At 66.4% G+C, this 230,686-nt stretch carries 211 protein-coding genes, 2 tRNA genes and 1 pseudogene (1 of these 214 only partly in view); 141 read left to right on the top strand and 73 right to left on the bottom strand.

The annotated features are described in order from the left end of the window. From IY716_RS02870 to IY716_RS02845, 6 genes are all read left to right on the top strand, one after another. On the top strand, positions 1–729 hold the 3' portion of the coding sequence (locus IY716_RS02870; RefSeq protein ID WP_218220112.1) for a LysR family transcriptional regulator. It extends 210 nt beyond the left edge of the window; only the last 729 of its 939 coding nucleotides appear in the window; its start codon lies off the left edge, out of view; the stop codon is at positions 727–729. Between the two features lie 9 nt (positions 730–738). Next, positions 739–1,353, top strand: coding sequence for a dephospho-CoA kinase (gene coaE, locus IY716_RS02865; protein ID WP_255316408.1), 615 nt, complete (start codon positions 739–741; stop codon positions 1,351–1,353). Between the two features lie 9 nt (positions 1,354–1,362). Next, on the top strand, positions 1,363–3,507 hold the full coding sequence (gene uvrB, locus IY716_RS02860) for an excinuclease ABC subunit UvrB (RefSeq protein ID WP_218220111.1): 2,145 nt from the start codon (positions 1,363–1,365) through the stop codon (positions 3,505–3,507). A gap of 202 nt (positions 3,508–3,709) precedes the next feature. Further along, the gene (locus IY716_RS02855) at positions 3,710–4,603 is read left to right on the top strand and encodes a glycosyltransferase family A protein (protein ID WP_218220110.1); all 894 of its coding nucleotides are present in this window, start codon (positions 3,710–3,712) and stop codon (positions 4,601–4,603) included. Then, a complete protein-coding gene (locus IY716_RS02850; RefSeq protein ID WP_218220109.1) occupies positions 4,600–5,640 on the top strand; it encodes a glycosyltransferase family 4 protein in 1,041 nt (346 codons plus the stop codon). Before IY716_RS02855 ends, IY716_RS02850 begins: the two co-directional genes overlap by 4 nt. Position 5,641: 1 nt before the next feature. Further along, positions 5,642–6,592, top strand: a complete 951-nt coding sequence (locus IY716_RS02845) for a glycosyltransferase (RefSeq protein WP_218220108.1) — start codon at positions 5,642–5,644, stop codon at positions 6,590–6,592. A gap of 49 nt (positions 6,593–6,641) precedes the next feature. Here IY716_RS02845 and IY716_RS02840 read toward each other — a convergent pair whose 3' ends face one another. Then, positions 6,642–7,670: a glycosyltransferase family 2 protein gene (locus IY716_RS02840; protein WP_218220107.1), complete on the bottom strand. Its 1,029-nt coding sequence runs from the start codon at positions 7,668–7,670 to the stop codon at positions 6,642–6,644. A 304-nt stretch (positions 7,671–7,974) separates the two neighbouring features. On the opposite strand from IY716_RS02840, the gene IY716_RS02835 reads away from it, so the two are divergent. Beyond that, positions 7,975–9,198, top strand: coding sequence for a TerC family protein (locus IY716_RS02835; protein WP_218220106.1), 1,224 nt, complete (start codon positions 7,975–7,977; stop codon positions 9,196–9,198). 7 nt (positions 9,199–9,205) lie between these two features. Here IY716_RS02835 and IY716_RS02830 read toward each other — a convergent pair whose 3' ends face one another. The 4 genes from IY716_RS02830 to IY716_RS02815 are packed head-to-tail and all read right to left on the bottom strand — an operon-like array spanning position 9,206 to position 14,782. After that, positions 9,206–10,525 (bottom strand): alpha/beta fold hydrolase, encoded by a 1,320-nt coding sequence (locus IY716_RS02830; protein WP_369699568.1) that lies wholly within the window; start codon positions 10,523–10,525, stop codon positions 9,206–9,208. A gap of 56 nt (positions 10,526–10,581) precedes the next feature. Continuing rightward, positions 10,582–13,260 carry a DEAD/DEAH box helicase gene (locus IY716_RS02825; RefSeq protein ID WP_218220104.1) on the bottom strand — a complete coding sequence of 893 codons (2,679 nt, stop codon included), beginning with the start codon at positions 13,258–13,260 and terminating at the stop codon, positions 10,582–10,584. Next, a complete protein-coding gene (locus IY716_RS02820) occupies positions 13,239–13,937 on the bottom strand; it encodes an MBL fold metallo-hydrolase (protein ID WP_218220103.1) in 699 nt (232 codons plus the stop codon). Before IY716_RS02820 ends, IY716_RS02825 begins: the two co-directional genes overlap by 22 nt. Before the next feature lie 5 nt (positions 13,938–13,942). Then, the gene (locus IY716_RS02815) at positions 13,943–14,782 is read right to left on the bottom strand and encodes an HAD hydrolase-like protein (RefSeq protein ID WP_218220102.1); all 840 of its coding nucleotides are present in this window, start codon (positions 14,780–14,782) and stop codon (positions 13,943–13,945) included. A 316-nt stretch (positions 14,783–15,098) separates the two neighbouring features. On the opposite strand from IY716_RS02815, the gene uvrA reads away from it, so the two are divergent. The 11 genes from uvrA to secG all read left to right on the top strand — a co-directional run bounded on the left by uvrA (position 15,099) and on the right by secG (position 28,418). Then, positions 15,099–18,005 carry an excinuclease ABC subunit UvrA gene (gene uvrA / locus IY716_RS02810; protein ID WP_369699668.1) on the top strand — a complete coding sequence of 969 codons (2,907 nt, stop codon included), beginning with the start codon at positions 15,099–15,101 and terminating at the stop codon, positions 18,003–18,005. A 78-nt stretch (positions 18,006–18,083) separates the two neighbouring features. Beyond that, positions 18,084–18,794 (top strand): lysophospholipid acyltransferase family protein, encoded by a 711-nt coding sequence (locus IY716_RS02805; protein WP_369699567.1) that lies wholly within the window; start codon positions 18,084–18,086, stop codon positions 18,792–18,794. Beyond that, entirely contained in the window at positions 18,787–20,760 is a 1,974-nt protein-coding gene (uvrC, locus tag IY716_RS02800) for an excinuclease ABC subunit UvrC (RefSeq protein WP_218220101.1), read from the top strand. Before IY716_RS02805 ends, uvrC begins: the two co-directional genes overlap by 8 nt. A 48-nt stretch (positions 20,761–20,808) precedes the next feature. Next, complete coding sequence (gene rapZ / locus IY716_RS02795; RefSeq protein ID WP_218220100.1) at positions 20,809–21,702, top strand: RNase adapter RapZ; 894 nt, start codon at positions 20,809–20,811, stop codon at positions 21,700–21,702. A 2-nt stretch (positions 21,703–21,704) separates the two neighbouring features. After that, positions 21,705–22,715 carry a uridine diphosphate-N-acetylglucosamine-binding protein YvcK gene (yvcK, locus tag IY716_RS02790; protein WP_369699566.1) on the top strand — a complete coding sequence of 337 codons (1,011 nt, stop codon included), beginning with the start codon at positions 21,705–21,707 and terminating at the stop codon, positions 22,713–22,715. A gap of 88 nt (positions 22,716–22,803) precedes the next feature. Beyond that, entirely contained in the window at positions 22,804–23,784 is a 981-nt protein-coding gene (whiA, locus tag IY716_RS02785; protein ID WP_218220098.1) for a DNA-binding protein WhiA, read from the top strand. 168 nt (positions 23,785–23,952) lie between these two features. Further along, on the top strand, positions 23,953–24,576 hold the full coding sequence (locus IY716_RS02780) for a superoxide dismutase (RefSeq protein ID WP_218220097.1): 624 nt from the start codon (positions 23,953–23,955) through the stop codon (positions 24,574–24,576). A 286-nt stretch (positions 24,577–24,862) separates the two neighbouring features. Beyond that, complete coding sequence (gene gap / locus IY716_RS02775) at positions 24,863–25,867, top strand: type I glyceraldehyde-3-phosphate dehydrogenase (RefSeq protein WP_192590677.1); 1,005 nt, start codon at positions 24,863–24,865, stop codon at positions 25,865–25,867. A 109-nt stretch (positions 25,868–25,976) separates the two neighbouring features. Further along, positions 25,977–27,203, top strand: coding sequence for a phosphoglycerate kinase (gene pgk / locus IY716_RS02770; protein WP_218220096.1), 1,227 nt, complete (start codon positions 25,977–25,979; stop codon positions 27,201–27,203). A gap of 71 nt (positions 27,204–27,274) precedes the next feature. Beyond that, positions 27,275–28,093 carry a triose-phosphate isomerase gene (gene tpiA / locus IY716_RS02765; protein WP_218220095.1) on the top strand — a complete coding sequence of 273 codons (819 nt, stop codon included), beginning with the start codon at positions 27,275–27,277 and terminating at the stop codon, positions 28,091–28,093. 73 nt (positions 28,094–28,166) lie between these two features. Beyond that, positions 28,167–28,418 carry a preprotein translocase subunit SecG gene (secG, locus tag IY716_RS02760; RefSeq protein WP_218220094.1) on the top strand — a complete coding sequence of 84 codons (252 nt, stop codon included), beginning with the start codon at positions 28,167–28,169 and terminating at the stop codon, positions 28,416–28,418. An 81-nt stretch (positions 28,419–28,499) separates the two neighbouring features. Here secG and pgl read toward each other — a convergent pair whose 3' ends face one another. The 7 genes from pgl to serB all read right to left on the bottom strand — a co-directional run bounded on the left by pgl (position 28,500) and on the right by serB (position 38,271). Further along, on the bottom strand, positions 28,500–29,303 hold the full coding sequence (gene pgl, locus IY716_RS02755; protein ID WP_218220093.1) for a 6-phosphogluconolactonase: 804 nt from the start codon (positions 29,301–29,303) through the stop codon (positions 28,500–28,502). Between the two features lie 59 nt (positions 29,304–29,362). After that, positions 29,363–30,325, bottom strand: coding sequence for a glucose-6-phosphate dehydrogenase assembly protein OpcA (locus tag IY716_RS02750; RefSeq protein ID WP_218220092.1), 963 nt, complete (start codon positions 30,323–30,325; stop codon positions 29,363–29,365). An 8-nt stretch (positions 30,326–30,333) separates the two neighbouring features. Beyond that, entirely contained in the window at positions 30,334–31,803 is a 1,470-nt protein-coding gene (gene zwf, locus IY716_RS02745) for a glucose-6-phosphate dehydrogenase (protein WP_218221370.1), read from the bottom strand. Positions 31,804–31,883: 80 nt separating this feature from the next. After that, entirely contained in the window at positions 31,884–33,533 is a 1,650-nt protein-coding gene (locus IY716_RS02740; RefSeq protein WP_218220091.1) for a glucose-6-phosphate isomerase, read from the bottom strand. Positions 33,534–33,773: 240 nt separating this feature from the next. Then, positions 33,774–34,895 carry a transaldolase gene (tal, locus tag IY716_RS02735; RefSeq protein ID WP_218220090.1) on the bottom strand — a complete coding sequence of 374 codons (1,122 nt, stop codon included), beginning with the start codon at positions 34,893–34,895 and terminating at the stop codon, positions 33,774–33,776. Positions 34,896–34,987: 92 nt separating this feature from the next. Further along, the gene (gene tkt, locus IY716_RS02730) at positions 34,988–37,099 is read right to left on the bottom strand and encodes a transketolase (RefSeq protein WP_218220089.1); all 2,112 of its coding nucleotides are present in this window, start codon (positions 37,097–37,099) and stop codon (positions 34,988–34,990) included. 209 nt (positions 37,100–37,308) lie between these two features. After that, positions 37,309–38,271 carry a phosphoserine phosphatase SerB gene (gene serB / locus IY716_RS02725; protein ID WP_218220088.1) on the bottom strand — a complete coding sequence of 321 codons (963 nt, stop codon included), beginning with the start codon at positions 38,269–38,271 and terminating at the stop codon, positions 37,309–37,311. 48 nt (positions 38,272–38,319) lie between these two features. Here serB and IY716_RS02720 point away from each other — a divergent pair, with 48 nt between their 5' ends. The 3 genes from IY716_RS02720 to IY716_RS02710 all read left to right on the top strand — a co-directional run bounded on the left by IY716_RS02720 (position 38,320) and on the right by IY716_RS02710 (position 40,491). Beyond that, the gene (locus IY716_RS02720) at positions 38,320–39,117 is read left to right on the top strand and encodes an ABC transporter ATP-binding protein (protein ID WP_218220087.1); all 798 of its coding nucleotides are present in this window, start codon (positions 38,320–38,322) and stop codon (positions 39,115–39,117) included. Beyond that, on the top strand, positions 39,117–40,025 hold the full coding sequence (locus IY716_RS02715; RefSeq protein WP_255316406.1) for a sulfite exporter TauE/SafE family protein: 909 nt from the start codon (positions 39,117–39,119) through the stop codon (positions 40,023–40,025). The genes IY716_RS02720 and IY716_RS02715 overlap by 1 nt, the downstream gene beginning before the upstream one ends. 208 nt (positions 40,026–40,233) lie before the next feature. Continuing rightward, positions 40,234–40,491 carry a type B 50S ribosomal protein L31 gene (locus tag IY716_RS02710; protein WP_192590665.1) on the top strand — a complete coding sequence of 86 codons (258 nt, stop codon included), beginning with the start codon at positions 40,234–40,236 and terminating at the stop codon, positions 40,489–40,491. A 121-nt stretch (positions 40,492–40,612) separates the two neighbouring features. Here IY716_RS02710 and IY716_RS02705 read toward each other — a convergent pair whose 3' ends face one another. After that, entirely contained in the window at positions 40,613–42,028 is a 1,416-nt protein-coding gene (locus IY716_RS02705; RefSeq protein WP_255316405.1) for a PLP-dependent aminotransferase family protein, read from the bottom strand. Between the two features lie 61 nt (positions 42,029–42,089). On the opposite strand from IY716_RS02705, the gene IY716_RS02700 reads away from it, so the two are divergent. The 4 genes from IY716_RS02700 (at position 42,090) to IY716_RS02685 (ending at position 44,313) form a co-directional block, all read left to right on the top strand. After that, complete coding sequence (locus tag IY716_RS02700; RefSeq protein ID WP_218220086.1) at positions 42,090–42,737, top strand: YitT family protein; 648 nt, start codon at positions 42,090–42,092, stop codon at positions 42,735–42,737. After that, complete coding sequence (locus IY716_RS02695; RefSeq protein ID WP_218220085.1) at positions 42,737–42,946, top strand: hypothetical protein; 210 nt, start codon at positions 42,737–42,739, stop codon at positions 42,944–42,946. The genes IY716_RS02700 and IY716_RS02695 overlap by 1 nt, the downstream gene beginning before the upstream one ends. A 71-nt stretch (positions 42,947–43,017) precedes the next feature. Beyond that, positions 43,018–44,109: a biotin/lipoate A/B protein ligase family protein gene (locus IY716_RS02690; protein WP_218220084.1), complete on the top strand. Its 1,092-nt coding sequence runs from the start codon at positions 43,018–43,020 to the stop codon at positions 44,107–44,109. A 118-nt stretch (positions 44,110–44,227) separates the two neighbouring features. Then, a tRNA-Leu gene (locus IY716_RS02685) sits at positions 44,228–44,313 on the top strand. 247 nt (positions 44,314–44,560) lie between these two features. On the opposite strand, the gene IY716_RS02680 is transcribed toward IY716_RS02685, so the two are convergent. After that, positions 44,561–45,241, bottom strand: coding sequence for a hypothetical protein (locus tag IY716_RS02680; RefSeq protein WP_218220083.1), 681 nt, complete (start codon positions 45,239–45,241; stop codon positions 44,561–44,563). A 519-nt stretch (positions 45,242–45,760) separates the two neighbouring features. Here IY716_RS02680 and IY716_RS02675 point away from each other — a divergent pair. Continuing rightward, positions 45,761–47,086, top strand: a complete 1,326-nt coding sequence (locus IY716_RS02675) for a M20/M25/M40 family metallo-hydrolase (RefSeq protein ID WP_218220082.1) — start codon at positions 45,761–45,763, stop codon at positions 47,084–47,086. An 88-nt stretch (positions 47,087–47,174) separates the two neighbouring features. Further along, the gene (locus IY716_RS02670) at positions 47,175–48,335 is read left to right on the top strand and encodes an acyl-CoA dehydrogenase family protein (RefSeq protein ID WP_218220081.1); all 1,161 of its coding nucleotides are present in this window, start codon (positions 47,175–47,177) and stop codon (positions 48,333–48,335) included. Positions 48,336–48,410: 75 nt separating this feature from the next. Here the strand turns inward: IY716_RS02670 and IY716_RS02665 are convergent, their stop codons facing one another. Then, positions 48,411–48,578 carry a DUF5703 family protein gene (locus tag IY716_RS02665; RefSeq protein WP_369699667.1) on the bottom strand — a complete coding sequence of 56 codons (168 nt, stop codon included), beginning with the start codon at positions 48,576–48,578 and terminating at the stop codon, positions 48,411–48,413. Between the two features lie 194 nt (positions 48,579–48,772). Between IY716_RS02665 and IY716_RS02660 the strand changes: the two genes are divergently transcribed. The 3 genes from IY716_RS02660 (at position 48,773) to mshC (ending at position 51,445) form a co-directional block, all read left to right on the top strand. After that, on the top strand, positions 48,773–49,078 hold the full coding sequence (locus IY716_RS02660; protein ID WP_218220080.1) for a primosomal protein: 306 nt from the start codon (positions 48,773–48,775) through the stop codon (positions 49,076–49,078). Between the two features lie 88 nt (positions 49,079–49,166). Beyond that, complete coding sequence (locus tag IY716_RS02655; protein ID WP_218220079.1) at positions 49,167–49,994, top strand: undecaprenyl-diphosphate phosphatase; 828 nt, start codon at positions 49,167–49,169, stop codon at positions 49,992–49,994. An 80-nt stretch (positions 49,995–50,074) separates the two neighbouring features. Next, positions 50,075–51,445: a cysteine--1-D-myo-inosityl 2-amino-2-deoxy-alpha-D-glucopyranoside ligase gene (mshC, locus tag IY716_RS02650; RefSeq protein WP_218220078.1), complete on the top strand. Its 1,371-nt coding sequence runs from the start codon at positions 50,075–50,077 to the stop codon at positions 51,443–51,445. A gap of 11 nt (positions 51,446–51,456) precedes the next feature. Here mshC and IY716_RS02645 read toward each other — a convergent pair whose 3' ends face one another. Continuing rightward, positions 51,457–52,464, bottom strand: a complete 1,008-nt coding sequence (locus tag IY716_RS02645; RefSeq protein ID WP_369699565.1) for a PAC2 family protein — start codon at positions 52,462–52,464, stop codon at positions 51,457–51,459. Between the two features lie 52 nt (positions 52,465–52,516). Here IY716_RS02645 and IY716_RS02640 point away from each other — a divergent pair, with 52 nt between their 5' ends. The 12 genes from IY716_RS02640 to tatC all read left to right on the top strand — a co-directional run bounded on the left by IY716_RS02640 (position 52,517) and on the right by tatC (position 65,272). Next, on the top strand, positions 52,517–53,266 hold the full coding sequence (locus IY716_RS02640; protein ID WP_218220077.1) for an HAD family phosphatase: 750 nt from the start codon (positions 52,517–52,519) through the stop codon (positions 53,264–53,266). Continuing rightward, complete coding sequence (locus tag IY716_RS02635; protein WP_218220076.1) at positions 53,263–54,018, top strand: site-2 protease family protein; 756 nt, start codon at positions 53,263–53,265, stop codon at positions 54,016–54,018. Before IY716_RS02640 ends, IY716_RS02635 begins: the two co-directional genes overlap by 4 nt. A gap of 195 nt (positions 54,019–54,213) precedes the next feature. Further along, entirely contained in the window at positions 54,214–55,218 is a 1,005-nt protein-coding gene (locus IY716_RS02630) for a tRNA (adenine-N1)-methyltransferase (RefSeq protein WP_218221366.1), read from the top strand. Then, on the top strand, positions 55,211–57,043 hold the full coding sequence (arc, locus tag IY716_RS02625) for a proteasome ATPase (RefSeq protein ID WP_369699564.1): 1,833 nt from the start codon (positions 55,211–55,213) through the stop codon (positions 57,041–57,043). Before IY716_RS02630 ends, arc begins: the two co-directional genes overlap by 8 nt. Then, positions 57,040–58,779 (top strand): depupylase/deamidase Dop, encoded by a 1,740-nt coding sequence (gene dop, locus IY716_RS02620; protein ID WP_218220075.1) that lies wholly within the window; start codon positions 57,040–57,042, stop codon positions 58,777–58,779. The genes arc and dop overlap by 4 nt, the downstream gene beginning before the upstream one ends. 28 nt (positions 58,780–58,807) lie before the next feature. Continuing rightward, positions 58,808–59,008, top strand: coding sequence for a ubiquitin-like protein Pup (locus IY716_RS02615; RefSeq protein ID WP_218220074.1), 201 nt, complete (start codon positions 58,808–58,810; stop codon positions 59,006–59,008). Positions 59,009–59,014: 6 nt separating this feature from the next. Further along, complete coding sequence (gene pafA / locus IY716_RS02610; RefSeq protein ID WP_218220073.1) at positions 59,015–60,508, top strand: Pup--protein ligase; 1,494 nt, start codon at positions 59,015–59,017, stop codon at positions 60,506–60,508. 79 nt (positions 60,509–60,587) lie between these two features. Beyond that, positions 60,588–61,730, top strand: coding sequence for an FKBP-type peptidyl-prolyl cis-trans isomerase (locus IY716_RS02605; protein WP_218220072.1), 1,143 nt, complete (start codon positions 60,588–60,590; stop codon positions 61,728–61,730). Further along, a complete protein-coding gene (locus tag IY716_RS02600; RefSeq protein ID WP_192590649.1) occupies positions 61,730–62,134 on the top strand; it encodes an FKBP-type peptidyl-prolyl cis-trans isomerase in 405 nt (134 codons plus the stop codon). The genes IY716_RS02605 and IY716_RS02600 overlap by 1 nt, the downstream gene beginning before the upstream one ends. Positions 62,135–62,143: 9 nt before the next feature. Further along, the gene (locus IY716_RS02595; RefSeq protein WP_218220071.1) at positions 62,144–64,129 is read left to right on the top strand and encodes a WYL domain-containing protein; all 1,986 of its coding nucleotides are present in this window, start codon (positions 62,144–62,146) and stop codon (positions 64,127–64,129) included. 37 nt (positions 64,130–64,166) lie between these two features. Further along, a complete protein-coding gene (gene tatA / locus IY716_RS02590) occupies positions 64,167–64,463 on the top strand; it encodes a Sec-independent protein translocase subunit TatA (protein ID WP_218220070.1) in 297 nt (98 codons plus the stop codon). A 5-nt stretch (positions 64,464–64,468) separates the two neighbouring features. After that, a complete protein-coding gene (gene tatC, locus IY716_RS02585; protein WP_255316404.1) occupies positions 64,469–65,272 on the top strand; it encodes a twin-arginine translocase subunit TatC in 804 nt (267 codons plus the stop codon). Between the two features lie 81 nt (positions 65,273–65,353). Here tatC and pepN read toward each other — a convergent pair whose 3' ends face one another. Continuing rightward, a complete protein-coding gene (gene pepN / locus IY716_RS02580; RefSeq protein WP_218220069.1) occupies positions 65,354–68,098 on the bottom strand; it encodes an aminopeptidase N in 2,745 nt (914 codons plus the stop codon). Positions 68,099–68,135: 37 nt separating this feature from the next. Then, positions 68,136–70,193 (bottom strand): acyl-CoA dehydrogenase, encoded by a 2,058-nt coding sequence (locus IY716_RS02575; protein WP_218220068.1) that lies wholly within the window; start codon positions 70,191–70,193, stop codon positions 68,136–68,138. Positions 70,194–70,361: 168 nt separating this feature from the next. Here IY716_RS02575 and IY716_RS02570 point away from each other — a divergent pair, with 168 nt between their 5' ends. The 7 genes from IY716_RS02570 (at position 70,362) to hemW (ending at position 78,928) form a co-directional block, all read left to right on the top strand. Next, entirely contained in the window at positions 70,362–71,654 is a 1,293-nt protein-coding gene (locus tag IY716_RS02570) for an acetyl-CoA C-acetyltransferase (RefSeq protein ID WP_218220067.1), read from the top strand. An 8-nt stretch (positions 71,655–71,662) separates the two neighbouring features. Next, on the top strand, positions 71,663–73,030 hold the full coding sequence (locus IY716_RS02565; RefSeq protein ID WP_218220066.1) for a 3-oxoacyl-ACP reductase: 1,368 nt from the start codon (positions 71,663–71,665) through the stop codon (positions 73,028–73,030). A 3-nt stretch (positions 73,031–73,033) separates the two neighbouring features. After that, a complete protein-coding gene (locus IY716_RS13945; RefSeq protein ID WP_218220065.1) occupies positions 73,034–73,960 on the top strand; it encodes a MaoC/PaaZ C-terminal domain-containing protein in 927 nt (308 codons plus the stop codon). Positions 73,961–74,062: 102 nt separating this feature from the next. After that, positions 74,063–75,091, top strand: coding sequence for a DNA polymerase III subunit delta (holA, locus tag IY716_RS02555; protein ID WP_218220064.1), 1,029 nt, complete (start codon positions 74,063–74,065; stop codon positions 75,089–75,091). Between the two features lie 237 nt (positions 75,092–75,328). Beyond that, complete coding sequence (rpsT, locus tag IY716_RS02550) at positions 75,329–75,589, top strand: 30S ribosomal protein S20 (RefSeq protein ID WP_218220063.1); 261 nt, start codon at positions 75,329–75,331, stop codon at positions 75,587–75,589. Positions 75,590–75,776: 187 nt separating this feature from the next. After that, positions 75,777–77,639: a translation elongation factor 4 gene (lepA, locus tag IY716_RS02545; protein ID WP_218220062.1), complete on the top strand. Its 1,863-nt coding sequence runs from the start codon at positions 75,777–75,779 to the stop codon at positions 77,637–77,639. A gap of 2 nt (positions 77,640–77,641) precedes the next feature. Then, entirely contained in the window at positions 77,642–78,928 is a 1,287-nt protein-coding gene (hemW, locus tag IY716_RS02540) for a radical SAM family heme chaperone HemW (protein ID WP_218220061.1), read from the top strand. A gap of 19 nt (positions 78,929–78,947) precedes the next feature. On the opposite strand, the gene IY716_RS02535 is transcribed toward hemW, so the two are convergent. Together IY716_RS02535 and IY716_RS02530 are read right to left on the bottom strand one after the other, a co-directional pair. Further along, positions 78,948–79,379 (bottom strand): DUF4870 domain-containing protein, encoded by a 432-nt coding sequence (locus tag IY716_RS02535; protein ID WP_218220060.1) that lies wholly within the window; start codon positions 79,377–79,379, stop codon positions 78,948–78,950. Between the two features lie 132 nt (positions 79,380–79,511). After that, positions 79,512–80,402, bottom strand: coding sequence for a DUF3097 family protein (locus IY716_RS02530; protein WP_218220059.1), 891 nt, complete (start codon positions 80,400–80,402; stop codon positions 79,512–79,514). 66 nt (positions 80,403–80,468) lie between these two features. On the opposite strand from IY716_RS02530, the gene hrcA reads away from it, so the two are divergent. From hrcA to IY716_RS02480, 10 genes are all read left to right on the top strand, one after another. Next, the gene (hrcA, locus tag IY716_RS02525) at positions 80,469–81,494 is read left to right on the top strand and encodes a heat-inducible transcriptional repressor HrcA (RefSeq protein WP_218220058.1); all 1,026 of its coding nucleotides are present in this window, start codon (positions 80,469–80,471) and stop codon (positions 81,492–81,494) included. Positions 81,495–81,506: 12 nt separating this feature from the next. After that, positions 81,507–82,628: a molecular chaperone DnaJ gene (dnaJ, locus tag IY716_RS02520; protein ID WP_218220057.1), complete on the top strand. Its 1,122-nt coding sequence runs from the start codon at positions 81,507–81,509 to the stop codon at positions 82,626–82,628. Position 82,629: 1 nt separating this feature from the next. Then, entirely contained in the window at positions 82,630–83,439 is an 810-nt protein-coding gene (locus tag IY716_RS02515) for a 16S rRNA (uracil(1498)-N(3))-methyltransferase (protein WP_218220056.1), read from the top strand. Between the two features lie 11 nt (positions 83,440–83,450). Further along, positions 83,451–84,545, top strand: coding sequence for a PhoH family protein (locus IY716_RS02510; protein WP_369699563.1), 1,095 nt, complete (start codon positions 83,451–83,453; stop codon positions 84,543–84,545). An 8-nt stretch (positions 84,546–84,553) separates the two neighbouring features. Next, on the top strand, positions 84,554–85,036 hold the full coding sequence (gene ybeY / locus IY716_RS02505; RefSeq protein ID WP_369699666.1) for an rRNA maturation RNase YbeY: 483 nt from the start codon (positions 84,554–84,556) through the stop codon (positions 85,034–85,036). 2 nt (positions 85,037–85,038) lie between these two features. Next, positions 85,039–86,481 (top strand): hemolysin family protein, encoded by a 1,443-nt coding sequence (locus IY716_RS02500; protein WP_218220054.1) that lies wholly within the window; start codon positions 85,039–85,041, stop codon positions 86,479–86,481. Beyond that, positions 86,478–87,464, top strand: a complete 987-nt coding sequence (gene era / locus IY716_RS02495) for a GTPase Era (protein ID WP_369699562.1) — start codon at positions 86,478–86,480, stop codon at positions 87,462–87,464. Before IY716_RS02500 ends, era begins: the two co-directional genes overlap by 4 nt. A gap of 299 nt (positions 87,465–87,763) precedes the next feature. Further along, a complete protein-coding gene (leuA, locus tag IY716_RS02490; RefSeq protein ID WP_218220053.1) occupies positions 87,764–89,530 on the top strand; it encodes a 2-isopropylmalate synthase in 1,767 nt (588 codons plus the stop codon). A 76-nt stretch (positions 89,531–89,606) separates the two neighbouring features. Then, positions 89,607–90,353 carry a DNA repair protein RecO gene (gene recO, locus IY716_RS02485; RefSeq protein ID WP_218220052.1) on the top strand — a complete coding sequence of 249 codons (747 nt, stop codon included), beginning with the start codon at positions 89,607–89,609 and terminating at the stop codon, positions 90,351–90,353. A gap of 57 nt (positions 90,354–90,410) precedes the next feature. Continuing rightward, complete coding sequence (locus IY716_RS02480) at positions 90,411–91,211, top strand: isoprenyl transferase (protein WP_255316403.1); 801 nt, start codon at positions 90,411–90,413, stop codon at positions 91,209–91,211. Here the strand turns inward: IY716_RS02480 and IY716_RS02475 are convergent. Then, positions 91,163–92,233 (bottom strand): alpha/beta hydrolase, encoded by a 1,071-nt coding sequence (locus tag IY716_RS02475; protein ID WP_218220050.1) that lies wholly within the window; start codon positions 92,231–92,233, stop codon positions 91,163–91,165. The genes IY716_RS02480 and IY716_RS02475 overlap by 49 nt on opposite strands. A gap of 54 nt (positions 92,234–92,287) precedes the next feature. Here IY716_RS02475 and IY716_RS02470 point away from each other — a divergent pair, with 54 nt between their 5' ends. After that, the gene (locus IY716_RS02470) at positions 92,288–93,361 is read left to right on the top strand and encodes a quinone-dependent dihydroorotate dehydrogenase (RefSeq protein ID WP_218220049.1); all 1,074 of its coding nucleotides are present in this window, start codon (positions 92,288–92,290) and stop codon (positions 93,359–93,361) included. A 118-nt stretch (positions 93,362–93,479) separates the two neighbouring features. Here the strand turns inward: IY716_RS02470 and IY716_RS02465 are convergent, their stop codons facing one another. Further along, complete coding sequence (locus IY716_RS02465; protein WP_218220048.1) at positions 93,480–94,088, bottom strand: DUF3043 domain-containing protein; 609 nt, start codon at positions 94,086–94,088, stop codon at positions 93,480–93,482. A 131-nt stretch (positions 94,089–94,219) separates the two neighbouring features. Between IY716_RS02465 and IY716_RS02460 the strand changes: the two genes are divergently transcribed. The 5 genes from IY716_RS02460 (at position 94,220) to def (ending at position 98,744) form a co-directional block, all read left to right on the top strand. Further along, on the top strand, positions 94,220–94,636 hold the full coding sequence (locus tag IY716_RS02460; RefSeq protein WP_218220047.1) for an iron-sulfur cluster assembly accessory protein: 417 nt from the start codon (positions 94,220–94,222) through the stop codon (positions 94,634–94,636). Positions 94,637–94,977: 341 nt separating this feature from the next. Then, the gene (gene coxB, locus IY716_RS02455; protein WP_218220046.1) at positions 94,978–95,853 is read left to right on the top strand and encodes a cytochrome c oxidase subunit II; all 876 of its coding nucleotides are present in this window, start codon (positions 94,978–94,980) and stop codon (positions 95,851–95,853) included. Between the two features lie 2 nt (positions 95,854–95,855). Continuing rightward, positions 95,856–97,580: a cytochrome c oxidase subunit I gene (gene ctaD / locus IY716_RS02450; RefSeq protein ID WP_218220045.1), complete on the top strand. Its 1,725-nt coding sequence runs from the start codon at positions 95,856–95,858 to the stop codon at positions 97,578–97,580. Continuing rightward, positions 97,580–97,981, top strand: coding sequence for a cytochrome c oxidase subunit 4 (locus tag IY716_RS02445; RefSeq protein WP_192590621.1), 402 nt, complete (start codon positions 97,580–97,582; stop codon positions 97,979–97,981). Before ctaD ends, IY716_RS02445 begins: the two co-directional genes overlap by 1 nt. A 130-nt stretch (positions 97,982–98,111) precedes the next feature. Then, complete coding sequence (gene def, locus IY716_RS02440; RefSeq protein WP_218220044.1) at positions 98,112–98,744, top strand: peptide deformylase; 633 nt, start codon at positions 98,112–98,114, stop codon at positions 98,742–98,744. On the opposite strand, the gene trpD is transcribed toward def, so the two are convergent. Further along, positions 98,725–99,807: an anthranilate phosphoribosyltransferase gene (trpD, locus tag IY716_RS02435; RefSeq protein WP_369699561.1), complete on the bottom strand. Its 1,083-nt coding sequence runs from the start codon at positions 99,805–99,807 to the stop codon at positions 98,725–98,727. The two genes, def and trpD, sit on opposite strands and share 20 nt — an antisense overlap. A gap of 199 nt (positions 99,808–100,006) precedes the next feature. On the opposite strand from trpD, the gene IY716_RS02430 reads away from it, so the two are divergent. From IY716_RS02430 to IY716_RS02415, 4 genes are read left to right on the top strand one after another with little or no spacing between them, the layout of a single operon-like run. Next, positions 100,007–100,654: a heme-copper oxidase subunit III gene (locus IY716_RS02430; protein WP_369699560.1), complete on the top strand. Its 648-nt coding sequence runs from the start codon at positions 100,007–100,009 to the stop codon at positions 100,652–100,654. 58 nt (positions 100,655–100,712) lie between these two features. Continuing rightward, positions 100,713–101,510 (top strand): cytochrome c, encoded by a 798-nt coding sequence (locus IY716_RS02425; RefSeq protein ID WP_218220043.1) that lies wholly within the window; start codon positions 100,713–100,715, stop codon positions 101,508–101,510. Between the two features lie 60 nt (positions 101,511–101,570). Next, positions 101,571–102,623 (top strand): ubiquinol-cytochrome c reductase iron-sulfur subunit, encoded by a 1,053-nt coding sequence (locus tag IY716_RS02420; RefSeq protein WP_218220042.1) that lies wholly within the window; start codon positions 101,571–101,573, stop codon positions 102,621–102,623. Between the two features lie 5 nt (positions 102,624–102,628). Continuing rightward, positions 102,629–104,356, top strand: coding sequence for a cytochrome bc complex cytochrome b subunit (locus tag IY716_RS02415; RefSeq protein ID WP_218220041.1), 1,728 nt, complete (start codon positions 102,629–102,631; stop codon positions 104,354–104,356). 64 nt (positions 104,357–104,420) lie between these two features. Here the strand turns inward: IY716_RS02415 and IY716_RS02410 are convergent, their stop codons facing one another. From IY716_RS02410 to hisS, 3 genes are all read right to left on the bottom strand, one after another. Next, positions 104,421–105,911 carry a replication-associated recombination protein A gene (locus IY716_RS02410; protein ID WP_369699559.1) on the bottom strand — a complete coding sequence of 497 codons (1,491 nt, stop codon included), beginning with the start codon at positions 105,909–105,911 and terminating at the stop codon, positions 104,421–104,423. 66 nt (positions 105,912–105,977) lie between these two features. Next, entirely contained in the window at positions 105,978–107,786 is a 1,809-nt protein-coding gene (gene aspS, locus IY716_RS02405; protein ID WP_218220040.1) for an aspartate--tRNA ligase, read from the bottom strand. Positions 107,787–107,865: 79 nt separating this feature from the next. Further along, the gene (gene hisS / locus IY716_RS02400; RefSeq protein ID WP_218220039.1) at positions 107,866–109,206 is read right to left on the bottom strand and encodes a histidine--tRNA ligase; all 1,341 of its coding nucleotides are present in this window, start codon (positions 109,204–109,206) and stop codon (positions 107,866–107,868) included. An 81-nt stretch (positions 109,207–109,287) separates the two neighbouring features. Between hisS and IY716_RS02395 the strand changes: the two genes are divergently transcribed. From IY716_RS02395 to metK, 20 genes are all read left to right on the top strand, one after another. Further along, positions 109,288–110,577, top strand: a complete 1,290-nt coding sequence (locus IY716_RS02395) for a DUF349 domain-containing protein (protein WP_218220038.1) — start codon at positions 109,288–109,290, stop codon at positions 110,575–110,577. 91 nt (positions 110,578–110,668) lie between these two features. Beyond that, positions 110,669–112,435 (top strand): endolytic transglycosylase MltG, encoded by a 1,767-nt coding sequence (gene mltG, locus IY716_RS13940; protein WP_218220037.1) that lies wholly within the window; start codon positions 110,669–110,671, stop codon positions 112,433–112,435. After that, complete coding sequence (locus IY716_RS02385; RefSeq protein WP_255316401.1) at positions 112,435–113,322, top strand: shikimate dehydrogenase; 888 nt, start codon at positions 112,435–112,437, stop codon at positions 113,320–113,322. Before mltG ends, IY716_RS02385 begins: the two co-directional genes overlap by 1 nt. 8 nt (positions 113,323–113,330) lie before the next feature. Next, positions 113,331–114,578, top strand: coding sequence for a chorismate synthase (gene aroC / locus IY716_RS02380; RefSeq protein ID WP_218220035.1), 1,248 nt, complete (start codon positions 113,331–113,333; stop codon positions 114,576–114,578). After that, complete coding sequence (locus IY716_RS02375; RefSeq protein WP_218220034.1) at positions 114,578–115,138, top strand: shikimate kinase; 561 nt, start codon at positions 114,578–114,580, stop codon at positions 115,136–115,138. Before aroC ends, IY716_RS02375 begins: the two co-directional genes overlap by 1 nt. Continuing rightward, positions 115,135–116,298: a 3-dehydroquinate synthase gene (gene aroB, locus IY716_RS02370; RefSeq protein ID WP_218220033.1), complete on the top strand. Its 1,164-nt coding sequence runs from the start codon at positions 115,135–115,137 to the stop codon at positions 116,296–116,298. The genes IY716_RS02375 and aroB overlap by 4 nt, the downstream gene beginning before the upstream one ends. Positions 116,299–116,387: 89 nt before the next feature. Next, positions 116,388–116,951: an elongation factor P gene (efp, locus tag IY716_RS02365; RefSeq protein ID WP_218220032.1), complete on the top strand. Its 564-nt coding sequence runs from the start codon at positions 116,388–116,390 to the stop codon at positions 116,949–116,951. 8 nt (positions 116,952–116,959) lie between these two features. After that, on the top strand, positions 116,960–117,385 hold the full coding sequence (gene nusB, locus IY716_RS02360; protein ID WP_218220031.1) for a transcription antitermination factor NusB: 426 nt from the start codon (positions 116,960–116,962) through the stop codon (positions 117,383–117,385). A gap of 101 nt (positions 117,386–117,486) precedes the next feature. Next, positions 117,487–118,107, top strand: coding sequence for a bifunctional pyr operon transcriptional regulator/uracil phosphoribosyltransferase PyrR (pyrR, locus tag IY716_RS02355; RefSeq protein ID WP_218220030.1), 621 nt, complete (start codon positions 117,487–117,489; stop codon positions 118,105–118,107). Then, the gene (locus tag IY716_RS02350) at positions 118,107–119,102 is read left to right on the top strand and encodes an aspartate carbamoyltransferase catalytic subunit (protein WP_218220029.1); all 996 of its coding nucleotides are present in this window, start codon (positions 118,107–118,109) and stop codon (positions 119,100–119,102) included. Before pyrR ends, IY716_RS02350 begins: the two co-directional genes overlap by 1 nt. Further along, positions 119,099–120,457 carry a dihydroorotase gene (locus tag IY716_RS02345; RefSeq protein WP_218220028.1) on the top strand — a complete coding sequence of 453 codons (1,359 nt, stop codon included), beginning with the start codon at positions 119,099–119,101 and terminating at the stop codon, positions 120,455–120,457. Before IY716_RS02350 ends, IY716_RS02345 begins: the two co-directional genes overlap by 4 nt. Beyond that, entirely contained in the window at positions 120,454–121,059 is a 606-nt protein-coding gene (locus IY716_RS02340) for a hypothetical protein (RefSeq protein WP_255316399.1), read from the top strand. The genes IY716_RS02345 and IY716_RS02340 overlap by 4 nt, the downstream gene beginning before the upstream one ends. Next, positions 121,056–122,306, top strand: a complete 1,251-nt coding sequence (gene carA / locus IY716_RS02335) for a glutamine-hydrolyzing carbamoyl-phosphate synthase small subunit (RefSeq protein WP_218220027.1) — start codon at positions 121,056–121,058, stop codon at positions 122,304–122,306. Before IY716_RS02340 ends, carA begins: the two co-directional genes overlap by 4 nt. Then, entirely contained in the window at positions 122,299–125,604 is a 3,306-nt protein-coding gene (gene carB / locus IY716_RS02330; protein WP_218220026.1) for a carbamoyl-phosphate synthase large subunit, read from the top strand. Before carA ends, carB begins: the two co-directional genes overlap by 8 nt. After that, positions 125,601–126,536 carry an orotidine-5'-phosphate decarboxylase gene (pyrF, locus tag IY716_RS02325; RefSeq protein WP_218220025.1) on the top strand — a complete coding sequence of 312 codons (936 nt, stop codon included), beginning with the start codon at positions 125,601–125,603 and terminating at the stop codon, positions 126,534–126,536. The genes carB and pyrF overlap by 4 nt, the downstream gene beginning before the upstream one ends. Before the next feature lie 121 nt (positions 126,537–126,657). Continuing rightward, complete coding sequence (gene mihF, locus IY716_RS02320) at positions 126,658–126,978, top strand: integration host factor, actinobacterial type (RefSeq protein WP_218220024.1); 321 nt, start codon at positions 126,658–126,660, stop codon at positions 126,976–126,978. Between the two features lie 26 nt (positions 126,979–127,004). Beyond that, entirely contained in the window at positions 127,005–127,610 is a 606-nt protein-coding gene (gene gmk, locus IY716_RS02315; protein ID WP_192590599.1) for a guanylate kinase, read from the top strand. Beyond that, positions 127,607–127,870 carry a DNA-directed RNA polymerase subunit omega gene (rpoZ, locus tag IY716_RS02310; protein ID WP_318779745.1) on the top strand — a complete coding sequence of 88 codons (264 nt, stop codon included), beginning with the start codon at positions 127,607–127,609 and terminating at the stop codon, positions 127,868–127,870. The genes gmk and rpoZ overlap by 4 nt, the downstream gene beginning before the upstream one ends. Positions 127,871–127,938: 68 nt before the next feature. Further along, positions 127,939–129,255, top strand: a complete 1,317-nt coding sequence (coaBC, locus tag IY716_RS02305; RefSeq protein WP_218220022.1) for a bifunctional phosphopantothenoylcysteine decarboxylase/phosphopantothenate--cysteine ligase CoaBC — start codon at positions 127,939–127,941, stop codon at positions 129,253–129,255. Between the two features lie 44 nt (positions 129,256–129,299). Continuing rightward, positions 129,300–130,517 (top strand): methionine adenosyltransferase, encoded by a 1,218-nt coding sequence (metK, locus tag IY716_RS02300; RefSeq protein WP_218220021.1) that lies wholly within the window; start codon positions 129,300–129,302, stop codon positions 130,515–130,517. A 115-nt stretch (positions 130,518–130,632) separates the two neighbouring features. Here metK and IY716_RS02295 read toward each other — a convergent pair whose 3' ends face one another. Beyond that, entirely contained in the window at positions 130,633–131,310 is a 678-nt protein-coding gene (locus IY716_RS02295; RefSeq protein WP_255316398.1) for a TVP38/TMEM64 family protein, read from the bottom strand. A gap of 109 nt (positions 131,311–131,419) precedes the next feature. Here IY716_RS02295 and IY716_RS02290 point away from each other — a divergent pair, with 109 nt between their 5' ends. Then, a complete protein-coding gene (locus tag IY716_RS02290) occupies positions 131,420–133,438 on the top strand; it encodes a primosomal protein N' (RefSeq protein WP_218220020.1) in 2,019 nt (672 codons plus the stop codon). Here the strand turns inward: IY716_RS02290 and IY716_RS02285 are convergent. After that, the gene (locus IY716_RS02285; protein WP_218220019.1) at positions 133,435–134,445 is read right to left on the bottom strand and encodes an alpha/beta fold hydrolase; all 1,011 of its coding nucleotides are present in this window, start codon (positions 134,443–134,445) and stop codon (positions 133,435–133,437) included. The two genes, IY716_RS02290 and IY716_RS02285, sit on opposite strands and share 4 nt — an antisense overlap. A 117-nt stretch (positions 134,446–134,562) precedes the next feature. Between IY716_RS02285 and leuS the strand changes: the two genes are divergently transcribed. The 4 genes from leuS (at position 134,563) to IY716_RS02265 (ending at position 141,484) form a co-directional block, all read left to right on the top strand. After that, positions 134,563–137,079 carry a leucine--tRNA ligase gene (gene leuS / locus IY716_RS02280; protein WP_218220018.1) on the top strand — a complete coding sequence of 839 codons (2,517 nt, stop codon included), beginning with the start codon at positions 134,563–134,565 and terminating at the stop codon, positions 137,077–137,079. Between the two features lie 7 nt (positions 137,080–137,086). Next, complete coding sequence (locus tag IY716_RS02275) at positions 137,087–138,073, top strand: DegV family protein (RefSeq protein WP_218220017.1); 987 nt, start codon at positions 137,087–137,089, stop codon at positions 138,071–138,073. Positions 138,074–138,242: 169 nt separating this feature from the next. Next, a complete protein-coding gene (locus IY716_RS02270; RefSeq protein WP_218220016.1) occupies positions 138,243–139,082 on the top strand; it encodes a ComEA family DNA-binding protein in 840 nt (279 codons plus the stop codon). Then, on the top strand, positions 139,079–141,484 hold the full coding sequence (locus tag IY716_RS02265; protein WP_218220015.1) for a ComEC/Rec2 family competence protein: 2,406 nt from the start codon (positions 139,079–139,081) through the stop codon (positions 141,482–141,484). Before IY716_RS02270 ends, IY716_RS02265 begins: the two co-directional genes overlap by 4 nt. A gap of 79 nt (positions 141,485–141,563) precedes the next feature. Here IY716_RS02265 and IY716_RS02260 read toward each other — a convergent pair whose 3' ends face one another. Further along, positions 141,564–142,754, bottom strand: coding sequence for a glycoside hydrolase family 26 protein (locus IY716_RS02260; RefSeq protein ID WP_255316397.1), 1,191 nt, complete (start codon positions 142,752–142,754; stop codon positions 141,564–141,566). Between the two features lie 116 nt (positions 142,755–142,870). Then, positions 142,871–143,572, bottom strand: a complete 702-nt coding sequence (locus IY716_RS02255) for a transglycosylase family protein (protein WP_218220014.1) — start codon at positions 143,570–143,572, stop codon at positions 142,871–142,873. Between the two features lie 453 nt (positions 143,573–144,025). Here IY716_RS02255 and IY716_RS02250 point away from each other — a divergent pair, with 453 nt between their 5' ends. After that, on the top strand, positions 144,026–144,499 hold the full coding sequence (locus tag IY716_RS02250; protein WP_192590587.1) for an Lrp/AsnC family transcriptional regulator: 474 nt from the start codon (positions 144,026–144,028) through the stop codon (positions 144,497–144,499). 7 nt (positions 144,500–144,506) lie between these two features. Beyond that, positions 144,507–145,712: an MFS transporter gene (locus tag IY716_RS02245; protein WP_218220013.1), complete on the top strand. Its 1,206-nt coding sequence runs from the start codon at positions 144,507–144,509 to the stop codon at positions 145,710–145,712. A gap of 57 nt (positions 145,713–145,769) precedes the next feature. On the opposite strand, the pseudogene IY716_RS02240 reads toward IY716_RS02245, so the two are convergent. The 3 genes and pseudogenes from IY716_RS02240 to IY716_RS02230 all read right to left on the bottom strand — a co-directional run bounded on the left by IY716_RS02240 (position 145,770) and on the right by IY716_RS02230 (position 148,620). Next, positions 145,770–147,891, bottom strand: a pseudogene (locus IY716_RS02240) (heavy metal translocating P-type ATPase). A 67-nt stretch (positions 147,892–147,958) separates the two neighbouring features. Then, positions 147,959–148,156, bottom strand: a complete 198-nt coding sequence (locus tag IY716_RS02235) for a helix-turn-helix transcriptional regulator (protein ID WP_218220012.1) — start codon at positions 148,154–148,156, stop codon at positions 147,959–147,961. Next, positions 148,156–148,620: a hypothetical protein gene (locus IY716_RS02230; RefSeq protein ID WP_218220011.1), complete on the bottom strand. Its 465-nt coding sequence runs from the start codon at positions 148,618–148,620 to the stop codon at positions 148,156–148,158. Before IY716_RS02230 ends, IY716_RS02235 begins: the two co-directional genes overlap by 1 nt. 183 nt (positions 148,621–148,803) lie before the next feature. Between IY716_RS02230 and IY716_RS02225 the strand changes: the two genes are divergently transcribed. The 3 genes from IY716_RS02225 (at position 148,804) to IY716_RS02215 (ending at position 151,700) form a co-directional block, all read left to right on the top strand. Beyond that, positions 148,804–149,709 carry an oxidoreductase gene (locus IY716_RS02225; protein ID WP_218220010.1) on the top strand — a complete coding sequence of 302 codons (906 nt, stop codon included), beginning with the start codon at positions 148,804–148,806 and terminating at the stop codon, positions 149,707–149,709. A 115-nt stretch (positions 149,710–149,824) separates the two neighbouring features. Next, positions 149,825–150,145, top strand: a complete 321-nt coding sequence (locus IY716_RS02220; protein WP_218220009.1) for a hypothetical protein — start codon at positions 149,825–149,827, stop codon at positions 150,143–150,145. Between the two features lie 64 nt (positions 150,146–150,209). After that, entirely contained in the window at positions 150,210–151,700 is a 1,491-nt protein-coding gene (locus IY716_RS02215) for an NCS2 family permease (protein ID WP_218220008.1), read from the top strand. Between the two features lie 68 nt (positions 151,701–151,768). On the opposite strand, the gene IY716_RS02210 is transcribed toward IY716_RS02215, so the two are convergent. The 3 genes from IY716_RS02210 to IY716_RS02200 form a co-directional block, all read right to left on the bottom strand. Beyond that, the gene (locus tag IY716_RS02210; protein ID WP_218220007.1) at positions 151,769–152,236 is read right to left on the bottom strand and encodes a hypothetical protein; all 468 of its coding nucleotides are present in this window, start codon (positions 152,234–152,236) and stop codon (positions 151,769–151,771) included. A 200-nt stretch (positions 152,237–152,436) separates the two neighbouring features. Beyond that, the gene (locus IY716_RS02205; protein ID WP_255316553.1) at positions 152,437–153,174 is read right to left on the bottom strand and encodes a transglutaminase domain-containing protein; all 738 of its coding nucleotides are present in this window, start codon (positions 153,172–153,174) and stop codon (positions 152,437–152,439) included. A 5-nt stretch (positions 153,175–153,179) separates the two neighbouring features. Then, positions 153,180–153,524, bottom strand: coding sequence for a DUF3253 domain-containing protein (locus tag IY716_RS02200; protein WP_218220005.1), 345 nt, complete (start codon positions 153,522–153,524; stop codon positions 153,180–153,182). Positions 153,525–153,669: 145 nt separating this feature from the next. Between IY716_RS02200 and IY716_RS02195 the strand changes: the two genes are divergently transcribed. Together IY716_RS02195 and IY716_RS02190 are read left to right on the top strand one after the other, a co-directional pair. Further along, positions 153,670–154,020 (top strand): hypothetical protein, encoded by a 351-nt coding sequence (locus tag IY716_RS02195; RefSeq protein ID WP_255316396.1) that lies wholly within the window; start codon positions 153,670–153,672, stop codon positions 154,018–154,020. Then, on the top strand, positions 154,017–157,376 hold the full coding sequence (locus IY716_RS02190) for a DNA polymerase III subunit alpha (protein ID WP_218220004.1): 3,360 nt from the start codon (positions 154,017–154,019) through the stop codon (positions 157,374–157,376). The genes IY716_RS02195 and IY716_RS02190 overlap by 4 nt, the downstream gene beginning before the upstream one ends. On the opposite strand, the gene IY716_RS02185 is transcribed toward IY716_RS02190, so the two are convergent. Both IY716_RS02185 and IY716_RS02180 read right to left on the bottom strand, forming a co-directional pair. Further along, the gene (locus IY716_RS02185; protein ID WP_218220003.1) at positions 157,294–157,875 is read right to left on the bottom strand and encodes a methylated-DNA--[protein]-cysteine S-methyltransferase; all 582 of its coding nucleotides are present in this window, start codon (positions 157,873–157,875) and stop codon (positions 157,294–157,296) included. The genes IY716_RS02190 and IY716_RS02185 overlap by 83 nt on opposite strands. After that, positions 157,872–159,533: an Ada metal-binding domain-containing protein gene (locus IY716_RS02180; protein WP_218220002.1), complete on the bottom strand. Its 1,662-nt coding sequence runs from the start codon at positions 159,531–159,533 to the stop codon at positions 157,872–157,874. The genes IY716_RS02185 and IY716_RS02180 overlap by 4 nt, the downstream gene beginning before the upstream one ends. A 163-nt stretch (positions 159,534–159,696) precedes the next feature. Between IY716_RS02180 and IY716_RS02175 the strand changes: the two genes are divergently transcribed. After that, positions 159,697–160,362: an SDR family oxidoreductase gene (locus IY716_RS02175; RefSeq protein WP_218220001.1), complete on the top strand. Its 666-nt coding sequence runs from the start codon at positions 159,697–159,699 to the stop codon at positions 160,360–160,362. On the opposite strand, the gene IY716_RS13645 is transcribed toward IY716_RS02175, so the two are convergent. Continuing rightward, the gene (locus tag IY716_RS13645) at positions 160,356–160,478 is read right to left on the bottom strand and encodes a hypothetical protein (protein WP_255316395.1); all 123 of its coding nucleotides are present in this window, start codon (positions 160,476–160,478) and stop codon (positions 160,356–160,358) included. The two genes, IY716_RS02175 and IY716_RS13645, sit on opposite strands and share 7 nt — an antisense overlap. A gap of 62 nt (positions 160,479–160,540) precedes the next feature. On the opposite strand from IY716_RS13645, the gene IY716_RS02170 reads away from it, so the two are divergent. The 6 genes from IY716_RS02170 (at position 160,541) to IY716_RS02145 (ending at position 165,995) form a co-directional block, all read left to right on the top strand. Beyond that, positions 160,541–161,377: a formate/nitrite transporter family protein gene (locus tag IY716_RS02170; RefSeq protein WP_218220000.1), complete on the top strand. Its 837-nt coding sequence runs from the start codon at positions 160,541–160,543 to the stop codon at positions 161,375–161,377. Positions 161,378–161,652: 275 nt separating this feature from the next. After that, complete coding sequence (locus tag IY716_RS02165; protein WP_218219999.1) at positions 161,653–162,186, top strand: hypothetical protein; 534 nt, start codon at positions 161,653–161,655, stop codon at positions 162,184–162,186. A gap of 13 nt (positions 162,187–162,199) precedes the next feature. Then, positions 162,200–163,519 (top strand): MFS transporter, encoded by a 1,320-nt coding sequence (locus IY716_RS02160; RefSeq protein ID WP_218219998.1) that lies wholly within the window; start codon positions 162,200–162,202, stop codon positions 163,517–163,519. 251 nt (positions 163,520–163,770) lie between these two features. Continuing rightward, entirely contained in the window at positions 163,771–164,613 is an 843-nt protein-coding gene (locus IY716_RS02155; protein ID WP_218219997.1) for an SOS response-associated peptidase, read from the top strand. A 72-nt stretch (positions 164,614–164,685) separates the two neighbouring features. After that, positions 164,686–165,483 (top strand): SDR family oxidoreductase, encoded by a 798-nt coding sequence (locus IY716_RS02150; protein WP_218221354.1) that lies wholly within the window; start codon positions 164,686–164,688, stop codon positions 165,481–165,483. Next, the gene (locus IY716_RS02145; protein WP_218219996.1) at positions 165,480–165,995 is read left to right on the top strand and encodes an SgcJ/EcaC family oxidoreductase; all 516 of its coding nucleotides are present in this window, start codon (positions 165,480–165,482) and stop codon (positions 165,993–165,995) included. The genes IY716_RS02150 and IY716_RS02145 overlap by 4 nt, the downstream gene beginning before the upstream one ends. An 18-nt stretch (positions 165,996–166,013) precedes the next feature. Here the strand turns inward: IY716_RS02145 and IY716_RS02140 are convergent, their stop codons facing one another. Further along, a complete protein-coding gene (locus IY716_RS02140) occupies positions 166,014–166,718 on the bottom strand; it encodes an ion transporter (protein ID WP_369699558.1) in 705 nt (234 codons plus the stop codon). Positions 166,719–166,846: 128 nt separating this feature from the next. Here IY716_RS02140 and IY716_RS02135 point away from each other — a divergent pair, with 128 nt between their 5' ends. Then, complete coding sequence (locus IY716_RS02135) at positions 166,847–167,149, top strand: hypothetical protein (RefSeq protein WP_218219995.1); 303 nt, start codon at positions 166,847–166,849, stop codon at positions 167,147–167,149. A gap of 23 nt (positions 167,150–167,172) precedes the next feature. Here IY716_RS02135 and IY716_RS02130 read toward each other — a convergent pair whose 3' ends face one another. Further along, the gene (locus tag IY716_RS02130) at positions 167,173–167,475 is read right to left on the bottom strand and encodes a helix-turn-helix domain-containing protein (protein ID WP_218219994.1); all 303 of its coding nucleotides are present in this window, start codon (positions 167,473–167,475) and stop codon (positions 167,173–167,175) included. Positions 167,476–167,540: 65 nt separating this feature from the next. Here IY716_RS02130 and map (IY716_RS02125) point away from each other — a divergent pair, with 65 nt between their 5' ends. Further along, complete coding sequence (map, locus tag IY716_RS02125; protein ID WP_218219993.1) at positions 167,541–168,335, top strand: type I methionyl aminopeptidase; 795 nt, start codon at positions 167,541–167,543, stop codon at positions 168,333–168,335. Here map (IY716_RS02125) and IY716_RS02120 read toward each other — a convergent pair. Genes IY716_RS02120 through IY716_RS02095 form a run of 6 tightly spaced genes read right to left on the bottom strand, consistent with a single transcriptional unit; the run spans position 168,324 to position 171,292 of the window. Continuing rightward, positions 168,324–168,671: an SdpI family protein gene (locus IY716_RS02120; protein ID WP_218219992.1), complete on the bottom strand. Its 348-nt coding sequence runs from the start codon at positions 168,669–168,671 to the stop codon at positions 168,324–168,326. The genes map (IY716_RS02125) and IY716_RS02120 overlap by 12 nt on opposite strands. Then, positions 168,672–168,935 (bottom strand): hypothetical protein, encoded by a 264-nt coding sequence (locus IY716_RS02115; protein ID WP_218219991.1) that lies wholly within the window; start codon positions 168,933–168,935, stop codon positions 168,672–168,674. It lies immediately after the preceding gene. A 45-nt stretch (positions 168,936–168,980) separates the two neighbouring features. Beyond that, positions 168,981–169,607, bottom strand: a complete 627-nt coding sequence (locus IY716_RS02110; protein ID WP_218219990.1) for a class I SAM-dependent methyltransferase — start codon at positions 169,605–169,607, stop codon at positions 168,981–168,983. A gap of 26 nt (positions 169,608–169,633) precedes the next feature. Further along, complete coding sequence (locus IY716_RS02105; protein ID WP_218219989.1) at positions 169,634–170,452, bottom strand: cytochrome c oxidase assembly protein; 819 nt, start codon at positions 170,450–170,452, stop codon at positions 169,634–169,636. Between the two features lie 34 nt (positions 170,453–170,486). Beyond that, the gene (locus IY716_RS02100; protein WP_369699557.1) at positions 170,487–170,951 is read right to left on the bottom strand and encodes a DUF2243 domain-containing protein; all 465 of its coding nucleotides are present in this window, start codon (positions 170,949–170,951) and stop codon (positions 170,487–170,489) included. A gap of 56 nt (positions 170,952–171,007) precedes the next feature. Beyond that, positions 171,008–171,292 (bottom strand): DUF1540 domain-containing protein, encoded by a 285-nt coding sequence (locus IY716_RS02095; RefSeq protein ID WP_218219988.1) that lies wholly within the window; start codon positions 171,290–171,292, stop codon positions 171,008–171,010. A 366-nt stretch (positions 171,293–171,658) separates the two neighbouring features. Here IY716_RS02095 and IY716_RS02090 point away from each other — a divergent pair, with 366 nt between their 5' ends. After that, positions 171,659–172,690, top strand: a complete 1,032-nt coding sequence (locus IY716_RS02090) for an aldo/keto reductase (protein ID WP_218221351.1) — start codon at positions 171,659–171,661, stop codon at positions 172,688–172,690. Between the two features lie 42 nt (positions 172,691–172,732). Next, positions 172,733–173,248 (top strand): CinA family protein, encoded by a 516-nt coding sequence (locus IY716_RS02085; protein WP_218219987.1) that lies wholly within the window; start codon positions 172,733–172,735, stop codon positions 173,246–173,248. 184 nt (positions 173,249–173,432) lie between these two features. On the opposite strand, the gene IY716_RS02080 is transcribed toward IY716_RS02085, so the two are convergent. After that, positions 173,433–174,380, bottom strand: a complete 948-nt coding sequence (locus IY716_RS02080; RefSeq protein WP_218219986.1) for a C40 family peptidase — start codon at positions 174,378–174,380, stop codon at positions 173,433–173,435. 425 nt (positions 174,381–174,805) lie between these two features. Between IY716_RS02080 and IY716_RS02075 the strand changes: the two genes are divergently transcribed. Then, positions 174,806–175,309 (top strand): tetratricopeptide repeat protein, encoded by a 504-nt coding sequence (locus IY716_RS02075; RefSeq protein WP_218219985.1) that lies wholly within the window; start codon positions 174,806–174,808, stop codon positions 175,307–175,309. Positions 175,310–175,355: 46 nt separating this feature from the next. Here IY716_RS02075 and IY716_RS02070 read toward each other — a convergent pair whose 3' ends face one another. From IY716_RS02070 to IY716_RS02045, 6 genes are all read right to left on the bottom strand, one after another. Further along, entirely contained in the window at positions 175,356–175,787 is a 432-nt protein-coding gene (locus tag IY716_RS02070) for a hypothetical protein (RefSeq protein ID WP_218219984.1), read from the bottom strand. Between the two features lie 89 nt (positions 175,788–175,876). Next, complete coding sequence (locus tag IY716_RS02065) at positions 175,877–176,266, bottom strand: DoxX family membrane protein (protein WP_218219983.1); 390 nt, start codon at positions 176,264–176,266, stop codon at positions 175,877–175,879. Between the two features lie 66 nt (positions 176,267–176,332). Next, positions 176,333–176,408 (bottom strand) — tRNA-Val (locus tag IY716_RS02060). A 67-nt stretch (positions 176,409–176,475) separates the two neighbouring features. Beyond that, entirely contained in the window at positions 176,476–177,339 is an 864-nt protein-coding gene (ppgK, locus tag IY716_RS02055; protein ID WP_218219982.1) for a polyphosphate--glucose phosphotransferase, read from the bottom strand. A gap of 40 nt (positions 177,340–177,379) precedes the next feature. Next, a complete protein-coding gene (map, locus tag IY716_RS02050; RefSeq protein WP_218219981.1) occupies positions 177,380–178,282 on the bottom strand; it encodes a type I methionyl aminopeptidase in 903 nt (300 codons plus the stop codon). 10 nt (positions 178,283–178,292) lie between these two features. Continuing rightward, positions 178,293–179,432 carry an MFS transporter gene (locus IY716_RS02045; protein WP_218219980.1) on the bottom strand — a complete coding sequence of 380 codons (1,140 nt, stop codon included), beginning with the start codon at positions 179,430–179,432 and terminating at the stop codon, positions 178,293–178,295. A gap of 150 nt (positions 179,433–179,582) precedes the next feature. Between IY716_RS02045 and IY716_RS02040 the strand changes: the two genes are divergently transcribed. Next, positions 179,583–179,795 (top strand): SPOR domain-containing protein, encoded by a 213-nt coding sequence (locus IY716_RS02040; RefSeq protein WP_218219979.1) that lies wholly within the window; start codon positions 179,583–179,585, stop codon positions 179,793–179,795. Between the two features lie 7 nt (positions 179,796–179,802). Here IY716_RS02040 and panB read toward each other — a convergent pair whose 3' ends face one another. Beyond that, the gene (gene panB, locus IY716_RS02035; RefSeq protein ID WP_218219978.1) at positions 179,803–180,621 is read right to left on the bottom strand and encodes a 3-methyl-2-oxobutanoate hydroxymethyltransferase; all 819 of its coding nucleotides are present in this window, start codon (positions 180,619–180,621) and stop codon (positions 179,803–179,805) included. Positions 180,622–180,724: 103 nt separating this feature from the next. Between panB and glnA (IY716_RS02030) the strand changes: the two genes are divergently transcribed. Continuing rightward, the gene (glnA, locus tag IY716_RS02030; protein ID WP_218219977.1) at positions 180,725–182,065 is read left to right on the top strand and encodes a type I glutamate--ammonia ligase; all 1,341 of its coding nucleotides are present in this window, start codon (positions 180,725–180,727) and stop codon (positions 182,063–182,065) included. A gap of 2 nt (positions 182,066–182,067) precedes the next feature. Continuing rightward, a complete protein-coding gene (locus tag IY716_RS02025) occupies positions 182,068–185,184 on the top strand; it encodes a bifunctional [glutamine synthetase] adenylyltransferase/[glutamine synthetase]-adenylyl-L-tyrosine phosphorylase (protein WP_369699556.1) in 3,117 nt (1,038 codons plus the stop codon). Positions 185,185–185,453: 269 nt separating this feature from the next. On the opposite strand, the gene IY716_RS02020 is transcribed toward IY716_RS02025, so the two are convergent. From IY716_RS02020 to glnA (IY716_RS02000), 5 genes are all read right to left on the bottom strand, one after another. Then, positions 185,454–186,134 (bottom strand): type 1 glutamine amidotransferase domain-containing protein, encoded by a 681-nt coding sequence (locus tag IY716_RS02020; protein ID WP_218219975.1) that lies wholly within the window; start codon positions 186,132–186,134, stop codon positions 185,454–185,456. Between the two features lie 59 nt (positions 186,135–186,193). Beyond that, the gene (locus IY716_RS02015; protein ID WP_218219974.1) at positions 186,194–187,225 is read right to left on the bottom strand and encodes an LLM class flavin-dependent oxidoreductase; all 1,032 of its coding nucleotides are present in this window, start codon (positions 187,223–187,225) and stop codon (positions 186,194–186,196) included. Positions 187,226–187,560: 335 nt separating this feature from the next. Continuing rightward, entirely contained in the window at positions 187,561–188,994 is a 1,434-nt protein-coding gene (locus tag IY716_RS02010) for a GH1 family beta-glucosidase (protein WP_218219973.1), read from the bottom strand. Continuing rightward, positions 188,991–189,362: a TIM-barrel domain-containing protein gene (locus tag IY716_RS02005; RefSeq protein WP_218219972.1), complete on the bottom strand. Its 372-nt coding sequence runs from the start codon at positions 189,360–189,362 to the stop codon at positions 188,991–188,993. The genes IY716_RS02010 and IY716_RS02005 overlap by 4 nt, the downstream gene beginning before the upstream one ends. A 103-nt stretch (positions 189,363–189,465) precedes the next feature. Continuing rightward, a complete protein-coding gene (gene glnA, locus IY716_RS02000) occupies positions 189,466–190,890 on the bottom strand; it encodes a type I glutamate--ammonia ligase (RefSeq protein WP_218219971.1) in 1,425 nt (474 codons plus the stop codon). A 238-nt stretch (positions 190,891–191,128) separates the two neighbouring features. On the opposite strand from glnA (IY716_RS02000), the gene IY716_RS01995 reads away from it, so the two are divergent. The 4 genes from IY716_RS01995 to IY716_RS01980 all read left to right on the top strand — a co-directional run bounded on the left by IY716_RS01995 (position 191,129) and on the right by IY716_RS01980 (position 193,634). After that, on the top strand, positions 191,129–191,560 hold the full coding sequence (locus tag IY716_RS01995; RefSeq protein ID WP_218219970.1) for an RDD family protein: 432 nt from the start codon (positions 191,129–191,131) through the stop codon (positions 191,558–191,560). A gap of 20 nt (positions 191,561–191,580) precedes the next feature. Continuing rightward, entirely contained in the window at positions 191,581–192,480 is a 900-nt protein-coding gene (locus IY716_RS01990; RefSeq protein ID WP_369699555.1) for a DMT family transporter, read from the top strand. A gap of 136 nt (positions 192,481–192,616) precedes the next feature. Next, on the top strand, positions 192,617–193,264 hold the full coding sequence (locus IY716_RS01985; RefSeq protein WP_218219969.1) for a hypothetical protein: 648 nt from the start codon (positions 192,617–192,619) through the stop codon (positions 193,262–193,264). A 4-nt stretch (positions 193,265–193,268) separates the two neighbouring features. Next, positions 193,269–193,634, top strand: a complete 366-nt coding sequence (locus tag IY716_RS01980; RefSeq protein ID WP_218219968.1) for a hypothetical protein — start codon at positions 193,269–193,271, stop codon at positions 193,632–193,634. 43 nt (positions 193,635–193,677) lie between these two features. Here IY716_RS01980 and IY716_RS01975 read toward each other — a convergent pair whose 3' ends face one another. Both IY716_RS01975 and IY716_RS01970 read right to left on the bottom strand, forming a co-directional pair. Continuing rightward, positions 193,678–195,012 carry an ASCH domain-containing protein gene (locus tag IY716_RS01975; RefSeq protein WP_218219967.1) on the bottom strand — a complete coding sequence of 445 codons (1,335 nt, stop codon included), beginning with the start codon at positions 195,010–195,012 and terminating at the stop codon, positions 193,678–193,680. Then, complete coding sequence (locus tag IY716_RS01970; RefSeq protein WP_218219966.1) at positions 195,009–196,532, bottom strand: acetyl-CoA hydrolase/transferase family protein; 1,524 nt, start codon at positions 196,530–196,532, stop codon at positions 195,009–195,011. The genes IY716_RS01975 and IY716_RS01970 overlap by 4 nt, the downstream gene beginning before the upstream one ends. Before the next feature lie 132 nt (positions 196,533–196,664). Between IY716_RS01970 and IY716_RS01965 the strand changes: the two genes are divergently transcribed. Beyond that, complete coding sequence (locus IY716_RS01965; RefSeq protein ID WP_218219965.1) at positions 196,665–197,222, top strand: flavin reductase family protein; 558 nt, start codon at positions 196,665–196,667, stop codon at positions 197,220–197,222. A gap of 54 nt (positions 197,223–197,276) precedes the next feature. Here the strand turns inward: IY716_RS01965 and IY716_RS01960 are convergent, their stop codons facing one another. The 7 genes from IY716_RS01960 to IY716_RS01930 all read right to left on the bottom strand — a co-directional run bounded on the left by IY716_RS01960 (position 197,277) and on the right by IY716_RS01930 (position 205,088). Next, complete coding sequence (locus IY716_RS01960; protein ID WP_218219964.1) at positions 197,277–198,020, bottom strand: MBL fold metallo-hydrolase; 744 nt, start codon at positions 198,018–198,020, stop codon at positions 197,277–197,279. 43 nt (positions 198,021–198,063) lie between these two features. Then, positions 198,064–198,492, bottom strand: coding sequence for an ATP-binding protein (locus IY716_RS01955; RefSeq protein ID WP_218219963.1), 429 nt, complete (start codon positions 198,490–198,492; stop codon positions 198,064–198,066). Continuing rightward, complete coding sequence (locus IY716_RS01950; protein ID WP_218219962.1) at positions 198,485–198,817, bottom strand: STAS domain-containing protein; 333 nt, start codon at positions 198,815–198,817, stop codon at positions 198,485–198,487. Before IY716_RS01950 ends, IY716_RS01955 begins: the two co-directional genes overlap by 8 nt. Next, positions 198,814–200,772, bottom strand: a complete 1,959-nt coding sequence (locus IY716_RS01945) for a glycosyltransferase (RefSeq protein ID WP_369699554.1) — start codon at positions 200,770–200,772, stop codon at positions 198,814–198,816. The genes IY716_RS01950 and IY716_RS01945 overlap by 4 nt, the downstream gene beginning before the upstream one ends. Further along, complete coding sequence (locus IY716_RS01940; protein ID WP_218219961.1) at positions 200,769–201,917, bottom strand: GAF domain-containing SpoIIE family protein phosphatase; 1,149 nt, start codon at positions 201,915–201,917, stop codon at positions 200,769–200,771. Before IY716_RS01940 ends, IY716_RS01945 begins: the two co-directional genes overlap by 4 nt. Before the next feature lie 155 nt (positions 201,918–202,072). After that, positions 202,073–203,488, bottom strand: a complete 1,416-nt coding sequence (locus IY716_RS01935; RefSeq protein WP_218219960.1) for a DEAD/DEAH box helicase — start codon at positions 203,486–203,488, stop codon at positions 202,073–202,075. Between the two features lie 211 nt (positions 203,489–203,699). Further along, complete coding sequence (locus IY716_RS01930; protein ID WP_218219959.1) at positions 203,700–205,088, bottom strand: deoxyribodipyrimidine photo-lyase; 1,389 nt, start codon at positions 205,086–205,088, stop codon at positions 203,700–203,702. A gap of 333 nt (positions 205,089–205,421) precedes the next feature. Here IY716_RS01930 and IY716_RS01925 point away from each other — a divergent pair, with 333 nt between their 5' ends. From IY716_RS01925 to IY716_RS01900, 6 genes are all read left to right on the top strand, one after another. Next, positions 205,422–206,258: an aldo/keto reductase gene (locus tag IY716_RS01925; protein ID WP_218219958.1), complete on the top strand. Its 837-nt coding sequence runs from the start codon at positions 205,422–205,424 to the stop codon at positions 206,256–206,258. A gap of 489 nt (positions 206,259–206,747) precedes the next feature. Next, positions 206,748–207,473, top strand: a complete 726-nt coding sequence (locus IY716_RS01920; RefSeq protein WP_218219957.1) for an AAA family ATPase — start codon at positions 206,748–206,750, stop codon at positions 207,471–207,473. Between the two features lie 816 nt (positions 207,474–208,289). Then, entirely contained in the window at positions 208,290–208,754 is a 465-nt protein-coding gene (locus tag IY716_RS01915; RefSeq protein WP_218219956.1) for a hypothetical protein, read from the top strand. Further along, on the top strand, positions 208,738–209,043 hold the full coding sequence (locus IY716_RS01910) for a transcriptional regulator (RefSeq protein ID WP_218219955.1): 306 nt from the start codon (positions 208,738–208,740) through the stop codon (positions 209,041–209,043). The genes IY716_RS01915 and IY716_RS01910 overlap by 17 nt, the downstream gene beginning before the upstream one ends. A gap of 396 nt (positions 209,044–209,439) precedes the next feature. Then, complete coding sequence (locus IY716_RS01905; RefSeq protein ID WP_255316543.1) at positions 209,440–209,793, top strand: biopolymer transporter Tol; 354 nt, start codon at positions 209,440–209,442, stop codon at positions 209,791–209,793. Between the two features lie 32 nt (positions 209,794–209,825). Further along, positions 209,826–210,449, top strand: coding sequence for a cysteine hydrolase family protein (locus IY716_RS01900; protein ID WP_218219954.1), 624 nt, complete (start codon positions 209,826–209,828; stop codon positions 210,447–210,449). A gap of 10 nt (positions 210,450–210,459) precedes the next feature. On the opposite strand, the gene IY716_RS01895 is transcribed toward IY716_RS01900, so the two are convergent. Continuing rightward, on the bottom strand, positions 210,460–210,945 hold the full coding sequence (locus IY716_RS01895; RefSeq protein WP_218219953.1) for a hypothetical protein: 486 nt from the start codon (positions 210,943–210,945) through the stop codon (positions 210,460–210,462). 75 nt (positions 210,946–211,020) lie between these two features. Between IY716_RS01895 and IY716_RS01890 the strand changes: the two genes are divergently transcribed. Then, complete coding sequence (locus IY716_RS01890) at positions 211,021–212,997, top strand: primary-amine oxidase (protein WP_218219952.1); 1,977 nt, start codon at positions 211,021–211,023, stop codon at positions 212,995–212,997. Here the strand turns inward: IY716_RS01890 and IY716_RS01885 are convergent. Both IY716_RS01885 and IY716_RS01880 read right to left on the bottom strand, forming a co-directional pair. Next, positions 212,991–213,641, bottom strand: coding sequence for a TetR/AcrR family transcriptional regulator (locus tag IY716_RS01885; RefSeq protein ID WP_218219951.1), 651 nt, complete (start codon positions 213,639–213,641; stop codon positions 212,991–212,993). The genes IY716_RS01890 and IY716_RS01885 overlap by 7 nt on opposite strands. 57 nt (positions 213,642–213,698) lie before the next feature. Then, entirely contained in the window at positions 213,699–214,691 is a 993-nt protein-coding gene (locus IY716_RS01880; protein ID WP_218219950.1) for a helix-turn-helix domain-containing protein, read from the bottom strand. 287 nt (positions 214,692–214,978) lie between these two features. Between IY716_RS01880 and IY716_RS01875 the strand changes: the two genes are divergently transcribed. From IY716_RS01875 to IY716_RS01835, 9 genes are all read left to right on the top strand, one after another. Further along, positions 214,979–216,460: an APC family permease gene (locus IY716_RS01875; protein ID WP_218219949.1), complete on the top strand. Its 1,482-nt coding sequence runs from the start codon at positions 214,979–214,981 to the stop codon at positions 216,458–216,460. A gap of 178 nt (positions 216,461–216,638) precedes the next feature. Further along, on the top strand, positions 216,639–218,180 hold the full coding sequence (locus tag IY716_RS01870) for a fumarylacetoacetate hydrolase family protein (protein WP_369699665.1): 1,542 nt from the start codon (positions 216,639–216,641) through the stop codon (positions 218,178–218,180). Then, positions 218,177–218,863, top strand: a complete 687-nt coding sequence (locus tag IY716_RS01865) for a GntR family transcriptional regulator (protein WP_369699553.1) — start codon at positions 218,177–218,179, stop codon at positions 218,861–218,863. Before IY716_RS01870 ends, IY716_RS01865 begins: the two co-directional genes overlap by 4 nt. Before the next feature lie 56 nt (positions 218,864–218,919). After that, positions 218,920–220,425, top strand: a complete 1,506-nt coding sequence (gene hpaE, locus IY716_RS01860; protein ID WP_218219947.1) for a 5-carboxymethyl-2-hydroxymuconate semialdehyde dehydrogenase — start codon at positions 218,920–218,922, stop codon at positions 220,423–220,425. Positions 220,426–220,477: 52 nt separating this feature from the next. Further along, on the top strand, positions 220,478–221,584 hold the full coding sequence (gene hpaD, locus IY716_RS01855; RefSeq protein ID WP_218219946.1) for a 3,4-dihydroxyphenylacetate 2,3-dioxygenase: 1,107 nt from the start codon (positions 220,478–220,480) through the stop codon (positions 221,582–221,584). An 18-nt stretch (positions 221,585–221,602) separates the two neighbouring features. After that, the gene (hpaH, locus tag IY716_RS01850) at positions 221,603–222,388 is read left to right on the top strand and encodes a 2-oxo-hept-4-ene-1,7-dioate hydratase (RefSeq protein WP_218219945.1); all 786 of its coding nucleotides are present in this window, start codon (positions 221,603–221,605) and stop codon (positions 222,386–222,388) included. Further along, the gene (locus IY716_RS01845) at positions 222,373–223,158 is read left to right on the top strand and encodes an HpcH/HpaI aldolase/citrate lyase family protein (RefSeq protein ID WP_218219944.1); all 786 of its coding nucleotides are present in this window, start codon (positions 222,373–222,375) and stop codon (positions 223,156–223,158) included. Before hpaH ends, IY716_RS01845 begins: the two co-directional genes overlap by 16 nt. Before the next feature lie 10 nt (positions 223,159–223,168). Next, complete coding sequence (locus tag IY716_RS01840) at positions 223,169–225,064, top strand: FAD-binding monooxygenase (protein ID WP_218219943.1); 1,896 nt, start codon at positions 223,169–223,171, stop codon at positions 225,062–225,064. After that, complete coding sequence (locus IY716_RS01835; protein ID WP_218219942.1) at positions 225,061–226,464, top strand: NAD-dependent succinate-semialdehyde dehydrogenase; 1,404 nt, start codon at positions 225,061–225,063, stop codon at positions 226,462–226,464. The genes IY716_RS01840 and IY716_RS01835 overlap by 4 nt, the downstream gene beginning before the upstream one ends. Positions 226,465–226,539: 75 nt before the next feature. Here the strand turns inward: IY716_RS01835 and IY716_RS01830 are convergent, their stop codons facing one another. Further along, on the bottom strand, positions 226,540–226,890 hold the full coding sequence (locus IY716_RS01830) for a DUF2200 domain-containing protein (RefSeq protein ID WP_218219941.1): 351 nt from the start codon (positions 226,888–226,890) through the stop codon (positions 226,540–226,542). A gap of 170 nt (positions 226,891–227,060) precedes the next feature. Here IY716_RS01830 and IY716_RS01825 point away from each other — a divergent pair, with 170 nt between their 5' ends. From IY716_RS01825 to IY716_RS01810, 4 genes are read left to right on the top strand one after another with little or no spacing between them, the layout of a single operon-like run. Then, on the top strand, positions 227,061–227,846 hold the full coding sequence (locus tag IY716_RS01825) for an ABC transporter ATP-binding protein (protein WP_218219940.1): 786 nt from the start codon (positions 227,061–227,063) through the stop codon (positions 227,844–227,846). Beyond that, the gene (locus IY716_RS01820) at positions 227,843–228,649 is read left to right on the top strand and encodes a hypothetical protein (protein WP_218219939.1); all 807 of its coding nucleotides are present in this window, start codon (positions 227,843–227,845) and stop codon (positions 228,647–228,649) included. Before IY716_RS01825 ends, IY716_RS01820 begins: the two co-directional genes overlap by 4 nt. Positions 228,650–228,684: 35 nt before the next feature. Further along, the gene (locus tag IY716_RS01815; protein WP_218219938.1) at positions 228,685–229,893 is read left to right on the top strand and encodes a sensor histidine kinase; all 1,209 of its coding nucleotides are present in this window, start codon (positions 228,685–228,687) and stop codon (positions 229,891–229,893) included. Beyond that, on the top strand, positions 229,890–230,597 hold the full coding sequence (locus IY716_RS01810) for a response regulator transcription factor (RefSeq protein WP_218219937.1): 708 nt from the start codon (positions 229,890–229,892) through the stop codon (positions 230,595–230,597). Before IY716_RS01815 ends, IY716_RS01810 begins: the two co-directional genes overlap by 4 nt. Positions 230,598–230,686 lie beyond the last annotated feature (89 nt).

Below are 230,686 nucleotides of genomic sequence, written 5' to 3'. Positions count from 1 at the left end.
GTGTCTGAGAGTCTCGCAAGGCTCCAGGCGCGCCTGGAGGAGAGCACCGGGAAGCCACGTGGACTCGTGCGGGTGGGCACCTTGCCCAGCGCAGGCCAGGCGCTGCTGCCAGCGCTGGTCGAACGGCTTCGGGGGAGCGCCATTGCCCTGGCGCTCGACGACTTTGACATCGCTGAGGCCGATTTCGCCGCGCGTGCTCTGGATGCCGACATCGTCATCAGCCACAGCCTCACCGGGGAGACCCCGATCGGCGCAGAAGGTCTCAGCAGCACGCTGCTCGCGCGGGAGCCCATCGACGTGGCGCTCCCTCGGGAGCATCCGCTGGCCTCCATGCCGCGGCTCACCCCTGAGGATCTCGTCGACCATGACTGGATCGGTGTTCCCGAAGGGTACCCCTTCGACGCGATACCACTCGCCATCGAGCAGCTCACCGGTCGACCCGCGCACCGCTCATTTCGACTCAGGGACAATCACCTCGTGGAGTCGCTGGTCGCTGCCGGTGCAGGGATCGGCCTGCTTCCCCGGTTCACCACGCGGCCCAGCGACGGAGTGATTCTGCGGCCACTGATCGGCGTCCACGCGGAGCGCAGCATCGTCGCACTGAGCAGACGTGATCGTTTCCAGCGCCTGGCAGTGAGAACCGTCACCGAGCAGCTGGTGCAGATCGGACAGGAGGTCACGCGTGCTCACGCGGTTCCCATGAGCAGCGCCCCGGGCCCTGAGCACTAGGATCGGGGCATGGCGGAGATCTATTCAGTGGGACTGACCGGGGGCATCGCCTCCGGCAAATCAGCGGTGGCGGCCCGGCTGGCCGAGCACGGGGCGTTGATCGTCGATGCCGACCGCCTTGCCCGCGAGGCGCTGGAACCCGGGAGCTCGGGACTCGAGGAGGTGGTCTCGGCCTTCGGCCGTGAACTGGTGACCGAGGCCGGAGAGCTGGACCGGGGCGCTCTGGGTCGGGTGGTCTTCAGCGATGAGGAGGCCCGGGCAAAGCTCAACGCGATCGTGCATCCGCGGGTGCGTGCCGCGGCCGCACGCCTGCGAGAGGAGGCCCCGGCGGGAACCGTGGTGGTCGAGGACATTCCGCTGCTTGTGGAGACCGGCCAGCAGGACCGGTTCGACCTGGTCCTGGTGGTGCAGGCGCCTGAGTCGCAGCGGATCACGCGCATCGTGGAGAACCGCGGCTCCACGGAGGAGGACGCGAGAGCGCGCATCGCTGCACAAGCCACCGATGCCGAGCGGGCCGCGGCGGCGGACGTCATTCTGGACAACTCTGGCACCGTCGAGGACCTGTGGCGACAGGTCGATGAGCTGTACGAGAAACTCCAGGGACGTGTCAGAGCCCGGCAGTAGCATTGATCTATGAGTCTCGCTCAGAAGATCAGCCGCACTGTCGCCCCCTTCGAGGTCATCAGTCCCTTCCAGCCGTCGGGCGATCAGCCCAAGGCGATCGAGGAGCTTGCGGAGCGGATCGAGGGTGGAGAGAAGGATGTCGTGCTGCTGGGTGCCACCGGCACCGGAAAATCAGCGACGGCGGCCTGGCTGGTCGAGCGCATCCAGCGGCCCACCCTCGTGATGGTGCAGAACAAGACCCTGGCCGCCCAGCTGGCCAATGAGTTCCGTGAGCTGCTGCCGAACAACGCAGTGGAGTACTTCGTCTCCTATTACGACTATTACCAGCCCGAGGCCTACGTGCCGCAGACGGACACCTTCATCGAGAAGGACTCCTCCGTCAACGAGGAGGTCGAGCGGCTGCGGCACTCCGCCACCAATGCCCTGCTGACCCGTCGCGACGTCGTCGTCGTGGCCACCGTCTCCTGCATCTATGGTCTGGGCACGCCCGAGGAATACATCAAGCAGATGGTCGAGGTGAAGGTCGGGCAGACCATCGAGCGCGATGAGCTGCTGCGCCGCTTCGTGGGCATGCAGTACGCCCGCAATGACACCGACTTCCATCGCGGCACCTTTCGCGTGCGCGGGGACACCGTCGAGATCATCCCGATGTATGAGGAGCTTGCGGTGCGCATCGAGTTCTTCGGCGATGAGATCGAATCGATCTCCACGCTGCACCCGCTCACCGGCACGGTGGTGCGCGAGGAGGAGGAGATGTACATCTTCCCCGCCAGTCACTATGTGGCCGGCGATGACCGGATGGCCCAGGCGATCACCCGGATCGAGGACGAGCTGCGCGTCCGGCTCGAGGAGCTGGAGTCCCAGGACAAGCTCCTGGAGGCCCAGCGGCTGCGCATGCGCACCACCTATGACCTCGAGATGATGCAGCAGATGGGCTTCTGCAACGGCATCGAGAACTACTCCCGGCACATCGACGGCCGCGGTCCAGGCAGCGCCTCGCACTGTCTGCTGGACTACTTCCCGGACGACTACCTGCTCATCGTGGACGAGTCCCACGTGACGATCCCGCAGATCGGCGGCATGTACGAGGGTGACATGTCGCGCAAGCGCACCCTGGTGGACCATGGATTCAGGCTGCCCTCGGCGATGGACAACAGGCCGCTGAAATGGGACGAGTTCCTGGAGCGGATCGGGCAGACCGTGTACCTCTCAGCGACCCCGGGGTCCTACGAGCTGGGACAGGCCGATGGATATGTGGAGCAGATCATCCGCCCCACAGGACTGGTCGATCCGCAGATCGTGATCAAGAAGACCAAGGGACAGATCGACGATCTGCTCGGGGAGATCCGCACGCGCACTGCGAAGAACGAGCGCGTGCTGGTGACCACGCTGACCAAGCGCATGGCCGAGGACCTCACCGAGTACATGCTCGAGAACGGCATCAAGGTGGAGTACCTGCACTCGGACGTGGACACGCTCAAGCGGATCGAGATCCTGCGCGACCTGCGCCGCGGCGTCCACGACGTCGTCGTCGGCATCAACCTGCTGCGTGAGGGCCTGGACCTGCCCGAGGTGTCGCTGGTGGCCATCCTCGACGCGGATAAGGAAGGCTTCCTGCGCTCCACCACGTCGCTGATCCAGACCATCGGGCGCGCGGCCCGCAACGTCTCGGGCGAGGTGCACATGTATGCGGATCGGATCACCGACTCGATGCGTCGCGCCATCGATGAGACAGACCGCCGTCGACAGCGCCAGATCGACTACAACACGGAGCACGGGATCGATCCGACTCCGCTGCAGAAGAAGATCGCCGACATCACTGACCAGCTCGCACGGGAGGATGCGGATACCGCTGACCTGCTTCAGGGGATGGGCGGCCTCGCCACAGGGTTCCAGTACGGCAAGGGGCATCGCGGCTACACCAGCTTCGAGAGCGAAGAGGGGGAGACGACTGGTGAGAACGGCTCTGCGAAGTCGATGGCGTCTCAGACTCCGGCCAAGGACCTCACCGATCTGATCGGCCAGCTCACGGCGCAGATGCACAATGCTGCCGAGGAGCTCAACTTCGAGGTGGCCGCGCGACTGCGCGATGAGATCGGCGAGCTCAAGAAAGAGCTTCGACAGATGCAGAACGCCGGGCACGCTCAGATGTGACAGCTCACCTCGTAGTGCGGTCTGCCCCGCCACCAGCGGTGAACGGAACTTCATTTCCCCTTGAGCGAGGCGGGAAACAGGACTAGGCTCAGCCCATCACCGTAGGGGTCAATCCCATTCCTGATCGTTTTGGCTAGGACCTGATAAATGAATTCACGTCTGCTTCGCCGACGCTGCCGTTCAGCGGCGTTCTGGAGGTCCGTTGACTGACAGCGCCCGTGACTGCTCCGTGGTCATTCCTTCGACTGGTCGCGCGAGTCTCGGGCACGCAGTCGCCGACGCGCTCGCGCAGACCTCGGTCAACGTCGAGGTCATTGTGGTATTGAACAACGCCGAGGATGACACCTGGTCGCATCCCGATCCCCGGGTGAGAGTCATCAAGGCGGCGGAGCCGGGCAGCAATGCTGCTCGTCAGACGGGGATACGAGCAGCTCGGTATCCACACGTGGCGCTGCTCGACGATGACGACCGCTGGTCGGCGCAGAAGCTCGAGCTTCAGTTCGGACTCGCCGAGGATCGTGGTCTGCTCTCCTCGAAGAACTGGGTCATATCGTGCGGCGTGGAGAAGGTCCGCCGTTCCGCCGTCGAGCTGTGGCCCCGGCAATTCGACGCTGAAGTGACCGATGTGCCGCGCTACCTGTTCAGGCGCGACAGCTGGCGCTCAGCTCGGCACCAGCTACAGTCCTCAACCTTGTTCTTCCCGCAGGAACTTGCATTGGCGGTGCCCTTCGACGGATCTGTCAAGATCCACATGGACTGGGACTGGTTGATCAAGACACAGAGTCAGCGTGGAGCGCGTGTTCTGATCGTCGACCGTCATCTCGTGCGCTATGAGCAGCTGGAGCAGGGAATCACCTCGCGTTCGGGCTCGGAGCTCAGCGTCGACTGGGCAGATCAGGTCCTCCGCGCTCGCCCGCGCGAACACGGAGACTTCCTCGTGCTCATCTCTGCCCGATTTCCGCTGCTGCGGGGCGATCTGGCTGAAAGCAGGCGGGTCATCCGCGACGCCCGCGCGAAGTCCGCCCCCGGTCCGCGCGCCCTGCTGGTGTCCCACACCAATCTGCTCCGCGCTGCATCGAGAAGGAGACGCCCGTGACGCCCGCCGCTGATCTGCCCAGAGTGCTTCACATCGGTCCCCAGGGAAACATCGCTGGTGGCATGGCTCAGGTCGTCAATGCCTACCTGAGCTGGACCTACACACGCGTCCGCATCGAGGGCAGCCGTTCCACGATGGGAAAGGGAGATCGGCTTGCGGTGTTCCGTTCGGCAGGCTCAGCCGCCCGCATTGCGGCCCTGCGGGCAAGGAGCCGAAGGTCGGTGGTCGCGGTCCACATGTCACAGGGGGGCTCGTTCCTCCGCGAGGGAGGCCTCGCTCGGTGGGCTCACATGCTCGGTCTGGGGATCGCCGTGCATCTGCATGGCAGCGGGTTCGCCGATTTTGCGCGCCGCCATCCGGTCACCGTCCGAAGAGCCCTCGCGTCTGCCGACGTCGTCCTCGTGCTCACCCAGGAATCTGAGCAGATCTGCCGTGAGCTGGCGCCCGAGTCCGCGGTGGTGCGAATCCCCAATGCTGTCACGGTTCCTGCGGATCGGTCTCCGAAGAAGCGCACCATCGTCTTCGGGGGTGCGGTGGGTCGCCGCAAGGGAGTGGACGTTCTCCTCGAGGCGTGGAGCGCACTCACCGAGATGCATGCGACGTGGACATTGATCATTGCGGGGCCGGCTGATGGGGTCGAGGCCGATTCCTCGGTGCCCTCCTGCCGCTGGCTGGGCACCCTCCACCACACAGAGATGATGTCGCTGCTCGACGAGGCCGGCATCGCGGTGCTGCCCTCGAGGGGCGAAGCTATGCCCATGTTCGTGCTCGAAGCCATGGCTCGTCGGTGTGCTGTCGTGGCCACAGACGTGGGACAGGTCCGTGAGGTGGTGGGGGAGGCCGGGTTGATCACGGACCCCGGCGACGTCCGGTCTCTCACGGACGCTCTGCGCCAGCTGGCTCAGGATGACGAGCGTCGAGCAGAGCTGGCTGATGCGGCGCGGGAACGTATTCAAAGCCGACATGACCGGGAGATCCTTGTGCCGGTCCTGGAGCAGAACTGGCTCTCCACGCTGGAGACGGGCACGGAGGTCTGACATGAACGAACCTTTCCCCGAGCTCGCGGGTCGACGTGCCCTCCTGGTCGCCTCCACAGGGGGCCATCTGGAGCAGCTCGTACAGCTGGAGTCCGTGCTGGCGGTGTCCCCGCAGTCACAGTGGATGACATTTGACTCGCCGCAGTCCGCCTCGCTTCTCGCGGGTCGTGATGCCACCATCGTGCCCTACATCGCGTCACGGGACTGGCGTGGCGTCATGCACGCCGCCAGACACGCCGCGAGACTGGACTGGGACAGCATCGATGTGGTGATCAGCACTGGAGCGGCCATCGCACTCTCTGTCTTCCCCGTCGCACGTCTGCGCCGGACCCCGACCTTCTACATCGAGAGCGTCTCACGATTCGAGGGCCCCTCGCTGACGGGACGCATGACCCGGCGCATGGGGCTCGCCCGGACATTCACCCAGCACCCCGAGTGGGCGACGGATCAGTGGCACTACCGGTATTCGCTGTTGAGTGCCTACCAGTCGGTGGAGAAGCCCCTCGGCGAGAACTTCGCGGTGTCGCGGATCTTTGTGACGTTGGGGACGATCCGCCCCTACCGCTTCGACGCCCTGGTCGATGCGGTACTCGCGGCTGCCCCGCCGGGAGCTGAGATCGTATGGCAGCTGGGGGAGACGGACCGTGTTGATCTCCCCGGGCGGGTCCACCGCACCATCTCTGTCGAGGACTTTGACCGAGAAGCGACACAGGCTGACGTGGTGGTCAGCCATGCCGGTGTCGGCTCAACGCTCCGGCTCATGGAGCTGGGAATATCACCCATCCTCGTTCCCCGGAGGAAAGCGCGGGCCGAGCACGTCGACGATCATCAGACACAGGTGGCGAGCAAGCTCGAGGCGGCAGGGCTTCTGCAGAGCGTCGAGGCCCCAGATCTGGAGCTGAAGCATCTGCTGCGGGCGGCTGCCACCAGCGTCCACAAGACGCTGACGTGATCATCTGCTCGAGGGCGCTGCACGGTCGTGCGCGCGCATGCAAGGATCTTTACGCGCCCCGGCGCGCATCGCTGCGGATTCTCCGGTCAAGCCTCTTGAGTACCTGCGCAGCGTGGAGCGCGAGGAGGTAGACCGTTCCCAGCCGCGTCACCAGCCACACCTGGTGGTGGATGCGCCGTGAACGGACGTGCAGTTCAACCATGTCCAGATGCTGGGCAGCTTCCCGGGCCCTGCGGAGGCCGTCACGGCGGATTGACCAGGGGGCGCGGACCCGGGTGGGTGTATGCGCCAGTGGCAGGACCAGGAACCACGCGCGAAAGTAGTTCATCGAGCCGGTGAGTCCGGTCGCCTCCTCGCCTGGAATCAGTTCGATAGCCAGATCGTGGGCGCGCTCCAGGTTCGCCAGATTCGGAGTCTTGCGTCGAGTGATCGATCCTTCGCGGACAAGATGAAAATAGAGAACCGCTGGTATCAGGTGGACGCAGTCGCTGTTGGCCAGTGCCCGGACCACACCTGTGAAGTCCGATTGAGAGGACATGTCGGTGAATGGGTCTGTGCCCAATGTCGAACGTCTGATGAGTTTGTTCCACAGGTATCCCTGCATTGCTCCCTCGAGGACGAGCGTCCACGCACGCTCCCGGGAGATAATGAGCTCATGGTCAGTGCCGTCGATGATTGCACCAGATTGATGTCCTGGATGACGGAGTTCCGCTTGGCAGACGACGACGTCGGCGTCGCTGCGAGTCGCGGCTTCCAGGAGAACATCCAAGATGTGGGGAGCCCAGAGGTCGTCATCATCCGCGAACCAAACATACTGACCGTGGGCCAGCTTCAGGGCTGCATTCCGCGCCCGCGCCACCCCATGCGGGGAGTCCAGCCGGATGAGCCTGGCTTGGGGGTGCGCCGCAACGAAGGCCTCTAACAGGGGTGTTCCGTCGTCGGTCGAAGCGTCATCGACCAGAAGAATCTCATCGCGGTCCTGCACTTGTTGAGTGAGGCGCTCGAGGAGCGCAGGAATGTGCGCACGAGAATTATGGACCGGAATGATGATGCTCACCAGCGGGGGCGAGCCTGTCATCCTGACCATCCTCGGGCCGACTCCGTTTCAGCTGTCACGTCGCCACACTTCTTCATCGTCCTTCTTCACCGTCACACAGCACCTTAGGCCCTGCGGATCCAGAAGTCACCGAAACAGACGGGATGTGAGGTCGTCCTCCGGAGAGCACCATTCGGTGTAACATCATCCAAGCGTGGGGGAGTATCCCAAACACTGTGGACGTCAGCACGCGAAGCAATGAGGCTTCGCCGGACGCAGGGGCCTGAGCACAGGCGGAGAGACTCGCGACGACATCGCTGTATCCTCCTCCTCGAAAGGCCTCTCTATGGACATATCCCCTCTGGTCTGGATCGTCACTCTTGTTCTGATCATCGGCCTGCTGCTCTTCGACTTCGTCTTCCACGTGCGTAAGGCGCACACTCCGACGATCAAGGAGGCGGCTCTCTGGTCTGCCTTCTACGTCGGCGTCGCCCTGCTCTTCGGCCTGGGGTTCTTCGCGCTGGGACACCCCGAGATGGCCACCGAGTACTACGCGGGCTATGTCACCGAGAAGGCTCTTTCGGTGGACAACCTCTTCGTGTTCCTGGTGATCATGGGCAGCTTCAACGTGCCGCGGGAGTATCAGCAGAAGGTTCTGCTCTTCGGCATCGTGTTCGCCCTGATTGCGCGCAGCGTCTTCATCTTCGTGGGCGCCGGGCTCATCAGCCTGTGGAGTGACGTCTTCTACCTCTTCGGCATCATCCTGCTGATGACGGCTGGCCAGCTGCTGAAGAAGGAGCTTGCCGGGGATTCGGAGGAGGACGAGGCGGACAACTTCATCATCCGTTTCGCGCGCAGGCATCTGAACACCACCGACGAGTACCATGGCGACAAGATCACCACCCGGGTCGACGGCAAGCGGATGTTCACCCCGATGCTGTTGGTCATGATCGCGATCGGCGGCACTGACCTGCTCTTCGCGGTGGACTCGATCCCGGCGATCTATGGGCTCACCCAGGAGCCGTTCATCGTGTTCGCAGCCACCGCCTTCTCACTGATGGGCCTGCGGCAGCTCTACTTCCTCATCGACGGTCTCCTGGACCGGCTCATCTACCTGTCCTACGGCCTGGCGCTCATCCTGGGATTCATCGGCGTCAAGCTCATGATTCACGCGCTGCACGAGAACAACCTCGGCTTCATCAACGGAGGCGACGATGTCTCAGTCGTCGAGATCTCCACCGGACTCTCGCTGGTGGTCATCATGGCCGTCCTGGCGGTGACCGTCACCGCTTCGCTCCTCGCGCCCAAGGGCCGCGCCCTGCGTGCCATCCAGAACGCCGAGAAATACTCGCTGCGGTATGTGGACCTGGCTGGTAAAGACCCTGAGGATCGCGAGTTCAACCTGGTCAAGACCGCCGAGCAGTCTGACTACTGGACCGGCAAGGCTCAGGCCGTGCCGGAGCGCTACCAGGAAGACCTCATCGCGCACCGTGAGCATTACCTGGCGACTCTGGAGAAGGCGCGCGGTCTGCGGGCGGGAGTCTCTCCCGACGGAGAGCCGAAGGCCTGACCCAAGGTCAGGAGGTTCGTTGCAGCAGCTCGCTGAAGACGCGGCCGCCTTCCTCGCTCAGCCCGTCGTGATGGAACTCGTCGGTCTCCCAGACGGTGATGCCGGCGACCTCGTTCGCCGTCTCCCAGGACAGTTCACGCGCGACGTAGACATCATCGGTGTACAGCGCCGCAGCCGTGGGAACACGGTTGCGGCGCAGCTGCGCCAGGTCATAGAGCGGCTCCCAATCGTCTACGGAGGCCAGTTCATCTGCTGCCGCCGCGAGCTCCTGCAGCGACGGGTCGAGCTGCAGATGCTCGCGCAGAATCATCTCCCCGAGCAGCAGGGGAGAACCTGAAGCGGGGTCGAAGTCCTCGAATTCGACCAGAACTCGCTCGGCCGACCAGTTCGTGGCCGGGCGGCCCTCGGTGAGCTCCGCCGGCTGTCCGTAGATCGACTCATGCATCACGGCGTACATCGGGTTTGCCGCGAAGGAGAGCTGCTGGCCCACTGCGCTCAGGAAGGTGTCTGAGAGCTCGGTCCGATCGGCGGAGGTGAACGCTTCCTCGAGCAGGTAGTGCAGTGCGTCCGCCCGCGTGTTGCCGCCCAGGAGCATGCCGATCATCTGCAGTCGAGCCGGAGTCAGCGGTGACCTGTCTGGAAGATGTACGGCATGGGTGCGCACGTGGGCGAAGACGGCGTCGAGGATCTCGCGATCCTGTGGAAACCTGGCGAAGTGTTCGCGGTTGCGGCTGCGCATCTTCACGTAGGTGGCGCGGTAGACCCGGTCAGCGTGTCCCGACAAGGGCGCAAGGCCACCGGTGATCAGAGCGCGGTCCAGAGACTCGGGCGCGAAGGAGAGGTAGCTCAATGTGGCGAAGCCGCCGAAGCTCTGCCCGAGCACGCTCCAGGAGCTCAGCCCCAGGCTGCGTCGGAAGGCCTCCGCATCTCGGACGATGGAGTCGGCTCGGAAATGGCGCATATGTGCGGCCTGGGCCGCGGCGTCGCCGCGTGGGCGCAGAGACTGCCGGTTCAGCGGCGCCGAGAGACCCGTGCCGCGCTGATCGAGCATCAGAATGCGGAACGCTTTGCCTGCCTCGGCCATCCAACCACCCAGCTTCGCGGGTCGGCTGCCCTTGCCGCCGGGACCGCCCTGGAGGAAGAGCAGCCAGGGGAGAGAGTCCACTCGTTCGGCCCCCTGTTTGACGTTCTCTGCGGCGACGAACTCGCGGGCATAGAGCGTGATCTGCTCGCCCGTGGGCCGGCGGTGATCCAGCGGCACGCTCAGCCGGTGATCGGTGATGCGGGTTCCGTCCAGCAGCGTGGCGCTCGCGCCGTCGTCATTCACGCTCCCATCCCTCGCGCGTGAACCGGGCGACTCCGCATCCCACGCGCCTGCACCGGTCATCCCAGTTCGCCCACTCGGTCCATGATGACCACCGGGGTGCCGGTCTCATCCGAGGCGGTGAGGTCGATCCAGGCGTGGATTCCCCAGTCGTGGTGGGAGTCGGGGTCATCCAGGACCTGCACGGCACGCCACCACCGGCGCTCGGGATCGGGGGTGTCCTTCGGTGAGACGTCGATGCGGACCAGTGACGGTCCGCGGGACTGGGCGTCGGTGTAGAGGTCCTCGTAGACGTCGAAGTACGCATCGAGCGCCTGGCCCCAGCGATCAGCGTCCCACCCGTGCTCGGCGTCGAGCTCGGCGAGCTTCGCCTCCTTCTCCTGGGCGAAGAGCTCCGCGCGCAGGAACATCGCGTTGCGGACCATCACCTTGAAGGCGCGCGGGTTGGAGGTCACCCGGTCTGGATGGTCCAGCGCGGAGATGTCGGACTCCATGGCGGCGAGCTCTGCCAGCTTCTCAGGATCGTCTCCCGCCTGAAGACGCTCCCACTCCTCGAGCAGCGAGCTGTCGGTCTGCCGGACGACCTCACCGAGCCACTCCAAGAGGTCCTGAAGCTCCTCGGTGAGCCGGTTCTCCGGCACGGTCTGCTTCAGCGCCTTGTAGGCGTCGCTGAGGTAGCGCAGCAGCACACCTTCCGAGCGCGCGATCTGGTAGTGGTTGACCATATCGGTGAACCCGAAGGCTCGCTCGAGCATGTCCCGCACCACTGATTTGGGCTGCAGCGCATAATCCGAGACCCACGGGGCGCTGCCCCGGTAGACCTCGAACTGCTGGGTCAGCAGCTCCGCCAGCGGCTGCGGGGGAGTGAGCTCATCGAGGATGCGCATGCGCTCCACATAGTCCACCCCTTCGGCCTTGAGCTCGCCGATCTTCTCCGACTTCAGCTGCTTCATCTGCGCGCCGGTGATCTGGTGGGGGGTCTCCAGGATGGACTCGATCACGCTGATCACGTCCAGCGCATAGGACTCCGACTCGGCGTCGAGCAGCTCCACGGCCGCCATCGCGAAGGGCGCCAGCGGCTGGTTCAGCGCGAAGTTGTCCTGCAGGTCCAGGGTCAGGTCGACCGTGCGTCCGTCCTCGTCGGGGCGCTCCAGGCGCTCGAGCACCCCCGCCGTGAGCAGCTCGCGCAGGATCTGCAGCGCCTGCCGCTGGAGCTGCGCCTTGCGGACCGGGGTCTCATCGGCGGCCAGGATCATCCGTCGCATGGCACGGATCGGATCTTCGGGACGCTCCAGCAGATGCAGCACCATCGAATAGCTGACCTGCATGCGCGAGACCATCGGCTCCGGCGTCGCCGTGATGATCCGCTCGAAGGTCTTCTCGCTCCAGGAGACGAATCCCTCGCGGGGCTTCTTCTTGCCGGCGGAGCGGATCGCCTGGGAGACCTTCTTCTCATCGTCGCCGTGCTTGGACCGAGCCTTGGCGATGGCCTGCTCATTCTCGATCACGTGCTCCGGGGCCTGGACCACCACAGTCCCGGCGGTGTCATAGCCGGCGCGTCCGGCACGGCCGGCGATCTGGTGGAACTCACGGGCGTTGAGCTGCCGGGTGCGTGTGCCGTCGTATTTGCTCAGCGCAGTCAGCAGCACAGTGCGGATGGGCACGTTGATCCCGACGCCGAGAGTGTCGGTGCCGCAGATGACCTTGAGCAGACCCTGCTGGGAGAGCTGCTCCACCAGCCGGCGATACTTCGGCAGCATCCCGGCGTGGTGCACGCCGATGCCTGCCCTGAGCAGCCGGTTCAGCGTCTTGCCGAAGCCCTTGGCGAAGCGGAAGGTCTCCAGCTTCACCCGGATCAGCTCACGCTCCTCCTTGGAGACCACATTGAGCGAGGCCAGGCCGACGGCGCGCTCGGCCGCCTCCCTCTGGGAGAAGTGCACCACATAGACCGGAGCCTGGTGCGTGGTGACGAGCTCCTCGAGCTTGGTCTGCAGGGGAGTGGTGGAGTATTCGAAGCTCAGCGGCACGGGACGTTCGGCGCTGCTCACGGTGACGACGTCGCGCCCGGTGCCCTCGCTGAGTCGGGTCTCGAAACGGGTCGTGTCGCCCAGGGTGGCGGACATGAGCAGGAACTGCGCACGGCTGCCGGCGGCTCCGCGACCCGGGCTGCCCGGTTCCGCCCGGCCGGTGAGCTCCAAAAGGGGCACCTGCCACGCCCAGCCGCGCTGCGGGTCGGCGTAGAAGTGGAACTCATCCATGATGACGGGCCCGACGTCGGCGTCTCGGCCGTCGCGCAGGGCCTCGTTGGCGAGGATCTCCGCGGTGCAGCAGATGACCGGCGCCGACGCATTGACCGAGGAGTCACCGGTGACCATGCCGACGTTCTCGGCCCCGAAGATCTCCACCAGGGAGAAGAACTTCTCGGAGACCAGGGCCTTGATGGGCGCGGTGTAGACGCTGCGTTCCCCGCGAGACAGCGCGAAGAAGTGCGCGGCCGTGGCCACCAGGGACTTCCCCGAGCCGGTGGGCGTGGACATGATGACGTGCTGCCCGTCGGCGAGCTCCAGGATCGCGTCCTGCTGCGCGGGGTAGAGCGTCAGTCCCTGCGTCTGGGTCCAGGATTCGAAGGCGGCGAAGAGCTCCTCGGGTCCGGGAGACCCCGCTGATCCGGCGGGAGATTCCAGTTTGTGCAGACGCTTGGAGGCGGTCGCGGCGTTCACCAGCCGCGTTCCCGCCATGCGGGGAGCTGGGCGCGTTCGGCGCCCAACGTCGTGGGTGCGCCGTGACCGGGGTGGATGATCGTGTCGTCCTCGTAGAGATCGAAGATCCGCGCTTCGACGTCGTCGAGCAGCGTGCTGAAGTCTTCCTGCGCCCACGTCTTGCCGACTCCGCCGGGGAACAGCGAGTCCCCGGTGAAGATGTGAGTGGGGCCGTCCTCCACCGGGTAGACGAAGGCCACGGAGCCGGGCGTGTGCCCGCGCAGGTGGATCACGTCCAGGGCGATGCCGTCGTAGGTCAGCTGATCGCCGTGCTGGACTCGGCGGTCGATGGTGACGCCCTTCTCCGCCTCGATGGCCGGAGCATCCGCTTCCCCGGCGGCAGCCTCGATCCGAGGGTGCGTGCCTGCGGCGGTGTCCGCCGTGCGGGTGCCGAGCAGTTCGGGGAGCGCCCGGATATGGTCCCAGTGCGAATGGCTGGTGAGCACCGCAGTGAGCTCCAGCGGGCAGGGGGTGTCAGGCGTGGCGGAGGCCAGCAGCTCCCGGATCGCCCCGGCGTCGTCGGCGGCATCGATCAGCACCTGGACCCCGGTCTTCTTCGCGGTCAGCAGATAGACGTTGTTGTCCATCTCGGAGACGGACACGCGCCGAAGCGTGATTGCGGGCAGATCATAGAGCAGGGTGCTGTCAGAGGCCATGGGGCTCAGTCTAGGACCTGGCGCGCTGGTGCGGCCACGGGCTCGGCCTGCTCCGCGCCGGAGTCAGGCGGATCACTGGGTGGCATGATTCCCGCTTCGACGAGGGCCCGCCGGAGCTGGTCCGCCGTGTCCACGATGGGGCCCGCCCCGGCCTGCTGCAGCTCCCCTTCGGGTGCATACCCCCAGGTCACTCCGATGCACTGCAGGCCATGGTCCGCGGCGCCCTCCACATCGAAGATCCGGTCACCCACCATGACGACTCGGGCTTCACGGCTGGACGCAGGGTCATGGGTGGTGGAGGAGCTCAGGCCGATCGCTGTCAGCGCGGCGCCGACGATGGGGCCCTTGCCCGCGTGCGGGATCGACTCATCCTCCGGGGAGCCGTGCACCGCGGCGAAGTGGTCACGGATGCCCATGATGCTCAGCAGCCGCTCGGCCAGACCGGTGGGCTTCGAGGTGGCCACCGCGCAGGTCACGCCTGCCGCATTGAGCGTGCTCAGCAGCTCTTCGATGCCCGGGTAGACCCTGCTGGCCTGCATGCCTTCGGCAAGATACTGCTGTCGGTATTCCTCCACGATGGACGGGATCAGCGCATCGGTGACTCCGGGCAGGCTCGCCAGTGAGGCGGCCAACGGCGGGCCGACGAACGAGTCCAGTCGCTCCTGGTCTGGAACCTCGATGCCGTGCACCCCCAGCGCGTGACTGATGCCGCTGGTGATGGCGCCCGCCGGGTCCACCAGCGTGCCGTCGAGGTCGAAGAGCACCGCACGGGTGCCGAAGGGGTCGGCCGCACCGGCCGAGAGATCGGTGGGGAGGGGGGTGGCAGAGGATGAGTCGAAGGTCACCGCGCCATTCTGGCACGCCCTCCGGCGCCCCTCCTGCGCTGAGCGGCGGAATCTCCGAGCAGTTGGGTCCAAGAACCGCTTGAGATGCTCGTAGAATCCGCCTCTCGACGGGGTGGGGGACCACCACTCGACGGCGTGGGGACCTCACCTCAACGGAATGGGTGATCTGCCGCACTCTCGCTTCGAACATTTGTTCGAACCCCTCCGGGGTTCTACACTGAAGCACGTGTCTGAGCGAGCAGCCGAAACTGCAGTGATCGAGTCCGTTGACGACTACTACGCCGAAGGTGCGCGAACAAGGTCCGCCACCAACGGTGTGATCGGTCATGCCGAGGCGGACCGGATCGTGGTCCAGGGCGCGCGCGAGCACAACCTCAAGGACGTCACCGTGGAGCTCCCGCGGAACTCCTTCATCGTCTTCACCGGCCTCTCCGGCTCGGGCAAGTCCTCGCTGGCCTTCGACACCATCTTCGCCGAGGGTCAGCGCCGCTACGTCGAGTCGCTCTCCGCCTACGCCCGGCAGTTCCTGGGTCGCGTGGACAAGCCGGACATCGACTTCATCGAGGGGCTCTCTCCTGCGGTCTCCATCGATCAGAAGTCCACCTCGAAGAACCCGCGCTCCACGGTGGGCACCGTCACCGAGATCCATGACTACCTGCGCCTGCTCTGGGCCCGCATCGGCGTGCCGCACTGCCCGGTCTGCGGCGAGAAGATCGAGCGGCAGACCCCGCAGCAGATCGTGGACCAGGTCCTCGGCTTCCCGGAGAAGACCCGCTTCCAGGTGCTGGCCCCGGTGGTCCGTGGCCGCAAGGGCGAGTTCAAGGACCTCTTCCGCGACCTCGCCTCCGAGGGATTCTCCCGCGCCATCGTCGACGGCGAGATCATCCAGCTCAGCGAGCCGCCCACGCTGGAGAAGACCTATAAGCACCAGATCGAGGTCATCATCGACCGCCTGGTCATCCGCGAGGGCATGCGCCAGCGGCTCACCGATTCGGTGGAGACAGCCCTGAAGCTCGCCGACGGACGGCTGGTCATCGACCTGGTCGACCTCGACGACGACGGCGAGCCCACCAACGACCGGGTCCCCGAAGGCCTCACCGGACCCAAACACCGGCCCTTCTCGGAGAACCTGGCCTGCCCGAACGAGCACCCGCTGGAGCTCGATGAGATCGAGCCGCGCTCCTTCTCCTTCAACAACCCCTTCGGCGCCTGCCAGGTCTGCTCCGGAATCGGCTCCAGCCTCGAGGTCGACATCGACCTGGTGATCCCCGATGACACGCTCTCCCTCGAGGGCGGCGCCATCGCGCCCTGGGCACTCGGCAAGGCTTCCAAGGACTACTGGCTGCGGCTGATCTCCGCGCTGTCCAAGGAGCTGGACTTCTCGGTGCGGACCCCCTGGAAGGACCTGCCCAAGAAGGCGCAGAAGGCCCTGCTGCACGGGCGCAACCATAAGGTCGTCGTGCAGTACCGCAACCGCTTCGGCCGCGAACGCACCTACTCCACCGGGTTCGAAGGCGTGCTCTCCTACATCTCGCGCAAACACCTCGAAGTAGAGTCCGACAACGCCAGGGACCGCTACGAGCAGTACATGCGCCAGATCCCCTGCCCGGCCTGCAACGGTCAGCGGCTGAACCCCGCCGCGCTGGCGGTCACCGTCCAGGGCGCCTCCATCGCTGAGATCGCCCGCCTGCCGCTGGACAAATGCGCTGAGTTCTTCTCCACGGTGAAGCTCTCGGCCCGCGACGCCACCATCGCCGACCAGGTCCTCAAAGAGATCATGGCCCGGCTGAACTTCCTGCTCGACGTCGGACTCAGCTACCTCAACCTCGAACGGGCCGCCGGGACGCTCTCCGGCGGCGAGGCCCAGCGCATCCGGCTCGCGACCCAGATCGGCTCCGGACTGGTCGGGGTGCTCTACGTCCTGGACGAGCCCTCCATCGGGCTGCACCAGCGCGACAACGCCCGACTGATCCAGACGCTCACCCGGCTGCGCGACCTCGGCAACACTCTGATCGTGGTCGAACATGACGAGGACACCATCGCCGAGGCCGACTGGATCGTGGACATCGGCCCCGGAGCCGGCGAGCGAGGCGGCGAGATCGTGCACTCCGGCTCCGTCCAGGGACTGCGCGAGAACGCGCACTCCATCACCGGCGACTACCTCTCCGGCCGCCGCAGCATCCCCGTCCCCGCCGAGCGCCGCCCGGTGGACAAGACCCGGATGCTCAAGGTCATCGAGGCCCAGGAGAACAACCTGGACAAGGTCTCGGTGGAGATCCCGCTGGGGATCTTCCTCTCCGTCACCGGCGTCTCCGGATCGGGCAAGTCCACGCTGATCAACGAGATCCTCTACAAGTCCCTGGCGAACAAGCTCAACGGCGCCAAACAGGTCCCCGGCCGGCACCGTCGCATCGACGGGATCGACGATCATCTGGACAAGGTGATCCACGTGGACCAGTCACCGATCGGACGCACCCCGCGCTCCAACCCGGCGACCTACACCGGGGTCTTCGACCACGTACGCAAGCTCTTCGCCCAGGCGCCGGAGTCCAAGACCCGCGGCTACCAGCCCGGCCGGTTCTCCTTCAACATCAAGGGCGGCCGCTGCGAAGCCTGCTCGGGCGACGGCACGTTGAAGATCGAGATGAACTTCCTGCCCGATGTCTACGTGCCCTGCGAGGTCTGCCACGGCGCCCGCTACAACCGGGAGACCCTCGAGGTGAAGTACAAGAACAAGAACATCGCCGAGGTCCTCGACATGCCGATCGAGGAGGCCGCGGAGTTCTTCGCGGCCTTCGCCCCGATCGCGAGGCACCTCAACACGCTGGTCGAAGTGGGACTGGGCTATGTCCGGCTGGGCCAGTCCGCCACCACGCTCTCCGGCGGGGAGGCGCAGCGCGTGAAGCTTGCCAGCGAGCTGCAGCGCCGCTCCAACGGGCGCAGCGTCTACGTGCTCGACGAGCCCACGACGGGACTGCACTTCGAGGACATCCGCAAGCTGCTCCAGGTCCTCCAGGGACTGGTCGAGAAGGGCAACAGCGTGATCACCATCGAGCACAACCTCGATGTGATCAAGTCCTCCGACTGGGTGATCGATCTCGGCCCCGAAGGGGGAAGCGGCGGAGGGCTCGTCGTCGCCCAGGGCACCCCGGAGAAGGTCGCCTCCACCGCGGCGAAGACCGGATCGCATACCGGCGCGTTCCTCGCACCACTGCTAAAGTGAGTGGGCCAGTTCACAGACCGGCACCCACGGCACAGAGCAGGACGACGTCGCTGATCAGCGAGTAAGCGGAGGCACCAGGTGAGCACCACCCCCGAGGCGCAGGAGCCTGAGCGCGTCGCCACCAATGATGCGGTCCGCAAAGCTTTCGAGATCGCGGTGAAGCTGTCCTGCCGACCGGTGATCACCGGGCTCGAGCACACTCCGGCCGAAGGCGGGTTCATCGTCGCCTCCAACCACCTGTCCTTCCTGGACTCGGTGCTGATCCAGGCGCTGTTCCCGCGCACGGTCAGCTTCTTCGCCAAGGCGGAGTACTTCAACCAGACCGGGGTGAAGGGCCGCGCGATGAAGCTGTTCTTCGAGTCGGTCGGTTCGGTCCCCGTGGAGCGCCAGCATCAGTCGGCCTCGGTGGAGGCGCTCTTCTCGCTGGGCGCCATCGCCTCGTCAGGTCACGGCGTCGGGATCTACCCGGAAGGCACCAGGAGTCGCGACGGCCGGCTCTACCGCGGCAAGAACGGTGTCGGATGGCTCGCAGTCGCCACCGGGCTGCCCGTGGTTCCCGTCGGACTGCGCGGGACCGAAGCGCTGCAGAAGCCGGACTCTCGAATGGTCCGGCCGCGAAAGTTCGAGATGCACGTGGGGGAGGCGCTGCACTTCGAACAGCTGGGCAAGAAGCACCCGCTGCCCGCCCGCCGCAAGGCTACCGAAGAGATCATGGAGTCGATCGCCGCGCTCAGCGGCCAGGAACGCGTGGCGAGCTACAACGCGCCACCGGCAGAGGCCGATGGCTGATCCCAGCAGCTACCGGCCGAAGCCGGGCGAGATCCCCACCACCCCTGGGGTCTACCGATTCATCGACCCTCACGGGCGTGTGGTCTACGTGGGCAAGGCCAAGAACCTACGCTCCCGGCTGAACTCTTATTTCGCTCGGGTGAGCACGCTCCCAGCCAAGACCTACGCCATGGTCCATGCCGCCGCCAGCGTCGAGTGGACCGTGGTCGGCTCAGAGCTCGAGGCGATCCAGCTCGAATACACCTGGATCAAGCAGCACACTCCGCGGTTCAACATCATGTACCGGGATGACAAGTCCTACCCCTACCTCGCCGTGACCATGAATGAGAAGTACCCCCGAGTCCAGGTCATGCGCGGGGACAAGAAGCCCGGGGTGAAGTACTTCGGCCCCTTCTATCCGGCGAAAGCGATCCGCGAGACCGTGGACACGATGCTGCGGGTCTTCCCGGTGCGCAGCTGTTCCGCCGGGGTCTTCAAGCGCGCCAAGGCCTCGGGCAGGCCTTGCCTGCTGGGCTACATCGGAAAATGTGCCGCACCCTGCGTGGGGGAGATCAGCGAAGAGGACCACCGCAAGCTCGCCGAAGAGTTCTGCGATGTGATGGCCGGACGCCCCGGTCCGCAGGTGAAGCGGATCGAGAATCAGATGAAGGCGGCCGTGGCCGATCTCCGCTTTGAGGACGCGGGTCGACACCGCGATGACCTCGAAGCCATCCGCCGCGTCTTCGAGCGCAACGCCGTGGTGCTCTCCGAGGACACCGAGGCCGACATCTTCGCCTTCGCCGAGGATGAGCTCGAAGCCGCCGCCCAGGTCTTCCATGTGAGGCAGGGCCGCATCCGGGGTCAGCGCGGCTGGGTCGTGGAGAAGGTGGAAGAGACCGACGCCGGCGCAATGGTCGAGCAGCTGCTGATGCAGGTCTATGGCTCGATGGCCGACACCGAACGCATTCCGCCTGAGGTGCTTGTTCCGGCGCTGCCCGACAACGCCGAGGAGATGACCGCCTGGCTGCGTCAGCTGCGCAGCGACTCGGGAGAGGGCCGGGCGCAGATCAGTCTGCGCGTGCCGCAGCGCGGGGACAAGGCCGCCCTGCTGGGAACGGTGCAGGAGAACGCGGAGCAGGCGCTGCGACTGCATAAGGCCAGGCGCAGCTCGGACATCACCACCCGGTCTGCGGCGCTGCGCGATCTCCAGGAGGCGCTCGGCGCCGTCGAGCCGCTGCTGCGCATCGAGTGCTTCGACATCTCGCACACCTCAGGCACCAACGTGGTGGCCTCGATGGTGGTGCTCGAGGACGGCCTGGCGAAGAAGCGCGACTACCGAAGGTTCTCCGTGAAGGGGGATGCAGCGCGCGACGACACCTCGGCGATGTATGACGTGATCTCTCGCCGCTTCGCGCGGCATCTGAGGGACCAGGAACAGGCCACCACTGCCGTGACCGAACCCACCGAAGGGGACGAGGAAGAGGTGCGGGACTCCACGGTGGTGGAGCGGGAGGCGGAGCGCTTCGCGTACCCGCCGAGCCTCGTCGTCGTCGACGGGGGACAGCCGCAGGTGAACGTGGCCAAGCAGGCCCTGGACGATCTCGGCATCACAGATCTCCCTGTGGTCGGGCTCGCCAAGCGGCTTGAAGAGGTCTGGCTTCCCGGCGATGACTTCCCGCTGGTGCTCCCACGCTCATCGGAGGCGCTGTACATGCTGCAGCGCATCCGAGACGAGGCGCACCGATTCGCGATCGCCTACCACCGCTCCAAACGGTCCAAGCAGATGACCGCCTCCGCGCTCGACGACGTGCCGGGTCTCGGGCCGAGCCGCCGGGCGGCCATCGTGGCGCACTTCGGCTCGGTGGCGAACCTGAAGAAGGCCTCCGTGGAGGAGATCTCCGAGGTGCCAGGTCTGGGACGGGGCACCGCGCAGAAGATCCTTGACCACCTGAAGGCGGAGGCCGAGACGACCAGCTCGGCCTCCTGACGGGTCATCGGCTTCACCCCACCCGCGCATCACGGCTAAGGTCTAAGCATGGATGTTGGTCTGACCCCGGTGAAGCCGCCCGAGAACGAACTGTTGATCGTCACCGGCATGTCCGGCGCCGGTCGCACCACTGCTGCCCACGCCCTGGAGGATCTGGGCTGGTACGTGGTGGAGGGCCTGCCTCCCGAGCTGATCACCACCATGATCGACCTCATCTCCCGCCATCCGGGCTCGATGGAGAAGCTCGCCGTCGTGATCGACGTCCGAACCCGCGCGCTCTTCTCGAACATGCTCGGAGCACTGGAGCAGCTCAAGGCCACGGGCGTGACCTACCGCATGCTCTTCCTGGACTCCTCGGACGAGCTTCTGGTTCGTCGGTTTGAACAGGGGCGGCGGCCCCATCCGCTGCAGGGCTCCGGCCGTATCCTCGACGGCATCACGGCGGAGCGTGACCTGCTCAAAGAGGTCAAGGCCGCTGCAGAGATCGTGCTCGACACCACAGATCTGAACGTGCATGGATTGGCCAAGGAGATCATCGAGATCTTCAACGAGGACGGTCCGGTCCAGCTGCGCCTGAACGTGATGAGCTTCGGGTTCAAATACGGAGTCCCGGCGGACGCGAACTTCATCGCCGACATGCGCTTCATTCCGAACCCGCACTGGGTGCCCGAGCTTCGCCCGTTCACCGGTCAGGACGCCGCGGTGAGCGAGTACGTGCTGGGCAACGAGGGGGCGGGTGAGTTCATCGATCGCTATGTCGAGGCCATCCAGCCGGTGATCGAGGGCTACCGGCGGGAGAACAAGCACTACGCCAACGTCGCCGTGGGCTGCACCGGCGGCAAGCACCGTTCGGTGGCCGTCGCGGAAGAGCTCTCTCGCCGCCTGGCCCAGCTCCCCAACGTCACCGTGAACACCATCCACCGCGATCTGGGACGTGAGTGAGCGTGAGTCAGCTGCCGGTGCCGCTGAACCGCGGCACCTTCAGGGTCTCCGCGCTGGGCGGGGGACACGGCCTCTCCGCCACGCTCTCCGCGCTGCGGGTGATCGCCGCAGAGCATCTGACCGCGATCGTGACCGTGGCCGACGACGGCGGATCTTCCGGCCGGCTCCGTGAGGACATGGATGTGCTGCCTCCAGGCGATCTCCGCATGGCGCTTGCCGCGCTCTGTGACGACACCGAATGGGGTCGGACCTGGGCGCAGGTGATGCAGCACCGGTTCCGCTCGCGCGAAGGCGTCACCGGCAGCCTGGACGATCACGCCATGGGGAACCTGCTGATCGTCGCCCTCTGGGAGCTGATCGGGGATTCTGTGGAGGGGCTGCGCTGGGCCGGGACGCTGCTGGGCGCCCGCGGCCAGGTATTGCCGATGTCGCGGCAGCCGCTCACCATGTCCGGAACGGTGGAGCCCGCAGAAGGTCAATCGCTCTCCGACCCAGCCTTCAACAACGGCGAGCGGCTCTCCTCCCAGGTGGCGCTGGCCCACGCCGGGAGCCTGGGTCGACTTCGCGACGTGCAGCTCCACCCGCAGGAGGCGGCAGCCTGCGCGGAGGCGCTCACCGCCATCGAACTCAGCGACTGGGTCGTGCTAGGCCCGGGATCCTGGTACACCTCCGTACTGCCGCACCTGCTGCTCCCGGAGCTCCGGGACGCGCTCTATGAGACCGAAGCTCAGCGGTGTATTGTGATGAACCTCTCACCGCACACCGATGAGACCACCGGCATGAGCCCAGCCGACCACCTGCACGTGCTCCACCAGTACGCCCCTGGTCTGCGCATTGACCGCATCATCGCGGACCCGGCTTCGGTCCCCGATCAGGAGCGGGCGGAGTTCGCCGAGGCCGCCGACGCGCTCGGTGCACGGGTCTGCTATCACGACGTCGGGAAGGCGGGACAGCCGGAGATCCATGACCCGCTGCGGCTTGCCATCGCCTTCAGTGAGGTCTTCACCGAGTGAACCGAGCCGCTGCCCGTGAGAGGGGCACGGTGACGGCATTGGGTACGATGGCTGAGCTGCATCACACGAAGACCAGAGGACGATACATATGGCGCTGACCGAGTCGGTCAAAGAAGAGCTCTCCCGCCAGCACGTCAAGACCACCTCGGAGCGCAAGGCCGAAGTCTCGGCGATGCTCCGGTTCGCCGGGGGGCTGCACATCATCTCTGGTCGCATCGTGATCGAGGCTGAGCTGGACCACGCCGCCACCGCTCGGCGGCTCAAGACCACCGTCATGGAGGTCTACGGGCACAACCCGGAGGTGATCGTGGTCTCCGGCAACGGCATCAAGCGCGGCTCACGCTATGTGGTGCGGGTGGTCCGTGAAGGCGAGGCGCTCGCCCGGCAGACCGGTCTGCTCGATGCGCGCGGCCGCCCCGTTCGGGGCCTGCCCTCCGTAGTGGTCAACGGTTCGATGGCCGACGCCGTCTCCGCCTGGCGCGGAGCATTCCTCGCCCACGGATCGCTGACCGAGCCCGGACGGTCGTCGTCGTTGGAGGTCACCTGCCCCGGTCCCGAGGCTGCGCTCGCGCTGGTCGGGTCTGCGCGCAGGCTCGGCATTCCCGCCAAAGCCCGGGAGGTCCGCAACGTGGACCGCGTGGTGATCCGCGACGGCGACTCGATCGCTAAGCTGCTCACCCTCATGGGAGCGCATCAGACGCTGCTGGTCTGGGAAGAACGACGGATGCGCAAAGAGGTCCGCGCCACTGCCAATCGACTGGCAAACTTCGACGACGCGAACCTCCGACGTTCGGCTCAGGCCGCCGTGGCCGCTGGTGCGCGCGTGGAGCGTGCGCTGGAGATCCTCGGCCCCGAGGCGCCGTACCACCTGAAGTACGCGGGCGAGCTGCGCCTTGCACATAAGCAGGCCTCGCTCGACGAGCTCGGGCGGCTGGCCGATCCGCCGATGACCAAGGATGCGATTGCAGGTCGGATCCGCAGGCTGCTGGCCATGGCGGACAAACGCGCCGGGGAGCTGAACATTGAAGGCACAGAGTCCAGCGTGACTCCTGACATGCTCGAGAGCTGAAGCCTGCCCGGGCAGCAGTCTGGGGCTCCCTCGGCGAAGTTACTCCAGTGGTGAACACTGCAGGTCATAGGCCGTCAACTCCTTTCTGGCCCGCCGCCGACGGCATAGGATGAGCAGTGAGTCGAGGTGCTGTCGGCCTCGACAAACCCCTGTCACTAGGAGGACATTTTGACTGATTTCACGCTTCCTGAACTGGACTATGACTACTCCGCGCTGGAGCCACACATCTCCGCACGGATCATGGAGCTTCATCACTCCAAGCACCATCAGACCTACGTCACCGGTGCCAACACTGCACTGGAGAAGCTGGCCGAAGCCCGCGAAAAGGGCGACTACGCCACGACCCCCAAGCTGCTCAAGGACCTGCAGTTCAACCTGGGCGGGCACACCAACCACTCGATCTTCTGGAAGAACCTCTCCCCAGAGGGCCAGGAGCGCCCCGAGGGTGAGCTCGCCGCCGCGATCGACGAGTACTTCGGCTCCTTCGAGGCGTTCCAGCAGCAGTTCACACAGGCCGCCCTCACCATCCAAGGCTCCGGCTGGGCGATCCTCGCCTACGAGCCCATCGGTGGCAACGTGGTGATCGAGCAGTTCTACGATCAGCAGAACGGCGTGCCCGTGGGCACCATCCCGCTGCTGATGCTGGACATGTGGGAGCACGCCTTCTACCTCGACTACCAGAACGTGAAGCCTGACTACGTGAAGGCCTTCTGGAACATCATCAACTGGGCGGATGTCGCCTCACGCCTGGAGGCCGCCCGGTCGGGTGCCTCCAAGCTCGTCACGCCCTGATCACGGGCAGTTCCTGATCACGCCGCGTGAGCACCGGCCCGCAGATGTTTGGGCCAGTCGCGGCGACGTGATTGAATAAGAAACAGGAAAACTGAAAATCGCGTTCTGCAGACAGCCTGAGAACAACGATGTTGTTGGGGGTCAGCGGTTCGACTACGGTCGAGCTGCTGATCCCCAACGCGTGTCTAGGGACATGTTGCCCGGAGAGATCTCTGCGGGCTGACTGGGCAGGAACGCTTCGAGGGACCGCAGGAACTGCGGACCCACACGTCAAGGAAGGAACCTCATGGCGACAAAAATCGCGATCAATGGTTTTGGACGCATCGGCCGCAACGTGCTGCGGGTGCTGGAGAACACCGGCCGCACCGACCTCGAGCTCGTGGCGATCAACGACCTCACCGACCCCGCCCAGCTGGTGAACCTGACCAAGTACGACTCGGTCATGGGCCGCTACCCGAAGGACGTGTCCCTCGACGGCGACACCCTCGTCGCAGGTGAGCGCCGCATCAAGCTCTTCTCCGACAAGGATCCGGCAAACCTCCCCTGGGGCGACCTCGAGGTCGACGTCGTGCTGGAGTGCACCGGCTTCTTCACCACGAAGGAGACCGCAGGCAAGCACCTCGACGCCGGCGCCAAGAAGGTCATCGTCTCGGCTCCGGGCAAGGGCGTCGACGCGACCCTGGTCATGGGCATCAACGAGAACACCTATGACCCGGAGAAGCACACCGTGGTCTCCAACGCCTCCTGCACCACCAACTGCCTGGCTCCGCTGGTCAAGGTGCTCAACGACGAGTTCGGCCTCGTCGAGGGTCTGATGACCACCGTGCACGCCTACACCGGCGACCAGCGTCTGCATGACGCCCCGCACAGCGACCCACGCCGTGCCCGCGCCGCAGGCGTGAACATGGTGCCCACCTCCACCGGTGCTGCCGCCGCCATCGGCGCCGTCATCCCCGAGGTCGACGGCAAGCTCGACGGCTACGCCATCCGCGTGCCCGTCATCACCGGCTCCGGCACCGACCTCACGGTCGCGATCGAGAAGGAGGGCGTCACCGCAGAGGACATCAACGCCGCCTTCAAGAAGGCGGCCGAAGGTCCGCTCAAGGGCATCCTCGCCTACAACGAGGACCCACTGGTCTCCTCCGACATCGTCGGCGACACCCACTCCTCGATCTTCGACGCACCGCTGACCAAGGTCATCGGAAAGACCGTCAAGGTCTTCGCGTGGTACGACAACGAGTACGGCTACTCCTCCCGCCTGGTCGACATGACCGCTCACGTCGGCCGCTGATCCCGACCACGTGACGAAGGCCCCGGTCTCGACGAATCCTCGTCGAGACCGGGGCCTCTCGCATGCCGCGTCCCTGTTTGCCCCTTCCAGCGATTGGTACCCTGAACTCATGACTGCAGCCACCCTTGACGCCCTGATCTCCGAAGGCCTCACCGGCCGCCGTGTCCTGGTCCGCTCCGACCTCAACGTGCCGCTCAAGGACGGGGCGGTCACCGACGACGGCCGCATCCGCGCTTCACTGCCGGTGCTGGAGAAGCTGGCGGCCGCCGGTGCCCGCGTTCTGGTCACCGCGCACCTCGGGCGCCCCAAGGGGGAGCCCGACCCGCAATACTCCCTGGCCCCTGTCGCAGCACGCATGGCTGAGCTCACCGAGGTCACCGTGCGCCGCGCGGAGGATCTCGTCGGCGAGAGTGCCGCAGCCGCCAGCGAAGAGCTGGGCGAGGGTGAGATCCTGCTCCTCGAGAACGTCCGCTTCGACCCTCGCGAGACCTCGAAGGACGACGACGAGCGCGCCGCACTCGCAGCAGAGCTCGCCGCACTGGTCGGCGAGACCGGGGCCTATGTCAACGACGCCTTCGGCGCCGTGCACCGTCGGCACGCCTCGGTCGCAGACATCACCGCGAAGCTGCCCGCCTACCAGGGGGACCTGGTCCGCGACGAGCTCGAGGTCCTGAAACGGCTGACCGAGACTCCGCAGCGTCCCTACACGGTGGTGCTCGGCGGCTCCAAGGTCTCGGACAAGCTGGCTGTGATCGAGAATCTGATGAGCCGCGCCGACACGCTGCTCATCGGCGGCGGCATGGTCTTCACCTTCCTGAAGGCGCAGGGTTACGGCATCGGCAAGTCCCTCGTGGAGAACGACAAGCTCGAGACGGTCAAGGGCTTCCTCGCGGAGGCCGAGCGGATGAACTGCCGCATCGTTCTTCCCACTGATATCGCCATGGCGTCAGCCTTTGCCGCGGACGCCGAGGTCGAGGTGCTGCCCACCGAGTCTCTCGAGTCCGGCAAGCACGGCGAGCAGGCGCTGGGACTCGACATCGGTCCCGATACTGCCGCAGCATTCAGCAAGGAGATCGCGCAGTCCAACACCGTCTTTTGGAACGGTCCTATGGGCGTCTTCGAGATGGAGGCGTTCGCCAAGGGAACCGCCGCGATTGCTGAGGCGCTCACCGCCACCGAAGGCTTCACCGTGGTCGGCGGCGGCGACTCCGCAGCTGCGGTGCGTGCCCTCGGCTTCGACGAGCACAGCTTCGGGCACATCTCCACCGGCGGCGGCGCGAGCCTGGAATACCTTGAGGGCAAGTCGCTGCCCGGCATCGACGCGCTCGGCGGCTGAGCTGCCCATCGTGTCTGTGCTGTTGTGACTCCGTCACCGATCTCATCACTGTTGAAAGGGAAATCTTCTCCATGACTACTCAAAAGAACGGCGCCTATGTGCGCCGGCCGCTGATCGCCGGCAACTGGAAGATGAACATCGACCATATGGAAGCGATCGCACTGGTGCAGAAGCTTGCGTGGACGCTCGACGACGCGGGCCACGACTATGAACGTGTCCAGGTCTCGGTCTTCCCACCCTTCACCGATCTGCGCGGGGTCCAGACCCTGGTCTCCGGAGACAAGCTCAAGGTCGACTACGGCGCCCAGGACCTCTCGGATCAGGACTCCGGGGCCTACACCGGAGACATCTCCGGAGCATTCTTGAAGAAGCTCGGCTGCTCGCAGGTCCTCATCGGACATTCGGAGCGTCGCGAGGTCCATGGGGAGACCGATGAGCAGCTGGGCGCCAAGCTCTCTGCCGCGCTGCGCCACGACCTGGCACCGGTGCTCTGCGTGGGCGAAGGCCTCGAGGTGCGCGAAGCCGGGAACCACGTGTCTCACACGCTGGCCCAGCTCGAGGGCGCGCTGAAGGGTCTCTCCGCGGAGGATCTCACCGAACTCGTCGTCGCCTATGAGCCCGTCTGGGCCATCGGCACGGGCAAGGTCGCCGGTCCCGAGGATGCGCAGGAGATGTCCGCCGCCGTCCGCACCAAGCTGGCGGAGCTCTACTCGCAGGAGTTCGCCGACACCGTGCGGGTGCTCTACGGCGGTTCGGTCAAGTCCAAGAACGTCGCCGCGGTGCTGGCCGGGCCGGACGTGGACGGCGCCCTCGTGGGCGGAGCAAGCCTGGATCCCGAGGAGTTCGCAAAGATCATCTCCTTCGAGAAGCACATCGCCGCCCAGGGCTGACCCGCTCAGGGGTGACCCCGTCTCGGGTTATCCTGGTAACTGATACGCCCACGATTCATCACGAAAGGTCGCTGTGTCTGCGCTGACCATCGCACTCCAGGTTATCCTGGCGCTCATCAGCATCATGCTGATCATGCTCATCCTGCTCCATAAGGGGCGCGGCGGTGGCATGTCCGATATGTTCGGCGGCGGTGTGACATCGTCGTTGGGCTCCTCCGGCGTCGCCGAGCGGAACCTCAATCGACTGACCATCACTCTGGGCGTGATCTGGGGCCTGATCGTGGTCGCCCTGGCGCTGCTGGTCCAGGTCAGCGCCGACATCTGACCGACCACCCTTCCTGGCTGGTTGAGTTCTCCGGCGGCTACGTAGCCGCCGGAGAACTCAACTGCCCGGGATGACTGGGGTTCAGCCGAGCCCTGCGGCGGCTGCCCGGTCCAGGTGCCAGATCGTCTCCAAGGTGCCGGCCACGCGAGTGGCCGGAATCTCCTGCGGATCTGTGCCCTCAGTGAGGGCCTTCGCGGCGGCCGCGGCCTTGTCCTGGCCCACCACCACGGTCCAGACGCGATCCGCGCTGTGGATCGCGTCGAAGGTCAGCGACACGCGCTGCGGCGGCGGCTTGGGGGAGTCCTCCTCGCCCACGGTGACCACTCCGCTCACGCCCAGCGAGTCCTTGCCCGGGAAGAGGCTCGCGATATGGCCGTCCGGGCCGACGCCGAGCAGGAGGACGTCGAAGCGGGGGAGGGCGAGACCTGAACGGCCGCCCTCGTCGGCAAATGCCTCCAGACTCGCTGCGTACATCTCCGCCCCCACGATCGGCGACGCCGCATCCTCTGAAGTGGGCATGCGGTGCACGTTCTGCGCGGGGAGCCCGTGCTCGGCGATGAGGGCATCCAAGAGCGCCGTGTGGGCCTGCATGGCGTTGCGCTCGGGATCATCACTGGGAAGCAGCCGCTCATCGCCCCACCAGAAGTGCACTGCCGACCAGGACGGGGTCTCCGTGCCGGGTTCGGCGACCAGCTCAGCAACTTTCTCCAGCACGGCGATTCCGGCGCTGCCGCCGGTCAGGACCGCATGCGCGCTGCCGTGGTCTGCGACGGCGTCCACCAGGACGGCCAGCAGCCGCTCGGCGACCACGTTCACCAGCTCGTCCTTGCCTGCGTAGATCTCGGTGCGCGGCGCGGCCACGGCGGCGTTACCGGAATCAGTCATGTCTGCGGGTCCTCTCAGGGCTGTCGTGGACGGTACGTGGTCCGAGCATAGTGGGTGCGTCAGTCAGCGGACCCGACGGTCTCCGGGAATTCCATCGCCGGGAGGGCTCGGGTGAGCACTTCGCCGAAGACCTCGTCGGAGTCGAGCCGTCGCAGCTCCTCCGCCAGGCAGACCTGGAGCGTGCGGACGGGCAGTGGGACGCCCTGGACGAGGCCGTCGGCCGAGTGCAGCACCGCGATCTCCTCACCGCGCGGACGCGAAAGGCTCACATCGCCGGGATCCCGATGGAAGGTGACGGCAGTCAGGGTCAGGGGGAGCTCTGACCCTTCCGGGGTCGCGGTGGAGATCAAATCCACCGGCACCTCTAGGGCCATCTTCAACCAGGCCGCCAGCAGCGCAGCGCTCGGCAGATCGGCGGCAGCCTCGACTGTCACGGTGGAGATCTCGTCGGGGTCCAGGGTGTCCAGGATGCTGGCCAGCTGGATGCGCCAACCGGTCAGCCGCGTCCAGGCCAGGTCTGTGTCGCCCTCGCTGTAGTGCGCGGAGAGCCGGCGCAGCGCATCCAGCGGGCGCGGATCCATGGCAGTGTCGGTGATCCGCCGATGGGCGATCTGTCCGATGGGAGTCTTGCTGACCCCATTGGGAAGCTCATCCGCCCACCAGGCGACGATGGGGGCATCAGGCAGCAGCAGTGCCGAAACCATCGCCTCATTCTGCTCAGCAAGCTCCCCGGAAGCTTTCAGGACGATGACCTCAGAGGCCCCGGCGTCCCCGCCCACCCGAATCTGGGCGTCAAGTCGGGTGGCCTCCGAGGCGTTGCCGGCGGCAAGCACGATGATCCGGCAGGGGTGCTCCCGCGAGGCGAGGTTCGCCGCTTCGATGGCGGGTTCGGCGTTGTCCTTGGAGGTCAGGATGACCAGGGTGAGGACTCGGCTCAGTGCGACCACGCCTCCGGCTTCGCGAAGCTCGCGCAGCTTCTTCGAGACCTTGGAGGTGGTGGTGTTCTCGATATCGACGATCATGGTTCTCCTTAGGGCCTGCGCCAGGTGCGACCGTCACGGGCCAGCAGGTCGTGAGCTGACTGCGGCCCCCATCCGCCGGGAGCATAGGGTTCGGGCTGGACCTGCTGCGCCTCCCAGTGCTTCTCGAAGGGATCGAGGATCTTCCAGGAGAGCTCCACCTCCTCCTGCCGCGGAAACAGCGGAGGCTCACCGAGGAGCACATCGAGGATCAGCCTTTCGTAGGCCTCGGGGCTGTCCTCGGTGAAGGCATGTCCATAGCCGAAGTCCATCGTCACATCCCGGACCTCCATCTGGGTGCCGGGCACCTTGGAGGCGAAGCGGATCGTGGCCCCCTCGTCCGGCTGGACCCTGATGACGACGGCGTTCTGGCCGAACTCGTGGTCATTGTGGTCCTTGAAGAGCAGATTCGGCGCGCGCTTGAAGATCACGGCGATCTCGGTGACGCGGCGACCCAGCCGCTTGCCGGCGCGGAGATAGAAGGGGGCACCGGCCCACCGGCGGGTGTTGACGTCAAGCTTCAACGCAGCGAAGGTCTCCGTGGTGGAGTGAGGATTGAACCCCTCCTCGTCCAGGAAGCCGACGACCTGCTCACCGCCCTGCCAGCCGGAGGTGTACTGTCCCCGGGCTGAGGCTGCATCCAGATCGTCTGGAAGCCGGATCGCTTCGAGCACCTTCTCCTTCTCTGCGCGAAGGTGGTGCGCGTCGAAGGAGATGGGCTCCTCCATCGCGGTCAGCGCCAGCAGCTGCAGCAGATGATTCTGAATGACATCGCGCGCGGCACCGACGCCGTCGTAATAGCTGGCCCGTCCACCGATCCCGATGCTCTCGGCCATGGTGATCTGCACATGGTCCACATGCTGGGCGTTCCACAGGGGCTCAAAGAGCTGGTTCGCGAAGCGCAGCGCCAGGAGGTTCTGGACCGTCTCTTTGCCCAGGTAGTGGTCGATCCGGAAGACCGCATCCGGCGGGAAGACCGATTCCACCACTGTGTTGAGCTCCTGCGCGGATTCGAGGTCGTGGCCGAAGGGCTTCTCGATCACCACTCGGCTCCATGGATCCTCAGGGGAGGACTGCGGGCTGGTCAGGCCGTGGGCGGAGAGCTTCTGGCAGACGACCTCGAAGGAGTTCGGAGGAATGGAGAGGTAATAGGCGTGATTGCCGCGCGTGCCCCGCGCTTCTTTCAGCTCTTTGAGCGTCTCTCCGAGCAGGGCGTAGGCGTCGTCGTCGTCGAAGCCCGAGGCCTTGACGAAGCGCAGTCCGGCCGCCAGCTGGTCCCAGACCCGCTGGTCGAACGGAGTGCGCGCTGAGGCCTTGACATGATCGAGCACGTCCGCGGCGAACTGCTCGTGGGTCCAGTCCCGGCGCCCGAAGCCGACCAGCGAGAAGCTCGGCGGCAGCAGGCCCCGGTTCGCCAGATCGTAGATGGCGGGCAGCAGCTTCTTGCGGGCGAGGTCGCCGGTGACGCCGAACATGACCATCGCCGAAGGCCCCGCGATTCGGTTGAGCCGGCGGTCCCGGGCGTCCCGGAGGGGATTGCTGCTTCTGCTGCGGGAGCCGCTCACAGGGCCTCCACCGTGTCGATGAGCTGGGTCAGCCCTGCCTGCCGGTCCTGCAGGTGGACGCGGAGCACGGGCATGTCATGATCGGCCAGCACCTGGGCATCGCCGGCGGCCTGGGCCGCGATGAGCTTGGTCAGCGTGAAGGGACGGTCGGGAACCTCGACATCGCCCTCGGAGTCGGTGGTGATCTGCAGGAACGCGCCGATGTGGGGTCCGCCCTTGTGGAACTGACCGGTGGAGTGCAGGAACCGTGGGCCCCAGCCGAAGGTCACCGGTCGCCCGGCCAGGGAGGAGAGCTGCGCGCGGATGCTCTCGAGCTCGTGCTCACTGGTGCGGTCGAGGTAGGCCATCACAGCGAGGTAGCCATTCTGCGGCACCGTCTCCAGGAGCGCCTTCAACGCAGCCTCCAGGCTGGCGGTGTCAGCGTCGGTGAGCGCGGAGCTGCCCAGTGTGCGGATCTCCACAGCACCGTCGACCTCAGCCTCGGTGGACTCCGGGGTCTCGGCGTCCAGCATCCCGCGGGCGGCGACCTTTGCGGACTCCACATCGGGCTGATCGAAGGGGTTGATGCCCAGCAGCGCGCCCGCGACGGCGGTGGCGACCTCCCAGAGCATGAACTGCGCGCCGAGGCTGCCACCGGTGCGGACCTTGTGCGAGCTGACGACCAGATCGGCGATGTCATTGTCTACAGAGGAGCCGTCCTCGGCGTCGACGTCGATGATCTGCACGGTCAACACATCGTCGGCGTCGCGGTGCAGCTCGGGCTCGCCGTCGCCCACGATCACCGGCAGCAGCCCAGTGCCGTTCTTGCCGGTGGATTCAGCGATGAGCTGCTCGATCCAGGCCCCCAGGCCCAGCAGCGGAGAGCCCGCGTCGACGACGACGAGCTTGTTCCGCAACGGGTCGGTGCCACCGATGGCGGCGCCGAGGCGCAGACCGGGGTTGTCGGCGTCGTCCTCGGCCAGGATGGCGAGGGTCTCCTCAGCGTCATCGAGGAGCGATTCAAGATCGGCACCGGCCAGGCCGGAGGGGACCAGCCCGAAGGCGGTCAGCGCGGAGTAGCGGCCGCCCACGGTGGGGTCCGCCTCGAAGACCGCGCGCACGCCCGCCTCAGCGGAGGACTTCGCCAGCGGCGAGCCGGGATCGGTCACGATCACGGTGCGGGACTGGGCGTCGATGCCGGCGTCGGTCATCGCCTGCTGCACGATTCGCCGCTGGGAGTCGGTCTCCACGGTGGAGCCTGACTTCGAGGACACCACGAGCACGGTCTTCTCGATGTCGGTGCCGAGGACCGAGGCGACGTGCTGAGGGTCAGTGGAGTCCAGCACGGTCAGCTCGACGCCTGCGGTGGCGCAGATGACCTCGGGGGCCAGTGAGGACCCGCCCATGCCTGCCAGCACCACACGGGTGACGCCTTCCCCGGCGAGCTCTTCGCGCAGCGCGGTGATCTGGGGCAGAAGCTGACGGGACCCCTCGAAGAGGTCGACCCAGCCGAGTCGCTGGCTGGCCTCGTCCTCGGCCTCGACTCCCCAGAGGGTGTGGTCCTTCGCCGCCAGCCGGGAGGCGAACTCGTGGTCCAGCAGGCCGGGGACCTGGTTCTCAGCGGCTTCGCGGGCCGCCCCGGTCAGTGTCAGGGAGAGTGAGCTCATGACGTGCTTCCTTTCTCAGCCGAACGCCTGGGTTCGACCTGGCCAGCATCTGCACTTATAGGGGGCCGGTGGGATTCACACGGCTGTTGACCCTGACCGGTGCCCGGTCGGGATCTGACACCTCGAGATCCACAGACCTCGAGATTCTCAGACCATGGGATCTTGTGACCCCTGACCGGGCACCGTACGGAGTGAACAGTCGCCGGGCCCGCCCGTGAGGACGTGCCCCGCGGGCTCAGCTCAGCTGTTGCGCTTCAGGCCATCCTCGATGGTGCCGAGCAGGCCCTTCCAGGAGACCTCGAACTTCTGCAGGCCTTCATTCTCCAGGGCGTCCACGACCTCGCGGTAGCTGATGCCTGCCGCGGAGATGCCGTCGAGGACCCGGTTGGCCTCCACATAGGTGCCGGAGAGCGTGTCGCGCTCCACCACCCCATGATCCGCCAGTGCCAGGAGCGTCTTCTCCGGCATGGTGTTGACCACGTCGGCGCCGGCGAGCTCGGTGACATAGAGGGTGTCGGAGAGGTTGGGGTCCTTGGTGCCGGTGGAGGCGAGCAGCAGGCGCTGCGGACGGCCTCCGCGCTCGGCCAGCAGCTGCCAGCGCTCGGAGGAGAAGGTCTCCACTGCGATCTGGTGAGCCAGCCGAGCGTTTGCGACGGCGGCCTGGGACTTCAGCTTCTCGGTGCCGGGCTTGCCCTCCTCGGCTGCCAGCTCCAGGCGCTTGTCGATCTCGGCGTCCACGCGGGAGACGAAGAAGGACGCCACCGAGTGGATCTTGGAGATGTCGATGCCCTCGGAGTGGGCCTTCTCCAGGCCCAGCATGAAGGCGTTGATCACCGCGCGGTAGCGCTCCAGTGAGAAGACCAGCGTGACGTTGACGCTGATGCCCTCGGAGACCACGGCGGCGATCGCTTCGATGCCCTCGACGGTGGCCGGGATCTTGATCATCACGTTCTCGCGGTCCACGGCCTTGTACAGCTCGCGGGCCTGGGCGATGGTCCCTGCGGCATCGCGAGCCAGACGGGGATCCACCTCGATGGAGACGCGACCGTCAACGCCGTTGGAGGCGGCGTAGACGCCGGCGAACACGTCGCAGGCCTCGCGCACGTCGGAGGTGGTGATGTCGAAGACGGCCTTCTCGGCGTCGGCCCCGGCGGCAGCCAGCTCGGCCAGCTGCTGCTCGTACGCCTCGCCGTCCTTCAGCGCGGATTCGAAGATGGTCGGGTTCGTGGTCACGCCGACGACGTTGTGGGTGTCGATCAGCTTCGCCAGCGAGCCCGAGTTCAACCGCTCACGGGAGAGGTCGTCGAGCCAGATGGAGACGCCGAGGTCGGACAGCGCCTGAGTGTTGGTGTTTGCAGTCATATTCAATGCTCCTGATGCCAGGGGGTGGGTATGGGGTGGGCCGGCCGCCGCGGTCCCCGCAGACTCAGCTGCGGGAACCGAGGCGGACTGCCTCAGGAGGCCGCGGCGATGGATTCCTGGGCGGCCTCGGTGACGGCTGCTGCGGTGATGCCGAACTGCTCGTAGAGCACCTTGTAGTCGGCAGACGCCCCGAAGTGATCGAGTCCGACGATCCGGCCGGCGTCGCCGACGATGTCGCGCCAGCCCATCGGGGAGGCGGCTTCCACTGAGACGCGCGCCTTCACGGCCGCGGGGATGACGCTCTCGCGGTAGGCCTCGTCCTGCTCGAAGAACCACTCGCGGCAGGTCATGGAGACCACGCGGGCGGCGACGCCCTGCTCGGCGAGTGCCTCGCGTGCCTCGACGGCCAGCTGCACCTCGGAGCCGGTGCCGATCAGCACGACGTCGGGGGTCACCACTTCGCCGTCCTTGACGGACTCTGCCAGCACGTAGGCGCCCTTGGCCGCGCCCTCCACCGAGCCGAACTCCGTGGCGGTGGCCGCTCCCGCGCCGCGTGCGTAGGTGGGGATGCCCTGACGGGTCAGCGCCAGACCGGCCGGACGGTCGCTGCGGCGCAGCACCTCGCGCCAGGCGATGGCCACCTCGTTGGGGTCGCCGGGGCGCACCACATCGAGGTTCGGGATCGCGCGCAGAGTCGCGAGCTGCTCCACCGGCTGGTGGGTGGGTCCATCTTCGCCCAGTCCGATGGAGTCATGGGTCCATACGAAGATCGAGCCGATGCCCATCAGCGCCGCCAGGCGGATCGCCGGACGCTGATAGTCCGAGAAGATCAGGAAGGTGCCGTTGTAGGTGCGCAGCGGCGTGGACAGCGAGATGCCGTTGGTGATCGCCGCGGCTGCATGCTCGCGGATGCCGAAGTGCAGGTTGCGTCCGTAGGGGTTGCCGCTGAACTTCTCCGTGGAGTGGGACTCCGGGATGAAGGATTCGTAGCCGTCGAGGTGCGTGTTGTTCGATCCCGCGAGGTCGGCGGAGCCGCCCCACAGCTCGGGAAGGACCTCTGCGATGCCGTTGAGCACCTTGCCGGAGGCGGCGCGGGTGGCCATGTCCTCCCCGGCCGGGAACTCGGGCAGCTGGGACTCCCAGCCTTCGGGAAGCTCGCCGGCGGTCAGTCGGTCCAGCAGCTTCGCCTCATCAGGGTTCGCCTCGCGCCAGGACTGGTACTTCTTGTCCCACTCCTGACGGGTCTCGACGCTGCGCTCGAGGATCTTGCGTGCGTGGGTCAGGACCTCGTCCTCCACCGCGAAGTGCGCCTCGGTGTCGAAGCCGAGGAGCTCCTTGAGCGCCACCAGCTCATCGGTGCCCAGCTTGGAGCCGTGGATGCCGCCGGTGTTCTGCTTCTTCGGGGAGGGGTAGCCGATCACGGTGCGCAGCGCGATGAGCGAGGGCTTCGAGGTCTCGGCCTTCGCAGCCAGCAGGGCGCGGTGGAGCTCGTTGATGTCCTCGTCGTAGTCGCCGGACTTCTTCCAATCCACGCGCTGCACGTGCCAGCCATAGGCCTCGTAGCGGGCCGAGACGTCTTCGGTGAAGGCGATGTCCGTGTCATCCTCGATGGAGATCTTGTTGTCATCCCAGATCACCACGAGGTTGCCGAGCTCCTGGTGGCCGGCCAGCGAGGAGGCCTCGGAGGTCACGCCCTCCTGGAGGTCACCGTCGGAGGCGATGACCCACACCGTGTGATCGAAGGGGGACTCGCCGGCAGGTGCGTCGGGATCCATCAGGCCGCGCATCCGGCGCTGGCCGTAGGCGAAGCCGACCGAGGAGGCCAGGCCCTGGCCCAAGGGGCCGGTGGTGATCTCCACGCCGGCAGTGTGGCCGTACTCAGGGTGGCCCGGAGTCAGCGAGTCCCAGGTGCGCAGCGCCCCCAGGTCTTCGACCTCCAGGCCATAGCCGGAGAAGTAGAGCTGCAGGTACAGGGTCAGCGAGGTGTGGCCGGGGGAGAGGATGAAGCGGTCGCGACCGATCCACTGGGGATCGGTGGGATCATGCTTCATCACCTTCTGGAAGAGCAGGTAGGCAGCGGGGGCCAGCGACATCGCGGTGCCCGGGTGGCCTGAGCCGACCTTCTCCACGGAGTCGGCGGCCAGCACGCGCAGCGTGTCGACTGCCCGCTTATCCAGATCGGTGAATACGGCATTCTCGGTCACGAGGGGTTCCTCCAAAGGGTGAGTGACGGTGGACAACGAGGTCCGCGCACATCGTTGTGCCGCGCAGGGACAACCCTACCGGGATAGAGGCTATTCCTGGCAGATCATCGCGGCATTGCAGAATGCTCACGCGCGACGACCGCGGATATGAGATCTTCGGTATCAGATCTGGGCGCCTGCGCCAATGCAGGGCGATCTGTGGTGCTGCGTCAGCCCAATCCCAGGGCCAGCGCGATGAGCTCGAAGGATCGGTGGCGGATGACGAGGTCTGCCTGCTCCTCCAGGGCAGGCTTCGCGCAGAACGCGATTCCCACTCCGGCGGCTGTGATCATGTCGAGATCATTGGCCCCATCGCCGACGGCGACGACATTGCCAGGTCGCAGCCCCTGTGATGCTGACCACTGTTCAAGATACTCCTTCTTGGCTGCGCGGTCGACGACGGCGCCGCGCACAGTGCCCTCGAGGGTGCCGGTGGCGGAGATGGCGAGGTCATTGGCGTGGAACCCGGTGAGTCCCAGTCGTTGGGCCAGCGGAGCCAGGACCTGGAGAAACCCGCCCGAGACGGCGTAGCTGGGCCAGCCGCGGCGGGCCAGCTCGGCGAGCAGCGCCTCGGCGCCCTGGGTGGGGGTGATCGAGGTGAGAGTGGAGGTGACCACGTCCTCGGGGAGGCCGCTCAGCACGGCGACCCGCTGGTGCAACGAGGCCTCGAAGTCGATCTCGCCGCGCATGGCCCGCTCGGTGACCTCCGCGACCTCGGCCTCGCGTCCGGCTCCGCGGGCCAGCAGTTCGATGACCTCCTGATCGATCAGCGTGGAGTCCACGTCCATGAGCAGCATGAGCCGTCCGTCCTCGGCGTGCAGCGTCTCACGCTGCTGTCCGGGCAGCACCGTCTGAGTGACGGGGCCCTGGAGCTGATCGGCGGCGTCCTCCAGGAGCGAGACCGCGAGCTGAGCCCCATAGGAATCATCGGCGTCATCCAGTGTCACAGACCAGCGGGCGGCCTGGACCTCGTCATCACCGGCGACCTGGACGTTTCGCAGCTCCACGCTGTGCACCACGCCGCGACGGGAGAACTCATGGGTCAGCGAGCGGATGAGCGGGCCGTCCAGGGAGGGGGCCGCCAGGAGGGCCACGGTGCCTTGCGGGACGTCAGGGTGTGGGAGCGCAGTCATAGCGTGTTCAGCCTATAGCTCCAGGTCCCGTTCGATAGTGTTGAGGCCATGAGTCCTGTCCTCGAAATCCAGAATGTCACCGTGCGCCGGGGGCGCAAGAATCTTCTCAACAACGTCTCCTGGACGGTGAATGAGGACGAGCGATGGGTGATCCTGGGCCCGAACGGCGCCGGCAAGACCACCCTGCTGCAGATCGCTGCAGCCCGGCTGTTCCCCACCACCGGCACCGCCCGGATCCTCGATGAGCAGCTGGGCGCCGTCGACGTCTTCGAGCTGCGTCCGCTGATCGGCTTCAGCTCGAACTCGCTGACCAGCACCATGCCGGTGCAGGAGACCGCGCTGAACGTCGTCGTCACCGCCGCCTACGGGGTGACCGGACGGTGGCGCGAGGAGTACGAGCAGCTGGACGAGCGGCGCGCCTTCGGGCTGCTCAACGAGTGGGGCGTGGGCACAGTCTTCGACCGGCCCTTCGGAACCCTGTCGGAGGGTGAGCGCAAGCGGGTGCAGATCGCACGAGCGCTGATGACCGACCCGGAGCTGCTGCTGCTGGATGAGCCCGGTGCGGGTCTGGACCTCGGTGGCCGAGAGGCACTCGTGGAGCGGACCAGCCAGCTGGTCACCAGTGAGGAGTCTCCCACCACCGTGCTGGTGACCCACCACCTCGAGGAGATACCGCCTGGTTTCACCCATGTGCTGCTGCTGCGCGACGGCGCGCCGGTCGCCTCCGGGCCCATCGAGGAGACCATGACCTCGACGAACCTCTCGAGGACCTTTGATACTGAGCTGGACCTGGTGCACCGTGACGGCCGCTATTCGGCCTTCAAGAAGCAGCCGGCACAGCACTGATGGAGGCGCTCAGCGACATTGCCCTGCACGGGCTTGGTCTGGAGATGCTGGCGCTGATCTTCGTCGCCGGCATCTGGGCGGGCGCCATCAACACTGTGGTCGGCTCCGGCACGCTGGTGACCTTTCCCGTGCTGGTGGCCATGGGTGTGCCACCGGTCTCGGCCACCGTGTCCAACGCGATGGGTCTGATCGCAGGAAACTTCACCGGAGCCTGGGGCTACCGGCGTGAGATCCGCCAGGTGAAGTCGGTGCTGATCAAGCTGATTCCGGCCTCGGTGCTGGGCGGAGTGATCGGGGCGGCGCTGCTGATCACGCTGCCCGAGGAGGTCTTCGGACGGGTCGCACCGATCCTGATCGTGGTCTCGTTGATCTTCGTGCTGGCGCAGCCCAGGCTTTCGGCCTGGGTCAGAGCGCGCGCCGCCCGGCGGGAATCGAGTGCAGACGGTTCCACCCCCTCCGCAGAGCCCGCTACGCAGGGCGCACCGGAGGAGCCTTCGAAGACTCCGTCCATGCCCACGGTGAGCCTGGTGCTGATGCTGCTCGTCTTCGCGGCCGGGATCTATGGCGGATATTTCGTCGCTGCGCAGGGCATTCTGCTGATGGGCATCCTGGGCATCTTCCTGATGGCGAACATCCAGCAGGCCAACGGCGTGAAGAACCTGCTGGTCGCCGTCGTGAACCTCACTGCCGCCATCAGCTACGTCCTGGTGGACTATCTGCTGCGTGAGCCGGATGAGCGGGTGATCCTCTGGGGCGTCGTGGCCATCATCGCGGTCGCCTCCACGCTCGGTGGCCTCATCGGAGCATGGGTGGGCCGGAGACTCTCCCCGCTGCTGCTTCGGGCGGTCATCGTCACGCTCGGCCTGGTGGCGCTGTTCGTGATGCTGCGCAACCTATTCATCGGCTGACCCTTCCTGGGCAGTTGAGTTTTCCGGCTACTTCGTATCCGCCGGAAAACTCAACTGCCCAGGAGGGTTTGGCATCTCGACGGCGTCCCGGCATGCTCCGGGGCAGGGGAGTGCCTGATTTGATATAGTGCTGTGTTGGTCCATTCTGGCCACGCCTCAGTTCCACGCTTCTGGCAAAATCCAGCGGCAGATGAAAAGGACACACCTCATGAAGTCTGATATCCACCCCAAGTACGAGCCGGTCATCTTCAACGACCTGGCCTCCGGCGAAAAGATCCTGACCCGCTCCACCACCTCGTCGAACAAGACGATGGAATGGGAAGACGGCAACACCTACCCGGTCATCGACGTCGAGATCTCCGCTGCGTCGCACCCGTTCTACACCGGCAAGCAGCGCATCATGGACTCCGCCGGTCGCGTCGAGCGCTTCAACGCTCGCTTCAAGGGCTTCGGAGGCAAGAAGTAAGGTACTCCCTGCTTCACACCCCAGCTTTCACGAAGGGCCGCAGTCGCTGACTGCGGCCCTTCTGCTGTCTGCAGCTCCCGCGCCCTGATGCTGAGGCGGCCCCAGTCGGGGCGTGCGCCGTTCAGACCAGGGCAGGCTTGAACTCTGTTCCGACCGTGCGGAGCGGTTCCACGCGACGCCACGCGTCCGCGAGAATCTCTACAGCCAGGCTGGTCTCCTCCTCCGGGTAGCCGAAGGGGAAGCGAAGGAAGCGCTCAAAGGCTCCGCCGAGTCCGAACCGCGGACCTGCGCCGATGGGGAGGCCCCCCTCACGCGCGGCCAATGCAAGCTGGGAGCTCACCGGATCTCCGATATTGACCCAGATGCACAACCCCCCGGCCACGTGGGGCACATCCCAATGCGGGAAGTGTGATCGGAGCAGTTTCTCCGCGTGGTCTCGCCCTTCCCGAAGCTGCACCGTGCGGTAGCGAAGGATCTCGTCGTACTGTCCGAGCAGCTCCAGGGCGATGAGCTGCTCGAGGATGGGGGTGCCCAGATCGTGGGCGTATCGGGATTGTTCGAGGCGTCGGATCTTGTCCTGCTCCGCACGGATCCATCCGATCCTCAGGCCGCCCCATACGGTCTTACTCATGGAACCGACGAGCAGTGCCGGCCCATAGGCCGCCAACGGAGCTCCCGCGGCACCATCGATGCACAGGTCCGCGGTGGTCTCGTCTGCCACCAGGAGCGAGTCGTGGTCTCTGGCGAGGTTCACCAGCAGCTCGCGCTGCTGAGCCGGCATGACGGCACCTGTCGGGTTGTGGAAGTCGGGCATCACGTAGGCAAGAGCAGGTCTTGCCTCGCGAAAGGTCTGCGCAAGTCCGTGCTCATCCCAGCCCCGACGCGGATCGACGGCGACGGGCACGAGCTTGCGAGCCTTCAGTCTCAGCGCGTCCGTGGCATGAGGATAACTGGGAGTCTCCACCAACGCGGTGTCTGCTCGGGACAGGAACGTCTTGGTGATCAGCGAGATTGCTTGCTGAGCTCCGAGTGTGACCATGATGTTCCCGGGTTCTGTCGGGAGACCCTTGGCCGTGTACCGCTCGGCCAGCACCTGGCGCAAACGGGGCAGTCCGAAGAGGTCATAGCCGGTGCCACCCAGATAGGCCGGCAGCTCCTGCGCGGCACGCAACGAGGCCTCACCCACCTGCGGAGCCGCAGGCAGGGCGACTTTGCTGAAGTCGAGCGTGGTGGTGGTTCGCGCCTCGATGTCCTCCAACGGGCTGTGGCGTCCCGGAATGGTGACCACACTGCCGGAACCGCGGGTGCTGCGAAGGTAGCCAGCCTCGCGCAGACGCGCATAGGCGGCCGCGACGGTTGTCCGACTCACCCCCAGCTCCGAGGCAAGTTCACGCTCGGCCGGCAGCCGCGTGCCGAGTGGGATCCGTCCGTCAAGCGCCAGGAGCCTGACCCGATCAGCCAGAGCGCCGTAGGCGGGGCCGCTTGCGCGCCACGCTCCGAGTTCCGTGACCAACCGGCGGGCAGTGAGAATCATCATCAGTCCACCATGCCACAATTGGCATCTTGTTGTAATGCCAATCTGCTGGTGAACTTCTCCTATGACTCTTCTTCGTGCATGGCGCGTGTCTCAGCTGCTGATCGGATTGTTCCTCTACGGGTTCTCACTCGCCATGATGATCAGAGCAACGCTCGGAGTCTCGCCCTGGGATGTCTTGGGTCAAGGCTCTGCGCTGCAGACAGGACTCCCGTTCGGTGTCATGACCAACATCATCGGGCTCATCGTGCTCCTGCTCTGGATCCCGCTGCGGCAGAAGCCTGGCATCGGGACCGTCCTCAACGTCCTGCTCGTCGGTCCAAGTGCTGAGGTCGGCCTCGCAGTGCTGGGCGAGCCGGAGGCTCTATGGGCACGGATCCTCTTGTTCACCGGAGGCCTGGTCCTGCTGGCCGTGGCCAGTGGACTCTACATCGGCGCGCAGTATGGACCCGGCCCCAGAGACGGGCTCATGACGGGGGTACATCGTCGCTTCGGGTGGCCCATCTGGCTGGTTCGCACCCTGATCGAGGGCACGGTCCTGCTCCTCGGTTGGCTCCTCGGCGGTCCCGTGGGACTGGGAACGGTGGCCGTCGTGCTGCTCATCGGGCCTCTGGTCCATCTGGCGCTGCCCATTTTCCGAATCCCGACCCGCCAAGAGCTCGAGAACGCCAGGCTTGAGCAAGAAGCGCCAGCCTACGTACAAGGATCATGATGCTCGCTCTACTCGCAGTGTTGCTCTTCACCGTTGCCCTCTTCGCCTATATCGGCAGAACCTCGGTACCCGCCAGGGAACGCATTCCGGTCATCCAGTGGAGTTCCAAAGACCTGTACCGCAACGCCTGGCGCGGGTTGGACCTCTGTTCTTCGCGCACACCCTTGGGACGGATGCTGGAAGGCCGCGGTGGCAAGAGCTCGGGTTGACGGAACCGGCCCGTCGTCAGAACAACACGCCTTCGGACATCTCGATGCGGCCGCAGGAATAGGATTGTCCTATGACGGAGACGCATCAGCATCACGGTGAGTACAAGGTCGTCGGCGGCAAGCTCGTCGTCGTCGATCTCCAGACCGACCTCGACCTGCGCACCCATCCGCGAGAAGCGACGATCACGGTCGCCTCGGTCAACGGGGACTTCTTCTTGGAGCCCGATGAGGCGCTGGACTCGCTCAATGCCGCGCTGGTCGGGCTGCCGGTTCGTGCCACGCGGGAAGAGATCGCCGAATCCGTGCGCGTCCAGCTGCCGACGGAGGCGCATATGTTCGGCTTCGATGAGTACGCGATCGCCACTGCGGTGCGCCGCGCTCTGGGTCATGCCACGCGCTGGGAGGACCACGCGTGGGAGGTCATGCCCGCGGTGCAGCTGCCCGTGGAGATGCATGTGGCGCTGGACCAGGTGCTCACCGAAGAGGTGGGACTGGGCAATCGCCCTCCGCTGATGCGCATGTGGGACTACTCGGGCCGGGCCGTGGTGATCGGGTCCTTCCAGTCGCTGGCCAACGAGGTGGATTCCGAGGCCGCCGAGCGCATGGGAGCCACCGTGGTGCGTCGAATCACCGGTGGGGGAGCGATGTACATGGACGAAGGCAGCTTCGTCACCTACTCGCTCTCCGTGCCGCAGTCGCTGGTGGACGGGCTCAGCTTCGCCGATTCCTATCCGTTCCTCGACGCCTGGGCGATGGAGGCGCTGACCGAGATCGGAATCTCCGCCTCCTATAAGCCGCTCAACGACATCGTCTCCGCCGAGGGCAAGATCGGCGGGGCCGCGCAGAAGCGGTTGGCCAGCGGTGCGATGGTGCACCACGTGACGATGAGCTACGACATGAACGCCGACGACATGCTTCAGGTGCTGCGCATCGGCCGGGAGAAGATCTCCGACAAGGGGATCACCTCGGCGGCGAAGCGCGTGGATCCGTTGCGCAGTCAGACGGGCCTGGCGCGGGAGGAGATCCTGAAGGTCTTCGTGGAGACCTTCGCGCGGAAGTACGACGCCAAGGTCGCCGAGATTCGTCCAGAGGAGCTCGCGCGCGCGGAAAAGCTCGTGGAGGAGAAGTTCAGCACCCAGGCGTGGACCGCCAGAGTGCCCTGAGCTGGGAGGATCGCGCGATCCCCGAGGACGACGACGTCGCGTGCACGGGTCCCCGATTCGCCGTCTGGTTCCGCGCCGTGCTAATGTTTCTTGTCGCTGCCAATGAGGCAGAAACAATGCGCGGGTGGCGGAATAGGTAGACGCGCTAGCTTGAGGTGCTAGTCCTCGTATAAGAGGGTAGGGGTTCAAGTCCCCTTCCGCGCACATTGTGAATGCGGCACACAAATGCCGCACAGGCCCCGGTCTGACGAGGAGAGATCCCGTCGGCCGGGGTTTTCTGTGCCCGTCCCTCTCCCGCCGCGTTGAGGGGCGGATTCTCCGGATGTCTCATGAGGTTTTCGGCCTGTGCTGCCCGGTATTTCCGCCGCTCAACGGAGGGGGGAGGGCTGCGAGACTCGGTCTTGTCGCGGACCGACGGGCTGTGCTCGGATCAGCGATCAGCGATCACCGATCAGCGATCGTCGGCGTTGGCGATGTCCGAGTAGTCTTCGGGTTCGCCGCCGTCGTTCTCCGCCCACTGCTCCGCGCAGGTTCCGCCGGCAGGATTAGGTTCCCAGTCGGCGCGGGCCTGGGACTGCTCCCAGAGCCTCGCATTGATCTCATCCTCAGACTGTCCGGTCCGGACCAGCGTCGACGTCTCATTCCCCTCCCAGCACGCGGTGTGGGCCTCCAGATACTCCCACTCACCAATCTCCAGGTAGTCAGGGTGGCACAACGGATCTGGCATCGCCCCGGTGCCGTCCCACTCCTGAGGCCACCCGACCGGCTGTTCGCCGTTGTTGTGCTCGGTCTTCTCGGCCAGCGCCTCGTCGTCGTCGCAGTAGAGGTGGTGGACTTCGGCGCCGTCGTCCTCTTCCGGGGAGATGTAGTGGAAGTCGACACCATCCGAACCGATCGTGATTTGTTGGCCGCCGCGACGTTCACCAGCGTCCACCGCATCGCCTGCCACGGCGGATTCTTCCTGGCTGGCATCAACGATGGTCTGGGTCGTCTCGCTGGGGCTTGGCGCCGACTCCGTGTCACTGGAATCTGCCGCCGTGACATCTGCGGCAGGGGCGTCAGCCGCGCAGGCTGAGAGCAGCAGCGCCGCGGCGGCGATCGACAGGACAGGTGACCAGGTTTTCCTCAGCATGAACACACCTTACATATTCACTGTTCCGATGTGAACAATAATCGGCATTCTGTGCCTTTTCAGAGGTGGATTCTCGGAGCATGTCGAGCCGTTTCGGAACCAAGTACGCGGATATTCCGCCACCCGACGGAAAAAACCTCAGTCCTTATGCGCCATAAGACCCACATCACGCGCTGAGGGGCGGATTCTACGAGTACTTGATGGGGCGATAGGCCCTATCTACTCGGAGAATCCGCCCCTCAGCGTGGAGTGGGGTCCGCCACTCAGCGCGGCTGGCGGTGGGTCAGTTGGTGGGAGTGCCTGAACCGGGGTTCTTCCGCGAACGATTGCGGAACATCCGGAAGAGCTTTCGGCCGAGCCACATGAGTACTGTTCTGAAGATCATGTCAGGAGCATATCCGAGTACCCCCGTGTGGGCACGTCTCGGCGTGATGGACCGGGCGTGCGCACGACTCCGCAGGCGAATCCCGAAGTGGCTAGGCTGGGCACAGAGATCCCGACCCCCTGAGGAGAGCATCTGTGAGCACCGCATCCGGCGCGACCCCCGCAGCAGCGGCTGAAGCAGAGGTCGTCGACTTCTGCCGAGACCTGATCAGGCTCGATACGTCCAACTGGGGGGAGGGGCGGTCCAACGGTGAGCGCGAGGCCGCCGAGTACTGTGCTGCCATCATGCGACAGGCGGGCCTGGCTCCAGAGATCTTCGAGTCCGCGCCGGGCCGCACGTCCGTCGTCGCCCGGATGACCGGCAGCAACCCGGAGCTCGGCGCGCTGGTCGTGCACGGGCACCTTGATGTGGTCCCCGCTCAGGCGCAGGACTGGCAGGTGGACCCCTTCGCCGCGGAGATCCGCGACGGCATGATCTGGGGCCGCGGTGCCGTGGACATGAAGGACATGGACGCGATGATTCTGGCCTCCATGCTGCGGATGCACCGTGAGGGTCACCAGCCGCAGCGTGATCTCATCTTCGCCTTCTTCGCCGATGAGGAGGACAACGGAAACTTCGGCGCCAAGTGGATGGTCAAGAACCACCCCGAGGTCTTCGAAGGTGCCACCGAGGCCATCAGCGAGGTCGGCGGCTTCTCCACCGACGTCGCCGGGAAGCGTGCCTACCTGATCCAGACCGGGGAGAAGGGCCTGCACTGGACCAAGATGACCGCCTCCGGGACGGCTGGGCATGGATCCGCGATCCACAGCGACAACCCGGTCGTCCGGCTCGGGGCCGCCGTAGCCGCCATCGGTGAGTACGAGTGGCCGCTGGACTACACCAAGACCACCCGCGCGCTGATGGAGCAGCTCTCCGAGCTCACCGGCATCCCCTTCGATGAGGAGGACCCCTCCGAGCTGCTCGCCGCCACCGGCAGCGCCTCGAAGTTCATCTCCGCCACGCTGCGCAACACGTCGAACCCGACCCTGCTCGAGGCCGGATACAAGCACAACGTGGTCCCCGGATCCGCCTCCGCGCTGGTGGACGCGCGCACGCTGCCCGAGCAGGACGCCCAGGTCGCCGCGAAGCTCGAGGAGCTCGCCGGCGAGAAGGTCAGCTTCGAGCTGCTCAACGGAGGCCCTTCCCTGGAGGTGCCGTTCTCCGGACTGCTGGTCGAGCAGATGGTCGCCTCGCTCAAGGCCGAGGACCCCGATGCCGCGGTGCTGCCCTACATGCTCGGCGGCGGCACCGACAACAAACACCTGGCCTCCTTGGGCATCTCGGGGTACGGCTTCGCCCCGCTGCAGCTGCCCGCGGAGCTCGACTTCACCGGAATGTTCCACGGAGTCGACGAGCGCGTCCCCGTGGAGGCGCTGGTCTTCGGAGTCCGGGTGCTGCACCGCTTCCTCGCGGCCCAGTAGGGACCCTGGCAGACGACGACGGCGCGCGGCCCCCAGCGGCGCGCCCACATAGCACCACACCAGTCGAGCCCCCACATCAGGAGCATCCATGGATCCGATCACCGCCGTGCTGAGCGAGGCGCTGCTGGCGCGCATCGCCGCCAGGGCACCCGGCTACGACGAGCGCAATGAGTTCTGCCACGAAGACCTCGCCGAGCTCACCGCCGCCGGGTATCTGCGCGCCCTGGTCCCCGTGGATCGAGGAGGCCTGGGCTGGGACCTGCCGAGTCTCGTCGCCGCTCAGCGCCGCCTCGCCGCGGCCGCCCCAGCGACCGCGTTGGCCGTGAACATGCACCATATCTGGGTCAGCGTGTCCCGGCAGATGGTCGAGCGCGGCCACACCGAGTTCGAGCAGGTGCTCCACGAGGCGGCAGCAGGAGAGGTCTTCGCCTTCGGCATCTCGGAGGCGGGCAACGATGCGGTGCTCTTCGACTCCACGACCGAGGCGAGCGTCGACGACGACGGCTCGGTCACCTTCACAGGGACTAAGATCTTCACCACGCTGGCCCCGGTATGGACCCGACTCGGGCTCTTCGGCAAAGACACCTCAGCCACGGGGGCCGAGGGCGAGACCCCGCTGATCTTCGGCTTCCTCGAACGAGAGACCTCCGGCTGGCGCACCCTCGAGAATTGGGACACTCTCGGGATGCGCGCGACGCAGTCACATGCCACGTCCCTCGAGGGCGCCCGAATCCCGGCGGATCGGATCGTCCGACGGCTTCCCGTGGGCCCGAACCCGGATCCGCTGGTCTTCGCGATCTTCTCCTCGTTCCTGACCCTGCTCGCCGCGGTCTACACCGGTATCGGCGATCGAGCACTCACGCTCGGTGCGGAGCTGGTGGCCAAGCGGACCTCCCTGACCAGCGGAGAGTCCATGGATCGGGACCCAGACGTGCGCTACAAGCTGGCGGAGGCTCAGCTCGCGCAGCTCTCCCTGGACTCACAGCTCCGCGGGATCGCCGGGGAGGTGGAGTCGGGAGCGGAGCACGGGGCCTCCTGGTTCCCTCGCCTCGCGGCGCTGCGGACCACGGCGACCCGGACCGCACGTCAGGTCGTGGACCAGGTGCTCAGCGTCAGCGGCGGGGCGCAGTATCACCGGGAATCGGAGCTCAGCAGGCTCTACCGGGATTCGCTCGCGGGGATCCATCACCCCTCCGATGACGAATCCGCTCATCGCACGCTGGCGACCTACACCCTGGGCCCACTCTGAGACCCGCTGGCTCTGAGACCCACTGGCGCAGCCCCTCCAGGACGCAGCTCGGCGGCAACCGGGCATCCGACACGGTCAGAGTGTGCGCTGGACCCGCATCACACGCCGGCGCAGCCAATATCTGCGCAGTCCGCCGGTGTACATCACGGAGCGGCGGAGCTCCCATTTGCCGTACTCGGCATGGTCGATGACCCGCCTGCGCGCCTGATTCAGGGATTCCTGCGGCTGGCAGGTGATGACCATGTACTCCCAGGTGGGGCCCGCGTCGTCGACCTCTGAATAGAGCTCAGCGGTGGGCTGGGACCACCAGTTCTGCTGCGCCATCGGGTGTTCACCTTCACTTTCGCCGGGAAGCCTCAGCCTACGTGGGAAGGCCCCCGACTCCGAGTTCATGACCAGGACTTACCGAAGTGGTGTCTCGTTGGTACGGTGAGCGTATGACTATGGATCCTCGCGTGGCACTCAACGCGCTGACAAACGCTCTCGAAGAGCACCTCTCCGCCTCGATGAACCGCCGTGGAGATGAGGATCCGGCGGTCGAGTCAGCCTTCTACAACATCTCCGACGCCTTCGAGGCCTACGAGGATGCGCTCTTCGCCGCCAGCGGTGAGGTGACCCCGCTGGATCTCTATGACGAGGAAGACGGCGAGGACGACCTCGACGAGGACGAGGACTCCGAGGATGACCCGGCCCTCGACTCCGAGGAAGAGATCTACGAGGACGAGGAAGAAGAGCAGCGCTAGCCCGTCGCGGCCTGAGAGTCGCATCTGATCAGCACCGACACCGCTGTTGATCGCCCCGCACCGAGGCCTGATGCTCTAAGCTCGGCGTGTGCAGTGGATTGAAGCGATCATACTCGGACTGGTCCAGGGGCTGACCGAATTCCTCCCCATCTCCTCCTCTGCGCACCTGCGCATCGTGGGGGAGTTCCTGCCCGGTGCCGCGGATCCAGGGGCGGCCTTCACGGCCATCACCCAGCTCGGCACCGAGCTGGCGGTGCTGGTCTACTTCTGGCGCGACATCGTGCGGATCGTGAAAGCATGGTTCGCCGCGCTCGCGGGCAAGCTTCCACATTCAGACGCCGATGTGCGGATGGGCTGGCTGATCATCATCGGCACCATCCCGATCGTGGTGCTGGGGCTGCTGCTCGAGGACATGATCGAATCGGTCTTCCGCACGCTCTGGCTCACCGCCACGATGCTGGTCGTCTTCGCTGTGGCGCTGGCCTTCGCCGACGCCTACGGCAAACAGCGCAAACCCCTGGATCAGCTCAGCGTCCGTGACGGCATCATCTTCGGCTTCGCCCAGGCGCTGGCGCTGATCCCCGGAGTCTCCCGTTCGGGCGGGTCCATCACGGCGGGCCTGCTGCTGGGCTACACCCGCGAGGCCGCGGCCCGCTATTCCTTCCTGCTGGCCATCCCCGCCGTGTTCGGATCCGGGTTCTACAAGCTCTTCGGCACCCTCGGGGAGCAGCCCGGTCCCTACACCATGGGTCAGACCCTGGTGGCCACGGTTGTCGGGTTCTTTGTGGCCTATGTGATCATCGGCTGGTTCCTGAAATACGTCTCCACCAACTCGTACACGATCTTCGTCAACTACCGGATCCTGCTGGGTCTCTTCGTCTACATCATGCTGGGCCTCGGAATCATCAACGCCTGATCCGCGTTGGACTTCTGAGACCTGTTGCGCTGACGATCCCGTCGCATGACTGCTGACCCCAACGGTGAAAGGACCCCTGCGTGAAATCGTGGACCTCCCCGGACGTGCCCGCCCTGCCTGCGCTGCCCGAAAATCTGCAGCTGCACGACACCTCCACGGGGGCGCTGGTGCCGGTGACGTCCGACGACGGCGTGGGGTCGCTCTACGTCTGCGGCATCACCCCCTATGACGCGACCCACCTGGGTCACGCCAACACGTATGTCCAGTTCGACCTGCTGGTCCGCTATTGGCGCGCCGCCGGGCTGGAGGTTAACTACGTGCAGAACGTCACCGACATCGATGACCCGCTGCTCGAGAGAGCCACCGCCACCGGCGTCGACTGGTTCGACCTGGCGCAGGAGCAGACCGAGCTCTTCCGCGAAGACATGTCTGCGCTGGGTGTGATCGCCCCCGATGCCTACCTCGGCGCCGTTGAGACGATCCCGGTGGTCGCGAAGGATGTGGAGCGCCTGGTCGAGCTCGGCATGGCCTACCCCGTGCCCGTCCCGGTCCAGGAGCTCGCCGACGGCGTGGCGCCCGGTTCCGCTGAAGCCTTCGACATCTACTTCGACACCGCTCAGGCTGAGGCCACCACTCCGTGGACCCTGGGCAGCATCGGCAACTACGACCGCGCCCAGATGGAGGAGCTCTTCCCGCAGCGTGGTGGTGACCCGCAGCGGCCGCATAAGCGTGACCCGCTGGATCCGCTGCTCTGGCGAGCCCGCCGCGACGGGGAGCCGCACTGGGACGGTCGCAGCCTCGGCGAAGGGCGGCCCGGATGGCACATCGAATGTTCGGTGATCGCACGGCGCCATCTCCCCGCCCCGTTCATGGTCCAGGGAGGCGGGTCCGACCTGCGCTTCCCGCACCACGAGTTCAGCGCCGCCCACGCCACAGCGGCCGACGGCGTCGCCCTGGCCAGCACCTACATGCACACCGGAATGGTCGGCCTGGACGGGGAGAAGATGTCCAAGTCCAAGGGGAACCTTGTGCTCTCCTCGCGACTGCGCGCCGAAGGCATCGACCCCCAGGTGATCCGCACGCTGCTGCTCTCGCACCACTACCGCGAAGACTGGAGCTACGCGCCGGATCAGCTCCGCGACGCCGCCCAGCGCTGGACGCGGTGGAACCAGGCACTCGCCTCGGCGCCCGAGACCGACGGCTACGGCGAACTCGGCACGGACTCCGCCGTCCCGGATGACCTCCAGTACGCCCTGCACTCGGCACTGTCACAGAACCTGAACGCCCCCGCCGCGCTGGAGACGCTCGACATGTGGGCCGAGGGTCGGTTGGCAGCAGATTCAAGCCGGGAGCGCGTGGCCGCCGTGGTCAAGGCGCTTCTGGGGATCGAGCTCCTCGCCGCGGAGCCGGCCCACAGCATGGCCGCCTCGGGCGTCGAGGCGCTGCGTTGAGCTGAAGAAGCTCAGCTCTCCGGCGGTTTGCGACGGCGCAGGTAGCGTTCGAACTCCTGGGCGATCGCCTCGCCGCTGGCCTCAGGAAGGTTCGTCGTGTCCGTGGCCTCTTCAAGCTGCTTGACATAGTCGGCGATCTCCGTGTCCTCCTCGGCCAGATCATCGACGCCGCGCTCCCAGGCCTCCGCGTCCTCGGCCACTTCGCTCTCATCCAGCGTGAGACCCAGCAGGTCCTCGAGCTCACGCATGATGGCGAGCTGCGCCTTCGGTGAGGGTGCCTGGCCCACATAGTGGGGGATGGCGGCCCACAGCGACACCGCCGGCAGTCCTGCCTGCGCCGCCGTATGGGCGAGCACCCCCACGATCCCGGTGGGGCCCTCATAGCTGGGTTCATCGATTTCGAGGATCTCCTGCAGCGCCACGTCCTCGCTGGAGAGCGAGGCCGGGATCGGTCGGGTGTGCGGGACATCGGCGAGCAGCGCGCCCACCAGGACGATCCCGGAGACATCGTTCTCGGCCGCACGGGTCAGGAGATCTGCGGTGAAGGCCTGCCAGCGGAAGCTCGGTTCCACGCCGTGGACCAGCAACAGGTCGACGGCGGCGCGCGCCGGGCGGGCACGGTAGATCTTCGTCGAGGGCCAGATGATCTCCCGGTGGCCGCCGGTGCTGCGCACCTTGGGGCGGGAGAACTGGTAGTCGTAATATCCCTCATCCTCGACCTTGCCGATGAGCTCCGCGCCGCAGGCCTGACCGACTGCACGCACGGCCGAAGAGGCGGCCGCCCCGGCGTCGTTCCATCCCTCGAAGGCCATGACCATCACGGTGGGGCGCGCCCCTGCGCGCTGGCTCTCCTCATCGGTGGCCGCGGCAGACTGCGCCGCGCGCAGATGATCCGCGAAGCGCTGGGCGAAGCCCTCAGGCACGGAGCCTTCTCCGGTCTGGCCTTCTCCGGTGTGCCGTTCAGCTCCCGGATCAGTGCCGTCGGCGGACGTCTCCTCCGGTGGGATCTCTTCATTCACGCAACTCACACTATCCCCCTGGGGGGTGCATTAGAAGCGTACGATGTTGCCCATGTCTTCGACCTTCCCCTCAGCAGTGCAGACCAGGACAGAGCAGCCAGAGGATGCCCCCGAAGGGGTCACCGGAGCGCTGCAGGCGGTGTTCTGGGACATGGATGGCACCATGGTCGATACCGAGCCGTTCTGGATCGCTGAGGAGCGCAGCCTGGTCGAGGCGCACGGCGGTGTCTGGACCGAGGAGCAGGCGCACAGCCTCGTCGGGCAGGCCCTGACTCATAGCGCGGTCGTGCTTCAGGAGGCCGGCGTGGCGATGACCTCCCGCGAGATCATCGACCACCTCATCACGCGCGTGGCGGCTCGCGCCCAGGCCGATATGCCCTGGCGCCCCGGGGCCCGCGAGCTGCTCGCCGATCTCAACGCCGCCGGTGTGCGCTGCGCGCTGGTGACCATGAGCGAGAAGCCGCTGGCCCAAGCGATCGTCGAGGCGCTGCCGAGCGGGCAGATGGAGTTCATCGTCAGTGGTGACATGGTCTCCCGGGGCAAGCCCGATCCGGAGGCCTACCTGCAGGCCTTCCAGAAGATGGCGGCGGACCACCTTCAGCGCACCGGTGTCAAGCTGCAGATGAACCGCTGCATCGCGATCGAAGATTCGATTCCCGGAGTCTCCTCTGCGGCCGACTCGGGTCTGGTCACCATCGCCGTGCCGCATTACACGCCGATCCCCGAGGACGACCGCTGGCAGCTGCTCCCGGGTCTCAGCGGGGTCGACGCGGCCAGCCTCGAACAGCTGCTGCCCCGATGACGTCCCGCCCCGGCACAGGCGCACGCCGCTCCGCGCGGATGCGGATCGCCGGGGTGCCCGTCCGCTTCCGGGTCTCCTGGTTCTTGGTCAGCGGTGCCATCGTGCTGCTGTTCGGCCCTCAGGTGCAGCGCATCTTTCCAGAACTGGGAATCCTGGCCTACGCCGTCGCCCTGGGCTACGCGCTGCTGCTGATGCTCTCGGTGCTCGCCCACGAACTTGCCCACGCCCTGGCCGCGAGATCGTTCGGCTGGCCTTCCACCGAGATCGAGCTGAACCTCTGGGGCGGGCACACCGAGTTTCTCGCACACCGCGCCACACCGGTGAAGTCGCTCGCCGTTTCCCTGGCTGGCCCGGCGGCGAACCTGGTGATCGCCGGGCTCGGCTGGTACTTCTCCGGACTCTTCGAACTGACCGGGGTGGCCGCGCTGCTGATCCAGGTCACCGTGCTGGTGAACTTCATGGTCGGAGTCTTCAACCTGTTGCCTGGTCTGCCGCTGGATGGTGGACGCATCGTGGAATCCGCCGTCTGGGGTGCCACGGGCAGCCAGGACCGCGGACTGCGCGCAGCGGGGTGGGCGGGGCGCGTCGTCGTCGTGCTGCTGCTGAGCGGACTGGCTGTGCTGGTGATCACCGGGATCCGCGAGATCAGCCTGGTGGTGGTCGTGGTGGCGGTGATGGTGAGCTTCTTCCTCTGGCAGGGCGCCTCGGAGAGCATCCGGGTGGCCAACGCGCGGCTGAGCAGGTCCCGCTGAGCGAGCGCCTTCTCGGTGCATGACCGTCCACAGCGCCGACGGCCTCGACAGCGATAGGCTGAACTCAGAACACAGCTGCGGCGGCCACCTCCCTGGTCTCCGGAGCGACAGCCCCTCAGAGAGCGAGATTCAGTGAGCACCAGCGCCTCCGGCGAGACCCCGTCGACGACCACCTCCGGCCCCATCGGAGCACATATGCGCTCAGGACCGCTGCGCGCAGGTCAGCGGGTTCAGCTCACCGACCGCCGGGGCCGGCCCAGCACCATCACGCTGCAGCCCGGCGGAGAATGGCACACCCATCAGGGCGTGCTCCGCCACGATCTGCTCATCGGCGCCAGCGAGGGGATCCTGGTGGCCAATGACGCGGGTCATGAGTACCAGGTGCTGCGCCCGCTGCTCAACGACTTCGTGCTCTCCATGCCCCGCGGCGCGACAGTGGTCTACCCGAAGGACTCCGCACAGATCGTGCAGGTCGCCGACATCTTCCCGGGTGCTCGGGTGGTCGAGGCCGGCGTGGGCTCCGGCGCGCTGTCGATCTCGCTGCTCCGCGCCGTCGGGGAGAACGGGGTGCTCCATTCCTACGAGCGGCGTGCTGACTTCAAGGACATCGCGGTCGGAAACGTCGAGGCGTTCTTCGGCGAGTCCCACCCAGGCTGGGAGGTCTATCTCGGGGACATGCAGGAGGAGGTCCTCACCGTGGAGGAGCCCGGCAGCGTGGACCGGGTGGTGCTGGACATGCTCGCACCCTGGGAGTGCCTGGACGCGGTGAAGACCGTCCTGGCGCCCGGGGGAGTCTGGGTCAGCTATGTGGCCTCCGTGACCCAGCTGTCCCGTCTCGCCGAGGAGATCCGCGCCTCACAGGGGTTCACCGAGCCCGAGGCCCACGAGACCATGCTGCGCACCTGGCATCTGGACGGACTGGCCGTACGGCCGGATCACCGCATGGTGGCGCACACCGGCTTCCTGCTCTCCGCGCGGCGGCTCGCCGATGACCAGACCCCCTTGCAGCTGAAGAAGCGCGAGAAGGTCTCCACAGTGAGCGAGGAGGACCGCGCCGCATGGCCCGCCAACGATCCCGAGGCTGTCTGGGACGAGGCAAGCCTGAAGACCCGCACCGTCTCGGGGAAGAAGAGCCGCAAGGCCGCGGCCTACTCCCAGAAGATCGCCGCACAGGCCAAGGAGGTGTTCACCCGTGAGTGAGCAGACAGGTAACGAGGCCCCGCAGCAGAGCCGCGAGGCCCAGCAGCTGCAGAACCGGCTGAACCAGGCCCACCGCCAGCTGGACACGCTGCGCAGCCGCGCCAAGCAGCTGGAGACTCAGCTGCAGAGCGCAGGGCGGAACAACCAGCGCATGGTGGATCTGCTGGAGACCACCCGCAACGAGATCTCCGAGCTGCGCAATGCGCTGCAGGCTGATGGACAGGCGCCCTTCACCTTCGGCACCGTGATCGGCTACCGCCCGGCCCACGAGCAGGTGACTGGCCGGGAGATCCAGGCCACCACGGTGGCCGGAGTCGACATCCTCCAGGCGGGACGCAAGCTGCGCGTGAGCCTCTCCCCGCTGATCACCCCCGAGGAGCTCCAGGCCGGAGACGAGGTGCTGCTCAATGAGAACTTCACCGTCGTGGCGGTCCTGGGGGCCGAGCCGACCGGCGAGCTCGCGCGGGTCAAAGAAGTGCTGCCCGACTCCCGCCTGGTGATCGTCTCCCGCGGCGAGGACGAACGCGTCGTGACCCTCACCGCTGCCGCACAGGCGCAGGCCAAGGCCGAGGGGCTGCACAGCGCCCGCGTCGGCGATGCCGTGATGGTGGACCTGCGCACCGGCACTGCCACCGAGATCGTTCCGCTCTCGGAGGTCGAGGATGTGGTGCTCGAAGAGTCACCCGACGTCTCCTACTCGGACATCGGGGGGCTCTCCGAGCAGATCGAGGCCATCCGTGACGCCGTGGAACTGCCGTTCCTGCACGCCGACCTGTACCAGGAGCACGGACTGCGCGCCCCCAAGGGCATCCTGCTCTACGGCCCGCCTGGCTGCGGCAAGACCATGATCGCGAAAGCCGTCGCCAGCTCCCTCGCCGGCAGCGGCAGCGGCGCGCGGGCCGGAGGAGCTGAGACGACGGTCCGGAACGCCACGTCCGACGGCGGCGATGCAGCCTCCGAGGGCCAGGGCACGGGGGCCTTCTTCTTGAACATCAAGGGCCCGGAGCTGCTGAACAAATACGTCGGTGAGACCGAACGGCATATCCGGGTGATCTTCTCCCGCGCTCGCGAACGCGCCTCCTCCGGCCAGCCCGTGGTGGTCTTCTTCGATGAGATGGAGGCCCTGTTCCGCACGCGCGGCAGCGGCGTCTCCTCCGATGTGGAGACCACCATCGTACCGCAGCTGCTGGCGGAGATCGACGGCGTGGAGTCGCTGGAGAACGTGATCGTCATCGGTGCCTCCAACCGGGAAGACATGATCGACCCGGCCATCCTGAGGCCTGGCCGGCTGGATGTGAAGATCCGCGTCCAGCGACCCGGCCGTGAAGGTGCCGGAGAGATCCTCGGCATCCATCTCGGCGGGGCCGTCCCGCTGCACCCTGACCTGCTCGCCGAGCATGGCGACCGGTCCTCGGCGGTGGCGTTCCTCGTCGATTCGCTGTTGGACCGGCTCTTCCCGCAGACCCAGCAGGCACGCCTGCGCCTGATCCATGCCGATGGAACGTCCACGCCCTTCCAGGCCGCCGACTTCATGTCCGGGGCGGTGCTCAGCAACATCGTCGACCGGGCGAAGAAGGCCGCGATCAAGGACTTCCTGGGCTCCGGCACCGATCCGGCGCAGAAGGGCCTCACTCTGGACCACCTCTTCGACGCCGCTGAAGAGGAGCTCCGAGACCAGGAGGACCTGGTGAACACCTCGGATCCGCAGGCCTGGTCACGCGTCGTCGGCGCCTCGAGCTCTCCCGTGGTGCGCATCGAGCGGCCCGCCGTCGGGGCTGACACCAGCGCCCCCAGCGCCCCTGCGCAGCAGCGGGGCCGACGATGAGCGTGCGCAGGCTGATCGGGATGGAGACCGAGTACGGGATCCATGCCCCCGCCAACCCCAGGGCCAGCCATGTGGCGCTGTCCATCGAGCTGGTCAACGCCTATGCCGCCCATGTGACCGAGACCGGCGGTGCCGTGGCGGGCACCGAGTGGGACTATCAGTCGGAGTCCCCGCTGGTGGACGCCCGGGGCTGGGTGCTTCCGCGCTCCGCCGCCCATCCCTCGCAGCTCACCGACACCGAGGAGGCCTTGGACCACGCGCGCTACGACGAGGCGCTGAGCTATGCCACCGAGCAGGAGTCCGGACAGGGGCCCGTCCGCGACGCGCTGGGAAACGTCAGCGGGGGAGACCCCAGCCCGGCCGACGTCGCAGGGGCCTACCACGCGCCTGGGTCGGCGCATTGGCGCGGCGACTACTTCCAGCCGCGCGAGGGTCAGCCGCAGCTGCTGATGAACCTGGTGCTGGGCAACGGCGCACGGTTCTATGTGGATCACGCCCACCCGGAATATTCCTCTCCCGAGGCGCTCGGAGCGCGCCGGGCGGTGCTCTACGACGTCGCCGGCGACCGGGTGGTCCGCGCGGCGGCGCAGCGGCTGAGCCAGGAGGAGCACTCCCCGCAGGTGCTGCTGTACAAGAACAACACGGACAACAAGTCCGTCTCCTACGGCGCCCATGAGAACTACCTGGTCCCGCGAGCGGTCCGGTTCGACGCACTGGTCGCCGGGCTGCTTCCCTTCTTCGCGTCTCGGCAGGTCATCTGCGGCGCCGGACGAGTCGGGATCGGTCAGACCAGCGGGGAGCCGGGGTACCAGATCTCCCAGCGCGCCGACTTCTTCGAGGAGGAGGTCGGTCTGGAGACGACCGTGCGTCGGCCCATCATCAACACCCGCGACGAGCCCCATGCCGATCAGGATCGGTTCCGGCGGCTGCATGTCATCATCGGCGATGCCAATATGAGTGAGTACTCGGCCTGGCTGCGGGTGGGCACCACCGCGCTGGTGCTGGACCTGATCGAGTCCGGACGCGCCCCGGAGATCACCCTCGAGGACCCCGTGGCGGCGCTCAAGACGATCTCCCATGATCCGAGCCTGAGCGCCACGGTGCCCACCTCTCGGGGCCCGCTCACCGCTGTGGACATCCAGCAGCTGTACCTGCAGGCCGCCATGGACTGGGCTCAGGAGAAGACCGGGCCCGAGTCGACCCCCGCGGTTCCCGATACCGAGACCGCCGAGGTCCTCGAGGCCTGGCAGGAGCTGCTGCGCGACCTCACCGAAGACGTCTTCAGCGCCGCGGACCGGGTCGACTGGGTGGCGAAACTCTCGCTGCTCGAGTCCTACCGGCGCCGCGACTCTCTGGACTGGGATGCCCCCGTCCTGGCCATGGTGGATCTGCAGTACGCCGATCTCCGTGAGGAGAAGGGGCTCTACTACAAGCTGGCGCGCGCCGGCAGGATGCGCCGGCTCTTCACCGATCAGCAGATCGCCTCGGCCGCGGAGCACCCACCCGAGGAGACCAGAGCCTGGCTTCGCGGACGGCTGGTGAGTCAACACCCCGACGTCGTCGTCGGTGCCAGCTGGGACCAGGTCCTGCTGCGGGCCGATGCCGTGGCCCCGACGGTGCGCCTGGGGCTTCCGGACCCCTATTCGGGGACCCGTGCGGCTGCGGAGAATACACTTGTCAGCGCGAAGACCAACGCGGACCTCATCACCGGACTCCAGCGTCTGCTGGGGCGATGACGTCGCTCGGCCATCAAAGGAGAGAACCATGTCCACTCAACCGCAGAAGCGACCCCACGGCGGAGACGAGGACGGCGGGCCTGCCGCCGAGGCGACACCAGTGAGCGGAAGCGCCCAGGCCCAGAAGCGCGCCGGGGAGCTGGACAGCATGTTGGACGAGATCGACTCGGTGCTCGAATCCAACGCCGAGGAGTTCGTCAAGGGGTTCGTCCAGAAGGGCGGCGAGTAGCACTCCATGGAGCGTCGTGTCTTCGGGGTGGAGACCGAGTTCGGGATCACCCACCAGGGTGGCGAGCATCGCGGGCTGCCGCCTGACGAGCTGGCCCGCTACATCTTCCGGCCCGTGCTGAAATGGGGTCGCAGCTCCAACGTCTTCATCCCGAATGCCTCGCGGCTCTATCTCGATGTCGGATCGCACCCCGAGTACGCCACCGCTGAATGCGACGACCTGCTGGACCTGATCGCCTCTGATCGGGCCGGCGAGCTCATTATGCATGATCTGGCACAGCGTGCCGAGGCAGCCATGGCTGAGGACGGATTCGACGGCAGCGTCTATCTGCTCAAGAACAACGTGGACTCCCAGGGCAACTCCTATGGCAGCCACGAGAACTACATGATCCCGCGCACCACCCACTTCCGCCGGCTCTCCACGATCCTGCTGCCCTTCCTGGTGACCCGGCAGATCCTCGTCGGTGCCGGACGACTCGTGCCGGCCACTGACGAGACTCCGGCGCACTACGCGTTCTCCCAGCGCGCCGATCACATGTGGGAAGGCATCTCCTCGGCCACCACGCGCTCACGCCCGATCATCAACACTCGGGATGAGCCGCATGCCGATGCGGCGCTGCACCGCCGGCTGCATGTGATCGTCGGAGACTCGAACATGTCCGAGACCACGAGCCTGCTGCGCTACGGCGCCACCGACCTGGTGCTGCGCATGGTCGAGTCCGGCGTCCCGGTGGGCGACTTCGAGCTGGAGAACCCGATCGGGGCGATCCGCCACATCAGCCACGACATCAGCGGAACTGCCACCGTGAAGGTCCGCAACGGCCCCGAGATGACCGCTGTGGACATCCAGTCGGGTCTGCTGGACCGCGCCCGGCGCTTCGTGCGGGAGAACGGGGCGCATCATGACCAGGTGGAGCAGATCTTCGAGCTCTGGGAACGCACGCTGCAGGCGGTCGCCAGCGGAGACCACAGCTCGATCGAACGGGACATCGACTGGGCGATCAAGAAGCGCCTGCTGACCGACGTCGCCGAACGCGGCGGCCTTCGCCAGGGACATCCGAAGCTGGAACAGCTGGACATGGCCTACCACGACGTCCACCCGCGCCGCGGGGTATTCAATGTGCTCGCAGCGCACGGCAGGGTCAGCACCCAGCTGGAGCCGGAGCGGATCGAGCGTGCCATCGTCGACCCGCCAAGCACCACTCGCGCGGCGCTGCGCGGTCGGTTCCTCTCCACAGCGCGCGCGCTGGGAGCCGAGCACACCGTGGACTGGGTGCACCACAAACTGGTGGACCGTCCCTTGGACGCGCTCATGCTCAAGGACCCGCTGCTCGCGGAGGATCCGCGCCTGGACACCCTGCTGGCGAAGCTGGGTGATCGTGTCGAGACGCTGCGCGAGCAGAACCTGGCGCAGCGCCGGGAACAGGCGGTGCCGCTGGCGCTGAGTGAGCGCTATACGCTTGCCTCTCCCCGGGAGTTTGCTGAGCCTCCGCTGATCTGACGAACCTGGTATCCGGCCTGTACAGTGCTGGCAGGCCCCAGACCGTGTCTCGGTCGCTGTCCACCTCGAAGGAATCATTGTGCATCGTTCGTTCCGCCGCACCACTGTGGCACTTTCCGTTCCGGCGGTACTGCTGTTGTCCTCCTGCTCCACCGAGGGCCTGGGGGACACCGACGCCCTCTCCGGTGTCGAGCTGCACTACACCGAGGAGGGCACCCCAGAGGTCATCCTGCGCAACCCGCTCGAGATCGAAGAGGAGGCCTCCAGGGTCCTCGACCGTGGTGACGGAGAGGACCTGGACGAGGAGCAGATCCTCGAGGTGTCCCACGCCGTGGTCGACCCCGAGACCGGCGAGGTCCAGGAAGAGAGCTTCACGGAGGGCAACCCCTCGATGGTCTTCCTGCCCCAGATGCAGGAGCAGAGTGAGTTCATCTACGACTCGCTGACCGACACAGATCTGACGGTGGGCTCCGAGATCGCCCTCTTCGAACCTGCCAACGCCGAGTCACAGGCGCCAGCCACGCTGCTGGTGCTGCGCGTGGAGGGACAGTCCGAGGCCTACGCCTCAGGTGAGGCCCAGGAACAGAGCGGGGACCTCCCGGAGATCGAGAGCACCGAGGGTGAGGCCCCCGCGCTTGCCGGAGAGATCACCGGCGACGCCCCCGAGGAGACCACCTCCGAGGTCCTGATCCAGGGCGACGGCGAAGAGATCGCAGCCGACGATCAGGTCGTGGTGCGCTACACCGGCTGGAAGTACTCCGACGGCGAGCAGTTCGACTCGAACTGGCCGACCGACGACGAGGAGGCCGATCCGGGTCCGACAGGATTCCCCTTGGCGAACCTGGTTCCAGGCTGGGCCGAGGGCCTCGAGGGCAAGCAGGTCGGTTCCCGGGTGCTGATGGTCATCCCGCCCGAGGCCGGCTACGGCGAGGTCGAGGAGGGCGCCGAAGAAGACGCTCAGCACGAGCTCGCGGGGGAGACCCTGATCTTCGTGGTGGACCTCATCGCCTCCGCGGACGCTCCGGAGGCCGCTCCGGCGCAGCCGGGCGGTCAGCCGGGCGGTCAGTCGGGCCAGCCTGAGCTCACTGAGGAAGAGATCCAGGAGATGATCGAAGAGATGGAGAGCCAGCAGGAGGGCGGCGCCGAGGGTGGCGAGGCTGACTCCGGCGGCGACTCTGAGAACACCGACTCTGAGAACCAGAACGAAGAGGAGACCGAGTAATGTCCTTCGGCCAGCGCAGCTATGACCGCACCCGCCCCGAGATCGACTTTCCCGGGGACACCCCGCCGCAGGAGCTGGTCATCGAGGAGCTGATCTCCGGCGGCGGTCACGCCGTGGAGCCGGGGGACCAGATCTCCTGCCACTACGTGGGCGTCTCCTGGTCCACCGGGGAGGAGTTCGACGCCTCCTGGAACCGTGGTGAGACCCTTGACTTCACCGCCGGCATCGGACAAGTCATTCAGGGCTGGGACCAGGGGCTCATCGGCATGAAGGAGGGTGCTCGGCGTCGCTTCGAGATTCCTCCGCACCTGGCCTATGGTGAGCAGGGTGCCGGCGCGGCCATCGGTCCGAACGAGACCCTGATCTTCGTGGTGGACCTGGTCAGCGTCCGCAAGGCCTCCTGACCTGCAGCTGTGACGGATCCGCAGCACGCCAGTGCGGCCGCGCCTCTCGAGTCCACGCAGCCTGGGCCCTCCGCGGAGCCGCAGGCAGCCTCTGCCCAGGAGGAGGACGAGCTCCAGGACGTCTACGCCGACTACGGCGTGGCGCGGGCCTTCTCGCTGGCTGCCAGCATCCTCGATGCGGGCAGCGGCGGGCTGACCAAGACCGAGATCCGCGAGCGGGTGGAGCACTACCGTTCCTTCGGCGAGGGCCAGTCCGAGGACGCCTGGGAGCGGCTGTTCAGCCGGGACAAGGATCACCTGCGCAGCTGCGGGATCGCCATCGCAGAACCGGCTGCCGACCGGGACGACTACCGGTACCGCATCGACCCGGACGACTACGGACTGCCGGCGCTTCCGCTCACCGACGCCGAGAGGCTCGTGCTCACTCGTGCGAGCCAGCTGTGGGCGGGAAGTCGGACGCGGTCCTGGCTGGAGCAGGCGAGCTGGGCGCTGTCCACGGAGTCCGCAGCCTCGCCTCGATTCGAGGACCAGGCCGGTGCGCTGAGCTTCAACCTCGGCAGCGACGACGAGTTCGACCGGCTCACCGAGCTCGCCGCGCTCGATGCAGGCACGGTCGTCGGATTCGACTACACCGCGCGGGGCGCCGCCCGGCCATCGCCTCGACGGGTCGTGCTGCTGGACTACGCAGCCCGCGGACACTGGTACCTGATCGGTCATGACCTGGACCGAGACGCTCGTCGCGTGTTCCGGCTCGATCGTGTGCACGGGGTCATCAGGGCCCTGACACCGCAGCCGCGGCTCACCGAGGACCAGCGCAGCGCCGTCGCCGGAGTGGACGCCCGTGCGGCGTTCGACGGGTTCACCGGGGCGGAGGACCCCGCAGAGCTCCTCCGTGGAGTGCTCGACGCGCACACTGCTCCGAGCCCCAGGCTTCCGCGGCTCGCTCGAGCGGCACCCGCGCGTCAGGCAGACCCCGCGCACCGCAAGGTGGAGCGGGTCCTCTCCATCGCCGCGTATCTGCTCAGCTCCCCGGGGGTGCGCCCCTCGGAGCTGCTGCGCCGACATCAGATCACCCCCAAGCAGCTGCTCAAAGACCTGCTCTCCATCCAGCAGTCAGGCAGCTTCGGTCCAGGGCAGTATGGCGAGTTCATCGATGTCGACCCTGCCCCGCCGCTGAACCTTGCACAGTTCACCGAGGAGTACCTGCCTGCCGATGAGCCGATCACCCTCGCGATGCCCTCCGCGCGCACCGGAGACGTGCTGGCCCGGCCGCTGACACTGACCAAACCAGGAGCGCTTTCGCTGTTGATCGCGCTGAACACGATCATCGGTGAGGCTGAAGCGGGTGTCGACCTCTGGCTACCGGCGGCGATCTCGCTGCGGGGAAAGATCACCACGGTGCTTCCGGGAGGGCTGCAGCGCGCAGCCACCCAGGTCGCCGCTGGAGCGCAGGCGCAGACCCACGAAGTTTCGGCGCTGCGCGAGGCGGTCCGCGCGGGCACCTGCCTGGAGCTCGTCTACGAGGACGCCGAGGGCACGCGCACTCGACGGGTGGTGGAGCCCGCACAGGTCTATATCGACGGGCCGCGCATCTACCTGCAGGCCTGGTGTCGGCTGGCTCAGGCACCGCGCAACTTTCTCGGTTCGCGCATCCTCGAGCGCACGGCCCTGCCCGAGGAGCCGATCAGTGACCAGGCCCGCGCGCTCGCGCAGGCTCCGGTGGAACCTCCTCAGCCGCCGCGCGGAGCGGGCGCCTTCGACGTGGTCCTTCGCTTCTCCCCGGCGGCCGCCGGGCTCGCCGACCGGTACGCACCGCAGCGCCAGCGCACCCACGCCGACGGCGCCCGCAGCATCGGCACCTGGTTCCAGAGCCGAGAGGCGCTGATCAGGCTGTGCCTGCAGGCGGGCGGTGATGTGGCAGTGCTCGCCCCCGCCGAACTGCGCCGCGAAGTCCTTGATCGCGCCCGCGCCCAGCTGTCCGAGCTCACGGCCTGAGTGGCGTACCATTGGCCTCGAGGAAAGGACCTGCGCTATGAACATCACCGGCTGGCAGATCGCGATCATCGCACTGCTCATCATCCTGCTCTTCGGAGCCCCCAAGCTGCCCAAACTGGCGAAGTCACTGGGTCAGTCCATGCGCATCTTCCGGTCTGAGGTGCGCACGATGAGCGAGGAATCGCGGAAGAACTCCGATGACTCCGCGGGCTCGACCGCGGAGGAGTCCTCGCAGGACCGTGCCCCCGTCGAGGGCCGCGTGCTCAACCCCAATGACCCGACTGCCGAGCAGAACCGCTCCGGCGAGCGGGAGCCACGGGGAGACCACCGCTAACTCGCATGGCCACCACGCAGAAGAGGCGGCGCGACCCCGAGCGGACCATGGCGCTGAAAGACCATCTCCGTGAGCTGCGCAATCGCCTCATCAAGGCTGCACTGGGGATCCTTGCCGGCGCCGTCGCCGGCTTCTTCCTGTACGACTGGCTGGTCCAGGTCCTCGCCGAACCCATACTCGGCTACGAGGACGACGGCCGCCTGGCCGATATCGCTTTCAGCACTGTGGGCGGTCCGCTGGACCTGATGATCCGGCTCTCACTCTTCGTCGGGTTTGTGATCTCCTCGCCCATCTGGCTCTACCAGATCTGGGCCTTCATCATGCCAGGGCTGCGCAAGACCGAGAAGCGCTACGCCATCGGGTTCATCGGCGCTTCCGTGCCGCTGTTCCTCGCCGGCATCGCGGCCGCCTACAGCGTGCTTCCGCAGGCCATCGACTTCTTCCTTGCACTGAATCCTGAAGGCACGTCGAACATCATCGACCCGGACGTCTACTTCACCTTTGTGCTGCACCTGTTCCTGGCCTTCGGCCTGGCCATGATCATCCCCGTCGTGCTCGTCGGGGTGAACATGATGGGGCTGGTCAGCGGCAAGCAGGTGCTCAAGGCCTGGCGCGGAGTGGTCATGCTCATCGCGGTGGTCTCGGCACTGGCGGCCCCCGGCGGGGACGCGGTCACGATGTTCTTCCTTGCGATCCCGCTCGCCGTGCTCTTCGGCATCGCCATTCTGCTGTGCCTGCTCAATGACAAGCGCCGCGCCAAGCGAGAAGCCGAGACCGATGCCGAGATGGAAGAGTTCATCCGGGACTGATCTCCGGGTGGAACTGCGCGGCGTTCCGCCGATCCCACGGGGTGGGCATCCCGCCCAGCGAGGTGTGCTGAGGGGTGACGCTCAGGACTGAGCGGAGGACTGAGCGGAGGTCTGAGCGGCTGCCTGGGCGCGGAGCCCGCGGAGCAGGTGGTCCTGCTCCTCGATCAGCAGCCGGCGCAGCGCCGCGGGGGCCTCGGAGTTCTCCTGGAGCCATGCGGTGGTGCGCAGCACCAGCGGGTGCTCCTCCGGCACCTGGCCGTCCTCGAGATCCTGGGCTCCGGGATAGAGGCCTGAGATGACCCGGGTGGCCTGGCCCTGGCTCATCTGCTCCCAGACCCGCAGCAGAGACTCGAAATAAGCCTCCGTCGCTCCAGCGACGAGAGACGCAGTGGCGGGATCCGCGGCGATGCCGAAGCCCTCCACCGTGGCGGTGAGGTGATCATTGGACAGCTCGCGTCCGTCCCCGTCAGTGCCGCGGAGGGCCTGTTCGAACGCGTCGGCCTTCACTCGGCGGTCGGGCCGTGCGGCCGCGGCCAGCCGGTGTGCGATGCGTGCCCGCGCGGTGGTCTTGGCGGCGAGCTCCGCGTCGATCTGGCCTATGTCCACGCGACCATGGGCGGTGAGCGCCTGCAGGAACGCCCAGCGCAGCTCCTCGTCGATGCGCAGTCCAGAGATCCCGTAGTCCTCGCCCGAGCCATCGAGCAGGGCCTCGAGCAGATCCAGCTGCGAACCCTCTCGCCGGGAGAGGACCGCGAGGCTTCGTGCGATGGCGCGCTGATGGTCTCCGATGGTGCGGGTCAGCTCCCCGGCCAGCCGAGCGGCGAGCTCCTGTTGCAGCGCAGGGCGCTGGGCCGGTGGGGTGAAGCGCTCCAGAGCGGTCAGTGACTGCCGCAGCAGTCCCTGGACGACGACGATCTCATCAATGCCCAGACCCATGGTCTGAACGGCCTGCAGAAAGCGGCGGGAGCCGAGCTCGCCGTCGCGCACCATGGACCACAGGGCGGCCCAGACGGTGGCCCGGGCAAGCGGGTCCGCCACCGGGTAGCTGAGCACCGCGGCCAGTGATTCTGCGTCGAGGCTGATCTTGGCGTAGGTGAGGTCATCCTCGTTCGGCAGCAGCAGCCGTGGCTGGTCTCCCGGCACGCTGAGCCCGGGGACCTCGGTCAGTCCACCTGGGGCAGCAGGGTCCAGGAAGACGTCCTGGGCGGCGTGAAGCTTCAAGGTGCCCGTGGCGGCATCCAAGACGTGGACTCCCACCCGGATGCGGTGCGGGCGCGCCACGGGTTCTCCGCTGGCCGGGTCTGTACCCTGCTGACGGATCACGACGGCGCCGCCGGCGAGGTCTCCACGCGAGTCGTCGATCTCCGCGGAGAGCACCGGAACACCGGCGGTCTGCAGCCAGGCCTGCGCCCAGCTGTCCATATTGGCTCCGGTGACCTCCTCCAGAACGGCGAGAAAATCCGCCAGGGTGGCATTGCCGAAGGCATGCCGGGCGAAGTAGCGCTGGGCTGCCTCACGGAAGGATTGGCGACCGGCATAGGCGGCCAGCTGTTTGAGCACCGAGGCGCCCTTGGCGTAGGTGATCCCATCGAAGTTCTGGTCGGCCGCTTCGAGGTCGCCGATGTCCGCCACGATCGGGTGTGTGGTCGGCAGCTGATCCTGCACATACGCCCAGGCCTTGCGGCCGTTGGCGAAGGAGATCCAGGAGGTCGTCCAGTCGGTGGCCTCGTCGACCGCGAGGGAGCCCATATAGTCCGCGAAGGACTCCTTGAGCCACAGGTCGTCCCACCAGTGCATGGTCACCAGATCGCCGAACCACATATGCGCCATCTCATGCATCAGCGTGTTCGCGCGGGTCTCATACTGTGCGTCGGTGGCGGCGGTGTCGAAGACGTACTTCTCGGTGAAGGTGACGAGGCCGGGGTTCTCCATCGCACCGAGGTTGTACTCCGGCACGAAGACCTGATCGTACTTCCCCCACGGGTAGGCGTAGCCGAACTCCTGGTGGAAGAAGTCCAAGCCGCGCCGGGTCAGCTCCAACAGCGCCTCGGCGTCGAAATGCTGCGCGAGCGACGCGCGGCAGAGCACCCCGAGCTCGATCTCCAGCGGATCACCGTCGGGCATGCCGGTGGTGTCGCCGGCGTGCTTCTGGAGACTGTAGTGCCCCTCGACGCGGTGGTACGGCCCCGCCAAGACGGCCGTGATGTAGGAGGACATCCGAGGAGTCTTCTCGAAGGTCACGCGCACCGACGGCTGAGCCGCCGCGCCGTCGTCGAGCACCTCGCGGGAGATCTCCGCGCCGTTGGACCGCAGCTGCCAGTCCTGCGGACCGATGATGGAGAAGCCGAACCGTGCCTTGAGGTCGGGCTGCTCGAAGACCGGGAAGACCCGCCGGGAATCGGCGGGCTCGTACTGCGTGTAGAGGTACACCTGGTCATCGGCTGGATCCACGAACCGGTGGAGACCTTCGCCCGAGCGCGAGTACCGCGCGGTGGAGAAGATCTCCACCACATTGGTCGCACGGAGCTCCGGCAGCAGGATCCGCGCCGGGCCCACATGGGCCGAGGTCTCCAGCGCCACCCCGTTGAGCACCACGGACTCGACCGAATCCCCGAGATGATCCAAGTAGGTCGAGGCCCCCGGCTCGGCGGCCTCGAAATGGATCTTGGTGTGCACGGGGTAGGTCACCGCATCGGCGGCCCCGGCGGCACGCAGATCCACCTCGACCTCATAGTCCTGGACCGTGAGCAGGGCGCTGCGCTGGGCAGCCTCCTCGCGGGTCAGGTTCTCTTCATCGGCACGGGGGAAAGCAAGCTCGGAATCCATCCTGCTATTCAAGCAGAAGCCCGCTCGGGCGTGGTGTTCACTTCTTCCGCGACTGCATCAGCTTCTCGTCCACCGGGCCGTCCGGGGAGGCACGCAGTGCCCGGTAGTACTCCATGGACTCGTCCTGGCGGCGCTGCTCGGCCCCCGAGGTGATCTCCATGCGCACATGCTCGGGCTCGTAGCCGAAGGAATCCACGATGTCCTGGGCATGGGGACGCAGTCGTTCGAGCAGCCGGTTCACGTAGGGGGTCAGCGTGCGCGCCCGCTGAGACGAGATCCGACCGTTGAGCAGATACCAGTCAAGCGTCTCTTCGATGCGGGTCAACGCGTAGAGGTCCCGCAACCAGGTCATGACCTGTTTGGTGCCCGGATCGCTCACCCGCTCCAGCGCCTCGGTGAAGGACTCCCAGAGCAGCAGGTCCGCGTGGGCCTTCGCGGCATTGATGATCTCGAACTGATGCTCATTGAAGATCGCTGCCTGCTTGGCGGCGGGCAGCTTCGAGGCCGAGCGCAGCTCACCGGCGACATCGATGACCATCTGCCGGGAGCGTTCGGTGAGCAGCTGGCGCTGCACCTCGGTCTGCTTGAACCAGTTGGCGCTGCGCCGATCGTCACCGGTGTCCTGGACCGACTGCACGGCCCGGCGCAGGCCGAAGCGATTCAGCACCGTGGACTGCGCCTGATTGGCCACGTAGCGCGAGAGCACCCCGAAGTCGGCATCCTTGAACTCCGCGGCATAGTCGCTGAGCAGGCGCTTGGCGACCAGCTGCAGCAGCACGTTGTTATCGCCTTCGAAGGTGACGTAGACGTCGAGGTCCGCACGCAGCGAGACCAGCCGGTTCTCGGAGATGAAGCCCGCGCCGCCACAGGCCTCGCGGGCCTCCTGCAGAGTGTCCAGCGCGTGCCAGGTGGTGACGGACTTGATCGCGGCGGCGAGGGTCTCCAGCTCCTGGCGGTTCGCGTCGGAATCATCCTTGCCGGAGAAGACGTCGTCGAGCTTCGTCAGCAGGTTCTCATGGGCGAAGTTCGCTGCGAACGTGGTGGCCAGGCGCGGCAGCAGGCGGCGCTGATGGAGCTGGTAGTCCAACAGCACCTCCTCTTCGATCGTGGAGGAGGCGTTGAACTGGCGACGCTGGTTGCCGTAGGTGATTGCGCCGATGAGAGCCAGCTTCGAGGCCGCCACCGAGGCGCCGGTCAGTGAGACCCGTCCTTGCACCAGGGTGCCGAGCATTGTGAAGAATCGACGACCGGGGGAGTCGATCGGCGAGCTGTACGTGCCGTCGGCTGCGACGTCACCATAGCGGTTGAGCAGATTGGTGCGGGGCACCCGGATGTTGTCGAAGCTGAAGCAGCCGTTGTCCACCCCATTGAGGCCGCCCTTCTGACCCTCGTCGGTGATGGTGATGCCTGCCAGCGGCTTGCCGTCCTCACCGCGAATGTTGGTGTAGAGGCAGTGCACCCCGTGATTGATCCCATTGGTGATCAGCTGGGCGAAGACGACGGCGTCCTTGGCGTCATTCGCCGCATTGCCGAGGTAGCGCTTGGTGGCAGCGGGGAAGGGAGTGTTGAGGATGAACTCCTCGGTGGCCGGGTCATAGGTGGCGGTGGTGCCGATGGAGGCGACGTCGGACCCGTGGCCGAACTCGGTCATCGCAAAGGCGCCAGGAGCCCGGAGGTCCATGGTGGCGGGCAGGAACCTGCGGTGATGGTCCTCGGACCCCAGATGCAGCACGGCCGCGGCGAAGAGGCCCCACTGCACGCCGGCCTTGATCTGCAGCGAAGGATCTGCAGTGACGAGCTCTTCGAAGGCGGCGATGTTCGCGCCGTGGGCATCGGAGCCTCCGAACTCTTTCGGGAACGCCCGGTGTACGGCGCCGTCCTCTGCAAGCAGGTGCATCTGCTTGAAGACGCGCTCGCGGTGATCCTCCTTGGACATGCCCTCCACCTTGTGGAAGGCCTCATTCTTGAGCAGCTCACGGGCATGGCGACGAGTGTCGGCCCAGGGTCCGAGCAGCACGTCCTCCATCACCTTCTTGTCCACGCGGACTTCGGTGTCGGCGGCGTCAATGGGGTCGGGGACCGGGTGGTGGGACATGGAGTCTCCTCAGAGCTGGGATGAGCGGCGGGCCACTCGAATGATCAGTGATCCTGCACACAAAATAGTCTATGATACTGACCAGTAACAAATGCAAGACCTGCGGGTCCGGCCCCACCGGGCCGCAGACCGTCGGGACCTGCAACCCCCAGACCAGGAGTGAGTTCCATGAGTGCACAGAACGTCCGCGACGCCGTCATCATCGGCGGAAACCGCATCCCCTTCGCCCGGGCCCACAGCGCCTACGCCACCGCCGGAAACCAAGACATGCTGACCTCCACGCTGAACGGACTGGTGGCACGGTTCGGGCTCCAGGGCCAGCAGCTGGGCACCGTCGCCGCAGGTGCGGTGATGAAGCACTCCAAGAACTTCAACCTGACCCGCGAATCGGTGCTGGGCACCCCGTTGGACCCGAAGACTCCGGCCTTCGACGTGCAGATGGCGTGCGCCACTGGCATGGAGGCCATCGGCTCCCTGGCGAACAAGATCAAGCTGGGTCAGATCGATTCGGCGATCGGCGGCGGCGTGGACTCGATCTCGGATGCCCCAATCGTGGTGACCGATGAGCTGCGCGGCATCCTGATGGAAGCCAACCGCGCCAAGACGCTGAGCCAGCGGCTCAAGGCGCTGTCCAAGATTCGTCCGGCTCACCTGGCGCCGCAGGCCCCCGGTGTCAACGAGCCGCGCACCGGGCTGTCCATGGGTGAGCATATGGCGATCACCGCCCACGCCTGGGGCATCACCCGGGCGGAGCAGGACGAGCTCGCGCTGGCCAGCCACAAGAACCTGGCAGCCGCCTACGACCGCGGATTCTTCGACGACCTGGTGACCCCCTTCAAGGGACTCAGCCGGGACAACAACATGCGGGCCGACTCGACGATGGAGAAGCTGGGTAAGCTCTCCCCGGCCTTCGGACGTGATCTTGGGGAGGACGCCACCATGACGGCGGCCAACTCCACCGCGCTGACCGACGGCGCCTCCGCAGTCCTGCTCGGCTCCGAGGAGTGGGCCGACGCACACGATCTGCCGAAGCTGGCGAACTTCATCGACTACGAAGAGGGCGCAGTGGACTTCGTGGACGGCGCTGAGGGTCTGCTGATGGCACCGGCCTACGCCGCGGCCCGGATGCTCAAGCGCAACAACCTGAGCTTCGAGGACTTCGAGTACCTCGAGATCCACGAGGCCTTTGCCTCCACCGTGCTGGCCCAGATCAAGGCGTGGGAGTCCGAGGAGTTCTGCAAGAACAAGCTCGGACTGGACTCCTCGCTGGGCACGATCGATCGGAGTCGGCTCAACGTCAACGGCTCCTCGCTGGCGGCCGGGCACCCCTTCGCCGCCACCGGCGGACGGATCGTCGCCTCGCTCGCCAAAGAGCTTCATGGCAAGCCGGGCAAGCTGGGATTCATCTCGGTGTGCGCCGCCGGCGGCCAGGGCATCACCGCGATCATCGAAGGACGGTGAACCCACCCATGCCCAAGGACATCTACACGGACTTCGCCAACACCGGCTTCGGCCGGAAGCTGACCAAGAACCTCGGTCTTCCGCAGCCTGCCCGGCTCCGACGCCATCGCCCCGGTCAGGCGCTCACACGGGGCCCGGTGGTCGTGCTCGGCGCCACGGAGGCCGCTGCGGCGCTCGCGGAGCGCATGCTCGGCTGGGGCCTTGATGTGCGGCGCCACATCGGACCCAGGGAGAAGGTGGCCGCCGTCGTCGCCTGCTTCGACTCTGTCTCGACTCCGGCCCAGCTCAGCGAGGTGGTCCTGGAACTGGGGTCGCTGCTCAAGCAGCTGATGCCCTCCGGTCGCGTCATCACGGTCTTCCGTGACCCGACCGGCACCCGCGATCCTGCCGTGCGCGCCGCACGGTCAGCCGTGCAGGGCCTCACCCGCTCCACCGCACATGAGATGCGCGCCGGCGGGACCGCCAACGGAATCGTGCTGGCGGATTCGCTGGACGCCTCGGCGCCCGGTGCTGCAGGAGCCCTGCGCTTCCTTCTCTCGGGCCGCTCGGCCTTCGTCTCCGGGCAGTTCATCTCCGTGGACACCGTCAACGGTGCGCTGCCCCAGGACTGGGACCAACCGCTGCGCGACCAGGTTGCGGTGGTGACGGGAGCCGCTCGCGGCATCGGAGCCGCCATCGCTCGCGTGCTGCGTCGCGATGGGGCCTCCGTGATCCTGGTGGACATCCCCGCCGCGGGCGAGCAGCTGGCGGCGGTGGCCAATGAGGTCTCCGGCACGGCCCTGCAGCTGGACATCACCGCGCAGGACGCGGGGGAGCGGATCCTCGCCCACGCCGCCCAGCACTATGGCCGGCTCGACATCGTGGTGCACAACGCCGGCATCACGCGGGACAAGCTGCTTGCCAATATGGACGACTCCCGCTGGAACTCGGTGATCGCCGTCAACATCGAGTCCCAGCTGCGCATGAACCGTGCCTTCCTGGCCTCCGAGCTCTTCAACTCCGATGCCCATGGCGGCTCCGGAATGGGTCCGCGCATCGTTTCGCTGGCCTCGACCTCCGGGATCGCCGGCAATCGTGGGCAGACCAACTATGCCGCCTCCAAGGCCGGTGTCATGGGGATGGTCGCGGCGACCTCCGCGCAGATGGCCTCTCGGCACGGCACGATCAATGCGGTGGCTCCCGGCTTCATCGAGACCGAGATGACCGCGAAGATCCCGTTCGCCACCCGCGAGGTGGCGCGGCGGCTGAACTCGTTGAACCAGGGGGGCCTGCCGGTGGACGTGGCGGAGACCATCGCGTTCCTCGCCTCACCCCAGGCCGGTGGCACCTCCGGGCTGACCCTGCGGGTCTGTGGCCAGAACCTCGTGGGAGCCTGAGCCGTGGCGACCCGCATCGAGATGCCCCAGCTCAGCGCCCTCTACGGCCAGGCGGCGCTGGGAGCAGCGCGCGCCAAGCTTCCCGGGTTGCGCTCCACGCCGGCCACGAGCGAGCTGCCGCAGGAGTCGCTTGTGGTCCGCCACCCTGGAGTGAGCCTGGAACAGGCCGAGCGCTACCGCAGGCTCTTCTCCGGAGAACCCTTCGACGGCGCACATCGCACCGCGCTGCCCTCGGTGTTGGTGCACATCATCGGATTCCCGGTCCAGATGGCGCTGATGAGCCGCGAGGACTTTCCGCTGCCGCTGATGGGACTGGTGCACCTGGCCAACCGGGTCGAGCACCTGCGGCCGATCACGCTCGCCCAGCCGGTGCAGGTGCTGGTCAGTGCCGAGAACCTGCGCGCGCATCGGCGGGGCACCCAGGTCGACATCCGGGTTATGGTCCTGGAGGACTCCGCAGACCCGGAGAATCTCGAGGAGCAAGCCGTGCTGTGGCGCGGGGTCTCCACCTACCTGAGCCGGGGGATCCATCTCGTGGAGGAGACCGCACCTCACGCTGCGGACTCTCCGCGGCAGGAGTTCGTCCCTCCGGTGAAGACCGCCTCGTGGCGCCTGAGCGCGGGGACCGGCAGGTCCTATGCCGCCGTGTCGGGGGACTACAACCCGATCCACGTCTCGAACCTCGCTGCGAAGGCACTGGGCATGCCATCGGCGATCGTCCACGGCATGTACTCGGCAGGACGGATGCTTGAAGGCCGGGAGCCTGAGGGCGCCGGTCACCGCTGGTCCATTGACTTCGCCGCACCCGTCGCGCTGCCGGCAACGGTGGCGTTCGCCGCGGAGCATGTCGATACGCAGCAGCTGCGCTTCACGGGATGGAATCCACGGAAGTCGCGCCTGCACTTCAGCGGAGAGCTTCGGCTGAGCTGAGCGCGCTCCGCTGAAGCGGGCCCGGCAGACCTGGGTTGAGCGGGTCTGATCAGAGCCGCACTCGGGCCTGAACGTGTCCCACCCGACGGATACGATGGAGCCATGGCGACGCAACGAGCAGGCACAGCACGCAGCGGCGCGGGACGTGGCGCGAAGACGACCGAAGGGCCCGACTTCCGCACACTCGAGCCTGCGCCGCTGATCCTGCTCAAGGGCGGCGAGGACTACCTCGCCAGCCGTGCCGTGGACCGGGTCAAGCGGGCGCTGCGCCAGGAACATCCCGACCTCGAATTCACCCGGATAGACGTCTCGGCCGCGTCGCCGGGGGAGCTGGCCACCATCGCCTCTCCCTCGCTCTTCGGAGAACCTCGGCTCATCCTTGCAGAGGACCTCGCCGCCATGAATGACACCTTCCTCGCCGACGCCCTGGCGTACCTCGAGGAGGACACCGCTGATGTCACGCTCATGATGCGTCACAGCGGAGGCAACCGGGGCAAGAAGCTGCTCGACGCGCTGGGACGACGCGCCGTCGTCGTCGACTGTGCCGGGGCGAAGAACGACCACGAGAAGCTCGACTTCGTGCGCCGAGAATTCCGTGCCGCGGGCCGCGAGATCCACGCCGATGCAGCCCGAGCGCTCGTCGCCGCGGCCGGGTCGACGCTCTCGGACCTAGGCGGCGCCTGCAAGCAGCTCATGGCTGATGTCTCCGGGGACATCACTGAGGACCACGTGGACCGCTACCACGGGGGCCGGGTGGAGGCGACTGCCTTCAAGGTCGCAGATGCGGCCTTCGAGGGTCGGCAGGAGGCCGCGACGCGGCTCTACCGGCACGCGATCGCGACCGGTGTCTCGCCCATCGCGGTGACCGCCGCACTGGCGCGCAAGGGACGGCATATCGCCGCTCTCGTGGACCACCGTGGGAGCCCCGCATCACTGGCCTCCTCCCTGGGCGCCGCGCCCTGGCAGCTGGCCCAGGTGGCGGAGACGGCGCGCCGATGGCACCCGCAGCGCGCCGCCGAAGCCATCGAAGCAGTGGCCCGTGCCGACGCCGAGGCCAAGGGAGCCTCCCGCACACCCGAATATGCCGTGGAGCGGGCGATCACGGCCATCGCCTCGGCCGTCGGACGCTGAAACGACGCGGGGCCTGCTCGGTGGCCCGACTCCTGCTTCTCTGCTAGCATCTACAGGCAGTGTCTGGGGTTCGAAAGAGCCCCAAAGCCCTGCGGCAGTAAGTCCCGCGCAGTCCTGGGCCCTCTACCTCAAGGGTCTGCGCAATCGCCATGGCAACCCCACGCCACTAGAGTCTGTCTGCTGCCGGACAACAGGGATAGCCCTCACGACCAGTGAACTCAGACAGAAAGACTACTCGTGGCCAACATCAAGTCTCAGAAGAAGCGCATTCTCACCAACGAGAAGGCGCGCCAGCGCAACCAGGGCGTGAAGTCCCAGCTGCGGACCGCCATCAAGAAGGTGCGCAACGCTGTCGCCGCCGGTGACAAGGACGCAGCCATCTCCGCCAACCGCGAGGCCGCTCGCAAGCTCGACAAGGCCGTCTCCAAGGGTGTGCTGCACAAGAACAACGCCGCCAACCGCAAGTCCGGTCTGGCCGCCAAGGTCAACGCTCTCTAGAGTCTGACGCACTAGAACGCCTGCTCTCTCGAGCGAGCATACGGGGGCCCTGCGCGCTGCGCGGGGCCCCCGTTCTTGTACGACCTCCTGCCGTGCGCAGGTCATGATCGACGATAATCATGGAACAATGAACTGCCAGGTGCAGCACAATGCCCGGCGTCTCGACCAGCAAAGGACTCCCACCACCGTGTCTCCGAAGGCCGCCAGCACGCAGGTGCCCGCCGCAACTGATCCCAGTGCGATCCGGAATTTCTGCATCATCGCGCATATCGACCACGGCAAGTCCACGCTCGCGGATCGCATGCTGCAGCTGACCGGCGTCGTGCAGTCCCGGGACATGAAGGCCCAGTACCTGGACCGGATGGACATCGAACGCGACCGCGGCATCACGATCAAGTCCCAGGCAGTCCGGATGCCCTGGGACTTCGAAGGCAGGAGCTACGCCTTCCATATGATCGACACCCCCGGGCACGTGGACTTCGCCTATGAGGTCTCCCGCTCGCTGGCAGCCTGCGAGGGCGCTCTGCTGCTGGTCGACGCCGCGCAGGGCATCGAGGCGCAGACTCTTGCGAACCTGTACCTCGCCATGGAGCATGATCTGGCGATCATCCCGGTGCTCAACAAGATCGATCTGCCCTCCGCCCAGCCGGACAAGTATGCCGAGGAGATCGCGTACCTGATCGGCTGCGAGCCCGAGGACGTGCTGCGCGTGTCCGGCAAGACCGGCGACGGCGTGGAGGAGCTGCTGGACCGCATCGTCGCGCAGGTGCCAGCCCCTGAGGGCGACGCCGACGCTCCCGCCCGCGCGATGATCTTCGACTCCGTCTATGACACCTATCGCGGCGTGGTCACCTTCGTGCGCGTGGTGGACGGCAGGCTCTCGCACCGGGAGAAGATCAAGATGATGTCCACCGGCGCCACGCACGAGCTCCTCGAGATCGGAGTGTCCTCCCCGGAGCCTGAAGCCACCAAGGGGCTCGGCGTCGGCGAGGTCGGCTACCTGATCACCGGTGTCAAGGACGTCCGGCTCTCCAAGGTCGGCGACACCGTCACCTCACAGAACCGTCCCGCGGACGAGATCATCGGCGGCTATGACGATCCTTCCCCGATGGTCTTCTCCGGGCTCTTCCCGCTGGACGGCTCGGACTTCCCAGTGCTGCGCGAGGCCCTGGAGAAGCTGCAGCTCAACGACGCGGCGCTGAACTTCGAGCCCGAGACCTCCACCGCGCTGGGCTTCGGCTTCCGCGTGGGCTTCCTCGGGCTGCTGCACCTGGAGATCACCCGAGAGCGGCTGGAGAGCGAGTACAACCTCGACCTGATCTCCACCGCGCCCAACGTGATCTATGAGGTCACCGCTGAAGACGGAGAAGTCCACCGCGTCACAAATCCCTCCGAATTCCCCGAGGGCAAGGTCCTCGAGATCCGCGAACCCATTGTGGATGCGACCGTGATCGTCCCGGCCGAGTTCATCGGACCCGTCATGGAGCTCTGCCAGTCCCGGCGCGGCTCCATGGAAGGCATGGACTACCTCTCCGAGGAACGCGTCGAGATCCGCTACAGGATGCCCCTGGCCGAGATCGTGTTCGACTTCTTCGACCAGCTCAAGTCACGCACGAAGGGCTACGCCTCGCTGAACTGGCAGGGCACCGGCCAGCAGCCGGCCGATCTGGTGAAGGTGGACATCCTGTTGCAGGGCGACCAGGTCGACGCGTTCTCCGCGATCACCCACCGCGACTCCGCCTACGCCTACGGGGTGAAGATGGCCTCTCGACTGAAGGACCTGATCCCGCGGCAGCAGTTCGAGGTGCCGATCCAGGCCGCCATCGGATCACGCATCATTGCCCGTGAGAACATCCGAGCCATCCGCAAAGACGTGCTCTCCAAGTGCTACGGCGGCGACATCAGCCGCAAGCGCAAGCTGCTGGAGAAGCAGAAGGAGGGCAAGAAGCGGATGAAGATGGTCGGCACCGTGGAGGTCCCGCAGGAGGCCTTCATCGCCGCACTCTCCTCCGACGAGGAGGCCGGCAAGGAGAAGGCTGGGAAGAAGTAGGCTTGCCCTCCACCCTTCCCCTCGGCGACCCGGTTCCTGCCGACGGCAGCTTCCCGGCGGCGGTGCAGCAGGCGCTCCCGTCCCGGGCTGAGGTCCCCTTCGGCCTCTACGTCCACATCCCCTTCTGCAGCGTGCGCTGCGGCTACTGCGACTTCAACACCTACACCGCCGAAGACCTCGGCCCCGGGGCCTCGCAGCTGTCCTATCCGGACACGCTGATCTCCGAGCTGGTCTTCGCCCGCGGCGTGCTGGATTCCATGGAGGCCCCCGAGCGGGCGCTGTCCACGGTGTTCTTCGGCGGCGGCACGCCGACTCTGCTGCCCCCCGAAGAGCTCGCCCGCATCCTCACCCGGGCCCGCGAGCTCTTCGGCTTCATGCCCGGGGCAGAGATCACCACCGAGGCGAATCCCGACACGATCACCCAAGAGACCGCCCACATCCTGGCTGGGGCAGGGTTCACCCGACTGAGCCTCGGCATGCAGTCGGCAGTGCCCGCGGTGCTCAAGACGCTGGACCGGACACACGACCCCGCCAACGTGGAGCGTGCGGTCAAGGCTGCACGAGTCGCAGGTCTGCAGGTCAGCCTTGACCTCATCTCCGGGACACCGGGGGAGAGCCTCGAGGACTGGCGCAGCAGCCTCGAGCACGCCGTCGCGCTGCGGCCAGATCACATCTCCGCTTATTCGCTGATCATCGAAGAGGGGACGGCCATGGCGGCGAAGATCCGCCGGGGTGTGCTGGCGGACATCGACCCTGATGACCAGGCCGACAAATACCTGCTCACCGAGGAGGTCCTCGGTGCAGCCGGTTTCGACTGGTACGAGGTGTCCAACTTCTCGACCAGCAGGGCGACGAGGTCAGCGCATAACCTGAACTATTGGGTGGACTCCGACTGGTGGGGAGCCGGCCCAGGGTCGCATTCGCATATGGCTGGGCTTCGCTGGTGGAACGTCAAGCACCCCGCGGCCTACGCGCAGCGCCTGATCAGCGGGACCACTCCGGGCCACGGACGCGAAGAGCTCCAGGATGAGGACAAGGTTCTCGAGCACCTGATGCTGCGGCTGAGACTGGCCGACGGACTGGACATCGCGGAGTACAACGCGCTGCCTGAGCTGATGCGCACCCAGGGGGAGCAGATCACCCCCGCGACAGTGAACTCCCTGGTCCAGGACGGACTGATCAGCGCGCAGGCAGCTGCGCCGACAGCCGATCACCGTGAAGGCAGGGCACTGCTGACCTTGCGCGGGCGGCTGCTGGCTGACGCGGTGACGCGGCGCCTCGCCCCCTGAGCGCGAGCTTCCGAGCGCCTCAGTGGATGAGGCGCAGGTTCATCGGGTAGCGGTACGGCCGTCCCTTATTGCACTGGATGCCGGCCACCAGGCCGGAGAGCGTCATGTAGACCCAGAGCAGCACGGCGATGATGCCGAAGACCCAGCCGATGGCGGGGATCAGCGCCAGGATGTAGCAGGCGAGCATCACGGCGGTCACCGGAAGGGTGAAGTTCAGCGCCTCCTTGGACTCCTGGGCGGTGAACGGGCCCCGGTCACGGTAGACCAGGTAGATCGCCAGGGCCGGGAAACAGCCGATGAGCGCGCCGAAGTGGGCCAGTGTGGCCCAGCGGCGGTCCTCGGCAGGGGTCAGCGGAGGTGCTGCAGCAGCAGAGCCCTTCAGGCGCTCGGATGAGTCCGGTCTGGCGTACTGCCTCGACCGGCCACCCTGGGGTTCCTGATTATGCGCCACTTCACCTCCGTGATTCAGATGTCAGACTTTCAGACACCTACATGCTTCAGGTGAGAATTCTAGCGAATCTCCCTGGACGGACACTGGCCCCGGGCTGCGTGTCGGAGTCTCGTTGGACACATCCGCTCGTGCTCAATCCTCCACCGTGACGAAGTCGATGAGCTCCTCAACCCGCCCGAGCAGCGAAGGTTCCAGATCGGCATAGCTGGTGACCTGCCCGAGAATCCGTTTCCATCCCTGGGCGATGTCACGCTGCTGGGCATGCGGCCAGCCCAGCGCCTTCAGCGTGCCGACCTTGATGTCCTCGCTTCGCGGGATGTCGGGCCAACGCCGCAGCCCGAGCAGATGCGGCTTCACCGCCTGCCAGACATCCACATAGGGGTGCCCCAGCACCAGCAGGTTGCCTCTGGCGCCCGAGGCCTGCATCGCCTCCTGAGCGATGCGCGTTTCTTTGGACCCCGGGACGAGATGGTCCAGCAGAACTCCCACTCGGCGTCGCGGGCCGGGCTGGAACTCGCGGACCGCCGCGAGCAGATCATCGGCGCCGTGCAGCGGCTCCACGACGATGCCCTCGATCCGCAGGTCCTCGCCCCACACCTTCTCGACCAGCTCTGCGTCGTGGGTGCCTTCGACCCAGATGCGAGAGGCGCGGGCCACGCGTGCGCGAGCATCTGCGACCGCCACGGAGCCTGACGCGGTGCGCGTGGGCACAGGGGCCGCGGTGCGCGAGGTCGGGGGAGTCAGCTCCACCGGCTGGCCTTCATAGAGGAAGCCGTATCCCAGCGGGAAGGAACGGACCCGTCCCATGCGGTCCTCCAGGCTCACCACGTGCACGCCGCCGGAGGCCTCCACGGAGACCACCGCGCCGACCCAGCCCGACTCGACCTCCTCGATCACCGTGCCATGGTCCGCCGGCAGCGGAGGCACTGTGATCTGCTGTGATGCGCGCAGGCTCGAGAGGTCCTGGGCGCCCCACCCAGGTGAGGAGGAGGAACGCCGGCTGGGGAAGTGGGAAGCACTCATGGTCACCCATTGTAGAATTAGCACTTGTACTCATCGAGTGCCAGAGGTTCAGGAGGCCCGAGCAGCATGTCAGACACCCGCCGTCTGCAGGTCCTGCGTGCCATCGTCGAGGACTACGTCCAGACCCGGGAGCCGGTGGGCTCCCGCGCGCTGGTGGAGCGCCACGACCTCGAGGTGTCGCCCGCCACGATCCGCAACGATATGGCCCACCTCGAGGAGGAGGGCCTGATCGCCGCTCCGCATACCTCTGCTGGGAGGATCCCCACCGATCTGGGTTACCGCCGGTTCGTGGACAAGATCACCGAGGTGCGTCCCCTCTCGGCGGCGGAGCGCCGGGCGATGGACACGCTGGTCGAGTCCGCTGACGATCATGATTCGATGCTGGAGCAGACGGTGCGTCTGCTGGCCATGCTCACCAACCAGGTGGCCGTGATCCAGCATCCGCAGCGCTCCACCGCGACGATCCGGCACATCGACGTCGTGTCCATGTCCCCGCACAAGGCGCTGACCATAGTGATCCTCTCCTCGGGCAAGGTGGAGCAGCGCATGGTCACCCTCGCGGACGCGATCGGTGACGACTCGCTGCACCGGCTGGGCCAGGTGCTCTCGACCGAGCTCTTCAACCGCCGGACCTCCACGCTTCCGCTGCCCGTGGACGCCCTCATCAGCCGGGTGGAGCCGGTGCTGCGTCCCACGATGGCCGTGATCGCGCAGGCGGTGGAGACCATACTGGAGTCGGGCCGCGTAGATCGCATCATCATGGCCGGGACTGCTAACCTCGCCAGGTCGGGCCGCGACCTCGGGCCCTCCATCGGTCCCATCCTTGAAGCGCTTGAGGAACAAGTCGTGCTGCTTCGGTTGTTGACCGAGATGGAGCAGGACCGGCGAGGCCTCTCGATCCGGATCGGTCACGAGACGAGTCACGACTCGCTGGTCGAGACCGCCGTCGTCGCTGCCGAGTATGGCACCCATGCGGGTGCCGAGGGCGCCAAGCTCGGCGTCGTCGGTCCTACCCGCATGGATTACGGCTCCACAATGTCCGCAGTGCGCGCCATGGCGCGCTACCTGTCCCGAATTCTTTCCGAAGGGTGAACGTCTACGAAGATGACGACTGACTACTACGAAGCGCTCGGCGTCAGCCGCTCGGCGTCGACCGAAGAGATCAAGAAGGCCTACCGCAAACAGGCCCGCAAGCTCCACCCTGACGTGAACCCCTCGGAGGACGCCGCGGAGCAGTTCAAGGTGCTCGGCCGCGCCTACGAGGTGCTCTCCGACTCGCAGAAGCGGCAGAACTACGACGCCACCGGTGACGAGAACGGCCGCTCCGGCTTCCCCGGCGGCGGCGCCGGCGGAGGATTCGGAGGATTCGGCGACATCTTCGAGACCTTCTTCGGCGGGGGAGGTGGGGGCCCGGCCTCCCGCACCCGCCGCGGCCAGGACTCGCTGATCCGCGTGCGCATAGACCTGCGCGACGCGGTCTTCGGGACCACCAAGGAGGTAGAGGTTGAGACGGCCGTGACCTGCACCGTCTGTGACGGCTCCTGCTCACGCCCGGGGACCTCGCCCACCACGTGCCCGGACTGCCACGGCCAGGGTCAGGTCCAGCGGCCGATGCGCTCGATCCTCGGCACCGTCATCCAGACTCAGACCTGTGCGCGCTGCGCCGGGTTCGGCAGCATCATCGAAGATCCCTGCCAGGAATGCGATGGTCAGGGCCGGGTCCGTGAGCGCAAGTCGCTCAAGGTCAAGGTGCCCGCCGGCGTCGATCGCGGCAATCGCATCCACCTTGCCGGGGAGGGAGAGGCAGGCCTGGCCGGCGGGCCCTCCGGCGACCTGTTCATCGAGGTGGAGGTCAAGCCGCACGAGGTCTTCACCCGCCGCGGAAATGATCTGCACGCCACCGTCTCCATCCCGATGACGGCAGCGGCGCTGGGCACCACGGTGGAGCTGGACACCTTCGACGGCGCAGAGGCGCTCACCGTGAAGCCAGGCACCCAGTCCGGCGAGGTCCTCACGCTCAAGGAGCGCGGGGTCACCCACCTGCGCGGCGGTGGTCGCGGCGCGCTGAAGGTGCACCTGAAGGTGGAGACGCCCACCAAGGTCTCGGACCGTGAGGCCGAGCTGCTGCGTGAGCTCGCCACCGAACGCGGCGAGGAGCGCGGAGAGTCCACCACCGAGCATCGCGGCGTCTTTGCCAAGCTGCGGGAACGCTGGGACGCCCTCTGAGATGACAGCCCCGCTGTTCCATCTCAGCCCCGGAGCGCTCGACGACGCCGGCCCCGGCGCTACGGTCGTGCTCTCCGGGGCCGAGGGTCACCATGCGGCCACCGTCATGCGACTCAAGCCGGGAGAGCAGGTGATCCTCTCCGACACCGTGGGCAGTCGCGCCGAGGGGATCGTCCGAGCCGCCGGCGTCGGGGAGCTGAGCGTGGAGATCGTGCAGCTGACCCGGGAGCCGGTCCTTGAACCCCGGCTGGTCCTGGTCCAGGCGCTGGCGAAGGATCGCCGCGATCTCCAGGGGGTGGAGTCCGCCACCGAGCTCGGCGTGGACGCGATCATCCCGTGGCAGGCAGAACGGTCGGTGGCCCGCTGGAAGGCCGGCCGAGAAGCCAAGAAGCATGCCGAATGGGTTGCCACGGTCACCAGCGCGGCGAAGCAGACGCGCCGCACCAGCATTCCCACCGTTCGCGCGCTGCAGACGACGACCCAATACCTGGAGACGCTGCGCAGCACCGAGCGTCGGATCGCCACCATCGTGCTCCACGAGACCGATGAGACCTCCCTGGCTCAGGCGATCGCAGGGCACTGCGCCAGTGAGCCTGGGCCGGAGGAGCTGCACCTGGTGATCGGGCCCGAGGGTGGCATCAGCGACCGGGAGATCGAGCTGCTCGGCGCAGCAGGCGCCCGGATCGCCCGGCTGGGCCGAACCGTTCTACGGTCATCCACCGCAGGCCCGGCGGCCCTGGCCGCCACCCAGCTGCTGCTGGGCCGCTGGGACTGGGCCGCCGGGACTGGTCACACTGAGCACACCGCCTAGACTGAGGATCAATGACTGAGACTTCGCAGAACACGACAGGTTCACAGACTTCCACGGGGCAGAACCTGACCGGGCAGTCGATGTCCGGGGCGGCCCGCGGCGCCACCGCCGCCGCCGTCGGCAACATCGAGCGACAGGTGTACTTCGCCGACGCCGAGACGATGTTCCGCAGCCTCGGCGCGTCGGACCTCGCGCTGCGCATCCTGCAGGGCCTGTACCCCTCCGCCTCAATCGGGCTGCGCGATCAGCTCGTGACTGTGGCCGGAGCCTCCAGCGAGGTCACCGGGATCGTGGAGATCCTGACCCAGCTGAAGACTCTCGCCGCCTCCGGCACCACGGTCAGTGAGGAGATCATCGAGCAGGTCTCCACGATGGTCCGTGCCGACGCAGCCCAGGACTCGGCGCGGATCGTGACCACCAACATCCTTTCGCACCGCGGCCGCACCATCCGCCCCAAGACCAAGAACCAGCAGACCTATGTGGACACCATCGATGAGTCCACGGTGGTCTTCGGCATCGGCCCCGCCGGCACCGGCAAGACCTACCTGGCTATGGCCAAGGCGGTCCAGGCGCTGCAGGCGCGCGAAGTCAATCGAATCATCCTGACCCGGCCCGCGGTGGAGGCGGGGGAGAAGCTGGGGTTCCTGCCCGGCAGCCTCAACGACAAGATCGACCCCTACCTGCGCCCCCTCTACGATGCGCTGCACGACATGATCGACCCGGACTCCATTCCGCGGCTCATGGAATCCGGCATCATCGAGGTCGCCCCCCTGGCCTATATGCGCGGCCGCACGCTCAACGACTCCTTCATCATCCTGGACGAGGCGCAGAACACCACGGCGGAGCAGATGAAGATGTTCCTGACCCGGCTCGGCTTCAATTCCAAGATCGTGGTCACCGGTGACATCACCCAGGTCGACCTGCCCCGCGGCACCGATTCCGGCCTTCGCACCGTGATCGACATCCTTGAAGGCGTCGAAGGCATCGCCATGTCGCGCTTCGGCTCCGAGGATGTGGTCCGCCACGCACTGGTCGGGCGGATCGTGGACGCCTACGAGCGGCACCAGGACAGGGCGCCCGCTGCGCGCCGCGGCGGCCGACGATGAGCGGCGAGGTGCAGGTCACCGTCGAGGACAGCTCCGGCTCGGACCTGATCTCCGGGAATCACCTGGCCACGCTGCTGGACCTCAGCTGCTTCCTCTACGCCAAGCTGCACCTGAGCCGCGACGTCGCACTGTCCATCACGCTGGTGGACGAGGAGGCCATGGAACAGCTGCACCTGGACTGGATGAACCTGCCTGGTGCCACCGATGTGATGAGCTTTCCGATGGATGAGCTGATCGCCGGCACCGCAGATGATCCGGTCACCGAGGGCGTGCTCGGTGACATCGTCATCTGCCCGGCCATTGCGCAGCAGCAGGCAGTGGCGAATGGCCACGGCCTCAGCGACGAGCTCGCCCTGCTGACCACGCACGGCGTCCTGCATCTGCTCGGTCACGACCACGCCCAGCCTGAGGATCGAGAGACGATGTTCACCCTGCAACGAGTGCTTCTCGAGGAGTACCTCGGTCATACCGCCCCCGCCCCGACGGTCTGAGCATGACCCTGGGACTCCTGATCCTCCTCGCGCTGGGCAGCGCCGTGCTGTCCTTCACACTGTCCGCCGCGGACTCCGCCTTCCTGCGGCTGAGTCGGCGCGAGGCGGAAGAGATCGCGGATCAGCGCGGCTCCACCGCCGTGGAGATGATCCTGGCGCAGCCGGTGGCTCACACTCTGGCGCTGCAGATGTGGCGCTGGCTCTTCACCACGGCCATGGTCGTGCTGATCATCCTCGCCTCCGCCCTCGCGCTGGGCGACCTTGCCGCCGGTGCTCTGCTGGGCTCCGGCATCCTGCTGCTGGGAGGACTCGTGACCGCCGCGCTCTCGCCGAGCCGGGTGGGACGCGGACATCACCTGCTCGTCGCTGCTGCCACTGCCCGGCTGGTGCGCGGACTGCGCGTGGTCCTCGGACCGCTTCCCGTCGCGCTGAGCCGCATCGGTGCGCGCACCGTGCCCGGCACCGCGGACACCGATCGAGGGTTCTTCGACGACGAGGAGTTCCGCGAGTTCGTCACCCGCGCCTCGGAGACGGACATCATCGAGGACACCGAGGCGGAGCTGATCCAGTCAGTCTTCGACCTCTCCGCGACCCGCGTGCGAGCGGTCATGGTGCCTCGCACCGACATGGTCACCGTGGAGTCCGGAATCACGCTCTCCGAGGTGATGACGCTGTTTCTGCGCTCGGGCTATTCCCGCATCCCGGTGGTGCGCGGCTCCGCCGATGACATCACCGGCATGATCTACCTCAAGGACGCCGCGTACCTGCAGCATCGCCTTCTCGGCAGCGAGGCCCCGAGCGCCTTCGTCGGGCGAGATCCGGACTCCATAGCGGTCGACGAGCTCCAGCGCGATGTCCGCTATGTGCCCGAGTCCAAGCCGGTCTCGGAGTTCCTCTCCGAGCTCCAGCGCGAGTCCACCCATGTGGCCATCGTGGTGGACGAGTACGGCGGCACCGCCGGGATGGTCACCCTGGAGGATCTGATCGAGGAGATCGTCGGGGAGATCGTCGATGAGTACGACACCGAGGCCGCCGAGATCGAGGAGCTCGAGGAGGGGCGGCGTCGACTCTCCGCACGCATGTCGGTGGATGACTTCGCCGAGCTCTACGAGCTTGACCTCGATGATGAGGAGGAGGTCGACACGGTCGGAGGGCTGCTCGCCAAGGCCTTGGGACGTGTGGCCATCGCCGGTTCCGAGGTGGAGATCCCGCGACGCAGCGGCCCAGGAGTGGTGCTGCGTGCCGACCGACTCGAAGGCCGACGCAACCGAGTCAGCCACGTGCTCGCCTGGGAGGCCGAGGACAGTCGCGGCGCCCGCGCGGGACTCGGCACCGCCGATGAGCCCGAGGGGCTGCATCTGCGTGCCGGAGAGACAGCACCAGAAGAGGATCGCCAGGCCGCAACCGCGGCGCAGGCGCAGGAGAGGATCGGGACACCACGATGAGCAAGTCAGAGATGCCGCCGCAGCTGGACGGCTTCGCCACGTTCGACGAGAACTTCCGGGCGGGCTTCGCCAGCATGGTGGGACGTCCGAACGCCGGCAAGTCCACGCTCACCAATGCCCTGGTCGGGGAGAAGGTGGCGATCACCTCATCCAAACCACAGACCACCCGACACACGATCCGCGGCATCGTGCACCGCAGCGATTTCCAGCTCGTGCTGGTCGACACCCCGGGCCTGCACCGTCCGCGGACCCTGTTGGGCAAGCGTCTCAATGGACTTGTCATCGACACCCTCTCCGAAGTGGACGTGGTCGGCTTTTGCATCCCGGCCGATGAGAAGATCGGCCCCGGTGACCGCTTCATCGCCGCGCAGCTGACCAAGCTGCCGCACAAGCGGGTCATCGCCCTGGTGACCAAGGTGGACAAGGTCTCCCGCGAGGATCTGGCCGAGCAGCTCATGGCAGTGGACCAGCTCGGGCGCGAGCACCTGGCCCAGGAGGGCCGACAGGCTGGCGGATTCGCCGAGATCATTCCGGTCTCCGCCCTCGAGGGGGAGCAGACGGATGTGGTCGTGCAGCAGCTCGCGGCGATGATGCCGATCTCCCCTCCGCTGTACCCCGAAGGCGACCTCACCGACGAGCCGGAGGCCGTCATGGTCGCCGAGCTCGTCCGTGAGGCGGCGCTCGAGGACGTCCGTGACGAGTTGCCGCATTCGATCGCTGTCGTGGTCGAGGAGATGGTCCCGCGCGAAGATCGGCCGGAGGACAAGCCGCTGCTCGACGTGCGGGTCTCCATCCATGTGGAGCGTGACTCACAGAAGGCGATCATCATCGGCAAGCGCGGGGCCAGGCTCAAGGCCATCGGCTCTGACGCGCGTGCCGGAATCGTCAAGCTCCTGGGCACTCCCGTCTACCTCGACCTTCACGTGAAGGTGACCAAGGACTGGCAGCGCGACCCGAAGAAGCTGGGACGCCTCGGCTTCTAACCCGGACCACCGCCTCGGGTTCGCGGACGCTGTCCACATGATGAGAATCACCATGGGCCCCTGCGTCCCAGATGGCTGCGTGCTAGTTTGAATCTTGTGCAGACCACATTCATGCGTGAGCTACGACTAGAGCTTCTCCGCCGCAGCGGGGAAGAGCTCGCGCACCCCTGATCCAAGCTTCCGGATACGGTCAAGCTTCTCAGCATCAGCACGGCGCGGCACTTCTCGGGTCGAATCCCCGCTGCGGAGTTCCTCCGCCTCGACCGCCTGCCCCCAGCACGACTAGAGAAGGAAGTCCCATGCGCAAACTTCAGAAGCCCTCACCGATGCCCTTTCACCGGTACCTGCCCTTCGAGGACCAGATCACGGTCTCGCTGCCGGACCGAACCTGGCCGGACAAGACGATCAAGGCGGCCCCGCGCTGGTGCGCAGTGGATCTGCGCGACGGCAACCAGGCCCTCATCGATCCGATGACCCCGGACCGGAAGCACCGCATGTTTGAGCTCCTGGTCAATATGGGCTTCAAAGAGATCGAGGTGGGATTTCCCTCGGCCTCACAGACCGACTTCGACTTCGTGCGTCAGCTCATCGAGCAGGACAAGATCCCTTCCGACGTGTATATCCAGGTCCTCACCCAGGCGCGTGAGGCCCTGATCGAGCGCACCTTCGAAGCCATCGCCGGTGCCCCGCGAGCCATCGTGCACCTGTACAACTCCACCTCGGTGCTCCAGCGCGAGGTGGTCTTCAAGCAGGACCGCGACGGCATCGTCGACATCGCCACCCAGGGTGCGCGACTGTGTAAGAAATATGAGGAGCAGCTGCATGCGAGCTCCGAGACGCCGACAGAGATCGTCTACCAGTACTCCCCGGAATCCTTCACCGGCACCGAGCTCGACTTCGCCGCGCACATCTCCGATGAGGTGGTCGAGGTCTTCGGCGCCACCCCCGAGAAGCCGGTCATCGTCAATCTCCCGGCCACGGTGGAGATGGCGACCCCGAACGTCTATGCGGACTCCATCGAGTGGATGCACCGGAATCTGCGCAACCGCGATTCCATCGTGATGTCGCTGCACCCGCACAACGATCGCGGCACCGGCGTCGCTGCCGCGGAGCTCGGCTACATGGCCGGCGCCGACCGGATCGAGGGCTGCCTCTTCGGCAACGGGGAACGCACCGGCAATGTCGACCTCGTGACCCTGGGGATGAACCTGTTCAGCCAGGGAGTGGATCCCGAGATCGACTTCCGCGATATGAGCACCATCCGCAGCACCGTGGAGCACTGCAACCAGATGGGCGTCCCGGAACGCTCGCCCTACGGAGGCGACCTGGTCTTCACCGCGTTCTCCGGCTCGCACCAGGATGCGATCAAGAAGGGCTTCGAGCATATGGATGCCCGCGCGGCGGCGGCCGGCACCTCCCGAGACGAGATCACCTGGGCGGTGCCCTACCTGCCCATCGACCCGAAGGACATCGGGCGAAGCTACGAAGCCGTGATCCGCGTCAACTCCCAGTCGGGGAAGGGCGGGGTCTCCTACCTGCTCAAGTCCGAGCAGGGGATCGACCTTCCGCGGCGCGCCCAGGTGGAGTTCTCCGGAGTCATCCAGCGTCGAGCCGACGACGGCGGCGGCGAGGTCTCCGGCGAGGAGATCTGGCAGATCTTCCAGGACGAGTACCTGCCCGTGGACAGCGAGCATCACCAGTGGGGCCACTACCGGCTCGACGAGGTCAACACCTCCTCGAACGCCGAGGGTGAGTTCCACATGGAAGTCGAGCTGCAGGCCGGTGGGCACACCGCGACGCAGTCGGCGCATGCGAACGGTCCCATCGCGGCGCTGCTGAAGATCCTCTCGGCCGACGGCGTCGACGTGCGACTGCTCGACTACACCGAGCACGCGATGAGTCAGGGCGGTGATGCCCGGGCGGCGTCCTTCGTCGAGCTGGCCATCGGTGACCGCGTGCTGTGGGGCGTGGGACTGGACCACAACACCACGCTGGCCTCGCTGCAAGCAGTGATCTCGGCGGTGAACCGGGCCCTGCGCGACGTCGCCCCCGCCCAGCAGCTCTGAGGGGCGGCAGTTCCGCGCACTGCGGATCCGCCACAGAGGGGGATCCGCGGGGAACGTGCTGTAGTACTCTGCCACCATGGCCGGCTCCACCTTCGCGTCCCGCTCGTACCGGGATTCAGCGATCATCCTGCGCACCCAGAATCTGGGTGAGGCCGATCGCATCCTCACCGCGCTCACCTCAGGCCATGGCCTGGTGCGCGCCGTGGCCAAAGGGGTGCGCCGAACCTCATCGAAGTTCGGTGCCACGGTGGAGCCGTTCATGGTGGCAGACGTGCAGTTCGTCCACGGCAGGTCACTGGACATCGTCACGCAGGCCACCTCCAAGAACACCTACGGGCCGCCCATCGTCGCTGACTACGACAAGTACATGGCGGCGAGCACCATGGCCGAGGCCGCGGAACGGCTCATGGACGCGGAGTCCGACCCTGTCTTCGGCGGCCAGCAGTTCACGCTGCTCCATGGCGCCTACTCTGCACTGTCGCGGGGAGTCCACCCGGCCGACGTCGTGCTGAACTCCTACCTGCTGCGCGCGCTGTCCTCAGCAGGGTGGGCGGTCACCTGGACCTCCTGTGTCTCCTGTGGCAGACCAGGAGCGCATACCGGATTCCATCCCGCCGCCAGCGGCCCGGTCTGTGCGGACTGCCGTCCGCCCGGCACCCGCACCCTGGAGCCGGCCACGGTGCAGCTGCTGCACGCGTTGCAGCACGGAGATTGGGAGCAGACCAGAGCGGCGCGCAGCGACATCCGGCATGAGGCCACCTCCGTGGTGACCAGCTACACCCAACATCACCTGGAGCGCCGACTCAGCTCGCTGGGGCTCTGACCCAGCCGGTTCTGAGCCCGCATTCAGCTGATCAGCGGCCATGGAAGAATGAGGGCCATGTCCAAGCGCAGCTATCAGGACCCGGCCCCCCATCCCGACGGCGTCTCGGCCCCCCACGTGCCGCCGGAGCTGGTCCCGGCACATATCGGCATCGTCATGGACGGCAACGGCCGCTGGGCCAACCAGCGTGGGCTTCCCCGCACCGAAGGTCACCGGGCCGGCGAGGCCGCGCTGATGGACGTGATCGCCGGAGCGATCGAGATCGGCGTCAAGCACATCAGCGTCTACGCGTTCTCCACCGAGAACTGGAAGCGATCACCGGATGAGGTCCGCTTCCTGATGGGCTACTCCCGGCAGGTGCTCCGGCGGCAGCGCGACGTGTTGAACTCCTGGGGCGTGCGGATCCGCTGGAACGGGCAGCCGGGACGGCTCTGGCGCTCGGTGATCCGCGAGTTGGAGACCTCCGAGCAGCTGACCGCGCAGAACACCCGCTTCACGCTGACCATGTGTGTGAACTATGGCGGGCGTGCCGAGATCACTGACGCGGTCAAGCTCATCGCTCGCGAGGTGGCGGCGGGACGGATGGACCCCGGAAAGATCACCGAGAAGACCGTCGCGGCCCACCTGGATGAGCCGGACCTGCCCGATGTGGACCTCTTCCTGCGCAGCTCCGGCGAGCAGCGGATCTCAAACTTCCTGCTCTGGCAGTCCGCCTACGCGGAGATGGTCTTCATGGACGTGCTCTGGCCGGACGTGGACCGCACCACGCTGTGGGAGGCTGTGGAGATCTACGCCAGGCGAGACCGCCGCTACGGCGCCGCGGTGGACAGGTTCACGGCCGACCGCTCTGGGGCGTAGGCCAGGAGCCAGCGCTGCACCTCATCGAAGGCGCGGTTGCGGACGGCCTCCTCGGAGGCGAAGACATCATGCAGCGCGCGGTGGACGCGCACCACGGTCACCTGATCGCCGAGCTTGACGGCCCGGCGGGCCAGCAGCTCCACATCGAGCACCGAGTCGGATTCCTTGAGCTCCTCGGTCCAGTGCCGGCGGTAGGCGGTGGTCCCGGAGAGCAGCACCAGGATCGGCAGCGTGAGCCCCAGGCCTTCGTAGACCTTGCGATGTCCAGCCAGGACGGCGCGCATCCAGCCCGCCCGGATGGGGAAGGAGTTTCGCGGTCGCCACTGCGGATGCAAGGTCCATTCCCCCTGGGCCTGGTTGGACAGCGACTGCCAGTAGTTGTCGATGGCGGGAAGCTTCAGCGCCCTGGTGGGGGAGAACTGGCCCAGCGGAGCGAGGATTCCCTCAGTGGCGGTCCTCGCGGCGACGTCCCCGGAGAGCTCGAGCCAGGGGCTGTTCAGGATCAGCGCGCTGGCTCTGGCGGGGTTTCGCTGCGCCCACAGGGCCGCCACCAGACCACCGGTGGAGTGAGCATGGATGATCGGCGCTGGCGACTCTGGGTGCATGGCCCGGATCTCGTCCAGAGCGGCGCCCAGGTCGGCGTCGTAGGTCTCCAGGGAGGCCACATATCCCGGGGTCTGCCAGCTGCGCAGGCTGCGTCCGTACTTCCGCAGGTCCAGTGCGTAGAAGGGACGCCCCGCGCGCTGCCAGCTGCGCGCCAGAGGAAGGTTGTAGAAATAATCTGACCAGCCGTGGATGTGCAGCACCGGGGCAAGCTCGACGCTCTCCGCAGCGCTCTCCCCGGTGGTGGACCGATGTTCCGCGTGGACCCGCTGCTGGGCCGGGTCGGGGGAGTAGCTGATGAGCGTGGCGCTGACGCTTCCCTCCTCATCCTCACCCAGCGGCAGGGTCAGACGCAGGCAGTCCTGAAGATGGTCGGCTGACCAGACGCCGGGCGGCGTGTCCTCGAGCAGTTCGTCCATGGGATCCATCCTAATGAGGCGTCGAACTGCGGTGCGCATTCTAGGATGGAGGCCATGTACCGCTTCCTCTTCACCACTGTTCTCTCCCGACTGGATCCCGAGACCGCCCACCATCTCGTCATCTCCGGGCTGAGGCTGGGTGAGAGGATCGGGGTCAGCGCGGTCCTCGCACGGTGGTGCAGACCCGCCGAATCGCTGGAGATCAAGGCGCTGGGCCTGGTGTGGCCCTCACCCTTCGGACTGGCGGCCGGATTCGACAAGGACGCGACGACCGTCCTGCCGCTGGCGAACCTGGGCTTCGGTCACATCGAGATCGGGACCGTGACTGCCGCCGCCCAGCCCGGGAATCCGAAGCCGCGACTCTTCAGGCTGGTCAAGGACCACGCGCTGATCAATCGGATGGGGTTCAACAACGACGGCGCTGAAGCACTGCGCCCGCGGCTTCAGGACATCCGGGACCGGATCACGAGGCTGAAGGCCGCTGGACGCCACGCGCCCGTGGTGGGGGTCAATATCGGCAAGACCAAGCTCACGCCCCTGGAAGAGGCCACTGCGGACTACCTGAGCTCCACACGGGTGCTGGCCCCGGTGGCCGACTACCTCGTGGTCAATGTGTCCTCGCCGAACACCCCGGGCCTGCGCCAGCTCCAGGACATCGAAGCGCTGCGCCCCCTGCTCCTCGCCGTCGGACAGGAAGCTGATCAGGCCGCAGGCGGCCATGTCCCGCTGCTGGTCAAGATCGCTCCGGATCTCAATGACGACGACGTCGACGCGGTGGCCGCGCTGGTGACCGACCTCGGGCTGGACGGTGTGATCGCCACGAACACCACGATCTCGCGCGAGGGACTGAGTACGGATCAAGAGACCGTCCAGGCGATGGGCGCCGGGGGGCTCAGCGGCCCGGTGCTCGCGCAACGGTCGCTCGAGGTGCTGCAGCGGCTGCGCGAACGGCTGCCGCGCACCACGGCGATCATCTCCGTCGGGGGAGTGAGAAGCGGTGACGACGTCGCCGAGCGGCTTTCCCACGGCGCCACCCTGGTCCAGGGCTACACAGCCTTCGTCTACGAGGGTCCATTCTGGGTCCGGCGCATCAACCGCCGCCTGGCGTCCCTGCTGCGGAGCGGCTGATGTGGGAGCTGCGGAGCGGCTGATGTGGGAGCTGCGGAGCGGCTGATGTGGGAGCTGCGGAGCGGCTGATGTGGGAGCTGCGGAGCGGCTGATGTGGGAGCTGCGAAGCGGCTGGACCCTAGGAGGGGAACTGCCCGCGGGCGACGAGCGGCTTGGGAAGTCGCAGGCGACGGATCTGCAGCGCACGCATGGCGGCATAGAAGCGGATCCCGCGTTCCCGATTCTCAGGCCCGAACTTTGCGTCGAGCTTCTTGCGCACCGTGCGGCCGACCCACCACGCTTCGACGATGACGGCGAGGACGAAGAGCCACAGGATCTGGCTGACCACGATGCGCATCTGCTCGTTCATGACGAATGAGGCGAAGAGGAAGATAAGAACGATGATGAGCATCCATTCGCCGATGCCCATCCGTGCGTCGACGTAGTCGCGGACAAACCGACGCTGCGGACCACGGTCGCGTGGGGGAAGGTACTTCTCCTCGCCCGTCTCCATCGCCCGTCGCATCTTCACGCGCTGGTCGGCCATCTGCTGGCGCTGCGCGGCGCGGGCGAGCTTGCGATCGTTCTGCACGAGAGGACGGCGTCGTGCGGCCACCTGTTCGCTGCGCTTGGGGGTGGGCACGCCCTTCTTCTCAGGCTGGCGCCTGGTGGTGGAGGCGTCCTCGCGGGCTCGAGCTGCCTCGGCCTCGGCGATCTGATCAGCGGTATTTTTCTTACGTCCTAGCACCGCTCCAGTGTAGCGGGAATAATAGGGCAGATCTGGGCAAGGATCCCCGGCCACGGGAATGAACCCTGCAGGGCTGCACGTTGTTACCGTAGAGATACAGGCCTGCCGCTACAACGAGAGAGGTGTATGCCATGAGCACCACCACCGAAGACACCACCACCACGACGGCGGGGGAGACCGCCGCAACTGAGATCTCCGGATCCACTGTGGAGGGCTTCAAGGCTCACCAGGTGGAGCTGAGCGAGACCGCCGCACAGAAGGTCTCATCGCTGCTGCAGCAGGAGGGCCGCGAGGACCTTCGTCTGCGCGTGGCTGTCCAGCCCGGCGGGTGCTCGGGTCTGATCTACCAGCTCTACTTCGACGAGCGCGTGCTCGACGGTGATGCGCTTCGCGCCTTCAACGGTGTCGAGGTCGTGGTGGACAAGATGAGCGTTCCTTATCTTGAAGGCGCCACCATCGACTTCGAGGATTCGATCTCGAAGCAGGGCTTCACCATCGACAACCCCAACGCCGGCGGTTCCTGCGCCTGCGGTGACTCCTTCCACTGATCCGCAGCTCCTTCCATCCGGCCCGCCGGACAGGGTCCCGCGTCACATAGGCGACATATCCGCCGCTGATTCGGAACTCGTCGTTGCACAGACGAAACTCCGCTTCCCTGGTTTTCTACACCGGGTAGAAGCGGAGTTTTGTCATGTCCGGGACCACTGCGCCGACCGGAAAGGGGCAGATCAGATGCTCCCGTCGCGGGTGTCCGTCCTCCCCGTCCTCTACAGGACGTAGTAGTCTTGAGCGCGAAGCGTCTATGGGGGTCTGGAGTCCGCGTGCAGCGCGGTCGACGTCACGCCGGAGGACACAACATTCGCACACCGAGATAGAGGAAGGGCCGTCTGTGAGTTCGCATAAACGAACCGGCAGCCGAGGCCGTGCAGTCAAGACAGTTGCACTGGCCAGCGCGGCGGCACTGGTGCTCAGCGCCTGCTCCGGAGACAACCCCGCGGCACGCGGGTGGCTTCCGGGCAGCCGAGACACCACCAGCAACACTGCTGAACTGACTGATCTGTGGGTCAACTCCTGGATCGCGGCGCTCATCGTGGGGCTGATCACCTGGGGCCTGATGCTCTGGTGCATGATCGCCTACCGTCGGCGCAAGGGTGAGACCGGATATCCACGTCAGCTGGCGTACAACATCCCGCTGGAGATCATGTACACGATCGTCCCGCTGGTCATGGTGGGTGTCCTGTTCTTCTACACCGACCAGGTGCAGCGTTCGGTCGATGACCCCAACGAGGACCCCGACCTGGTGATCGATGTCCGCGGCAAGCAGTGGGCCTGGGACTTCAACTACAACTACGAGGGCGAGGAGCGCTACTTCGCCGGCGTGCAGGCCCACCTCACCGGTGAGGAGGGTGTCCGCGATGAACTCCCGACGCTCTATCTCCCGGTTGATGAGCCCGTGACCTTCGAGCTGAACGCCCGCGACGTCATCCACTCGTTCTGGATCCCGGCCTTCCTGCAGAAGCGAGACATGATCCCCGGCCGAACGAACACCATCCACCTGACTCCGCAGGAGCTCGGCAGCTTCGACGGCAAGTGCGCGGAGCTCTGCGGCGAGTACCACTCGGAGATGCTCTTCAACGTGGAGGTCGTCTCGGACGAAGAGTTCCGTGACTACCTCGAGACTCTGCCCGAGGGCAAGCTCGGCGACGAGTATGACCGCAACCCAAACCTGGCCGAAAATGTGGCCGTGACTGAAGGGGACGACTGACAGTGGCGACCCTCGAATACAGTGCAGATGATGCACGCGACGTCTCCCGCGTCGTCCCCCGCTCCAAGGGAAAGATCGTCGTCAATTGGTTGACGACGACCGACCACAAGGTCATCGGGTACATGTACCTGATCTCCTCGTTCCTGTTCTTCTGTGTCGGCGGTGTGATGGCGCTGCTGATCCGCGCCGAGCTCTTCGAGCCTGGAATGCAGCTGCTGCAGACCAAGGAGCAGTACAACCAGCTCTTCACCATGCACGGCACGGTGATGCTGCTGCTGTTCGCGACTCCGCTCTTCGCAGGCTTCGCCAACGCGATCATGCCGCTGCAGATCGGCGCCCCGGATGTGGCCTTCCCTCGGTTGAACGCCCTGGCCTTCTGGTTCTTCCTGTTCGGCGCACTGGTCGCCATGGCAGGGTTCCTGACCCCGCAGGGTGCTGCATCCTTCGGCTGGTTCGCCTACGCCCCGCTCTCTGACACCACCTATTCGCCTGGCGTCGGCGGTGACCTCTGGGTCTTCGGCCTCGCGCTGACCGGCTTCGGCACCATCATGGGCGGCGTCAACTTCATCACCACCATCCTGTGTATGCGTGCGCCGGGTATGACCATGTGGCGGATGCCGATCTTCGTCTGGAACACCCTGATCACCTCGATCCTGGTGCTGATGGCTTTCCCGCCGCTGGCAGCTGCGCTCTTCGGTCTCGGACTCGACCGCCGCTTCGGTGGACACATCTTCGATCCGGAGGCCGGCGGTGCCGTCCTCTGGCAGCACCTGTTCTGGTTCTTCGGCCACCCCGAGGTCTACATCATCGCGCTGCCGTTCTTCGGCATCGTCTCCGAGATCCTCCCGGTCTTCAGCCGCAAGCCGATCTTCGGGTACAAGGGTCTGGTCTACGCCACGATCGCCATCGCCGCGCTCTCGGTGACCGTCTGGGCACACCACATGTACGTGACCGGCGCCGTGATGCTGCCGTTCTTCGCACTGATGACCATGCTGATCGCGGTCCCCACCGGTGTGAAGTTCTTCAACTGGATCGGCACGCTGTGGCGAGGGTCGCTGACCTTCGAGACGCCGATGCTCTGGAGCCTCGGCTTCCTGGTGACGTTCCTCTTCGGAGGACTCACCGGCATCATCCTCGCCGTGCCGCCGCTGGACTTCCACCTCTCCGATACCTACTTCGTGGTGGCGCACTTCCACTACGTGGTCTTCGGCACCGTGGTGTTCGCGATGTTCGCCGGATTCTACTTCTGGTGGCCCAAGTGGACCGGGAAGATGCTCAACGAGCGTCTGGGCAAGATCAACTTCTGGATGCTGTTCATCGGCTTCCACGGCACCTTCATGATCCAGCACTGGCTGGGCGTCATGGGCATGCCCCGTCGCTACGCGGACTACATGGTCGAGGATGGGTTCACCGCGATGAACCAGTTCTCCACGATCTTCTCCATGCTGCTGGGCGCCTCACTGATTCCGTTCTTCTGGAACGTCTGGATCACTTCGCGCAAGGGCAAGAAGGTCCTCGTGGATGACCCCTGGGGCTTCGGCGGCTCGCTCGAATGGGCAACCTCCTGCCCGCCGCCGCGGCACAATTTCTATTCGCTCCCACGGATCCGGTCCGAGCGTCCTGCGCTCGACCTCCACCATCCCGAGCTCGCCGATCGTCACACCGCTGAATCACCGGCGGCCAAGATCTTCGGACCAGCAGATCAGTCGGATAAGGCAGGTGTCTGATGAAGACCAATATCAGGCTCTTCGGCGCGCTGGGCGTATTCGCCCTGATCGTTGCCTTCATCTATGGATTCTGGAGTGGTTTCGAGGATCTCGCCGGATTCCCGCTGCTGCTTCTGACCTCCGGCATGGCACTCATGCTCTGGTTCTACCTGCGAATGGTGGCCAAGAACAGCGAAGTGCTCGACAGCGACAACCCCGAGGGTGAGATCGAACAGATGGCAGGCAACTACGGGGAGTTCTCCCCGTGGAGCTGGTGGCCGATCGGTCTCGGCTTCTCCGCCGCGTTTGCGTTCTTCGGTCTCGCGATCGACTGGTGGGTCTTCTTCATCGCGCTGATTCCGGGGCTGTTCTTCATCACCGGATGGGTGCTTGAGTTCAACCGCAAGCGCTACGCCCACTGATCGACCACCTCCGCGCCACTGCGGAGAGCACCGGATAGAGACCTCCGGTCAGAAGAAGCCCGCTGTGAGCATCGACTCACAGCGGGCTTCTTCGTGTCGAGGCTGCCACGTGTGCCAGTAGAATTCGGCTATGACGATCCGCCCCATCACCATCCACGGCGAACCGGTGCTGCACCGGCGCGCGGACGAGGTCGAGACCATCGACGATTCCATCCGAGAGCTCGTGGCCGACATGTTCGACACCCAGGAGGCGGCTCACGGAGTCGGACTGGCTGCACCCCAGATCGGTGTGGGGCTTCGCATCTTCACCTACGCGTATCCCGACTCCGGGGACCAGCCCAGCTCAGGGGTCATCATCAATCCGCGCCTGCGGCTCATCGGGAAGGTCTCCAAAGAGGCACCGGACCGCGAAGAGGAGGCGGAGGGCTGCCTCTCAGCGCCGGGCTACAGCTATCCGCTCAAGCGCAGTGAACACGTGGAGATCACCGGACTGGACCTGGAGGGCGAGGTGCTCTCCTTCGAGGCCACCGGGTGGTTCGCCCGCATCCTCCAGCACGAGTACGACCATCTCGACGGCTACCTCTACGTCAACCGGCTGGATGCCAAGTGGGCGAGGAGATGGAAGAAGGCTATGAAGCGCGAGGGGTGGAACGAACCCGGACTCAGCTGGCTGCCGGGCGTGGATCCCGATCCCTTCGGCCACGACGAGCTCGAGGACTCCCAAGAAGCCTCGGAGTCGGGGCTCAGCGCGCAGACTGGCTGAACTGAACCCAGCGGCGCAGCACATCGGCGGCGGCACCGGAGTCGATGGACTCCTCGGCGAGGACCATGTTCGCCCGAAGCCGCTCGAGCAGATCACCCTCGGCACGCTCGTCAAGGCTGGTCAGTCCGGCCGCGGCATTGAGGACGACGGCGTCGCGCACCGGCCCAGGCTCGCCGGAGAGCAGCCGCCGCACGATCTGCGCGTTCTCAGACCCGCTTCCGCCACGCAGGTCTTCCACGCCCACGCGGCGCAGACCCACGTCCTCCGGGCTGAGCACGGTATGGGACACCTCACCCTCACGCACCTCCCACAGATCGGTGGAGGCCGAGGTGGTGATCTTGTCCCGTCCGTCCTGCCCGCGGAACACCAGGCCTCGGGTCCCGCGCACCGCAAGAACCTCTGCCATTCGCGGAGCCAGCGTGGGGCTCGCGCAGCCGAGTGCCTGCGCCGTGACGCGCGCCGGGTTGGACAGCGGACCCAGGAAATTGAAGACCGTCCTGATGCCCAGTTGGCGCCGCACAGGCCCCACATGACGCATCGAGGGGTGGAAGCTCTGCGCGAAGAGGAAGGTGATGCCCACTTCTTCGGCGGCGAGGGCCACCTTCTCGGGGCTGAGACTCAGATCCACGCCGAGGGCTTCGATCACGTCAGCCGCCCCCGCAGTGGTAGAGGCGCCGCGATTGCCGTGCTTGACCACCCGAGCCCCCGCCCCCACCGCGGTCAGTGAGGACATGGTGGAGATGTTCACCGTGCCCAGCATGTCACCGCCGGTGCCCACGATGTCCAAGGTGGGCCCCTGGATGCTCAGCGGCACGGCTTTGTCCATCATGGTGGTGCTCAGACCGACGAGCTCCTCCGCGACCTCGCCCTTGGCGCGCAGTGCGACGAGGAAGGCGGCGATCTCACCGTCGCTGAGTGCCCCGCTCATGAGCTGGTCCATCGCCCAGGCAGAGGTGTTCGCGCTCAGGTGCTGCCCGGCCAGGAGCGTCTCGAGCAGCTCGGGCCAGCTGCCCGGCAGGTCGTGCGCTGGGGTGCGGAGATCGGCGGATGTCGGAGGTTTCACAGCCCCAGACTATCGGCCCGGCGTCCTTCCGCTCCGTCCTATTTCGACACGCTGTAGAAATATTGACGGATTTTTTGTCCACTCCACCTTGGCGGATCCTGGGAATGGCGCGGAATCCGCCCTCTGACAAGGATCTTGAAGCGCGCCACACAAGCGGCTGCGGTCGCAAACAGCTGAGGTTTCAGGACATAATGAATGCGTGACGTCTGCAACCCAAGCCCCAATCGCTCCGGCGCGAACGCTGCCGAACCGTCCCAACATGGTGTCCGTGGGCACCATGGTCTGGCTCACCAGTGAGCTGATGTTCTTCGCCGGTCTGTTCGCCATGTACTTCACGCTGCGCTCCACGCAGCCCGAGATGTTCGCCGAAGGTGGTGGAACGCTGGCGATCCCGCTGGCCACCACCATCACCGTGATCCTGGTCGCGAGCTCGGTGACTGCTCAGTTCGGGGTCTTCGCGGCCGAGCGGCACCAGCCTCGCCGCACCGGAGGAGCCTTCCAGATCAAGCACTGGGGCATGGTGGAGTGGTACATCCTCTCCTTCCTCATGGGTGCCGTCTTCATCGCAGGTCAGACATTCGAGTTTGCCGAGCTGGTGTCCCACGGGATCACCGTCTCCTCGAACTCCTTCGGATCCGCCTTCTACATCACCACCGGCTTCCACGGCCTGCACGTCGTCGGCGGGCTCATCGCCTTCCTCTACGTGATCGCACGTGCGTACTTCAGCGTGAAGTTCACCCACCGGGAAGCCCACGCCGCAGTCGTCATCTCGTACTACTGGCACTTCGTGGACGTCGTGTGGATCGCGCTCTTCGGCATCGTCTACCTCTTGCCGATGTTCGCCTGAGCATCACCTTCGTCACGCACACAAGCTGATATCGCACCGAGAAGTTAGGAACCGGCACGTGAAGGCACTTTCACAGCAGCGTCGCCACCCCCTTGCGGCAGTGGCACTGCTCCTCCTGGGCCTCTTGCTCACTGGAGGGCTCTACGCCGCCGCGACCTCCGTCAACGAGGCACAGGCATCGAACGTCCCCGATGCCTACTCCGCCTCGGACGTGGAGGAGGGCGAACGCCTCTTCGTGGCCAACTGCGCCACCTGCCACGGCATCAACGCCGTCGGCAGTGACGCCGGCCCGTCGCTTGTCGGCGCCGGAGCGGCCGCTGTCGACTTCCAGGTCGGCACCGGGCGCATGCCCATGCAGATGTCGGGCCCGCAGGCGCAGGAGAAGCCGGCACAGTTCAATGATGAACAGACGATGCAGCTCGCGGCCTATGTCGCATCGCTCGGTGCCGGTCCGTCCGTCCCCGAGGACGAGTACCTTGACGCCTCCGAGGGAGATATCTCCCGGGGCGGCGAGCTCTTCCGCATCAACTGCGCCATGTGCCACAACGCGGCCGCTGCCGGCGGTGCGCTCACCGAGGGCAAGTTCGCACCCGCCCTTGCAGGAGTGGAGTCCAAGCACATCTACGAGGCCATGGTGACCGGCCCGCAGAACATGCCGGAGTTCAACGACTCGAACATCCCGGCTGATGACAAGCGCGACATCATCGCGTTCCTGAAGAACAACGAATCTCAAGGCGTGCCCGGAGGCTTCGCGCTCGGCTCGCTGGGCCCGGTGTCTGAGGGCCTGCTCATCTGGACCCTCGGTTTGGTCCTGCTGATCGGCTCCATGGTCTGGCTGACCTCACGGTCCTCCTGATCACCGCAGCACCTGGCACGCACGCACAACGTAAATACTCAAGCAAAGGACGAGAACCATATGGGCGAGCACGGTAACGGCGATCCGCAGTCGGACGCCGTCATCAGAGCCGGTGACGGGAAGTCGAGTGGCCACGCCATCGACAACCCGGGCCTGCCGCCGCACCGTCCGCGGTTGGCAGATGTGGATGAGAAGGCGGCGAAGCGCGCCGAGCGTCAGGTTTCTGCGCTCTTTCTGATCTCCATCATCGGCACAGTGATGTTCTTCGTCGGCTACTTCGTCGTCGGCGTCACGGCGGGCGACCTCGAGATGCTGCGTCTGCAAAACACCCTGCTCGGGCTCGGTGTGGCCTTCGCCATGCTCGGCATCGGGCTCGGCGTGGTCCAGTGGGCCCGCGCCCTGATGCCCGACCACGAGGTCATCGAGGACCGCAAGCCGCTGCGCAAGGAAGAAGATCGCGCCGAGGCTGCTGCGACCGTCAACGAGATCGTCGACGAGACCCAGATCAAGCGCCGCCCGCTGCTGCGGAACACGCTCATCGGCGCCGCCCTGCTGGCACCGCTGCCCGCCGTCGTCGTGCTGCGCGATCTCGATCGCTCCGAGGACTTTGGCGTGGAGCGCATGCGCCACACCATCTGGGAGGAAGGGGTGCGCCTGGTGCGTGACCCCACCGGCACTCCCATCCGTGCCGCGGACCTCACCGTCGGGTCTGTGGTGCACGTCGTGCCCGAGACCCTTCGAGAGATCTCGGGGCACGGTGAGCGCCTCGCGGCCAAGGCCAAGTCCGTGGTCCTGCTGATCCGGATGCAGCCCGATGAGCTCGCGCCAGCCACCGGCGAACGAGAGAACTGGACCCACGAGGGCATCATCGCCTGCTCCAAGGTCTGCACGCATGTGGGCTGCCCGGTGGCGCTCTATGAGCGTCATACGCACCACCTGCTCTGCCCCTGCCACCAGTCCACCTTCGACGCTGCCCAGCAGTTCAAGGTGATCTTCGGCCCCGCAGGGCGCCCGCTGCCCCAGCTGCCCATCACCGTGGACGATGAGGGCTTCCTCGTTGCTCGCAGCGACTTCACCGAACCCGTCGGCCCCACCTACTGGGAGCGTGGCTAAAGATCATGAGCACTCAGTCCCTAGAACCCAAATACACCGAGGCGCAGTACTCCGAGGTGGATCAGTACCAGCCGGCCACCCGCACCGGCCGGATCTCCAACTACGTGGATCAGCGCGTGGGCGGCACCGGTCTGGTCCGCGAATTCGGACGCAAGGTCTTCCCCGATCACTGGACCTTCATGTTCGGTGAGGTGGCTCTCTACAGCTTCCTGATCACCGTGGTCTCCGGTGCCTTCCTGACCTTCTGGTTCGATCCCTCCATGGCCAGCACGCAGTACGACGGCTCCTATGCGCCCATGCAGGGCGTGGAGATGTCGATGGCCTATGCCACTGCCCTGGAGCTCTCCTTCGACGTCCGCGGCGGCCTGTTCATGCGTCAGCTGCACCACTGGGGCGCGCTGATGTTCGTCATGGCCATGGCCGTGCACATGCTCCGCGTCTTCTTCACCGGCGCATTCCGCAAGCCGCGCGAGCTGAACTGGGTCGTCGGCTGCGCGCTGCTCGTCGCCGGTCTGGGTGCCGGCTTCACCGGTTACTCGCTGCCCGATGAGGTGCTCTCCGGCAACGGTCTGCGCATCATCGACGGTATGCTCAAGGCCATCCCGATGGTCGGCACCTACATCTCCTTCTTCCTCTTCGGCGGCGAGTTCCCCGGAGACGAGGTCATTCCCCGGCTGTATTCGCTGCACATCTTCGTGATCCCCGCAGTGATCCTCATCCTGATCGCGGTGCACCTGTTCATGGTCGTGGTGCACAAGCACACGCAGTACCCCGGCCCGGGCCGCACCGAACGCAATGTGGTCGGCTACCCGATCGGGCCGGTCTACGCCGCGAAGGCCGGTGGATTCCTCTTCGTCGTCTTCGGCGTGCTCGCGCTGCTGGCAGGTCTCTTCCAGATCAACGCGCTTTGGAACTACGGGCCCTACGATCCCTCCCCGGTGCAGGCAGGCACTCAGCCTGACTGGTACATCGGCTGGTTCGACGGCGTGCTGCGCCTGATGCCCGGTTACATCGGGGACATCCCGCTGGAGTTCGTGCTCCCCACCCCGTGGGGCGGCAACAGCGTGGCGCTTCCAGTGCTGATCCCGATGATTCCGATCACGGTGCTGCTGCTCGGCCTCTTCGTGTGGCCCTTCCTGGAGGCGTGGATCACCGGTGACAAGAAGGAACATCACGTGCTGGATCGTCCCCGCAACGCTCCGGGCCGCACCGCCTTCGGCATGGCCATGATGGTCTGGTACTTCGTGATGTGGGGTGCCGCGTCATCGGACCTGATGGCCACGCACTTCTCGCTCTCGCTCAATGACGTGATCATCTGGCTCCGGGTGCTGTTCTTCCTCGGACCGATCCTGGCGTTCATCATCACCAAACGGATCTGTCTGGCGCTGCAGCGCAAGGACCGTGAGATCGTGCTGCACGGCAACGAGGCCGGAGTCATCGAGATGCTTCCCCATGGCGAGTTCCGTGAAAAGCACAATCGGGTCAACGACTACGAGCTCTTCACCCTGGTGGCGTATGAGTCTCCGGAGGTGACTCCCGCCCGGCCCAACGCCAAGGGCAAGGTGTCACTGCTGGAGAAGTCCCGCGCAGGGCTGAACCGGGTCTTCTTCGAAGATCGCGTGGCGCCGGTCAGCCGCGAGGAGTACCTCGAGGCGCTGTCCCACGATCACCACGAGTCCTCGGCTGCGCTTCCGGCGGCGGCCTCGGCCCAGCTGGAGTCCAGCAAGCACTGACGCGGTGCACACAGAAGCGGCCGTCTCCCTTCCCGGGAGGCGGCCGCTTCTGTGTCGGTGCGGCTCAGCTGCCGCGGATGATGTAGCGCAGCTTCTCCAGCCGCTCGGCCACGGCGCGCTCGGCGCCGTTGCCGGTGGGCTTGTAGTAGTCGACCCCGACCAGCTCGTCGGGTGGGTACTGCTGGGCCGCCACATGGTGGGGCTGATCATGCGCGTAGACATAGCCCTTGCCGTGGCCCATCCGATGGGCGCCTGCGTAGTGCGCGTCGCGCAGATGCGGCGGGACGAGACCCGACTTGCCCGCCCGGACATCGGCGATGGCGGCGTCCAGCGCCTTATAGGACGCATTGGACTTCGGGGCTGTCGCGATGTGCACAGTGGCCTGGCCCAGGAGGATCCTCGCCTCCGGCATGCCGATCAGCGCCACCGCATCCGCGGCGGCCATGGCGGTCTGCAGCGCAGTGGGGTCGGCCATCCCTACTTCCTCGCCAGCCGCGATGACCAGTCGACGGGCGATGAAGCGGGGATCCTCGCCGGCGACGATCATGCGCGCCAGGTAGTGCAGCGCCGCGTCGGGATCGGAGCCGCGCAGTGACTTGATGAATGCCGAGACGATGTCGTAATGCTGGTCACCGTCACGGTCGTAGCGCTGCACCGCGAAGTCCATCGCCTGTTCCGCGTCCTTGGCGGTGATGGTGACAGGAGCGGCGGGGGAGACCGGAGGGATCTCCACTGTGCTGTCCTCGGTGCTGCTTTCGAGAGTCTCGCCCGTGCCGGGGGTGCCGTCGGTCGCCTCGCCGTCCGCGGCCTTGCCTGCGGCGACCGCAGCTGCTGCCTCCAGCGTGGTGAGCACCCGTCTGGCGTCTCCACCGGCCATGCGCAGAATATGATCTCGCGCGGCGTCCTCCAGCTCGAAGGCTGAGTCCAGGCCACGGGTGTCCTGCAATGCCCGGGTGATCAGACCGGAGAGGTCCTCGGAGGTCAGCGACCGCAGCGTGAGCATCAACGACCGCGAGAGCAGCGGCGCGATGATGGAGAAGGAGGGGTTCTCGGTGGTGGCCGCGACCAGGATCACCCAGCCGTTCTCGACCCCGGGCAGAAGCGCGTCCTGCTGCGCCTTGTTGAACCGGTGGATCTCATCGAGGAACAGCACCGTGGTCTGGCCGCGCAGATCACGATCCTCCAGCGCGCGGTCCATCACCTGGCGCACGTCCTTGACCCCTGCTCGGATCGCGGAGAGTTCGACGAACTTCCGTGAGGCGCCGCGCGCCAAGACATGGGCCAGGGTGGTCTTGCCTGTGCCTGGAGGACCGTAGAGGATCACCGAGGAGGCCCCGGCAGGTCCGCGCGAGCCTTCGGCGAGGACGCGCAGTGGAGAGCCGTGTTCGAGCAGGTGCTGCTGTCCGAGGATCTCCTCGAGGGTGCGCGGACGCATCCGCACCGCCAGCGGGGTATGACGACGACGCGCGCCCGGCTCCGCCGGAGCAGGGGCCGGCGCGTCGTCGTCACCGAAGTCATCGGAGGCGAAGAGGTCCCCGGAGATGGGATCGGCCACTGCGCCTCCTAGAGGTGGGTTCGTAGAAAGATTCGAAGAAATCTGTTCCAGATTACCCGGTGGGGATCACGCCTTCGCCTTCTCCCCGCCCTGAGTCTGCGCCGCGGCGTCAGATTTCGGTTCGGGCTTCGCGTCCACACCGGCTTCCTTGCGCTGCTGGGCCGTGATCGGCGCAGGGGCAGCGGTCAGCGGGTCGTAGCCGCCGCCGGACTTGGGGAAGGCGATGACCTCGCGGATGGAGTCTTCCCCTGCGAGCAGTGAGACGACCCGGTCCCAGCCGAAGGCGATGCCGCCGTGGGGCGGGGCGCCGAACTTGAAGGCGTCGAGCAGGAAGCCGAACTTCTCCTGCGCCTCGTCCTCGGGGATGCCCATGACCTTGAAGATCCGCTCCTGCACATCGCGCCGGTAGACACGCAGCGAACCGCCGGCGATCTCATTGCCGTTGCAGACGAGATCGTAGGCGTTGGCCAGGGCGGAGCCGGGATCCTGATCGAAGCTCTCGGCGAACTCCGGCTTGGGTGCGGTGAACGCGTGATGGACCGCGGTCCAGGCACCCGAGCCCACTGCAACATCTCCAGCGGCCTGCGCCTGGGCTGCAGGCTCGAACATCGGGGCGTCGACCACCCATGCGAAGGACCAGGCGTTCTCGTCTATGAGACCCACCCGGGAGGCGATCTCGTTGCGGGCGGCGCCGAGCAGGCCTCGCGAGGGGGACACCTCGCCGGCGGCGAAGAAGATGCAGTCACCGGGGGAGGCGCCGGTGGCCGCTGCGAGTCCGGTCTTCTCGGCATCGGTGAGGTTCTTTGCGACGGGGCCTCCGAGCTCGCCGTCCTCGCCGATGAGCACATAGGCCAGACCCTTGGCTCCGCGCTGCTTGGCCCATTCCTGCCAGGCATCGAGCGTGCGGCGCGGCTGGGAGGCGCCGCCGGGCATGACCACGGCGCCCACGTAGTCGGCCTTGAAGACTCGGAAGCTGGTGTCCTTGAAGTACTCGGTGAGCTCGGTGAGCTCAAGGTCGAAGCGCAGGTCCGGCTTGTCCGAGCCGTAGCGCGCCATGGCCTCGTGGTAGGTGATGTGCGGGATCTGCGCCGGCAGCTCCACGTCGATGAGCTTCCAGAGCCGGCGCACGAGCTCCTCCGCCAGGGCGAGGATGTCCTCCTGCTCCACGAAGCTGGCCTCGATGTCCAGCTGGGTGAACTCCGGCTGGCGATCAGCGCGGAAGTCCTCATCGCGGTAGCAGCGGGCGATCTGGTAGTACTTCTCGAATCCACCGACCTGCAGCAGCTGCTTGAACAGCTGCGGGGACTGCGGCAGCGCGTACCAGGCGCCGGGGGCAAGCCGGGCCGGGACCAGGAAGTCGCGTGCGCCCTCCGGGGTGGAGCGGGTCAGCGTAGGTGTCTCGATCTCGGTGAACGCCTGCTCATGCAGCAGGTCACGGGCGACGCGGTTCGCCTCGGAGCGCAGCCGAAGTGCGCGCTGGGGACCCTCGCGGCGCATGTCCAGATAGCGGTGGCGCAGCCGGGCTTCTTCGCCGATCTCCACATGCTCATCGATCTGGAAGGGGAGCGGGGCCGCGGTGTTGAGCACCGTCACCGTGTCAGCGATGAGCTCGACCTCGCCCGAGGGCAGGTTCGGGTTCTCATTGCCGGCCGGGCGGCGCTCCACGGAACCGGTCACCTGCAGCACGAACTCATTGCGCAGCGGGTCGAAGTCCGCCTCCTCACGCACCACCACCTGAGCGACCCCGGAGGCGTCACGCAGGTCGAGGAAGGCCACCCCGCCGTGGTCTCGGCGTCGCGCCACCCATCCGGTGAGGGTGACGGTTTGACCTATGTGCGCGGCGTTCAGTGAGCCGGTGGTGTGTGTGCGGAGCACGGTGTCCTTCCTGAGGGATTATGAGCTGGTGCGCTGGGCCTGCGGCGGGGAACCGTCGCGGCCGCTGCGTGGCGCGGTATCAGTCGGTGGCCGATTCTACTATCCGGGGAAGCCTGTCATCGGCCGGGGGAGTCCAGCTGGCGGGATCGGCGCTGAACTGGTCCCCCGAGCGGATGTCCTTGACCTCGTGGGCCCCGTCGTCGTCGGTGAACCAGACATAGGGGATGCCGCGACGGTCGGCATGGCGGATCTGCTTGCCGAACTTCTCCGCCTTCAGCGCCACCTCGACGTTGAGGCCGCGAGCGCGCAGTGCATCGGCGACATCCTGCGCCGCTCCCCAGTCATCCTCGGAGCGCAGCGCCACATAGACCGCGGCAGGGACCTTGCGCGTGGCGGAGAGACCACCCTCGGCGAGGATCCGTGAGATCAGCCGGGTCACCCCGATGGAGAGGCCGACGCCGGGGAAGCTGCGCTTGCCCTTGGAAGCCAGTGATTCATAGCGGCCGCCGGAGCACACCGAGCCCAGGGACTCATGACCGAGCAGCACGGTCTCGTAGACGGTGCCGGTGTAATAGTCGAGTCCTCGGGCGATGGACAGATCGGCGGTGACCCTTCCGGGCACTCGCTTGTTCAGTTCGGCGACGACCTCTTCGAGCTCGGCGAGTCCGGCCTCGAGCAGATCGTCCGCCTCGGTGTCACCGAGGAGCCCGCGGACCTGCCCGACGAACGAGGTGTCGGTGGCGCGGATCTGTGCCAGTTCCAGCGCCTGCTGGGCCTGCGCAGGCGTGGCGGCACCGCTGGAGGTGAGCTCCTCGGCGACCTTCTCAGCACCGATCTTCTCGAGCTTGTCGATGGCGCGCAGCACGGCGGTGGTGTCTTCGAGGCCGATGGAGCGGTAGAAGCCTTCCGAGAGCTTGCGGTTGTTGACCCGCAGCATGAAGTCCCCGATCGGCAGCGCTTGAAGCGCCTGAGCCATGACCAGCGCGATCTCCACGTCGCTGCGGAAGGGCAGTGCGCCGTCGCCCACGAGGTCGATGTCGGCCTGGGTGAATTCGCGGAAGCGGCCGTCCTGCGGGCGTTCGCCCCTCCAGACCTTCTGTATCTGGTACCGCCGGAAGGGGAAGTCCAGGTGCCCGGCGTTCTCCACGACGTAGCGGGCGAACGGGACGGTCAGATCGAAGTGCAGCGCAAGCCGTGCCTCTTTCCCATCCTCCTCCTGCAGCCGGGAGACCGCGTAGATCTCCTTGTCGATCTCGCCCTTCTGCAGCAGCGTGTCGATGGTCTCCACCGCGCGGGACTCGATGGAGCCGAAGCCATGGCGTTCGAAGACCTCACGGAGAGTGTCCAGCACGTGGAGTTCCACCAGCCGCTCTTCGGGGAGCCATTCGGTGAAGCCGGAGAGAGAGGTGGTTCGTGCCATGAGTGTGCGCGCAGTCCTTGGTCGTCGGGGGAGCCTGGAATCGGGCCCGTTCATCATAGCGGCTCCGGTACGCTGGTGGGCATGAGTCCTGCAGTCAAGCCCGATCATCATGAGACCTCCCTCACCGACGCCCATCGCTTCGCCCGCGTGGATGAGGAAGGGCACGTCTTCGCGCTGACCGAGAACGCCGCGGAGGGTGAGCCGGCTGAGACCTACGTGGGTCAGTTCTCCGGCGCCAGTGCAGATGAGGCCCTGCTGTACTTCACCCGCAAGTTTGACGAGCTGTTCAACCGTGCCCTGCTGCTGCGCGCCCGCATCGCGGCAGGAGCCGACTCGGCCAAGGCCCTGCAAGAGTCGGCCCAGCACATCGCCAAGGAGCTCCAGGACGGCGTCTGGGTAGGGGACACCGCTGCACTGGCTGCGCTGCTCGGGCAGCTCACGGTCGAGATCCAGGCCCGCAACGCCCTGGAGCAGCAGGAGACGGAGGCGGTCCTCGCCGAGCACCTGGCCACCCGTGAGCGGATCGTGGCGGAGGCTGAGGTGCTCGCCGGTGCGGATCCCAGCACCCAGCACTGGAAGAGTGCCCAGGCGCGGATGAACGAGCTCTTCGAAGCCTGGAAGGGCGAGCAGAAGAAGCCTCCGCGACTGACCAAGGCCCAGGAGGACCCGTATTGGAAGAGGTTCCGCAGCGCGCGCAACCTCTTCGAGAAGAACCGCCGCGCCTTCTTCGCCACGAGGGACAAGGAGCACGGTGACATCAAAGCGGCCAAGGAGGCGCTGATCGCCGAGGCTGAGGCGCTTCAGGACTCCGAGGACTTCGGCTCCACCACGAAGGCCTACCACCGGCTCATGGACGACTGGAAGGCGCTGGGCCGCGGTGCCAGGAAGACCGATGACTCGCAGTGGACTCGCTTCCGGGCCGCTCAGGATGTCTTCTTCGGAGCCCGCGACAAGGTCAATGCGGAGACCGATGCCGAATACGCCGAGAATCTCGTGGTGAAGCTGGAGATCCTGGAGAAGCTCGAGGCCCTGATGCCCTTCGAGAACCCCGAGGCCTCCAGGGAGCAGTACCAGTCGCTGCTGGCGCGCTGGGATGCGGCCGGGCGCGTGCCTCGCCAAGATATGAAGAGCACAGAGGGTCGGCTGAAGCAGGTTCAGGACGCCTTCCGTGATGCCGAGGCGGCGCATTGGCGCAAGACCGATCCCGAGACCATCGCCCGGCAGAACTCGATGCTCAGTCAGCTGGACGAGACTATTGCTGGACTTGAACGTGAGCTTGAGTCGGCCCAGGCCAGCGGAGACACTCGTTCTATCGAGCAGGCACAGGAGGCTCTCGACGCGCGCAGGAGCTGGCGCGATATGTTGAAGTAACGAATAGATTACACTCGTCAGAGATTCTGCGGCCCTGCCCATCTCGGGAGCCGCGGGAAGTTGTGCCGTCGACATCCAGTGAGGACCCCGCGTGAGCGATCAACAGCCGCATGAGGCAGGCTCTCCGCGCAGCCGTCGCGAAATTCGCGAAGCGCGCGAGCGTGAGCTCGCCGAGCAGCGCGAGCGTCAGACCGCGGCGCAGCAGCGTGCACTGGACGAGACGCTCCGCAACGCACGCAGACAGTCCTCAGCGACTTCGGCACGCCGTGTCCCGCTGCCGAACATCGCGCCGGTCCAGGAATCGGTGATCTTCAACCAGGAAGAGGTCACCCAGGGCAAGCTCGAACGTGAGGACTCACCTGTCGAGCCGCCCGCATCAGCCCCTGCAGCAGAGCCCTCGCCGCCGGTGACACCGGCGGCGCCCAGCGGCTTCGACCGCGTGGTGACCCCCTTCGATCAGGTGGTCTCACCCGATGAGGTCGACCAGGAGACCGAACAGGCCGTCGACGAGTCCACCGGCTATCCGCTCGAAGATGACCCCGAGGGGCACTATGCGGATGAGCACTATGTCGGGGGACATGACGAGGACCAGCACTATGACGAGCACGAACATTTCGATGAGAACGCTGGACTTCACTACGAAGGCACCCGCATCCATCATGACGACGACGGGACACCGCTTCTCATCTCTTCCTCCAGCCACGGACGTGGATATCAGACGGTCTCGGCCGTAGATGGCGGCACCACCCAGGCAGTGCTGCAGCGGCGGCGGGACAAGCGCCGACGTCGCAACCTGACGTTGAGCGTCGCCTTCGGGCTCTTTGCCGTGCTGGTGGTGGGCTTCGTCGTCGTCCTGCAGTCTCTGCTGGGCGGTGACGGCCCCCAGGACTTCGAGACCCAGGCCGGGGAGAACATCGAATTCACCGTGCAGCCGGGGGACGGTCCGATCGCGGTCCGTGGCCGACTTTTGGAGCAGGGAATCATCGCCAGCGCCGACGCCTTCGACGATGCCTACGAGCAGCTTGAAGGGACCCGCGAGGTCTTCGAGGGCGAGTTCCCGATGCGTGAGCAGATGCCCGCAGAAGATGCCGTGGCGATCCTCTTCGACGAGGAGGAGGCGGTCGACTTCATCGATCTGCGCGCCGGCATGCGCATCGACGCGGCACTCTCAGCAATAGCCACCGGCACCGGGATCCCCGAGAGCGACATCCGCCAGGCCGCCAGTGATCCGAGCGCCTATGGACTGCCCGAGGAGGCGACCTCGCTCGAAGGCTACCTCGCCTCGGGGCTGTACAACCCCGAGGTGGGCGCAGAGCCAGAGGACATCCTGCAGCAGATGGTCGACGACACCTTTGCGCGCCTCGAAGAAGCAGGAGTCACCGAGGAGGATGAGCAGTGGGAGACCATCATCATCGCCTCGCTGCTCACCGCTGAGGGCCTGCCCGGCGACTACGAGATGATCGCCGGGATCATCGAGAACCGTCTCGACCCGAGCAATGACGAGACGGGCGGTCTGCTGCAGATCGACGCCTCGGTGATCTACGGTCTCGGCACGCAGAGTGTGCAGTTCACCGAGGAGGAGCGCCGGGACGCCTCGAACCCGTACAACACCTACGAGAACCCAGGCCTACCGCCGGGTCCGATCGCCGCTCCCAGCGAGGAGACGATCGAGGCCGCGGGCAACCCCGAGGCGAGCGACAACTACTACTGGATCACCACGAACCTCGAGACCGGTGAGACGAAGTTCGCCGAGACCTACGAGCAGCACCTCGAGTATGTCGAGGAGTTCAACGCCTACTGCGAGGAGAACGCGGAGATCTGCGAGGGCGAGCCGGCCCAGGACAACCAGGGGCCGTGATGCGTCAGGCCGCTGTGCTGGGCCATCCGATCTCCCACTCCCAGTCTCCGGCGCTCCATGCAGCAGCCTATGACCACCTCGGATTGGACATCGACTACCGACGCATCGATGTGCCGCTGGAGCAGGTGAACCGGTTCCTCCGCACGGAGGGGGCCGCTCCCGGATGGCTGGGTTGGTCGGTCACCATGCCGCTGAAGAGCGCCATGGCCGCAGCGGTGGATGAGCGCTCCTGGAGGGTGCAGACCCTCGGAGTGCTCAACACAGTGGTGCACCGGTCAGACGATGCACACACGCAGAGGCTCTACGGAGAGAACACGGACGTCGACGGCATCCTCCAGGCCCTGCTCGAGGCAGGTCTGCAGCGCGCCCGCACTCCAGACGCCCGGGTCTTCGGGATCATCGGGGCAGGGGCCACCGCCACGGCAGCCCTCGCGGCGGCCGCGGAGCTCGGCTACACCGAAGTCCGCTGCTACGCCCGATCGATGCCGCGCGCCGCGGAGCTGCAGCCCGTGGCCGACACATGGGGACTCACGCTGAGCGTGGCGCCGCTTGAGACGCTCAGCAACGATCTCCAGGACGGCGGATCGCTGGACGCTCTGGTCAGCACCCTGCCGCCCCGAGCAGCCGATGGCATCGCCGAAACGCTTCCGGCGCTGATGCCTCCGGTGCCGCTGCTCGATGTCGCCTACGACCCCTGGCCCTCCGCGCTGGCCCACGCGTGGGAGTCCGCAGGAGGCCCGGTGGTGAGCGGGCTGGTGATGCTTCTGCATCAGGCCGTCAAGCAGGTCGAACTCTTCACCGCCGCCACCGAGAGCCCCGCTGCCGAGCTCACTGCAGAGTCCCATGCCCAGCTCGTGGCGAAGATGAGACGCTCCATCGGTTTATGATGGACCCCATGTTGCGCTGGCTCACCTCTGGAGAATCTCACGGCAAATCCCTCGTCGGAATCCTTGAAGGACTCCCCGCCGGAGTGTCTCTGAGCACGGCAGCCGTGCAGGAGAAGCTGGCCCGCCGTCGTCTCGGCTACGGCCGCGGCGCGCGGATGAAGTTCGAGCAGGATCAGGTCGCTCTGCTGGCAGGAGTCCGCCACGGCGTCACCATCGGCGGGCCGCTGACCATCGAGGTCGGCAACACCGAATGGCCCAAATGGGAGAAGGTCATGTCTGCGGACCCGGTGCCTGCGGAGGACCTCGAAGGTCTTGCCCGCAATGCCCCGCTCACGCGACCACGTCCAGGCCACGCCGACTACACCGGCATGCAGAAGTACGGCTTCGCGGAGGCGCGCCCGGTGCTGGAGCGTGCCTCAGCCCGCGAGACCGCCACCCGAGTGGCACTGGGCGCCGCCGCACAGTCCTTCCTGAGCGAGCTGGGCATCACCACCGTCTCGCACACCACTGCCATCGGCCCCGTGCAGGTCCCTGCTGACGCTCCGCTGCCCCAGGCGGCCGACGTGGGCGCCCTGGATGCTGATCCGCTGCGCTGCTTCCACGCCGAGACCTCCGAACGCATGGTCGCCGAAGTCGACGACGCCCACCGAGCTGGGGAGACCCTGGGAGGCGTCGTCGAGGTCATCGTCGAAGGCCTGCCTCCTGGGCTCGGCAGCTACGTCCACTGGGACCGTCGGCTCGATTCGCGCCTCGCCGGCGCGCTCATGGGCATACAGGCGATCAAGGGCGTGGAGGTCGGCGACGGATTCGAGACCACGCGACGCCGCGGCTCGGCCGCCCATGACGAGATCGCGCTGGATGAGTCGGGACAGATCGCACGCACCTCAAACCGCGCGGGCGGGATCGAGGGCGGAATGAGCATCGGCGGCCCGCTGCGCGTGCGTGCCGGGATGAAGCCGATCGCCACCGTTCCCCGTGCCCTGCGCACCGTGGACACCGCCACCGGGGAGGCCACCACGGCACATCACCAGCGCTCCGACGTCTGTGCCGTGCCCGCGGCCGGCGTGGTGGCGGAGGCGATGGTCGCGCTGGTCATCGCCGAGGCCGTGCTGGAGAAGTTCGGTGGCGACTCCGTGCTGGAGGTGCGCCGCAACCTCGAGGGCTACCTCGCACACCTGCCCGAACTCGGCGGAGATCCCAAGGGAGCCGGCGCCGATGGAGACCCGCTGCAGGCCCCGGCGGCGATGCAGGACTGATGCGTCCCCCCGCAGCCGCCGAGAACCGAGGCGACGGCCGCAACATCGTGCTGATCGGACCTATGGGATCCGGAAAATCCACGGTCGGAGCGGCTCTCGCCCGGAGACTGCACCGCCCCCATGTGGACACCGATCAGTTCTTCGTCGCGCGGCACGGACCGATTCCGCAGTATTTCTCGCTGCACGGCGAGGAGAGCTTCCGGGCCGAGGAGGAGAAGATCGTCGCCGAACTGCTCGATGCTCCGCGGCCCTCGGTGGTCAGCCTCGGCGGCGGCTCGGTGCTGAGCCCCCGCACCCGGGAGCTGCTTGTCGAGCAGGTCGTCGTGCTCCTCGACCTCACCGTGGCCCAGGCCGCCCAGCGCCTCGGAGACGGCTCCACCCGGCCCATCCTTGGAGAGCACCCCGTGCAGAGCTGGATGCGCATCTACGCCGAGCGGGAGCAGATCTATCGAGACTGCGCTGATATCGTCATGAGTCCGGATGATGAGCACATCGATGTGCGAGTCGACACCATCGTGCGGGCATTGCACACCACTTTCAGGAGAGACCACAGCGCATGAGCCACCAGGCTGAGACCGAGGCTTCCGCCCAGCACCCTGAGCCCACCGTCATCACCGTGGGGGAGGGGAGAGGCACCGGCGGGCAGGAGCTCGGCTATGACGTGGTCATCGGCAACGGACTGCTCTCCCGGCTCCCCGACCTCGTCGGCACCCAGGCCGAGCGAGTGCTGGTGATCCACCCGCGGGCCCTGCGCGCCACCGGAGACGTGGTGCGCGAGGACCTCGAGAAGGCCGGCTACCAGGCCCTGGTCGCGGAGATCCCCGACGCCGAAGAGGGCAAGCACATCCAGGTGGCCGCGTTCTGCTGGCAGGTCCTGGGCCAGAACGACTTCACCCGCTCCGATGCCGTCGTCTCGGTGGGCGGAGGTGCGGTGACCGACGTCGCCGGCTTCGTCGCGGCCACCTGGCTGCGCGGCATCCGTGTGGTGCACATGCCCACGACCCTGCTGGGCATGGTCGACGCCGCGGTGGGCGGAAAGACTGGGATCAACACCTCAGAGGGCAAGAACCTCGTGGGCTCCTTCCACCAGCCCGCGGGAGTGCTGGCCGACCTCGATACGCTGCTGACCCTTCCGCGCAATGAGCTGGTGGCCGGGCTCGCCGAGGTGGTCAAGTGCGGATTCATCGCCGATGAACGCATCCTGGAGATCATCGAGGCCAGCCCCGAGCAGACCCAGAACCCGCACTCCTGGCAGATCCGCGAGCTCATCGAACGCGCCGTGGCCGTCAAGGCGAAGGTCGTCGGAGAGGACATGCTGGAGTCCGGTCTGCGCGAGTCGCTGAACTACGGGCATACCCTGGGTCACGCCATCGAACTCGCCGAGCGCTACCAGTGGCGCCACGGCGCCGCGATCTCCGTGGGCATGATCTTCGCCGCGGAGCTCTCCCGGAGCCTGGGCCGTCTTGATGATGCCACCGCCGACCGGCATCACTCCGTGCTGAACCTGCTGGGACTTCCCACCACCTACCGCGACGATCGCTGGAGCCAGCTGCTCGAAGGCATCAAGCGCGACAAGAAGAACCGCGGCGACCAGCTGCGCTTCGTGCTGCTCAGCGGCCAGGGCCAGCCCGCGACCGTGGAGATCCCGGACGCCTCGATCCTGTTCGCGACCTACCAGGAGATCGGTCAGCCCGAGACCGGCACCATGCTCTCGCTCTGAGCCCGCCGCGCAAGCCTGTACAATCGATGGGCGCTGTGTGGAGCATTCCATGCCCAAAGACCGGCACGAAGACCCAGGAAAGGCAAACTGTGGCCAGCTCGAATGACATCAAGAACGGCTCCGTCCTCAAGCTCGAGGGGCAGCTGTGGAACACGCTCGAGTTCCAGCACGTCAAGCCCGGCAAGGGCGGTGCCTTCGTGCGCACCAAGCTGAAGAACATCCGCACCGGCAAGGCCGTGGACAAGACCTTCAACGCCGGCGCCAAGGTCGAATTCGCCACAGTGGACCGATCCAACTACCAGTACCTGTACCAGGACGGCGAGGACTTCGTCTTCATGGACCTGCGCGACTATGACCAGATCACCGTGCCCGCCACCGTGGTCGGCGACGCCGCCCACTTCCTGCTGGAGTCCCACGAGGTGACCATCGCCCTGCATGACGGGACCCCGCTCTACCTCGATCTGCCGCCGTCGGTCGTTCTCGAGATCACCTACACCGAGCCGGGCCTGCAGGGCGACCGCTCCAACGCTGGCACCAAGGCCGCCACGCTGGAGACCGGACATGAGATCCAGGTCCCGCTGTTCGTCGATCAGGGCACCCGTGTGAAGGTCGACACCCGCACGTCCGAGTACCTCGGCCGAGTCACGGACTGAGAGGCCCCGTGGCAAAACGAAGCAAAGCACGCCGCCGCGCGCTCGAGATCCTCTTCGAGGCCGAGCAGCGCGAACTCGATCCGCTCGAGGTCCTGCGGGTCCGACGCGAGCGCGCGGATCTGATCGTCAATGAATACGTCGTCGAGCTGATCGACGGTGTGAAGTCCGAGCAGGAGAAGATCGACGAGATCCTCGCCACCTACGCCCGTGGGTGGACGCTGGAGCGGATGCCGCGCGTGGACCTGATGGCGCTGCGCATCGGCGCCTGGGAGCTGCTCTGCAACAACGACATTCCCGACAACGTCGCGGTCTCCGAGGCTGTCGCGCTGGTCCATGACCTCTCCACCGATGATTCACCCAGTTTCGTCAACGGCCTGCTCGGCCGGATCCAGCAGCTCAAGCCGACGCTGGTCGAGGTCGATGACGTAGAGTAGGTCCGAGCCTGAGCCGTGCCGCCTGAATGCGGTGCGGCTGACAACTGAAGAATCCGACTTCCTTTAAGAATCGTCCAGTGAGGCGAGGAAGGAGTCCTACGGTGACACGTTCACCCGAGACCTCTCATGTGATGTCCGCCTCCGACATGGACCGGGCACTGACGCGCATTGCGCACGAGATCGTCGAATCCCATCGAGGAATCGAAGGTCTCCTCCTGCTCGGCATCCCACGCCGCGGCACCATCCTGGCTCGCCGTCTGGGTGAGCGGCTGGCACGCATCGATCCTGGCTTCGATCCTGAGCAGTCCACCGGATCGCTGGACATCACGCTCTACCGCGATGACCTCCGAGCCCACGGCGCCCGCACGCCTGAACCCACCAAGATCCCCGGCGCCGGGATCGACGGCGCCACGGTCGTGCTGGTCGACGACGTCCTCTACTCCGGGCGCACAGTGCGCGCGGCCCTGGATGCGCTGCAGGCGCTGGGCCGCCCCGCCGTCGTCCGACTCGCAGTCCTGGTGGATCGCGGACACCGCGAACTGCCGATCCGCTCCGACCATGTCGGCAAGAACCTGCCCACCTCCCGTGAGGAGCGCGTCTCGGTGCTCCTCGACGAGGTCGACGGCGTCCCGCGCGAGGAGGAGGCGGTCGTCATCCAGCGACACGCCGCGACGAGTTCGCCTCCCGCCACCGGATCGCCTGCTGCGGGAGGTGGATGCTGATGCGCCACCTGCTCTCCACCGCTGACCTGAGCCGCACCGAGGCGCTGAGCATCCTGGACACCGCCGAGGAGATGGCCGCGGTCTCCACCCGCGAGGTCAAGAAGCTGCCCACTCTGCGCGGACGCACCGTGGTGAACCTCTTCTTCGAGGACTCCACCCGCACGCGCATCTCCTTCGAGGCGGCGGCCAAGCGTCTCTCCGCAGATGTCATGAACTTCTCCGCCAAAGGGTCCTCCGTGTCCAAGGGCGAATCGCTCAAGGACACCGTGCAGACCCTGGAGGCCATCGGCGCCGACGCGATCGTGATGCGCCACTGGGCCTCCGGGGCCGCCGCACAGCTGGCCGCCTCGGACTGGACCGACTGCGCCGTGATCAACGCGGGGGACGGCACCCACGAGCACCCCACTCAGGCGCTGCTGGACGCGCTGACCCTGCGACGGGGCTGGACGGCCGCCCGCGGCGAGGATCCGCGGGGCGCCGACCTCGCCGGCATGCGCGTGCTGATCGTCGGGGACATCCTGCATTCTCGGGTCGCGCGCTCGAACATCTGGCTGCTGCGCACCCTGGGGGCCGAAGTCGGACTCGTGGCCCCCGCCACCCTGCTTCCGGTCGGGGTTCAGAAGTGGCCGGTCAGCGTCTTTTACAGCTTGGACGAGGCGCTGGCTTCGGGACCCGCTGGCGGACCGGACGCGGTGATGATGCTGCGCGTCCAGGCTGAACGCATGGGCGGGGCGTATTTCCCCACCGCGGCCGAATACACCCGTCGCTGGGGACTCACCGATGATCGACTCGCCCAGCTGGAGAACCACCGCACCGCTGCCGGGGCGCAGCCGATGATCCTGCACCCGGGACCGATGAACCGCGGCGTGGAGATCTCCGCCGCCGCCGCGGACTCCCCGATGAACCAGGTCCTCGACCAGGTCTCGCACGGCGTCTCGGTCCGCATGGCAGTGCTGCATCTGCTGCTCAGCAGCTCAGAGAGGAACACCGCATGACATCCACGTCGACAGCTCCCACGCTGATCCTCGGCGCCCGTCCCTACGGGGAGGAGCCCACCGACATCCTGCTGGCCGAGGGCCGGATCCTCGCGATGGGTGAGCAGGCCCGCGGTCACGCCCAGGACCTCGAAAAGGTCCACGAGCTCGACGCCGCCGGGCTCCTCGCGCTGCCGGGCATGGTGGATCTGCACACCCATCTGCGCGAACCCGGCCGCGAGGACGCCGAAACCGTGGAGACCGGAAGCCGCGCGGCCGCGAAGGGCGGGTTCACCGCGGTCCACGCGATGGCGAACTCCTCACCCGTGGCAGACACCGCCGGAGTCGTGGAACAGGTGCACCGGCTGGGCCGCGACTCAGGGTGGACCGAGGTCTACCCGGTGGGGGCAGTCACCGTCGGCCTCGCGGGGGAGAAGCTCGCCGAGCTCGGCGCCATGGCCGAGTCCTCGGCGCAGGTGCGGATGTTCTCCGACGACGGGATGTGCGTGCACAACCCGGTCCTGATGCGCCGTGCCCTGGAGTACGTGAAGACCGTGGACGGGTTCATCGCCCAGCATGCCCAGGAGCCCCTGCTCACGGAGGGCGCGCAGATGAACGAGGGCGACGTCTCAGCGGTCCTCGGCCTGCCGGGATGGCCCGCTGTCGCCGAGGAGTCGATCATCGCCCGCGATGTCCTGCTGGCCCAGCACGTGGGGTCCCGGCTGCATATCTGCCACGTCTCCACCGCCGGCTCTGTGGAGATCATCCGCTGGGCCAAGCAGCGCGGAATCGACGTCACCGCAGAGGTCACCCCGCACCACCTGCTGCTCACCGACGAGCTGGTCCGCGGCTACGACCCGGTGTACAAGGTCAACCCGCCGCTGCGCACCGCCGCCGATGTCGAGGCCCTGCGCCACGGACTCGCCGACGGCACCATCGACGTCATCGGCACCGACCACGCCCCGCACCCCACCCAGGCCAAGGAATGTGAATGGTCCGCGGCGGCGATGGGCATGACCGGGCTGGAGACGGCGCTGCCGGTGGTGATCAAGACGATGATCGCCACCGGGCTGATGGATTGGCGCCGCTTCGCCGAGGTCACCTCCGAGGCTCCTGCGCGGATCTACCGGCATTCCCAGCAGGGCCGCCCGCTGCAGCCCGGGGAGCCCGCGAACCTGATCCTGGTGGACGCCGAGTCGACGCAGACCGTGGACCCTGGGGGCCACGCCAGCAAGGGGCGGAACTCGCCCTTCCGCGGAATGCAGCTGCCCGGCTCCGTGCGCGCCACCTTCCTGCACGGCCACCCGGTGGTGCTCGACGGCGCGCTGAACAGCCCACTGAAGCAGTCCCAGGCGCAGCGCAAGGTGACCTCATGACGGCCGGCGCCTCACTCCCAGCTCCGGCGGAGCACGCCGCCGTCGCAGAGCTCACCCTCGGCACTCGGGCGACAGACATGACCGGCACCTACCTCGGCTACCTCGGCATCACCGTGGTGATCGTCGCGGCTCTGGTGTTCCTGATCTGGCTGGGCTGGCGCGGCCGAAAGCGCCGCCAGAAGGACGTCCCGGCCCCGCAGGAGGTGCCCGCGGCTCTGCTCGAGGCAGAGCCGCGCGCCGCTGCCGAGGGCATGGTCATCGGCACGGTCAGCGCAGGAGATTACCTCGACCGCGTGGCGGTGCACGGCCTCGGGGTGCGCACCAACGGTCGCCTCGAGGTCCATCCGGAAGGGGTCGCGATCTTCCGTGCCGGCGCCCCGAACTACCTCATCGGTGCCCAGTCGCTGCAGCATGTCCGCACCGACCGCGGCGTCGTCGGCAAGTTTGTGGAGCGTGACGGCGCAGTCATCATCGGCTGGAAGCTCGGTGATCACTCCGTGGAGACCGCCTTCCGGGCCCGCCACGCCTCAGCCCACCAGGAGCTCCTCGCCGAGCTCGAGTCAGTTATCCGTCCCTCCGACGAGGAGTCAGCACGCTCATGACAGAACAGCCCTCCATCACCCCCGCGCCTGACGCCCTCCTGGTGCTCGAAGACGGCACGGTCCATCGCGGCACCGCCTACGGCGCCCAAGGCATGCGACTGGGCGAAGCGGTCTTCGCCACAGGTATGACCGGATATCAGGAGACCCTCACCGATCCCTCCTACGCCCGCCAGATCGTGGTCCAGACTGCTCCCCATATCGGCAACACCGGCATCAACGATGAGGACGCCGAGTCTCGCAAGATCTGGGTCTCCGGCTATGTGGTGCGCGACGCCGCCCGGCGCCCCTCGAACTGGCGCTCCCGGCGCACGCTGGACACCGAGCTCGCCGACCAGGGCATCGTCGGCATCAAGGACGTGGACACTCGGGCCATCACTCGGCACCTGCGCAGCGCCGGCGCGATGAAGGCGGGGATCTTCTCCGCAGAGCAGGCCGAGCGTCCGCTCACAGAGCTCATCGCGGAGGTCAAGGCGCAGCCCTCCATGGCCGGTGCGCGGCTCGCCGAGGAGGTCTCCACGGAGGCCGCCTATGTCATCGAACCAGCCGATCACGGCTGGACCGGCGACGTCGTCGCCACGGTGGCCGCCATCGACCTGGGCATCAAGACCATGACCCCGGTGCGCATGGCCGAGCGCGGGCTGCGTGTGCACGTGCTGCCCGCGGCCAGCAGCTTCGCCGAGATCGAGGCCGTCTCACCCGACGGAGTGTTCCTCTCCAACGGGCCAGGAGACCCTGCCACCGCGGCCAACCAGATCGGGCTGCTGCGCGAGGTGCTGGACAACCGCACCCCGTTCTTCGGAATCTGCTTCGGCAACCAGATACTCGGCCGCGCGCTCGGCTTCGAGACCTATAAGCTGCCCTTCGGCCACCGCGGGATCAATCAGCCGGTCATGGACCACGCCACCGGCAAGGTGGAGATCACCTCGCAGAACCACGGATTCGCCGTGGACGCACCCATCGGCGAGGTCGTCACCGCCCCGCAGGACCGTTTCGGGCGGGTCCAGGTGAGCCACTCCAGCCTCAATGACGGGGTGGTGGAGGGACTGCGCTGCCTGGACGTCCCTGCCTTCAGCGTTCAGTACCACCCTGAGGCCGCAGCTGGCCCGCATGATTCGGCCTACCTCTTCGATCGCTTCGTCGAGCTCATGACAAATGTCGACGTTCAGACCGGCGGCGACACCGTCACCACCAACGACACTGAGACCCGTGCCCCTGAAACCCGTGGAGGGAACCCACTCAATGCCTAAGCGTCAAGACCTCAAGTCCGTCATGGTCATCGGCTCGGGGCCGATCGTGATCGGACAGGCCGCCGAGTTCGACTACTCCGGCACTCAGGCCCTGCGAGTGCTCAAGGAGGAGGGCCTGCGGGTCATCTTGGTCAACTCCAACCCCGCCACCATCATGACCGACCCGGAGTTCGCCGACGCCACCTACGTGGAGCCGATCAGCCCGGATGTTGTCGCCAAGATCATCGAGAAGGAGCGCCCCGACGCGCTGCTGCCCACCCTCGGCGGTCAGACCGCGCTGAACACCGCGATCGCGCTGGACAAGGACGGCGTGCTGGAGAAGTACGGAGTGGAGCTCATCGGCGCGAACATCGCGGCCATCGAGCTCGGGGAGGACCGACAGAAGTTCAAGGGCGTGGTCGAGCGCTCCGGCGCCGAATCCGCAAAATCGGTGATCGTGCACTCCATGGAGGAGGCCCTCGCCGCCGCGGACGAGCTCGGTTACCCGATGGTGGTGCGCCCCTCCTTCACCATGGGCGGACTGGGTTCCGGCATGGCCTACAACGAGAAGGATCTGCACCGGATCGCCGGTGCCGGGCTGCAGTACTCACCGACCACCGAGGTGCTCCTGGAGGAGTCGATCCTCGGCTGGAAGGAGTACGAGCTGGAGATGATGCGCGACTCCAACGACAACGTCGTGGTCGTCTGCTCCATCGAGAACTTCGACCCGGTGGGCGTGCACACCGGGGACTCCATCACGGTGGCCCCTGCCATGACGCTGACCGACCGCGAGTACCAGCGGCTGCGCGACATCTCGATCAACGTGATCCGAGAGGTCGGAGTGGCCACGGGCGGCTGCAACATCCAGTTCGCCATCGAGCCCGGGACCGGCCGCGTCGTCGTCATCGAGATGAACCCGCGGGTCTCGCGCTCCTCGGCGCTGGCCTCGAAGGCCACCGGCTTCGCGATCGCGAAGATCGCGACCAAGCTGGCGCTGGGATACACGCTGGACGAGATCCCCAACGACATCACGAAGAAGACCCCGGCCAGCTTCGAACCCGTGCTGGACTATGTGGTGGTGAAGGTCCCGCGCTTCGCGTTCGAGAAGTTCCCGGCCGCGGATCCCACGCTGACCACCACGATGAAGTCGGTCGGAGAGGCCATGGCCTTCGGCCGCAACTTCACCGAGGCCATGCAGAAGGCACTGCGCTCCCTGGAGCAGCGCGGCAGCGAATTCGACTTCACCGTGGCGGCGCCGGCAGAGCTCGAGCAGCTGCTGGAGAAGATGGCGACGGCGACCACCGAGCGTCTGCACCAGGTGCAGCGGGCGCTGCTCTCCGGTGCCACGATCGAGCAGGTCTACGAGATCACCGGGATCGACCCCTGGTATCTGGATCAGCTGCAGCTCATCAACGAGACGGCGATGGCCGTGGCGCACGCCGCCGAGCTCGATGTGCCCACGCTCAAGCTGGCCAAGCATCATGGCTTCTCCGACGAACAGATCGGTTCGCTGCGGCACATGGACTCCGCCGTGGTCCGCGGGGTGCGCCATGCCCTCGGCATCCGCCCGGTCTACAAGACCGTGGACACCTGTGCCGCAGAGTTCGAGGCCTTCACGCCGTATCACTACTCCTCGTACGACTTCGAGGATGAGATCCTGCACCATGAGGCACCCTCGGTGATCATCCTGGGCTCCGGGCCCAACCGGATCGGTCAGGGCATCGAGTTCGACTACTCCTGCGTCCACGCGACCATGGCGCTGCGCGAAGCCGGCTACGAGACCGTGATGGTCAACTGCAACCCCGAGACCGTCTCCACCGACTACGACGTCTCCACCCGGCTCTATTTCGAGCCGCTGACCCTGGAGGACGTGCTCGAGGTCATCGCCGCTGAGGAGCGCACCGGGGGAGTCGCAGGAGTCTTCGTCCAGCTCGGCGGGCAGACCCCGCTGAAGCTGGCGCAGCAGCTGGCTGACGCCGGTGTGCCGATCCTGGGGACCTCCCCGGAGGCCATCGACCTGGCCGAGGACCGCGGCGCGTTTGATCAGGTGCTGCAGCGCGGAGGCCTCATCGCCCCGAAGAACGGCACCGCGGTGAGCTTCGAGGACGCCAAGAAGGTGGCGGACTCCATCGGGTACCCGGTGCTGGTGCGTCCCAGCTACGTCCTCGGCGGACGCGGCATGGAGATCGTCTACGACGAGCCCGGCCTGGAGCGTTATATCGCCAACGCCACCGAGGTCACCCCCGAGCATCCGGTGCTGGTGGACCGCTTCCTGGAAGACGCCATCGAGGTCGATGTCGACGCCCTCTACGACGGTGACCAGCTCTACGTCGGTGGCATCATGGAGCACATCGAGGAGGCCGGGATCCACTCCGGTGACTCTGCCTGCGTGCTGCCGCCCATCACGCTGGGCCCTGACGTGCTCGAACGCGTGCGGGTCGCCACCCGGGCGATCGCCGAGGGCGTGGGGGTGCGGGGTCTGATCAACATCCAGTTCGCGCTGGCCTCGGACATCCTCTATGTGATAGAGGCCAACCCGCGCGCCTCGCGCACGGTGCCGTTCGTCTCCAAGGCCACCGGCGTGCAGATGGCCAAGGCCGCGGCACACATCGGCACGGGGGTCAGCATCGCGCAGCTGCGCGCAGGCTCGGGACATCAGCTCTCCGGGGTGCTGCCAGCTTCAGGCGACGGCTCCGAGCTGCCCCCGGGTGCGCCGGTGGCGGTGAAGGAGGCGGTGCTTCCCTTCGCCCGCTTCCGCACCCCTGAGGGTCGCGTGGTGGACTCCCTGCTCGGCCCGGAGATGCGCTCCACCGGAGAGGTGATGGGCATCGACAAGCACTTCGACACCGCATTCGCCAAGGCTCAGCAGGCTGCGAACAACCCGCTGCCCACTTCCGGCAACGTCTTCGTCTCGGTGGCCAACCGGGATAAGCGCGCCATCATCATGCCGGTCAAGCGGCTGGCTGACCTCGGCTTCTCCATCGTCTCCACAGGCGGCACCGCTGACGTGCTGCGCCGCAACGGGGTGGAGACCACCGTGGTGGCCAAGATCGCGGACGCGCAGAGCCAGGACGGAACGATCCTGGAACGGGTGGAGAACGGCGACATCACACTGATCATCAACACCCCCTCCGGCGGTGACGCCCGCAGCGATGGCTATGAGATCCGCGCCGCGGCCACCTCGGTGGGGACCCCGGTGATCACCACCGTGGCCGAGTTCGGCGCGGCAGTCCAGGCGATCGAGGCGCTGGGGCAGTTCAGCTGGTCGGTGGCTTCCCTGCAGGAGCACGCGGAACGTCTGCGCCAGGCCAGCGCATGACCTCGATGGCGGCGGGGCAGCACCGAGTTGCCGAGGTGTCCTTCGGCGCTCGGCTCGGCGCTGCCATGCAGTCCCACGGCAGGCTCTGCGTGGGCCTGGATCCGCACCCGCAGATCCTGAGTGACTGGGGGCTGACCCAGGACGCGGCGGGGCTGCGTGAGTTCTGCGCCCGGGTGCTGGCGGCCTGCACGGAGCGGGTCGGAGTGATCAAGCCGCAGGTCGCGTTCTTCGAACGCTTCGGGGTGGCTGGTCTGCAGGTGCTCAGCGAGGTCCAGGCTCAGGCCAGGGAGTCCGGGCTGCTGGTGATCGCGGATGCCAAGCGCGGTGATGTCGGCTCCACCATGGCCGGCTATGCGGAGGCCTGGCTGAACCCGGCAGGAGATTTTGCCGCAGATGCACTGACGGTGAGTCCATATCTCGGCTTCGGCTCGCTGCAGCCTGCGCTGGACGCGGCACAGGAGCACCGGGCAGGGCTCTTTGTGCTGGCGCTGACCTCGAATCCCGAGGGGCGCGAGGTGCAGCTGGCCACCGACCCGCAGGGTGTCACGGTGGCTGGTCGCGTCGCCACGGCTGCGGCGGCGGCGAATGTCTCGGCTGCGGCGGCGGCGAATGTCTCCGCCGCGACCGCCACCGCGACCCAGGATCACCCGGTCGACGCCGCAGAGGACCTCGGGAGCATCGGCCTGGTGGTGGGAGCGACGACGGCGGAGCTCGCCGGCGCGCACGGGATCGACCTGAGCACCGGGTCCATGCCCCTGCTGGCGCCGGGCTACGGCGCTCAAGGGGCCTCCGCGGAGGATCTCCGCCGCGGTTTCGGCGCCTGCTATTCGCGCCAGGTCCTGGTCAACTCCTCCCGAGGAATCCTCGCCGCCGGACCGCGCATGGAATCGCTGACCAGCGCCATTGACCAGGCGCTCGAAGATCTGAGCTGAGAAACTCCCTGGGCGTTCTCTATTGATGTTCGCCCTGCCAAGGGCTAGATTCTGCACCATATAAGCCTGGAGCAGTCCGCAGCACTCGGTGCGGGCGTCCACGTACTTTGGGAGACTCACCGTGGCACTGCGCGAACTGACCAAAGAAGAGCGGGACACTGCCCGCCGCAAGGCACTGGCCGCCCGAGTCGAGCGAGCGGACCTTAAGCACGAGTTCGGCAGCGGCGCCATCACCTTCGACGAGGTGCTCAAGCGAGCAGGCGGCTCTGAGGCTGTCGCCCGGCTGAAGACCCTGGAGCTGCTGGAGTCCCTTCCCGGCGTCGGACGCGTCACCGCCACCAAGGTTCTCGAGGATCTCGGAATCTCGGTGAACCGTCGACTGGGTGGACTCGGGGTGAAGCAGAGGCGTGCATTGAAGGAGTATCTGGCAGAATTAGGGTGACCGTCCCAGCCCTAGGAGCAAGTGCATTGTCAGCAGTCCCCGGCAGTCCCGCCGTCACCGTTCTCGCCGGCCCGACTTCTGTCGGCAAATCGACGCTGAGCCGATTCATCCGCACGCACTATCCCGAGGTCCATTTCTCGGTGTCGGCCACCACGCGTCCGCCGCGCCCCAGCGAGGTTGACGGTGTCGATTATCACTTCATCGATGCTGACCGTTTCGACGAACTCGTCGAGCACGGCGACTTCCTGGAATGGGCGACGGTCCACGGCAAGCATCGCTACGGCACGCTGCGCACCACTGTGGACGCGGCCTTGGCCGCCGGCAAGCTCGTCCTGTTGGAGATTGATCTCCAGGGCGCACGCCAGGTCCGCCAGACGATGCCGGAGGCGCAGTTCGTCTTCCTGGCGCCCCCATCATGGGAGGATCTGGTCTCCCGACTCGTCGGTCGCGGCACCGAATCTCAGGAGGAACAGCAGCGCAGGCTGGAAACGGCTAAGATAGAACTTGCTGCAGAGCAGGAATTCGATGTCTCGATCATCAACGACGAGCTCGACCGTGCCGCAGCCGAACTTGTAGCCCGCATGGGCTTCACCCATGCATCACCCCAATCTGAAGGACGACTCCCGAAGTGACTGAGCAGCAAGAAGGCATCATCTACCCGTCGATCGACTCCCTCCTGGAGAAGAGCGATTCCAAGTACGCCCTGGTCCTCTTCGCCGCGAAGCGTGCGCGCCAGATCAACGCCTACTACGCCCAGCTGCATGAGGGTCTCTTCGAATACGTGGGTCCGTTGGTGGACACCAAGCTCAACGAGAAGTCGATGTCCATCTCCCTGCGCGAGATCAACGAGAACCTTCTGGTCAACCACCCCGCGGTCAACCCCGCCTCCTGATCTGGCTCACCTCGGCATCGGCTCGCCGCGGCAATCGCGGCTGAGTCCTGCCGAGGTAATCTGAACCCATGCGCATCGTTCTGGGAGTCAGTGCCGGCATCGCCGCCTATAAGGCCGTGCTGCTGCTTCGTCTGCTGCGGGAGGATGGCCACCAGGTCGATGTGATCCCGACCCCCGCCTCCGAGCAGTTCATCGGCCGGGCCACCTGGGAGGCCCTCAGCGGTCGCGAAGTCACCACTTCGGTGTTCTCCGGGATCGACCAGGTCCGCCACGTCCGCCTCGGACAGGAAGCGGACCTGATCGTCGTCGTGCCCGCCACCGCCGATCTGCTGGCCCGCGCACGTGCCGGAATGGCCGACGACCTGCTCACCACCACGCTGCTCGCCACCGAGGCTCCGGTGTTGCTGGTGCCTGCGATGCACACCGAGATGTGGTGCAACGCGGCCACCGCGGAGAACGTGCAGACCCTGCGGTCTCGCGGGATCGAGGTCATGGAGCCCGCCGTCGGCCGTCTCACCGGCAAGGACACCGGCCCAGGTCGGCTTCCGGAGCCCGAAGACATCTACGTCCGGGTCACTGAGGTGCTCGCTGCAGCACAGAGCCCCACCCACGCCGAGGCGCCACTCGCAGCCGCCTCCGACGCACCCGAGGCCGAGCCCCAGCCCGCGCTGCTGCGCTGCAAGGTCGTCGTCACCGCCGGGGGCACCCGCGAGCCCCTGGACCCGGTCCGCTACCTGGGCAACCGATCCTCGGGCAAACAGGGCCTCGCTCTCGCCGAGACCGCCGCCGCTGCCGGCGCCCGGGTGCACCTCATCGCGGGCATCATGGACCTCCCGGCGCCGAACCTGCCCAACATCACCGTGGAACACATAGAGACTGCCGCGCAGCTGCAGGCCGCCGTCGAGCGCGTGGCCGCCGACGCCGATGTCTTGCTGATGGCCGCCGCCGTCGCGGATTTTCGCCCTGCCGCCTATGCGGCGCAGAAGATCAAGAAGACCGACGACGGCGAGAACCCCGTGATCACGCTTGAACGCAATCCCGACATCCTCGCCGAAGCAGTGGTGCGGCGCGACTCCTCCGGGGCGGGGCCCGGGGTCATCGTCGGCTTCGCCGCAGAGACCGGAAGCGCCGATGCGACTCCTTTGGAGCTCGCGCAGACCAAACTGATGCGCAAGGGCTGTGACCTGCTGGTGTTGAATCAGGTGGGGGAGAACCTCGTCTTCGGGCGCGATGAGACCGAGATCCACATCCTCACCTCACCAGCTCGCGCGGCCCAGGCCGAGGGAGACGCCGCGGAGAATGCCTCCGACGTGCTCACCCTGCGCGGCACGAAGCATGAGGCCGCTGCGGCCATCCTCAAGCGGGTCGCCGCTTACGTCGTGTGAAGCCTCGCGTTCGACGCCGGAACCTGCTCACGTAGGATTACCGAGTGACGAATTCCAGCGCCCCAGCAGCGGCCTCCTCTCTGCGTCTGTTCAGCTCCGAATCGGTGACCATCGGGCACCCGGACAAGATCTGTGACCAGATCTCCGATGCCATCCTCGACGCGCTCCTCGCCGAGGATGCGAACTCGCGGGTGGCAGTGGAGACGCTGACCACCACAGGGTTGGTCCATGTGGCGGGCGAGGTCACCACCTCGGGGTATGTGGAGATTCCGCAGATCGTGCGCAACACGCTGCTCGACATCGGCTACGACTCCTCGGCCAACGGCTTCGACGGAGCCCGATGCGGCGTCTCGATCTCCATCGGTCAGCAGTCCCCGGAGATCTTCGCCGGGGTGTTCAACTCCATGGAGGCTCGTGGAGGCGCCGATGATCGACGGGACGCTCAGGGCGCCGGCGACCAGGGCATCATGTTCGGCTACGCCACCAATGAGACGCCCACCTATATGCCCAGCGCCATCTCGCTGGCGCATCAGCTCTCCGCCCAGCTGACCCAGGTCCGGCAGAGCGGCGAGCTCGCCTACCTGCGACCTGACGGCAAGACCCAGGTCACCATCGGCTACGACGGCGACCGGCCGGTCAGCCTGGACACCGTGGTGGTCTCCACGCAGCACACCTCAGACATCTCGCAGGAACAGCTGCGTGGTGACATCAGCGAACAGGTCATCGCCCCGGTGTTGGGACACACAGACCTGGACCTTGGGGCCCTCTCCGAGATCATCAACCCCTCCGGGCCCTTCGTCGTCGGCGGGCCTGTGGGCGACGCCGGACTGACCGGACGCAAGATCATCGTGGACACCTATGGCGGCTTCTCGCGCCACGGCGGCGGCGCCTTCTCCGGCAAGGACCCGTCCAAGGTGGACCGCTCGGCCGCCTACGCGATGCGCTGGGTGGCCAAGAACGTGGTCGCGGCAGGCCTTGCGGACCGCGCCGAGATTCAGATCGCCTACGCGATCGGCCGTGCCCGGCCGGTGGGAATCTATGTGGAGACCTTTGGGACCGAGAAGGTGGACCCCGTGCAGATCTCCGCGGCCATCGACGCTGTGTTCGACCTGCGTCCGCTGGGCATCATCGAAGATCTCGACCTGCTGCGGCCGATCTACCGGGAGACCTCCAAGAACGGCCACTTCGGCCGGGAAGGGGACAACTTCCCCTGGGAGCGCCTCGACCGGGTCGAGGCGCTGAAGTCCTTCTTCAACGCCTGACACTGTCTTCGACGCCTGACACTGTCTTCGAGGACAACGTCCGGCGCCTGCCTCCGGGATTCAGTTGTGGCGGTTCAGGTGCGGAATTCAGGTGCGGCGGTTCAGGTGCGCCGGTTCAGGCCCCGGGAAGCGGGCGAGCCGTCCCGCGCCAGCTGCGATAGGCCCAGATCGTCATGCCCACCACCACGATCCAGGCCACAGCGACCACGGCGCCGTGCATCACCGACGGTTCAGCGATGAATGCGCCCAGGGCGACCAGGGAGACCTGACCGGGCACAGTGGCGATCACGCTGGCCACGACGAAGTCGCGCTGGGTCACGCCGAAGGCGCCGCCGCCGTAGTTCACCGGCCAATACGGCACTCCGGGCGTCAGTCGCAGGGCGAAGACCGCCTCGAAGCCGGCGTTCTGCAGGCGGGTCTCCACGGTGTCCGCATGGGATCCCAGGAGTCTGCGCACTGCTTGAGCACCCAGCGATCGTGCCAGGTGATAGGCGGCCCAGCAGCCGATCAGCACGCCGATCACGGAGAGCAGACTTCCCTCGAGGATGCCGAAGATGAATCCACCGCTGATCGCCATGATCGTCACCGGAATGGGCGTCATCGCGACCACGGCATAGAGCAGGACGAACACGATCCAGCCGGCCCAGCCGTAGGCCTCGATCCGGCTCTGCAGCGTGTCCACCGAGGGTAGGCGCAGATTGAACGCCGCATAGACCATCACCAGCAGCACGGCGACCAGCAGGGCGTTGCGCAGGAACGATCCCCAGGCCGGTCGGAGGGACTTCTCACTCATCTGAGTAACTCTACGCACCGAGGGGCCGGAGTCCTGCTGCACGCTCGGTGTCCGTGGCGCGGGATACGATTCCAGGGCAGTGGAAATCCCTGCAAGGAGGTGAGTGGACGTGGCGCAGGAGCAGGGTCCCCAGGCGCAGAGGCACTCGAATCAGCCTGCCCTGCTGGATTCGCTGGCGCCCGCGCCTGCACCTGCGCTGCCCGCTGGTGCCACCGATGATCTTCCGGTGGCGGAGGTGCTGTTGGAATCAGCGGTCCCACACCTCGACCGGCCCTTCGACTACGTGGTGCCCATCGATCTCGCGGACAAGATCGTGCCCGGCTGCCGGGTCAAGCTCAGGTTCTCCGGACGGGAGATGACCGGCTACGTGATTCGTCGCAAAGAGGAGCCTGCCACCACCTCACGCCTCTCGCTGATCACCAAGCTGGTCACCGCCCTGCCGGTCCTGGCGGAGGACATCCTTGACATCGCCCAGCAGGTGGCCGAGCGCGGCGCAGGCGTCACCGCCGATGTGCTGCGTGCAGCCATCCCACCCCGTGCGGCGCGCGTAGAGAAGGACTATGCGGGACTGACCGCACCCCGTCCTGTGCTCGAGAGGGAGAACCCCGGCCTTCGCACGGCAGCGCTGGCACTGAAGTCCTTCGGCGAGCAGTCTTGGACGCTGCAGATCCTGCAGCGCGTGCGCGCCTGCCTGGAGGCCGGCGGGGACGCCGTCGTCGTCGTCCCGGATCAGCGCGATGTGGAGTCACTCATGGAGGTGCTCACCGCGGAGCTGGGCAGTGGCGTGGCCGTGCAGCTCACTGCGGAGATGGGGCCCTCCGCGCGCTATCGGTCCTTCCTGCAGGTGCGCTTCGGCCAGGCGCGGGTGGTGGTCGGCACCCGCTCTGCGATCTTCGCCCCGGTGGCGCGGCTGCGTCTGCTGGTCATCTTCGAAGACGCCGAGGCGACCCACGCTGAGCCGCGTGCCCCCTATCACCACGTCCGGGAAGTCGCGCTGCTGCGCACCGTGCAGACCGGCGCGGAACTCGTCATGCTCTCCACCTCGCGCAGCCTGGAGGTCCAGCGGCTGGTGGAGCGCGGGTGGCTCACCGAGACCGCGCCTGCGCGAGAGGAGCGTCGTGCGGCGGCCCCGCGGATGATCGCCACCGCAGACTCCTACCAGCAGGAGCGCGAGCCCGCCTTCCGGCAGGCCCGTCTTCCCGCGGCCGCGTATAAGGCTGCGCGGGAGGGACTGCAGCACGGCCCGGTGCTCGTGCAGGTCGCGCGCAGCGGGTTCATCCCCGCCGTGCTGTGTGAACGCTGCCGCGCCCGCCAGCAGTGCCCGCAGTGTCACGGCCCGCTGAGCCTTCCCGCCCATCACGGTCAGTCGCACACGCTGAAATGCCGCTGGTGCGGACTCCATCACCGCAACCACCGGTGCGCCGAGTGCGGCTCGACCACCTTTCGCGCCGGAACGCGAGGCGCGGACCGCACCGCCCAGGAGCTCGGTCGTGCCTTCCCCAACACGCCGGTGGTCTCGTCGACCTCCGACCACCCCATCGATCAGGTGGGCGAGGAGCCCGCACTGGTGGTCTCCACACCCGGAGTGGAGCCGGTCGCGCGGACGGGCTACGCAGCGGCACTGCTGCTGGACGGGGACACCCAGCTGAGCCGCGAGGGGCTCGACGTGCCGCGCCAGGTGCTCGCACGCTGGTTCCGCGCATCGACACTGGTGCGCAGACATCAGGACGACGGCGGCACTGTGGTCATCACGGCCGACGCCGAGGAGCTGACCTCTGCGCTCATCCGCTGGGATCCGGTCTCCTACGCTCGACGCGAGCTCTACAACCGACTGGAGCTGGGGCTCCCTCCGGCCCAGCGCATGCTCAGCCTCACCGGGGACCCCGCCGAAGCCGAGGCCTTCCTTGCCCAGGTGCGGCTTCCCCCGGGCAGGAGCTGGATCGGTCCCTCGGCGCTGGAGGACGGACGCCACCGCTACCTGCTGTTCTTCGGATACGCCGAGGCCAGCTCGGTGGTCACCGAGATCCGACGGATCCGGCGAACGCACAGCGCGGCTCCGCCGGGTGCAGCGCGGTCAGGGCGGGGACTGCGGATCGCCATGGACGACGTGCCAAGCCTGCAGTTCTAGCCCAGCCGGCCGTGCTCCTCCCGGGCGTCGGGCTGATCGAGGCTCAGCAGGAATCGACGCAGGGCACGGGCGGCCTGTGCCGGCTTCTCATAGTGGAGCAGATGCCCGGTGCCGTGCAGCACCTCGAGCTCTCCGTGGGGAAGCGCTCGGCGCAGACCGCGCTGCCCGGCAGGTGTGCTCAGCTGGTCCTGGGACCCAGGGGCGAGCAGCACCGGAAGGTGCAGGTCGGCAGCAAATTCGGTCACCGTATGGCGGCTCGATGCCCAGTAGGCCTGCAGGAGCGTGCGCGGGTCGGAATAGCTGCTGAAGTATCGCCGGTGTTGATCGCGGATATATCCGATCAGGGCCGGATCTCGGGACACGATCATCGAGGCGTTCGTGACCGCCAGAGCGAGGGGGGAGTGAAGGACCAGCTGCGCTGCGCGGGCTGGGAGCGCTCGGGCGAGGCGGTAGTAGGCGTCGACCCCGGCGGCACCGGGCAGCAGCCGACCCGCGAAGATGTCGTTGCTGATCGGCGCGAAGAGCCCCAATCCCGCCCAGCGCTGGAGCTTTCCGCCGCGCTCGCGGTGCGCCACATGGGCGGCCACGATGATCGATCCGAAGGAGTGACCCACCAGGACGTCATGAGGCCCGAGGCTGAGTTCATCGGCGAGTGCCTCGACGAATGCCGCGTAGGCGTCGAGGTCATGTTCTCCGGGTTCGCCTTGTTCGCGCTTCAGTGGAGCGGTCTCGCCGAAGCCGGGAAGGTCCGGCACGAAGATCTCATACTCGGGCAGCGCATCGACGATCAGCGCCATGCCGTGGTGGTCTCCGCGGAATCCGTGGATGAACAGCAGCCGCGGAGCCGCGTCCTGCGCCTGCGAATCAGCTCGAGGTGCGGGGGAGTAGCGCCAGACCGCAGCCGAGGTGCTCAGCCGGGCGCCGTCGTCGTCGGGCAAGACGAAGCTCAGCGGAATCTGGTGGCGGGTTCCTGTTCGAGCCGGGTGCTCGGTCCACGGGCGGATCACTGCGTCAGCCTACCTTTCGAACTCCATTAGACTGGCCGGGTCCAAGACTCGACCCATCGACGACGAGGTGCCCCCCAGGTGAGCAACGCGCGCGAAACCGCTGCAGCAGAGACCGCTGTGACTCAGCCCGCTACCCCATCCGCTGCCGCGGAGGGTGGGGAGAAGAAGCTGTACTCCTTCCAGGAGATGGAAGCGCGCTGGCTGCCCCTCTGGGAGGAACAGGGCACCTTCGTGGTGGATCCTGCCGATACGCGGGAGAAGAAGTACGTGCTGGACATGTTCCCGTACCCCTCCGGTGATCTGCATATGGGCCACGCCGAGGCCTTCGCGATCGGCGACATCCCGGCCCGCTACGCGAGGCTGCGCGGCTACAACGTGCTGCACCCGATCGGCTGGGACTCCTTCGGGCTGCCCGCCGAGAACGCCGCGATCAAGAACGATGCGCACCCTGCCGACTGGACCTACGCGAACATCGAGACCCAGGCGGCCTCCTTCAAGCGCTACGGCATCAGCGCCGACTGGACCCGCCGGCTGCACACCTCGGATGAGTCCTACTACCGGTGGACCCAGTGGCTGTTCCTGCAGTTCTACAACAAGGGCCTCGCGTACAAGAAGGACTCCCCGGTCAACTGGTGCCCGAAGGACCAGACCGTGCTGGCCAATGAGCAGGTCGTCGACGGCGCCTGTGAACGCTGCGGCACCGCGGTGATCAAGAAGTCTCTGAACCAGTGGTACTTCAAGATCACCGACTACGCCGACCGGCTGCTCGAAGACATGGAACAGCTCAAGGGCCACTGGCCCGACCGGGTGCTCTCCATGCAGCGCAACTGGATCGGGCGTTCCACCGGCGCCTCTGTGCGCTATGAGATCAAGCCGGCTTCAGACGGCGCAGACCATGCCCCGGTGGAGGTCTTCACCACCCGTCCTGACACGCTCTACGGGGTCACCTTCATGGTGGTCGCCGCCGACGCCGACCTGGCCATGGACCTGGTCACCGAAGGACAGCGCGCCGAGCTGGAGTCCTACCGGGCGGCGCTGGGCAGCGTCTCCGACATCGAACGCCAGTCGGCCGAGCGGGAGCGCACCGGTGTGTTCCTGGGCCGCTACGCGATCCACCCGATCACCGGCGAAGAGCTGCCGCTCTGGGCCTCGGACTACGTGCTCGCCGACTACGGCACCGGCGCGGTGATGGGCGTGCCCGCCCATGACCAGCGTGACCTGGAGTTCGCCAAGACCATGGGACTGCAGATCCGCGTGGTCGTGGACACCGGGGATGAGGATCCCGCCGAGACCGGCACCGCCACCGCCGGGGAAGGGACGGCCGTGAACTCCCCGGCCTGGGAGGGCCTGGGCAAGGACGCCGCGATCACCCGCGCCATCGAGGTGCTGGCTGAGAACAGCGTCGGCGAGGCCAAGGTCAACTACCGGCTGCGCGACTGGCTGCTCTCCCGCCAGCGCTTCTGGGGTGCCCCGATCCCGATCATCCACTGCCAGGCCTGCGGCGAGGTCCCGGTGCCCGAGGACCAGCTCCCGGTCACGCTGCCCACCGGCATGCGCGGCGAACAGCTCGCGCCCAAGGGCAAGTCTCCGCTGGCCGGAGCCGCTGACTGGGTCAACGTGGACTGCCCCTCCTGCGGCGGAGCCGCCACTCGCGACACCGACACCATGGACACCTTCGTGGACTCCTCCTGGTATTACCTGCGCTATATCGACCCGAACAACAGCCAAGAGATCTTCCCGAGCGAGGAGATCAACAAGTGGCTCCCGGTGGATCAGTATGTGGGCGGCGTGGAACACGCCATCCTGCACCTGCTCTACTCACGCTTCTTCACCAAGGTGCTCTTCGACCTGGGCCTGGTGAACTTCACCGAGCCGTTCAAGGCGCTGCTGAACCAGGGCCAGGTGCTCAACGGCGGCAAGGCCATGTCCAAGTCCTTGGGCAATGGCGTGAATCTCGGCGAGCAGCTCGACGCCTATGGAGTGGACGCTGTGCGGCTGACCATGGTGTTCGCCGGGCCGCCCGAGGACGACGTGGACTGGGCAGACGTCTCACCAGCGGGCTCCGCGAAGTTCCTGGCCCGCGCCTGGCGCGTCGCCCAGGACGTCACCTCCGCCACGGGCGTTGATCCCTCCACCGGCGCGGCCGGTCTGCGCGCAGTCACGCACCGTACCGTCCAGGACGCCGCTCACCTGGTGGAGGACAAGAAGTTCAATGTGGTGATCGCACGGGTCATGGAGCTGGTCAACGCGGCGCGCAAGGAGATCGACACCGGCGCCGGCGCGGCCGATCCTGCCGTGCGGGAGGCTGCTGAGGTCACCGCGCAGATCCTTTCCCTGGTGGCGCCCTACACCGCCGAGGACATGTGGGCCATGCTCGGCCACGAGCCCTCGGTGGCGAACTCGTCCTGGCCGGTTGTGGACGAGTCGCTGCTCGTGCAGGACACCGTCACCGCGGTGATCCAGGTCAAGGGCAAGCTGCGCGACAAGATCGAGGTTCCGGCAGACATCACAGAAGATGAGCTGCAGACCCAGGCGCTGGCGCTGCCGAAGATCCAGCGCTACATCACCGAAGGCGGGGGAGTGCGCAAGGTGATCGTGCGCGCCCCAAAGCTGGTGAACGTCGTGACGGGCTGAGTTGCCGATGACCGCCCCGCCGGAACGCTGCCAGCAGAGCCTGGCCCGATGGCGCAGTGCCGTCGAGGCGGAGCTGCTGCGCCGCCGAGCGGCGCTGCCGGGGCGCAAGCCGAATCTGCGTCGCAAGAAGGGGCGGATCGCGGTGGTCACGGATTCCTCCTGCTCGCTTCCGGTGGATCGCCGCACCCAGGAGGTTCTGCTCGGCCAGGTGGGCGCCAATATCGTGGCCGTGCCGATCCCGGTGATGATCGGCGGACAGATCTACCCGGAGACCAGCGCCGAACTGGACCGGGACCTTCCGCTGGCCCTCGCCCAGGGCACGGAGGTGCGCACCTCCCGCCCTTCGCCGGGCCGGCTGCTGGAGTCCTACCAGGAGCTCAAGGACCAGGGCTACGCCGGCGTGGTCTCGATCCACCTCTCGGCCCGCCTCTCCGGGACCGTGGAGGCCGCGCGTCTCGCCGCCGGTCAGCTGGACTTCCCGGTGACCGTGGTGGACTCCGCGCAGGCGGGGCTCGCACTGGGTCACAGCGTGATCGACGCCGCGATGACCGCACAGCTCGGTGGAACCCTCTCGGCGGTGGCGGAGTCGGCGGCCCGCACCGCGCGGGACTCGGAGTCACTCTTCGTGCTGTCTCAGCTGGACCAGCTGCGCCGCGGCGGGCGGATCAACGCCATGGCGACCTTGATCGGTGGTCTGCTCTGGGTCAAGCCGCTCCTGCAGCTGGTCGACGGTGAGATCCACCCTGTGGAGCGCCCCCGCACCATGGTCCGCGCGCTGGAACGGCTTCAGGTGCGAGTCACCGAGCAGGCCCAGTCGATGCAGTTCCCCCGAATCGCCGTCCACGGATTCGGAAACGATCTGCAGGCACTGCAGCTTGCAGAAGCACTGGAGCCCCTCTCCGCGACGCCTATCCCCGTGGTTGCTCTTCCCCCCGCGCTGGGCGCACACCTCGGTCTCGGGGCCCTTGCTGTCTCGCTGAGCCCCACGCCCTGATCCTCTCGCTCTGACCCCCACGCCCTGATCCCGTCGGCGAGGTCTTGTTCCCCGACTGAGCGCTGAGCGAGTTTTCCCCAGCGCGGTGCCCACGACGACGCCGGGCGGTCTCACGCACAGAGACGAGGTTCGCGTCCGCGCTGGATCCGCCGCGCCCTAGCCTGAGCGCATGGAGGCATGGCCGGAGGACGAGCTGTCACGTCGGGAGCGCCTGCGGGCGCAGCGCGAGGCTGCCCACGCCGCTCCCGCCCGCATCGGCATGCGACTGACCGCAGTGATCGTGATCGTCATCGCCCTGCTCGCATGGCTGGCGGTCTCCTGGTCCACGAGCACGCGGTCCGCCTCCGCGCCGGTGCCGGAACCGCCGACGCTGGTCACGGGCGCGCCCGAGACGGGCGATGGTGCTGCGTCCGCCGGGGCCGCGCGGGGTGACTCCGAGGATGCTCCCGGACACGTAAATGGTGCTGCGCCATCTCAAGCGCCGGACAGTGCAGGTCTGAACATCTCGGAGTCCGGCACCGAAGAGGTCGGGGAATCGGTGGTGCACGTCAGCGGCGCGGTCAAAGCTCCCGGTGTGGTGGAGCTGCCTCCTGGATCCCGGGTGCACGAGGCGATCGAGGCGGCCGGAGGCATGACCAAGGAGGCCGATGCGGGAGGACTGAACCTTGCGGCGCCGGTACAGGACGGCACGTTGATCTGGGTGCCCACACCAGAGGAGCTCAAGAGCGGCGCCGGGCCACCGGGACAGGCGCAGAATCCTGCGCCCGGTGTGGGTCGGGCGCCGGAACAGACCGGCTCCTCGGTCCAAGGACCCACCGAGCTGATCAACCTCAACACCGCCGATGCCCAGACCCTGGACGAGCTGCCGGGAATCGGGCCCGCCCTCTCCGAGCGGATCATCGCCCACCGGGAGACCAACGGACCCTTCGGGTCCCTGGAGGAGCTGGCCGCGGTCAGCGGCATCGGTCCGGTCATCCTGGCCGACGTGGAAGGCCTGGTCACCTGGTGAAGGACCGCCGGCCCCTGGACCTGCGACTGCTTCCGACGGCGCTGTCGGCATGGGCGGCAGGGTTGGCGGCGGTTCACCTCGAGTGGGGACAGGCACTTCAACTGGGTTGGACATTGGTTCTGGCCGGGGCACTGCTGACCGCGACGGCGTGCCTGCTGAACCGGCTTGTCGCCGACGTCGTGCCGCTGCACGTGCTGCTGTGCTGCGTCGTGGCCGGCCTGGTGGCGCTGACTGCGGGCGCACAGGGTCGAGAGTTGAGCGACCGAGGTTGGGAGGAAGCGGTTCAGTCCGAGGCGCCGGTGACCGTGACCGTCAGAATCATGGGACAGCCGAGAACCCTGGTGGGGACGGGGTTCGACGGCGAGGACCAGGTCCTGGCCCAGGCCGTGGTGGAACAGGCGCAGTGGCCGGGAGAGTCCGCCCCTACTCTGGTCGACGCTCCGGTGGTCATACTCGCGGCGGCCACCGAAGACGAGGAGCCCTTCACCGCTGGGCACCGCTACCAGGGTCTGGTGCGACTCTCACCGACGGATCCCGGTGAACGCGCGAGCGCGATGGTATTCCCCTTCGGAGAGGACCTGACGCGGATTCCAACCGACGACCGCAGCGAGATCGCAGACATCTTCAATCGGCTGCGCGCCGGCACGGCCGAGGCATCGGCCCACGCGCTCGGAGACGCTCCGGCCCTGCTGCCGGGTCTGATCCTCGGAGATCGAACTCGCCAGGACGCCGACCTCAGCGAGGCGATGCGCGAAGCGGGCCTGAGCCATCTGACCGCGGTCAGCGGAGCCAACTGTGCGCTGGTGATGGGATCGCTGATGGGTCTGGTGCGACTCCTGCGGCTTCCACGCTGGTCCACCGTGCCGGTTGCGCTTCTCGGACTGGTGCTCTTCGTGTTCCTGGTCCACCCCGAGCCGAGCGTGATACGAGCAGGGGTCATGGGCAGCATCTCGGCACTGGCCCTCTTCGCGGGTCGCGGACGGTCAGCATTCTCGCTGCTCTGTGTCTGCGTGGTGGGGCTGCTGATCATGGATCCGTTCTACGCCATGGAGCCTGCCTTCCAGCTTTCTGCAGCGGCCACGGCCGGGATCGTCATCGTCGGGACTCGAATCAAGGAGAGGCTCGAACGTCTCATGCCTGCTTGGATCGCTGCTCCGCTGGCGTTGGCCTTCTCTGCCCAGCTCTTCGTGATCCCCGTGCTGCTTCCGCTCTCGGGGGGAGTGAACACCTATGCGGTGCCGGCGAACCTTCTGGCTGCGCCCTTCGTCCCCTTCGTCACGGTCCCTGGAACCTTCGCTGCGATCATTTCCACGGTGCTGCCCTGGGCCGCCATCGTCATCCTCTGGTGCAGTGGACTTGCCGCAGCATGTCTGGGGCTCATCGGACGTGCTGTGGCGTCGCTTCCCCAGGCCCTGGCCCCGTGGCCCCAAGAGGGACTTGGTGTGGCGCTGACCGTTCTCTATCTCAGCGCGGCTGTGATTCTGGGGATCGGCCTGGTCGGAGGATTCCGGCGCTGGCACGCACCAGTTTTCGCCGCCGCGGCGGGGGGAATGTTGGCGGTGGTGCTGCCTGCCGCCGTGCTGGTGTCGCCTGAGCTTCCCGCGGCTTGGCGGGTCGCGCTGTGCGATGTCGGTCAGGGGGACATGCTGGTGGTGCGCACCCAGGAATCGGCGGGGATCGTGGTCGATGCCGGGGAGGACCCGTCGCTGGCCGAGGCATGTCTCGCGCAGTTGGAGATCCAGACCGTGGAGGCGCTGCTGGTCACTCACGAACACCGAGATCACTATGGCGGTGTCGAGGGGGTGATCGCGAAGGACGAACCCGATATGGTGCTCTACTCGGCCAGCGAAGAATGGGACCTCGACGTTGAGAGCGCGGCGATCGCGGGACTTCCTCCAAGCGTGGCGGTGCATCGCGCCCGGCCAGGTGACACCCTGGCGTATACGGAACAGCTGACCGTCCGGTTGAGAGTCTGGTCCGCCGATACGCACCACGCAGAGGCCAATGACAACTCCCTGGTGGCCTTCTTCGAGATCAGCGATCCTGAGCTGCCCCCTGGTGTGGTGGGATCCGCCCAGGACCCGCTCACGCTGCTCACCACCGGGGATATGGAGGAAGAGGCTGCGGCGGCCATGATCCGAGGCAAAGGCCTGCCCGCCGAGGTTCATCTGCTGAAGGTAGCCCACCACGGGGCCGCCAACGGCGGGACCGAGCTGCTTCAGGCGACACGTCCCGAGGTGGCGCTGATCGGGGTGGGGGAAGACAACAGCTATGGCCACCCGGGAGCGTCGATCCTGCGCGCGCTGGAGGATCTGGGTGCGGCCGTGTACCGCACGGACATCCACGGCACCGTGGTGATCGGCGCGGACCGGGACGGCCTGGAGGCCTCAACGTTGCCCTGAAGAGTCTGGGAACAGCGCCGCATCTGCCGGCCGTGCCCGCAGGTGCGAACTCTCACCGAGGGATGGGTCGTCGGATGCGCTACTGGCAGATGGTGACATCTTCGGCCGTGGTCACCCAGTCGGGCAGATCGCTGCGGAACGCATCCGCGATGCGCTGATCTGAGGTGATGGACCAGCGGACTATTCCCTCTGCCTCCGGCTCGTGCTTGTCCCAGTTGAACCAGTTGATCAGCCGAATGTTGGGAAACTCTGAGCGCGTGGTCTCTGAAAAGACCTGCTGCCACCACGCGCGCCTGATCTCCAGCGCGTAATCGGAGTTGGCCTCCTCGGTCACGAACGCAGCAGTCTCCGGGATGGCCAGCGGCTTGTCGCGCTCCTCGGAATAGATCGCGTAGAAGTCAGGGAGACCGCTCTCGTCCCCTCCGAGTCCGTCATAGGTCCCGCGCAGCTGCGCGGCGAACTTTTCGGTCTCGGGCAGATTATTGCCGCCCCAGGGGTAGACACTGCCCCAGTGGTAGAGCGTCATTCCGACCCAGTCGACGGCGTCATCCCCCGGGTAGTAGGGCTGGTACGGATCATCAGCTTCGGTGAGCTCGCCATCCTGATCGGTGTCCAACGCATCAAAATCTGCGGTTCCAGCCTCGGGCGCGTACTGACCACCAGCGAAGGGGTATCCACCGCCGTAGTTCGGAGCCCACATCATCTGTGTCGCCGGCGTCTGCTCGTGCACTGCGGCGGCCACGGTCCGGAAAGTTTCGATGAAGGCCTGGGGCTGCTGCCCCCAGGGGTACCAGGAGCCGTTCATCTCGTGGGCGAAGCGGAGCAGGACCGGGACCTGTTTTCCATTGACCTCTGAGAGCAGGTCGGTCAGTTCCTGGACGGATTCATCGGTCACGGCGTCGAGGCCCTCGTATGGTTCGAGCGTCAACACCAGCACGCCTCCCAATGCCGCCACCTGGTCTGCCGCCGCCCGCACATTCTGGGCATCTTCAGAGCTGAACGGGAGGCCGATGAACTGCACAGCGGCGCCAGGCTCGACACCCGTGACGGTGGCGAACTCCTCGAGCGTCTCGACTGCCCAGTCGGGATTCACCCCGAAGGTCGTGCGGTCTGCGGGCAGCGCCTGATCTGGTGGGAGCACCGCGCACTGCTCGGAACCCTGGGGTTCGGGGTCGTTTCCCAGGGAGGTCGGCCCGGAGCAGCCGACAGCCAGAGCGCCCACGGTCGCTGTGGTCAGTGCGGGGTGAAGGAAGCTGAGTCGGCGTCGCAAGCGATGTGTCTCCCTAGAGTCTGGTGACGCGGCAGGTGACATCATTCATAACACGACTCAGGGGGCACCAGCGCAAGCTGGTACCCCCTGAGTGATACGTCGTGATGCTGGCTGGATCAGCCGGCCACGGGCAGCTTCAGCTGATCGCCGACGAAGATCAGGTTGGGATCCTCGACGAGATCGCCGTTGGCGCTCCACAGCTCGTTCCAGTCGACGCCCAGTGCGGCGGCGATGCTGGTGAGCGAGTCGCCGGACTGCACGGTGTAGGTCTCACCCGAGACCTGTACGTCGGAGCTGGGCTGCTCGACGCTCTGCGGGGCGGGAGCTGACTGGACCTCAGTCTGCGGAGCCTGCTGCACGGGTGCTGGCTCGGGAGCCGGCGCTGGCGCAGGGGCCTGCTGCTGCGGAGCCTGCTGAACCGGAGCGGGCTCTGGCTCTGGCTCTGGAGCCGGAGCGGGGGATCCGCCGCCGCCCGGGTTGCCGGAGAGGCCGAGCTGTGCGGAGCAGGAGGGCCATGCGCCCCAGCCCTGTGCCTCCCACAGCTGGTGGGCGCGGCTGATCTGCTCAGACTTGCTGGCCTGGCTGGGGAGGCCGGAGCCGCCCACTGCCTGCCAGGACTGCTGGGAGAACTGCAGGCCACCGTAGTAGCCGTTGCCGGTGTTGATGGACCAGTTGCCACCGGACTCGCACTGTGCGAGCTGATCCCACTGGGAAGCCGCGCTTGCTGCGGGGGCCTGAGCGATGACGCCTGCGCCGGCCAGAGTGGCCACGGCAAGTCCGCCGCCGAGAGCCTTCTTGAAAGTCTGCTTGGTCTGCATGAGGTTCAGTCCCGAAGTCCCTGCACTCGTGACCCTCCCGGGCCGTCCTCGTGTCACCGTCCGCCTTCATAACGTGTGGCGGTCAATATTCACCTGAGTCGGTATGGACGGTGGTGGGGCGCCGACTCCGGTGCTTCCGTGAATGTCACTGGAGGGGCCTGGGAACGGAGACCCAGTAATCACAGCGACATCACAGAAGATGTCCATGTACTAGTAAAAGGTCTCGTTTTGATTGCGTCAACCGGGGGGATGGGCGGTGGGGACGCCCATAAACACTGAAATCACGCGGAAGCAGGCCCGTTATCTACCCGTTATCAACGTTTCTGTGAAAAACATGTGAGTGCCGGATCACGCCCTGCCGGGCACTGTCAGTCACTCCCCGCAGCTTTCCACGATGTGGGAATTCTGCGCCATCCCACCCCATGTGATGCTGTCTGGTGCAAGAATCACCCCATGGACAGTGTGGATCGGGCAATCATTGCCGCGTTGCGTGAGGATGGACGCATCTCCAACGCCGCTCTGGCACAGAAGGTGGGCCTGACCGCTGGGCCCTGCCTGCGCAGAGTCCAACGACTCGAGGCCGACGGCGTGATTCTCGGCTATACCGCGGATATCAATCCGGAGGCGCTGGGTCAGTCCTTTGAGGTCGGGCTGGACATCGAGCTCAAATGGGGCGACCGCGAGACCGTTGAGCGCTTCGAGAACACTATGGCCAGCTATGAGGAGGTTCTCGAGCTGCTCCGCCTCTTCGGATCGCCCGACTACTTCGTCCGCGTGGCCGTGGCGGATCTGCATGCCTATGAGAGATTCCTCACCAAGAAGGTGCTGACCATCCCCGGCGTGCAGGGCACGGACTCTGCGTTCCCGATGAAGATCATCAAAAGTCAGCGGCCGCATCTGAACACAGGAAAGTCCTTCGACGAGTGAGTCGAGCATGAGTGACGCCACACGGTCCTCTGTGCGGGGCCCGTCTCAGCTGATGCTGCTGGTCACGGTGCTCATCGTGGCTGCCAATCTGCGTCCCGCCATCACCGCGGTGGGCCCGCTGATCGAGCGGATCGGTGACGATACGGGCCTGGGGCCCGCCGCGCTGGGACTGCTGGGTGCGATACCTGCGGTGGGTTTCGGCGTCGTGGCGCTGTTCGTCGCGGCCGCCGCCCGTCGCTGGGGATTGGAGCGCAGCATCTTCTTCGCCCTGCTGTTCCTGGCGGCGGGAACCCTGCTGCGGTCCCTGCCGCTCGGGGACTTCTCGCTCTTCGCCGGGACCATCCTCCTCAGTGCCGCCATCGGGGTGGGCAATGTGCTGGTGCCCGCTGTGGTCAAACGTGACTTCCCAGGCCGCGTGCCGGCCGTGACCGGGCTCTACACGGCCGTGCTCGTCGGATGCGCCGCCGTCGCCTCCGGCACCGCGGTACCCGTGGCGGCCGCCCACGGCTGGGAGCTGACGCTTGGTGCCTCCGCGATCCTCGCCCTGATCTCCGCCGGAGTCTGGAGCACCCGGCTGCGGCGTGCGCGCCGGGATGCCTCTTTGGCGACGGGGCCCCAGCTCGTCACTCCGGAACCTCCGGGCGGTTCGATGTGGCGCTCCGCCGTGGCCTGGCAGGTCACGGGGTACTTTGCCCTGCAGTCAGGAATCTTCTATCTGATGCTCACCTGGTTCCCAGCGATCCAGACCTCGCATGGGTTCTCCGAAGCCAGTGCGGGATTGTGGCTGGGCGCCTACCAGGCCATCGGGATCGCAGCGAGCCTGGTCGTCGGAGCCGTGATGCAGCGCGCAGCGGATCAGCGGCTGACTCTGCTGGCGCTGGCGGGGATCATGCTGGTCGGTGTCCTGGGCATGCTGCTGGTCCCCTCCGCCATGCCGGCCTGGGCGCTGATCGCCGGCTTCGCCTCCGGGGGCAACCTCCTGGTCGGATTGACCTTGATCAGCATGCGAGCCCGCACCTCGGCTGAAGCCAGCAGGCTCTCTGGAATGGCGCAGGGTGTCGGCTACCTGCTGGCGGCGGTGGGGCCGCTGCTCGCTGGGACGCTCTTCGAAGTGACCGACTCCTGGTCTCCGGTGCTCTGGATCACCGTCGCGGCGATCCTGGCGATGGCGTTGGTCGGCTCTTTCGCCGGCCGCCGGGTCGACGTGCTCTGACGTGGAGTTCTTGGGTCCTGGGTCGCAGTGCCCTGCCGCTGGACCAAGCACAGTCGCTCACCTCTGGTGAGCACCATTGGCCGCCGGCCTCAGGTCGAGCCGGCGCAGCGTCTGCGCGTTCAGTGCGACCACCACCGTGGAGGCAGACATCAACAGCGCCCCGACGCTCATGGGCAGCACGAAGCCGACCGGGGCGAGGACGCCGGCGGCCAGCGGAACCGAGACGAGGTTGTAACCGGCGGCCCACCACAGGTTCTGCTTCATCTTCCGGTAGGTGGCTCGGGAGAGCTCGATGACCGAGAGCACCGAGCGGGGGTCGGAGGAGGCAAGGATGACGCCAGCGGAGCCGATGGCGACGTCGGTGCCGGCGCCGATGGCGATGCCGACGTCGGCCTGGGCCAGCGCAGGCGCATCGTTGACGCCGTCGCCGACCATGGCGACCGTGCGTCCCTCCTCCTGGAGCTCCGCGACCTTGGCCGCCTTGTCCTCGGGCCTCACTCCCGCGAAGACCCGGTCGATGTCGAGCTCGGATGCGACGGTGTCCGCGACGGCCTGCGCATCCCCGGTGATCATGACCACCTGAACGCCTCGGGCGTGCAGCTCCTCCACGGCGTCCCGGGATTCGGCGCGGACCTCGTCGGCCAGGCGCAGCGCGCCGATGACGACGCCGTCGGCGAGCACATGCAGGATGATCGCGCCCTGATCCCTCCAGCCCTGAGCCACCTCGAGCTCGTCGACCTCACGCTGCGCCAGGAGATGGGGGCCGCCCACCTCGATGACCGCGCCGTCCACCTCGGCCCTGACCCCGACGGCCGGGGAGGAGGAGAAGTCTCGAGCGCCGGCCACGTGGAGCTCGCGGGCCTGCGCGGCGCCGAGGATTGCTCGGGCCAGCGGATGTTCGCTGTCGGACTCGGCGGCGGCCGCGAGTGCGAGCACGTCCTCTTCGCTGCGCTCGCCCCGAGCTGCGACGGCGGTGACCGTCGGCTCTCCCTTGGTCAGGGTTCCGGTCTTGTCGAAGAGCACGGTGTCCACCGTGCGCATCGATTCCAGTGCGAGGCGATCCTTCACCAGCACCCCGCCGCGGGCAGCGCGCTCGGTGGCGATGGAGACGACCAGCGGGATGGCAAGACCCAGTGCGTGGGGACAGGCGATCACCAAGACGGTGATCGTGCGCACCACGGCGCTGTCCGGAAGGCCGACCAGGGACCAGACGATCGCGGTGATGAGCGCGGCGCCGAGTGGCGAACCAGAACAGCCATGCCGCCGCCTTGTCCGCCAGTCGCTGAGCGCGGGAGGAGGAGCCTTGGGCATCGCTGACAAGCTTCTGGATGCCCGCCAGGGAGGTGTCATCACCGGTGGCGGTGATCTCCACGCGCAGCCCTGAGTCGGTGGCCACGGTGCCGGCGACGACCTGATCACCCTTCTCGCGACGCACCGGCTGCGATTCACCGGTGACCATCGATTCGTCCATGCTCGCCGAACCGTCGGTGATCCGCCCATCCGCAGGAACAGCAGCGCCGGGACGGACGACGACGACGTCGCCCACCTCCAGCTCGGCAGGGGAGACGGTGACAGTCTCTTCGCCGTCGACCTTCTCCGCCTCATCCGGCAGCAGGGCGGCGAGAGAGTCCAGGGCGGAGGTGGTCTGCGCGAGCGATCGCATTTCGATCCAGTGGCCCAGCAGCATGATGACCACCAGCAGAGCCAGCTCCCACCAGAAGTTCAGCTCGTGGTCCAGCAGTCGCAGGGTGGCACCCCAGGAGGCGATGAACGCGACGGTCAGCGCCAGGGCGATGAGCAGCATCATCCCGGGCTTACGGGTGCGGGCCTCGCCCAGACCCGAGCTGAGAAAGGGCCAGCCGCCCCAGAAGTAGACGACCGTTCCCAGCACGGGGGAGACCCACCAGACCCAGTGTGCCTCGGGGAGGCTATAGCCGATGAGGTCAGCGAACATGTCGTTGAAACCGACGACGGGCACAGCCAGCACAAGCATGATCCAGAACAGCCGGCGAAACTGACCTACGTGATCGCCATGTCCGCCGTGACTGTCATGGCTGCCATGGTGTTCGTGCCCGCCGGACTGCTCGTGGTCACGGTGCTCTCCGTGTCCCTTGGCCTGATCCGGGGTGGCGGCGTCCGGAGGACCGTCGTGGTGTGCGGCTGTGTGGGGAGAGGTCATGTTCTATCTATATACCCCATGGGGGTATAACTCAAGGGCATGCTCGCCACGGTCTGGGGTGAGGCGGTCAAGAGGACTCTGGGGTGAACAGCTCTTCGATGGCACATTCAAAGACGGCGGCGAGCCTGAATGCCACCGGAAGCGATGGGTCGTAGCGGCCCTTCTCGATCGAGATGATGGTTTGACGCGAAACCCCGAGCTCATCGGCCAGCTGCTGTTGAGACCACCCGAGGCCCTGTCGACGCTGCGCGAGTGAGTTCTGCATCAGGCTGCGGCTTTCTTCAGCCACTGGTAGCGCGCGGCGAAATCGAGCATGGCGAACAGGACCAGGCCGGAGAGAGCCCAGGTGAGAGGGCCCTCGATCCAGGTCAGCGCGAAGCCTCCTGCCCCAAGGCCACCCACGAGCAGTATGTCCCCGAAGGCCCCGCTCGCGGCCTTGTCATACCAGGTCGACTCGATGGAATCCTCAGGCTTGTCGGCGGCGCCAATGAGAGTGGCGCGATCCACGAGCAGCGCCCAACCCAGGGCAGCTGCAGTGGGGAGGGTCAACGTGACCATCAGGGCGAAGGCGAGGATTGGGCGCTCGCTGTCGCTGAGCGTTACGAAGAGGGCACCCGCCGCTGCAGAGATGGCAGCGCCGATGCCCAGTGAGACGCTGACCAAGACGGCGGAGCTGCCACCGAAGCGCGAGCGTCCCCAGCGACTCCGCTTCATCGTGCTGTTTTCCATGTCGCCTCCTCGTCCACGGAGCAGGGTGCTCCTTCTACTGTATGTCCAATGTCAAAGAAGCTTTACATTTGGGCCGCCGCATGTCAAGGTCACTTGACTATCGTTGGTGACACCAGTTCAGTCGAGGCTGCACAGTCGTCGGGGGAGTTTCTTCCTCTTGTAGCTGGTCAGTAGTCTCAGATGATGAGTACACAGCCTTGGTCCGCAGCGGATATGCCTCAGATGCAGGGCAGAACTGCAGTCGTCACCGGTGCCACCAGCGGAGTGGGGTTGGCGACGGCGAGTGCTTTGGCCCAGGCAGGAGCCCATGTGGTGCTCGCGGTCCGCAATACGCGGCGTGGTCAGGATGCGGCCCGGACCATGAACGGCAGCACTGAGGTGCGAGAGCTCGACCTCGCCGATCTGGCCTCGGTGAGAGCGTTCGCGCAGTCCTGGACCGGCTCGATCGATGTCCTGGTGAACAACGCCGGAGTCGCGGGGGGCCGCGGCGCCCGCACCAAGGACGGCTTCGACATGCAGTTCGGCACCAACCACCTGGGTCACTTCGCACTGACCAATCTTGTCCTGCCTCACACCACGGATCGAGTCGTCACACTTTCCTCCGGAGCGCACAAGGCAGGTCATATCCACTTCGACGACCTGGAGCTGAGTCAGCGCAGGTACTCCCTCCCGCAGGCCTATGGGCAGTCCAAGCTGGCGAATCTGCTGTTCACGCTTGAACTGCAGCACCGCTTGGAGGAGGTCGATTCTCCGGTGCTGTCGCTGGCGGCGCATCCGGGCTACGCCGCCACCAATCTCGGCACCCAGGGACGGAGCAAGCTTCTCGTCTCCGCGGTGAATCTGGCCGGCCGCCTCTTCGCTCAGACCAGCGAGCAGGGAGCGCTGCCGTCCCTCTACGCCGCGACGCAGGATCTCCCCGGGGCGAGCTATATCGGTCCCGACGGGCGCGGTGAGCTCCAGGGATACCCCACCATGGTGGGGCGCTCAGACAAAGCAGCCGACCCCGAGCTGGCGCGGCGGCTGTGGGAGGTTTCCGAGGAGCTCACCGGCGTCGGCTTCGGCCTCCGGAGCCGGTCTGACTTCGCGTAATCGTCACCGAGCGATCTGAATCGGGAGCGGCGCCACCACCAGGAGAAAGCAACGATATAGCGCTGATGAGTCCCTGGTATTGACCGAGGACGTCGCACATTGATGCGATGGAGCGATGGATGTCTTGTTCGGTTCGTTGCTCCTGATCGCCGGTGCAGCTCTGTTGCTGTGGTCTGCCCTGGTGGCCGGTGCTGCGACGCCGGATCGTCGTCGTCCATTACTTTTCGGCAGTTACGTTCGTGGTTCACGGAAGGCGTATGGCCTCCAGGTGCTCGGCAGCCTGGTCAGCATCTGCAGCATGTACTTCTGGATCCAAGCCGTGGGAACCTTCGGGGCGTTCGTGCCCTTCGTGGCTTTCCTGCCTCACCTGTTGGCGGGCGTGTTGCACAACGGGAGAGTCCATCGCGAGCAGCGCCGGCAGGACATCCCGGCGTGACCCTGGTCTCGCCGGACAGGTTCCGCTGGTCGGAATCCCACGCCTGGCCATAGGGTAGTGCCCCGTGAGCACTCAGACCCCCGCCTCCCAGTCCTCGACGCCGACGCCCCACGGCCGCTTCGACCGCTATTTCCACATCACAGAGCGCGGCTCGAGCATCGGACGCGAGGTGCGCGGCGGCCTGGCGACCTTCTTCGCGATGTCCTACATCATCGTGCTCAACCCGCTGATCATCGGCGCCTCCGCAGACTCAACCGGCAATTTCCTGGGCGGCGGCTCGGAGCCGAATCTGCCCGCCGTCGCTGCTGCCACCTCGCTGATCTCGGGTCTGATGACCATTCTGATGGGCGTGATCGGCAAATTCCCGATGGCGGTCTCTTCCTCGCTGGGGCTGTCCGCCTTCATCACCTACGGCATCGTGGTGCTGCCGGGGATGACCTGGGCCGACGCGATGGGGCTCGTGGTCATCGAAGGCTTCATCCTGCTGATCCTGGTGCTCACCGGATTCCGCTCGGCGATCTTCAACGCCGTTCCAGGGGCGCTGAAGACCGCCATCAGTGTGGGGATCGGACTGTTCATCGCGCTGATCGGCATGGTCAACGCCGGTTTCATCCAGAACAACGGCGGCACCGGACTGGAGCTCGGCGTCGGCGGCTCGCTCTATGGCTGGCCCATCCTGATCTTCCTCATCGCGATGTTCGCCCTCTTCGCCATGTGGGCCGCCAAGATTCGCGGCGCGATCCTGTACTCGATCGTGGGTGCCACCGTCCTGGCCATCACGCTGGAATCGGTGTTCAGCATCGGGCCGAAAACCGCTGCGGACGGCACCGAGAACCCCTACGGCTGGGGCCTGACCGTGCCCACGCTGAACCAGGACTGGTTGACCATGCCCGACCTGAGCCTGCTGGGTGACTTCAACCTGCTGGGCTCCTGGCAGAGCATCGGCGTGGTGGCGGCCACGCTGGCGATCTTCACGCTGCTGCTGGCCAACTTCTTCGACCTGCTGGGCACCATGGTCGGCGTCTCCAATGCCGGGGGGATCAAGGACGCCGACGGCGACATCCCGCATTCTCGCCGCATCATGGTCGCCGACGCGGTGGGCACCATCGGTGGCGGCGTGGGCTCCACCTCAGTGAACTCCGGATTCATCGAGTCCACGGTCGGTGTGGGCGACGGCGCGCGCACCGGCTTCGCCAATGTGGTCACCGGTGTGCTCTTCCTCGCCACGATCGTGCTGGCCCCACTGGCGGCCGTGATCCCCACCGAGGCGGCCTCGGCCACCCTGGTGCTGGTCGGCTTCCTGATGATGCAGCAGATCGTGCGCATCGACTGGACCGACATCGAGATGGCGATCCCCGCCTTCATGACCATCGTGGTCATGCCCTTCTCCTACTCGATTACCAACGGCATCGGCGCCGGATTCATCAGTTATGTGGCGATCAAGGTCTTCCGCGGCAAATGGAGCGAGGTCCATCCGCTGATGTATGTCACGGCGGTCCTGTTCGTGCTCTACTTCATCTCCGGGCCCATCCAGAGCGCGCTTGGTGTCGGCTGAGCCCCAAAGGCGCGCGCACTTCGGTTGGCCGGCGGGACCAGCTCGTACACGCAGGTGCTACCGACGAATCAGCGCGCTGCTCCCGCGGCGTCGAGGCGTCGGCGAACTTCAGTGATGACGCTTTCTGGATCCGCGACGCTTAGGACGTAGGACCTGCGTGCATCCCGGATCTCGAGGGTGGGGCCACCCACGAGGAGGCCCACCCTGCCCCCGGGAAGAACCCGGTAGCCGGCGCCTTCGAGGACACCGGTCTCCCGTCCTTCCTCCACGGCGGTGATCTCGGCCCAGCGGAAACTCACCCGAAAAATCCTCATGCAGCTGGCGTGCAGGCCATCTTCGGCGGCGCTGATCTTCACGCGCAGGAAAGCGACCGCCGAACCGATGATGAGATTCAGCACCAGGACGCTGATTCCGACGCCTGGGGGAGCGAAGAGGAGTGCGGGCAGGGCGCTGAGTCCCAGGATCACGAAGAGGGGGACTGAGACGCGTCGATTCAACCCGACGTCGGAGATCAGTTGACTCGAAGAATTGCTCATCGTGTTCAGCGTATCAATCGCAAATATGCCCTTTGCTGTGGGGCCAAGCTGCTGAATCGAGCCGGTGCTTTCGGCGTTGTAAACGCTGTTCAAAGGAGAAGCCAGATGAGAAGCAAAGGTCGTTCACCCATTGCGAAAAACGCCGCCGTCGTGATCCTCACTGGTGTGCTGGCCGTGCGTGTACAGCTGGGGCGAGCGGATCAGGCGGATATACGGCGGAGAAGCGGGTCCGCCACGAGGCGTGATGGACCGCAGAGCGTTTGTCCAAGAACGGCGAAGGCGTCATCCCGATTCGCGAAGTAGCCGTGATCGGCCCTGATGAAGTGCGACAAATCGTGAGTGCCGCCCGCCTCTCGTCCGTCCCAATCCACAGCGCAGCGTCCTACTGCCTCGAACAGCGTCTCTGATCCGCTGTTGGTGAATGAACCGCCTCCGCGACATCCGATCGAACCGAACAGCTCTGAGGCAGGAGTCCACTGATCAGGCTTCCACTGATTGATCCTGAACTCGGGCCACGCGAGCAGCATCTGATCAGGGAGGGCGAACTTCGTCCTGGGGAAGCGCGGGTACCAGAATGAGCGGTCGATGAGCAGGGCGCGCACGCGGGTCTGGATGCCTAGTGCGCGGGCGACGCTCTCCAGAACGGCGAGACGTTGACTGCAGGAGCCGAAGCCACGTGAGAATACGTGAGAGACAGGAGTGCGCTCCTCAAGGGCGTAGACGGCGCGCACCTCATCTCTGATGATCGAATGACCTTCCCTCAGGATCGCCACAGGATCGTCACTTCCCGCTGATTGGTGTGAGCGTTTGACCAGGTGGGAGATGGCGCTGGACCTGTGATCGAGAATCGCAGTGGGCTCAGCGGATCCAGGCTGATCGCAGGTTCCCGCCGAACGAGTGGGGATGCGCCTGTACCAAGGAGTGAAGAGCACCGTCATCGAGGTCACGGCTGGACCTCCGAAGTGCTGTGGGTGCCAGGCTTCCGAGTCTCGCGCAAGACCGTCTCGGAAGGTTCTGATCCGCCGGACGGACGCCGTCGGATGCGGATCGGACCTCGGGCGGTCGCCGGATCGACCACTGCGCCGCGCTGCGTGATGTCCACGGCGCCGGCGGCCTCCAGGCGCCGCGCCGCTGCCCGGGCAGCATCCATCTGATCCCGCCATTCTTCCCCGCCGACGGCGCGCGCGGCATCGGAGGGACAGATCGTCGCCGACTCGGTACGCTTCGCGAGCAGCTCAAGGATCGCGCGCTCCATCTCGCGGTCGGATGCTGCGTAGGGCTCGTCCATGCCTCCAGTCTGCACCCATCCGTGTCAGTGCCGGACCCTAGGCTCACTTCTGTTGCTATCGAAAGTATGTTCGAATACGATGAGGCTCCCGGGCTTCCCATCGGCTTCGTCATACCTCTTGGAGACATGAAAGAGGAGCCTGTCCATGTCCACTGTTATTCGTCCCGAAGCTGATCGAGCACCCCGCCGCGGAGCGGTGACATTCACCGAATCCATCGAGGTGGAATGCGATGAACAGTCGATGCCCCACCGGGTGATCTGGCAAGAGCGGAGGCACCTCGTGGTGGAAACACCGATTCGCTGGTTCCAGCGGCGCAGCTGGTGGCTCGAAGAGCCTCGGGCCGAACGTGGCCGTCCCGGCCTGGTGGCCCATGAGATGTGGCGTCTGCAGGTCGAGCCCGAAGCCGTCTCCCGCACCGAGGTCACCGAAGTGCGCACCATCGACGTCAGCCGTCATCTCGCCTCCGGGCGCTGGCGCGTGGTGAGGGTCCATTGACCTTCACCCATCTGAACGTGGCCAGCTCCTTCAGCAGCCATTACGGCACCAACCGTCCCCAGGAACTGGTGGCTGCCGCCGCAGCCGATGAGATGCGCGCGCTGGCCATCACCGACCGGGACGGGCTCTATGGCGCCGTCAAGCACATCGGTGCCTGCGTGGATCTCGGTGTTGCCCCGATCCTTGGTGTCAGCCTCGCCGTGGAGGAGCGCGGCCGGGCAGTGGTGCTGGCCAGCGGAGCCAGCGGGGGATATGCCGCTCTGTGCGAACTGATCTCGCGCGCCCACGAGCGCCCACAGGGTGAATCCGCGCGGGTGAGTCTGCAGGATCTGGCGGAGTTCGCCGCCCCTGCCGCAGGTGAGGTGCGTCGTCGTCTGTTTGTGCTGGCCGGACCGGAGAGTGAGATCGGTGAAGCCGCGGCCTCCCGGGATTACCGGAGCACCCGGGCGCTGCTGCGGCAGTGGCGCGAGGTGCTGGGGGAGGCCCTGCGGGTGGAGGTGGTCTCACATCTCGCGCCTCCCGGTGAGGCGCTCTCCACTGCTCATGCCGTGCGGATGCTCAGCGCCGCCCAGGTCAGCCGGGTCACCCCGGTGCTGACCAATGCCGTGCGGCTGTTGAGCACCGATGAGGCCGCCACTGCCGATGTGCTCGACGCCGTGCGGGTGCTTTCGGACCTGCACCACACCGCTGCACTGCAGCCCACCGATCAGGGCTGGTTGAAGCCCGCCGTGCAGATGGAAGCCCTGGCCGCCGAGATCTGCGCTGCCAGCACCACCTCCATCTCTGCGGAGGAGCTGCTGGAGAACACCGAAAGGCTGGCACGCCAATGTGAGCTGGATCCGATCACAGACATGGGCTGGGGTCAGCCCAAGGTGCCTGAGGCCACCGTCATCGGAATCGAAGGCGACCCCGATGAGGAGCTGCGCGCGCGCTGCGAAGAGGGCCTGGCGGAGATGCTCGCCGCCGAGGAGCAGGCTCGGCAGGCAGCAGCCCAGCTCAGGGGCGCGGATCCGGAGTCTGGCGCGAAGCAGGACAATGACGCGGATCCCGAGAGCCCCGGCGAGGTGCGGGCCCGGCTGGAGCATGAGCTCAGCATCATCGCCGACCTGGGCTTCGCCCCCTACTTCTTGACCGTGGCCGAGGTGGCCCGGCTGATCCGGGAGATGGGCGTCCGGGCAGCCGCCCGCGGTTCGGCGGTCTCCTCTCTGGTGGTTCACGCGCTGGGGATCAGTCCCATCGACCCGCTGCAGCACGGCTTGATCTTCGAACGCTTCCTCTCGCGGAGGCGCTCCACCCTGCCCGATATCGACATCGACGTGGAATCGGCCGAGCGGCATCGGATCTACCGGGCGGTGTTCAAACGCTTCGGCTCCCAGCGGGTGACCCTGATGAGCATGCAGAACGCCTACCGGATCCGCGGCGCGGTGCGGGATGCCGGGCTTGCGCTGGGACTCCCCGAGGAGGAGATCGATCAGCTGGCCGAGATCATGTGGCGCTTCCCCGCTCGGGAGTTCCGCCGCGCCTTGGAGGAGAAGCCTGAGCTGCGCAGCCTCGCCGAGCGGATCGAGACCGAACGCACCTCCGGACGCCAGCAGCTGGACCTGCTGGTGGACCTCTCCGAGCGTCTGGACCGGCTGCCCCGGCACATCTCCACCCACCCCTGCGGGGTGATTCTGGGCAATAACAACCTGCTCAAGCTCACCCCGGTGGAACGCTCCGGGGTCAACGGACTGCCGATGAGCCAGTTCGACAAGGACGATATGGACCCGATGGGGTTCATCAAGCTCGATGTCCTCGGGGTGCGCATGCAATCGGCGATCGCCTATGCGCTGACCGAGCTGCAGCGCACCACCGGGGAGGTGATCGACATGGTCAAGGACGTGGACTATGCCGATCCGGCGACCTTCGCGATGATCCAGTCCACCCACACGCTGGGCTGTTTCCAGATCGAGAGCCCCGGCCAGCGTGAACTGATCGGCAAGCTGGTGCCCGAGACCCTCAATGATCTGGTGGTCGACATCTCGCTCTTCCGCCCCGGGCCCATGGGCTCGGGCATGGTCAAGCCCTACCTGGAGCGCCGCCACGGCTACGAGGAGGTGGGTTACCCGCACCCCGACCTGGCGCCGATCCTGGATGAGACCTATGGTGTGGTGGTCTTCCATGAGCAGGTGCTGCGGATCTTCGACACGATGACCGAGTGTGGCCTCGACGTGGCCGATGAGCTGCGCCGTGCGATGAGCAAGGACAAGGCCGGTCCAGTGGAGATCTTCTTCCGCGAGAAGACCGCCAAGCGCGGCTACTCCGCCGCGGTGATCGACCGGGTCTGGGAGATCCTGCTCAGCTTCGGCAGCTTCGGCTTCTGCAAGGCTCACGGAGCCGCCTTCGCCGTGCCCACCTACCAGTCGGCCTGGCTGAAGACCCACCACCCCGCCCACTTCCTCTGCGGCCTGTTCGAACATGATCCCGGCATGTACCCGCTGCGGCTGCTGGTCTCCGAGGCTCGCCGTCTGGGGATCCCGCTGCTGCCGATGGACGTCAACCGCTCTACCAGCAGCTATCACGTGGAGGCCACCTCTGTGGCGGGGCTGCCGGTGTGGGGGATCCGGATGTCACTGATCGGGCTGAAGGGGATCTCCAAGACCGAGCTGCGCCGCATCGAGGCCGAACAGCCCTTCGCTTCGCTGGCCGATCTGCGGGATCGCTCCCGGTTGAAGCGCTCCACGCTGCGCGACCTGGCCAAGGTCGGCGCCTTGGACTGCCTGCTGCCCGAGGGGCGCAAGGCACGCAAGGACCTCATTCAATGGGTGGAGTCGACCAACCTGGAGTACGCCAAGAAGCCGCCGGCTCGCCAGGTGCAGGGCCAGCTGTCGCTGCCCCTCGGTGATGTGGAGATCGCCAATATGCCCACCGGGGCGGGGGAGCTTCAGGTCCGTGAGATCGTCACCACCGAGCTGGATCTGACCTCGCTGGACACCAGTGGTCACGTGATGGAGATCCACCGCCCGGTGCTCGAGGCAGCAGGGGCGACTTTCGCTGAACAGCTGCTCTCGCTGCGCAATGGCGCCACTGTGCGGGTGGCGGGGATTCGGGTGGCCACGCAGACTCCGCCGATGGCCTCCGGCAAGCGGGTCGTGTTCATCACCCTCGACGACGGCACCGGCTGTGTGGACCTGAGCTTCTTCGAAGAGGCCCAGTACAACACCGGTGAATGCCTCTTCGCGGCGAAGATGCTCATGGCCGAGGGCACCATCCGGCGCACCGGGCCCCGGGCGGTCACCGTGCAGGCGACGCGAGCCTGGGATCTGCGCGGAGAGACGGTGCCGGGACAGCTTCCCGCTGCAGCAGGCTCTGCTTGATCTCCACCCCATAGCGGAACCCACCGAGCCCGCCGTCGGTCCGAATGATCCGGTGACAGGGAACGAACAGCGCGGCCGCGTTCTTCGCGCAGGAACCCGCCGCCGCCCGGATCGCCGCCGGACTGCCCGCCCGTTGTGCATATTCGGCATAGCTGAGCGGCTGACCGGGGCTGACCTCTCGAAGAACGGCCCATGCGTGTTCCCGGAACGGTCCGGAGCGCTGGTGCACCGGCACGCTGTCCACCGCGCTGAGGTCCCCGGAGTAGTAGGCCTCCACGGCCTGCTGTGCGTGGGCGAGCACCGGGTGCGTGCCGTCCTCCGGGACCTGACTGGTCTGCGCGGCGCTCCCGCGCAGGTGCGGGTGGATCAGGCTGAGCAGCTCGGTGATCTCCGCGGTCCACCCGGAGGCCAGCACGTGGGTCTCATCCGCGATCACACTGAAAGCACCATCGGGTGTGTGCAGAGTGACGCGGTGCAGCTGTGTGTCAAGCGAGGTCATGAGCTGGTGTCCTTTCGGGGCTGACGTACTGCACTCTGCGCAGCGGCCTTCCAGAGGTACATCGCGGCATAGGAGCGCCACGGAGACCAACGCTGCGCGTGGGTCTGCAGCGCGCGGTGAGCGGCTGCCTTGTTCAGGTCGGGGTCCAAGATTCCAAGCTTTTTGGCACCGGTGACCAGGACGACGTCGCCGGTCATCCAGACATCCGGATCCCCCAGCACACGCAGCATCAGATAGGAGGCGGTCCATTGCCCGATCCCGGGCATAGCGGTGAGCTGCTCATGCAGGGCACGGGTGTCTGCTCCCTGGTGCAGCTGCAGCTCTCCGCTGGCCAGGGCCTGCGCTGCGATCCGCACCGTGGAGATAGATCGGGCGGGAAGCCTCAGCGGCCGCTCAGGGTCCAGCGCCACATGAGGGCCAGGTCCCTTGCGTGACGGCGGTTCCGGCACCCCAGCAAGAATCTCCTCCGGCGTGGGGAACAGCCGGGAGAGCCCGGCGAAGGAGGAGATGAGCGGCGTGCCCAGCACGTCGACCAGCCGAGTCAACTGGGTACGTGCCGCGACCACGGAGATCTGCTGACCCACGATCGCGCGAATCAGGTACTCCGGGCCGTCTGCGGTTCCCGGCATCCGCAGACCGGGCCACTCCGTCACCCAGGGCCCCAGGGCAGGGTCAGCGGAGAGCGCCGCGACGACGGCCAGCGGGTCGGCGTCGAGGTCAAAGATCCGGCGAGCCACCGCGACGGCGGCCGGGATGTCCGCAAAGGAGCTCAGCTCACAGTCCAGCTGCAGCTGCCACCGACCAACCTCGGTCGCGAAGTCACCCCCGTCTGGGGCGACGGTGACTTCAGCGGCAGTGACTTGAATGGCGGCGGGCCCATGGGTCAGCCGCAGCGTGCGCGCATAGACGAGCGCCTCGCCGTCGAGCTGAGTGGATTCGACCCCAGGGATCGCGCGCTGATCCAGGAAACGGAACACCTCCGCAGCGTTGAAGGGCTCGCGCACCGGCAGAGCCAGTCGCAGCGAGAGCTGCGGGCCGGCATCGGGACCCTTCTGGTCGACCGGGCGTCCTGGCGAAGCTTGCGATCCTCTATGGGCGTGCTGACGGATCTCCCGTGGCGTGGCGTCGAAGAGCGTGGATGCGGTCGCGTTGAACTGCCGGACCGAGGAGAATCCCGAGGCGAAGGCGACATCGGTGATCGACATCTGCGTGCTCACCAGCAGGCTGCGCGCCAGATGCATTCGGTGCGCCCGGGCCAGGGCGAGCGGACCCGCGCCGAGCTCTGCGGTGAGCGTGCGGTGCAGGTGACGACTGCTGTAGCCCAGCCGGGCGCTGAGAGTCCGCACGCCGCCGTCATTCATGGCGCCTTCCCTGATCAGCCGCATGGCACGTCCGGCGAGATCCTGCCGGATGTTCCACTCCGGGGCCCCCGGTGTGGCATCGGGCAGGCAGCGTTTGCAGGCGCGGTAGCCGTGCTCATGGGCGGCAGCGGAGGTGGAGAAGAAGGTGACGTTCTCCGGCTTCGGGGTCTGCGCGGGGCAGGAGGGACGGCAATAGATCTTCGTGGAGGAGACAGCGGTGTAGAACTGCCCGTCGAAGCGGCGATCACGTGATTGCACGGCTCGGTAGCGCCGGTCGAAGTCCTCGTTGTGCTCCATATGCTCTATTTCACAGTTCGCGCCGTTAGAAAGCTAGCGGGAATCGGACCTGGCCGTGGGTGGTTGTGCGCAGAGAGCCCGGCACGGAAAGTGCGCGGGCACAGAATGACGACAGACTCGATTCCGCGAGGTGTTGAGTCGGTGACTTCACGGAAGGACGTATATGACTACCGTTGCGCTTATTGGAGCAGGACGCGGCCTGGGAGCCGCTGTGGCACGTCGATTCGGCCGGGAAGGTTTCAACCTCGCGCTGATCTCCCGCAGCCAGGAGCGAGTGGACGCCTTTGCCGAGGAGCTGAACGCCGAGGGATTCACCGCCCAAGGTTTCGAGGCCAACGTGCGGGATACCCGCAGCTTGACCGAGGCCCTGGACAAGGCCGTGCAGGAACTGGGACCCATCGAGGTCATGACCTACAGCCCGCTGCCGCAGAAGGAATTCCTGCGCCCGCTGCTGGAGACCACTGCCCAGGATCTTGAGGGTGCGGTGGAGTTCTCCATCTATGGGCCCGTGGCAGCAACGCACCAGGTGCTGCAGGGCATGCGTGCCCTGGGCCGCGGCACAGTGTTGTTCATCAACGGCGGCAGCGGCGCACGCCCCAGCGCGAAGGTGGCAGGAACTTCCATCGCATTTGCCGGCGAGAGCGCGTTCGCGCAGATGCTGCACGATGAGCTGGCGGAAGAGAACATCCACGTCGGCCAGCTGATCATCCCCGGGCAGATCACCGAGGGCAGCGAGAACAAGGACCCGAAGGTTCTGGCGGAGAAGCTCTGGGACATGCACACGGAGCGCAACGAGTTCCGCGTGTTCGCCGAGCCCATGGATCAGTAGTCCAGCAGCAGCTTGAGCAACAGCTCGACGAGTTTCATCGCATCACCACAGCGGGCCCTGGTCTTTCGACCGGGGCCCGCTGTGGTCTCCCCTGCTGGGGTGGTCAGCAGTGACACAGCTCTGAACACTAGACTCACTGCCATCAGGCGCTGGAACCTACGGACCCCGGAGACATCACATGAGCGAGGAACGGCGCAGGGAACTGGGCAACAACGACACTCCCGTCGAAGAAGAGCTGCAGGAGTCCTTCGACAACACGGTGCACGAGGGAGCTGAGCGGCTGCAGCGGACCTTCCGGGCGATGCTCATCACCGGGCTCTTCGGCGGCATGGAGGTCGGCCTCGGTGTCATGGCCTACCTGGCTGTGCTGCACGAGACCGACAACCACCTGCTGGCAGGCCTCGCCTTCGGGATCGGACTGGTCGCGATCCTGCTCGCGCACAGCGAGCTGTTCACCGAGGACTTCCTCATGCCGATCGCCGCGGTGGTCTCGCGCGAGGGCAGCATCGTCCAGCTCTGCAAGCTCTGGGGCGGCACGTTGGTGGCGAACCTGGTCGGCGGCTGGGTCTTCATGTGGCTGGTGATGCAGGCATTCCCCGAATGGGAATCAACGGTGAGGGAATCTGCGGCGCATTTCCTCGATGCCCCATACTCCCTTCAGACCATATGTCTGGCCCTCCTGGGCGGAATGATCATCACGCTGCTGACGCGCATGCAGCAGGGCACCGACTCCGACCCGGCGCGGATCATCGCGGCAGTCGGCGCAGGCTTCCTGCTTGCCGGGCTCCAGCTCTTCCATTCGATCCTGGACTCGCTACTGATCTTCGGTGCCATGCAGACCGGGGCGGACATCCCGTTCCTGGAGTGGCTGACCTGGTTCGGCTTCACCCTGCTGTTCAACATTCTCGGCGGCGTCGGCCTGGTGACGGCCCTGCGCCTCGTCCGGACCAAAGAACTGGTGCAACGACGACGGCGCGCCTCACCCGAGGACCCGGACGCTCCTCGCGGCGAGTAGGGGACTGGGGGAGGAGTCTTGGCCCCACGGCCCCGTCCCCTCGCCCAGCGTTTGTCGTAGAGCTCTAGCGAATCGTAGAGCTATAGCGCTACGACGTTGCAAGAGCTCTACGATTCTTTCGGCTGGGGGCCTAGGGGCTGGCTGAGATTGCGGAGGGCAATCCTGCACGTGCACAACAACTATTGCGCAACGTTTGTTGTGCTTCTAGTGTGGCACCATGGCCTCCACCAATTCCGACCGTTCCACCGTCACATCAGCCGCTGAGATGCGGGTGCTTGCTCATCCGTCTTCTCGGCCTGCTTCGTGAAATCGGCTCTCAGACCGCGGCGCAGCTCGGCGATATGGTCGACGAGGCGCCAGGGACCATCAGCTATCACCTGGGGAAGCTTGCCTCGATCGGTGTCATCGAATCAGCCGAGCCTTTGAGCAGTGACAGGCGGGAACGGTGGTGGAAAGCCACAGACCAGCTCACACGCTGGGAGCCTGCGGAGCTGCTTGATGATCCAGAGAAGCTCGCGGCGTCGTCTCAACTGCAGAAGTCTGTGGCCCAAGCCTATGCCGCCATGTTTTCAGGCTATGTCGACGCGATCCCCGGGCTGCCGCGTGACTGGGTCGCCGCGGCAGCAACTGGTGACCGGAGCCTCCGTCTGACCGCAGCGGAACTCAGTGACATGAGATCCGAACTGGAGTCTCTCGTCGAACGGTGGGTCCGCATCAGTGAAGCTCACGACGTTACAACACAGGAAGCCACCGATCACGACGGCGCCCAGCCGGTGGCTCTGGTCTACCAGGCCTACCGCCGCGCCTGATCTGCGAGAACTGATGAAGCTCAGGACAACGCAGCCGGGGGTCGACAGTCGTAGAGCGGGCCGGTCCCTCTCAGCACTGCTTGCTGCGCACGCGATCTCGCAGACCGGCAATGTGGTCACCACGTTCGCGGTGCCGTTCTACGTTCTCGGTACTGGAGGAACGGGGGTCCAGGTCGGAATCGCCGCGTTCTGTGCGACGGCACCCATCGTCATTGGTGGCGCCCTGGGCGGCGTCGTCGTCGACAGGGCGGGGCACCGACGCGTGGCCATCGTGGCGGATCTGGCCAGTGGGGCGTTCGTCCTTCTGATACCCCTCCTGGCCCTCACCTTAGGACTGCCCTTCTGGACACTTCTGCTGCTGGTCTTCGCGGCGGGGCTGCTCGACACCCCCGGACAGACTGCCCGACGGGTCATGCTGCCGAACCTGTCGGCCCGCGCAGGCATCCGGCTTGAGCAGAGCGTCGGCCTTCTGGACGGCTCGGAGCGGCTTGCTCGGTTGGTGGGTGCAGCTGTTGCGGGCCTGCTGGTTGCGAGCTTCGGCCCCATCGCGGCTCTCTTCGTCAACGCGACCACGTTCGCTGTCTCTGCCGTTGTGACAGGGCTGCTCGTTCCTGGTGCCGCAGCCCACAACCACCCCGGTGACTCCGTGGGTGCGGCGCCTGGACCATCGTCGTACTGGTCGGATCTCAGGGCAGGACTGCACTTCATCGTGCAGGATCCGTTGATGCGACTCATCGTGGCACTTGTGCTGGTGACCAATCTCCTGGACGCCGCACGAAGCTCGACGTTGATGCCCCTCTATGCCGAGGACCGACTCGACGGAGCCGCCGCACTGGGAATCCTGGTTGCGGCGATGGGTGGGTGCGCGTTGTTGGGCAATGTGATGTTCGGCTTCGTCGCCCATCGATTCCCACGGCGCATCACGTTCGCCGTCTGTTTCGTTCTGGCGGGAGGGCCCTCCGCCGCGGCGTTTGCCTTCGGCGCGCCTTTGGATGTTCTGCTGGCGACGACCGCGCTGTCCGGCTTCGCCGCGGGAGCGATCAATCCCATTCTTGGGGCCGTCCAGCTGGAGCGCGTGCCCGAGAAGATGCGAGGACGGGTCTTTGGAATGATCAACGCCGGCGCGTGGGCGGGGGTCCCTTTCGGCGCCCTGCTCGGGGGAGTGGCGGCCGATACCATTGGATTGAGCTGGGCCTTCGGCGTCGTCGCCGTCGTGTACACGGTCATCACGCTGACCCCGCTCCTCGGCGGATCGTGGACCATGATGGAGCACGACGACGCTGTGCGGCCGACGCAGGATGCGCCGGATGCGCCGGGCGAGGAGCCGGCCTGAGCCCCCACCCCTTCTCGGCGTTTGTCGTAGCGCTCTAGCGAATCGTAGAGCTATAGGGCTACGACGTTGCATCAGCTCTACGATTTTTCGGATTGCTGCCGGGAGACACTTTTGTCTGCCCCGTCGCGATGCCCAAGGATCGAGACCCGCCCAGGTCCAGCTCAGGGGGCGTCTCGCGAGCAGACCCCGCCGGTGCTACCCCTTCAGCGAAGCCGATTGCCGCAGACACTCGTATCTGCAAAGCTCACACCATGTGTGGACGCTATGTCATGGCCAAAGACACCGGCGACCTGGCTGATGACCTAAATCGGGCGAGGCTGGGGCCGGTTCAGCCGCCGGCGTTCGAGCTGCCCCCGAACTGGAACATCGCCCCCACCTCGACCGTCTCCATTCTGGTGGAACGATACGACGACGCCGGGCAGCTGCTGCGCGAGCTCCACCCGGCTCGCTGGGGACTCCTGCCGGTGTGGGCCAAGGACATGACCTTCAGCTCCCGCACCTTCAACGCGCGCTCCGAGACGGTGGTCTCAAAGCCGAGCTTCCGCTCAGCAGCGAAGTCGCGACGCTGCGCCGTCCCCGCGGACGCCTATTATGAGTGGAAAGCAGGGGGCGCGAAGAAGCGACCGCACGCCATTCGCGCGATCGATGGCTCCCCCCTGGTGTTCGCCGGTCTCTACGAGTGGTGGAAGGACAAGGACGCCGAGGCCCGGGGAGAGCCAGACCCTTGGATCCTGTCCTGTTCCATTCTCACCGGCCCCTCACCCGAGACTGCCGGTGACCAGGCCGCCGGTGACGCAATAGCCGATGACGAAACAGCCGATGCCCGATCCTCTGGCGGCCGAGCCAGTGTGCTCACGGACCTTGCTGAACTGCACGACCGCATCCCGCTGGCCATGACCCCGGAGTTCGCCGAGCAGTGGATCCAGCCGGGGGATAAGGGCCCCGAGGAGCTTCAGGTCCTCCTGGAACAGCTGCGCGCCGAGATCCTCGACGTCGCCAGCGGCTGGGAGATCTACGAGGTGGACCCCGGCGTCGGCAACGTCCGCAACAACGGCCCCGCACTATTGGACCCTGTGCCCACGCTCTGGGGATGACGGCGGGGAATGAACCCGCTTTGACCGGCCTTAGGATCAGCAGACCGATCCGCAACCCAGGAGCCGAACATGATCGCATTGGACCTCAGCGGCAAGACCGCCTTCGTCAGTGGTTCCACCCAGGGGATCGGTCTGGCTATCGCCAAACGCCTGGCCGAGGCCGGAGCGCGGGTCGCCATCAACGGGCGCGGCGCCGAGCGGGTCGACGCCGCGGTCCAGGAACTCACCGCCGACGGAATCAGTCCGGAGAACCTGCTGGCCGCACCGGGAGATGTCACCACGGACGAAGGTCTCACTGCGGCGCTGGAGGTCACGGGGCACATCGACGTCCTGGTGAACAACCTCGGCATCTTCGGAGCTGAACCCGCCCTGGAGATCTCCGACGCTGAGTGGCAGTGCTTCTGGGAGGTCAACGTCCTCTCCGCAGTCCGTCTGATCCGCTCCACCCTGCCGCAGATGACCGCCCGTGGCTGGGGTCGCATCCTCAACATCGCGAGCGACTCTGCCGTGGTGATTCCCGCAGAGATGATCCACTACGGTGCCACCAAGTCGGCGCTGCTGGCGGTGTCGCGAGGGTTCGCGAAGGAAGCGGCCGGCTCGGGTGTGACGGTCAATGCGGTCATGGCCGGACCGACGCTCACCGAGGGAGTCGAGGATTTCGTGTATCAGCTCGTGGACGCGGACACGCCCTGGCCTCAGGCCGAGCGCGAGTTCATGAAGGAGCATCGACCCCAATCGTTGCTGCACCGGCTGATCGAGCCCGAAGAGATCGCCAACATGGTGGTCTACCTCGCCTCGCCGCTCGCCGCGGCCACCACCGGCGGCGCTCTCCGGGTCGATGGTGGCTACGTCGATTCGATCCTGCCGTGAGCCCACACCGCGCATCTGCAGCGAGCACTCCGGAGGATGTGGCCCTGGGCTTCGCCGATGCCTGGAACGCGGCCGACGCTGACGCGTTGGCTGCGCTGTTCGTCGAGGACGCCGACTTCGTCAACGTGGTCGGGCTGTGGTGGAACACTCGGGAGCGCATACGCGCCGCGCACGACTACGGCTTTCGGCGGATCTTCGCGGGATCGCAGATGCGCCTGGACAAGGTGCGGGTCCGCGCGCTGGGGGAGGGTATCGCCGTCGTCCATGCGCTCTGGACGCTGACCGGTCAGTCACCTGCCCCGGGTCAGACGGCTGAAGGATCACCTGGAGAGCGACACGGGGTCATCAGCTTCACTGTGCGGAAACAGCAGACCACAGACGACGACGGCGCGTGGCTGGCCGTCAGCGCGCAGAACACCGACCGCATTGCTGGCGCAGAGACCCTTGCCGCTGAGGGTGATGCCTTACGCCCGACGGCGTATCAAGACCTCGGCGGCCCGACTCACGGTTGAGCAGACTCGGCTTACCCATCAGCGTTCGTCCCCAGGAGTCGCGTCCGCAGGCTCATCCCCGCGCAGGTAGAACGCACCGAGTGACCCGGCAAGGGTTGCGAAGACACCCACCGAGTACACCGCCAGCACCAGCTGCACTCCCTTGGAGAACGGATCCTCGGTGGTGATTCCGGTGCCGGTCACCGTGGCCATCGCGGACTCGTAGAGAGCGGCGCCGTAGCTCGTATGGGATTCGAAGGCATAGAGCAGCTGGCTCGCGGCGAGGATGACCACGATCGTCACGGCGGCCAGCCACCCGATCCTGCTGGAGAGCAGCCGCCCGGCCGAGCGGGAACCGCGCACGCCTGCCGAGAGGATGCCGCCGACCCTGGCCACTCGAGCCACGCGCAACAGGCGCACGGCCTGCAGCGCGCGAACGAACCGCAGGAAGGGCACCAGTAGGAAGATCACCTGCCACCAGTTACGCCGCCAGAATCTCGCCTGGAACCCGGCGATGTAGGCGCGCAGAAGAAACTCCGCGACGAAGATGGCCCAGAAGACCCAGCCGGCGATGGTGAGGATACGGCTCCACCCGGGTTCGGTCACCAAGAGTTGTCCTAGGAACACGAAGAGGAAGACCACGCCGAGCAGCCCCATGGGCCGGTCCAGCTTGGCCGCGAGACCTTCCGCCGCCTCGACTCTCTCAACCTGCTCGGTCTCTGCGGGCTTCGTTGCGCTGCTCACGGTCGCGTGACCTCCGGGGCCTCTGGGGACGGTTTCTCTGACAACACTCTACGAGTTGGACCCAGGCACCAGACGCGGCAGTCCGCCGGATTGTTGACCGGGCAACGTCCAGCATGTGAAATGGTCCGATGGAGTTACTCGCGATCGTCCTCTGGGTTCTTGCAGCGGTGCTGCTCACTGCATCCTTTGACATGCTGCGGCAGGTCAATCCCCACTCACGACTGCCGTTCTTCTTCGGAAAACCGCCGGTCAATCCACCGCAGGTCTACGTGGTGCGGTTCCTGGCGCTCATCTGTTTCCTCGGGAGCGGCTGGCTGTTCAGCGATCTCTATGGTGCGGCGGCAGGACCGATCGCCATCCTGCTGGGAGCTCTTCCCGGATGCATCCGCAACCTCTTGCACAACCGGAGGGTGGCAGCCGCCCAGGCATAGGCCGGCTCCCAGTGATCGAGGACCTAGGACACTGATCGTTCCCGGGCTTCGTGATCCGTGTCCCGGGATGCGCCCTCGAGTTCGGGCTCGCTCATCTCCGCCCACACGGCATCCAGCGAGAGATTCAGCACCTGTGCGATCGCGGCGATGGTCGGGAAGGCTGGAGTCGCCACCCGACCGGATTCGATCTTCCGCAGGGTCTCCGGGGACACGCGGGCCTCGAGCGCCGTAGCGAGAATGGAGCGCCCGCCACGGGCTCGGCGTAGCAGAACTCCGAGCCGTTCTCCACGTTCCACGTCTTCAGGGCTGAGCGGCAATCTGACCATGGCACCGATTCTAATACCGGGATAATATGGCCGGTATAGTTATTGGAACCGGAGAGAGGTCCCGCATGATCGAAATCCTGAACGCCACGGCACTGGGCCGGGCACAGACCACCGGAAAATTGGTCGCTGACATCCTGCAGAGCATGAAGCGGCGTGCCACGGTGGGGACCAACCTGCTGGAGATCGACGAGTGGACCAAGGAGATGATCCTCGAGGCAAGGGCCACGTCCTGCTATGTGGGTTACGAACCATCCTTCGGCCGGGGGCCGTTCGGCCACTACATCTGCACCTCGGTCAACGATGCCGTGCTCCATGGCCGGCCCCACGACTACGCCCTTGCCGACGGCGACCTGCTCACTCTCGATCTCGCCGTCTCACTGGAAGGGGTCGTGGCGGATTCGGCGATCAGCTTCCTCGTGGGGGAGACCGCGCAGCCGGAGAGCCTCGCGATGATCGACGCGACGGAACGCGCTCTCGCTGCGGGGATCGCCGCCGCCGGACCGGGAGCCCGAATCGGGGACCTCTCCCACGCGATCGGCACCGTCCTCAGCGACGCGGGCTACCCAATCAACACTCAATTCGGCGGCCACGGTCTCGGCTCCACCATGCACCAGGACCCGCACATCGTGAACACCGGACGTCCCGGACGCGGCTACAAGCTCCAGCCCGGGCTGCTGCTCGCGCTGGAACCCTGGATCATGGCCGACACCGACGAACTCGTCACTGCGGAGGACGGCTGGACGCTCAAGAGTGCGACGGGCTGCCGGACCGCGCACAGCGAGCACACGATCGCCATCACCGAGGACGGCGCAGAGATCCTCACCCTGCCGACGCGCTCCAGCGGCGGATCAGGCGTCTGACGACGTCGACCGTGCCGCACGCGAGGCCACCACGGAGGCGCCGATGATGAAGACCAGCAGCCACAGAGCGCCCCCAATAGCCCAGAGTCCGCCACCCTCGCCGAGGACTAGCAGTGCGAGGCCCGAGAACACGGGTCCCGCGCCTGCCGTCACGATCCAGCCCCACGCGGCCTGATGCGACCGCGCCCAGGTCTCAGCGTCCACCATGGTGGAGGGGATGCGGATCCCCACAAGTGCGTTCATCGGGAGCTTCCCATCCCGGCAGGTGAACCCGAGCCAGCTGGTGAGCAGCCCGGCCGCCGTCAGAAGGACTCCAAAGACGATCACCGCGAGCATCTAGCGCGGCTCCGCTTCTGCATCCGTGGACCGGCCTTCCCTACGCTCGGCCAGAGGACGATCGCGCGGACCACGCACCACATTCGGTTCACCCGATTGACGCGCGCTCCACATGAATGCAGCAAATGGCACCACCCAGAGACTCCAGGCGATGTCGGTGAGGGAGCGCTCGCCCTCCACAAGGTGGCGCACCACCTCGACGACGGTGGCGAGGAGAAGCCCCAGCGCCGCTCCGACGAGCAGGTCTTTGGTCTTCTTCCTCATACCGTCCCTCTCCGTCCGGTCCGACCTGGCCACCACTTTAGTTGCTCACTCCAGCCTCCTGGCAAGGATGACCAGATCCTCCAGGGTGGCTTCCTGACCATCAGGTCCCACCGCCGAGCGCTCCCGCAGCTCACCGACCTCGACCTCCCACGCCACGCTGGGGTGCAGCGCCTCCAGGTCACCTTCGAGAGTGGGCATCTCATCGGGGCCGTGCTTGTGCTGGGACCACGGCGGTGCGCTCGCATGGGAGACCACCAGCAGGCAGCCCCCGATCGACACTCGCCCGGCGGCCGCGCTCAGGATCTCGAGTCGGTCCAGCGCCACGGGGGACTGCAGGAAGGAAGCCGTGATCAGATCGAACGGGCCGGCGGGCATTGCCTCCGGAAGCGTCCCGGAGAAGAATTCGGCGCTTCCCTCGCCGAGGTCTTCTGCGTCAGCGCGGGACTGTGCCCGCGCGACAGCGGTCTCGGAGATGTCGACGCCGATGGCTTCCCAGCCTCGGCGGGCCAGCCAGAGCACGTCGCCGCCCTCACCACAGCCAAGATCCAGTGCTCGGCCTGCGGGCAGATCAGACACCAGCGAGCTCATCGTCGGATTGACACGGCCGGACCACACCCGCTCCGCATCCGCGTATCGGTTCTCCCAGAAGTCTTTCGGGCTTGCCTCAGTCACGGTCGGCCCCTCTCATCTCAGGGTCATCAGAACGGGCTGACCAGTGGGGCTCGCGAGGTCCGCGGACGCGTGGCCACATGCCAGCCAGCGAACAGCAAAACTATCAGCGTGACGTCCACTGCGTCTCCGCCGTAGTACATCAGCTGCGCTCCCGCACGGCCGTCAGCGGGCTCCACCCCCTGCGGGGGATGGGCATAGAGCCATTTCGCCAGGATCGAATGCGCGGCGATGAACAGGATCAGCACCGCAGAGCGCACCGGCATCGAGGCGCGGTGCGGGTCAGGGTCGAGCCCGATCAGCGATGCGGTGAAGAGGTAGCCCGCGACGAAGAGATGCAGGTGGACGAGGGCGTAGACCGCGGCGGAGGCATGCATCAGGTGGAACAGCTCGGTGGTGTAGAGAAGCCAGAGCCCACCCGCGTTCAGCGTCGCAGCAACCACCGGGTGAGTCAGCACCCTGATCCAGGTGCTGCGAAGGAACCCGCTCAGTCTCCTGGCCACCGTGGCGGGCAGTGCGCGCATCGTCAGCGTGATCGGCGCGCCCAGCACCATCAGCAGCGGAGCGACCATGCCCAACAGGAGGTGACCGATCATATGCGCGGTGAAGCTGGTGTGGGCCGCCTGGGCGACCGGCCCCAGGAGCCCCGCGGCAGCGCACGCGATTCCGGCATACCAGAACAGGGTTCGTCGGAGCGGCCAGGGGCTGCGCCCCCGGGCTGCCCAGAGCCCCAGGGCATAACCCAGAGCCCCGACCCCGAGAAGCAGCACGACGACGACGTCGAGCACGGTCCAGTCCATGCCCGCCACGGCAGGCACCCCACCATGGCCGCCGTCGTGCTGGTCCATCTGATGAGGCGCTGAGCCCACGTCCACGGTGCGCTCAGACCGCGGCGTCGCGAGGACGGGTGCGGCGCAGCATGAGCAGTCCGACGAGCAGCAGCGCCAGGGCGCTGCCGATCCAGACCGCGTCGTAGAGCAGCAGGTCCACGCCGTAGCGGATCTGGTGGATGCCCAGCACCTTATGACTGACCACGCCGTCCAGAAGCTGGAAGAATCCCACCCCCGTGATGACGGCGCCGCTCCAGCGCTTCCAGGGAACCGCAGTACGTCGACGCAGGTCCGCCAGCAGGAAGAGACCCCAGATGGTGATGAACCAGCCGAAGGCGTGGAAGAACCCGTCGGCAGTCAAGGCTGCTTCCGTGGTGGAGAGGTCGTAGAAGTGGTGCCACTGTAGGGCCAGATGGAAGATGAACAGGTCGATCATCGAGGCAGCGATCCCCGAACCGAAGAGCACGCCGGAGAGCAGCACGGGTCGGTCGATCCTGACCTTCGAGTGTCTGCTCACAAGGGTCAGCCTACTGATGCATCATGGCCTTGACCCCCATTGCTGGTGGTGGGGCTTCACGCGTGGGTGTAGGTCAGGCAGTCTGCATTGTCGGCTCCCGGACCTACACGGACTTCAGACGCATTGCACATCAGGTGATCGTTGTGGAGGCATTCAGTGCGCTGGCAGGCCCCGACCCCCGCCAACACCTTGGGAAGACCACCGTCGACGCCGATGTCGATGAACGTGGCACAGGTTGCATGGTCTTCCTCCCCACCGACCGTGATGGCCGCGGCGTTGCAGTGGGAATGGTCGTTGAAGGAACAGCGTGCGACGCTGCATTCCGAAACTTGTGTGCTCATGACAAGTACCCTCCTCGGTGTGACCGCCCGGGTTGGCGGGTCCATGTGTCCACCGTAGACCTGAATGGAGCGATCAAAAAGGATCAGTTGTGTGACCTAATCACCTTCCCCTGCGCGGATTTCGCGAGGCCGAACCAGTGTTTTCAGCTTGTTGGCGCTGACCTGTTCTCACAGCCGAACTGACCCGATCGCCCAAGGAGGCGGCCAGGGTTTGTTCAGCCGATAGCCAGTTCTTGCGAGGAATGGGCTGTTGCAGTCGGACCTGTATGGGGTTAAATGATCGGGCTCACACCCAGCGTCGTCGGAGGCCCCATCCGATGGGCGCGACGCACTATCTACGAAGGACGTCACATGACTCAGGCTGACCTGACTTATCGAACACTGGGCCGAAGCGGTGCCATCGTCTCTACCCAGGCGTTGGGAACGATGACTTTCGGGGCGGAGGCCGACGAGGCGACTTCGCACGCGCTCATCGACACCTACGTAGCAGCCGGCGGCAATTTCATCGACACGGCCGATGTCTACACCACAGGCACCAGTGAAGAGATCATCGGTCGGTGGCTCGGTTCTCACCCCACCGAGGCGCAGCAGATCGTCCTCGCAACGAAGGGGCGGTTCCCGATGGGGCAGGGCCCCAACGATCTTGGGACCTCGCGCCGGCACCTGCGTGAAGCGCTGGATGCGTCGCTGCGTCGACTCGGCGTGGACCACATCGACCTCTACCAGCTGCATGCCTGGGACGCGATCAGCCCACTGGATGAGACGCTGCGCTTTCTGGATGATGCGGTCACGGCCGGAAAGATCGGATACTACGGATTCTCGAATTTCACCGGATGGCAGCTCACCAAGGCTGTCCAACTCGCGGAGCGGCACGGCTGGTCGTTGCCGGTGACCCTGCAGCCCCAGTACAACCTGCTCGTCCGTGGAATCGAACATGAGATCGTCCCCGCAGCCCTCGACGCCGGACTGGGCCTGTTGCCGTGGTCGCCCCTGGGAGGTGGCTGGCTGAGCGGGAAGTACCGCCGAGATGAGGAGCCCACGGGTTCGACGCGCCTCGGAGAGAACCCGAAACGGGGCATGGAGGCCTGGGAGAAGCGCAACTCCGATGAACGGACCTGGCGCGTCATCGATGCGGTGTCCGCCGTCGCCGAGGAGCACGGCGCGTCCTATTCACAGGTGTCGCTGGCCTGGCTCAAGGCCCAGCCAGCGGTCACCTCTGTGATCCTCGGAGCCCGGACGATCGAACAGCTCCAGGACAACATGGGGGCGGACTCACTTGACCTGAGCACTGAACAGCTGGATCGGTTGACCGCTGCCAGCGAGCCTGAGACTGACGACTACCCCTACGGTGCCGCCGGCGTTCAGCAACGCCACCGCAAGATGAGCGGCGGACGGTAGGGGCCCGCCCATTGGAGATCAGACGAAAGAACGGGAGAGACGGTGACGAAGAGCGTCGAAAGCATCGAGGCAGAAGCTACGGAAGTTGCTACCGAAATAGGCACGATCCTTGCTGGACAAGGCGTGACCGTGGCGGTGGCCGAATCGCTGACCGGCGGGAAGCTCGCCAACCAGTTCGCAGCGACTACGGGCTCCGGTGAGTGGTTTGCCGGGGGAGTGGTGGCTTACCAGTCTGAGGCCAAACATCGGGTGCTGAACGTGCCAGAAGGTCCGGTGATCTCGGAAGACGCCGTCGTCAGCATGGTCGAGGGAGTGACAGCGCTCTTCGGATCAGACGCAGGCCTGGCAGCAAGTGGTGCCGGGGGCCCAGAAGGCCAGGAGGGACAGGCTCCCGGGACGACCTGGCTGGCTGCCGGAGTTCTGGGCACTGTCAAGACAGAACTGCATCACTTCTCGGGTGAACCCCTGGAGATTCTGGCCCAGACCCAGCTGCGTTCCCTGCAGCTGCTGCGATCCCTCTTGACACGGCACACGCTGTCAGCGCGGGAAGGGCACTGAACGCCCGCTTGAACTCGTGCCCAGCCAGTGACTCCAGGGATCACGAAGCCTCATAGAGAAAAGCGGCGAAGACCCGTGAATGCCCGCGGGGCAGACATGGATCTTCGCCGCTTTCGTCTGTCGTGCAGTCAGTGGCGCACGAGCTCCGAATGGCGCGGTGCTGGACCGCTACGAGGAGCAGGTGTCAGTTGGCGCTCAGGTACATGGTGTTCGACCAGTATGGAGAGTTCAGCGAATACTGCACTGTTCCAACGCGGGGGTTGTTGGCGCCGATCAGCTGACCGTTGCCCACGTAGATGGCTGCGTGGCTGCCACCGTTCTGGATCACGATGTCACCCGGTGAAGGGGACGAGACCTGGCGCATGGAGCTCATCATGGCGTAGGTGCTGCGCGGTACGGAGACACCGGCCTGGGAGTAGGCCCAGTTGATGAACCCGGAGCAGTCCCAGCCGCTGGGGCTGGTTCCGCCGAAGGAGTAGGGGTTGCCCAGGCCTGCATATGCGGCGCCGACGATCGAGCCGTTGCCGCCGCTGGAAGCTGGCGCGTCGCTCTGTGCCGACTCGGAGGAGGCGACCTGAGTGTTGCCCTGTGCCTGCTGCTGCGCTTGCCCGCCAGTGTCGGCCTGCTGGGGCTCCTGGGACGGGGCCGGCTCTGGTGCTGGCTCTGGCGCAGGGGCCGGCTCGGGTGCCGGCTCTGGTTCAGGCGCAGGGGCCGGCTCGGGTGCTGGCTCTGGTTCAGGCGCAGGGGCCGGCTCCGGTGCGGGTGCTGGCGCGGGGGCTTCCTCCGGTTCCGGCACTGGAGCTGGTTCGGGCTCAGGTGTGGGAGCTGGGGTGGACTCAACGACTGGGCGGTCGAAGGAGAGCTCGGCCTCGCGGGAGGCGGTCACTGCAACAGACGCGGTCTCGCTGGCACGCTCCACGCTGAGTCCTGAGGACGCCACGTCAAGCGTGGTCACTTCTGGGGACTCGACGTCGGTGCTGGCGCTGGCGGCGGCTCCGGAGGTGATCACCAGGCCCGAAGCGGCAACGGTAGCGGCAACGCCTCGGCTGAAGGAGCCAGCCTGGAACGCGACTGCGTTCGCGAGGGTGGGCCTCTTCTGGCGGCGCCGGTCACGGCGCGGTGCAAAAGTCATGTTCTCAGTCATCGGTGGAAACCTCTCCCAGTTGTTGCGGGGCCGCTTCTGTGAAGTGCGAACCGGGAAGTTCGCGCGCTCCTGGTCTCGATGGACCGCGATGCCCCGCACTCTGCCTAGCGGTAGTTTTGCGAACGACTCCGGTCAGCGGCAGAAGAGGTCTGACCCGAGGAGCTTGCGACATCGGACTGCAGTCGCGAGCACAAGTACGACGGTATAACAGACTGATAACGAATGTCACGTTATGGTCACGGTGATTTATGCCATGTGCATGGGATCGAGTGGGTCACACCAGGTCGAGACTCTCGGGAGAGTGTTATCTGGCCGTTGACCGGGTATCAGGCCCATTCCAGTATCTGACCCGTCCCACCGGTGGGGTCTCGGCGTCTCCACGCGCCGTCCCGCCGCATGGCAGATTGGGCGCTATGACATTGGAAGAGGAACTCGACCGGATCTTTGCAGATCGCGACCGCGACAACATGCAGCCGACGATCGACGCGCTGCTCCCCATTCTCGACGCTGAACCGTTGAACGCTCGTGTCCTCTATGAAGTCGGTGGCGCCTATGACACTGCCGGTCGGGAGGCCACTGCCCGAGGCTTCTATGAGAGGGCCCTCTCTGCAGGGCTCGACGGGGATCTGCTTCGGCGCTGCTATGTCCAGTACGGCTCCACGCTCAGAAACTTGGGCGAACACCAAGAGTCACTCGAGGTGTTCAGGACAGCCCGTCAGGCATTCCCAGCCTCCCCGGCGCTGGGCGTCTTCGAGGCCATCACACTCCATGATGCGGGAGAATCAAGCGCCTCAGTTGCTGCCCTGCTCGATCTGATCGTGGACTTCCTCGCATCACCGGCCATCGAGCGCTACAAGCCTGCCATCGCAGGTAATGCGGCTGCCATAAGGAGTCGCGTGAAACCTGTGTCCTCGTAGAAGCGGGTCTGTTCCCAGAGCACGTGAGCTTGGCGACACTGTGATCTCAAGCGTCTTCCTCCGCCTGGTCACGGTCGTCTGTGACGTAATACAGCGCGCCGACGGCCGCACCCAGCACAACCCGGGGATAGGGCACGCGCATTCGACGCAGAGCATCTTCGGAGGCTTTGTCGGCCCACCATCCGAACCGCCACAAACCGTAGGTGAAGACACCTGCGGCTGCTGCGTAGCCCAAACGACCTGATGGGCTCAGTGCGACGGTCTCCACCGTCTCTCGCCCGGACGCTTGTTTCAGTGCGGCGGAACCAACACCGGGCACAGCAACGAGGGCGGTCACCGCAGCCGCCGAACCCCAGGTCATGGTCTGACGCAGCCACGCTGGATACTTCGCTCCGGGTATCAGGGTCAACGCCCCACCGGCGAGGGGCTGAGACCATGGACTGTTCAGAAATCTGAAGGCCGTGTTCTTGGCGGACATGAAGTCCACCGTAGATGTCCCCGAGGTCCTTCTCATCAGCCGGAGGTTGGATCTTTCCCGAGGCCAGTGCCAGAAGCGTCCGGCCGGAATCAGGAAGGGCGGCGGGTGGACCACACCGCGAGACCGATGAGCGCGGGCTGGAAGAACAGGCGCACCAGGCGCTTGCGGTCCGTGTCCAGGCCGAACCCATCACGCCGATGCACATACTGCGCGATGTTGCCGGGGAAGACAGCGGCGAAGAAGAGTCCCGCTGCGCTGCCCACCAGTGGCCGGTGCTCCTTGGGAGAGAGCAGCAGCGCCGTCCCCAGCCCGATCTCGGCCACTCCTGAGGCCAGCACCGTCGTATCCGGGTCCAGCGGCAGCGACTTCGGAACCTGGGCACGGAACTCTTCGCGGGCCCAGGCCAGGTGGGAGACTCCGGCGAAGGTCAGAGCCGATCCGAGGAAGATTCTGCCGGTGGTGCGTGCAATGGAAGCCATGGCATCAGAGTAGCCCCGGCGGCAGCCACAAACGCTGGAGGAGGGGTTTTCAATCTAGAAGCGAAATGGTGGGCCCTGCCGGGATCGAACCGACGACAACCGCGGTGTAAACGCGGTGCTCTACCAGCTGAGCTAAAGGCCCGTGCGCAGGTCGCGCCCGCAAGACGCGATCTGCCGCAGCAAGAAGTGTAGCAACCCCCGAGTCAGGCTCAGGACCGTCCGCGGGCCTGGTTCAGCTGGGTCTGCTCGGCGGCATACAGCGCGGCCCCGACGATCCCAGCGTTGTTCTGGAGTCCTGCGACTTCGACCTTGGCCCGCAGGTCCTTGACCTGGGGGAGGAAGTCCTCGCTGCGCTTAGAGATCCCGCCGCCGATGATGAACAGCTCGGGAGACTGCAGCCGCTCCACATGCAACAGATAGCGGTTCAACAGCTTGCCGTACTCGTCCCAAGGCATGTCGGCGCGTTCGCGTGCCGCCGCAGATGCCTTCTTCTCCGCCACCTCGCCCTCGAACTCCAGGTGACCCATCTCGCTGTTGGGGACCAACACACCGTCGTGCACCAGGGCTGAGCCGATACCGGTGCCCAGGGTGATCGTCATGACCGTGCCCTCCAGGCCCTTGCCCGCGCCATAACGAGCCTCAGCAAGACCCGCGCCGTCGGCGTCGTTCAGGGTATGGATCTGGCCGGGCAGGTGCTTCAGCAGCGCCGCGGCATCGGTGTTGATCCAGGACTCGTCGATGTTCGCGGCGGAGAGCACGATGTTCTTGTCCACGATCGCCGGAAACAGCACGCCGACCGAAAGCTCGGACTCCTCCGGGGCTTTCTCCCGGCCCAGCAGCTCTTCGAGGATCTGGCCGATGACCTCGGCCACCGCTTCCGGGGTCGCCGGCTTCGGTGTGGGGATGCGGAAGCGCTCACCGGTCAACGTGCCCTTGTGCAGGTTGACGATCCCGCCTTTGATGCCGGTGCCGCCCACGTCGATGCCGATGGCCCGCTTGGGCAGGTCAGAGACGGTTTCGCTGGCAGGGGCGACGGCCTGGGCAGCCAGCGGCTGCTCGTGAGAAGAGCTCATAGTGGTGCAGTATCTCCGTGCTGTGGGGAGGGGACCGGACTCAGGCGCCCGAAGGCAGCGTGAGGATCTCGGCGCCGTCATCGGTGACGACCAGAGTGTGCTCGAACTGCGCGGTGCGCTTCCGGTCGCGGGTCACGGCGGTCCAGCCGTCCTCCCACATGTCCCAGTGGCGCGTGCCCAGGGTGAGCATCGGTTCGATGGTGAACACCATTCCCGGCTCCATCAGGCGCGCGTGGTCCGGTGCGGCATCGAAGTGCGGGATCACCAATCCGGTGTGGAACGCCTTGCCCACCCCGTGGCCGATGAACTCGCGTACCACACCATAGCCGAAACGCTTCGCGTAGGACTCGATGGCGCGACCGATCACGTTGATGGGCCGTCCGGGCTTCACCGCGCGGATCGCGCGCATCATCGACTCCTCGGTGCGCTCCACCAGCAGCCGAGACTCCTCGTCGACCTCACCGACGAAGAACGTGCGGTTGTGATCCCCGTGGACACCGTCGATGTAGGCGGTGATGTCCAGGTTTACGATGTCGCCCTCGGAGAGCTTGGTCGTGTCCGGGATGCCGTGGCAGATGACCTCATTCACCGAGGTGCAGATGGCCTTGGGGAACCCGCGGTAGGACAGGCAGGAGGGATACGCGCCACGATCGGTGAGGTACTTGTGAGCGTAGGCGTCGAGCTCCTCAGTAGTGACCCCGGGGCGGATCAGCTCGGAGGTGGCGACCATCGCATCCGCGGCCAGCTGCGCGGCACGGCGGATCCGCTCCACGGTGGCGGCGTCATAGACGTCCTCGCCGGTGTACTCCGGCGGCGCCTCCAGGCCCACGTAGTTGGGCCGCTCGATGTGTGCCGGGACCGGCCGCTCCGGGGAGACTGCGCCCTTGGTCAGGGTGCCCACCGGGGCATGGGAGGACAGGGGAGTGGACTGCTGGGTAGCCATGCGCGCCATCCTATCGGTCAGCCGAGACAGCGCTGCGGCGCGGGCGCAGCTGCAGGACCAGGGCCAGCACGGCGATCACTACCACTACGCTGATCGCCACCGGAAGTGACGAGCCCTGGGTCATCACGCCGATCGCCGGGGACAGTCCCAGCATCACCGCGCGCATGGCCCAGCTGATCCAGGTCACCCCGCTGTGATCCGGGAGCCCCGGGACACGGTCGGCCCGGGCGAAGGCCAGCGGCACGGTGACCGCACAGCCCAGTCCCGCCACCGCCAGGCCCGCGAGGGTCCATCCGATGCCGGGCGCCCAGGCCGCCCCAAGAAGTCCCAGGATCACGGCGCTCAGGCTCCCGACCAGCGAGGCGCGCTCACCGATTCGGTCGATCACCCGGTCGCCCAGCATCCTGCCGATGAACTGGGCGCCCAGGAGCACACTGAGTCCGACGCCGGCCGAGGCAGCGTCCATGCCCCGCTCCGTGGAGAGCAGCACCGCCGACCAGTTGTTGCCGATGTCCTCCACGGAGATTCCAGCGAGTGCGATCAGAGCCAATGGAAGCAGAATCTTGGCCGTGGACCAGCCCGAGGGGCGCACCGGAGCGTCCACCGCGTCTTCGGCGATCGGCTCGGGCATGAAGGCCCGCGCGGCGAGGCTCATGGCGAGGATGCAGAACAGCGCCCAGATCGCCATATGAACCACCAGCGGCACACCCATGACGGCGGCCAGTGTGCCCACGCCACCGCCGATCGCGGCGCCGATGCTCCAGCCGGCGTGCATGGAGTTCAGCAGGGACCTTCGGTAGGCGGCCTGGACGCGAAGGCCCTGCGAGTTCTGGGCGACGTCCACGCTGGCGTCGCCGAAGCCGGTCAGCAGCAGGCCCAGCACCACCACCCAGGGGCTGCCCAGCGCGACCCCGACCGCAGCCAGGGTCAGTGCGGCACCCATCCAGACGCTGCCGAAGGCCGCGGTCCGGGCCACGCCGATCCTGCGCGCGATGATTCCCGGGACATGCAGCGCCAGCGCGCCGCCCAGGCCGAGTCCGACCACCACCAGACCGAAGATCGCCGGGCTCAGCTCGAGAGTGTCTTTGACCTCGGCGTAGCGCGCCAGCAACGAGGCCGGCAGGGCGCCGTTGGTGGCGAAAGCGACCATGGTTGCCAGCCGACTGCACCGCAGGGAAGGCGGGCTGCGCCGTCGTCGTGAGGTGGCTGATTCGGTGCCGGATGGGGAGCTTGCGTGCATGAGCAGAATTCTGACACGCCGCCGCGGCCCGGCAGTTCATCAGGGGCGTAGTCTGGTCGCATGAGTACCGAATACTGGTTCAACGTGCGCACTCAGCAGATCGAAGAAGGCGCGCAGTCCTCCTGGAAGCACCTGCTGGGCCCCTATGCCTCTCGCGAGGAAGCTTCCGAAGCGCTCAAGCGCGTCGAGGAGAACAACGAAGCCTGGGATGACGAGGAAGAAGAATTTCAGATCTTCGAGGACGGCGGAGAGAGCGCCGAGCCCTCGGGCTGAGCTCCGCTCAGTTCTTGAAGCTGTGCTCCTCGGCCGGGAAATTCCCCTCGCTGACATCCTTGCGGTACTGCCCCGCAGCCCGAGAGACCACCTCGCGGAGATTCGCGTACTGCTTGACGAACTTCGGCACCCGGCCCGAGCCCAGGCCCAGCATGTCCTGCCAGACCAGCACCTGGCCCGTGGTGCCGTTGCCGGCGCCGATTCCGATCGTGGGCACGCGCAGCTTGCCGTCCACCTCGGTGGCCAGCTCCGCAGGGACCATCTCCATGAGCACGCAGAACGCGCCCGCGGCCTCCAGTGCCAGCGCGTCGGCACTGAGCGCCTCAGCGGCCTCCCCGCGACCCTGCACCCGGTAGCCGCCCAGGGCGTGCTCGGACTGCGGCGTGAATCCGATATGCGCGATCACCGGGATTCCCGCTGCGACCAGCGCGCGGACATGTTCGGCCATCGCCGCGCCGCCCTCGATCTTCACGGCCTGCGCACCGCCCTCCTTCATGAACCGCACGCCCGTGGCCACGGCCTGGGCGGGGGAGGACTCGTAGCTGCCGAAGGGCAGATCGGCGACGACCAGTGCGCGGTTCGCGCCGTTGACCACTGATTTGGTGAAGACCAGCATCTCCTCGGTGGTGATCGGCAGCGTGGAGGCGTGCCCCATCATCACGTTCGCCGCCGAGTCACCGACCAGCAGCAGCTCGATCCCGGCCTCGTCGAAGATCGAGGCGATCTGCGCGTCATAGGCGGTCAACATGGAGAATTTCTGGCCGGCATCCTTGAACTGCTGAAGATGCACGGTGCGTACCCGCTTGGGGCTGATCTGCTCGGACATGAGATCAGGCTACCGAACTCTGCGCGGACTCACCCGTGGGAGCGGGACGAGTTGGGTAGAGTGGTCCCGGCGACACCCACGGCACTTCAGGAGGCTGCACCGCATGGATCGACAGCAGGAATTCGTACTGCGCACCATCGAGGAGCGCGACGTCCGCTTCGTGCGCCTCTGGTTCACCGATGTGGTGGGCTCCTTGAAGTCTGTGGCACTGGCTCCGGCCGAGGTCGAAGGGGTCTTCAGTGAGGGCCTGGGCTTCGACGGCTCCTCGATCGAGGGACTCTCCCGCGTCTTCGAATCCGACATGCTGCTCAAGCCGGACCCCTCCTCATTCCAGATTCTTCCCTGGCGAGGCGAAGAAGAGCCCACCTCGCGGATGTTCTGCGACATCCTCACCCCAGACCAGGAACCCGCCGCCGGCGATCCGCGCAACGTGCTGCGCCGCCAGCTCGATGTCGCCGGGGAGATGGGCTTCACCTGCTACACCCACCCCGAGATCGAGTTCTACGTGCTCGAGTCCGATGAGACCGACGCCGACGGCAGCCCCATCCCCGTGGATCGCGCCGGCTACTTCGACCACGTGACGGGCAGCGTCAGCCAGGACTTCCGCCGCCACACGGTCAACATGCTCGAGGCCGTGGGCATCTCCGTGGAGTTCAGCCACCACGAGGCCGGTCCCGGGCAGAACGAGATCGACCTGCGCTATGCCGACGCGCTGACCACCGCGGACAACATCATGACCTTCCGCACCGTGATCAAAGAGGTCGCGATCACCCAGGGCAAGTACGCCAGCTTCATGCCCAAGCCCTTCACCGAACACCCGGGTTCGGGTATGCACACCCACTTCGGGCTCTTCGAAGGCGACACCAACGCGTTCTTCGCCCCGAACACCGAGTACAACCTCTCCACGACTGCGCGGCAGTTCATCGCCGGCATCCTGCGCCATGCGCCGGAATTCACCGCGATCACCAGCCAGTTCGTGAACTCCTATAAGCGTCTCTGGGGCGGCGGCGAGGCTCCCTCCCACGTCTCCTGGGGCCACAACAACCGCTCCGCGCTGGTCCGGGTCCCGCTGTACAAGCCCACCAAGGGCGGCTCCGCCCGCGTCGAGTTCCGCGGCATCGACTCCGGTGCGAATCCCTACCTGGGCTACGCCGCCGTCCTCGGCGCCGGGCTCAAGGGCATCCGCGAGGGCTACGAGCTGATGGACCCGGTGGGCGAGGACGTATGGTCGCTGACCACCTCCGAGCGCAAGGCGCTGGGCATCAAACCGCTTCCGGGCACCCTGCATGAGGCGCTGCGCCAGATGGAGGACTCCGAGCTGATGGCCGAGATCCTGGGCGAGCAGGTATTCGAGAACTTCCTGCGCAACAAGCAGCAGGAATGGGACGACTACCGCGTCAACGTCTCCCCGTTCGAGATCAAGCGGTATCTCGGCCTGATCTGATTGTGGCTTCCTCCACGCTCACCCACCGGGACCTGATCGCCGCGGGCTTCCAGGAGCTCGAGCGGGCCTCGGGCTTCCTCGCCGACGAGCATCTCAGCGGCCTGGACGCAGCCGTGCTGCTGCGCACGCTGCATTACGCCCCCAACCCGGATCAGGCCCTGCTGCTGCTGATCCGCCTGGTCGAACGCGCCGGAGACGTCTGTGACCTCTTCACCGATGACACCGACGGGGTCTACCTGCGCGCGGTCCCGCTGATCCGGCTGCTCGGAGCTTCCGAGGCCCTCGGCGAGTTCCTGGTCCGCCGTCCGGAGAACTGCGATCTGCTCTTCGAGATCGCCGACACCCTGGAGGCGGACCGGGACGAGCACCAGCACCACCACACCCCCGACGACGCCGCGGCCATCGCCCATCCGGCGGTCACCGAACCCGAGGTGCTGCGCACCCGGTTATTGGAATCCGTCCATGCAGACCCTGCTGCGGAGACTCCCGCCGCCGAGCTGACCGAGGAGTTCACCGCCAAGGAGGCCGGCGTCGCACTTCGCCGGGCCTACCGGCGAGAGCTCACTGCCCTGGCGCTGGCCGATCTCAGTGCGGCCGATCCCGCCGCCTACCAGCCGCTGGTCTCACGGCAGCTCGCCGACCTCGCCGCTGCCGCCCTCGACGGAGCTCTGGCAGTCAGCCGGGCTGAGCTCACCGCGCGCAACGGACGCACCGCCGCCATGGTGGAACTCGCGGTCATCGGCATGGGCAAGTGCGGGGCCCGGGAGCTGAACTACATCTCCGACGTGGACGTCATCTTCGTACACCGCGCCGCCGAGGACATCGACTCCGCTGCCGCACGGAACACCGCCGTGGCCATGGCCGCAGGCATCTCCAAGGTCATCAACGGCAGCGGCCCCGAGCCCGGCCTCTGGGAGGTGGACGCGAATCTGCGCCCCGAGGGCCGCGAGGGAGACCTCTCCCGCACACTGGAGTCCCATCTGGAGTACTACAAGCGCTGGGCGCACGGCTGGGAGTTCCAGGCGCTGCTGAAGGCCCGGCCGATCGCGGGCAGCCGCAGCCTGGGTCAGGACTACATCGACGCGGTCTGGCCGCAGGTCTGGACCTCCTCGGCCCAGGAGAACTTCGTGGAGAACGTCCAGCGCATGCGCCGCCGGGTCTTCGACAACATTCCCGCCGATGAGGTGGACCGGGAGATCAAGCTCGGCCGTGGCGGGCTGCGCGACATCGAGTTCACCGTGCAGCTGCTGCAGCTGGTCCACGGGCGGGTGGATGAGTCCCTGCGGGTGCGGGACTCGCTGACCGCCATCGAGATGCTCGAGGCCGGGGAATATGTGGCCCGGTCCGATCGCGACGCGATGTCTCGCTGCTACCGGATGCTGCGTCTCTACGAGCACCGGATTCAGATGAGCCATATGCGCCGGACCCATCTGATGCCTGTGAAGCCCGATGAGATCCGCGCACTGGCCCATGCCGTGCGGCCGCCGAACCGGCGTCGTCGTCCGGCCGGAGACGAGGTGCTGAACCAGTGGCGGGACATCGCCCGAGAGGTCGCCAGCTTCCACGAGCGGATCTTCTACCGTCCGCTGCTCTCCACCACGGCAGTGCTCTCCGACGACGAGGTGCGGCTCACCGCCAAGGCCGCCCAGGACCGGCTCTCCGCGCTGGGCTATCACGACGCCGCCGGCGCCATGCGGCACATCTCCGCACTGACCTCGGGGCTGACCCGCCGGGCGAAGCTGCAGCGCCGGATCCTGCCGATGATGCTGGGCTGGTTCGGCGAAGGTGTGGACCCCGACGGAGGTCTGCTCGCCTTCCGCCGGCTCAGCGAGTCCCTGGGCCAGAGCCCCTGGTATCTGACCATGCTGCGGGATTCTTCCGTGGCCGCCGAGCGGCTCTCGCTGATCCTCGCCGGCTCCAAGTTCATCTCCGACATGCTGGAGCACTCCCCGGAGTCCACCAAGTGGCTCGGGGACAACGCGGCGCTGGCTCCGCGCAGCTTCGAGACCCTCTGGCGGGAGGTCAGCAACAAGATCACCCGACACAAGGGCGACTTGGAGGCGGGGATGCGACTGACCCGGCTGGTCCGCAAGCGTGAAACCCTGCGCGTGGCCATCGCTGACGCGGTGGGGCTGCTCGACGTCACCGAGGTCGGTATGGCGCTCTCCGATGTGGACCGCGCCGCCACGCTCGGTGCGCTGCGCGTGGCCGAGCGGGAGATCTGGGAGGCCGAGGGCCGGCACGCCGACCTCGCCGTCATCGCGATGGGACGCCAGGGCGGGCGCGAGATCGGGTACACCTCCGATATGGACGCGCTCTTCGTACACACGGTGGCCGAGGATGGGGACGCGTCGCTGGCTGACGTGCAGGCGCAGAAGCTCGCGGCACGGGTCAGTGCGCTGCTGTCGAAGCCGCTGAAGCCCGCGATCCGCGGCGAGTTCCCGCTCAAGCTCGACGCTGACCTGCGCCCAGAAGGCAAGAACGGCCCGCTGTCGCGTTCCCTGGATTCCTACGGCGAGTATTACCGCCGCTGGATGGATGTCTGGGAGCGCCAGGCACTGCTGCGCGCGCGGCCGATCGCCGGAGACGATCAGCTGCTCGACGAGTTCATGGAGATGGCAGACTCGGTGCGCTACGGGACTGCGCCGAGCGCCTCGCAGATCCGTGAGATCCGGCGGATCAAGGCCCGCGTGGAATCGGAGCGGCTGCCTCGCGGGGCGGATCCCTCCCGCCACGTGAAGCTGGGACGGGGTGGGCTCAGCGACGTGGAATGGCTCGTGCAGCTCCTCCAGCTCGAACACGCCCACGACAAGCCCCGGCTGCGCACCACCTCTACGCTCTCCGCGCTGGACGTCCTGGTCGATGAGGAGCTGCTCAGCCCCGCCGAGGCCGAGCAGCTCACCGAGGCGTGGACGCTGTGCACCCGGGTGCGCTCGGCGAGCACGGTGTGGAGCGGCAAGACCTCAGACGTGTTGCCCTCAGCGCGGAGGGACCTGGACGCCGTCGCCCGCTGGTGCGGTTTCGAGGCCGGCGGCAGCGCCGAGTTCGAGGAGCACTATCTGCGCACCACTCGGCGCTGCCGTCAGGTCTATGAGCGGTTGTTCTACGAGGAGAGCTGACTGCCCCCGATCTAGGGGACCGGTGCAGAGTTGTTGTTCCGGGAGGAGCCTGGCTAGGCCGCTGGGACGTGGGGCGGATGATGATCTCGTTGACATCCACGCCCGCCTGCGCGTTGATGCAGTAGCTGATTCCCTCGGCAATGGCAGAGGCGGGCAGGAGAGGAACTAACGGGAGCTTCTTTCCCCACGGCGTGACCCGAGACAGCGACGGCCCCCGTGGTGGGGCGATGTGTCCACCACGGGGGCCGTCCTCACGCATCACATGTGGATCAGGATGCGAGCTTGGCGATCAGCGCCTCGGCCGTCTCCGCAGAGGACTGCGGGTTCTGACCGGTGATCAGCAGCCCGTCCTCGACCACGTAGGAGCTCCAGTCATCGCCCTTGGAGTACTCTCCACCGAGCTTGGTCAGCTCGTCCTCGACCAGGAACGGAACGACGTCGACCAAGTCGACTCCAGCCTCTTCGGTATTGGTGAAGCCGGTCACTTTTCTGCCCTTCACCAACGGGGTGCCGTCTTCATTGGTGGTGTGGCGCAGCACGCCCGGGGCGTGGCAGACCAGTGCGAGGGGCTTGCCGGCACTCAGCGTGGCCTCGATCAGCCGAATCGATGCAGGGTCCTCGGCGAGGTCCCACAGCGGCCCATGTCCACCGGGGTAGAAGACTGTGTCGAAATCGGCCTCCGTGATCGTTTCGAGGCGGACCGTGTCAGCCAGCGCGGCGCTGGCCTCGGCGTCGTCCTCGAAGCGGCGGGTGTCATCGGTCTGGAAGTCGGGCACGTTGCTGGCGGGATCCAATGGCGGCTGGCCACCCTTGGGGGAGGCCAGGGTGATCTCGTAGCCGGCGTCCTTGAATCGGTAGTACGGAGCTGCGAGCTCCTCGAGCCAGAAACCGGTCTTCTTGCCGGTATCGCCGAGCTCGTCATGTGAGGTGAGAACGATCAGGACCTTCATGGGACATCTCCTTGGTGTTGACAAGTTCGTGGTGGTGCGGTGACGGGGCAGCTCGGTCCTCAGGCGACCCGAGATGCTGCGTCCTGTGCCGCCGGCGCGCTGGGGGCCAGCAGCTCAAGGGTCCGGTGCTGGACGGACTCGTCGGGCGCCAGGTTCACGAGCATCAGCTCATCGGCCTGCACCTCCTGCGCGAAGGAGTCCAACCAGGAGACCACGTCGCTCTGCGTGCCGACGGCGACGCGCGAGAGCATGCTGAGCACCTGTCGGCCGGCGGGATGATCCCTGAGCATGTGGACGTCATCATCGGTGATCTGCCGGTTGCGGCCCAGGTGGTTCTTGATCCAGGCGTTCTCCGCCTGTGTCTTCTGCTCCTGGGCGACCTCGGCGTCGTCGTGAGCGATCACGTTCGCGGCCGCGATGAAGTGCGGCTTCGCATTCGGGCCGGCAAGGGAGTTGGCGGCGTCGAAGTGGGTTCGGTACGTGTATGCGGCCTCGTTGAGCATCTGCGGAGCGAAGTGGGAGGCGAAGGCGTAGGGCAGGCCCAGCTTCGCGGCCAGCTGCGCGCCGAAGAGCGAGGAGCCGAGGATGTAGAGCGGCACGTCCGTCCGGGAGCCGGGGTAAGCGTTCACGCCGGGGATGCGGCTGTACCCGGAGAGGTATCCGCTGAGCTCCATCACATCGGACTGGAACCGGTCGGCCTCGGTGCCGTCCCGGCGCAGCGCGCGCATCGTGGCACCGTCGGTGCCGGGCGCACGGCCCAGGCCAAGGTCGATCCGTCCCGGATAGAGCGTCTCCAGGGTGCCGAACTGTTCAGCGATCATCAGCGGCGCATGGTTCGGAAGCATGATGCCTCCGGAGCCCACGCGCACATTCTCCGTCTGGGACGCGACATGCTGGATCAGCAGCGCCGTGGCGCTGGAGGCGATGTTGGGCATGTTGTGGTGCTCAGCGAACCAGATGCGCGAGTATCCCCGCTGATCAGCGGTCTGCGCCAGGCGCACGCTGCGGGCGATGCCATCTGCCACAGTCTCAGGTGGGCGGACGAAGGCGAGGTCCAGCAGGGACAGCGGAGAGGATGCGGTTGTCGACATATTCTCTGCAACATCGTCGAGGCTCGATCTCATTCCGCGGCAGCCGCAGAATTTCGAAGAACTCACGGCCCACGCAGAATCTTCCCTGATCGGCCCGGTGTTGGCGTGGATCGAACGAGCGGTATGTTCGACTCGGGAATGCCGACCAAGAGACTTCATGCAGTCGTGCTCGTAGTGAGCATCGTGGTGGCTGCGCTCATCTACGCGGCGATGATCTGGGCAAACTGCGGTTCCCTGGATCCGGCGGACTTCTTGGGTGACCTCAGGTCATTTCATACTGCGAGTGGGTGTGAGGCGGTCCCGTGAGCTCGCCGCCCCGCAGTAGTCAGCGCACCTCATGCCCCTGGCACAGGAGGCAGCGCGCGGGTCTTGATGAACTCTGAGTACCACCGCGCGCTGTCCTTCGGAAGCCGCTCCAGGGTGTCGTAGTCCACGCGGACTATTCCGAACCGTTTCGAGTACCCGTAGCCCCATTCGTAGTTGTCCAGCAGGGACCACACCTGGTAGCCGCGAAGATCCACACCACGGGCCATCGCGCGGTGGGCGGCGCTGAGGTGCCTTCGGATATAGTCCGTGCGCTCGGCGTCGTGGACGGCGCCATCCTCCACGACGTCCTCGAACGCCGCACCGTTCTCCGTCACCATCAGTGGAAGATCTGGGAATTCCGTACTGAGCGAGACCAGCAGCTCTTCCAGGGCCTCCGGGGCGATGTTCCATCCCATGGCGGTGTAGGGACCGGGCTGTTGGATGAACTCCACGTCATCTGCACCGGGCCAAGCTGACCCGCCCATGTCCTTGTGACCGTCGTTGCTCTGTTTGGCGGTGTTGCCGTCCCAGTGCCGCACGGTGGTGGTCGAGTAGTAGTTGACGCCAAGCATGTCCAGGGGTTGAGAGATCTCCCTGAGATCGCCGCTGTAGACGAAGGACCAATCAGTCAGGTCAGCGGTGTCTTCGAGGAGATCCGCTGGATACTCGCCGCGAAGCATCGGATAGGTGAAGGCACGATTGGCCAGGGCATCGATCTTCCTGACCGCGCCGTGCGAGTTCTCATCTGCGGCACGAATGGAGTGGAAGTTCAGCGTCACCGAAAACTCCGGATCATTCGTCGCAACGCTTCGCAGCCGCTGGATCGCCAGCCCGTGCGCAAGATTCAGATGATGCACGGACTGCAGCGCGGAGACCGGGTCGGTTCTGCCGGGCGCGTGGGCGCCGGATCCGTAGCCCAGGTAGGCCGAGCACCACGGTTCGTTCAGCGTGGTCCACATGTTCACCCGGTCTCCGAGGGCCGCCCCCACGAGTTCTGCGTAGTCTGCGAACTTCTCCGCCGTCTCGCGCCGCGGCCACCCGCCGAGGTTCTCCAGGGTCTGCGGGAGGTCCCAGTGGTAGAGCGTGGCGATCGGCCGAATGCCGCGTCGCAGCAGCCCATCCACGAGTCTGTCGTAGAAGTCCAGTCCCTCGGACAGCGCTGGTCCGGTTCCAAAGGGTTGAATCCTTGGCCATGCTATGGAGAAGCGGTAGGCCTCGAGACCCAGCTCTGCCATGAGGTCGAGGTCCTCTTCGACGCGGTGGTAGTGGTCGACGGCGACGTCGCCCGTGTCCCCGTTCAGCACCTTGCCGGGGGTCTTGCTGAACGTGTCCCAGATCGAGGGGCCCCGCCCGCCCTCGTCGAAGGCGCCCTCCACCTGGTAAGAAGCGGTGGCTGAACCCAGGAGGAACTCCTGCGGGAATATGAGCCCAGAGTCCCTGAAGTCTGCTGAATATTCGGTCATGACTCAACCTCCACGGGGATCTCCGGTGCAATGTGCATGCGCTGGTCTGCCTCCGCGGCTCGGACCGGGAATGTGACGCCCTCGCGGGCATAGAGCGGCAGCGAGTCGAAGCCATGCCGCTGCGTCAGCCAGCGGCCGCCTTCGAGGGTCTCGCCGGTGAGCAGGTGCGTCCAACGGCCCTGCGGAAGGTAGAACTCCACGGTTCCGTCCTCCTGCATGACGGGGGCCACCAGTAGATCCGGCCCGAGCATGTACTGCCGGTCCAGGTATGCCACCGCAGGATCCTCGGGAAAAGCCAATTGCATGGGTCTGAGGATAGGCGTCCCCGCTGAAGCGGCCGTTCGACCCGCCTGAACCAGATAGGGCATGAGGGAGCGCTTGGAGTCTGGCAATAGTTTTCCCGAATCGGGCGAAAGAGGCCCCGCACCAGGAGCTGGTGCGGGGCCTCTTATGCTGAGTTTCAGCAGGGGATCAGACCGAGTAGTACAGCTCGAACTCGTAGGGGTTCAGCCGCAGGTTCAGCGGTGCGATCTCTTCTTCGCGCTTGTATTCGATCCAGGCCTTGATGAGGTCCTCGGTGAACACGCCGCCTTCGAGCAGGAACTCGTAGTCTTCCTCGAGGGCCAGCAGCGCCTCTTCCAGCGAGCCGGGGGCCTTCTGGATGCTGGCGGCCTCTTCGGCGGGCAGCTCATAGAGGTCCTTGTCGATCGGGTCCGCCGGCTCGATCCGGTTGCGGATTCCGTCCAGGCCAGCCATGAGCTGTGCCGCGAACGCCAGGTACGGGTTCGAGGAGGGATCCGGTGCGCGGAACTCGAGGCGCTTGGCCTTCGGGTTCGAGCCCGTGATCGGGATGCGGATCGCCGCGGAGCGGTTGCCCTGCGAGTACACCATGTTCACCGGAGCCTCATAGCCCTTGACCAGGCGCTTGTACGAGTTCACGGTCGGGTTGGTGAAGGCCAGCACTGCCGAGGCGTGCTTGAGCAGTCCACCGATGTACCAGCGAGCGGTGTCCGAAAGGTTCGCGTAGCCCTTCTCGTCGAAGAACAGCGGTTTGCCATCGGTCCAGAGCGACTGGTGGCAGTGCATGCCGGAGCCGTTCTCGCCGAAGACCGGCTTCGGCATGAAGGTTGCGGACTTGCCGAACTGATCCGCGGTGTTCTTCACGATGTACTTGAACTTCATCAGGTCATCGGCGGCGTGGGTCAGCGTGTTGAACCTGTAGTTGATCTCCTGCTGACCGGGACCGGCGACCTCATGGTGGGAGCGCTCGACCTCGAGGCCGACGGCGTCCAGCGCCACGCAGATCGCGTCACGCAGATCGGCGCTCTTGTCCTGCGGACTCACGGGGAAGTAGCCGCCCTTGTGGCCCATCTTGTGGCCGAGGTTTCCGCCGGGGATCTCCTCGGAGGACTGCCAGGAAGCCTCATCGGAATCAAGGGAGTAGAAGGAGGCGTCGGGGCTGGACTGCCACTTCACATCGTCGAAGAGGAAGAACTCGGCCTCGGGAGCGAAGAATGCGGTGTCGGCGATGCCGGAGGCCTCGAGGTACTCCTCGGCCTTCTGCGCCACGCCGCGGGGGTCGCGGGCGTAGGGCTCGCCGGTGCGCGGGTTCACGATCGAGAAGGTCATCACCAGGGTCTTCTCGGCGCGGTACTCATCGACGAAGGCCGTGGCGACGTCGGGGATGAGCTGCATGTCGGATTCGGCGATGCCCTGGAATCCACGGATGGAGGAGCCGTCGAAGAGCTGCCCGTTCTCGAAGAAGTCGAGGTCAACGGTCTTGGCCGGGACATTGAAGTGGTGCTGAAGACCGGGAAGGTCGGTGAAACGGACATCGACGAATGCGATGTCCTCTTTCTCGATGAACTTCAGAACTTCATCAGGGCTTGTGAACATACGTCCGTGCTCCTCGTCAGGTGTCTGGGCTTGCGCGCGCAACAGTGGTGAACGCTCTGCTCTACGCTATGGGCCGGGCATTTCCCGGCCATCACGCAAATGTTTCGGTCATGTAACTTAAGTTGCTCATGGTGCCGGTGACTAGGGCGCCTGGTCTGAGGAATAGACTGACCGGGGCCGTCGTCGGGTGGCGACATGCTCTACATCACCTTCTCATATTCCGTGCACAAGGAGACCTGTGGCGAAGAACGACGGCGCGCGCTCACCTGGAGCCGGCGCAGACCCCGGCGAGCCGCGCTGGGCGGGCGAACAGCTGGGGCTGCCAGAGACGGGGCCTGGCAGCATGGCCCCCTGGAGCCGACGGATCATCGCCCTGTTCATCGACTGGGGACTGGCCCTGCTGATCTCGCTGACCTGGTTCGACGGCAACGAGCTGGTGACGCTGGGCGTCTTCGCTGCCACCGAGATCCTCTTCATCGGCCTGTTGGGCGTGACCGTGGGCAAACGGCTGATGCGCATTCAGGTCGTGCGCGGGAACAACATTCCGGGCCCGCTCTGGTCCGCGGTCCGCACGCTGCTGCTGATGCTGATCCTTCCCGCCATCATCATCGGCTCGGACAGCCGCGGCGCTCACGATCGGGCAGCTGGCACCGTCCAGCTGCGGATGTGAGCGCGACCCCTCCTCCCCGGGTGAGTCGCCTCGCCGACCGCCCGGGACGCGGGCTGGCAGTGATCAGCGCCAGCGCGGTGAGCACGCAGTTCGGGGCGGCCGTCGGCTCGCTGGCTTTCGCCAGCCTCACTCCGGTCGGAGTGGTCGCCGTGCGTCAGGTGGTCGCCTCGACAGTCCTGCTGGCACTGACGCGTCCCAGGTTCTGGCGCTTCACTCGGCGCCAGTGGTCCCCGGTGCTGCTGCTTGCGCTGTTCTTCGCTGGCATGAACACGGCGCTCTATGCCGCACTGGAGCGCGTGGGTCTCGGCACCGCCGTGACCATCGAGTTCCTGGGGCCATTGGCAGTCGCGGTGCTGGCCTCCCGACGACTCCGCGACGGAGTCTGTGCTGTGATGGCGCTGATCGGGGTGGTGCTGCTGACCCGCCCCGGACCCACCAGCGACCTGCTCGGGCTGGGCTTCGCCGTGCTCGCCGCCGGGTGCTGGGCCGGGTACATCCTGACCAATCGCGTCGTGGGTCAGCGCCTGGACGGGGTCCAGGGTGTGGCGATGGGCACCGCCATCTCCGCACTGGGCCTGGCGCCGATCGCCGCCGTCGTCGTCTGGCACCTGCAGCCTCCACTGGAGGCCTTCCTGTTCGCGGCGGTGGCAGGGGTCCTGGCCTCGGTGGTGCCGTACTCGCTGGACCTGATCGTGCTGCGGCACATCAGCCCGGTGATCTTCGGCCTCGGCATGTCCCTGCACCCGCTGTTCGCGGCCTTGATCGGTGCAGTGTTCCTCCACCAGCTGCTGCCACCGGTGGCCTGGGTGGGGATCCTGCTCGTGGTGCTCAGCAATGCGCTGACCCTGGGCGGCGGAGCGCGACCCCCTCGTCGAGCGGCGGGCCCTTCTCGTCGAGCGGCGGATTCTCCGAGTAGTTGAGTGGGTTCCGGGCCCTGAATGCTCGGAGAATCCGCCCCTCAGCGTAGAAGAGAAGCACATCCAGCCTGCACCCTGTCAGTGACCCTTTCCAGGCTGTAGCCTTGAACGCATGCATTGAAGGCTGTAACCTACTTTCATGTTCGTCCTTACCGCCGATCAGCATCGCAGCACCGAATCCGGGGAACGGGTCGATGAGCTGCTGAGCGAACTCACCGGCTGGAGCAAGCAGTGGAGTCAGCAGATCGTGCTTCCCCTGGAGCGCACCGTGGGGGATGAGGTGCAGATCCTGCTGAGCAGCGCCGACGCCGCCGTGGACCTGGCCCTGCGGCTGTGCCGCACCGAACAATGGGCCGTCGGCATCGGGGCCGGCCCGGTGGATCATCCGCTCGGGTCCAGCGCCCGGGCCAGTTCCGGCAGCGCCTTCGTCCATGCGCGCTACGCCGTGGAACGAGCACGCGGACGCACAGAACCCGTGCCTCTGGTGGTCCAGGGGGAAGACTCCGACGCCGCCGTGGCCGCCACCGCCGTGCTCCAGCTGATCGGGGGAGTCCTGCGTCGTCGCGCCGGGACCGGATGGGAGGTCGCTGACCTCACCGCGGCAGGCAGAACCCGCGCTGAGATCGCCGCGGCACTGGGCATCACCGTGTCGGCCGTCAGCCAGCGCGCGCGTTCTGCCATGCTCGAGGAAGAGCGACGCGCCCGCCCGGTGGCCCATGCCTTGGTGACCGCCACAGCGGGGGAGCCCGGGTGGAGCGTCACGCCCCTGCCGGAGAAGGAGGACTGAGGCCATGACGTGGCTCTGGATCACCGCCGTGGTGCTGCTGGCGCTGGGAGTCTCGGCACTTCTCGGCGCCGCCCTGGTGGGCCTGCTGCTGCGCCGGGTGGAGCCAGAGGGCTACGGCCCCGGCATCCTGCGCGGAGGAACCTGGATCGGCATCCTGGAACGGCCCGGGGCGGTGTTCGCAGGCTATCCAGAGGCCATCGCAGTGGTGCTCGCGATCAAGGGGCTGGGCCGCTATCCCGAGCTGCGTGCCTGGAAGGCTGAACACCGCGCCAAAGCGACCGAACGTTTCATCATCGGCACCCTGGCAAGCTACATTTGGGCCGGGATGGTTGGACTCATCGGGGCCGCCGTGGTCGCCGCGATCAGCTGATCCCCACGTTCAGGTCACCCGCACGATCAGGTCACCCGCACGATCAGCCGACCATGACGTCTGAGGTCTGGTGCTCGGAAAGCCGAGACTCGATGCCGCGGGCCAGCGCGAGGGCCGCCGAGGGGGCCAGGTGCAGATTCAGTGCCGGCTCGAAGAGCTCAGCCTCCAGCAGGACGGTGCCGAACTCCGCGGAATCCACCAGGTCGACCCGGCCGTAGAGCGGCATGGGCGTTTCGGTCCGCTGTCCCGCGGCCGCCAGCACGCGCTCCCCGAAGTCGATCTCGGCCGCGGTGGCCTCCACGAGCTGCGGATCCTCCTGATAGCTGCCCCCGCGCAGCCCGCCGCCGCGCGCCAGCAGCGCCCCTTTGGCGATCGAGTGCGTGTGCTGCCCGTCGATGAAATACAGGGCCTTCTCCCGGCCCTCGCTGAGTTCCGGGATCTCGGGCTGGATCATGACCGTCAGGCCGCGGGCCAGGATCCGCTCACCCAGGTCCAGCGCCGCGGCGGAGTCTGCGCGCAGCAGCCCGGTGTCGAAGGAACCGGCGGAGATGGTCGGCTTGATCACGACCCATCCCTCCGCGTGGGTGGCCAGCCCGTGGCGGAGTGCGGCGTCGTCGTCGGCCCATTGGGTGGGCACGGCAGCGATCCCCTCAGCTTCGAGTGCGCGCAGGTAGACCTTGTCCAGGTTCCAGCGGATCAGCGCGGGGCTGTTGAGCACCCGCACCTGCTCCTCAGCCTGGTCCAGCCAGCGCAGAAACTCCGCGGTGCGCGAGGAGTAGTTCCATGGGGTGCGGATCACCAGCAGGTCATACTCCGGGCGGGGAGTCCATTCGTGCCAGATGACCGGCTCGGCCGCGATCCCGAGCAGCTGCAGCTGCGCGATCAGCGGCGCGGTATCCCGGTCGGGTGCCTCCGAGTAGTCATCGGTGACCACGATCCCGACCCGGCGCGATTCGGGCGTCGTGACCAGCGCATGTTCGGGCAGCCAGCGGAAGCGTTCGACGACGACGATGGCCTGCTCGTCCCACCCCTCCTCGCTGAGCTCACCGGTGCTGCGCCAGAAACGCTCATGGGCCTCGCGCCAGGCCTCCACAGAGTCGAATCCCTCACCCTCACCACGGGCGATCTCCTGGGTGATCTCTCCCAGCGGCACCAGCGTCACGTCCAGCACCTCGACGACGCCGAGGCTCTCGTCACGATGGCCCACGAGGCGATGGAGCCCCGGGACGGGCAGCGGCTCGGACTCGGCCAGGTAGGACCGGTGCAGGCTCGTGGTCACGGTCTTGACCCCGGCGATGACGGCTGTGGTCAGCGCGGTGCGGAGCTCACCGTCGCCGAGCTCCATGGCGGGGAGGGCGCGGATGTCTTCGGGGGTCATGGCTTCATGCTGCCTGTGCTCTGGTAGTTGCCGTGCCAGCTCAGCGCCTCGCTCAGCAGGTGCGGGGTGTGCCGGCCACGCGGGTTCTGCGCCAGGGCGCGGTCGAAGTAGTCCTGCAGCAGGTCCTGGTACTCGGGATGAGCGCAGTTGGCGATGATGGTGCGGGCTCGGGCAGCAGGGGAGAGGCCGCGGAGATCTGCGAGGCCCTGCTCGGTGACCAGGATCTGGGTGTCGTGCTCAGTGTGATCGATGTGGCTGGCGAAGGGCACGATCGAGGAGATCGCCCCGTCCTTGGCCACCGATCCCGAGACGAAGAAGTTCAGGTAGGCGTTGCGGGCGAAGTCCCCGGATCCGCCGATGCCGTTGATGATGGAGCTGCCCATGACGTGGGTGGAGTTCACGTTGCCGTAGATGTCCGCCTCGACCATGCCGTTGATGGAGATCACGCCGAGCCGTCGGATGGCCTCCGGGTGGTTGGAGACCTCCTGGGTGCGCAGCAGGATCCGTCCCTTGTACTCCTCGGCGCGGGCATTGAACTGTTCGGCGCGCTCGGCGGAGAGTGAGAAGGAGGTGGCGGAGACGGCGGTGAGCTTGCCGGTGTCGATCAGATCCAGCATGCCGTCCTGGATGACCTCGGTGTAGGCCAGCAGGTCCTCGAACTCGCTGTGCGCGAGCTCGGCCATCACGGCATTCGCGACGTTGCCGATCCCTGACTGCAGCGGCAGCAGATTCTTCGGCAGGCGGCCATGGTTGATCTCATGACGCAGGAAGTCCACCACATGCGAGGCCATCGCCTTGGAGGCCTCGTCGGCGGGTTTGAAGGCCAGGTTCCGGTCCGGGGCGTCGGTCTGCACCACGGCGACGACCTTCTCCGGGTCCACCCGCAGGTACGGATCACCGATGCGCTGCAGCGGATCGGTCAGCTGGATGGGGCGCCGTTCCGGGGGCAGCTTGGTGCCGTAGTAGATGTCGTGGAATCCCTCATAGGCGCGCGGATGCCAGTCGTTGACCTCGAGGATGACCTTGTCGGCCAGCTGCAGCCAGGTCTTGTTGTTGCCCACCGAGCTGCCGGGCACCAGAAGCCCGTTGGGCAGGATCGCGGCGACCTCGATGACTGCGACGTTGAGCTTGCCGTAGAAGCCGAACCAGGCCTGCTGCGCAGAGTGGCTCAGGTGGGTGTCCACGTATTCGGTCTCGCCGGTGTTGATGGCCTCGCGCAGGCTCGGATCGGACTGGAAGGGCAGGCGCTTGCGGATGGCGCCCGCTTCGGCGAGCACGCCGTCCAGTTCAGGAGCCGTGGAGGCGCCGGTCCACAGGTCGATCCCGAAGTCTTCCCCGCGGTCGTGAGCGTCCTTGACCCGTTCGGCCAATGCGGCCGGCACGGCCTTGGGGTACCCGGCGCCGGTGAACCCGCTCATGCCGACACGATCGCCGTCGTGGATGTGGGTGGCGGCCTCGGCGGCGGTGGTGACCTTGGTGGCCAGCGTGGGGCAGGTGATGCGACTTTGGACGGCACTCATTTTCCCAGCCTAGGCGACCGGTGACCCTGCTGTGATTCCGCGTCTCCGGGCTACGCTACGTGTCATGGCACCGCATGGAGCTCCTCCGGCGAGGTGCTGAGACCTCATGTGAGTCCGCGTGGAAGGAACATCATGGATACCTTCGAGCCCTATCCGGTCCGCCAGACCTACCGGCTGATCGAGCCGGGACCCACGGTGCTGATCTCCACCTCCGATGGCGCCCGCGACAATCTCATGACCAATGCGTTCAACATGCCGGTCCGTCATGACGGGATCCTGGCGGTGGTCGTGGGCACCTGGGACGCCAGCTTCGCCACTCTGCAGAAGAGCCGTCAATGTGTGATCGGGATTCCCGGCGCTGAGCTCATGCGCACCACTGTGGACGTGGGCAACTGTTCCGGGGAGGACGTGGACAAGTGGGAACACTTCGGATTGACCCGTGTGCCCGGTGTCAGTGTGGCGGCACCGCTGATCGGGGAATGCGTGGCGAATATCGAGTGCAAGGTCGAGGACGATTCCCTGGTGGAGGACTACTCGCTGTGGCTGCTGCGCGCCACGGCCGCCTGGATCAGACCGGGCGCTGACCTGACCAGCGAGTTCCACCACCGCGGCAATGGCACGTTCTCCACCAATGGCGAGCTCCATGATCTTCGCGACCAGATGACCAAGTGGAAGTACTTCGCGAACTGATCCCTCGGGTCCACCTGCCCACCGGGTTCGTGGTGCCGTCCGAGCTTCCTGGGATCAGTGCGCGCCGACCTTCCGCGCGGCCTCCACCGCCGCCTCGGCGCCCTCATGCCATGCCGCCCCGTGTCCGGGCAGCACATGCTGGGCCTCCGTGAGCGCGATGGCCTGCAGGGAGTCCATCGCCTCGGCGGTGTTCTTCGTCGCTGCGCCGGCCACGATCTGCGGCCCCGTCTCGGCGGTGTAAGGGTCGAGGGTGACCAGGGCGTCACCGGTGAACACCGCGCGGCGATCCGGCAGGTGCAGGATGCAGTGCCCGTCCGTGTGCCCCGGTGTGTGCACGGGGACCGGGTTTCCTGGGATCTCGAGCATCACACCATCGGGCATGAGCTGCATCCCGTGCACCCCCTTGACGTTGAGAGCTCCAGAGACTGCCATCTTCCCCAGCAGCGGCAGCGAGCGTGGATGTGTGAAGGGGTAGAGGAGCCGGTTGCGCTCGGTGGCGTAGCGATACGGGTGGGCGGCGAGCCACGCGTCGCGGTGATGGACGATCACCGGAACGCCGAGGCTCTGCTGAGCGCGCAGCGCGAAGCCCATATGGTCAAAGTGCGCGTGTGTTAGCACCAGTGCCTGAACCTCATGAGGCATGCGAGCCCGGGCCTTGAGGATCTCCATGACGCCCTCCCACATCCGTGGGAGCCCGGCGTCGACCAGGGTGATGCCCTTCTGGTCCTCGATGACGTAGCAGTTCACATTCGCTGCGGAGACCCGATGAATGCCGGGCGCGACCTCGAGTGTGATCATGTGGGCATACTCCATTCGGTGGGACTCAAGGATGAGGATCGGGTCAGCTGCGGCGCCGCCTGAGCAGTTTCCAGGTGTTGCCATCATGCACGTCGTAGGTGAGCTGGTCCAGAGCCATCGTCGCGATCGCGAGGCCTCGGCCAGATTCTGCAAGCTCATCAGGGAGTGCCGCCTCCGCCACGATGATGTCGGCGGGCGCGGCGTCATCCACGAACCTCGCCGTGAGGTTCTTGGCCTTCACCGTGAGGTCCACCGAGACGGAGACGCCGGAGAGCTGGCCGGTGGGGGAGGCACAGGCGTGCGTGACGATATTGGTGGCGACCTCGCTGACCGCCAGCGAGAAGAACGTGCGATCCTCCTCGGAGACATTTCCCGCCTGCTCGTAGAGGGCCGTCAGGGCGTCGAGAACCTCTTCAACAAAGGGCAGCTCGGCAGTGCCCCTGAGCGATCTGCGAAACGTGGTCTCATTCATTCCCGAATGCCGCTTCCGCGGTGGGGTAATCCTTCAACACCCGGTCCAGGCTGGTCAGCTTGAGCACGCTCTTGACCGGTTCGGTGGCGGAAGCCAGACGGAGGTCGCCCTCTGCCACCCGCGCAGCTTTGAGCCCGCCGATCAGCGCTCCAAGTCCGGAGGAGTCGATGAACTCGGTCTCTGCGAGGTCGACGACGATCCGCGGCTGCCCGGACTCGATCAGCTTCTGGACCTCCTGCTTGAGCCGCGGAGCTCCTGAGGCGGTGAGGCGCCCCACCGGTCGCACTGCCGCGTAACCCTCGTGAGTGGTGACTGTCAGCTTCATGTGACTCCCTTCGGCTCTTCGGCGTATGCCGCTGGGCCCTTGTAGAAAATTGCCTGGACGATGATGCTCAGCGCGGCGAGGTCGTAGCCGACCCAGACGGTGTTGACCAAGGTGCCGGTGCCATCTCCGGCGCCCACCAGCACCCGGACGATGCCGATGACGAAGGCGATGACCAGCAGCACGATGGCGGTCAGCTGCGGCCACACTTCGCGCAGCGGCAGGCCCTCTGCGCTGCGCCCGTCCTTCCGGGTGACGACGAAGCTCAGCGGCTTCTTGAACACCACGTTGGCGAAGGAGCTGGTGCAGGCCTTGATCCAGACGGGGAACAGGGCCAGTGAATATTGCTGGCCCCGCCAGGTACGGATGCCGCGGGCGACCACCAGGAAGAGCAGCTGGTTCATCAGGAAGTACGGGATGAATCGAGCGAAGAAGTCCACGCTCCAGGCTGTGACGGGCAGGATCCCGAGCGTGAGGTAGATGATCGGTGCGGCGAGGTAGACCAGTGCGGCGAAGCCGGAGAGATAGCTCCACATGGTGCCGAAGTACATCAGCCGCTGACCGCCTGAGAGGCCCTTCTTGGCCAGCGGGTTGTCCCGCAGGAAGACCTGCATCGTCCCTTGGGCCCAGCGCAGACGCTGTTTGAGCATGGTCTGCAGGTCCTCAGGTGCCAGGCCGCGAGCAAGCACCTCGTGGTGGTAGACGCTGCGCCACCCCATGCCGTGCAGCTGCATGGCGGTGGCCATGTCCTCGGTCACCGAGATGGTGGCCAGCGGCTGTATCGGCTGGGCCTCCTCCGGGCGATCTACACGCAGCGCGTCCAGCAGGGCGGCCACGGATTTCACCGCGCCCAGAGGGGAGAGTTCACGGGTGGCCAGCGCATCTAGAGCGACATCGTTGACCACCAAGGTGCCCAGCTCGGCGTCGCGCTGGATGGGAAGCGATTCGATGGCTGCCAGGTCATCGGCCATCGTGGCGAGGTCATTGTCCACGAGCCTGCGGGAGGCTGCGTCGATCTTCGCGCGCAGCCGGTACGTCACCTCGGCGATCGGTTCGGCCTGGGAGATGTCAGCGCGTGCCCGCGTCACCTCCTGACGCAGTTCTCGAAGCTCCAGGTGCAGCTCGGGGACTGACTGGTTCCGCCGTGCCTCGCGCCCAAGGAGCTTCTCCGCTGCCCGCAGAGTCCGCTGAGTGGAGTCTTCGACGTCGCGCACGTAGCCCACGATCCCGAGCTGCATCAGTGATTCTCGTCGCAGCACGGCGTTGGATCCGCAGAAGAACGCCGCGTTCCACCCGTCTTTGCCCTGCTGGATGGGCCCGTAGAACAGCGGTGCCTGGCTGCCCAGCGGATCCGCCTCGTTGACGTTGATGAACCACTGCGGCGTCTGCACCAGCGCGACCTGCGGGTCATCAGCGAAGTACCCCAGGGTCCTATGGAGGATCAGCGGGTCGGGGATCTGGTCAGCGTCGAGGATGAGCAGGAACTCGCCCTCGGTCTCGAAGAGCGCGTTGTTCAGGTTTCCCGCTTTGGCGTGACGAGGCTTGTCCTGCCAGTCGGCCGTGCGGGTGATGTACCCGAGCCCTGCGGAGCGGGCGGCTGCGGCCATCTCCGCCCGGTCGCCGTCGTCGAGGATCCAGGTCTCATGAGGATAGGCGATGCGCTTGGCGGCGCGTGCGGTCTCCATGACCATCTCGACGGGTTCGTTATAGGTGGCGATGAAGACGTCCACTGTGCCCTGAGGCTCGGACTTCGGGCCCTCCCGCTCCTTGGCTCGCCACATGGTGGTGGAGAAGAGAATAGTGTCGATGAGGCTGTAGGTCTCGGCCACGATCAGCGGCACTGCGATCCACCAGGCCTCCCAGTTGATCGATTCCAACCAGCGCCAGGTGATGTAGTTGACACCGAGCAGCACCACCAGCACTGCCAGGATGCGAATGAGGATGAGCCGTCTGCTCACGCCTCTCTCCTGACGACGACGACCGTGACGTCATCCGGAGCCTTGCCGCGCACCGCCCAGCGCAACGCCTCCTGCACCGCTCCGTCGACGCCGGAGACGTCGAGAATCTCTCCCACCTGACCGAAGGGGTCCTCGAGATCCAGCAGATCGAGCAGCCCGTCGCTGCAGCACATCAGAGCGTCTCCCGGGTGCAGCTGCACCGTGCCGAGCTCATGCGGCTCGTCCATGCCCATGGCCAGCGGCAACCCGGTGGAGCTGAGGTGTTCCCAGGTTCCGTCTGCTCGGTAGATGAAGCTCAGACTGTGGCCGCCGTCCACGTAGCTGATCTGTCCCGTGGTGGTGTTCAACTCCGCGCAGAACATCGTGACGAACATGTTCAGGTCACCGATGTCATGTTCCAGGAGGGCATCAACTTCTGCGACCGTCTCGAGCACTGAACGATCAGGAGCTGTGCGCATGGAGGCCCGTACAGCCGAGGCGATGATCCCCGCACCGGTGCCCTTGCCCATCACATCAGCCAGGGTGATCCGGAGCGTGTCACCCTGGAGCACCACATCGTGGAAATCCCCGGAGACGCTGCCGGCGGGTGCAGAGCCTGCGGTGACCGTGAAGCCGGAGGGCTGCGGAAGATCTCGAGGGTTCAGAGCTCGCTGCACGATTGCGGCATGGTCCAGCTCCTGCTGTTGAGCAAGTTCGGTCTGGACCCAGAAAGCGAGGTCTGCGAGCACTTCGCGCTCATGCTCGCCAAGCTGCCGGGGCTCGGTGTCGAGCATGCACAGGGTGCCCACATGTTCACCGCCGGGGGCCTGCAACGGATGGCCGGCGTAGAAGCGAAGATGAGGATCACCCAGGACGAAAGGATTTGAGGCCCAGCTGGGGTCCTGCGCTGCATCTTCGATGACCAGGGTGCCGGTCTGTTGGATCGTGGCCTCGCAGAACCCGTCGGCGCGAGGAACCTCCTTGACGCCGATGCCGACCTCCGACTTGCGCCATTGGCGGTCCCGGTCGAGAAGGTTGACGCTGACCATGGGCACGCCGAAGATCTGCTGCGCCAGGCGAGTGATGCGGTCCACGCGTTCATCCGGTGGCGTGTCCAGGATGTTCAGTGCATCCAGCGCTCGCTGGCGTCGATCTTCGTCAACCACGCTCAGGCTCCTCTCAAGCTGATTTTCAGAGAACTGCTTGAGAGTCACCCTAGTACACGGTGGATGAGCCGTAAGGCCCCTCCACCTGGGGCGACGTGAGTGCGCAGGACCCCAAGGCCTGGGGTCCTGCGCACGGAGTCAGTCCTGTGTGGTGCTCAGCGCGTGGGGCGCGGTGACCGTCCGGCCGAGGCCGAACCGCCGCGGGGAGCGCCGCTGCGTCCGCCGCGTGAGGGTCCGCCCTGACCGCCGCGGGAGGAGCCGCCGCGTCCGCCGCGGGCCGGTCCGGCGCCGCGGGAGGAGGGGGGACCGGAGCGACGGCGGGGCTGCTGCTGCTGCACGGCTGCGCGGGGGGAGGGCTTCACGAAGGGGGCGGTCTCGCCGACCAGATCGCTGACGGCCTCGGATTCGCTGTTGACCCGAACCGGGTGCACGGCGATGGCTGCCTTGCGCAGCAGGGCCTGGGTATCGCGGCGCTGCTCGGGGAGCATCACCGTGACCACATCACCGGCGCTGCCGGCGCGCGCGGTGCGGCCCGAGCGGTGCAGGTACGCCTTGTGCTCGGCCGGCGGGTCCACGTGGACCACGAGCTCCACGGAATCCACGTGGACGCCGCGGGCGGCAACATCGGTGGCCACGAGGACCTTGATGTCGCCCTCACCGAAGGCTGCGAGGTTGCGGTCGCGCTGGGACTGGGACAGGTTGCCGTGCAGGTCCACCGCGGGGGTGCCCTGCTCGGTGAGCTGCTTGGCCAGCTTCTTGGCCTGGTGCTTGGTGCGGGTGAAGAGGATGCGGCGACCGGTGCCGGAAGCGAGCTGCTTTACCAGGTCACGCTTGTCGTCGTTGTTGACCTCGAACACGTGGTGGGTCATCGCGGAGACGTGGGAGGTGGCCTCGTCCACGGAGTGCAGCACCTCGTTGTTGAGGAAGCGCTTGACCAGCTTGTCCACGCCGTTGTCCAGTGTGGCGGAGAAGAAGAGGCGCTGTCCCTTGGCGTCGGTCTTCTCAAGCAGTCGGGTGACCACGGGCAGGAAGCCGAGGTCGGCCATGTGGTCGGCTTCGTCCAGCACCGTGATTTCGACAGACTCAAGGGTCAGTGCGCGCTGGTTCAGCAGATCTTCGAGGCGACCGGGGCAGGCGACTACGATGTCCACGCCGGACTTCAGCGCGTTGATCTGGCGCGAAGCCGTCACACCGCCGAAGACGGTGGTGGTCTTCAGGTTGTATGAGGCGGCCAGGGGTTCCAGCACAGCATTGATCTGCGTGGCCAGCTCACGGGTGGGAGCGAGCACGAGGCCGAGTGGGCGGCCCGGACGTCGGCGCTTGGCCGCGTCCTGCTCGCCAAGGCGGGCGACCATCGGGATGGAGAAGGCGAGAGTCTTGCCCGAGCCGGTCTTGCCGCGGCCGAGGACGTCGCGTCCGTTCAGCGTGTCGGCGAGGGTCTGCTGCTGGATGGCGAAAGCGTCAATCTTGCCGTCTGCAGCGAGTGCGCGCACCAGCGGTGCGGGGACGTTGAGTTCGGCGAAGGTCTGGGTCTCAGAAATGGCGGGAGCCTTTCGGAAAGCGCCAGACACAGAGAGGGCAGGGGTCACCGGCCGGGAACTGGTCTGGCATAGGGCGAAGGCATCGGTTGATGCACTCGGTCGCCGCGAGAAAATCACTGCTGAAACGTGGGCCGGTGGAACGGCACGGCCCCGTTGATCAAGGCGTTCTTACGACGCAGGCAACCACGCGAGGTGGTCACCAGATTCCCCACTATACCTGCTTATCGGCACAGTCCTAATGTCAGCCCTTGCCGCTGATCTGGCTGTAGTGCGCCAGAGCCTCCTCGCGAGAGGCTTTGAGGTCGATGATCGGGGTGGGGTACTCCGGTGTGTTCAGCTCCGGAATCCAGGCGCTGATATAGCGCCCCTTCGGGTCGAAGCGGTCACGCTGGCGCTCAGGGTTGAAGATCCGGAAATAGGGTGCGGCGTCCATCCCGCATCCGGCCACCCACTGCCAGTTGGCGGGGTTCGACGCGGCGTCGGCGTCGACCAGGGTGTCCCAGAACCAGGCCTCGCCCTCACGCCAATCGATGCCAAGGTTCTTGATCAAGAGACTTGCCGAGGCCATGCGCACACGGTTGTGCATATGACCGGTCTCCCAGAGCTGGCGCTGGCCGGCGTCGACCCAGGGGAAGCCTGTTCGTCCCTTGGTCCAGGCCTGAAATTCCTCGGGTGATTCGCTGCGTGACTTCCAGGGGTAGGCGTCGAACTGGGAGCGGAGGTTGGTGTGCGGCAGGTGGGGGAAGTGGAAGAGAAGGTGCCAGCAGAACTCCCGCCAGCCGATCTCGGAGAGGAAGGTGCTCACCGATTCGGGGCTCTGCTGATGGGCGGCTTCCCAGACCTGCCGCGGGCTGAGCTGGCCGAAGCGCAGGTAGGGGGACAGGCGCGAGGTGTCATCATCGGCGGGAACATCGCGGGCGTCGTCGTAGTCCTGCACCTGGGTCTCGAGGAAATCGCGCAGCCGCTCCTGGCCACCTGTCTCGGTGGGGGTCCAGGTCTTGCGCAGGCCTCCGGCCCAGTCCGGCCGGGTCGGCAGCAGCTCCCAGTCCTCGAGACGATCCGTGCGCGGGCCGGGCTGCGGCAGCGCGGCCCATGCGGTCTCCAGAGTTCCCAGGGCGGCTGGTCGGTCCCGCGTGGGGCCGGGGTCCCGGACGCTGATCTGGCGCCAGAACGGGGTGTAGACCTTATAGGGCCCTCCGGTGTTGGTCTGCACAGTCCAGGGCTCATGCAGCAGGGAGGCGTTGAAGCTCTCCACCTCGATGCCGTGCTCAGGCAGCGCGGCCTTGATGCTGGCATCGACCTCGCGTTCGGGACCGCCGTAGCGCCGGGACCAATGCACCCGCTGCGCACCGAGCTCGCCGCCGAGTTCTAGCAGGATCTGCCGAGGGTCACCGCTGCGCAGCAGCAGGGGGATGCCCAGCTCCGCGAGGTTCTCCTGCAGGGAGCCCAATGCGTGGTGCAGCCACCATTTGGCCGCGCCACCGAGGGCCCTGACACCGGGGCTGACCTCATCCAGGACATAGAGTGCGACGACGTCGCCCGGATGTTCTGCGCGGCGACAGGCTTCCGCGAGCGCCTCGTGGTCTGCCGTGCGCAGATCGTCGCGGAACCAGACCAGAGTGCGGGTCATGAATGCCTTTCAATGAAGCGATGCCGCCTGCGCGGCTGTCTGGCTGGCACAGTAGCAGGGTGATACCCCAAGGCCACCTCGAGGCGGCTTCGGGAGGGTAGACATCTTAGCGACGTTAGTGCGGCAGTAAGTTGCGGCCTTCAGTTGAGGTGAAGCGACAGGATTAAATTGGACGCGGCCATCTCAGTCCTAGGCCCGATGTCCATTCCCCTATAGCGGCATAGCGGCAAAACCTTCCGGGCCAAAGCAGGAATACTGACCGCCACTCTTCACGTTCTTGCTCGTGGACCCGGCCCTTGCGCCGGCGGTCGCGACTATAAGGAGCACCCGACGATGACGACAGTTCCTCAGATCACACTCAACAATGGTGTCACCATCCCGCAGCTGGGATACGGCACCTTCCAGATCACTCCCGAGACTACCAAGGGTGCGGTCCTGGAGGCATTTGAAGTCGGCTACAGGCACATCGACACCGCTCAGATGTACGGCAATGAAGCCGAGGTGGGACAAGCCTTGAAAGAGTCTGGCCTTTCTCGGGACGAGGTTTTCATCACCTCCAAGCTGAACAACAGCTTCCACAGGTTCGACGACGCCCTGAGCGCCACTGATGAGTCTCTCCGCGCACTCGGCTTAGAGCAGGTGGACTTGTTCCTTATCCATTGGCCGCTGCCGACCATCGGTGTGGATTACGTCGAAACCTGGAAGGCAATGATCGAGATCTACAAGACCGGCAAGGCGCGGGCGATCGGCGTCTCCAACTTCCAGGTGTCCCACCTGCAGCGGCTGATTGATGAGACCGACACTGTTCCTGCAGTCAATCAGATCGAGATCCATCCGTACCTCACCAATGAGGAAGTCCGCGCCTTCGACACCGAGCACAACATCGCTACTGAGGCATGGTCACCGATTGCAAAGGGTGCGGTGCTTGAGGATCCGCTGCTGAATGAGATCGCTGAGCGTCTCGACCGCACTGTCGCCCAGGTGACCCTGCGCTGGCACATCCAGCAAGGCCACATCGTCTTTCCGAAGTCGGTGACCCGCTCCCGGATCGAAGAGAACTTTAACCTCTTCGACTTCGAGCTTGGCGAGGAGGACGTCGTGGCGATCTCGGGGTTGAACAAGGATCAGCGCACCGGTCCTGACCCAGACAGTTTCGACCACATTCCGTAGTCAGCGCGAAGATGTATAGACATCGGCCTCGCCGGGAGGATCACGGTCCTCCCGGCGAGGCCGATGTGCGTCGGAGGTTTCAACATATACGCCCGGTGAAGGATCGGCTATCGGTGCGGCACACCCGCACTGGGGCGCCTTCAAACGGGTGAACCATTGCCTAGCGGTGCGGTCAAGAGAAAGAACCAGGCGCCTGTCGGCAGGCTTGTGAGCACGCAAGTAGGAACATGTGTGGTGCCTTGAGTTATCTGGCAGATCCAGAAGTTGGGAGCATGCCCGGCCTGCTCACGATTCGGGTCACAAGGCGGGTTCCTCGGGCTTCGAGTGCATCCTGTTGCCGGGGTGAGGGGTCTCGGGTCGGTGGGATCTAGATAGGTGCCCGCTGAGGGGCCGGCTTACGTGCGTTCATGGTCCGGTTGAGGACTCGGTGCACGCAGAGGGATCCCTTTACGGGGCCCGATCCAGCATTGTGGCTGACACACTGGACACATGGCCTTCGAACGGTTCCCGATCCGAAGATTGACCGAAGATCCGTCCAACACACTGGACCGGCAGATGTGGCCGGCGACGTTGGCGCCTGTAGCGACGATCCTCGATCATGGGCTCGATCTCGGCCCGGCTACCGTCCTAGTGGGTGAGAACGGATCCGGTAAGTCGACCATCATCGAGGCAATCGCCTTGGCCTACGGGCTGTCCCCCGAAGGAGGCTCGACAGGAGCCCAGCACACCACACGTTCCACGGAGTCGGTACTCGCCGATCACCTCCAAGTGGTCCGAAACGCTGGTGCCACCCGGCGTGGGTACTTCCTGAGAGCCGAAACGATGCATGGCTTCTTCAGCTACCTCGAGTCGAACCCCAGCACGAGCGGGCTGCCGGACCTTCCGTTCCACGAGATGTCCCACGGTGAATCGTTCCTCGAACTCGTAGGTGATCGATTTCGTGGATCGGGTCTGTGGCTCCTCGACGAGCCAGAATCAGCCCTGTCCTTCTCGGGTTGCCTAGCGTTGCTCAGCGTACTGAAAGACATTGTGGCGGCAGGGGATTCCCAAGTGATCCTTTCAACGCACTCACCCCTCCTGGCCGCCCTGCCAGATGCACAGATGCTCGAGGTGGGTAGCTGGGGCCTCCGCCCTCGACAGTGGGAGGATCTCGACCTCGTCACGAGCTGGCAAGCCTTCCTCTCCTCGCCCGAGCGCTACCTCAGACACCTCTAGCTGAACCACCGCCCCAACTCCCCATCTTGCGATCTCGCCTGCCCGGGGTGGGATGGCGCTGCGGGCTTCCCCAGAGTCGGAGCTCACTTGGGTTGATCAGCACTCACGGGGCGTGGCCCTGAAGCACAACGTCGCACAAAGTCACTTGCCCACCCGGCCAGCACTAGTTGGCAGTATCCACGCTCGCGTTCTCCTCCGGGGTGACCCCTACCGCGAACGCCCACTGTGCACTACGGGGGCCCTGCTCCGCCTCGATTTCCAGCCACCCTGCATACGAGGAGTCCGTGACAACTTCAAAGGCTTGTCCATCTTCCGAACGAGGCATAACCTCTTGTTCCTCACCGTCCAGGAAGAACGAGGGTCCGTGATCTGTGCCCTCACACCAAACAAAGACCGCGGTAGTTTCATCCTCTGGGGGCAACATTGTGCCTCCGCCGGAAGGCCCCGAGTTCTCGACTGCATACGCGTACCAGGATTCGAAACTTTGTTCCTTCAGAGCTGCTGTTGCCTTGTCCATACGTTCTTGTACGTCCTCGTCAGTGTCTGATGCTCCGGTGCCAGACTGCCCGGCACCTTCAGCACAAGACACGAGTAAGAGCGGGACGCTCGCAAGGCCTAAGAGTCGAGAGGTTCGCATACTTCCTCGTCTGAAATAAGAACCTCGGGCGGAGCTCCATACCTTGCCTTCGTGTCTCGTATCGCGGTGAGGCTACCTGTCGGACCTTCACTCCAGTTCGGCAACGCACAGTGCACATCAAATCCTTGACTTTCTATATCGGAAAACCTAGGTTTTCTGCAACGGAAAGAGAGGGTGCTATGACGAGTGACGATTCATGGCCAACCGAGTTCAACCCGGCCCAGGCACTGGCTGACGTCGACGGTGCTTCCAGCTCCATGGTGGAGTCCACAGACGCGCCCCGCGGATTCATGTTCGCCTTGGTGGCAGTCATTGCGACCGTCTTTGCTCTCATCAATGTGGTGTCGTGGCCCGTGATCTTCGGTCTAAGTGCACTCGCGGTGCCACTATTCCTCTGGTACTACCTGGTCATGCGGAAGCGACCTAAACGGCGACACGCACTCGAACGCTCGAAGGCCTATCTGGTCTACTTCCTGCTGTTCTCCGCGGTCCTTCACCTCAGCGGATATTGGGGGCCGGGTTCTTGGGGAGAAGTTGCCGCGAAGTGGCTCGTAGTGTTCGCACTCGCCTGGACCTCCATCTCCCTCGCACGCAAGGCGGACCTGCAACATCGGCTCAAGGACGCCAGTGAAAGCTGCGTCTAGCCAGGTGGGATTCGACGAGCTGATCCATGCCCCCGTAAGGCTGCGCATCTGCGCCAGTCTGGCCCCTCTACAGTGGGCCGAGTTCGCTCAGCTACGGGACGCGCTCGAGGTCGCCGATTCAGTGCTGAGCAAACACCTCAAGCAGCTCTCCGAGGCTGGCTACGTAGAAGTAGAGCGGTTCTCAAAAGGCGGACGAAGCTACGTCAGAGTCGCACTGAGCAGGAATGGCCGGAAAGCATATGTCGGTCACGTCGCGTCCTTGCGCGCGATGACCGACGAGACGACATAAGCCCAGTCGAGAAATGTAGGCTCACGAACTGCCAGACAAACTGCCCTGTGAAGGATTGGCAATCGCGCGCGAGCTTGCCCCGAACCCTCGAACCTGGGGGTCATCAGCCGGGTGGTCGGCCTGGGTGCCTCGCGGTTCTCTCTGCGGACGCCGGGGTGCCTGCGGTGATCGTCTCAGCGGCTTCGATGATGCCGATACCCAGGCCCATCGTCCAGGTGAAGGGGTCGACAAGGACTAAGATTCCGATCACTGCGCCGATTGCAGGGTCCAGTGAGAACAGCGTCGCTACCACTCGGCTGCCGACCAGCCTCAGCGCGAGGGAGTCACACAGAAAGGTCGCGGTGATCCCAACTGCCGCATATGGTTACACGTTCACACACTGGGCCGGTGAAGGAGATGTCGATGGCGGAGGGCGCTGAATCTACTGAGAACGCTGGATCCACTGAGAACTCGGAAGAGGATTCCGCGCGGTGGCTCGTGATCAAGGGCCGGCGTTGGCGGCGCACCGACCCGGCGCTCCCGGCAGAGCTTGAAGCGCAGCTGAAATCCCATCTGGGCCGGGGCAGGTCCTCCGTGGGAGCGGGAAAGAAGACCGGCGACGACGAGCGGGTAGCCCGGGCGCGGAAGCGGGTGAATCTCGCCAAGACCGGCCTGGGGGAGCGCGGCCCCTATTGGTGGGAGCGAGATGAGTCAGCGCGGCTCGAGGCGGCGCGCGCCGCACTGCAGGAACTCGACCAGCTCCCCGAGTGAGCGTGGACGGCGACCACGTCTACCATGGGTCCATGTCAGAACCCGCGATCTCCCCACAGCGGCCAGCGCTCATCGTCATCGACGTACAGCGCGGATTCGATGACGCGCAGTACTGGGGCCCACGCGACAACCTGGACTGCGAGCGCAACATCTCGACACTGCTGGCGCACTGGAGAGACCGACAGTGGCCCGTGGTCTTCGTCCAGCACGACTCGGGAGACCCCGATTCGCCCCTGGCGCCAGCGTCTGCCGGTCATGAGTTCAAGGACGTCGTCACAGGCAGCCCAGACGTTCTGGTGCGCAAGAGCGTCAATTCCAGCTTCTACGGCACACCAGACCTTGATCACTGGCTTCGGTCGAAGGGCATCGAGCAGGTCGTGATCTGCGGGATCACGACCAACCATTGTTGTGAGACGACCGCTCGGATGGCCGGGAACCTCGGCTATGAGACGTACTTCGCCATCGATGCCACCCACACCTTCGACCGTGCCTCACCGGAGGGTGAGACGGTCTGCGCCGCCACGCTCTCGACGATCACCGCGACGAACCTGGGCGGAGAGTTTGCCACGGTGCTGCGCACAGCGGCGCTGCTCGACGTGCTGGCAGGACCCGGTGCCGAGCAGGCTCAAGACCCCCGCGGACACGGGTCCAGCTGACCCGTGTCAGCTAGCCTCGGGCGACGGCGCGGTCCGCTCGACGCAGCAGATACCACCCGAGTCCCGCCAGGAGCATCTCAAGTGCCGCCACCGCGGTTGCCAAAGGAAGCAGCGCCGGATGAAGCCCGGCGAGGCTGATGACCGAATCCCCGTGATTGTGTGCCTGAGCAACGGCGCTCCGGGCACCCGCCGCGCTCACCAGCGCGGTCGTGCTGGTGAGCGCACTGTCCGCCACCGGCAGCGTGGAGTCTTTCGAGGCGAGCATCCCCAGGTGCATGACCAACATCCCGCAGTTCATCACGCCGATCAGCGTCCAAGAACGCACGCTCGCCATGCGCCAGAGATGACCGGCGCAGGGAAGGCAGACGATGGCCATGGCCGTCATCAGCAGACTCCAGCCCAGATGACCTCCGTGCCCCAGCATCAGCAGGTGAAGGATCCCAGAGGCGCCGGCGCCCACGGCGGCTGTGCGCCGGATCCGCAACAACACGTCCATGTGACCCTTCCGAAATACGTGTGAAATGTGTCATATTTATTCTTGAGCGTGCGCTCAACTATAAGGAGGACCACCATGGCTGACAAGACGTCAACCCCGCAGCCCCGACATCCCCTCACTCCACTCTCTGTGCAGGAGATCGAGTCCATGCGCAGCGTGCTCGAGCGTGAAGGACTCATGAATGAGGCCACCCGCGTCTCCTACGTCACGTTGCGCGAACCCGAGAAGCAGGCAGTTCTCGACTGGTCCCCCGAGGACCGGCTGCCCCGCGAGGTCTCGCTGCTGCTCACCGACCTCTCCACACTGACCCTGACCGATCTCGTGGTGGACCTGGATCAGCGCAGCATCGTGGAGCGCCGCGACGTCGACGCCGTCGCTGAGGGCACCGCCCCGAGCTTCGACGAGGACCTCGCCGGTGCCGATCCCATCGTGAAGTCGGATCAGCGCTGGGTGGACGCGATCGCGAAGCGCGGCGTCACCGACCTGGACAAGGTCATCGTCGTGGGACTTTCGGCCGGTGTCTTCGGCTATGACGATGAAGTGGGTGTCCGGGTGGTGCGCGCCTTGGCCTTCCGCCAGGACTACCCCACGGATTCGGTCTGGGCGCATCCGATCGACGGCGTCGTCGCCCATGTGGATCTGACCAATGAGAAGGTGCTGCGCGTCATCGAGACCGAGGTCATGCACGTCCCCGAGGAGTCCGGGGACTATCTGGATCCAGCGGTGCGCGGGGAGTACCGCACCAGCCTGAAGCCGATCTCCATCACCCAGCCCGAGGGCGTCAGCTTCTCCCTGGAGGACGGCGTGCTGGCCTGGGAGAACTGGAAGGTCCGCGTCGGCTTCAATGGCCGGGAAGGACTCACTCTGCATCAGCTCAGCTTCCGCGACCAGGGGGAGGACCGGCCGATCCTCTACCGGGGCTCCATCGCAGAGATGGTGGTCAACTACGGCGACCCCACCCCCTCCCACGCCTGGCAGAACTACTTCGACGTCGGGGAGTACCAGTTTGGGCGGCTCGCCAACGCCCTGGAACTCGGCTGTGACTGCAAGGGGGAGATCACCTACGTGGACGCCGTCGTCGTCGATGATCTCGGTCAGCCGCAGACGCTCAAGAACGCGATCTGCATCCATGAGGAGGACTTCGGGGTGCTGTGGAAGCACAGCGATGACTTCTCCGGGACCAGCGAGGTCCGCCGCCAGCGCCGCCTGGTGATCTCCTTCTTCGTCACCGTGGGCAACTATGACTACGGCTTCTACTGGTACCTCTATCTGGACGGGAAGATCGAGCTCGAGTCCAAGGCCACCGGGATCGTGTTCACCTCCGGAATGCCCTCGGCAGACTATCCCTACGCCACGCACATCGCTCCCGGACTCGGCGCACCGGTGCACCAGCATCTGTTCTGCGCCCGGCTGGACATGAGCGTGGACGGGACCCGCAACTCCGTGGACGAGATCGATGCCGCGCGCGTGCCCTCCAGCGCAGAGAACCCCTGGGGCAATGCCTTCACCCGCGACATCACCCGACTCACCACGGAGCAGCAGGCGGTCCGCGACGCCAAGGGATCCGTGGGCAGGGTGTGGCGGGTCAGCAGCGCGGACCGGACAAACCGGATGGGCGCCCCGACCTCATACGTGCTGCACCCCGAGGAGAGCCCCACGCTGCTCGCGGCAGAAGACTCCTCCATCCGCAAGCGCGCAGCCTTCGCCGGACACCACCTGTGGGTGACCCAATACGACAGGGACGAGCGCTTCCCGGCCGGGGACCAGGTGAACCTCAACCCAGGGTCCGGCGGTCTGCCCGCGTACATCACCCAGGATCGTTCGCTCGAAGGGCAAGACCTGGTGCTGTGGCACACCTTTGGCCTGACTCACTTCCCGCGCACAGAGGATTGGCCGATCATGCCGGTGGACTACGCCGGGTTCACGCTTACCCCGGATGGGTTCTTCGACCGCAACCCCACACTCGACGTCCCGCCCGAGACGTCCGGGCACTGTGCCGCAGGCTCAGGGGCGGCCGAGTCCGCCGAGGCTGGAGGCTGCTCCTGTCACTGAGTCGACGGGCCGGGGCTGCTCGTGGAGGCGTGCGCAATGGCCTCGAGGCCGGTCCCGGTCAGCCAGGCGGAGAGGCAGTGGTGGATGGTCTGCCACTGCCTCTGCGCTGAGGCCAGCGTGGTCTGCAGCGCGCACTCCACCTGGAAGCCAGTGATCAACACCATCAGGACATCGGCGAGTCCCGCCAGAGGGGCGCTCGGGGCGAGCTCACCGGCGTCCACCGCCTCCTGCAGGTGGGTGAGGAGCTGTCGTCGCCACTGCGCGGCGACCTCGGTCTGAAACTGCGCCAGGTCCGGCTTGGACGTGGCGCGGCCCCAAAAATTGACGACGACGAAGGCCTCGCGCTCCGTCTCGGGTCCCACAGGCAGAATCTCCTCGAGCATCTCCCAGAGGGCGCGCAGCCCCGTATGCTCCGCCACGCCCTTGGCGATACGGTCGTTGGTGCGATCAAAGATCAGCTGGAATGCGCGGAAGACCACATCATCGAAGCCGGCGAAGTAGTGCCAGAGCGCCCCGGTGGAGACGCCCAGCTCGTTCGCCACAGCACGCGAGGTGGTGGTCTCGAGTCCGTCGCGCGCAGCGATCTTCAGATAGGTCCGCACGATCTGCGCTCGGCGGTCTTCGCGGTCGATCTTCTTCGGCATGGTCATGATTCTTCCCCACCACAGGCCCTTCGAGGTCACTAGGCGCGCTGCGGCGGGTCAGGAGGCTGCGGCGGCGAGTGTCTCCTGGTGCATCCGCTGGCGTCGGTACGCACTGGGGGACTCGCCGTACTCGGCGCGGAAGACCCGGGAGAAATGGGCGGCATCATGGAGCCCCCACCGTCCGGCGACCCAGGAGACCGGCCGCTGGGCATAGACCGGGTCGAGGAGGTCACGGCGGATATGTTCCAGTCTTCGGGCCCTGATCCAGGCGGAGATCGTCTGGCTCTCCTCGGCGAAGATCGTGTAGAGGTACCTGACCGAGACGAAGTGCGCCGCTGCGATCGAGGCGGGAGTCAGCGTGTCCTCGGCGAGGTGGTCCAGGATGTATTCGCGGACCTCGCGCTCCAGACCCCGGGTGGGGGAGCTGAGGCCCTCGTGGTGAGAATCCAGCTCGTGAGCGAGCATCGTGACCATCAGGTCCAGGGCTGAATGCACCAGCCTGCTGCCGTAGGCGTCCGGCAACTGATCGATGCTGTTACAGAGCTCCACGAAGAACGGATTGATCAATCGGCCGAAGCCATGTTCGCGGGAGAAGCAGGTCGCGGTCACACCGGAAATCTGCTCCGGGGTCAGATCGACCGGTTCCTGTGGGATCACCATGACCATCGTGCGGCTGGATTCGGGGAAGTGCAGCGAATACGGGCGGTGCGTGTCGTAGATCGCCAGATCCCCAGGGCCCAGCACCGCTCGTCGGCCGTCCTGCTCCAGCACGGCGTGCCCGGAGAGCTGGAGACTGAGCTTGTAGAACCGTGAGTCCTCACGCGAGATCAGCTCCGGGGTGCGCCGGACGGTGTGGGCCGTGGTAGCCAGCTCGAAGACCCCCACGCCGTCGAAGGCGGTATGACGCAAGTGGCCCCGGAAGGGGAACCCTGGCTTCTCCCGGATCTCCAGTGGTACCACTGCAGCCGCGATGGCTTCGCGCCACGTGTTCAGGTTCACCGCGGGACGGGCGCGGTCAAGGGCCGGGCCGAAACGGTGGCTGGTGTGCATAGTCCCTCCTGCAAGTGAGTTCCCTCAACAATATTGAGCAACCGCTCAATATTGATGGCAGAGGCGTTTCGGGTAGGTAAACCTTCATGTTCGCTGAGTGTGACACCACTCACATCGCTTGTAAAGCACCATCCCGCAGAGGGGCGGAGCCAGAACCCGCCGGAATGAACAACACGGATGCACCGTGACGCAAGACTCCACCGGCTTCGGCTCGGGATACTTCTCGGCAACAGGCGGCGACGACGTCGCCCAGATCCCTGATAGTTCGCCAGATGAGGAGAACAGACATGGCTGAATCCACCGCTCCGGCACGACCGCCTACAGCCGAGGAGACCGCACTGGCCCGACGCACCCTGGGTGTCCCGGCCCTGGTGTTTCTGATCATCGCCGCCTCCGCACCGCTGACCGTGCTGGCCGGCGGTGCCACCACCAGCTTCGCCATCACCGGGCAGACCGGGGTGCCCGTGGGCTACCTGCTGCTGGGCGTCATCCTCGGGCTCTTCGCCGTCGGGTACGGCCGGATGAGCACCTACGTGCAGAATGCCGGCGCCTTCTACGCCTACGTCGCGGCAGGGCTCGGGGTCCGTCCGGGCATCGGGACCTCCTTCCTGGCGCTGATGACCTACAACGCGATGCAGATCGGCATCTACGGAGTCTTTGGCTTCACTGCGTCCTCGATCATCCATGACCTCTTCGGGGTCACCGTCGCCTGGTGGGTATGCGCCCTGGTCGGCTGGCTTCTGGTGGCCATCCTCGGGGTCAATCGGATCGACCTCTCGGCGAAGCTCCTCGCGGTCATCGTGCTGCTCGAATTCCTCGTGGTGATCGTGGTCAGCCTGCTCTCGCTCTCCGTGGCTCCCGAAGGCGTCACCGCCGAGACGCTGCTGCCGGAGAACTGGTTGAACGGGAGTCTGGGTGCGCTGCTGGCCTTCGGCATGGCTGCCTTCATGGGCTTCGAGTCCGGTGCGATCTACTCCGAGGAGGCGAAGAACCCGGAGCGTTCCGTCGCACGGGCCACCTATATCGCCGTCGCGATCATCTCGGTGTTCTACGCCGCCTCATCCTGGGCGCTGGCCGCCGGAATCGGCCCCTCGCAGATCGTGGCGCAGGCTCAGGAGTGGGGCCCCGATCTGGTCTTCGTCTTCCTGGACGGCAAGCTTCCGGCGCTGCTGGTCAACCTCGCCGCAGTGCTCTTCCTGACCAGCATCATGGCGGCGCTGGTGGCGTTCCACAATGCCGCAGCCCGCTACTTCTTCTCCATGGGGCGGGCTCGGGTCCTGCCCGCCGTGCTGGGACACACAGGCAAGGTCAGCGGCGCTCCGGTGGCCGGCTCGCTCACCCAGAGCGGGCTCGGGCTCGTGATGATCATCATCTTCGCGATCGCAGGGGCGGGCTCCGAACTTGGGCCGCTGTTCCCCGTGCTGACGATCTTTCCGTGGCTGACCAACGCCGCGGGATTCGGTCTGGTGCTGCTGCTGTGCATCACCTCCGTGGCGGCGCTGCGCTACTTCAACCGAGATCCCGAGCGTCACCCGCTCTTCGCCCGGACCATCGCCCCGCTGCTTGCGGCCATCGGACTCGGCATCATCGCTCTTCTGATCATGTTCAACTTCGACGTCATGATCGATGCGGAAGGGTTCTCGGTCCTGGTGATCCTGCTGCCCGGGGTGATCGTCGGCTCCGGCCTGGTCGGTCTGCTCTGGGGACACTATCTCAAGCGCTCACGCCCCGAGATCTACCGAGGTGTCCGCGAGGCGAACATCGGCTGAGTTCCGACCACCTAAGGGTGCGGCCGGGGTGCTTGCCTCGGCTGCACCCTTCAGTGCGCGGATGCGTGCACCCACACCCGAAGGAGCATCACGGAGTGCCCGAGCGCAGAATCAGGATCACGTCTTGTGCGCCGCATCACATACCGTATACGATCTGGGATACCATCCCGCCGGAGCGATCCGGACCGGCTCGTCGAGGAGACCTATGACCGCGCAGACCCTGGACACACCCGGCAAGATCATCGCCGTCCACATCAGCTATGAGTCCCGCGCGGCAGAACGCGGCCGGCGGCCGGAGGCACCCTCGTACTTCTTCAAACCGACCAGCTCCATGGCATCCTCCGGGGAGACGGTCGAGCGCCCGGCCGGCACGGAGCTGCTCGCCTTCGAAGGGGAGATCGCCCTGGTGATCGGCACCGCCGGCCGCCATATCCGCGCGGAGGACGCGTGGTCCCACGTCAGTGCGGTCACGGCGGCCAATGACTGGGGGCTCTACGACCTTCGGGCGGCAGACAAGGGATCAAACGTCCGCAATAAGGGCCGCGACGGCTACACCCCACTGGGCCCCGAACTCATCCCCGCGCCCGAGGTGAACCCGGAGTCACTGCGCCTGCGCACATGGAAGAACGGCCAGCTGGTCCAGGAGGACACCACCGCCGCCATGATCTTCCCCCTGAGACAGCTGCTCGCCGACCTCTCCCAGCACCTCACCCTGGAAGCAGGGGACGTCATCCTCACCGGCACCCCGGCGGGGGCCTCCGTGGCGGAGCCGGGCGACGTCGTGGAGGTTCAGGTCGATGCCGGCGCGCTCAGCAGCGGTCGGCTGATCAGCACGGTCACCGAGGGTCCCGGGGACTTCGACCCCTCCCTGGGCAGCCTGCCCCAGGTCAATGACATCCAGCGCGAAGAAGCCTGGGGTTCGCGTGAATCTGCGGGACTCCCACAGGCGCCTGACTCCGCGTTGAGCGAGCAGCTGCGCGCGAAGCTGCTCGAGGCTCCGGTCGCCGGCTTGTCCCAGGAGATGCGCAAGCGAGGCTTCAACAACGTCACCATCGACGGCGTGCGCCCCACCCGCAGCGGCACCAAGCTCATCGGCACCGCTCGCACCCTGCGCTTCGTGCCGAACCGCGAAGACCTCTTCGCCTCGCACGGCGGCGGATTCAACGCACAGAAGCAGGTTTTCGACTCCGTGGATGCGGGTGAGGTGATCGTCATCGAGGCCCGCGGAGAGCGTGGCTCCGGCACACTCGGCGACATCCTTGCGCTGCGCGCGCTGCAGCGGGGAGCGGCCGGGGTAGTGACCGACGGCGGCGTCCGGGACTACTCCACCGTGGCCGATATCGCGCTGCCGGTCTTCAGTCAGGGCGCCCACCCGGCCGTGCTGGGACATAAACACGTGCCCTGGGACGCCGACCTCACCATCGCCTGCGGCGGCGCCACGGTCCAGCCAGGGGACATCATCGTCGGCGACGACGACGGCGTGATCGTGCTGCCTCCGGGCATTGCCGAGGATGTGGCGGACGCGGCGCTGACGAAGGAGATCGAGGACGCCTGGATCGCGGACCAGGTCAAGGCCGGGCACCCCGTGGACGGACTCTTCCCGATGAACTCCACCTGGCGGGCTCGGTATGACGAGGAGCGGGGTCGGGCGCAGGGCACGGTCGATCCGCAGAGCCAGACGCGGGTGGAGGCGCCCGCCGTCGAGGGGGAGGGCCCGTGATCCGCATCGACGAACGCATCAGCAAGTCCGAGCTGACCTATGACTGGATCCGGGAGCGCATCATCGGCCGGGAGTTCAATCCCGGCTATCGGCTCGTGCTCGGCGCGATCGCCAAGGAGCTCGGGATCAGCGTGGTCCCCGTGCGGGAGGCGGTGCGCCGCCTCGAAGCCGAGGGCCTGGTGGAGTTCGAGCGCAATGTCGGCGCCCGGGTCGCCATGGTCAACAGCGTCGAATACATCGACACTATGCAGACTCTCGGGGTCCTGGAGGGGGCTGCCACAGCGCTCGCGCTGCCGCAGATGTCCCAGGAGGACATCGATCGCGCCCAGTCGATCAACGATTCCATGCGCGCCATGCTGGAGAGCTTCGATCCAGTGGTGTTCACCTCGCTGAATGAGAAGTTTCACCGCGCACTCTTCCACCGCTGTCCCAATCCACACATCGCTGAACTCGCCGATCGTGGATGGAACCGGATGGCCGGGCTGCGCAGCTCCACCTTCAGCTTCGTGCCCGAGCGCGCGCCACGCTCGGTGCAGGAGCACGACGAGATCCTGCGGCTGATCCGTGAGCACGCCGAACCGATGGAGATCGAGATGGCAGTCCGCCAGCACAAATGGCGCACGGTCGAGGCCTACCGAGAACAGGGCCACCACGCCGTCCCGAGTCCCGCGACAGCCCGCTGACCTGCCATGGCACCCATCGAACCCAGCGCCTGCGCGCCAGAAGGAGAAGACACCCGATGAACGACTACCAGACCCCCGTCCCTGCCGATCTGCCCGAACGGATCCAGCACTACATCGACGGCGAGTCCGTGGACTCAGCCGAGGGCGGCACCTTCGAGGTGCTCAACCCGGTCACCAATGAGACCTATATCCACGCCGCCGCCGGAACCAAGGCCGACGTGGACCGTGCCGTCGCCGCGGCGCGCCGGGCCTTCGAGACCGGCCCCTGGCGCGAGATGCTTCCGCGAGAACGTTCCCGGGTGCTGCACCGGATCGCCGACCTGGTCGAGGACCGCGGAGACCGCCTCGCCGAGCTGGAGTCCTTCGACTCGGGCCTGCCCATCACCCAGGCATTGGGTCAGGCGCGCCGCGCCGCCGAGAACTTTCGTTTCTTCGCCGACCTGATCGTGGCCCAGGCCGACGACGTCTACAAGGTCCCCGGTCGCCAGGTCAACTACGTCAGTCGCAAGCCCATCGGCGTGGCCGGGCTGATCACCCCCTGGAACACTCCGTTCATGCTGGAAAGCTGGAAGCTCGCCCCGGCGCTGGCGGCGGGCAACTCTGTGGTGCTCAAACCTGCCGAGTTCACCCCTCTCTCGGCCAGTCTGTGGGCTGGCATCTTCGCCGAGGCGGGACTGCCCACCGGGGTGTTCAACCTGGTCAACGGGCTGGGGGAGCAGGCCGGCGACGCGCTGGTGAAGCACCCGGAGGTGCCGCTGATCTCGTTCACCGGAGAATCCAGCACCGGACAGACCATCTTCGCGAACGCCGCACCGGCGCTGAAGGGGCTCTCCATGGAGCTGGGCGGGAAATCGCCCGCCGTCGTCTTCGCCGACGCCGATCTTGAAGCCGCCATCAACGCCACGGTCTTCGGAGTCTTCTCGCTCAACGGTGAGCGCTGCACCGCCGGCAGCCGGATCTTGGTCGAGCGCAGCATCTATGACGAGTTCGTCGAGCGCTACGCCGCCCAGGCCAAGCGGGTCAAGGTCGGCTTCCCGCATGAGCGTGAGACCGAGGTCGGTGCGCTGGTGCACCCGGAGCACTTTGAGAAGGTCATGAGCTATATCGAGATCGGCAAGGGCGAGGGCCGGCTCGTGGCAGGCGGCGGACGCCCCGAGGGGTTCCCGACCGGAAACTTCGTGGCTCCCACCGTCTTCGCCGATGTTCCCAGCGAGGCCCGGATCTTCCAGGAGGAGATCTTCGGACCGGTGGTCGCCATCACACCCTTCGACTCGGAGGAGGAGGCCCTCGAGCTGGCCAACGACACCAAGTACGGGCTTGCCGCCTATATCTGGACCAATGACCTCAAGCGATCGCACAACTTCGCCCAGTCGGTGCAGGCTGGCATGGTCTGGCTGAACTCCAACAACGTGCGCGACCTGCGCACCCCCTTCGGCGGGGTCAAGGCCTCCGGTCTCGGGCACGAGGGCGGCTACCGCTCGCTGGATTTCTACACCGACCAGCAGGCAGTGCACATCAATCTCGGTGAAGTCCACAACCCGGTCTTCGGCAAAGCCGACTGACCAGCACTCTTATCCGCCCTCACGTTTTCACCATCAAGCAAGGACGCTTCAGATGACAGACACCTCCTTCCAGCGAGTCCCCACTCCCTCCGTCCCCGCCCCCGACATCCTGCGCTGCGCCTATATGGAGCTGATCGTCACCGACCTGAAACGGTCTCGAGACTTCTACGTCGATGTCCTGGACCTCACCGTGACGGCCGAGGACGAGGACGCGATCTACCTCCGGTCCATGGAGGAGTTCATCCACCACAACCTGGTGCTGCGCCGCGGTGAACAGGCCGCCGTCGCCGCCTTCTCCTACCGCGTCCGGGCCCCCGAGGACCTCGACAAGGCGGAGGCGTTCTATACCGAGCTCGGCTGCGAGGTCATCCGTCGCAGAGAGGGCTTCACCCGCGGCATCGGCGACTCCGTGCGGGTCCAGGACCCGCTGGGCTTCCCCTACGAGTTCTTCCACGAGGTCGAACACGTGGAACGGCTTGCCTGGCGCTATGACCTCTACACCCCCGGGGCGCTGGTCCGCCTCGATCACTTCAACCAGGTCACCCCCGATGTGCCCAAGGCCGTGGCGTATATGGAGGACCTCGGGTTCCGCGTCACCGAAGACATCCAGGACGAGCACGGCACCACCTACGCCGCGTGGATGCGACGCAAGCCCACCGTCCATGACACCGCCATGACCGGCGGCGCCGGACCACGCATGCACCACGTCGCGTTCGCCACCCATGAGAAGCACAACGTGCTGGCCATCTGCGACAAGCTCGGGGCGCTGCGCCTTTCAGACCATATCGAGCGCGGCCCCGGTCGGCACGGCGTGTCCAATGCCTTCTACCTCTACATCCGTGATCCCGATGGGCACCGGATCGAGATCTACACCCAGGACTACTACACCGGAGATCCGGACAACCCCGTGGTGACCTGGGACGTGCATGACAACCAGCGCCGTGACTGGTGGGGCAACCCGGTGGTCCCCTCCTGGTACACGGAGGCCTCCACGGTGCTGGACCTCCACGGACGTCCCGTCCCGGCCACGGAGCGCACCGATGCCTCCGAGATGGATGTGACCATCGGCGCCGACGGGTTCTCCTACACCCGCAAAGAGGACGAGGAGTCCATGCCCTCCTGGAAACAGGGCGAGTACAAGCTGGGTCACCAGCTCTGATCCGTCGGGAGACACACCATGCTTGAGAAGGACCAGATCACCGCCATCGCCGATGAGCTCGCCACCGCCGAGTCACAGCGCAGCACGATCCCGCTGCTGACCACCCGGTACCCCGAGATGACCATCGAGGACTCCTACGCGGTGCAGAACGAATGGCGACGTCGCGCCGTCGCCTCGGGGCGCCGACTGGTGGGCCGAAAGATCGGACTCACCTCGAAGGTCATGCAGGTCGCCACCGGCATCACCGAACCCGACTACGGTGCCATCTTCGACGACATGGTCTACGAGAACGGCTCGGTGATCGAACACTCCCGCTTCTCCAACGTGCGCATCGAGGTGGAGCTTGCCTTCAAGCTCGGCAAGCCGCTCTCCGGGCCTGGGGTCACCGTCTTCGATGTGCTGGACGCCACCGACTACGTGGTGCCGGCCCTGGAGATCCTCTCCAGCAGGATCGAGATGGCCGGCCGCACGATCGTGGACACGATCAGTGACAACGCAGCGATGGGCGCGATGGTCTACGGAGGTAACCCCGTGGCCCCGGACGCGGTGGACCTGCGCTGGATCTCGGCGCTGCTCTACCGCAATGAGACCATCGAGGAATCCGGGGTGGCCGCCGCAGTGCTCAACCACCCCGCCATGGGAGTGGTCTGGCTGGCCAACAAGCTCGCGCAGCACGGAGACAGCCTGCAGGCGGGAGAACTCATCCTCGCCGGCTCCTTCACCCGCCCCATGTGGGTCGAACAAGGCGACACCGTGACCTGCGACTACGGAGAACTAGGAACCCTGACATGCCGTTTCGACTGAAGCCGACCCTGCGCGAGGACCTCGCGACCGCGGACCGGGCACTCATCGGAGGCTGGGTCTGCTCAGGGTCCCCGGTGATGGCAGAGATCATGGCGGGCTCAGGGCTCGACGTCGTGCTCATCGACATGGAGCACGCACCGAACACGCTGGAGTCCGTGCTGGTCCAGCTTCACGCGCTTTCCGGGTATCCGGTGACGCCCATCATCCGGGTGCCCTCCGCCGATCCGGTGATCATCAAGCAGGTCCTGGACCTGGGCGTGCAGAATCTCCTGGTGCCGATGATCTCCACACCGGAGCAGGCCCGCGACGTGGCCGCGGCGACGCAGTATCCGCCGCGCGGCATACGAGGCATCGGCAATGCCCTGGCCCGGTCCGGACGATGGAACCGGGTACAGAACTACCTGGAGGAGGGCGCGCAGCACGTGAGCGTCTTCGTCCAGCTCGAGACCGTCGAAGGTGTGGAGAATGCCGAGGCCATCGCCGCCGTCGAGGGCGTCGACGGCATCTTCGCCGGCCCCAGCGACCTCTCAGCCTCCATGGGACTGCTGGGCCAACAGACCCACCCCGACGTCATCGCCGCCGTGAAGCACAGCTTCGCCGCGGCGCGGGCCGCCGGCAAGACGGCCGGGGTCAACGCCTTCGATCCGACAGCCGCCCACGACTACCTCGACGCCGGAGCGGCGTGGGTGCTCGTAGGCGCCGATGTCGCGCTGGTGGCGCGCGGCTCGGAGAAGCTCGCCGCGGACTTCATCCCACGTTCCGCTCACTGAGGAGTCAGACATGCAGTTTCATCACCACGGCTACGTCTCGCAGAACCCGCGGGTCCAGGCCCCGGCCGGGCTCGGACTCGATCGGCCCGAGCAGCTGCCCGAGCACATGGACGTGCTCATCGTCGGCACCGGCCCCGCCGGGATGATCACCGCCGCCCAGCTCGCGCAGTTCCCGCAGGTGCACACCCGCATCATCGAGAAGCGCGACGGACGCCTCGAGGTCGGTCAGGCCGACGGGATCCAGGCCCGCAGCGTGGAGACCTTCCAGGCTTTCGGCTTCGCCGACGAGATCTCCAATGAGGCGTATCACATCACCGAGATGGCGTTCTGGAAGCCCGACCCGGAAGCGCCGGAGAACATCACTCGCACCGCCCGGCCCGACGATGACCCGGAGGGAATCAGCGAGTTCCCGCACCTGATCGTCAACCAGGCCCGGGTGTTGGACTACTTCGGAGAGTCCATGGCCAACTCACCGTCGCGGATGACCCCCGACTACGGCTGGGAATTCCTGGGCCTGACCGTCCACGAAGAGGGCGAACACCCGGTGGAGGTCTCCCTGCGCCGTGCCGCCGGTCCGGAGGCCGGAGCCGAACGCACCGTCTGGGCGAAATACGTGCTCGGCGCCGACGGTGCGCGCAGCGGCGTGCGCACGTCCATCGGCCGGAGCCTGACCGGAGACCGGGCAAACCACGCCTGGGGCGTCATGGACGTGCTGGCGGTCACCGACTTCCCCGATATCCGCCGCAAATGCGCCATCCAGTCCCACTCGGGAGGCAGCATCCTGCTGATACCGCGCGAGGGAGGCCACCTGTTCCGGATGTACGTGGACCTCGGCGAGGTCCAGCCCGGCCAGGGAGAGCAGGTCCGCAAGACCACCATTGAGACGATCATCGAGAAGGCCAACACGATCATGGCCCCGTTCACCGTGGACGTGAAGCACGTGGCCTGGCACAGCGTGTACGAGGTCGGACACCGGGTGACCGACAAGTTCGACGACGTGCCCGAGGAGCTGACCGGTGAACGTGACCCCCGGGTCTTCATCGCCGGAGACGCCTGCCATACGCACAGCGCGAAGGCCGGTCAGGGCATGAATGTCTCCATGCAGGACGGCTTCAACCTGGGCTGGAAGCTGGGCCAGGTGCTGCAGGGGCGCAGCCCCGCCGCGCTGCTGCGCACCTACTCCGGGGAGCGTCAGGTGATCGCGCAGAACCTGATCGACTTCGACAAGGAATGGTCCACCCTGATGGCGCAGAAGCCCGAGGAGATGGAGGACCCCTCCACGCTGGAGGACTTCTACGTCAAGACCATCGAGTTCCCCGCCGGTTTCATGACCCAGTACAGCCCCTCGATCATCACCGGAGCCGACACGCACCAGGATCTCGCGAGCGGATTCACCGTGGGCAAGCGGTTCAAGTCGGAGCTGGTGTGCCGCGTCAGCGACGGCAACCCGCTGCACCTGGGTCACTTGGCCACCGCCGACGGACGCTGGCGGCTCTATGCCTTCGCCGATGCTCCGAGCGCGGGGGAGGACTCCGCACTGCGCTCCTGGGCGCACTGGCTGCACACCGATCCCAGCTCCCCCGTGCGCCGCTTCACCCCGGCCGGAGAGGATGAGGACGCCCTCTTCGACGTCAAGGTCATCTACCAGCAGCGGCATCCCGCGCTGGAGGTCACCGACGCCCCGCGCGCCTTCCTCCCGGTGGTGCGGCCCTTCGGGCTGACCGCCAGGGATCGCGTCTTCGGCACCCACCCCGAACGGGACATCTTCACCGAGCGCGGCATCAGCCGGGCGGGCTGCGTCGTCGTCGTGCGCCCCGACCAGTACGTGGCGCACGTGCTGCCGCTCACCGACACGGCCGCCCTGGCCGACTTCTTCGCACCGATCTTCCTGGAGCCCACGTCATGACCACCGAACAGACCCAGAACGACACCCTCGCGGTGCTCAACCCTGCCACCGGTGAGACCGTCGGTCGCGTCCACGATCACTCCGGCGAGGAGGCAGCAGCCCTGGTCGACGCCGCACAGGCAGGCTTCGAAGCCTGGCGCGCCACCACGCCGCGGCACCGCTCAGAGGTGCTCACGGCCGCCTTCCTGGGCATGCGCGCCCATGCCGACCGGCTGCGCGACCTGATCGTGGCGGAGAACGGAAAGTCTCAGGCGGATGCGGCCGCCGAGGTGAGCTATGCCAGTGAGTTCTTCCGCTGGTATGCCGAGGAGGCAGTACGCACACCCGGTGACTACACGGAGGCCCCGGCCGGGGGAGTGCGCAATGTCATCACCCGGCACCCTGTGGGAGTGGCGGTGCTGATCACCCCGTGGAACTTTCCGGCGGCCATGGCGACCCGCAAGATCGGCCCGGCCCTGGCGGCAGGCTGTTCGGTGCTCCTGAAGCCCGCCAGCGAGACCCCGCTGACGGCCTTCGCCATCGCCGAGATCCTCACCGAGGCAGGAGTGCCGGAAGGCGTGGTTCAGGTGGCCGCCTCCCGCAGCGCCAGTACGGTGGTCTCCGCATGGCTGGCTGATGACCGGGTCCGCAAGCTCTCCTTCACCGGGTCCACCGGCGTCGGCCGCAGACTCCTTGCGCAGTGCGCCGAACGCGTGGTCAACACCTCGATGGAGCTCGGTGGCAACGCGCCCTTCATCGTCACCGCCGGAGCCGACATCGATGCCGCCGTGGAGGGAGCCATGCTGGCGAAGTTCCGCAACGGCGGACAGGCCTGCACCGCAGCCAACCGCTTCTATGTGCACCAGGACGTGCTGGGGGAGTTCACCGAGAAATTCGGCGCCAAGATCGCGGCCCTGCGTGTCGGAGACCCCGCCCAGGGCGCTGATATCGGCCCGGTGATCACCGAGAAGGCGGCCGGAGAGATCCGCGGCCTGGTGCAGCGCGCCCAGGAACGGGGAGCCGTGATCGCTGCCCGGGCGGAGCTGCCCGCCGACGCGACGGCGGCGTTCCTCGCGCCCACCCTGCTGACCGGAGTGCCCACGGACGCCGAGATCCTCAGTCAGGAGATCTTCGGCCCCATAGCCCCAGTGGTCGCATGGACCGACCTCGACGCGATGATCGACCTCGCGAACGCCCCGGAGGTCGGGCTCTCCGCCTACGTCTACGCCGGGAAGCTGCAGACGGCGATGAAGATCGCGGAACGGCTCGAGGCCGGGATGGTCGGGGTCAACCGCGGGATCGTCTCGGACCCCAGTGCACCCTTCGGCGGGGTCAAGCAGGCAGGGATAGGTCGCGAGGGCGGGGCCTTCGGGATGGAGGAGTTCACCGAGGTTCAGTATCTCAGCGTCGATTGGTCCTGATGCAGAGACGATCCTGACCACACGACGGTTCTGTCACCTGTCAGGCCGTGCAATGGAACAGGAAGTGTGCGGCGCTCAATCGCGCAGGACCTTCTCCATCGGTCTGCCCTTGGCGAGCTCATCGATGAGCTTGTCCAGATAGCGGATCTCCCGCATGGTGGGCTCTTCGATCTCCTCGACCCGGACCCCACAGATGACCCCGGTGATCAGGGACCGTGCGGGGTTCATGGCGGGCGCCTGATCGAAGAACGTCTCACAGTCTGTCCCGGCGCCCAGGACCGCCTGGAGCTGCTGCGCCGAGTACCCGGTGAGCCAGCCGATGACCTCATCCACCTCGGCCTGAGACCGCCCCTTCTTCTCCGCCTTGGCCACGTAGTGCGGATAGACCGCGGCGAAGCTCATGGTGTAAATCCGATGCCTGCTCATATCGGGTCCTTTCTGCGATTGCACTGAACTGTGGTCCCCGCCGATCCCCTCCTCGAGGAGGGGACAAGGTCCCTCCGCTGGGAGGGGGTGCTCTGCCTGCCGCTGCGATGAACTGGAGTCACCGAACTTCCAGGACAGGCGCAGCAGCGCCGGAACGGACACTGACCACCATGACCACCACATCTCCCAGCATAGAGATCTCCCATCTCGCCAAGAGCTACGGCTCCACCCAGGCGGTGACGGACGTCACCTTCAGCGCTGAATCCGGCCGCGTGCTGGCGCTGCTCGGCCCCAACGGTGCCGGCAAGACCACCACGATGCGCATCCTGCTCGGCCTGGCCACCGCGGAGAGCGGACACGCCCTCATTGACGGAAGAGCCTACTCCGCATTCTCCTCACCAGCCCACCGCGTAGGTGCCGTGCTCGACGCCGGCGGGCTCCATCCCGACCGCACTGCACGGGAACACCTTCGCATCACCGCCGCCATGATCGGGGGCAGCCAGCAGATCATCTCACCGGTGCTTGAGCAGGTCGGCTTGGCTGAGGCCGCCGACCGTCCTGTGCGCGGCTACTCGCTGGGCATGCGCCAGCGCCTGGCTCTGGCCAACGCGCTGCTCGGGGACCCGTCAATCCTGGTGCTGGATGAGCCTGCCAACGGACTGGACCCGGCGGGCATCCGCTGGCTGCGCCAGTACTTGCGCTCCTTCGCCGCACAGGGCGGGACCGTTCTCCTCTCCACCCACGTGCTGACCGAGGTGTCCCTGGTCGCCGATGACCTCGTGATCATCGATCGTGGCCGAAGCCTCATCACCGGGGCACTGGATGCGCTCACCGCCGACAGTGATCTTGAACAGCTCTACCTCTCTATGACCTCCGCCGGCTCAGACCGACCAGCCCATCACACCCCCGGCACGCCTGCCGGCTCCACCTCGACAGATCGTGAGACCCTGCGATGATCCGCGCCGAACTGCTCAAGATGACCACCACGAAGGCCCCGAAGATCGCCGCGGCCGTCGGCATCCTCGGTGTGGCCGCCACCCAGCTCGCCAGCGGATGGCTGTTGCCAGCCATCAGCCATATGGACCCTGACCTGCAGGACAGCGTCGCCGAAATGGCCACCTCCACGGCGGATCAGCAGCTCGCGGCCATGAACGTCCTCGGCGGAGGCTCGCTCTCCAGCGGATCCGTCAGCGTCGGGCTCGTCGCGGTGCTGCTTCTCGGTGCGCTGATCGCGACCTCCGACTTCCGCCACGGCGGCCTCATCAACGCCGCCCTCGCTTCACCTCGCCGAGGTCGCATCATGGGAGCCAAGACGGCGGCGACCGCCATGGCCATGGTGGCCGTGGGGCTCGGCTACGCCCTCGTGCAGGGACTTCTGGTGGCGGTTGCTCCCAGCACCCTCGGGGCCGGAGGGCTCTCGGCAAGCTGGTGGGACATCGCCGACGTGCTCGGCCGCGGGATTCTTGCGCTGATCCCGCTGGGCGTGTTCGGTCTGTCTGCGGGGCTGCTCATCCGCAGCCAGAGCGCCACCTTCCTCGTGCTCATCGGTGCCGCCGTCGCCGATGTCACACTCGGCGCGATCCTTGCCGTCGTCCCAGCCACCAGCAGCTGGGCCAGCTACACGCCGCTGGCGCTGGTATCGACCGCGACGGGCCCGTCCGGGGGTCTCGGCGCAGGCCTGGCGCTGGGCATCCTGACTATGATGGCGCTGGCAGCGGCAAGCGTGGCCTGGATGACGCTGCGCCGCCGGGACCTCTGAGACTCGCCATCCGGACCGGTGACAGGAGAAGACCCATGGAGCATTCCACGACTGACGTGCCCAGCGCGCACACCTGGACGTGGACCCCCTCATTGGTCATCCTGGCCATCATCCCGCTGCTCTTCGCTGTGCCGGAGTTCCTGAACTCCGGCACAGCGGTGCTTCTCACCACCGGAACGCTCGTGGTCCAGGCGGTCGTGCTGCTGGGCAGCTGGAGATGGCCCGGGACCATCCTGGCGGTCGTCACGCTCAGCGACGCTCTGCTCTTCGCGCTGGATGAGGGCAATACCAGCGCTGGGCTTGCGGTGCTCTTCGCCGCCTATGCCACCAGGCGATCGCTGCCTCGTGACGCCGCGGCCCGGCGGATCGTTCCCTGGGCGGTGTTCAGCGTGATCGTGGCCGCGACCACCGGTGCCACGGGAGAGCTCGCCCAGTACGGCGAGATCCCGCTGGCCCTTGCACGTGGACTGGTGCTCTTCGGACTCGCCTGGCTGACCGCCGAGATCGTGATCGGGCGGGCCCAGCTGATCCAGGCGTTGATCGAACGCGCGGAGATCGCCGAGCGCGAGCAGGAGCTTGTCGCCCAGCAGGCAGTCCAGGATCAGCGCACCATGATCGCCCGAGAGCTCCATGACATCGCAGCCCACCACCTCACCGGAATCATCGTCAGCGCCCAGGCCGCCAGCGCTCTGGCACAGACTGACCCGCAGGCCCAACGGGGGTATCTGAGCTCGGTGCAGCGTGACGCCCGCTCGGCGCTGGAGAACCTGCGCCGCACGCTCGGTCTGCTCCGCGCCGAAGAAGGTTCCACCGCGCTCGGCGCCCCCTCCATGGCCGATCTGCCGCAGGTCATCGAGGACGCCGAAGCACGCGGAACCCCGGTGGAGCTGCGCCAGCAGGGTCAGGCCTGGACGCTGGGGCCGGTGGCCGGCGTCGTCGTCATCCGTGGAATCCAGGAGGCGCTGGCAAACATCACCAAGCACGCCCCCGGTGCGAGGGCGCGGCTCACCGTGGACTGGGGGAGTGATCAGCTGAACATCGAGGTCCACGACGACGGCGCGGCCCACCCCGCCACGCCCCTTCCGGCCAGCGGCTATGGTCTGACCGGGCTGCGCGAACGCCTCCGGCTGGTCCACGGGGCCCTCGAAGCCGGGCCCACGGGGCCGGGCTGGCGCACCGCGTTCAGCCTTCCGCGCGAGCGCACCGAGAGCGCCGAACCTGCTGTGAAGGGACAGCTGCTGTGATCACCGTGCTCATCGTCGATGACCAGCCCGTGGTCCGCGCCGGGCTGTCCGTGGTGCTCGACGCCGAACCGGACTTCCAGGTGCTCGGACAGGCCGCCGACGGTGCCGAGGCTGCCCGGCTGACCGCAGAGCTCTCGCCCGACGTGGTCTGCATGGACGTGCGCATGCCGGGCACGGACGGGATCACCGCCACCCGGGAGATCGTCGCCTCCGGCTCCACGGCCAGGGTGCTGATCCTGACCACCTTCGACATCGACGAGTACGTCTTCGCCGCACTCGAGGCCGGGGCCTCCGGATTCCTGCTCAAGGGAGCCGAGGAAGCCGTGATCGCCCAGGCAATCCGGTCGGTGGCTGCGGGCGGGGGAACTCTCGATCAGCGCATCACCCATAAGGTCATCACCGAGTTCGCCCAGCGCAGCAGTGCTCCGCGCGGCGGGACCGAACCGGGGACGGTCACTCGGGGCGCCCTGGGGCGGGAACCTCTCGCTCCGCAGACCCCTGCGCTGACGCCGCGGGAGACGGAGGTTCTGCGGCTGATCACCCAGGGTCTCTCCAACGCCGAGATCGGGGAATCCCTTGTCGTGGAGGTGACCACGGTGAAGTACCACGTGCAGTCGATCCTGATGAAGACCCAGAGCCGGGACCGGCTTCAGGCAGCCATCTGGGGGCTGCGCCACGGGATCGCCGGAGAGGATCCCCGCTGAACCCCGTGGCCCGAGACCCCCTGGAAGTGCTCAGCGCCGCGTGACAGGATCGGAGGTGCAGGACTCGATCGCTGGTCGGCACCGACGTC

This window comes from Nesterenkonia sp. Act20, assembly GCF_019173455.1.
Lineage (GTDB): Bacteria > Actinomycetota > Actinomycetes > Actinomycetales > Micrococcaceae > Nesterenkonia.
This window is presented reverse-complemented; position numbering and strand designations above follow the sequence as displayed.

Excerpts from the sequence above, each read along its gene's own strand:
- IY716_RS02825 (WP_218220104.1), bottom strand. The coding sequence starts at position 13,260 with ATGGCGGGAACGCGGCTGGTGAACGCCGCGACCGCCTCCAAGCGTCTG.
- map (WP_218219981.1), bottom strand. The coding sequence starts at position 178,282 with ATGGCTACCCAGCAGTCCACTCCCCTGTCCTCCCATGCCCCGGTGGGC.
- IY716_RS02575 (WP_218220068.1), bottom strand. The coding sequence starts at position 70,193 with ATGTCCCACCACCCGGTCCCCGACCCCATTGACGCCGCCGACACCGAA.
- glnA (WP_218219977.1), top strand. The coding sequence starts at position 180,725 with ATGGATCGACAGCAGGAATTCGTACTGCGCACCATCGAGGAGCGCGAC.
- IY716_RS02510 (WP_369699563.1), top strand. The coding sequence starts at position 83,451 with ATGACTGAGACTTCGCAGAACACGACAGGTTCACAGACTTCCACGGGG.
- IY716_RS01825 (WP_218219940.1), top strand. The coding sequence starts at position 227,061 with ATGACCACCACATCTCCCAGCATAGAGATCTCCCATCTCGCCAAGAGC.
- IY716_RS02210 (WP_218220007.1), bottom strand. The coding sequence starts at position 152,236 with ATGAGCAATTCTTCGAGTCAACTGATCTCCGACGTCGGGTTGAATCGA.
- hpaE (WP_218219947.1), top strand. The coding sequence starts at position 218,920 with ATGAACGACTACCAGACCCCCGTCCCTGCCGATCTGCCCGAACGGATC.
- hpaD (WP_218219946.1), top strand. The coding sequence starts at position 220,478 with ATGACAGACACCTCCTTCCAGCGAGTCCCCACTCCCTCCGTCCCCGCC.
- IY716_RS01950 (WP_218219962.1), bottom strand. The coding sequence starts at position 198,817 with ATGAAGCTGACAGTCACCACTCACGAGGGTTACGCGGCAGTGCGACCG.
- IY716_RS02690 (WP_218220084.1), top strand. The coding sequence starts at position 43,018 with ATGACGGAGACGCATCAGCATCACGGTGAGTACAAGGTCGTCGGCGGC.
- IY716_RS01920 (WP_218219957.1), top strand. The coding sequence starts at position 206,748 with ATGGCCTTCGAACGGTTCCCGATCCGAAGATTGACCGAAGATCCGTCC.
- serB (WP_218220088.1), bottom strand. The coding sequence starts at position 38,271 with ATGACTGCGCTCCCACACCCTGACGTCCCGCAAGGCACCGTGGCCCTC.
- IY716_RS01840 (WP_218219943.1), top strand. The coding sequence starts at position 223,169 with ATGCAGTTTCATCACCACGGCTACGTCTCGCAGAACCCGCGGGTCCAG.
- IY716_RS02180 (WP_218220002.1), bottom strand. The coding sequence starts at position 159,533 with ATGGAGCACAACGAGGACTTCGACCGGCGCTACCGAGCCGTGCAATCA.
- IY716_RS02470 (WP_218220049.1), top strand. The coding sequence starts at position 92,288 with ATGTACCGCTTCCTCTTCACCACTGTTCTCTCCCGACTGGATCCCGAG.
- aroB (WP_218220033.1), top strand. The coding sequence starts at position 115,135 with ATGAGCCACCAGGCTGAGACCGAGGCTTCCGCCCAGCACCCTGAGCCC.
- gap (WP_192590677.1), top strand. The coding sequence starts at position 24,863 with ATGGCGACAAAAATCGCGATCAATGGTTTTGGACGCATCGGCCGCAAC.
- IY716_RS01915 (WP_218219956.1), top strand. The coding sequence starts at position 208,290 with ATGACGAGTGACGATTCATGGCCAACCGAGTTCAACCCGGCCCAGGCA.
- uvrC (WP_218220101.1), top strand. The coding sequence starts at position 18,787 with ATGGCTGATCCCAGCAGCTACCGGCCGAAGCCGGGCGAGATCCCCACC.
- IY716_RS02630 (WP_218221366.1), top strand. The coding sequence starts at position 54,214 with ATGCGCTCAGGACCGCTGCGCGCAGGTCAGCGGGTTCAGCTCACCGAC.
- IY716_RS01890 (WP_218219952.1), top strand. The coding sequence starts at position 211,021 with ATGGCTGACAAGACGTCAACCCCGCAGCCCCGACATCCCCTCACTCCA.
- map (WP_218219993.1), top strand. The coding sequence starts at position 167,541 with ATGATCGAAATCCTGAACGCCACGGCACTGGGCCGGGCACAGACCACC.
- whiA (WP_218220098.1), top strand. The coding sequence starts at position 22,804 with ATGGCGCTGACCGAGTCGGTCAAAGAAGAGCTCTCCCGCCAGCACGTC.
- IY716_RS02600 (WP_192590649.1), top strand. The coding sequence starts at position 61,730 with ATGTCCTTCGGCCAGCGCAGCTATGACCGCACCCGCCCCGAGATCGAC.
- IY716_RS02740 (WP_218220091.1), bottom strand. The coding sequence starts at position 33,533 with ATGAGCTCACTCTCCCTGACACTGACCGGGGCGGCCCGCGAAGCCGCT.
- IY716_RS02820 (WP_218220103.1), bottom strand. The coding sequence starts at position 13,937 with ATGGCCTCTGACAGCACCCTGCTCTATGATCTGCCCGCAATCACGCTT.
- IY716_RS02385 (WP_255316401.1), top strand. The coding sequence starts at position 112,435 with ATGCGTCAGGCCGCTGTGCTGGGCCATCCGATCTCCCACTCCCAGTCT.
- IY716_RS02010 (WP_218219973.1), bottom strand. The coding sequence starts at position 188,994 with ATGACCGAATATTCAGCAGACTTCAGGGACTCTGGGCTCATATTCCCG.
- IY716_RS02720 (WP_218220087.1), top strand. The coding sequence starts at position 38,320 with ATGAGTCCTGTCCTCGAAATCCAGAATGTCACCGTGCGCCGGGGGCGC.
- IY716_RS02250 (WP_192590587.1), top strand. The coding sequence starts at position 144,026 with ATGGACAGTGTGGATCGGGCAATCATTGCCGCGTTGCGTGAGGATGGA.
- aroC (WP_218220035.1), top strand. The coding sequence starts at position 113,331 with ATGTTGCGCTGGCTCACCTCTGGAGAATCTCACGGCAAATCCCTCGTC.
- IY716_RS02020 (WP_218219975.1), bottom strand. The coding sequence starts at position 186,134 with ATGAAGGTCCTGATCGTTCTCACCTCACATGACGAGCTCGGCGATACC.
- IY716_RS01965 (WP_218219965.1), top strand. The coding sequence starts at position 196,665 with ATGGATACCTTCGAGCCCTATCCGGTCCGCCAGACCTACCGGCTGATC.
- tal (WP_218220090.1), bottom strand. The coding sequence starts at position 34,895 with ATGACTGCAAACACCAACACTCAGGCGCTGTCCGACCTCGGCGTCTCC.
- IY716_RS02130 (WP_218219994.1), bottom strand. The coding sequence starts at position 167,475 with ATGGTCAGATTGCCGCTCAGCCCTGAAGACGTGGAACGTGGAGAACGG.
- IY716_RS02270 (WP_218220016.1), top strand. The coding sequence starts at position 138,243 with ATGGAGGCATGGCCGGAGGACGAGCTGTCACGTCGGGAGCGCCTGCGG.
- IY716_RS02160 (WP_218219998.1), top strand. The coding sequence starts at position 162,200 with ATGAAGCTCAGGACAACGCAGCCGGGGGTCGACAGTCGTAGAGCGGGC.
- IY716_RS02835 (WP_218220106.1), top strand. The coding sequence starts at position 7,975 with ATGGACATATCCCCTCTGGTCTGGATCGTCACTCTTGTTCTGATCATC.
- IY716_RS02415 (WP_218220041.1), top strand. The coding sequence starts at position 102,629 with ATGAGCACTCAGTCCCTAGAACCCAAATACACCGAGGCGCAGTACTCC.
- IY716_RS01975 (WP_218219967.1), bottom strand. The coding sequence starts at position 195,012 with ATGACCCCCGAAGACATCCGCGCCCTCCCCGCCATGGAGCTCGGCGAC.
- pgk (WP_218220096.1), top strand. The coding sequence starts at position 25,977 with ATGACTGCAGCCACCCTTGACGCCCTGATCTCCGAAGGCCTCACCGGC.
- IY716_RS02295 (WP_255316398.1), bottom strand. The coding sequence starts at position 131,310 with ATGAGTGAGAAGTCCCTCCGACCGGCCTGGGGATCGTTCCTGCGCAAC.
- IY716_RS02845 (WP_218220108.1), top strand. The coding sequence starts at position 5,642 with ATGAACGAACCTTTCCCCGAGCTCGCGGGTCGACGTGCCCTCCTGGTC.
- IY716_RS02710 (WP_192590665.1), top strand. The coding sequence starts at position 40,234 with ATGAAGTCTGATATCCACCCCAAGTACGAGCCGGTCATCTTCAACGAC.
- IY716_RS02375 (WP_218220034.1), top strand. The coding sequence starts at position 114,578 with ATGCGTCCCCCCGCAGCCGCCGAGAACCGAGGCGACGGCCGCAACATC.
- pafA (WP_218220073.1), top strand. The coding sequence starts at position 59,015 with ATGGAGCGTCGTGTCTTCGGGGTGGAGACCGAGTTCGGGATCACCCAC.
- IY716_RS02245 (WP_218220013.1), top strand. The coding sequence starts at position 144,507 with ATGAGTGACGCCACACGGTCCTCTGTGCGGGGCCCGTCTCAGCTGATG.
- IY716_RS02045 (WP_218219980.1), bottom strand. The coding sequence starts at position 179,432 with ATGGTCGCTTTCGCCACCAACGGCGCCCTGCCGGCCTCGTTGCTGGCG.
- IY716_RS02075 (WP_218219985.1), top strand. The coding sequence starts at position 174,806 with ATGACATTGGAAGAGGAACTCGACCGGATCTTTGCAGATCGCGACCGC.
- IY716_RS02065 (WP_218219983.1), bottom strand. The coding sequence starts at position 176,266 with ATGGCTTCCATTGCACGCACCACCGGCAGAATCTTCCTCGGATCGGCT.
- IY716_RS02220 (WP_218220009.1), top strand. The coding sequence starts at position 149,825 with ATGGATGTCTTGTTCGGTTCGTTGCTCCTGATCGCCGGTGCAGCTCTG.
- IY716_RS02530 (WP_218220059.1), bottom strand. The coding sequence starts at position 80,402 with ATGAGTGCTTCCCACTTCCCCAGCCGGCGTTCCTCCTCCTCACCTGGG.
- carA (WP_218220027.1), top strand. The coding sequence starts at position 121,056 with ATGACAGAACAGCCCTCCATCACCCCCGCGCCTGACGCCCTCCTGGTG.
- IY716_RS02635 (WP_218220076.1), top strand. The coding sequence starts at position 53,263 with ATGACGTCCCGCCCCGGCACAGGCGCACGCCGCTCCGCGCGGATGCGG.
- IY716_RS02615 (WP_218220074.1), top strand. The coding sequence starts at position 58,808 with ATGTCCACTCAACCGCAGAAGCGACCCCACGGCGGAGACGAGGACGGC.
- hpaH (WP_218219945.1), top strand. The coding sequence starts at position 221,603 with ATGCTTGAGAAGGACCAGATCACCGCCATCGCCGATGAGCTCGCCACC.
- IY716_RS01880 (WP_218219950.1), bottom strand. The coding sequence starts at position 214,691 with ATGCACACCAGCCACCGTTTCGGCCCGGCCCTTGACCGCGCCCGTCCC.
- IY716_RS01980 (WP_218219968.1), top strand. The coding sequence starts at position 193,269 with ATGACGTGGCTCTGGATCACCGCCGTGGTGCTGCTGGCGCTGGGAGTC.
- IY716_RS02155 (WP_218219997.1), top strand. The coding sequence starts at position 163,771 with ATGTGTGGACGCTATGTCATGGCCAAAGACACCGGCGACCTGGCTGAT.
- glnA (WP_218219971.1), bottom strand. The coding sequence starts at position 190,890 with ATGTTCACAAGCCCTGATGAAGTTCTGAAGTTCATCGAGAAAGAGGAC.
- pepN (WP_218220069.1), bottom strand. The coding sequence starts at position 68,098 with ATGGATTCCGAGCTTGCTTTCCCCCGTGCCGATGAAGAGAACCTGACC.
- IY716_RS01985 (WP_218219969.1), top strand. The coding sequence starts at position 192,617 with ATGTTCGTCCTTACCGCCGATCAGCATCGCAGCACCGAATCCGGGGAA.
- IY716_RS02340 (WP_255316399.1), top strand. The coding sequence starts at position 120,454 with ATGACGGCCGGCGCCTCACTCCCAGCTCCGGCGGAGCACGCCGCCGTC.
- zwf (WP_218221370.1), bottom strand. The coding sequence starts at position 31,803 with ATGGTCATGTTCGGCGTCACCGGCGACCTCGCCCGCAAGAAGCTGCTG.
- IY716_RS02715 (WP_255316406.1), top strand. The coding sequence starts at position 39,117 with ATGGAGGCGCTCAGCGACATTGCCCTGCACGGGCTTGGTCTGGAGATG.
- IY716_RS02080 (WP_218219986.1), bottom strand. The coding sequence starts at position 174,380 with ATGACTTTTGCACCGCGCCGTGACCGGCGCCGCCAGAAGAGGCCCACC.
- IY716_RS02460 (WP_218220047.1), top strand. The coding sequence starts at position 94,220 with ATGAGCACCACCACCGAAGACACCACCACCACGACGGCGGGGGAGACC.
- dnaJ (WP_218220057.1), top strand. The coding sequence starts at position 81,507 with ATGACGACTGACTACTACGAAGCGCTCGGCGTCAGCCGCTCGGCGTCG.
- tatA (WP_218220070.1), top strand. The coding sequence starts at position 64,167 with ATGAACATCACCGGCTGGCAGATCGCGATCATCGCACTGCTCATCATC.
- IY716_RS02105 (WP_218219989.1), bottom strand. The coding sequence starts at position 170,452 with ATGGACCAGCACGACGGCGGCCATGGTGGGGTGCCTGCCGTGGCGGGC.
- IY716_RS02420 (WP_218220042.1), top strand. The coding sequence starts at position 101,571 with ATGGGCGAGCACGGTAACGGCGATCCGCAGTCGGACGCCGTCATCAGA.
- IY716_RS02040 (WP_218219979.1), top strand. The coding sequence starts at position 179,583 with ATGAGTACCGAATACTGGTTCAACGTGCGCACTCAGCAGATCGAAGAA.
- IY716_RS01885 (WP_218219951.1), bottom strand. The coding sequence starts at position 213,641 with ATGCCGAAGAAGATCGACCGCGAAGACCGCCGAGCGCAGATCGTGCGG.
- IY716_RS02345 (WP_218220028.1), top strand. The coding sequence starts at position 119,099 with ATGACATCCACGTCGACAGCTCCCACGCTGATCCTCGGCGCCCGTCCC.
- IY716_RS02175 (WP_218220001.1), top strand. The coding sequence starts at position 159,697 with ATGACTACCGTTGCGCTTATTGGAGCAGGACGCGGCCTGGGAGCCGCT.
- IY716_RS02205 (WP_255316553.1), bottom strand. The coding sequence starts at position 153,174 with ATGACGGTGCTCTTCACTCCTTGGTACAGGCGCATCCCCACTCGTTCG.
- era (WP_369699562.1), top strand. The coding sequence starts at position 86,478 with ATGAGCAAGTCAGAGATGCCGCCGCAGCTGGACGGCTTCGCCACGTTC.
- IY716_RS01830 (WP_218219941.1), bottom strand. The coding sequence starts at position 226,890 with ATGAGCAGGCATCGGATTTACACCATGAGCTTCGCCGCGGTCTATCCG.
- IY716_RS02185 (WP_218220003.1), bottom strand. The coding sequence starts at position 157,875 with ATGACCTCGCTTGACACACAGCTGCACCGCGTCACTCTGCACACACCC.
- IY716_RS02195 (WP_255316396.1), top strand. The coding sequence starts at position 153,670 with ATGTCCACTGTTATTCGTCCCGAAGCTGATCGAGCACCCCGCCGCGGA.
- IY716_RS02640 (WP_218220077.1), top strand. The coding sequence starts at position 52,517 with ATGTCTTCGACCTTCCCCTCAGCAGTGCAGACCAGGACAGAGCAGCCA.
- IY716_RS02350 (WP_218220029.1), top strand. The coding sequence starts at position 118,107 with ATGCGCCACCTGCTCTCCACCGCTGACCTGAGCCGCACCGAGGCGCTG.
- IY716_RS02115 (WP_218219991.1), bottom strand. The coding sequence starts at position 168,935 with ATGAGGAAGAAGACCAAAGACCTGCTCGTCGGAGCGGCGCTGGGGCTT.
- IY716_RS01835 (WP_218219942.1), top strand. The coding sequence starts at position 225,061 with ATGACCACCGAACAGACCCAGAACGACACCCTCGCGGTGCTCAACCCT.
- pgl (WP_218220093.1), bottom strand. The coding sequence starts at position 29,303 with ATGACTGATTCCGGTAACGCCGCCGTGGCCGCGCCGCGCACCGAGATC.
- IY716_RS02230 (WP_218220011.1), bottom strand. The coding sequence starts at position 148,620 with ATGGAAAACAGCACGATGAAGCGGAGTCGCTGGGGACGCTCGCGCTTC.
- dop (WP_218220075.1), top strand. The coding sequence starts at position 57,040 with ATGAGCGTGCGCAGGCTGATCGGGATGGAGACCGAGTACGGGATCCAT.
- def (WP_218220044.1), top strand. The coding sequence starts at position 98,112 with ATGACGATCCGCCCCATCACCATCCACGGCGAACCGGTGCTGCACCGG.
- IY716_RS02665 (WP_369699667.1), bottom strand. The coding sequence starts at position 48,578 with ATGGTCATCACCTGCCAGCCGCAGGAATCCCTGAATCAGGCGCGCAGG.
- IY716_RS01970 (WP_218219966.1), bottom strand. The coding sequence starts at position 196,532 with ATGAGTGCCGTCCAAAGTCGCATCACCTGCCCCACGCTGGCCACCAAG.
- IY716_RS02705 (WP_255316405.1), bottom strand. The coding sequence starts at position 42,028 with ATGATGATTCTCACTGCCCGCCGGTTGGTCACGGAACTCGGAGCGTGG.
- IY716_RS02395 (WP_218220038.1), top strand. The coding sequence starts at position 109,288 with ATGAGTCCTGCAGTCAAGCCCGATCATCATGAGACCTCCCTCACCGAC.
- hrcA (WP_218220058.1), top strand. The coding sequence starts at position 80,469 with ATGTCAGACACCCGCCGTCTGCAGGTCCTGCGTGCCATCGTCGAGGAC.
- IY716_RS01905 (WP_255316543.1), top strand. The coding sequence starts at position 209,440 with ATGTCGATGGCGGAGGGCGCTGAATCTACTGAGAACGCTGGATCCACT.
- IY716_RS02120 (WP_218219992.1), bottom strand. The coding sequence starts at position 168,671 with ATGCTCGCGGTGATCGTCTTTGGAGTCCTTCTGACGGCGGCCGGGCTG.
- IY716_RS01895 (WP_218219953.1), bottom strand. The coding sequence starts at position 210,945 with ATGGACGTGTTGTTGCGGATCCGGCGCACAGCCGCCGTGGGCGCCGGC.
- IY716_RS02570 (WP_218220067.1), top strand. The coding sequence starts at position 70,362 with ATGAGTGCACAGAACGTCCGCGACGCCGTCATCATCGGCGGAAACCGC.
- IY716_RS02700 (WP_218220086.1), top strand. The coding sequence starts at position 42,090 with ATGACTCTTCTTCGTGCATGGCGCGTGTCTCAGCTGCTGATCGGATTG.
- rapZ (WP_218220100.1), top strand. The coding sequence starts at position 20,809 with ATGGATGTTGGTCTGACCCCGGTGAAGCCGCCCGAGAACGAACTGTTG.
- IY716_RS01925 (WP_218219958.1), top strand. The coding sequence starts at position 205,422 with ATGACGACAGTTCCTCAGATCACACTCAACAATGGTGTCACCATCCCG.
- panB (WP_218219978.1), bottom strand. The coding sequence starts at position 180,621 with ATGTCCGAGCAGATCAGCCCCAAGCGGGTACGCACCGTGCATCTTCAG.
- IY716_RS02660 (WP_218220080.1), top strand. The coding sequence starts at position 48,773 with ATGACTATGGATCCTCGCGTGGCACTCAACGCGCTGACAAACGCTCTC.
- IY716_RS02275 (WP_218220017.1), top strand. The coding sequence starts at position 137,087 with ATGACCGCCCCGCCGGAACGCTGCCAGCAGAGCCTGGCCCGATGGCGC.
- tatC (WP_255316404.1), top strand. The coding sequence starts at position 64,469 with ATGGCCACCACGCAGAAGAGGCGGCGCGACCCCGAGCGGACCATGGCG.
- carB (WP_218220026.1), top strand. The coding sequence starts at position 122,299 with ATGCCTAAGCGTCAAGACCTCAAGTCCGTCATGGTCATCGGCTCGGGG.
- ppgK (WP_218219982.1), bottom strand. The coding sequence starts at position 177,339 with ATGAGCTCTTCTCACGAGCAGCCGCTGGCTGCCCAGGCCGTCGCCCCT.
- coaE (WP_255316408.1), top strand. The coding sequence starts at position 739 with ATGGCGGAGATCTATTCAGTGGGACTGACCGGGGGCATCGCCTCCGGC.
- IY716_RS02225 (WP_218220010.1), top strand. The coding sequence starts at position 148,804 with ATGAGTACACAGCCTTGGTCCGCAGCGGATATGCCTCAGATGCAGGGC.
- IY716_RS01875 (WP_218219949.1), top strand. The coding sequence starts at position 214,979 with ATGGCTGAATCCACCGCTCCGGCACGACCGCCTACAGCCGAGGAGACC.
- holA (WP_218220064.1), top strand. The coding sequence starts at position 74,063 with ATGGCGACGCAACGAGCAGGCACAGCACGCAGCGGCGCGGGACGTGGC.
- IY716_RS02680 (WP_218220083.1), bottom strand. The coding sequence starts at position 45,241 with ATGCTGAGGAAAACCTGGTCACCTGTCCTGTCGATCGCCGCCGCGGCG.
- pyrF (WP_218220025.1), top strand. The coding sequence starts at position 125,601 with ATGACCTCGATGGCGGCGGGGCAGCACCGAGTTGCCGAGGTGTCCTTC.
- IY716_RS02200 (WP_218220005.1), bottom strand. The coding sequence starts at position 153,524 with ATGGACGAGCCCTACGCAGCATCCGACCGCGAGATGGAGCGCGCGATC.
- tpiA (WP_218220095.1), top strand. The coding sequence starts at position 27,275 with ATGACTACTCAAAAGAACGGCGCCTATGTGCGCCGGCCGCTGATCGCC.
- IY716_RS02840 (WP_218220107.1), bottom strand. The coding sequence starts at position 7,670 with ATGACAGGCTCGCCCCCGCTGGTGAGCATCATCATTCCGGTCCATAAT.
- IY716_RS02445 (WP_192590621.1), top strand. The coding sequence starts at position 97,580 with ATGAAGACCAATATCAGGCTCTTCGGCGCGCTGGGCGTATTCGCCCTG.
- IY716_RS01815 (WP_218219938.1), top strand. The coding sequence starts at position 228,685 with ATGGAGCATTCCACGACTGACGTGCCCAGCGCGCACACCTGGACGTGG.
- leuA (WP_218220053.1), top strand. The coding sequence starts at position 87,764 with ATGCGCAAACTTCAGAAGCCCTCACCGATGCCCTTTCACCGGTACCTG.
- IY716_RS02565 (WP_218220066.1), top strand. The coding sequence starts at position 71,663 with ATGCCCAAGGACATCTACACGGACTTCGCCAACACCGGCTTCGGCCGG.
- IY716_RS01955 (WP_218219963.1), bottom strand. The coding sequence starts at position 198,492 with ATGAATGAGACCACGTTTCGCAGATCGCTCAGGGGCACTGCCGAGCTG.
- recO (WP_218220052.1), top strand. The coding sequence starts at position 89,607 with ATGGCCGGCTCCACCTTCGCGTCCCGCTCGTACCGGGATTCAGCGATC.
- IY716_RS02750 (WP_218220092.1), bottom strand. The coding sequence starts at position 30,325 with ATGATCGTCGATATCGAGAACACCACCACCTCCAAGGTCTCGAAGAAG.
- coaBC (WP_218220022.1), top strand. The coding sequence starts at position 127,939 with ATGCGCATCGTTCTGGGAGTCAGTGCCGGCATCGCCGCCTATAAGGCC.
- IY716_RS02070 (WP_218219984.1), bottom strand. The coding sequence starts at position 175,787 with ATGTCCGCCAAGAACACGGCCTTCAGATTTCTGAACAGTCCATGGTCT.
- IY716_RS02015 (WP_218219974.1), bottom strand. The coding sequence starts at position 187,225 with ATGTCGACAACCGCATCCTCTCCGCTGTCCCTGCTGGACCTCGCCTTC.
- IY716_RS02095 (WP_218219988.1), bottom strand. The coding sequence starts at position 171,292 with ATGAGCACACAAGTTTCGGAATGCAGCGTCGCACGCTGTTCCTTCAAC.
- IY716_RS02135 (WP_218219995.1), top strand. The coding sequence starts at position 166,847 with ATGGAGTTACTCGCGATCGTCCTCTGGGTTCTTGCAGCGGTGCTGCTC.
- IY716_RS02670 (WP_218220081.1), top strand. The coding sequence starts at position 47,175 with ATGGATCCGATCACCGCCGTGCTGAGCGAGGCGCTGCTGGCGCGCATC.
- IY716_RS01845 (WP_218219944.1), top strand. The coding sequence starts at position 222,373 with ATGCCGTTTCGACTGAAGCCGACCCTGCGCGAGGACCTCGCGACCGCG.
- IY716_RS02500 (WP_218220054.1), top strand. The coding sequence starts at position 85,039 with ATGACCCTGGGACTCCTGATCCTCCTCGCGCTGGGCAGCGCCGTGCTG.
- hisS (WP_218220039.1), bottom strand. The coding sequence starts at position 109,206 with ATGGCACGAACCACCTCTCTCTCCGGCTTCACCGAATGGCTCCCCGAA.
- IY716_RS01930 (WP_218219959.1), bottom strand. The coding sequence starts at position 205,088 with ATGACCCGCACTCTGGTCTGGTTCCGCGACGATCTGCGCACGGCAGAC.
- uvrB (WP_218220111.1), top strand. The coding sequence starts at position 1,363 with ATGAGTCTCGCTCAGAAGATCAGCCGCACTGTCGCCCCCTTCGAGGTC.
- IY716_RS02235 (WP_218220012.1), bottom strand. The coding sequence starts at position 148,156 with ATGCAGAACTCACTCGCGCAGCGTCGACAGGGCCTCGGGTGGTCTCAA.
- IY716_RS01820 (WP_218219939.1), top strand. The coding sequence starts at position 227,843 with ATGATCCGCGCCGAACTGCTCAAGATGACCACCACGAAGGCCCCGAAG.
- IY716_RS02170 (WP_218220000.1), top strand. The coding sequence starts at position 160,541 with ATGAGCGAGGAACGGCGCAGGGAACTGGGCAACAACGACACTCCCGTC.
- IY716_RS02475 (WP_218220050.1), bottom strand. The coding sequence starts at position 92,233 with ATGGACGAACTGCTCGAGGACACGCCGCCCGGCGTCTGGTCAGCCGAC.
- IY716_RS01960 (WP_218219964.1), bottom strand. The coding sequence starts at position 198,020 with ATGATCACACTCGAGGTCGCGCCCGGCATTCATCGGGTCTCCGCAGCG.
- IY716_RS01900 (WP_218219954.1), top strand. The coding sequence starts at position 209,826 with ATGTCAGAACCCGCGATCTCCCCACAGCGGCCAGCGCTCATCGTCATC.
- IY716_RS02480 (WP_255316403.1), top strand. The coding sequence starts at position 90,411 with ATGTCCAAGCGCAGCTATCAGGACCCGGCCCCCCATCCCGACGGCGTC.
- IY716_RS02255 (WP_218220014.1), bottom strand. The coding sequence starts at position 143,572 with ATGCAGACCAAGCAGACTTTCAAGAAGGCTCTCGGCGGCGGACTTGCC.
- IY716_RS02005 (WP_218219972.1), bottom strand. The coding sequence starts at position 189,362 with ATGCCCTATCTGGTTCAGGCGGGTCGAACGGCCGCTTCAGCGGGGACG.
- IY716_RS02695 (WP_218220085.1), top strand. The coding sequence starts at position 42,737 with ATGCTCGCTCTACTCGCAGTGTTGCTCTTCACCGTTGCCCTCTTCGCC.
- IY716_RS02515 (WP_218220056.1), top strand. The coding sequence starts at position 82,630 with ATGACAGCCCCGCTGTTCCATCTCAGCCCCGGAGCGCTCGACGACGCC.